This window comes from Corynebacterium ihumii (assembly GCF_028609825.1).
In the GTDB taxonomy this organism is placed as follows: Bacteria; Actinomycetota; Actinomycetes; order Mycobacteriales; family Mycobacteriaceae; genus Corynebacterium; species Corynebacterium afermentans.
The window spans coordinates 1977080-2206699 of sequence record NZ_CP063190.1; the positions used below are offsets into that span (position 1 = coordinate 1977080).

202 protein-coding genes, 1 tRNA gene, 3 rRNA genes, 2 pseudogenes and 1 riboswitch (1 of these 209 running past the window's edge) are annotated in these 229620 nt (G+C 64.9%); of the genes and pseudogenes, 81 read left to right on the forward strand and 127 right to left on the reverse strand.

Going from position 1 to position 229620, the window contains the following annotated elements:
• Window positions 1-63: 63 nt before the first annotated feature.
• The 3 genes from CIHUM_RS09665 to CIHUM_RS09675 are packed head-to-tail and all read right to left on the reverse strand — an operon-like array spanning window position 64 to window position 2201.
• Entirely contained in the window at window positions 64-795 is a 732-nt protein-coding gene (locus CIHUM_RS09665) for an ABC transporter permease (protein WP_035000134.1), read from the reverse strand.
• The gene (locus CIHUM_RS09670; protein WP_035000135.1) at window positions 788-1729 is read right to left on the reverse strand and encodes an ABC transporter ATP-binding protein; all 942 of its coding nucleotides are present in this window, start codon (window positions 1727-1729) and stop codon (window positions 788-790) included. Before CIHUM_RS09670 ends, CIHUM_RS09665 begins: the two co-directional genes overlap by 8 nt.
• Entirely contained in the window at window positions 1722-2201 is a 480-nt protein-coding gene (locus CIHUM_RS09675) for an NUDIX domain-containing protein (RefSeq protein ID WP_035000136.1), read from the reverse strand. Before CIHUM_RS09675 ends, CIHUM_RS09670 begins: the two co-directional genes overlap by 8 nt.
• Before the next feature lie 37 nt (window positions 2202-2238).
• Here CIHUM_RS09675 and CIHUM_RS09680 point away from each other — a divergent pair, with 37 nt between their 5' ends.
• From CIHUM_RS09680 to CIHUM_RS09690, 3 genes are read left to right on the forward strand one after another with little or no spacing between them, the layout of a single operon-like run.
• Window positions 2239-3624 (forward strand): hypothetical protein, encoded by a 1386-nt coding sequence (locus CIHUM_RS09680; protein ID WP_035000137.1) that lies wholly within the window; start codon window positions 2239-2241, stop codon window positions 3622-3624.
• Window positions 3621-4631, forward strand: coding sequence for a glutamate ABC transporter substrate-binding protein (locus tag CIHUM_RS09685; RefSeq protein WP_035000138.1), 1011 nt, complete (start codon window positions 3621-3623; stop codon window positions 4629-4631). The genes CIHUM_RS09680 and CIHUM_RS09685 overlap by 4 nt, the downstream gene beginning before the upstream one ends.
• Window positions 4628-7015, forward strand: a complete 2388-nt coding sequence (locus CIHUM_RS09690) for a serine/threonine protein kinase (protein ID WP_035000140.1) — start codon at window positions 4628-4630, stop codon at window positions 7013-7015. Before CIHUM_RS09685 ends, CIHUM_RS09690 begins: the two co-directional genes overlap by 4 nt.
• A gap of 24 nt (window positions 7016-7039) precedes the next feature.
• Here the strand turns inward: CIHUM_RS09690 and CIHUM_RS09695 are convergent, their stop codons facing one another.
• From CIHUM_RS09695 to CIHUM_RS09715, 5 genes are all read right to left on the reverse strand, one after another.
• On the reverse strand, window positions 7040-9481 hold the full coding sequence (locus CIHUM_RS09695) for a hypothetical protein (protein WP_035000141.1): 2442 nt from the start codon (window positions 9479-9481) through the stop codon (window positions 7040-7042).
• Between the two features lie 4 nt (window positions 9482-9485).
• A complete protein-coding gene (locus CIHUM_RS09700; RefSeq protein WP_420536131.1) occupies window positions 9486-13550 on the reverse strand; it encodes a Rib/alpha-like domain-containing protein in 4065 nt (1354 codons plus the stop codon).
• 671 nt (window positions 13551-14221) lie between these two features.
• Window positions 14222-15427: an acetate kinase gene (locus CIHUM_RS09705; protein ID WP_035000144.1), complete on the reverse strand. Its 1206-nt coding sequence runs from the start codon at window positions 15425-15427 to the stop codon at window positions 14222-14224.
• Window positions 15428-16777, reverse strand: coding sequence for a phosphate acetyltransferase (gene pta, locus CIHUM_RS09710; RefSeq protein WP_035000145.1), 1350 nt, complete (start codon window positions 16775-16777; stop codon window positions 15428-15430). It abuts the gene before it with no gap.
• 78 nt (window positions 16778-16855) lie between these two features.
• Entirely contained in the window at window positions 16856-18067 is a 1212-nt protein-coding gene (locus CIHUM_RS09715) for an ATP-grasp domain-containing protein (RefSeq protein WP_243427183.1), read from the reverse strand.
• A gap of 537 nt (window positions 18068-18604) precedes the next feature.
• Here CIHUM_RS09715 and CIHUM_RS09720 point away from each other — a divergent pair.
• Window positions 18605-18826: pseudogene (locus CIHUM_RS09720) on the forward strand (transposase); the annotation flags it as partial.
• A gap of 81 nt (window positions 18827-18907) precedes the next feature.
• Window positions 18908-20009 (forward strand): annotated as a pseudogene (locus tag CIHUM_RS09725) (IS30 family transposase).
• 183 nt (window positions 20010-20192) lie between these two features.
• Here the strand turns inward: CIHUM_RS09725 and CIHUM_RS09730 are convergent.
• Window positions 20193-21482, reverse strand: a complete 1290-nt coding sequence (locus CIHUM_RS09730; protein WP_035000146.1) for an adenylosuccinate synthase — start codon at window positions 21480-21482, stop codon at window positions 20193-20195.
• A gap of 52 nt (window positions 21483-21534) precedes the next feature.
• Between CIHUM_RS09730 and CIHUM_RS09735 the strand changes: the two genes are divergently transcribed.
• Window positions 21535-22329 (forward strand): hypothetical protein, encoded by a 795-nt coding sequence (locus tag CIHUM_RS09735; protein ID WP_035000147.1) that lies wholly within the window; start codon window positions 21535-21537, stop codon window positions 22327-22329.
• 327 nt (window positions 22330-22656) lie between these two features.
• Window positions 22657-23523: a PRC and DUF2382 domain-containing protein gene (locus tag CIHUM_RS09740; RefSeq protein ID WP_035000148.1), complete on the forward strand. Its 867-nt coding sequence runs from the start codon at window positions 22657-22659 to the stop codon at window positions 23521-23523.
• A gap of 317 nt (window positions 23524-23840) precedes the next feature.
• On the opposite strand, the gene CIHUM_RS09745 is transcribed toward CIHUM_RS09740, so the two are convergent.
• From CIHUM_RS09745 to CIHUM_RS09780, 8 genes are all read right to left on the reverse strand, one after another.
• The gene (locus tag CIHUM_RS09745) at window positions 23841-25013 is read right to left on the reverse strand and encodes an FUSC family protein (protein ID WP_035000149.1); all 1173 of its coding nucleotides are present in this window, start codon (window positions 25011-25013) and stop codon (window positions 23841-23843) included.
• Window positions 25014-25105: 92 nt separating this feature from the next.
• Complete coding sequence (fbaA, locus tag CIHUM_RS09750; protein WP_035000150.1) at window positions 25106-26140, reverse strand: class II fructose-bisphosphate aldolase; 1035 nt, start codon at window positions 26138-26140, stop codon at window positions 25106-25108.
• 48 nt (window positions 26141-26188) lie between these two features.
• Window positions 26189-27385 (reverse strand): glycoside hydrolase family 76 protein, encoded by a 1197-nt coding sequence (locus tag CIHUM_RS09755; protein WP_035000151.1) that lies wholly within the window; start codon window positions 27383-27385, stop codon window positions 26189-26191.
• A gap of 231 nt (window positions 27386-27616) precedes the next feature.
• Window positions 27617-28297, reverse strand: a complete 681-nt coding sequence (locus CIHUM_RS09760) for a TrmH family RNA methyltransferase (RefSeq protein WP_262360377.1) — start codon at window positions 28295-28297, stop codon at window positions 27617-27619.
• Window positions 28290-28817: an orotate phosphoribosyltransferase gene (pyrE, locus tag CIHUM_RS09765; RefSeq protein ID WP_035000152.1), complete on the reverse strand. Its 528-nt coding sequence runs from the start codon at window positions 28815-28817 to the stop codon at window positions 28290-28292. Before pyrE ends, CIHUM_RS09760 begins: the two co-directional genes overlap by 8 nt.
• Window positions 28818-28822: 5 nt before the next feature.
• A complete protein-coding gene (locus CIHUM_RS09770) occupies window positions 28823-29722 on the reverse strand; it encodes a type III secretion system chaperone family protein (RefSeq protein WP_273680212.1) in 900 nt (299 codons plus the stop codon).
• Between the two features lie 29 nt (window positions 29723-29751).
• A complete protein-coding gene (locus tag CIHUM_RS09775) occupies window positions 29752-30594 on the reverse strand; it encodes a sulfurtransferase (protein ID WP_035000153.1) in 843 nt (280 codons plus the stop codon).
• A gap of 21 nt (window positions 30595-30615) precedes the next feature.
• Window positions 30616-31038: a DUF4265 domain-containing protein gene (locus CIHUM_RS09780; RefSeq protein WP_035000158.1), complete on the reverse strand. Its 423-nt coding sequence runs from the start codon at window positions 31036-31038 to the stop codon at window positions 30616-30618.
• Between the two features lie 70 nt (window positions 31039-31108).
• On the opposite strand from CIHUM_RS09780, the gene panB reads away from it, so the two are divergent.
• The gene (gene panB / locus CIHUM_RS09785; RefSeq protein ID WP_035000160.1) at window positions 31109-31927 is read left to right on the forward strand and encodes a 3-methyl-2-oxobutanoate hydroxymethyltransferase; all 819 of its coding nucleotides are present in this window, start codon (window positions 31109-31111) and stop codon (window positions 31925-31927) included.
• A 167-nt stretch (window positions 31928-32094) separates the two neighbouring features.
• On the opposite strand, the gene panC is transcribed toward panB, so the two are convergent.
• A complete protein-coding gene (gene panC, locus CIHUM_RS09790) occupies window positions 32095-32889 on the reverse strand; it encodes a pantoate--beta-alanine ligase (RefSeq protein WP_035000161.1) in 795 nt (264 codons plus the stop codon).
• Between the two features lie 165 nt (window positions 32890-33054).
• On the opposite strand from panC, the gene CIHUM_RS09795 reads away from it, so the two are divergent.
• Window positions 33055-34218, forward strand: a complete 1164-nt coding sequence (locus CIHUM_RS09795) for a hypothetical protein (protein ID WP_148363862.1) — start codon at window positions 33055-33057, stop codon at window positions 34216-34218.
• 15 nt (window positions 34219-34233) lie between these two features.
• On the opposite strand, the gene clpB is transcribed toward CIHUM_RS09795, so the two are convergent.
• Complete coding sequence (gene clpB / locus CIHUM_RS09800) at window positions 34234-36780, reverse strand: ATP-dependent chaperone ClpB (protein ID WP_035000162.1); 2547 nt, start codon at window positions 36778-36780, stop codon at window positions 34234-34236.
• A 59-nt stretch (window positions 36781-36839) separates the two neighbouring features.
• Between clpB and CIHUM_RS09805 the strand changes: the two genes are divergently transcribed.
• Window positions 36840-37466, forward strand: coding sequence for a helix-turn-helix transcriptional regulator (locus tag CIHUM_RS09805; protein WP_148363863.1), 627 nt, complete (start codon window positions 36840-36842; stop codon window positions 37464-37466).
• A gap of 10 nt (window positions 37467-37476) precedes the next feature.
• Here CIHUM_RS09805 and CIHUM_RS09810 read toward each other — a convergent pair whose 3' ends face one another.
• Window positions 37477-38805 (reverse strand): sodium/glutamate symporter, encoded by a 1329-nt coding sequence (locus CIHUM_RS09810; RefSeq protein WP_035000165.1) that lies wholly within the window; start codon window positions 38803-38805, stop codon window positions 37477-37479.
• 80 nt (window positions 38806-38885) lie between these two features.
• On the opposite strand from CIHUM_RS09810, the gene CIHUM_RS09815 reads away from it, so the two are divergent.
• Window positions 38886-39908 carry a ferredoxin reductase domain-containing protein gene (locus tag CIHUM_RS09815; protein ID WP_051106523.1) on the forward strand — a complete coding sequence of 341 codons (1023 nt, stop codon included), beginning with the start codon at window positions 38886-38888 and terminating at the stop codon, window positions 39906-39908.
• Here CIHUM_RS09815 and CIHUM_RS09820 read toward each other — a convergent pair.
• Window positions 39898-40728 carry a carbon-nitrogen hydrolase family protein gene (locus tag CIHUM_RS09820; RefSeq protein ID WP_035000167.1) on the reverse strand — a complete coding sequence of 277 codons (831 nt, stop codon included), beginning with the start codon at window positions 40726-40728 and terminating at the stop codon, window positions 39898-39900. The two genes, CIHUM_RS09815 and CIHUM_RS09820, sit on opposite strands and share 11 nt — an antisense overlap.
• Before the next feature lie 91 nt (window positions 40729-40819).
• On the opposite strand from CIHUM_RS09820, the gene CIHUM_RS09825 reads away from it, so the two are divergent.
• The 3 genes from CIHUM_RS09825 to CIHUM_RS09835 are packed head-to-tail and all read left to right on the forward strand — an operon-like array spanning window position 40820 to window position 44038.
• Entirely contained in the window at window positions 40820-41071 is a 252-nt protein-coding gene (locus CIHUM_RS09825) for a hypothetical protein (protein ID WP_035000169.1), read from the forward strand.
• Window positions 41068-42213 (forward strand): alpha/beta hydrolase, encoded by a 1146-nt coding sequence (locus CIHUM_RS09830; protein WP_035000170.1) that lies wholly within the window; start codon window positions 41068-41070, stop codon window positions 42211-42213. The genes CIHUM_RS09825 and CIHUM_RS09830 overlap by 4 nt, the downstream gene beginning before the upstream one ends.
• 58 nt (window positions 42214-42271) lie before the next feature.
• Window positions 42272-44038, forward strand: a complete 1767-nt coding sequence (locus CIHUM_RS09835) for a pyruvate dehydrogenase (RefSeq protein ID WP_035000173.1) — start codon at window positions 42272-42274, stop codon at window positions 44036-44038.
• Between the two features lie 159 nt (window positions 44039-44197).
• Here the strand turns inward: CIHUM_RS09835 and CIHUM_RS09840 are convergent, their stop codons facing one another.
• From CIHUM_RS09840 to exaC, 5 genes are all read right to left on the reverse strand, one after another.
• Window positions 44198-44608, reverse strand: coding sequence for a heat shock protein transcriptional repressor HspR (locus CIHUM_RS09840; protein WP_035000174.1), 411 nt, complete (start codon window positions 44606-44608; stop codon window positions 44198-44200).
• Window positions 44609-44629: 21 nt separating this feature from the next.
• On the reverse strand, window positions 44630-45814 hold the full coding sequence (gene dnaJ, locus CIHUM_RS09845) for a molecular chaperone DnaJ (RefSeq protein WP_035000176.1): 1185 nt from the start codon (window positions 45812-45814) through the stop codon (window positions 44630-44632).
• A 145-nt stretch (window positions 45815-45959) separates the two neighbouring features.
• Window positions 45960-46655, reverse strand: a complete 696-nt coding sequence (gene grpE / locus CIHUM_RS09850; RefSeq protein WP_035000178.1) for a nucleotide exchange factor GrpE — start codon at window positions 46653-46655, stop codon at window positions 45960-45962.
• A gap of 14 nt (window positions 46656-46669) precedes the next feature.
• On the reverse strand, window positions 46670-48511 hold the full coding sequence (dnaK, locus tag CIHUM_RS09855) for a molecular chaperone DnaK (RefSeq protein ID WP_035000179.1): 1842 nt from the start codon (window positions 48509-48511) through the stop codon (window positions 46670-46672).
• A 244-nt stretch (window positions 48512-48755) separates the two neighbouring features.
• Window positions 48756-50276 carry an acetaldehyde dehydrogenase ExaC gene (exaC, locus tag CIHUM_RS09860; protein ID WP_035000181.1) on the reverse strand — a complete coding sequence of 507 codons (1521 nt, stop codon included), beginning with the start codon at window positions 50274-50276 and terminating at the stop codon, window positions 48756-48758.
• 142 nt (window positions 50277-50418) lie between these two features.
• Between exaC and CIHUM_RS09865 the strand changes: the two genes are divergently transcribed.
• A complete protein-coding gene (locus tag CIHUM_RS09865) occupies window positions 50419-51822 on the forward strand; it encodes an AI-2E family transporter (protein ID WP_051106524.1) in 1404 nt (467 codons plus the stop codon).
• Between the two features lie 44 nt (window positions 51823-51866).
• The gene (locus CIHUM_RS09870) at window positions 51867-52391 is read left to right on the forward strand and encodes a type 1 glutamine amidotransferase domain-containing protein (protein ID WP_035000183.1); all 525 of its coding nucleotides are present in this window, start codon (window positions 51867-51869) and stop codon (window positions 52389-52391) included.
• 296 nt (window positions 52392-52687) lie between these two features.
• Here CIHUM_RS09870 and CIHUM_RS09875 read toward each other — a convergent pair whose 3' ends face one another.
• The 8 genes from CIHUM_RS09875 to CIHUM_RS09910 are packed head-to-tail and all read right to left on the reverse strand — an operon-like array spanning window position 52688 to window position 59763.
• The gene (locus CIHUM_RS09875) at window positions 52688-53254 is read right to left on the reverse strand and encodes a nucleosidase (protein ID WP_035000184.1); all 567 of its coding nucleotides are present in this window, start codon (window positions 53252-53254) and stop codon (window positions 52688-52690) included.
• A gap of 6 nt (window positions 53255-53260) precedes the next feature.
• The gene (locus CIHUM_RS09880) at window positions 53261-54184 is read right to left on the reverse strand and encodes a sulfite exporter TauE/SafE family protein (protein ID WP_035000318.1); all 924 of its coding nucleotides are present in this window, start codon (window positions 54182-54184) and stop codon (window positions 53261-53263) included.
• Window positions 54185-54194: 10 nt separating this feature from the next.
• Complete coding sequence (locus CIHUM_RS09885; protein ID WP_035000186.1) at window positions 54195-54833, reverse strand: sirohydrochlorin chelatase; 639 nt, start codon at window positions 54831-54833, stop codon at window positions 54195-54197.
• Window positions 54834-54844: 11 nt separating this feature from the next.
• Window positions 54845-56134, reverse strand: coding sequence for a sulfate adenylyltransferase subunit 1 (locus CIHUM_RS09890; RefSeq protein WP_035000187.1), 1290 nt, complete (start codon window positions 56132-56134; stop codon window positions 54845-54847).
• The gene (cysD, locus tag CIHUM_RS09895) at window positions 56134-57048 is read right to left on the reverse strand and encodes a sulfate adenylyltransferase subunit CysD (RefSeq protein ID WP_035000188.1); all 915 of its coding nucleotides are present in this window, start codon (window positions 57046-57048) and stop codon (window positions 56134-56136) included. Before cysD ends, CIHUM_RS09890 begins: the two co-directional genes overlap by 1 nt.
• Window positions 57049-57065: 17 nt before the next feature.
• Window positions 57066-57845: a phosphoadenylyl-sulfate reductase gene (locus CIHUM_RS09900; protein ID WP_035000189.1), complete on the reverse strand. Its 780-nt coding sequence runs from the start codon at window positions 57843-57845 to the stop codon at window positions 57066-57068.
• The gene (locus CIHUM_RS09905; RefSeq protein ID WP_035000191.1) at window positions 57842-58102 is read right to left on the reverse strand and encodes a hypothetical protein; all 261 of its coding nucleotides are present in this window, start codon (window positions 58100-58102) and stop codon (window positions 57842-57844) included. Before CIHUM_RS09905 ends, CIHUM_RS09900 begins: the two co-directional genes overlap by 4 nt.
• The gene (locus tag CIHUM_RS09910) at window positions 58099-59763 is read right to left on the reverse strand and encodes a nitrite/sulfite reductase (protein ID WP_035000192.1); all 1665 of its coding nucleotides are present in this window, start codon (window positions 59761-59763) and stop codon (window positions 58099-58101) included. The genes CIHUM_RS09905 and CIHUM_RS09910 overlap by 4 nt, the downstream gene beginning before the upstream one ends.
• A gap of 238 nt (window positions 59764-60001) precedes the next feature.
• Between CIHUM_RS09910 and CIHUM_RS09915 the strand changes: the two genes are divergently transcribed.
• The 9 genes from CIHUM_RS09915 (at window position 60002) to CIHUM_RS09955 (ending at window position 70108) form a co-directional block, all read left to right on the forward strand.
• A complete protein-coding gene (locus CIHUM_RS09915; RefSeq protein ID WP_035000193.1) occupies window positions 60002-61372 on the forward strand; it encodes an FAD-dependent oxidoreductase in 1371 nt (456 codons plus the stop codon).
• A gap of 198 nt (window positions 61373-61570) precedes the next feature.
• Window positions 61571-63277 (forward strand): ABC transporter ATP-binding protein, encoded by a 1707-nt coding sequence (locus tag CIHUM_RS09920; RefSeq protein ID WP_035000195.1) that lies wholly within the window; start codon window positions 61571-61573, stop codon window positions 63275-63277.
• Window positions 63274-65226 carry an ABC transporter ATP-binding protein gene (locus tag CIHUM_RS09925; protein ID WP_035000196.1) on the forward strand — a complete coding sequence of 651 codons (1953 nt, stop codon included), beginning with the start codon at window positions 63274-63276 and terminating at the stop codon, window positions 65224-65226. Before CIHUM_RS09920 ends, CIHUM_RS09925 begins: the two co-directional genes overlap by 4 nt.
• Window positions 65227-65338: 112 nt before the next feature.
• Window positions 65339-66622, forward strand: a complete 1284-nt coding sequence (locus tag CIHUM_RS09930; protein WP_051106526.1) for a Na/Pi symporter — start codon at window positions 65339-65341, stop codon at window positions 66620-66622.
• Window positions 66623-66634: 12 nt separating this feature from the next.
• Window positions 66635-67006: a hypothetical protein gene (locus tag CIHUM_RS09935; RefSeq protein WP_035000197.1), complete on the forward strand. Its 372-nt coding sequence runs from the start codon at window positions 66635-66637 to the stop codon at window positions 67004-67006.
• Window positions 66999-67937 (forward strand): substrate-binding domain-containing protein, encoded by a 939-nt coding sequence (locus tag CIHUM_RS09940; protein ID WP_051106527.1) that lies wholly within the window; start codon window positions 66999-67001, stop codon window positions 67935-67937. The genes CIHUM_RS09935 and CIHUM_RS09940 overlap by 8 nt, the downstream gene beginning before the upstream one ends.
• A 14-nt stretch (window positions 67938-67951) precedes the next feature.
• On the forward strand, window positions 67952-68173 hold the full coding sequence (locus CIHUM_RS09945; RefSeq protein WP_035000198.1) for a hypothetical protein: 222 nt from the start codon (window positions 67952-67954) through the stop codon (window positions 68171-68173).
• Window positions 68174-68236: 63 nt separating this feature from the next.
• Window positions 68237-68845, forward strand: a complete 609-nt coding sequence (locus CIHUM_RS09950) for a DUF1707 SHOCT-like domain-containing protein (protein ID WP_035000199.1) — start codon at window positions 68237-68239, stop codon at window positions 68843-68845.
• Between the two features lie 21 nt (window positions 68846-68866).
• Window positions 68867-70108 (forward strand): pyridoxal phosphate-dependent aminotransferase, encoded by a 1242-nt coding sequence (locus tag CIHUM_RS09955; RefSeq protein ID WP_035000200.1) that lies wholly within the window; start codon window positions 68867-68869, stop codon window positions 70106-70108.
• 181 nt (window positions 70109-70289) lie between these two features.
• Here CIHUM_RS09955 and CIHUM_RS09960 read toward each other — a convergent pair whose 3' ends face one another.
• Complete coding sequence (locus CIHUM_RS09960; RefSeq protein ID WP_243427184.1) at window positions 70290-71828, reverse strand: FMN-binding glutamate synthase family protein; 1539 nt, start codon at window positions 71826-71828, stop codon at window positions 70290-70292.
• An 80-nt stretch (window positions 71829-71908) separates the two neighbouring features.
• The gene (locus CIHUM_RS09965) at window positions 71909-73237 is read right to left on the reverse strand and encodes a UDP-glucose dehydrogenase family protein (RefSeq protein WP_035000203.1); all 1329 of its coding nucleotides are present in this window, start codon (window positions 73235-73237) and stop codon (window positions 71909-71911) included.
• 190 nt (window positions 73238-73427) lie between these two features.
• On the opposite strand from CIHUM_RS09965, the gene CIHUM_RS09970 reads away from it, so the two are divergent.
• On the forward strand, window positions 73428-74639 hold the full coding sequence (locus CIHUM_RS09970; protein WP_035000204.1) for a Fic family protein: 1212 nt from the start codon (window positions 73428-73430) through the stop codon (window positions 74637-74639).
• 38 nt (window positions 74640-74677) lie between these two features.
• Here CIHUM_RS09970 and dcd read toward each other — a convergent pair whose 3' ends face one another.
• Window positions 74678-75241: a dCTP deaminase gene (gene dcd, locus CIHUM_RS09975; protein WP_035000205.1), complete on the reverse strand. Its 564-nt coding sequence runs from the start codon at window positions 75239-75241 to the stop codon at window positions 74678-74680.
• Window positions 75242-75302: 61 nt separating this feature from the next.
• Here dcd and CIHUM_RS09980 point away from each other — a divergent pair.
• A tRNA-Gly gene (locus tag CIHUM_RS09980) sits at window positions 75303-75373 on the forward strand.
• Window positions 75374-75377: 4 nt separating this feature from the next.
• Here CIHUM_RS09980 and CIHUM_RS09985 read toward each other — a convergent pair.
• Window positions 75378-75965, reverse strand: coding sequence for a hypothetical protein (locus CIHUM_RS09985; RefSeq protein ID WP_035000207.1), 588 nt, complete (start codon window positions 75963-75965; stop codon window positions 75378-75380).
• Window positions 75966-75981: 16 nt separating this feature from the next.
• Window positions 75982-76118, reverse strand: a riboswitch (SAM riboswitch).
• Between the two features lie 77 nt (window positions 76119-76195).
• On the opposite strand from CIHUM_RS09985, the gene CIHUM_RS09990 reads away from it, so the two are divergent.
• Complete coding sequence (locus tag CIHUM_RS09990) at window positions 76196-77017, forward strand: alpha/beta fold hydrolase (RefSeq protein WP_243427185.1); 822 nt, start codon at window positions 76196-76198, stop codon at window positions 77015-77017.
• A 149-nt stretch (window positions 77018-77166) separates the two neighbouring features.
• Window positions 77167-78690: an HNH endonuclease signature motif containing protein gene (locus CIHUM_RS09995; protein WP_051106528.1), complete on the forward strand. Its 1524-nt coding sequence runs from the start codon at window positions 77167-77169 to the stop codon at window positions 78688-78690.
• Between the two features lie 46 nt (window positions 78691-78736).
• Here CIHUM_RS09995 and CIHUM_RS10000 read toward each other — a convergent pair whose 3' ends face one another.
• Complete coding sequence (locus CIHUM_RS10000; RefSeq protein WP_051106545.1) at window positions 78737-80392, reverse strand: VanW family protein; 1656 nt, start codon at window positions 80390-80392, stop codon at window positions 78737-78739.
• 127 nt (window positions 80393-80519) lie between these two features.
• A complete protein-coding gene (locus CIHUM_RS10005) occupies window positions 80520-81728 on the reverse strand; it encodes a glycoside hydrolase family 3 N-terminal domain-containing protein (protein ID WP_074432074.1) in 1209 nt (402 codons plus the stop codon).
• A gap of 79 nt (window positions 81729-81807) precedes the next feature.
• Between CIHUM_RS10005 and CIHUM_RS10010 the strand changes: the two genes are divergently transcribed.
• Both CIHUM_RS10010 and CIHUM_RS10015 read left to right on the forward strand, forming a co-directional pair.
• Window positions 81808-82017: a DUF2613 domain-containing protein gene (locus CIHUM_RS10010; RefSeq protein ID WP_035000326.1), complete on the forward strand. Its 210-nt coding sequence runs from the start codon at window positions 81808-81810 to the stop codon at window positions 82015-82017.
• Window positions 82018-82032: 15 nt separating this feature from the next.
• Window positions 82033-84930 (forward strand): alpha-(1->3)-arabinofuranosyltransferase domain-containing protein, encoded by a 2898-nt coding sequence (locus CIHUM_RS10015; protein ID WP_051106529.1) that lies wholly within the window; start codon window positions 82033-82035, stop codon window positions 84928-84930.
• Here the strand turns inward: CIHUM_RS10015 and CIHUM_RS10020 are convergent.
• Window positions 84837-85889: an acyltransferase family protein gene (locus CIHUM_RS10020; protein WP_273680213.1), complete on the reverse strand. Its 1053-nt coding sequence runs from the start codon at window positions 85887-85889 to the stop codon at window positions 84837-84839. The two genes, CIHUM_RS10015 and CIHUM_RS10020, sit on opposite strands and share 94 nt — an antisense overlap.
• Window positions 85890-85926: 37 nt before the next feature.
• On the opposite strand from CIHUM_RS10020, the gene CIHUM_RS10025 reads away from it, so the two are divergent.
• The 4 genes from CIHUM_RS10025 (at window position 85927) to CIHUM_RS10040 (ending at window position 89180) form a co-directional block, all read left to right on the forward strand.
• A complete protein-coding gene (locus tag CIHUM_RS10025; RefSeq protein WP_035000210.1) occupies window positions 85927-86580 on the forward strand; it encodes a porin PorA family protein in 654 nt (217 codons plus the stop codon).
• The gene (locus CIHUM_RS10030) at window positions 86564-87988 is read left to right on the forward strand and encodes an MmpA family trehalose lipid delivery protein (RefSeq protein ID WP_035000212.1); all 1425 of its coding nucleotides are present in this window, start codon (window positions 86564-86566) and stop codon (window positions 87986-87988) included. Before CIHUM_RS10025 ends, CIHUM_RS10030 begins: the two co-directional genes overlap by 17 nt.
• A gap of 162 nt (window positions 87989-88150) precedes the next feature.
• Complete coding sequence (locus tag CIHUM_RS10035) at window positions 88151-88387, forward strand: three-helix bundle dimerization domain-containing protein (protein WP_035000213.1); 237 nt, start codon at window positions 88151-88153, stop codon at window positions 88385-88387.
• A 340-nt stretch (window positions 88388-88727) separates the two neighbouring features.
• Complete coding sequence (locus CIHUM_RS10040) at window positions 88728-89180, forward strand: DIP1984 family protein (protein ID WP_035000214.1); 453 nt, start codon at window positions 88728-88730, stop codon at window positions 89178-89180.
• Here CIHUM_RS10040 and CIHUM_RS10045 read toward each other — a convergent pair.
• The 3 genes from CIHUM_RS10045 to CIHUM_RS10055 are packed head-to-tail and all read right to left on the reverse strand — an operon-like array spanning window position 89155 to window position 90891.
• Window positions 89155-90219, reverse strand: coding sequence for a glycosyltransferase family 4 protein (locus tag CIHUM_RS10045; protein WP_035000215.1), 1065 nt, complete (start codon window positions 90217-90219; stop codon window positions 89155-89157). The two genes, CIHUM_RS10040 and CIHUM_RS10045, sit on opposite strands and share 26 nt — an antisense overlap.
• Window positions 90216-90626: a PIN domain-containing protein gene (locus CIHUM_RS10050; protein WP_051106530.1), complete on the reverse strand. Its 411-nt coding sequence runs from the start codon at window positions 90624-90626 to the stop codon at window positions 90216-90218. Before CIHUM_RS10050 ends, CIHUM_RS10045 begins: the two co-directional genes overlap by 4 nt.
• Window positions 90601-90891 (reverse strand): type II toxin-antitoxin system Phd/YefM family antitoxin, encoded by a 291-nt coding sequence (locus tag CIHUM_RS10055; RefSeq protein WP_051106531.1) that lies wholly within the window; start codon window positions 90889-90891, stop codon window positions 90601-90603. The genes CIHUM_RS10050 and CIHUM_RS10055 overlap by 26 nt, the downstream gene beginning before the upstream one ends.
• Before the next feature lie 35 nt (window positions 90892-90926).
• Between CIHUM_RS10055 and CIHUM_RS10060 the strand changes: the two genes are divergently transcribed.
• Complete coding sequence (locus CIHUM_RS10060; RefSeq protein WP_074432075.1) at window positions 90927-91670, forward strand: class I SAM-dependent methyltransferase; 744 nt, start codon at window positions 90927-90929, stop codon at window positions 91668-91670.
• Here the strand turns inward: CIHUM_RS10060 and CIHUM_RS10065 are convergent.
• On the reverse strand, window positions 91667-92407 hold the full coding sequence (locus CIHUM_RS10065; protein ID WP_158293383.1) for an Abi family protein: 741 nt from the start codon (window positions 92405-92407) through the stop codon (window positions 91667-91669). The genes CIHUM_RS10060 and CIHUM_RS10065 overlap by 4 nt on opposite strands.
• Window positions 92408-92580: 173 nt before the next feature.
• Window positions 92581-94407: a phosphoenolpyruvate carboxykinase (GTP) gene (locus CIHUM_RS10070; protein ID WP_035000218.1), complete on the reverse strand. Its 1827-nt coding sequence runs from the start codon at window positions 94405-94407 to the stop codon at window positions 92581-92583.
• Between the two features lie 273 nt (window positions 94408-94680).
• On the opposite strand from CIHUM_RS10070, the gene trmB reads away from it, so the two are divergent.
• The 5 genes from trmB to CIHUM_RS10095 all read left to right on the forward strand — a co-directional run bounded on the left by trmB (window position 94681) and on the right by CIHUM_RS10095 (window position 99845).
• Complete coding sequence (gene trmB, locus CIHUM_RS10075) at window positions 94681-95451, forward strand: tRNA (guanosine(46)-N7)-methyltransferase TrmB (protein WP_035000219.1); 771 nt, start codon at window positions 94681-94683, stop codon at window positions 95449-95451.
• 2 nt (window positions 95452-95453) lie between these two features.
• Window positions 95454-96128 carry an NYN domain-containing protein gene (locus tag CIHUM_RS10080; protein WP_035000220.1) on the forward strand — a complete coding sequence of 225 codons (675 nt, stop codon included), beginning with the start codon at window positions 95454-95456 and terminating at the stop codon, window positions 96126-96128.
• A gap of 10 nt (window positions 96129-96138) precedes the next feature.
• Entirely contained in the window at window positions 96139-98442 is a 2304-nt protein-coding gene (locus tag CIHUM_RS10085; RefSeq protein WP_035000221.1) for an MMPL family transporter, read from the forward strand.
• On the forward strand, window positions 98432-99418 hold the full coding sequence (locus CIHUM_RS10090) for a lysylphosphatidylglycerol synthase transmembrane domain-containing protein (protein ID WP_035000222.1): 987 nt from the start codon (window positions 98432-98434) through the stop codon (window positions 99416-99418). Before CIHUM_RS10085 ends, CIHUM_RS10090 begins: the two co-directional genes overlap by 11 nt.
• A gap of 79 nt (window positions 99419-99497) precedes the next feature.
• The gene (locus tag CIHUM_RS10095) at window positions 99498-99845 is read left to right on the forward strand and encodes a DUF3054 domain-containing protein (RefSeq protein WP_243427186.1); all 348 of its coding nucleotides are present in this window, start codon (window positions 99498-99500) and stop codon (window positions 99843-99845) included.
• Window positions 99846-99975: 130 nt separating this feature from the next.
• On the opposite strand, the gene CIHUM_RS10100 is transcribed toward CIHUM_RS10095, so the two are convergent.
• The 11 genes from CIHUM_RS10100 to CIHUM_RS10150 form a co-directional block, all read right to left on the reverse strand.
• Window positions 99976-101517 carry an acyl-CoA carboxylase subunit beta gene (locus tag CIHUM_RS10100; protein WP_035000223.1) on the reverse strand — a complete coding sequence of 514 codons (1542 nt, stop codon included), beginning with the start codon at window positions 101515-101517 and terminating at the stop codon, window positions 99976-99978.
• The gene (gene pks13 / locus CIHUM_RS10105) at window positions 101514-106220 is read right to left on the reverse strand and encodes a polyketide synthase Pks13 (RefSeq protein WP_035000224.1); all 4707 of its coding nucleotides are present in this window, start codon (window positions 106218-106220) and stop codon (window positions 101514-101516) included. The genes CIHUM_RS10100 and pks13 overlap by 4 nt, the downstream gene beginning before the upstream one ends.
• Window positions 106221-106255: 35 nt before the next feature.
• Window positions 106256-108073 (reverse strand): FadD32-like long-chain-fatty-acid--AMP ligase, encoded by a 1818-nt coding sequence (locus tag CIHUM_RS10110; protein ID WP_035000225.1) that lies wholly within the window; start codon window positions 108071-108073, stop codon window positions 106256-106258.
• A gap of 36 nt (window positions 108074-108109) precedes the next feature.
• On the reverse strand, window positions 108110-109066 hold the full coding sequence (locus CIHUM_RS10115; protein WP_035000226.1) for a cutinase family protein: 957 nt from the start codon (window positions 109064-109066) through the stop codon (window positions 108110-108112).
• 24 nt (window positions 109067-109090) lie between these two features.
• Complete coding sequence (locus tag CIHUM_RS10120; protein WP_035000228.1) at window positions 109091-109591, reverse strand: DUF732 domain-containing protein; 501 nt, start codon at window positions 109589-109591, stop codon at window positions 109091-109093.
• Complete coding sequence (locus CIHUM_RS10125; protein ID WP_035000230.1) at window positions 109591-111546, reverse strand: alpha/beta hydrolase-fold protein; 1956 nt, start codon at window positions 111544-111546, stop codon at window positions 109591-109593. Before CIHUM_RS10125 ends, CIHUM_RS10120 begins: the two co-directional genes overlap by 1 nt.
• Window positions 111547-111827: 281 nt before the next feature.
• Complete coding sequence (locus CIHUM_RS10130; RefSeq protein WP_035000231.1) at window positions 111828-112841, reverse strand: alpha/beta hydrolase; 1014 nt, start codon at window positions 112839-112841, stop codon at window positions 111828-111830.
• Between the two features lie 66 nt (window positions 112842-112907).
• On the reverse strand, window positions 112908-114719 hold the full coding sequence (locus CIHUM_RS10135; protein WP_035000232.1) for an arabinofuranosyltransferase AftB family protein: 1812 nt from the start codon (window positions 114717-114719) through the stop codon (window positions 112908-112910).
• A 25-nt stretch (window positions 114720-114744) separates the two neighbouring features.
• Window positions 114745-115740: a decaprenyl-phosphate phosphoribosyltransferase gene (locus CIHUM_RS10140; protein WP_035000233.1), complete on the reverse strand. Its 996-nt coding sequence runs from the start codon at window positions 115738-115740 to the stop codon at window positions 114745-114747.
• Window positions 115740-116240, reverse strand: a complete 501-nt coding sequence (locus CIHUM_RS10145) for a phosphatase PAP2 family protein (protein ID WP_035000234.1) — start codon at window positions 116238-116240, stop codon at window positions 115740-115742. The genes CIHUM_RS10140 and CIHUM_RS10145 overlap by 1 nt, the downstream gene beginning before the upstream one ends.
• Complete coding sequence (locus CIHUM_RS10150; RefSeq protein ID WP_035000235.1) at window positions 116230-118179, reverse strand: glycosyltransferase; 1950 nt, start codon at window positions 118177-118179, stop codon at window positions 116230-116232. Before CIHUM_RS10150 ends, CIHUM_RS10145 begins: the two co-directional genes overlap by 11 nt.
• Before the next feature lie 203 nt (window positions 118180-118382).
• Here CIHUM_RS10150 and CIHUM_RS10155 point away from each other — a divergent pair, with 203 nt between their 5' ends.
• The 3 genes from CIHUM_RS10155 (at window position 118383) to CIHUM_RS10165 (ending at window position 121356) form a co-directional block, all read left to right on the forward strand.
• Window positions 118383-119921, forward strand: coding sequence for a SulP family inorganic anion transporter (locus tag CIHUM_RS10155; protein WP_051106532.1), 1539 nt, complete (start codon window positions 118383-118385; stop codon window positions 119919-119921).
• Between the two features lie 27 nt (window positions 119922-119948).
• On the forward strand, window positions 119949-120287 hold the full coding sequence (locus CIHUM_RS10160; protein WP_035000237.1) for a hypothetical protein: 339 nt from the start codon (window positions 119949-119951) through the stop codon (window positions 120285-120287).
• Window positions 120288-120399: 112 nt separating this feature from the next.
• Window positions 120400-121356: an ABC transporter substrate-binding protein gene (locus tag CIHUM_RS10165; protein ID WP_035000239.1), complete on the forward strand. Its 957-nt coding sequence runs from the start codon at window positions 120400-120402 to the stop codon at window positions 121354-121356.
• 6 nt (window positions 121357-121362) lie between these two features.
• On the opposite strand, the gene CIHUM_RS10170 is transcribed toward CIHUM_RS10165, so the two are convergent.
• The 8 genes from CIHUM_RS10170 to glf all read right to left on the reverse strand — a co-directional run bounded on the left by CIHUM_RS10170 (window position 121363) and on the right by glf (window position 130782).
• Window positions 121363-122130, reverse strand: a complete 768-nt coding sequence (locus CIHUM_RS10170) for an ABC transporter ATP-binding protein (protein ID WP_035000240.1) — start codon at window positions 122128-122130, stop codon at window positions 121363-121365.
• The gene (locus CIHUM_RS10175) at window positions 122130-123128 is read right to left on the reverse strand and encodes a FecCD family ABC transporter permease (protein ID WP_035000242.1); all 999 of its coding nucleotides are present in this window, start codon (window positions 123126-123128) and stop codon (window positions 122130-122132) included. The genes CIHUM_RS10170 and CIHUM_RS10175 overlap by 1 nt, the downstream gene beginning before the upstream one ends.
• The gene (locus tag CIHUM_RS10180; protein ID WP_035000243.1) at window positions 123125-124144 is read right to left on the reverse strand and encodes a FecCD family ABC transporter permease; all 1020 of its coding nucleotides are present in this window, start codon (window positions 124142-124144) and stop codon (window positions 123125-123127) included. Before CIHUM_RS10180 ends, CIHUM_RS10175 begins: the two co-directional genes overlap by 4 nt.
• Window positions 124145-124150: 6 nt before the next feature.
• On the reverse strand, window positions 124151-125053 hold the full coding sequence (locus CIHUM_RS10185) for a siderophore-interacting protein (RefSeq protein WP_035000245.1): 903 nt from the start codon (window positions 125051-125053) through the stop codon (window positions 124151-124153).
• A gap of 372 nt (window positions 125054-125425) precedes the next feature.
• Complete coding sequence (locus tag CIHUM_RS10190; protein WP_392389870.1) at window positions 125426-126955, reverse strand: cation:proton antiporter; 1530 nt, start codon at window positions 126953-126955, stop codon at window positions 125426-125428.
• Window positions 126956-127342: 387 nt separating this feature from the next.
• The gene (locus tag CIHUM_RS10195) at window positions 127343-129055 is read right to left on the reverse strand and encodes an RNA-binding domain-containing protein (protein ID WP_035000246.1); all 1713 of its coding nucleotides are present in this window, start codon (window positions 129053-129055) and stop codon (window positions 127343-127345) included.
• Window positions 129056-129331: 276 nt separating this feature from the next.
• Window positions 129332-129583 (reverse strand): hypothetical protein, encoded by a 252-nt coding sequence (locus tag CIHUM_RS10200; protein ID WP_035000247.1) that lies wholly within the window; start codon window positions 129581-129583, stop codon window positions 129332-129334.
• Window positions 129584-129591: 8 nt separating this feature from the next.
• The gene (gene glf / locus CIHUM_RS10205) at window positions 129592-130782 is read right to left on the reverse strand and encodes a UDP-galactopyranose mutase (RefSeq protein ID WP_035000248.1); all 1191 of its coding nucleotides are present in this window, start codon (window positions 130780-130782) and stop codon (window positions 129592-129594) included.
• Window positions 130783-130941: 159 nt separating this feature from the next.
• On the opposite strand from glf, the gene CIHUM_RS10210 reads away from it, so the two are divergent.
• Window positions 130942-132900, forward strand: a complete 1959-nt coding sequence (locus tag CIHUM_RS10210) for an N-acetylmuramoyl-L-alanine amidase (protein ID WP_035000250.1) — start codon at window positions 130942-130944, stop codon at window positions 132898-132900.
• 25 nt (window positions 132901-132925) lie between these two features.
• On the opposite strand, the gene glpK is transcribed toward CIHUM_RS10210, so the two are convergent.
• Entirely contained in the window at window positions 132926-134386 is a 1461-nt protein-coding gene (gene glpK / locus CIHUM_RS10215) for a glycerol kinase GlpK (protein ID WP_273680214.1), read from the reverse strand.
• Window positions 134387-134790: 404 nt separating this feature from the next.
• On the opposite strand from glpK, the gene CIHUM_RS10220 reads away from it, so the two are divergent.
• Window positions 134791-135672: a hypothetical protein gene (locus CIHUM_RS10220; RefSeq protein ID WP_035000251.1), complete on the forward strand. Its 882-nt coding sequence runs from the start codon at window positions 134791-134793 to the stop codon at window positions 135670-135672.
• On the opposite strand, the gene CIHUM_RS10225 is transcribed toward CIHUM_RS10220, so the two are convergent.
• The 3 genes from CIHUM_RS10225 to serS are packed head-to-tail and all read right to left on the reverse strand — an operon-like array spanning window position 135669 to window position 138581.
• Complete coding sequence (locus tag CIHUM_RS10225; RefSeq protein WP_035000252.1) at window positions 135669-136493, reverse strand: HAD family hydrolase; 825 nt, start codon at window positions 136491-136493, stop codon at window positions 135669-135671. The genes CIHUM_RS10220 and CIHUM_RS10225 overlap by 4 nt on opposite strands.
• A gap of 4 nt (window positions 136494-136497) precedes the next feature.
• Window positions 136498-137328: a lysophospholipid acyltransferase family protein gene (locus CIHUM_RS10230; RefSeq protein ID WP_035000253.1), complete on the reverse strand. Its 831-nt coding sequence runs from the start codon at window positions 137326-137328 to the stop codon at window positions 136498-136500.
• Window positions 137328-138581, reverse strand: a complete 1254-nt coding sequence (gene serS / locus CIHUM_RS10235) for a serine--tRNA ligase (protein WP_035000254.1) — start codon at window positions 138579-138581, stop codon at window positions 137328-137330. The genes CIHUM_RS10230 and serS overlap by 1 nt, the downstream gene beginning before the upstream one ends.
• A gap of 80 nt (window positions 138582-138661) precedes the next feature.
• On the opposite strand from serS, the gene CIHUM_RS10240 reads away from it, so the two are divergent.
• From CIHUM_RS10240 to CIHUM_RS10250, 3 genes are read left to right on the forward strand one after another with little or no spacing between them, the layout of a single operon-like run.
• The gene (locus CIHUM_RS10240; RefSeq protein WP_035000255.1) at window positions 138662-139390 is read left to right on the forward strand and encodes a GntR family transcriptional regulator; all 729 of its coding nucleotides are present in this window, start codon (window positions 138662-138664) and stop codon (window positions 139388-139390) included.
• A gap of 9 nt (window positions 139391-139399) precedes the next feature.
• Window positions 139400-140431 carry a septum formation family protein gene (locus tag CIHUM_RS10245; RefSeq protein ID WP_035000256.1) on the forward strand — a complete coding sequence of 344 codons (1032 nt, stop codon included), beginning with the start codon at window positions 139400-139402 and terminating at the stop codon, window positions 140429-140431.
• Between the two features lie 3 nt (window positions 140432-140434).
• Window positions 140435-140782, forward strand: coding sequence for a metallopeptidase family protein (locus CIHUM_RS10250; protein WP_035000258.1), 348 nt, complete (start codon window positions 140435-140437; stop codon window positions 140780-140782).
• Between the two features lie 15 nt (window positions 140783-140797).
• Here the strand turns inward: CIHUM_RS10250 and pheA are convergent, their stop codons facing one another.
• Both pheA and CIHUM_RS10260 read right to left on the reverse strand, forming a co-directional pair.
• Window positions 140798-141625, reverse strand: a complete 828-nt coding sequence (gene pheA, locus CIHUM_RS10255) for a prephenate dehydratase (RefSeq protein ID WP_035000259.1) — start codon at window positions 141623-141625, stop codon at window positions 140798-140800.
• A gap of 42 nt (window positions 141626-141667) precedes the next feature.
• Window positions 141668-142582 (reverse strand): DUF2891 family protein, encoded by a 915-nt coding sequence (locus CIHUM_RS10260; protein WP_051106533.1) that lies wholly within the window; start codon window positions 142580-142582, stop codon window positions 141668-141670.
• 17 nt (window positions 142583-142599) lie between these two features.
• On the opposite strand from CIHUM_RS10260, the gene CIHUM_RS10265 reads away from it, so the two are divergent.
• Both CIHUM_RS10265 and CIHUM_RS10270 read left to right on the forward strand, forming a co-directional pair.
• Window positions 142600-143298, forward strand: a complete 699-nt coding sequence (locus CIHUM_RS10265; RefSeq protein ID WP_035000260.1) for a CPBP family intramembrane glutamic endopeptidase — start codon at window positions 142600-142602, stop codon at window positions 143296-143298.
• A 31-nt stretch (window positions 143299-143329) separates the two neighbouring features.
• Window positions 143330-144592, forward strand: coding sequence for an LCP family protein (locus CIHUM_RS10270; RefSeq protein ID WP_074432077.1), 1263 nt, complete (start codon window positions 143330-143332; stop codon window positions 144590-144592).
• Between the two features lie 242 nt (window positions 144593-144834).
• Here CIHUM_RS10270 and CIHUM_RS10275 read toward each other — a convergent pair whose 3' ends face one another.
• From CIHUM_RS10275 to CIHUM_RS10305, 7 genes are all read right to left on the reverse strand, one after another.
• A complete protein-coding gene (locus CIHUM_RS10275; RefSeq protein WP_035000261.1) occupies window positions 144835-145965 on the reverse strand; it encodes an ABC transporter ATP-binding protein in 1131 nt (376 codons plus the stop codon).
• 33 nt (window positions 145966-145998) lie between these two features.
• Window positions 145999-147321, reverse strand: a complete 1323-nt coding sequence (locus CIHUM_RS10280) for an ABC transporter substrate-binding protein (RefSeq protein WP_035000262.1) — start codon at window positions 147319-147321, stop codon at window positions 145999-146001.
• 39 nt (window positions 147322-147360) lie between these two features.
• Window positions 147361-148356 carry a carbohydrate ABC transporter permease gene (locus tag CIHUM_RS10285; RefSeq protein WP_051106535.1) on the reverse strand — a complete coding sequence of 332 codons (996 nt, stop codon included), beginning with the start codon at window positions 148354-148356 and terminating at the stop codon, window positions 147361-147363.
• Window positions 148357-149310, reverse strand: a complete 954-nt coding sequence (locus tag CIHUM_RS10290) for a carbohydrate ABC transporter permease (protein WP_035000264.1) — start codon at window positions 149308-149310, stop codon at window positions 148357-148359.
• A 212-nt stretch (window positions 149311-149522) separates the two neighbouring features.
• Window positions 149523-150446, reverse strand: a complete 924-nt coding sequence (locus CIHUM_RS10295) for a DUF5926 family protein (protein WP_035000266.1) — start codon at window positions 150444-150446, stop codon at window positions 149523-149525.
• Window positions 150447-150483: 37 nt separating this feature from the next.
• Window positions 150484-151173 (reverse strand): glycerophosphodiester phosphodiesterase family protein, encoded by a 690-nt coding sequence (locus CIHUM_RS10300; RefSeq protein WP_035000268.1) that lies wholly within the window; start codon window positions 151171-151173, stop codon window positions 150484-150486.
• A gap of 8 nt (window positions 151174-151181) precedes the next feature.
• On the reverse strand, window positions 151182-151940 hold the full coding sequence (locus tag CIHUM_RS10305; protein ID WP_051106536.1) for a glycerophosphodiester phosphodiesterase: 759 nt from the start codon (window positions 151938-151940) through the stop codon (window positions 151182-151184).
• Between the two features lie 65 nt (window positions 151941-152005).
• Between CIHUM_RS10305 and CIHUM_RS10310 the strand changes: the two genes are divergently transcribed.
• Complete coding sequence (locus CIHUM_RS10310; RefSeq protein WP_243427187.1) at window positions 152006-153922, forward strand: alpha/beta-hydrolase family protein; 1917 nt, start codon at window positions 152006-152008, stop codon at window positions 153920-153922.
• Here CIHUM_RS10310 and msrA read toward each other — a convergent pair whose 3' ends face one another.
• On the reverse strand, window positions 153923-154576 hold the full coding sequence (gene msrA, locus CIHUM_RS10315; protein ID WP_035000269.1) for a peptide-methionine (S)-S-oxide reductase MsrA: 654 nt from the start codon (window positions 154574-154576) through the stop codon (window positions 153923-153925).
• A gap of 90 nt (window positions 154577-154666) precedes the next feature.
• On the opposite strand from msrA, the gene CIHUM_RS10320 reads away from it, so the two are divergent.
• Window positions 154667-155269, forward strand: a complete 603-nt coding sequence (locus CIHUM_RS10320) for a superoxide dismutase (RefSeq protein ID WP_035000270.1) — start codon at window positions 154667-154669, stop codon at window positions 155267-155269.
• Window positions 155270-155449: 180 nt separating this feature from the next.
• On the forward strand, window positions 155450-156625 hold the full coding sequence (locus tag CIHUM_RS10325; RefSeq protein WP_051106537.1) for an MFS transporter: 1176 nt from the start codon (window positions 155450-155452) through the stop codon (window positions 156623-156625).
• 132 nt (window positions 156626-156757) lie between these two features.
• Here the strand turns inward: CIHUM_RS10325 and CIHUM_RS10330 are convergent, their stop codons facing one another.
• Window positions 156758-158233, reverse strand: coding sequence for a TM0106 family RecB-like putative nuclease (locus tag CIHUM_RS10330; RefSeq protein WP_035000273.1), 1476 nt, complete (start codon window positions 158231-158233; stop codon window positions 156758-156760).
• An 88-nt stretch (window positions 158234-158321) separates the two neighbouring features.
• Between CIHUM_RS10330 and CIHUM_RS10335 the strand changes: the two genes are divergently transcribed.
• Complete coding sequence (locus tag CIHUM_RS10335) at window positions 158322-158957, forward strand: DUF6474 family protein (protein ID WP_035000275.1); 636 nt, start codon at window positions 158322-158324, stop codon at window positions 158955-158957.
• A gap of 4 nt (window positions 158958-158961) precedes the next feature.
• On the opposite strand, the gene CIHUM_RS10340 is transcribed toward CIHUM_RS10335, so the two are convergent.
• On the reverse strand, window positions 158962-159600 hold the full coding sequence (locus CIHUM_RS10340; protein ID WP_035000276.1) for a LuxR C-terminal-related transcriptional regulator: 639 nt from the start codon (window positions 159598-159600) through the stop codon (window positions 158962-158964).
• A complete protein-coding gene (locus tag CIHUM_RS10345; RefSeq protein WP_051106538.1) occupies window positions 159578-160855 on the reverse strand; it encodes a sensor histidine kinase in 1278 nt (425 codons plus the stop codon). Before CIHUM_RS10345 ends, CIHUM_RS10340 begins: the two co-directional genes overlap by 23 nt.
• Between CIHUM_RS10345 and CIHUM_RS10350 the strand changes: the two genes are divergently transcribed.
• On the forward strand, window positions 160854-161399 hold the full coding sequence (locus CIHUM_RS10350) for a DUF2020 domain-containing protein (protein WP_035000277.1): 546 nt from the start codon (window positions 160854-160856) through the stop codon (window positions 161397-161399). The genes CIHUM_RS10345 and CIHUM_RS10350 overlap by 2 nt on opposite strands.
• Complete coding sequence (locus CIHUM_RS10355) at window positions 161396-162349, forward strand: TIGR00730 family Rossman fold protein (protein WP_243427188.1); 954 nt, start codon at window positions 161396-161398, stop codon at window positions 162347-162349. The genes CIHUM_RS10350 and CIHUM_RS10355 overlap by 4 nt, the downstream gene beginning before the upstream one ends.
• Before the next feature lie 4 nt (window positions 162350-162353).
• Here the strand turns inward: CIHUM_RS10355 and CIHUM_RS10360 are convergent, their stop codons facing one another.
• The 6 genes from CIHUM_RS10360 to CIHUM_RS10385 form a co-directional block, all read right to left on the reverse strand.
• Entirely contained in the window at window positions 162354-162506 is a 153-nt protein-coding gene (locus CIHUM_RS10360; RefSeq protein WP_035000279.1) for a hypothetical protein, read from the reverse strand.
• Between the two features lie 2 nt (window positions 162507-162508).
• Window positions 162509-163306: a class E sortase gene (locus tag CIHUM_RS10365; protein WP_035000280.1), complete on the reverse strand. Its 798-nt coding sequence runs from the start codon at window positions 163304-163306 to the stop codon at window positions 162509-162511.
• Between the two features lie 24 nt (window positions 163307-163330).
• On the reverse strand, window positions 163331-163957 hold the full coding sequence (locus CIHUM_RS10370) for a TetR/AcrR family transcriptional regulator (RefSeq protein ID WP_035000282.1): 627 nt from the start codon (window positions 163955-163957) through the stop codon (window positions 163331-163333).
• 112 nt (window positions 163958-164069) lie between these two features.
• Entirely contained in the window at window positions 164070-164339 is a 270-nt protein-coding gene (locus CIHUM_RS10375) for a GlsB/YeaQ/YmgE family stress response membrane protein (protein WP_035000283.1), read from the reverse strand.
• A 102-nt stretch (window positions 164340-164441) separates the two neighbouring features.
• Window positions 164442-165338 carry a universal stress protein gene (locus CIHUM_RS10380; RefSeq protein WP_035000284.1) on the reverse strand — a complete coding sequence of 299 codons (897 nt, stop codon included), beginning with the start codon at window positions 165336-165338 and terminating at the stop codon, window positions 164442-164444.
• 58 nt (window positions 165339-165396) lie between these two features.
• Window positions 165397-165543 carry a hypothetical protein gene (locus CIHUM_RS10385; RefSeq protein WP_172796707.1) on the reverse strand — a complete coding sequence of 49 codons (147 nt, stop codon included), beginning with the start codon at window positions 165541-165543 and terminating at the stop codon, window positions 165397-165399.
• Window positions 165544-165565: 22 nt separating this feature from the next.
• Here CIHUM_RS10385 and CIHUM_RS10390 point away from each other — a divergent pair, with 22 nt between their 5' ends.
• Window positions 165566-166546: a pseudouridine synthase gene (locus CIHUM_RS10390; RefSeq protein ID WP_035000285.1), complete on the forward strand. Its 981-nt coding sequence runs from the start codon at window positions 165566-165568 to the stop codon at window positions 166544-166546.
• Between the two features lie 884 nt (window positions 166547-167430).
• Here the strand turns inward: CIHUM_RS10390 and rrf are convergent.
• The 6 genes from rrf to CIHUM_RS10420 form a co-directional block, all read right to left on the reverse strand.
• Window positions 167431-167548 (reverse strand): 5S ribosomal RNA (rrf, locus tag CIHUM_RS10395).
• Between the two features lie 169 nt (window positions 167549-167717).
• Window positions 167718-170803 (reverse strand): 23S ribosomal RNA (locus tag CIHUM_RS10400).
• A gap of 391 nt (window positions 170804-171194) precedes the next feature.
• Window positions 171195-172709 (reverse strand): 16S ribosomal RNA (locus CIHUM_RS10405).
• Together the 16S, 23S and 5S rRNA genes form the textbook arrangement of a ribosomal RNA operon.
• A 556-nt stretch (window positions 172710-173265) precedes the next feature.
• The gene (locus CIHUM_RS10410) at window positions 173266-174264 is read right to left on the reverse strand and encodes a hypothetical protein (protein WP_034996502.1); all 999 of its coding nucleotides are present in this window, start codon (window positions 174262-174264) and stop codon (window positions 173266-173268) included.
• On the reverse strand, window positions 174264-175022 hold the full coding sequence (locus CIHUM_RS10415) for an ATP-binding cassette domain-containing protein (RefSeq protein WP_051106173.1): 759 nt from the start codon (window positions 175020-175022) through the stop codon (window positions 174264-174266). Before CIHUM_RS10415 ends, CIHUM_RS10410 begins: the two co-directional genes overlap by 1 nt.
• Window positions 175019-175393, reverse strand: coding sequence for a GntR family transcriptional regulator (locus CIHUM_RS10420; protein WP_034996504.1), 375 nt, complete (start codon window positions 175391-175393; stop codon window positions 175019-175021). The genes CIHUM_RS10415 and CIHUM_RS10420 overlap by 4 nt, the downstream gene beginning before the upstream one ends.
• Window positions 175394-175576: 183 nt before the next feature.
• On the opposite strand from CIHUM_RS10420, the gene CIHUM_RS10425 reads away from it, so the two are divergent.
• Window positions 175577-176974, forward strand: coding sequence for an NYN domain-containing protein (locus tag CIHUM_RS10425; protein WP_034996505.1), 1398 nt, complete (start codon window positions 175577-175579; stop codon window positions 176972-176974).
• Window positions 176975-177233: 259 nt separating this feature from the next.
• Here the strand turns inward: CIHUM_RS10425 and CIHUM_RS10430 are convergent, their stop codons facing one another.
• Entirely contained in the window at window positions 177234-178190 is a 957-nt protein-coding gene (locus CIHUM_RS10430) for a PspA/IM30 family protein (RefSeq protein ID WP_081634340.1), read from the reverse strand.
• Window positions 178191-178278: 88 nt separating this feature from the next.
• Window positions 178279-178650 carry a thioredoxin gene (trxA, locus tag CIHUM_RS10435; RefSeq protein WP_034996507.1) on the reverse strand — a complete coding sequence of 124 codons (372 nt, stop codon included), beginning with the start codon at window positions 178648-178650 and terminating at the stop codon, window positions 178279-178281.
• Between the two features lie 61 nt (window positions 178651-178711).
• Between trxA and CIHUM_RS10440 the strand changes: the two genes are divergently transcribed.
• The 4 genes from CIHUM_RS10440 to CIHUM_RS10455 are packed head-to-tail and all read left to right on the forward strand — an operon-like array spanning window position 178712 to window position 182830.
• Entirely contained in the window at window positions 178712-178972 is a 261-nt protein-coding gene (locus CIHUM_RS10440) for a heavy-metal-associated domain-containing protein (RefSeq protein ID WP_148363802.1), read from the forward strand.
• A 12-nt stretch (window positions 178973-178984) separates the two neighbouring features.
• Entirely contained in the window at window positions 178985-179185 is a 201-nt protein-coding gene (locus CIHUM_RS10445; RefSeq protein ID WP_034996513.1) for a heavy-metal-associated domain-containing protein, read from the forward strand.
• 21 nt (window positions 179186-179206) lie between these two features.
• Window positions 179207-181477: a heavy metal translocating P-type ATPase gene (locus CIHUM_RS10450; RefSeq protein WP_034996516.1), complete on the forward strand. Its 2271-nt coding sequence runs from the start codon at window positions 179207-179209 to the stop codon at window positions 181475-181477.
• Between the two features lie 39 nt (window positions 181478-181516).
• Window positions 181517-182830, forward strand: coding sequence for an MFS transporter (locus CIHUM_RS10455; RefSeq protein WP_034996519.1), 1314 nt, complete (start codon window positions 181517-181519; stop codon window positions 182828-182830).
• Between the two features lie 18 nt (window positions 182831-182848).
• Here the strand turns inward: CIHUM_RS10455 and CIHUM_RS10460 are convergent, their stop codons facing one another.
• Window positions 182849-183037: a hypothetical protein gene (locus CIHUM_RS10460; protein ID WP_034996521.1), complete on the reverse strand. Its 189-nt coding sequence runs from the start codon at window positions 183035-183037 to the stop codon at window positions 182849-182851.
• Between the two features lie 152 nt (window positions 183038-183189).
• On the opposite strand from CIHUM_RS10460, the gene CIHUM_RS10465 reads away from it, so the two are divergent.
• Window positions 183190-183795 (forward strand): hypothetical protein, encoded by a 606-nt coding sequence (locus CIHUM_RS10465; RefSeq protein ID WP_051106175.1) that lies wholly within the window; start codon window positions 183190-183192, stop codon window positions 183793-183795.
• Here the strand turns inward: CIHUM_RS10465 and dnaB are convergent.
• Complete coding sequence (gene dnaB, locus CIHUM_RS10470; protein WP_034996522.1) at window positions 183792-185309, reverse strand: replicative DNA helicase; 1518 nt, start codon at window positions 185307-185309, stop codon at window positions 183792-183794. The genes CIHUM_RS10465 and dnaB overlap by 4 nt on opposite strands.
• Before the next feature lie 383 nt (window positions 185310-185692).
• Between dnaB and CIHUM_RS10475 the strand changes: the two genes are divergently transcribed.
• Window positions 185693-186112: a hypothetical protein gene (locus CIHUM_RS10475; protein WP_148363805.1), complete on the forward strand. Its 420-nt coding sequence runs from the start codon at window positions 185693-185695 to the stop codon at window positions 186110-186112.
• On the opposite strand, the gene CIHUM_RS10480 is transcribed toward CIHUM_RS10475, so the two are convergent.
• The 11 genes from CIHUM_RS10480 to CIHUM_RS10530 form a co-directional block, all read right to left on the reverse strand.
• Complete coding sequence (locus tag CIHUM_RS10480) at window positions 186083-188143, reverse strand: RecQ family ATP-dependent DNA helicase (RefSeq protein WP_034996528.1); 2061 nt, start codon at window positions 188141-188143, stop codon at window positions 186083-186085. The two genes, CIHUM_RS10475 and CIHUM_RS10480, sit on opposite strands and share 30 nt — an antisense overlap.
• Before the next feature lie 354 nt (window positions 188144-188497).
• A complete protein-coding gene (locus CIHUM_RS10485; protein WP_034996532.1) occupies window positions 188498-189175 on the reverse strand; it encodes an AAA family ATPase in 678 nt (225 codons plus the stop codon).
• Window positions 189172-189858 (reverse strand): AAA family ATPase, encoded by a 687-nt coding sequence (locus CIHUM_RS10490; protein ID WP_034996534.1) that lies wholly within the window; start codon window positions 189856-189858, stop codon window positions 189172-189174. The genes CIHUM_RS10485 and CIHUM_RS10490 overlap by 4 nt, the downstream gene beginning before the upstream one ends.
• Before the next feature lie 2 nt (window positions 189859-189860).
• Window positions 189861-190622: a chymotrypsin family serine protease gene (locus CIHUM_RS10495; protein WP_034996536.1), complete on the reverse strand. Its 762-nt coding sequence runs from the start codon at window positions 190620-190622 to the stop codon at window positions 189861-189863.
• A gap of 132 nt (window positions 190623-190754) precedes the next feature.
• Window positions 190755-191207, reverse strand: coding sequence for a 50S ribosomal protein L9 (gene rplI / locus CIHUM_RS10500; protein ID WP_034996538.1), 453 nt, complete (start codon window positions 191205-191207; stop codon window positions 190755-190757).
• A 48-nt stretch (window positions 191208-191255) separates the two neighbouring features.
• Complete coding sequence (locus CIHUM_RS10505) at window positions 191256-191897, reverse strand: single-stranded DNA-binding protein (protein WP_034996539.1); 642 nt, start codon at window positions 191895-191897, stop codon at window positions 191256-191258.
• 51 nt (window positions 191898-191948) lie between these two features.
• Window positions 191949-192245 carry a 30S ribosomal protein S6 gene (gene rpsF, locus CIHUM_RS10510; RefSeq protein WP_034996542.1) on the reverse strand — a complete coding sequence of 99 codons (297 nt, stop codon included), beginning with the start codon at window positions 192243-192245 and terminating at the stop codon, window positions 191949-191951.
• Between the two features lie 442 nt (window positions 192246-192687).
• Window positions 192688-192876, reverse strand: coding sequence for a hypothetical protein (locus CIHUM_RS10515; protein ID WP_034996544.1), 189 nt, complete (start codon window positions 192874-192876; stop codon window positions 192688-192690).
• A 10-nt stretch (window positions 192877-192886) separates the two neighbouring features.
• Window positions 192887-194437 carry a glycosyltransferase family 87 protein gene (locus tag CIHUM_RS10520; protein ID WP_034996545.1) on the reverse strand — a complete coding sequence of 517 codons (1551 nt, stop codon included), beginning with the start codon at window positions 194435-194437 and terminating at the stop codon, window positions 192887-192889.
• Entirely contained in the window at window positions 194438-196693 is a 2256-nt protein-coding gene (locus CIHUM_RS10525; RefSeq protein ID WP_420536127.1) for a transglycosylase domain-containing protein, read from the reverse strand. It abuts the gene before it with no gap.
• 102 nt (window positions 196694-196795) lie between these two features.
• Window positions 196796-197158: a DUF5318 family protein gene (locus tag CIHUM_RS10530; protein ID WP_034997678.1), complete on the reverse strand. Its 363-nt coding sequence runs from the start codon at window positions 197156-197158 to the stop codon at window positions 196796-196798.
• Between the two features lie 70 nt (window positions 197159-197228).
• Here CIHUM_RS10530 and CIHUM_RS10535 point away from each other — a divergent pair, with 70 nt between their 5' ends.
• The 3 genes from CIHUM_RS10535 (at window position 197229) to CIHUM_RS10545 (ending at window position 199203) form a co-directional block, all read left to right on the forward strand.
• On the forward strand, window positions 197229-197690 hold the full coding sequence (locus tag CIHUM_RS10535) for a MarR family winged helix-turn-helix transcriptional regulator (protein WP_273680215.1): 462 nt from the start codon (window positions 197229-197231) through the stop codon (window positions 197688-197690).
• Between the two features lie 165 nt (window positions 197691-197855).
• Entirely contained in the window at window positions 197856-198734 is an 879-nt protein-coding gene (locus CIHUM_RS10540; RefSeq protein ID WP_158293351.1) for a universal stress protein, read from the forward strand.
• Between the two features lie 10 nt (window positions 198735-198744).
• Window positions 198745-199203 (forward strand): hypothetical protein, encoded by a 459-nt coding sequence (locus CIHUM_RS10545; RefSeq protein ID WP_034997684.1) that lies wholly within the window; start codon window positions 198745-198747, stop codon window positions 199201-199203.
• On the opposite strand, the gene trhO is transcribed toward CIHUM_RS10545, so the two are convergent.
• The 3 genes from trhO to CIHUM_RS10560 are packed head-to-tail and all read right to left on the reverse strand — an operon-like array spanning window position 199175 to window position 201980.
• Window positions 199175-200083 (reverse strand): oxygen-dependent tRNA uridine(34) hydroxylase TrhO, encoded by a 909-nt coding sequence (gene trhO, locus CIHUM_RS10550; RefSeq protein WP_034996548.1) that lies wholly within the window; start codon window positions 200081-200083, stop codon window positions 199175-199177. The genes CIHUM_RS10545 and trhO overlap by 29 nt on opposite strands.
• Before the next feature lie 13 nt (window positions 200084-200096).
• Window positions 200097-200432: a helix-turn-helix domain-containing protein gene (locus CIHUM_RS10555; RefSeq protein WP_051106179.1), complete on the reverse strand. Its 336-nt coding sequence runs from the start codon at window positions 200430-200432 to the stop codon at window positions 200097-200099.
• A 54-nt stretch (window positions 200433-200486) separates the two neighbouring features.
• Entirely contained in the window at window positions 200487-201980 is a 1494-nt protein-coding gene (locus tag CIHUM_RS10560) for a DUF1846 domain-containing protein (protein WP_034996550.1), read from the reverse strand.
• A 25-nt stretch (window positions 201981-202005) separates the two neighbouring features.
• Between CIHUM_RS10560 and CIHUM_RS10565 the strand changes: the two genes are divergently transcribed.
• The 6 genes from CIHUM_RS10565 (at window position 202006) to CIHUM_RS10590 (ending at window position 210287) form a co-directional block, all read left to right on the forward strand.
• Window positions 202006-202812: an Fpg/Nei family DNA glycosylase gene (locus tag CIHUM_RS10565; RefSeq protein WP_034996552.1), complete on the forward strand. Its 807-nt coding sequence runs from the start codon at window positions 202006-202008 to the stop codon at window positions 202810-202812.
• A 21-nt stretch (window positions 202813-202833) separates the two neighbouring features.
• Complete coding sequence (locus CIHUM_RS10570; protein ID WP_273680216.1) at window positions 202834-204411, forward strand: bifunctional ADP-dependent NAD(P)H-hydrate dehydratase/NAD(P)H-hydrate epimerase; 1578 nt, start codon at window positions 202834-202836, stop codon at window positions 204409-204411.
• Window positions 204404-205360, forward strand: a complete 957-nt coding sequence (locus CIHUM_RS10575; RefSeq protein ID WP_034996554.1) for an NAD(P)-binding domain-containing protein — start codon at window positions 204404-204406, stop codon at window positions 205358-205360. Before CIHUM_RS10570 ends, CIHUM_RS10575 begins: the two co-directional genes overlap by 8 nt.
• Before the next feature lie 320 nt (window positions 205361-205680).
• Window positions 205681-207399: an IS3 family transposase gene (locus CIHUM_RS10580; protein ID WP_148363864.1), complete on the forward strand. Its 1719-nt coding sequence runs from the start codon at window positions 205681-205683 to the stop codon at window positions 207397-207399.
• Window positions 207400-208133: 734 nt separating this feature from the next.
• Window positions 208134-209114, forward strand: a complete 981-nt coding sequence (locus tag CIHUM_RS10585; RefSeq protein WP_273680217.1) for a hypothetical protein — start codon at window positions 208134-208136, stop codon at window positions 209112-209114.
• A gap of 60 nt (window positions 209115-209174) precedes the next feature.
• Window positions 209175-210287 (forward strand): MFS transporter, encoded by a 1113-nt coding sequence (locus CIHUM_RS10590; RefSeq protein ID WP_051106180.1) that lies wholly within the window; start codon window positions 209175-209177, stop codon window positions 210285-210287.
• On the opposite strand, the gene CIHUM_RS10595 is transcribed toward CIHUM_RS10590, so the two are convergent.
• Genes CIHUM_RS10595 through CIHUM_RS10605 form a run of 3 tightly spaced genes read right to left on the reverse strand, consistent with a single transcriptional unit; the run spans window position 210197 to window position 212332 of the window.
• Window positions 210197-210703, reverse strand: a complete 507-nt coding sequence (locus tag CIHUM_RS10595; RefSeq protein ID WP_148363806.1) for a hypothetical protein — start codon at window positions 210701-210703, stop codon at window positions 210197-210199. The genes CIHUM_RS10590 and CIHUM_RS10595 overlap by 91 nt on opposite strands.
• Window positions 210704-210713: 10 nt before the next feature.
• On the reverse strand, window positions 210714-211355 hold the full coding sequence (locus CIHUM_RS10600) for an ABC transporter ATP-binding protein (RefSeq protein WP_034996561.1): 642 nt from the start codon (window positions 211353-211355) through the stop codon (window positions 210714-210716).
• On the reverse strand, window positions 211355-212332 hold the full coding sequence (locus CIHUM_RS10605; protein WP_034996563.1) for an ABC transporter permease: 978 nt from the start codon (window positions 212330-212332) through the stop codon (window positions 211355-211357). The genes CIHUM_RS10600 and CIHUM_RS10605 overlap by 1 nt, the downstream gene beginning before the upstream one ends.
• Window positions 212333-212423: 91 nt before the next feature.
• On the opposite strand from CIHUM_RS10605, the gene CIHUM_RS10610 reads away from it, so the two are divergent.
• From CIHUM_RS10610 to CIHUM_RS10630, 5 genes are all read left to right on the forward strand, one after another.
• The gene (locus CIHUM_RS10610) at window positions 212424-213563 is read left to right on the forward strand and encodes a sensor histidine kinase (protein WP_034996565.1); all 1140 of its coding nucleotides are present in this window, start codon (window positions 212424-212426) and stop codon (window positions 213561-213563) included.
• The gene (locus CIHUM_RS10615; RefSeq protein WP_034996567.1) at window positions 213560-214162 is read left to right on the forward strand and encodes a response regulator; all 603 of its coding nucleotides are present in this window, start codon (window positions 213560-213562) and stop codon (window positions 214160-214162) included. Before CIHUM_RS10610 ends, CIHUM_RS10615 begins: the two co-directional genes overlap by 4 nt.
• Before the next feature lie 10 nt (window positions 214163-214172).
• Window positions 214173-214715, forward strand: coding sequence for a pirin-like C-terminal cupin domain-containing protein (locus CIHUM_RS10620; RefSeq protein WP_034996568.1), 543 nt, complete (start codon window positions 214173-214175; stop codon window positions 214713-214715).
• A gap of 81 nt (window positions 214716-214796) precedes the next feature.
• On the forward strand, window positions 214797-216221 hold the full coding sequence (gene dcuC, locus CIHUM_RS10625; protein ID WP_034996569.1) for a C4-dicarboxylate transporter DcuC: 1425 nt from the start codon (window positions 214797-214799) through the stop codon (window positions 216219-216221).
• A 17-nt stretch (window positions 216222-216238) separates the two neighbouring features.
• Window positions 216239-217579, forward strand: coding sequence for an IS1096 element passenger TnpR family protein (locus CIHUM_RS10630; RefSeq protein ID WP_051106182.1), 1341 nt, complete (start codon window positions 216239-216241; stop codon window positions 217577-217579).
• 64 nt (window positions 217580-217643) lie between these two features.
• On the opposite strand, the gene CIHUM_RS10635 is transcribed toward CIHUM_RS10630, so the two are convergent.
• Genes CIHUM_RS10635 through CIHUM_RS10645 form a run of 3 tightly spaced genes read right to left on the reverse strand, consistent with a single transcriptional unit; the run spans window position 217644 to window position 218838 of the window.
• Complete coding sequence (locus CIHUM_RS10635) at window positions 217644-217973, reverse strand: DUF202 domain-containing protein (RefSeq protein ID WP_034996570.1); 330 nt, start codon at window positions 217971-217973, stop codon at window positions 217644-217646.
• Window positions 217970-218335: a YidH family protein gene (locus tag CIHUM_RS10640; RefSeq protein WP_034996572.1), complete on the reverse strand. Its 366-nt coding sequence runs from the start codon at window positions 218333-218335 to the stop codon at window positions 217970-217972. Before CIHUM_RS10640 ends, CIHUM_RS10635 begins: the two co-directional genes overlap by 4 nt.
• Window positions 218332-218838: a VanZ family protein gene (locus CIHUM_RS10645; RefSeq protein ID WP_051106183.1), complete on the reverse strand. Its 507-nt coding sequence runs from the start codon at window positions 218836-218838 to the stop codon at window positions 218332-218334. Before CIHUM_RS10645 ends, CIHUM_RS10640 begins: the two co-directional genes overlap by 4 nt.
• 35 nt (window positions 218839-218873) lie before the next feature.
• Here CIHUM_RS10645 and CIHUM_RS10650 point away from each other — a divergent pair, with 35 nt between their 5' ends.
• On the forward strand, window positions 218874-219812 hold the full coding sequence (locus tag CIHUM_RS10650; protein WP_101494224.1) for an acrylyl-CoA reductase family protein: 939 nt from the start codon (window positions 218874-218876) through the stop codon (window positions 219810-219812).
• Here CIHUM_RS10650 and CIHUM_RS10655 read toward each other — a convergent pair.
• The 8 genes from CIHUM_RS10655 to leuS all read right to left on the reverse strand — a co-directional run bounded on the left by CIHUM_RS10655 (window position 219802) and on the right by leuS (window position 227734).
• A complete protein-coding gene (locus tag CIHUM_RS10655; RefSeq protein ID WP_034996576.1) occupies window positions 219802-220800 on the reverse strand; it encodes a hypothetical protein in 999 nt (332 codons plus the stop codon). The genes CIHUM_RS10650 and CIHUM_RS10655 overlap by 11 nt on opposite strands.
• Before the next feature lie 215 nt (window positions 220801-221015).
• Window positions 221016-221177, reverse strand: coding sequence for a hypothetical protein (locus CIHUM_RS10660; RefSeq protein ID WP_158293352.1), 162 nt, complete (start codon window positions 221175-221177; stop codon window positions 221016-221018).
• Window positions 221178-221219: 42 nt separating this feature from the next.
• On the reverse strand, window positions 221220-222098 hold the full coding sequence (locus tag CIHUM_RS10665; RefSeq protein ID WP_034996578.1) for a permease: 879 nt from the start codon (window positions 222096-222098) through the stop codon (window positions 221220-221222).
• A gap of 16 nt (window positions 222099-222114) precedes the next feature.
• Window positions 222115-222492 (reverse strand): ArsR/SmtB family transcription factor, encoded by a 378-nt coding sequence (locus tag CIHUM_RS10670; RefSeq protein WP_034996579.1) that lies wholly within the window; start codon window positions 222490-222492, stop codon window positions 222115-222117.
• A 235-nt stretch (window positions 222493-222727) separates the two neighbouring features.
• Window positions 222728-222898 (reverse strand): hypothetical protein, encoded by a 171-nt coding sequence (locus CIHUM_RS10675; protein ID WP_158293353.1) that lies wholly within the window; start codon window positions 222896-222898, stop codon window positions 222728-222730.
• 143 nt (window positions 222899-223041) lie between these two features.
• A complete protein-coding gene (locus CIHUM_RS10680; RefSeq protein WP_187370399.1) occupies window positions 223042-223962 on the reverse strand; it encodes a DDE-type integrase/transposase/recombinase in 921 nt (306 codons plus the stop codon).
• A gap of 71 nt (window positions 223963-224033) precedes the next feature.
• The gene (locus tag CIHUM_RS10685; protein ID WP_148363865.1) at window positions 224034-224720 is read right to left on the reverse strand and encodes a hypothetical protein; all 687 of its coding nucleotides are present in this window, start codon (window positions 224718-224720) and stop codon (window positions 224034-224036) included.
• 185 nt (window positions 224721-224905) lie between these two features.
• The gene (leuS, locus tag CIHUM_RS10690) at window positions 224906-227734 is read right to left on the reverse strand and encodes a leucine--tRNA ligase (RefSeq protein ID WP_034996582.1); all 2829 of its coding nucleotides are present in this window, start codon (window positions 227732-227734) and stop codon (window positions 224906-224908) included.
• 257 nt (window positions 227735-227991) lie between these two features.
• On the opposite strand from leuS, the gene CIHUM_RS10695 reads away from it, so the two are divergent.
• Window positions 227992-228408, forward strand: a complete 417-nt coding sequence (locus CIHUM_RS10695; protein WP_034996584.1) for a DUF488 domain-containing protein — start codon at window positions 227992-227994, stop codon at window positions 228406-228408.
• 3 nt (window positions 228409-228411) lie between these two features.
• Here CIHUM_RS10695 and CIHUM_RS10700 read toward each other — a convergent pair whose 3' ends face one another.
• Window positions 228412-229620: the 3' portion of an amino acid permease gene (locus CIHUM_RS10700; RefSeq protein WP_074431949.1), read on the reverse strand. 111 nt of this gene lie beyond the right edge of the window; 1209 of the gene's 1320 nt are visible here — the last part of the coding sequence; the start codon falls outside the window, past its right edge; its stop codon occupies window positions 228412-228414.

A 229620-nucleotide genomic window follows, 5' to 3' on the forward strand; every position in this document is an offset into this window, starting at 1 on the left:
AGGCCGATGGTGAATCCGCCCCGAATCAGCGGACATTCACCATCGGCCTTTCACCATGCGCAGCTACGCGTCGCGGGTCTCCAGCAGCACCACGCCGACGATCCACGCCACCACTGCCCACACGGCGAAGATCAGCAGCGACACAGGCAGTGTCCAGTTCTGAGTGGGGCTGTTGGTCATGAACGCCATGAGGTTGCCAAACGGCAGGAACTTGGCCACGTCGGCGCCGTAGCGTGGGATGAAGCTGACGATGGATTCCACCAGCAGCATCATGCCCATGCCGGTGACCACGGCGCCGGAGGTGTTGCGTGCGATCCAGCCGACCCCCTGCTGGAACAGGGTGATCAGGGCCATGCCGAGGGGGATGGCCCACAGGGCGCGTCGGGAGGCGGTGTTGCTCACCCAGTTCGCGGGCACGGGCGCGGTGAGATCACCGATTGCGAAGGCGACGACAAGCCCGAAGAAGGTCAGCAAAGCGGCCAGCGCGGCACCGAGCACAAGCTTTGCGACGGCCACCTGCCACCGTTTCGGAGCAACCCTGAAGTTTGTCGGCGGGATGCCGAAGCGGTACTCGGTGGTCACGGTCATGGATGCCTGCACGATCACGATGATCGCGGTGGTCAGCGCCATGGTGGCGGCGACGGTCAAGGGCGCGTACGGCATGCCGCCGAGTTTGGATGCGGTGCCGAACAGGGCTCCGTAGAAGGCGCCGAAGACGATGATCAGCGCGGAGGTCCACCAGAAGGAGGCGGTGGAGCGCAGTTTGGTCCACTCGGCGGGAAACAGGTTAAGCATTGGTACCTCCGGAGACGTACTGGGCGTGGCCCTCGGTGGATTGCATGTATGCCTCTTCGAGGGAGGCGCGGCGCTCGGCGAGCTCGGATAGCGGCACCCCGGCGGCGAAGGCGACGCGGCCGACGTCGTCGGAGCTGCGGTCCGGGATTTCGAACACGGCGCGGCCGTCGGCGTCCACTGCCCGCGTGAAGGGCATGGCCACGTCGGCGTGCTGCAGCGCGGCGGCCAAGGCGGCCGCGGCGTCTTCGGTGGGGGTGCGCACGATGGTGGTCACGCCGGAATTTGAGCAGATGAACTCGGCCATGGACGTGTTGGCAACCAGGCGGCCGCGGCCGATGATGATTAGGTCTTCGGCGGTCTGCGCCATCTCGGCGAGCAGGTGGGAGGACACGAGCACGGTGCGCCCCTCGGCCGCCAGGGACTGCAACAGCCCGCGCACCCAGCGGATGCCGGCAGGATCGAGGCCGTTGACGGGCTCGTCCAGGATCAGGTACTCCGGGTCGCCGAGCAGCGCCGCCGCGATGCCGAGGCGCTGGCCCATGCCGAGGGAGAACCCGCCGACGTGTTTGCCGGCGACGTCGCTTAGGCCCACCAGCTCGAGCACTTCGTCTACGCGGGTGCGCGGCAGCCCGGCGGCTTGCGCTTGCCAGAGCAGGCTGGCGCGGGCGGAGCGGTTGGGGTGGACACCTTTGGCGTCGAGAAGCGCGCCCACTTTGCGCGCGGGGTTGGGAAGCTGGCGGTAGGGCACGCCGTCGATGAGCGCGGTGCCGGATGTGGGGCGGTCCAGGCCCAAGATCATGCGCATGGTGGTGGATTTACCTGCGCCGTTGGGGCCGAGGAAGCCGGTGACGACGCCGGGTTTGACGGTGAACGTGAGGTCGTCAACCGCTTGGACGGCGCCGTACCGTTTGGTCAGGCATTGCACTTCAATCATGCGGTTCAGTATGCACCATGGCTTTGGCGAGCACATTGCTGAGCGACGCCGCGAAGCCCGGGTGCAGCTCAAACCCCGAAACCTCGTGCAGCCCAATCCAACGCAGTTCCTCCGATTCCTCGTTGGCGGTCACGGCCAGCGGCGCCTCGCACAGCGCGATGACGGTGGTGTAGCTCCACTCCGGCAGGTCCGTGGTGACTACTTCCTCGACTACGTTGATGCGCCCTGGGTCGATGGCGCACTCCTCCACGGACTCGCGCACCGCCGCCTGTGCTGGGGTTTCGTGGCTGTCGCGGGCGCCGCCGGGGATGCCCCAGGTTCCGCCCTGGGCGGTCCAGCTGGCGCGGTGCTGCAGCAGCACTTTCGCGTCCGCTCCCTGACCGGCGATGAGAAAGAGGCCGGCGGCGCCGAAGCGCCCCCAGAGTTTTGTGCCGTCGGGTGTGGTGACCCAGCCGTTTCCGTCGCCAAGCATGGCCCCCACTGTAGGTGGGAACAGTTATCATTGCGGAATGGTGACGCAAAGCAGGCCGAGCGACGACGCGTGGCTCGACGAGCTTGAAGCGCGCCCGGCGCACCCGCGGCTGCACGGCGTCCTCCACGGCCCGCTCGCTGGCCCCTTAAGAATGGGACGGCGCGGCCGCGCGTTCGCGCAGACCACCCCGGGCAAGATCATCGTGGTGATGGTGCTGCTGACCGCCTTGCTGCTAGCGGCGGGGCTATCCATGAGCCAGTCCATGTCCAGCCGCAACCAGGCGCTGGACACGGTGCGAGAGGCCACAGAGCCGATGAGCGCGGCCGCCCACCTGCTTTCTACCTCCCTGCTGCGCGCCGACACCATGGCGGCGGGCGGGTTTGTCCAACCCGGGCCACTGTCGCACGAGGACGTGCAGGCCTACTCCGCTGCGCTGGACACTGCGGTCAGCTCCGCCAGTGAGATTTACAAGGGCGCGGTGGAGGCCGACACCGCCACTAGCGAGCGCATCGAGGAGCTGGTCAGTGAAATCCAGCGGGACCTTCCCGTCTACGCAGGCTTAAACGAGCGCGCCCGGGTGAACCAGCGAATGGGTAACCCGGTGGGCGTGGCCTACATGTCCGAGGCGTCCAGCATCATGCGCACCCGCATGCTGGTGGCCGCCTCCGAGATCAACGCGCTGACCCGCGAGGACGTGGCGAAGGAGATGCGGCGCTTGTCCGAGCCGCAGTGGGTGCCGTTGTCCGGCCTGGTCGCGGCACTCGGGTTCCTCGTGCTCACGCAGTGGTGGCTGTGGCGGGTGTTCCGCCGCCGTCTGAACAAGGGTTTTCTCGCCGGCACCCTCGCGGTGGTGGTGGCGCTGAGCTGGGCCACGGTGTCGAATTACCAGTCCTGGCGCAACGGTTCGGTGGAGTATGAGCGGGCGGCGAAGCCCTGGGAGGAGCTCACCGTCGCCCGCTTCGACGCGCTGCAGACGCGCACGGACGAGACGTTCGCGCTGCTGCGCCGCCAGTCGGTGGTGCACTCGTCGCGGGCGTTTGACGGAACGTATGCGTCGGTGAGCGCGGCGCTCGCAACGGCCGAGGCGTACGGCGGGGAGCAGCAGCTTATCGACGGCGCACGCGACGCCCTGCGCACGTGGGCCTACGAGCACAACGAGCTTGTCGGCGCTTTGAACTCCGGTAGCTACGAACAGGCGGCCGAGCTGTTGGTTTCCGGCGGCGGGGCGGGCGAGGCGCCGTTCAGGGAGCTGGACGCGACGCTGTCCAAACTCATCGCCTCCTCCCGGGAAGGCACGCAGGCCTACATCGACGCCTCGTTGGACGCGACGCGGCAGGTCTCCGCGGTGGTGGCGTTTTTGTCCATGCTGGCTGTGGTCTGCACGTGGCTGGGCATTCGCAGAAGGCTGGGTGAGTACCTGTGAGAACGACGTGGGCCGCGTGCGCGGCGGCTGTAACGGTGCTGGCGCTGGCGGGCTGCTCCGATGAGCCATCGCCGGTGCGCGCCACCATCGCCCCGGAGCAGGAAACCTCCACCACCCGCGAGCTGCTGCCGCTGCCGCCCGGCGCGACACTCGAGGGCGCGCAGGGGGTGCCGGAAGAGCCCTACGTGTCATCGAAATTGGAATGGGAGGGCTCGCTCAATCCGCGCGGGGCCGAGGAAGCCACCTCGAACTTAGACCGCATCAAGCGCCGCGGCCGGCTGGTGGTGGGCATCGACCAGTCCCTGTACCTGCTGGCGTTCCGCGACACCGCCAGCGGTGAGCTGCGCGGGCTGGAGGTGGACCTCGCCCGCGCGATCGCCGAGGACATCTTCGACGAGGAAAGCATCGGGATCAACCGCCTGGACTTGCGCTTTGTGGACTCGGCTGCGCGCGCCGACGCGCTGAACAACGGCGAGGTGGACATTGTCATCCGCACCATGTCCATTACCCCGGAGCGCGCGAAGTCTATCGACTTTTCCACCCCGTATCTGACCTCTCGTGTGCGGGTTCTGGTGCCGCGAGACCGGGGAGTGGACGACATCAACCAGCTGGGCGGCAAAACGGTGTGCATCGTCGACGGCACGAACCTGGCCCAGATCGCGCGCACGTTCACGCCGCATTCGGAGATTTTGCGCACCCGCTCCTGGTCCGACTGCCTGATGGCTACGCAGCAGTTCCAGGCGGACGCGATTGTGGCGGACGATTCCATCCTGGCAGGCTTGTCCGCGCAGGACCCGTACGTGAAGATCCTGCCGGGCACTCTGGCCTCGCAGTACTACGGCGTGGGGATCCCAAAGGGCCAGGCGGACCTGGTGAGGCAGGTCAACTCGACGCTGGAGCGGATGCGTAACGACGGCACGTGGTCGCAGCTCTACTCCACCTGGCTCGGGGGCTCCATCGCGGAGTCCTCCCCGCCGCCGCTGATGTACCGCAAGGAGGGGCAGTGAGCACTGAACGCAATGAACAGGACCCGCTAGAGCAACACACCGAGGCGGTGGCCTTCGACCCCTTCGCGGACGAGGACGATGGCGCCGAGCCGGGCACCGAGGCAGTAGCGTTTGACCCCTTCGCCGACGACGAGACTGACTACTCCGCCATGGGCGAAATGGCCGGCCTGCTCAAAGACTTGGACGAGCTGCGCAGGGGCAGCAACCGCGAGGACACCTCCAAGCGCTCGCTCAGGCTCGCCCTCGACACGTTCCGCGAGCGCCGCGGCACCCGCCGCGCCACCCGCGTCGTCGCCGACGGCATGGTTGAGCTGCCCTGGGTGGAGCCCACCGAACCGAAAGAGGCGCTGATCGACCCGGAGCCGGCCGTGGTGAAAAAGGGCATCGCCCCGCCGGCCCTACAGCCGGGCGACGTGGTGGCCAGCCAGTACGAAATCATGGGCGTGATCGCCCACGGCGGCATGGGCTGGATCTACCTGGCACAGGACCACCACGTGGCCGGGCGCGTGGTGGTGCTCAAAGGCCTGCACTCCACAGATAACCCGGACGAGGCGGCGGCCGCCGCGGCCGAGCGCGAGTTCCTGGCAGAGATGACCCACCCCGGCATTGTGCAGATCTTCAACTTCATCGACGACCCGCGCGTGCCCGGCGGGTTCACCGTCATGGAGTACGTGGGCGGGCCGAGTCTGCGGGCATGGCGGAATGCGTCGACAAGCAAAGTGCTCCAACCCGACATCGCGATTGCGTACATGCTCGAAGTGCTGCCGGCGCTGGACTACCTGCACTCGCGCGGCGTGGTGTACAACGACCTGAAGCCGGACAACATCATCGTCACCGAAGACCAGGTCAAGCTCATCGACATGGGCGCGGTCTCCGGCATCGGCGCCTACGGGTTCATCTACGGCACGAAGGGGTTCCAGGCGCCGGAGGTGACAACCGAAGGGCCTTCCGTATCCTCCGATGTGTACACCGTGGGCCGCACGCTGGCCTCGCTGGTGGTGGACCTGCCGCAGACCGACGGCGTGTACGACCCGGGCCTGCCCTCCCCCATCGACGAACCGCTGTTTCGCCAATACACCTCCCTGTACCGCCTGCTCGCCCGTTGCTGCAACGAGGACCCGGCGCAGCGCTTCACCAGCCTGACCGAGCTGGAGGCGCAGATGCTCGGCGTGCTGCGGGAAATCGTCGCCGTGCGCGACGGGCGCACCTACCCCGCGCAGCACTCCCTGTTCTCCCCGCAACGTACGACGTTCGGCACAAAACACCTGGTCTTCCGCACCGACCAGCTGATCGACGGGATCGCCCGCAGCGTGGACATCACCCCGCAGGAAGTCGTTGCCGCGCTGCCGTCGCCGCTGGTCAACCGCGACGACGTCGGCGCCGCCATGCTGCAGGGCTCCTCCTACGCCGAGCCACGCGAAACGCTGGAGACTCTGCGCCAAGCCATGACCACCCCGCAGTACGAGCACTCCGTGGAAATCTCCTTCGGAGTCGTGCGCACCATGCTCGATCTTGGCCTGACCACCCAGGCGCGCACCTGGCTGCGCTCACTTTCGGAGCGCTTCGGCGACAACTGGCGCTACTTTTGGTACGCGGGCGTTGTGGAGACACTGTTGGGCGACTTCAACTCCGCTAAGACTTCATTCTCCGAGGTGCTCAGTCAACTGCCCGGCGAGGCCGCACCGAAACTCGCCCTCGCCGCAGTCAGCGAGCTCATCCTGCAGGAAGGCGGGTATCAATCGAGCGAGCTGCTTCATAGCGGGCTCGCGCCCGCCGCTGCCGGCCTTAGCCAGCACCTCTGCGACGTGCCGGACGACGTGTTCGAGCACATGGCCGCCGACGGTGCCACAGACGGCACCTGGTCGCTGACCGTGACCTCCCCCGAGGGGCTGCGCTTCCACGCCACCCGCCTCTACGCGCTGGTGTGGATGACCAACCCCACCACCGTCTCCTCCGCATTCGGCCTAGCCCGGATGCTCATGTGCGAGGGCGAAGTGGGGTTGGCCATTAAGGCTCTGGACAAGGTCCCCAACGCGTCGCGCCACTACCGCATGGCGCGGCTGACCGCGATTTTGTGCCTGGTTGCGGAGGGCACCTCTGAAGACCAGATCCGGCTCGCCGCCCGCCGGCTGGAGCAGATCCCCTCCACCGAACCGCGGTTTTTGCAGATCAAAGTCGCCGTCATCGAGGCCGGCCTGACGTACCTGCGTTCCCACGAGGCGGCGACCAACGTGGCGCTATTCGAGTACCCGTTCACCATCCGCGGGCTGCGCCGCGGCCTCGCCCAAACGCTGCGGGACCAAGCCCGGGTAGCGCCGTACCCAAAGCACCGGTACGCGCTGGTGGACCTAGCCAATAAAGTCCGCCCGGCCACCTGGTTCTAGGAGGAGAGTTGTCATGGGGCGGGTTTAGATGAAACCGCCCATGACAGCTGCCGCGCCGCCGAGTCCGACAACCGCCAGGATGGCGATGATCACGCCCACGATCGAGCCGACGCTGCTGCCGGCCTCCTGGCCGCCCTTGCTGATCTCGCCGGCTTGCGTGTTCGGGGTCGGCTCGTTCTGGCTCGGGGACGTCCCCGGCTTCGGCGCAGGTGCCAAGGATGGTTTGGACTGGGGCGCGCCGTTGAGCTCGGTCACGGCCGTGCCGCGGGTGCCGGGCCGCACCTGGTTCGCGGTGGTGGGCACCGGTGCCGGCTTGGCCAGGGGTGGCTTCGCCGGGTCCTTCTTGCCCACGGTGTCGCGCGCGGCCTGGAGGTGCTCCGAATTGTTCTTCTCCAGTTCCTTAACCAGTTCGTCCATCTGCTCGGTGGTGTAGTTGAGCACAGAGAACTCGTTGGTTTCCTCGGCGACCAGGTGGCCGTCGGCGTTGTACACGCGGAACTTCACCGGCATGGAGGAATCCTTATAGCCGGCGGTGTTGGCGATCGGCACCTCGACTGGCACCTTGGCGTGCTCGGTCAGCGCGCCTTCCACTGGGTACGTCTCGCGGAACTTGCCGCCCGGGTAGTCCACCTGCAGGGTGAATTCGTGCAGGTCGATGCCCAGGTTGGACAGCTCCAGGTGCACCTTGGAGTCGGAGCGGTTGGCGATGATGACGTTTTTGATGCCCTCGCGCTCACCTAAGACGCGGATGCCGGCCTTGCCGTTGTTCTCCTCCGCCGCCATGACCACGAGCTCGTCTACACGCGGGTGGCTGTGGCCGGACTCGTGTGGATCCTCGTTCACGCCGGTGGAGCCGGTGGCCTTGGCAATCTCGCCGTTGACAGTGTCCAAGTTGTCCCAGTCCGGGGCGATGTTGTAGGCGCCGGTGTGGCACTGCGCGGTGCCGTCGTAGCAGGCTTGCGGGATGCCGGTGCTGTCGTTGGCGGTGGAGGTCTTGTCCGAGTAGTCGAAGTGGCTGAACTGGTACAGGTAGTTCATCACGGACTTGTACTTGGGCACGTAGGAGCTTTTCGGTTTCTTCACCTTAGACGCGCCGGAGTGGGTCAGGCCCAGGTTGTGGCCGAACTCGTGGAGGATGGTGTTGCGCATCTGCTCCTGGGACGTCATCAGGTAGTTCTTGGACACGTAGAACGCGCCGTCGGAGATGAGGCCGTTGCCGGAGGACAGGTTGCCCATCTCCTGCTGGTCGCCGATGATGCCCACACGGAAGACGGACTGGCGCGCGCCGAGCAGGTTCTTGCGGTCCTTGACCAGGCGCACACCGGGGACCTCCGCGCGGCCGTCGGCGTCCTTGAAGTAGATCGGGGCGTACGGCAGCGTGTCGCCGCCCTGGGGCTTTTCCAGACCCGGGATGTTGCTGTAGTAGTCGCCGGCGTCGATGTGGAGGTTGTAGCCGCGGCTGTCAAACAGGTCCACCAAGTCGTTGAGGATCTGGCGCGACGGGCGGTAGACGTTCACGTTCGCGTCGGCGCATTCCAGGAACTGGCCGAAGTCGTCTTCAGTGGCAGCGTACTGGCGCTTTTCAGAGCAGCCCTTGGTCTCCCATTCGGACTTCATCCAGTTCAGCTGGAGGAAAAAGTCCGGCTTCTTCGGATCCGCGCCCCAGCGGTGCAGCGGGAACTGGTTGCCGTCGGCGTCGGTGTAGCCGTTGATTTCCCACTCGTCGGGCAGCCCGTCGCCGTCGGAATCCTTCAGGGCTTCGTTGACGTCGCCGTCGATGGTCATGCGGGCGCTAAGCGATTCGGCTTGGCGCTCCCACACGCCCGCGAGGTGGCGGTCACCGTCGTTCGCGCCTGCTTCTGCGGATTGCTGGCTCTTTCCGGTGCCGGTGGAATCGGCGCCCTCGAACTTGGTGCGCAGCTGGTAGCGGCCGCCAACGTCGATGGTGTACTCGTTCGGCCGGGATTCAACGGGTTCGGAGCTGATCGGGTAGTCGTAGGACATCAGCCCGTCCGTGAGCACCAGCTTCAGATCCTTTTTGCCAGTTCTGCTGCGCAGCGCAACCCGCACGTCGACTTTCTTCGAGGTGACGGTGAAGGTGCGCACAAGCTCCACGCCGAGATTCGGGTCGGTGTGGGTCAGCGTGACAACGTCGCCTTCGTCGTTGGAGGCAGGCTGAACCTTGGTGGCCTCGCCCGCGAATTTGACCTTTTGGCCGTCCGCGTAGGCGTCCAGGTAGAACGCCGTGGGCATCAGGCCGGCGGAGAGGCTGTTGTACATCAGCCAGGACACGCGGCCCTTGTTCACGTCGACGTTTCGGAAGCCCTCGCTTGAACCGGTGGTCACGCCGACCTGGTAGCTCTTTGACAGGTCCACAGCCGCATCGGCCGTAACCGGCAGCGTGACACCGGCGGTGAGGCCGACTGCCACTGCAGCCGCGATTGCTTTCTTACCTGTGTGCATCATGCGCCTACATCCACCGCTCTAAAAAGTGTTGAAAATTATCTCGGTTATCGTACAAAACCTTGCCAGCTGCACCCAACAATCCAAGCACCGCGAGCACCCACACCCAGGGTGAGGCCTTCGAGGAGCCATTTTCGCTTTGCGACGACCCTCCGGCCGCCACGCCATCAACCTCCACAGCCACCTTGAACTGAGTCGTGGAACCGTCGGCGAGCAACACGTTCACCGGAATCTCTTTGACCTGGCCGGCGGCAGAAGCGGGAACGTGGATGTCCAGCACACTGCGGGTGCGGTCCAGGGAGACCTCCCAGCCGTCGGCGTCGAACTCGCCCAGACTGAACGGATACTTCGCAGCTGCACGGGGCACCGGCAGGGTGATTTGCGTGGTGGTGTCGGGGCGGCCGACAGCGGTAACGTCGTTAAGCACGATGCTCTCGGCGAGTGTGCCCTTGCCGGTCTTGGTGCGGACCTCAACCCTGGCAGACGTGATGGTGTGGGAGGAATCCTCGAACGTGACCTGCACCGGGATGTCGCGCGGGCCTGGCACGGTGCCGTCGTAGCTGGCGACGGTCAGATCGCCCGAGTCCGGGTCGATCTTCGTGCGCAGCCCCGGGATCGGCTTGATCAGGGAGAACGACGCACCGGTGACATTCGGATGCAGAATGGCGTTTTGGCCAGCGTTGATGGTCACGCGCGGATACTCCACCTGCGTCAGCGCCGCAGTGCCGCGCACGGTCGTCGCCGGCACCTCGACGACGCGCTGCGAACCGTCCACGAACGTCACCACCACCGGGATCAGCGCGGCCTGCGGGTCTTCCTCGTCGCCGTTGCGGGCAGCAGTGATCGCGCCCGTCTTCGGGTCCACGGACGCCTGCCAGCCATCTGCGCCGAAGGACGCGGCCAGCGCGAACGTGGCACCAGCCGGGGCCTGGCTCGGCGCCACCGTGACCGGGGTTCCGGTCTCCGTGACCTGCACTGGACGCCAGGACACGACCTGGCTGGCGGCCTCGGATTGTGTGGCCACCGGCACCGTGATCTCCTGCACGGATCCGTCCGGAAGCGTCAGCTTCAACGGGATGTCAAAGTTCGCGCCAACCGGAGCATCCTCCGGCACCTTCACGGTAATCGCGCCTGTTTCCGGATCGACCTCCACAGGCAGCGCCGTCAGGCCGGCCTGTTCGAACGTCGCGCCCGGAGACATCGAGCCCGTGGGGAACATGCGGATGTTGCCGTCCGCGTCGAAGAACGGTTTTCCGTAGCCCACGGCCGCGGAGGAGTCCGCCAGCGACGGGCCTGTCAATGCCGCAATGTGGGCGAAGACGGTGGGCTTGTCTTCTTTGTCCGAAACCGTGCCGTCGGAGTACAGCACCGTCACCGGGACCGTGATCGGCACCGGATTCTCCTCTGGAGCAGCAGCGTAGATCGCGCCAGTATCCGGGTCGATGCTGACATCCCAGCCTTTGTAGGACTTGGCCGCGCCGAGCTCGTTGCCCTTGTCGTCGTACACCGGGGCCAGCGCGTACTGGCCGATGTTCTCGCCGTCCTTATTGACGGGGAACGTGCCGTCGAGAAGCGGCACCACAACAGTCTTGCCCGGTTGCGCGCCGAGCCCCTCCTGGTAGGCGGGGTTGTACGTCTCGTTCTGCGCGCCGGCATCGACGTGGAAAACCGCCGTAGCTTCGCCGGTCGTGCCGTCCGGGTAGGTGAAATCAACTTCGATTTCGATGGTGTCACCCACCGGGTAGCGCAACGGCGCCTTCACTGTGACAACGCCGGTGTTCTCGTCGACGGTTCCCTCGGCGCTCTCGGTAGAGAACTTCGTGCCAGCAGGCAGCGGCTGACCTTCGTACTCGATGCCGTCGCGGTCCACGACGGCGATCGGCGCGCGACTGGAGTTCGTCTTGCCCGCCTGGACGTAAGTGTCCTTGTACTCCATCTTGCTAATGCGGTCCGCGTCGCTCACCGGCGCCGTCACCTTAACTGTGATGGTGTCGCGCTCCCCATCCTCGGAGACCACATCCACCGTGTACTCGCCCGGCTCTACGTCGCGGCCCGGCTCCGCCACGACCTGGCCGTCCGATGCCACGGACAGCCACTCCGGTGCGCTCCCTTCCGCGCTCACGCCGACGGTCTTAGACGGCTTGCGCTGAGGCACCGCAACCTCGGTAGTGCCTGCCTGCACGGTCAGCTTATCCCAGGCGAAGTCATCGACCGACGGGGCCGGTTTCGCGGTGGTGGGCTTGGTCGGGATGGGCTCCGTGTCGGTGGGCTCCGGTGCGGAGGTTGTCTGGCCCGACGTCACCGGAGTCGACACCCCGGTAGACACGTCAGCCGTCGAAGGCTCCGCCGTCGGCTGCTCAGTCGTCGTCGACTCACCCGAAACAGACGGCTCCACCGGCGTCTCAAACGTCCCCGGTGCAGTCGGATCCGTCACCGGAGTCGACACCCCGGTAGACACGTCAGCCGTCGAAGGCTCCGCCGTCGGCTGCTCAGTCGTCGTCGACTCACCCGAAACAGACGGCTCCACCGGCGTCTCAAACGTCCCCGGTGCAGTCGGATCCGTCACCGGAGTCGACACCCCGGTAGACACGTCAGCCGTCGAAGGCTCCGCCGTCGGCTGCTCAGTCGTCGTCGACTCACCCGAAACAGACGGCTCCACCGGCGTCTCAAACGTCCCCGGTGCAGTCGGATCCGTCACCGGAGTCGACACCCCGGTAGACACGTCAGCCGTCGAAGGCTCCGCCGTCGGCTGCTCAGTCGTCGTCGACTCACCCGAAACAGACGGCTCCACCGGCGTCTCAAACGTCCCCGGTGCAGTCGGATCCGTCACCGGAGTCGACACCCCGGTAGACACGTCAGCCGTCGAAGGCTCCGCCGTCGGCTGCTCAGTCGTCGTCGACTCACCCGAAACAGACGGCTCCACCGGCGTCTCAGACGTCCCCGGTGCAGTCGGATCCGTCACCGGAGTCGACACCCCGGTAGACACGTCAGCCGTCGAAGGCTCCGTAGTCGGCTGCTCAGTCGTCGTCGACTCACCCGAAACAGACGGCTCAGCCGGGGTGGACTCCTCGGGATCGGTTGTCATGGGAGGCGCGGTGGTGGAAGCTTCGCTCGTCGATAGGCTGCCTGGCTCCGCAACCTTGATGGAGATCTTGTCGCGCTTCACTTTGGCGTCATTGGTGACGATCTCAACATCGGCCTCGTAATCACCGGGCGTGGTCGGGGTGCCGGTGATCTTGCTGTTCTCGGAATCGTAGGTGACACCGTCCGGAAGGTTGGTCACCTCGACAGAGGAAGCGTTATCGGTAGGAATGATGATGTTCACGGGCTGGCCGGCCTCAGCCGGCGCCGGATCCTCAACAATGTTTTCTACAACCGGAGCCGGCAAGTTTGCAGAGTCCTTCACCGTGATGGTGAAGGTCTGTTCAAGCGGCCCGTTCGCACCCTCGACGACCTTGCCCCCCTGAACCAGCTGGGTTTTCACCACGGAGGTGCCTGTTTCAGTCGGGGTGCCTTTAAGGAAAATATGCTTAATGCCGCCGAAGTTTCGTTTTGTAGCGGTGATACCTGGTGGCAACGTTTTTTCGTCGATTTCCAGGCCCGAGAGCAACGAAGCGCGGTAGACGCGGATGTCGACAGCGTTGATTTCCTTCCCGGTCCAGAACACCTTGTCACTCTGCTCGACGTAGACCGGACCACTAGCAAGAGCGATCGATGCCCCAATGTTCTTAGTAGACCCGTCTTCGAAGGTTGCCAACACTGGGATCGTGTCAGATTCTGGAAGTTCAGCGTCGGGGTCGGGACTGAGCGAAATCTCACCCGTCGCAGGGTCCGCGATCCGTGCATTCCAGCCCGGATTAACACCATCTGCAAGCTCGTAGCTTTCAGGCTTCAGCACTACTAACGCCGGAGCGATCACCGTCTTTTCGCCGTACTTGACCGTTGTTGTTCCCTGATACCTCGCGGTTGAGATATCGGCGGTAGCCGCCGACGCCTGCGAGGCAGTCTGCGGGGCTGCAACCGGCTGGACGCCCGTCACCACAAGCGACAGGCCTAGAGCGCACGCGGCCACTGATGTCCCGCGCCGACGCGAAGGTACGCGGTCGTCCTTTCCAGTCAATGCAAGACCCCTTTCCTAAATTTTTTATTTATCGCTAACTAACTCAACAGCCAACAATACGGTTTTCTGCACTCGTAAACCTATATACCCAAACCCATAAAGACAACACAATTATGTTTTTTGGAGCTGTAGGACAGGCCAATAGAGGTCAGCGCAGTCTTCTGCCCTGCCATAGCCAAGATTCGGCTTGTTTTGTGCAATCCATCACAAAAGACGGAATCGTCATATGTTTGGGCGGGAACGGTCGATTCAGGCACTAGCAGATCACGCCGCTACCGAACCCGCTTTTCAATATCACCTGGAACAATAAACACTTGGACACTTGATCTGCTAGTTGCAGCTTGCACATTGCCTATCGACGCCTCCGGCACCCCCGCCAACAGCTCCCACCAGCACCAAGATCGCTGATCGTCTAGCACCCGCCGCACGCTGCTAGACGATCCGCGAACCGGCTCCGCATTTCCCCAGGTGATGATGGCATTGAGTTTCAGTATCAGGCTGATCGTCTAGCACTCTCCCCACGCTGCTAGACGATCAGGCAACAAGCGCAGCAGAAAGCCCCGCCGCCAGAACTTGCGAACTGGTGACGGGGCTCGAAGGGGCACGAAACACCCAGCGCCGCACTACCCTACACGGGCGGCGACGGCGGCGGCCTTCTGCGCGATGGCCAGCTCCTCGTTGGTGGGCACGACAAGGACTTTCACCTTGGAGTCGTCGGTGGAGATGATGCGCGGGCCGTCGTTGGGCAGCACGTTCTTCTCCGGGTCGACTTCGATACCGTACATCTTCAGGTTGTCCAGGGCGTCCATGCGCACGTGCTGATCATTCTCACCGACGCCGGCGGTGAACGTGATGGCATCCACTCGGCCTAGCGCAATCATGTAGGACCCGATGAAGCGGCGCAGCTGGTTCAGGTAGACCATGTAGGCCAGCCAGGCGTTTTCGTCTTCTTCCTCGATCATGGCGCGCAGCTCACGGAAGTCGTTGACGCCGGACAGACCCTTCACACCGGACTGGCGGTTGAGCAGGTTGTCAATCTCGTCGATGGACATGCCGCCCTGGCGCACTAGGTGGAAGATGATGCCGGGGTCGATGTCGCCGGAGCGGGTCCCCATGGCTAGGCCGGCCAGCGGGGTCAGGCCCATGGAGGTGTCAATCGGGTGGCCGTTAGCCACGGCCGACGCGGAGGCGCCGTTGCCCAGGTGCAGCACGATCTGGCGAGTGTGATTCGGGTCGCGGCCGATCAGCTCCGGCACCTGGGAGGAGACAAACTCATGGGAGGTGCCGTGGAAGCCGTAGCGGCGGATCAGGTTCTGCTCCGCCACGTCGGCGTTGACTGCGTAGAGGGCAGCGGCCGGCGGCAGGTCGCGGAAGAAACCGGTGTCGAACACCGCGACGTGCGGGATATCCGGCAGCAGGGCGCGGGCAACCTCGATGCCGTCGATGTTGGCCGGGTTGTGCAGCGGTGCCAGCGGTATCAGGTCGCGGATCATATCCACCACCGGGTCCAGGATCAGCTCCGGCTCGGAGAAGACCATGCCGCCGTGGACGACGCGGTGACCTGCGGCGACGATGTCGAGTTGGGTCGGGCCGATACCTTTGGCGTCGAGAAGCTTGAATGTTTCCTGCAGGCCGTCAGCATGCGTGGGAACCGCCATTTGCACGACGAACTTCTGGCCGTCGTGCTTGATGGTGATGCGGCCCTGGGGCTCGCCGATCTGCTCGACCAGGCCGGAGACGAACGGGTCGTCGGAGGCGTTGGCGGTCGGATCCACGATCTGGAACTTGATGGAAGAAGAACCAGAGTTAATAACGAGTACGTAGGCCATTTACTTCGCTCCCGCCTGGATCGCCGTGATGGCAACGGTGTTGACAATATCCGGCACGGTCGCGCCGCGGGACAGGTCGTTGACCGGCTTGTTCAGGCCCTGCAGCACCGGGCCAACAGCGAGGGCGCCGCCGGTGCGCTGGGCGATCTTGTAGCCCGCGTTGCCCGCCTCGAGGTCGGGGAAGATGAACACGTTGGCCTGGCCTGCAACCGGGGAATCCGGGGCCTTCTTGGCGCCGACACCCGGGTCGCATGCGGCGTCGAACTGCAGCGGGCCGTCGATGGCGACGTCCGGCGCGAGCCCCTTCGCCTTCGCGGTTGCCTCCACGGCGCGCTCCACGTCCGGGCCGGATCCGGAGGTGCCGGTGGAGTAGGACAGGATGGCCACCTTCGGGTCGATGCCGAACTGCGCGGCCGTCTTGGCGGACACGGCGGCGATCTCGCCGATCTGCTCCGCGGTCGGGTTCGGGTTCACGGCACAGTCGCCAAACGCCCAGAGGCGGTCCTGCATGACCATGAGGAAGATCGAGGACACCACGGACGCGCCCGGGGCGGTCTTGATGATCTGGAAGGACGGCTTAATCGTGTGCGCGGTGGTGTGCGCGGCACCGGAGACCATGCCGTCCGCAAGCCCCTTGTGCACCATCATGGTGCCGAAGTAAGAGACGTCCTTCATGGTCTCGCGCGCCTCTTCGACGGTCACGCCCTTCTTCTTGCGCAGCTCCGCGAACTCGGCGGCGAACTCCTCGGCGAGCTCGGATTCGAGGTGGTTGACCAAGTTAGCCTTGGACAGGTCCAGGCCCAGCTCCTGCGCGCGACGGTTCATGTCGTCCACGTCGCCGAGGATGGTCAGCTCAGCCACGCCCTGCTTGAGCAGCTGGTCCGCGGCCTGCAGGATGCGGTCGTCCTCACCCTCAGGCAGCACCACGTGCTTGCGGTTGGCCTTGGCCTGCTCAATCAGCTGGCGCTCGAACACCACGGGGCTCATCACCTGCCGGGCGTCCGCGCTGCCAATCTCAACGTCCGAAAGATCGCCGTCGCTTGTCGACGCCACGGTCGCCCCCAACTCCCCAATCCTCGCTACAGCGAGCTTGGCAGTCGCCTCATCGCCTGCGGCGAGCAGCACCGGGGCGCCAATCGCAGCGGCGAGTTGAGCATCGAAGTTGTAGTCGCCGGTACCCGCATACAGCGCCGGCTCTTCGGTGACCTGTTCGGAGTTGAAGATTTCTGCCACGCTGTCACCCGAAAGTCGCACCAGGGGCAGCTCCAAGCGGCTGGCAAGCTGCTGCAGATCCAGTCCGTCGAAGGTGCGGTTAGCGAGGGTTACCAGCAATGATTGGCGTTGAGACATGGCTTCACCTTTCGTCGTGGGCAAACATGCAACAGTTTACCGGTGCGAGCCCCGCCAAGACGAACCGAATGGTGTGATCTAATTCTCGCCGGGTTTGCCGTCGATTTTATGGATGTCCCGGACGGCCTCATCCGTGCGTTGGCGGGCCTCGGCTGCGGAATCGGCGGTGGCGAGGACCAGCGTGCCGTCGCCAAGCATTCGCACCGTAACCTCCTCCACCGCCATCGCCGCAGCGAGCGCGGCCTGCGACGGGTGCCCCTCCAAAAAGCGCACCGCACCAGGGCTGATCAGCGTCGAATCTATGGGCAGCCGCTGCGTGGCGCGCGCCTGCAGGTCGAACTGGTTGATGCGCTGGGTGACAAAGGTGACCAGGCCGTCGCGGCTCGGGCGCGGGGTGACCTGGGAGAAGTACACATCGTCGCCCGAGACGAACATCTCCACCGAGAAAATGCCGCAGCTGGCCAGCGCACCGACGATGCGCGCGGCGATGGAACGCGCGTTGTCCATCGCCGCTTCAGGCAGTGGCGCAGGCTGCCAACTCTCGACGAGCCGACCTTCCCTGTGGCGGGTGCCAATCGGCTCGCAGAACCACGTGGCCAACTCGTCCGTGCTCGGGTCAATCGAACGCGCCGCGAGGATGGTGACTTCGAAGTCGAAGTCGATGTAGCGCTCCACCACCGCGCCCTGGCCCAGACCCCGATCGGCGGCGCGCCACGCGTCCGCGAGATCCGCGTCGCTGTGCACGAAGCTGAACCCCTCGCCGTCCTTAGAGGTCGGCGCCTTAACCACGCACGGGTAGCCGATGCGCTCCACCGCGTCGTGCATCTCCTGCGGGGTCGCGGCGAACTCGTAGTCCAGGGTGGGAAGCCCCAGCTCCTCGTTGGCCTGCTTGCGCACCGCCATCCGGTCCGCGGTGTGGCGGCACGCGTCCACCGACGGCGCCACCACCGCACCGACACGCTCCGAGATCTCCTGGACCGTCTCGATCGTGTCCTCCGCATCGCCCGAGGTGACCATGATCCCCGGGTAAAACACCTCCGCAATGCTCGCGGCGCCGATGCGGGTGTCAAAGCCCATGCGTTTGTAGGCCTGCTCTAGGTCGAGCGCCATCGCGGACTCGCCCAGGATCAACGCGCGGCGCGGCATCTCCGCCGGTTCCTCGCTGGCAGCGGGCGCGGCGGGGACGGTGGGGATAGCGCCCGTGTCGTCGGCGGAGTGGTCAGCGTTGGGTCCGGTGTTGGGCCCGGCTGGGCGCTCGGAGGGGTGCTCTGCAGAGTGCGGAACAGTCATGGGAGCTGATTATCCCACAGTTCCGGGTGCGGGCTGGTACGTAAACGCGTGACGTGCGGGGATGGTTGGGCGCCCTGCTGGTTTTCGCTGGCACGGCCCACTTTCGTTTGCGCGGGCCGCTTGCTACTGTTGGCTCTACGGAGTCGGAGACTGAAAGCGGGTCTGCTGGTTTTCACCAGCACGGCCCGCTTTCGTTTTGTGTCTACTCGCACAGACCCTGGGATCCTCACCCTGGGATCGGGCGGAGTTGTCAGTGGGTGAATGCGCCACCTCGACTTGGAGGTTGTTGTGGCTGGTCGTTGGACTCCGAAAGATGTGAAGGCTGCTTCTGTTGCGCGGCTTGTTGCAGGCGATGATGTCGGCGAGATTGCTCGTGAGGCCGGTGTGGCAGAGGCCACGGTTTATGAATGGGTCAAGCAAGCTGGCGCACTCCCACCGAAGAAGGCGTTGGCGCTTCAGCGCGACCAACTCATCGACGAGGCGGTGGCGCTGGTGGCTTCAGGTATGTCGGTACCGGATGCGGCTGCGACGTTAGGCATGTCACCAGGGGCGTTGTACCAGCGGTTGGCGAAAGTCGGTGTGCTCACCGAACTGCAGCAAAAGCCCCGCATCACCCCGCAGCAGAAAGCTGACGCGGTCGCACGGGTGCTGGCTGGTGAGCCGGTTGACAAGGTTGCGGCGGCGTTCGACCGGTCTGACAATTCGGTGTATCGCTGGGTGCAACAAGCACGCCAGGAGAAAGCGGGCGGAAACCGTGATGCGTCACAGCCCGCCAACACGCCGGAGGCTTGCACGGTAAAACCACCTGCACAAAGCAAAGTTGATTCCGTGCCAGCACCAATGAAAACGCAAGCAGGCCACGCGCCTGCCGACTATGCCGAGGACCGTGTGAAAGTCGGCCGCGGAGTCCGACTGTCGTATGAAGACCGCCTGACGATCCAACATGGGTGCAACCAGGGAATGTCAGCCAGGCAGATCGCAACACTTCTGGGGCGCCACCACAGCGTGATCAGCCGGGAAATCGCCCGCAACGGGTGGGAAGTTGTCGGCGAAGACGGTGAGGCCACGGTGTACTACAACGCCCGGCAGGCCGGCCTGGGCGCCAAGGCGCGTGCGCACCGGCCGAAGGTGCGCAAGCTCGACGACAACCCGGCACTTCGCGCTGTGGTGGTGACGTGTCTTGCCCGCCGATGGTCGCCCGGGCGCATCAGTGTGTGGCTTCAGCATGCTTTCGCCGATGATGAAAGCATGCGTATTTCCCACGAAGCGATCTACAGCGCCTTGTACATCCAGGGCAAAGGCAGCTTGCGCGCCGAGCTTGAAGCGGTGATGAAGACCCAAGATGTGCTCATCCGCGGCGGCAAGCGGCGAAAAGCCCGGCCCCGTAATGCCGGTGTGCTCACCGGTAAGCCGTGGATCAAAGGCGCTGAAATCACCAAGCGCAGCCCAGAGGCTGACGACCGGGCAATCCCCGGGCACTGGGAAGGCGATCTTGTCATCGGCACCGGCGGCAAAAGCGCGCTGATTACCCTGGTGGAGCGCACCAGCCGCTACACCCTGCTTGGTCATCTGCCCACCGAACACACATCGATGACGGTGATTGAAACGATCCAGCAGATGGTCAAAGACCTCAACGCTGAACAGCTCAAGACCATCACCTGGGATCAAGGCGTGGAAATGGCTGAAACCGCACGTGTGCGCATCAAAGACGGCTGCGAGGTGTACTTTTGCGATCCGCACGCGCCGTGGCAGCGGCCGACCAACAAGAACACCAACGGTGAGATCCGGCGCCGGTTCTACAAGAAAGGCACCGACTTCGCCGAAGTAACCCCCGAGCACGTCGCCTGGGTACAAGACGAACACACCACGACAAGTCCTCGGCGGAGCAACCCCACGTGAGATACTCCAGCAAATATTCAAACGTGGCGCATTAACCGCTTGATCCCGCCCCCCCCCTTTCCGTCACAGACAGTTGTCCAACTTGTGGCTCGAAACGCCCGCTATCTGCATGTTTGATAGCACTAACACGGTCGTGAAAAGGCGGTGGCCTGTCGGGCAGACCCGAACAGGCCACTATTCTGAGAAATTGTTGAGACTTTTGAATCCACCCGCTAAAGGGGGTGAGCTACCGCTGCATCACACCGTGACGCACGATGGTCTGGTCACGGCCCGGGCCGACGCCGATGTAGGAGATCGGCGCACCGGAAAGCTCCTCGAGTCGCAGCACGTAGTCCTGGGCCTTCTGCGGCAGGTCTTCAAACTCCCGGCACTCGGTAATGTCCTCGTCCCAGGCAGGCATGGTTTCGTAGATCGGCTCGGCGTGGTGGAAATCGGTCTGCGTCAGCGGCATCTCGTCGAAGCGCTTGCCGTCCACGTCGTAGGCCACACAGATGGGGATCTCCCCGATGCCGGTGAGCACGTCCAGTTTGGTCAAGAACAGGTCGGTGAAGCCGTTGACGCGGGAGGCGTAGCGCGCGATCACGCTGTCGTACCAGCCGGTGCGGCGCACGCGCCCGGTGTTCACACCCACCTCGCCGCCGGTGACCTGGAGGAACTCGCCCCACTTATCAAACAGCTCCGTCGGGAACGGGCCGGCACCCACGCGGGTGGTGTACGCCTTAATAATGCCCAGCACCCCGGTGATGCGAGTCGGGCCGATGCCGGAGCCCACACAGGCGCCGCCGGCGGTTGGGTTGGAGGACGTGACAAACGGGTAGGTGCCGTGGTCCACATCCAGCATCGTGGCCTGGCCGCCTTCCATGAGTACGTGCTCGCCACGGTCCAGGGCGTCGTTAAGCACACGCTCCGCATCAATGACCATGGGCGCGAGACGCTCGCCGTAGCGGCCAAAGTAGTCCATCGTCTCCTCCACGGAGATCGCGCGGCGGTTGTACATCTTCACCAGCATCTGGTTCTTCACGTCCAGCGCGGACTCGATCTTCTGGCGCAGGATGGACTCGTCGAAGACGTCCTGCACGCGCAGGCCCACGCGCGCGACCTTGTCGGCATAGGTGGGGCCAATACCGCGGCCGGTGGTGCCGATGGCGCGCTTGCCCAAGAAGCGCTCCTGCACGCGGTCCAGCTGCTGGTGGTACGGCGCCACCATGTGCGCGTTGGCCGAGACCTTCAGGCGCGAGGCGTTGGCGCCGCGGGCCTCGAGCCCGTCGATCTCCTCGAACAGCGCCTCCAGGTTCACCACCACGCCGTTGCCAAGGATCGGGGTGGCGTTCTCGCTGAGCACGCCGGCGGGTAACAGCTTCAGCTCGTACTTCTCCCCACCCACCACAACGGTGTGGCCCGCGTTGTTGCCGCCGTTGGGTTTAACCACGTAATCGACCTTGCCGCCGAGGATGTCGGTCGCTTTGCCTTTGCCCTCGTCGCCCCACTGGGCGCCCACAATGATGATGGCGGACATCGCACACTCCTTATATATGGCGCAATAACGGCCATATTGTAGCGTGAGCGCCATGCGGCTCATCCACTGCGCGTGCGGCGACGCGCCCGTCATCCCCGGCGCCCAGCGCTTCGACCTTCCCCAGCACCCCAGCCAGCGGGAACTGAAGTTTTTGACGCAGATCGCCCGCGAGGTGTTGCCGGAGGATCCCACCCCATCCTTGGATGAGATTCAGGCCAGCCCGAACGTGTCCCACCTCGGCGAGCCGGCGTTCGCGCCCCAGCGCCCCGCAGAAGCAGTGCGCGTGATTGTTTCCGGCGACGACCGCGCGCTCGGCCTCGTGCTCACCCGCCTCATGCGCGTGGACGTGATGTGGGTGGAGGTCGGTTACGTGCCCGTCGATAGGCACTCGCCCGCAGCGCTCGTGTGGGGCGCAGGCGATATAGCACTCGCGGTTGAGGGCACGGTGCGGCCGATGCCCTGCGTGCGCACGGACTTCGGCGAGGCGGTTGCGGGGTCCGCGGAGCTCTACACCGGCGACGGGTCGGCGCCCTACGTAGGCGAAATTGTCGTGGATTCGGAGGTGCTCGTCGGCGGCGACGAGTACGGCGCACGGCTCGTGCCCACCGTGGACGCGCCCGGGCTGGTCGCGGTCCCCTTCACCAGCCCGCTGGTGCCCACGCGTCGCTTCCTCCGACGGCTTCCCGTGCGCCGCACCGACTCCTCCCGGGTGCTCGCGGGCCGCGCGCTGCAATCCGGGGGCGAGGAAATTGCCGTACTTATCGACGGCACTCTGCGCCCCCGACCCGTCTCCCGGGTCACCTTTTACCGCCATTTACGCGACATCCAGAGCGTGCGAGAGCCCTAGATTCCTAAAAGTGATTTATCTCACAGTGGGATTTATGTGGCGCTTGGTTAGCGTTTCGTTATCTCGTCGGTATTTGAAAGTGTTGTAGGTTTTTTCGTTTTCGGTGCCGTCGATAGGCAAATGCCCACGTCACAGACGCATTTAAGGGGCTACCTGAAACTGGGAGGTTTGTCGCTCGAACTTTTGTTCAGTGACCCAAATTTGGACGACCGTCCAGACGTAGGGGCGGGGCCTTCCCTACATTCGGATTTGTTCCCGCAAGGACCGCTTCAGACGGGAAACGCGGGGCACGACAAATCTACTAGCCGAATTCTTTAAGGAGAAATCATGGCTGACTTCAACCGCATCGAGGACCTGGCAAACGCCACCGCTTACGACGTCGACGGCGACAAGGTTGGCGGCGTCAAGGACGTTTACGTCAACGACACCACCGGCCAGCCGGACTTCGTTTCCGTCAACCACGGCCTCTTCGGCGGCGGCGACTCCATCGTCCCGCTGCGCGGCCACACCCTGCGTGATGGCGAGCTGCACCTCGCATTCCAGAAGGACCGCATCGAGGACGCTCCGGATCTGGACGAGAACGGCCACCTCACCACCGAGGACCAGGACGCGTTCTACCGCCACTACGGCCTGGAGAACACCCAGGACGTGACCACCTACGAGACCGGTAACCGCTTCGCAGAGACCGGCGCCGCCGGTGCCGCAGGTGCTGCTGGCGCAGGTGCTGGTTACGCAGCTGGCGAGCGCAACGTCGACACCGAGCGCCGCGACGTTGTCGACGCTGACCGCCGCGATGTCGCTGACAACGGCGAGATCGTCCGCTCCGAGGAGCAGCTGAACGTCTCCAAGGACCGCGTCGAAACCGGCGAGGTTCGCCTGCGCAAGTACGTTGTCAACGAGACCGAGACCGTTGAGGTCCCGGTTGAGCGCGAAGAGGTCCGCGTTGTCCGCGAGCCGATCACCGACGCTGACCGCGCCAACTACGACGGCAACATCAGCGAGCAGGAAGCATCCGTCACCCTCTCCGAGGACCGCGTGAACGTTTCCAAGGAGTCCGTCCCGGTAGAGAAGGTCTCCCTGGAGAAGGACACCGTCCGCGACACCGAGACCGTCTCCGAGGAGGTCCGCAAGGAGCGCTTCGAGACCGACGGCGTTGTCGAGGGCGACGTCGAGGGCGACATCAACAAGCGCTAAACACTGAGCGCTGAGCGCTTGAGCGCTAGACGCCTCAAACCCCGGCTGGGTTTTCCTCCCAGCCGGGGTTTTCGCTGTGCGTGGGGGCGGGGGTGGGCGGAGGCAGCCACCACCCCCAAACCGCCCCTTTCACCGCGGATCCAGCTAGTAGGACCCAGCTATCTCGCTCTGAGAGGCGATTAGCTGGATCCTTGTAGCTGGATCCGCGGAAAACCGAACGTGGGGTGGGGAGATCAGGCGGCGCGGAAGACGGGGCGCAACGGTGCCGCGCATCGCGAGCACCGCCGACGAGAGCGAGCGCACCGCCCCCAGGCGCGCTAGTCGAAGTCGAAGGCTTCCGGCTCTACCTTCGGTGTCTTCGAGGTTGGCGCAAGCGCCGCGAGCGCTGACTCGTTGGACATGCCGCACACCATCAGCAGATCCACGATCAAGGACCGCGTCTGCGCCAAGACGGCGTACGCGGACAGCACGCCGTCTTCCGGGATGACGTCCATGCCAGCCTCCTGAGCAGCCTGACGCAGCTCATTGACGCACTTCGGGATCACGGTGGCCTGGGTGACGCGAGAGTTGACGTCGTAGACCTCGGAAAGTTCCAGGCACACCTGGGAAAGGGTGTCCAGGAGTTGGATTTGGGCGGTGGTGGCGGAATCGTTGTCGTCGGCAAGCACGCCCGCCCTACGCGCCAACACACGAGTCGTGCGCACCGCATTATCGACGGGCGGGATCACGCGCGCGAGCGAATTGATGTAGCGGCGCGTACCCCACAGAAATGGCGAGACTCGCGACGTCTCCTGGCCAGCCTTGATGGCAGCGGCGAGAGCGTCGATGCCGGTCTGAGTGCCGCGGATCAGGTCGAGAGCTTCGTCGATGCTCGCAGGATCGTTGTCGCGCAATCCGTCCGAGACGTCGTCGAGCACCGACGACATGATGCCCAACACCTTGGACACCTCCGCACGCGCCGACTGCATCGGGGCCTGAGGGATCAGCGCGATAGTGGCCAACGCAACCAGGCAGCCGATGATCGCGTCCACGGTGCGGTCAATACCCGTGACTTCAGCGTCCGGCGGCATGATCGTGGCGATCAGGATCGCACCGATCGCGGCCTGGTTGTTCACCAGGATCGAACTAGACAAGAATGACGCAATAAGCAACGACCCAGCGACGATGACCGCGATCTGCCAGCCGCCGTCGCCGAGCCGGTAGAAGATGAGGTCGCCCACTAAAACGCCGAGGATGCAGCCGAGCGCCATATCCAGAGACTTGGAAACGCGATCTCCGCCCGTCATACCAATAATGATGACCACGCTGATCGGCGCGAAAAACGGGCGCGGGTGGCCGGCAACGTCGCGCGCCAAGAAATAGGCCAAGCCCGCCGCGAGACCGATCTGCATAATCGGGAGCAGACGCTTGCGCACACGCTTCAAGCGCGCCTGCACCGACTTATCTACCTGCTGAAGACGCTCCCGCGTACCCATCCTCTGCTTCGCCATGGTTAGACAGTCTAGGCGGGAGGGCAACCGGTTCCGGGTAAACGAAAAACCCCCGGGGAGGGCCGGAGGTTTCGTCGATAAGCAAAGAGTGCTTACTTGGACACGGACTTCCCCACGGAGTGGAGGTCCTGGCACGCCTCGATGACGCGCTCGGACATGGCCTGCTCGGCCTTCTTCAGGTACGAGCGCGGGTCGTAGGTCTTCTTGTTGCCCACCTCGCCGTCGATCTTGAGCACACCGTCGTAGTTGGAGAACATGTGCGCCGCGACCGGGCGGGTGAACGCGTACTGGGTGTCGGTGTCCACGTTCATCTTGATCACGCCGTAGCGCAGGGACTCCTCGATCTTCTCCTTCTCCGAACCGGAGCCGCCGTGGAAGACGAAGTCGAAGGGCTGGGCGCCCTCGTCCAGGCCCAGCTTGCGGGCGGCGACCTTCTGGCCCATGTCCAGGACCTCCGGACGCAGCTTCACGTTGCCCGGCTTGTACACGCCGTGGACGTTGCCGAAGGTAGCCGCCAGCAGGTAGCGGCCGTTCTCGCCGGTGCCGAGGGCGTCAACGGTCTTCTCAAAATCTGCCTCGGTGGTGTACAGGTTCGCGCCGGCCTTCGCCTCAACGCCGTCCTCTTCACCACCGACGACGCCGATCTCCACCTCGAGGATGATGTTCGCGGCCTTCGCCTTCGCCAGCAGCTCCTGGGCGATCTCCAGGTTCTCGTCGATCGGCACCGCGGAGCCGTCCCACATGTGGGACTGGAACAGCGGCAGCTCGCCGCGGTCCACGCGCTCCTGGGAAATGGCGATAAGCGGACGGACGTAGTCGTCCAGCACTTCCTTCTGGCAGTGGTCAGTGTGCAGCGCGATGTTGACGTCGTAGTGCTGCGCCACCTCGTGCGCGAACGCCGCCAGCGCCTTTGCGCCCGCAACCTTGTTCTTCACGCCCAGGCCGGAACCGAACTCAGCGCCGCCGAGGGAGAACTGGATGATGCCGTCAGACTCCGCCTCAGCGAAACCCTTGATTGCCGCGTTGATGGTCTCCGACGAGGTGCAGTTGATCGCCGGGAACGCGAAGCCGCCCTTCTTGGCGGTGTCCAGCATCTGGTTGTAGACCTCGGGGGTTGCGATAGGCATGGAAATCCTCCTGCTAGGGGTTGCAGTTACGTCCCCAGTATGCCCGTTTTACGCCTGCGCTGCAGCCACCCTCGCCGCCGCCTCCAGCAGCATCCAGCCGGAAAGTTGGACGGACAGGTCGCGTTCGTCGATACGCACAAGCCCCACCGCCTCGCTTATCGACGACGGCCCGAGCCCGTAGTTGTGCGGCAACTTCGCATCCTGCGTCCACTCCGCAGCGAACACCGGCAAACCGTCCACCTCAAGGCGGTGCGACCACAGCGAATCCGCCGACTGCATAACCAGTCGCGCCGCGATCTTGCGGGTGGCGATGTTCTCCTTCGAATCCTCCGGCAGCCGCATCGCCACCTCCGCCAGGTAGCGTGCGAGGATGCCCTTGAATAGGCCGCCGTCGCCCTCCCCGGACTCCTCCGGCGGGCTCAGCAACACACCCTGCGGGGTAGCCAGGTTCAGCGCCACCGACTGCACGATCGCGCGGATGTGGGTGATGTAGAACATCGACGCGTCCGCGCGCTCCGAGTAGACGAAGGAATCGATCTGCTCGTTGTATGCCAGGCCAACGTCCTCACGCAGCGCGAGTGCGATTTCCAGGCTCGCACCAAGTGCGGTGCCCTGGTTGTACGTGTAAATCTTATCCACGACCTCCGGTCCGCTCATGCGCATCCGAATGCCATCGTCGAGCAGGCCGTCCTCGCGCACCAGATTGTCGAAGATCCAGTCCACAATCTCACGCGCCTTATCCAGCCTGCCCGTGCGGGCGAACAGCAAAGCCGCAGTGGCATTCGACGGCACGTTGTAGAACGTCTCGCCGCTTCGCCAAGGCAGCACGCCCGTGACCGGGTCGATGCCCGCGAGCAGATCAAACTCCAGATCGTCCAAGTGGCGGTTGCGCTTGATGCCGCCGATGCGGGTCGCGCGGTTCCACGCCAGTGCCAACCACGCCTTGTCGTCGTAGTGGACGTTGGTGAGCAGCTTGCCCCGGTTGCGGCGCTGCACCCCGCGCAACGTGTCCGCGATCCGGCGGCGGCGGGTCTTGGTTTCCCGGCGGGTAGCGGCGTCGACCTGACAATCCAGGTACTGCGCCTGCCACCAGTAGTGCCAGTGCCAAAACAGACGGTCCTTGGGGCCCGGCGGCCACGTCACCACCGCCAGATTCGTTTTGGGCAAGCCCCAGAGCTTTTGCGCGTGGCGTTCATTTACGGCAGATTCAGCCAGGTCAGCGCGGTGCGCCCACGTTTCCGGCACTAGGGACTCCTCAAGTTCAAACGGTTCGTACCTATATTGCCAGAGGGACCGGTTTCGTTTCACCGGTTCTGGCGGGTTTTAGGGGTTCTGGCCGCCCAGCTAAACGAAACGCGCAAAAGTTGACATCCGAGACGGCTGCCCAACTTTAAACACACAGGTCATACGCTTATAAGCTTTTGGGCATGTAAGTTCTTACGAAACTCGGGCAGGAAGGGGCCGCCAGCGAGATCCTTACCAGGCTTGGGAGAGGTCCGCGTGCTGGCGGACCCAGGCGTGCATGGCGATGCCGGCGGCCACCCCCGCGTTGATAGACCGGGTGGAGCCGAACTGGGCGATCGAGCAGGTCATCACCGACGCCTGTTGGGCGGCTTCGGTCACGCCTGGCCCTTCCTGACCAAACAGCAGCACGCACTCGCGGGGAATCTCGGCGGTCTCCAGCGGCACGGAGCCGGGAGTGTTGTCGATGGCGACTACCGGAATCCCCTCAGCGGCGGCCCATTCCATGAGGTCGGCGACGGTTTCGTGGTGGCGGATGTGCTGGTAGCGGTCCGTGACCATGGCGCCGCGCCGGTTCCACCGCTTGCGCCCGACAATGTGCACCTCGCGTGCCAAAAAGGCGTTGGCGGTGCGCACCACGGTGCCGATGTTCATGTCGTTTTCGAAGTTCTCGATGGCCACGTGGAAGGGATGCCGGCGCTGGTCAAGGTCCTCCACGACCGCGTCCAGCGACCAGTAGCGGTACGCGTCGACGACGTTGCGGCGGTCGCCGTCGCGGAGAAACTCCGGGTCGTAGCGGGGGTCTTCGGGCCACTGGCCTTCCCAGGGGCCGACGCCGTGGCGGCCTTCGTTCCATTCGGTGGGGCCGCGGAGCTCCTCGTTGGACGAGTTGGACACGTCAGGCAAGTTAGGCAAGGCCCAGGTCTTCGAGTCCGAGGAGGAAACGGTACTCCAGGCCGGCGTCGCGGAGCACCTGGTCGGCGCCGGTCGCGCGGTCGACGACGGTGGCCACCGCGACCACCTCGGCGCCCTCCTCGCGGCATGCCTCGACGGCGGTCAGCGGCGAGTTTCCGGTGGTGGTGGTGTCCTCGACCACCAGCACGCGCTTGCCCTTGATGGACGGGCCCTCGATGCGGCGCTGCATGCCGTGCTTCTTCGCCTCCTTGCGCACCACAAACGAGTCGATCGGGCGGCCGGGGGCGTGCATGACGGCGGTGGCCACCGGGTCGGCGCCCAGGGTGAGGCCGCCGACGGCGTCGAAGTCCAGGTCGTCGGTGAGTTCGCGCAGCAGCTGGCCGATCAGCGGGCTGGCCTCGTGATGCAGCGTCGCGCGGCGCAGATCCACGTAGTAGTCCGCCTCCTTGCCCGAAGACAGGGTCACCTTGCCGTGCACCACTGCCAGCTCTTTGACCAGCTCAGCGAGTTTTTCCTTCATCGTTTCTACTCCTTGTCGTCGAAAATTGAGCTCGGGCCCTGCATGCGGCGCACCCGGGTCAGATCCACCACGCGGCGCTCGTCGCCGGCGATAGCTTCCACGTCGTCGCCGCCGATGGTGTGGTCGGCCACCTCGCCGCGCTCGCCACCGGTGGTGCGCGTTGGCAGCTCCACGGGGTCCTCCGGGCGCTGCATCACCGGCTCGTTCTCCGCCTGTGGCGCCGCCGCGGGGGCCTGTCCTGGGATTTCGCGGGTGGGGAATGGGAGGTTCAGCGGGGTGTCGTCGATAGGCGGCAGCGTCCGGGCCGCATCCGCGAGCAGCGCCAGGGGCGCGAGGGTGGCGTCCCAATCTTGCGGGGTGGCGTCGCGGCCCAGCTGGGCAATCGCCCACGCGCCCTCGAACCAGACTGCCTGCACGGCGGCGGGAAGTTGTTCGAGCGCAGTGAGCACTCGCCTATCGACGAACCTCCGGCCCGCCCCAGCCTGCGTGGCAAAACACGTGAACCCATGGTGCGTGTCCAGCTCCACCAGGTCATCGGAGCCCTCCGCCGCGAAATCCGTGCGGCGAAAATCCACCACCGCGCTGGTCTCGGCGCCGGTGCCCATGGCGACGACGGTGGCCTCACCCAGGTCCGCCACGTGCGCGTCGTGCCCGTAGGCGGCGCCGGTGGCAACGTTTCGGGCGGGCGCTCCCCCGGCGGCGGCGCCGCGCGACCACTCGCTGGCCAGCATGTCGTCGCTGGACGCAAACGCGTAGCCGTTTTCACGCGCCCAGGCGCGGCGGGCGCGCTTGCTGGGCTTGGCGGGTTTGGCGGGGTGTGTGCTGCGCTCACGGGAGTCCGACGCGAACAGCGCCACGGCGGCGAGCAGCGCCACGAGTGCGAGAACGAACAGCAGGATGACCATCGCGGCCTATGCTACCGCGCGGCCCGACACTAAATGTCCGTCGCCACCGGGTTGTCGCGGTTCGCGCTCCACTGGGACCAGCCGCCCACGTAATGGGTGAGCAGTGGCAGGCCGGCGTGCTCCATCGCGGCCAGCAGCAGGGCGGAGTGGTTGCCGGAGCCGGAGTAGGTGATCACGCTGACCGGGTCCGTGTTCTGGGTAACCCCCAGCTGGGAGAAGCGGTCGCGGATCGTGTCGGTGTCCTTCACCTTGTGGGTCTCCGGGTCGAACAGGTCGTTGACCGGCAAGTTCCGTGCACCCGGGATGTGCCCGGCGCGCAGGTCCAGGATCTCGCGGAGGCCCTGGAAACGGCGGGCACCTCTGGCGTCGATAAGCAATCCCTCAAATGCCCTAACGTCCTCCATGGTCGCGGACGGCAAGTTGCCCTCGGTGAGCTCGACGCCGCGCGGGACGACGATGCCGCCCGGGCCCGCAACCGTGGGGAAGCCTTCGCCGTCCCAGGTGGCGAAGCCGCCGTCGAGAATGTGGACGTCCGTCACGCCCGCCCAGCGCAGGATCCACCACGCGCGGGCGGCGAACAGGCCGTTGCCGCCGTCGTAGATGTACACCGGGCGGCCGTCCTCGATGCCCCAGCCCGCGGCTGCTTTCCTGACAACGTCAATGCTGGGCAGCGGGTTGCGGCCCACCGCGCGGCCGGGCAAGCCGGCAAGCTGCACCGACGGGTCGCAGTACAGCGCCGTCGGGATGTGTTCCGATTGGAATTTGGACCACGCTTTGCCGTCTTTCGGCTCCCACAGCGCGGCGATAATGGTCTGTTTTTGGCCAGTCTGGATGCGTTCGTTGAGTTCAGCGGCGGAGACAAACACGCTCATGGCCGCAAGTGTAACGGTGTTTTACGCCATGTACCCGGGAGCGAGCTGGATTGTGCCCTGCTCCTCGAGGCCGCTGAGCCACTCGGTGATCCCCTCACGCGGACAGTCCGCGCCGATGCTGGCCGCAAGCATGCCGCCCGGGCCGAGCTCCACCCGGCAACCGAACGCCAGCAAGGTTCCGGCGATCTCATCAGGGTCCAGGCCCTCCGGATCCTCCGGCAGCACACGCACCGTCGATGCGCCGCCACGCACCACCACCCGATCCACATGGAACGCCCCGCCCACCGTCACGCACTCAACGATGTCGCCCATCGCGAGCGTCGTATCCACGAACGGAACGCTCGCCACCACAAAATGATTCTGCCCAATCTGGTGCGCCTGCAGCTGCTCGCTCTCGACGCCCGGGATTGCAACGCGGGTGAGGATGGTGGTGGTTGCCTGCATGCAGGGCAGTCTAAACCCTTCCGGTGCTGATTTGGGATTTTGCCGATTGCCGCTGGCCTAGACTGCATGCGTGACTGGATACCTAGCCCCCACCAAGAAAGTGCGCGTCGCGGACTTCGCGCGCAAGAAAGCCGACGGCGAGAAGTGGGCGATGCTCACCGCGTACGACTACGCCACCGCGAGGGTGTTTTCCCAAGCCGGCATCGAGTGCCTCCTGGTCGGCGACTCCGCAGCCAACGTGGTCTACGGCTACGACACCACAAACCAGGTCTCCGTGGACGAGATGGCGTTCCTCGGCGCGGCCGTCGTGCGCGGCGCGGGCCATGCGCTGGTGATCATGGACCTGCCGTTCGGGAGCTACGAGGCTAGCGACGAGCAATGCGTCCGCACCGCCACCGACCTCGTGCGCCGCACCGGCGCCCACATGGTGAAGCTGGAGGGAGGCGTGCGGATCGCCCCGCGCATCCGTGCGCTGAAGAACGCCGGTCTGGCGGTGTGCGCCCACGTCGGCTTCACCCCGCAGTCCGTGGACAACCTGAGCGGGTTCAAGGTCCAGGGCCGCGACGCCGGGGCCGATCAGCTGCGTGACGACGTCAACGCGGTCGTCCAAGCCGGTGCCGACATGGTGGTCTTCGAAATGGTGCCCGCGGACTTAGCGGCGGAACTGACCACCTCGTGCCCCGTCCCGACCGTCGGCATCGGCGCAGGTGCGGGCACTGATGCCCAGGTGCTGGTCTGGCACGACATGGCGGACATCCCCGCCGGCGACCACCGCGCGAAATTCGTCCGGAAGTTCGGCTCGGTGGGCGCGGATCTGGCCGCCGCGGCCGCTGACTACAAGCGCGCCGTGCACACCGGCGAGTTCCCGGGGCCGGAGCACACGTTCTAGGCGGATAGGGGCGGTCAGCGCTAATTTGCACAGACCCTGGGAGGCTTACCCTGGGTTCGCGCAAAAAATGCCGCTCCCAGGCTGAGGATCCCAGGGTTTGCGGATCGAGGCGGGCGGAAGTGGCGTGGCGTGATGCAGCGGTGATGCAGCGGGAACGCGCCGCCGCGCTAGAGCTCGACCGGGGCGTTGTCGAGCAGCCGGGTCGCGCCGACCTTCGCCGCCACGAGCAGGCGCGCCGGCCCCGTGTACCCGTCGGGCAGCTCAGACATGTCCTCAGCGGTGGCCACGAGGTAGTCGAGGTGGAGTCCTTCGTTGGCGTCGAGAAGCAATTGTGCTTCCGAGAGGCTGCCGGTTGCCAGCGCGCGCGGGATGGCCAGTGCGGTGACGCGCTCCTCGGCGGAGAGGTAACGGTTGCGCGAGGACAGCGCAAGGCCGTCGGTGTCGCGCACGATCGGGCAGCCGTGGATACGCACGGGAAGGTGCAGGTCATCCACCATCTGACGGATCAGCGCGAGCTGCTGGTAGTCCTTCTCGCCGAAGAACGCGTCCGAGGCACCGGTCAGCGCGAACAGCTTCGCCACCACCGTAAGCACGCCCGCAAAGTGCGTCGGCCGGGTCGCGCCCTCCAACACCCCGCCGAGCGGACCGGGTTGGATCGTCGTGCGCGGGCCGTGCGGGTACATCGTCTCGGCGGAAGGCGCGAAGACAGCGTCTACGCCTTCTTTCTCAAGCTTGGCGACGTCCTCGGCCAACGTCCGCGGATACTTCTCCAAATCCTCGCCCGGCGCGAACTGCAGCGGGTTGACAAAGATGCTCACCACCACGGGGTTGCCCAGCTCTTGGGCGTCGCGGACGAGGGCGAGGTGGCCGTTATGCAGCGCACCCATGGTGGGAACGAGGGAGATGGGGCCGGCCGGAAGCGCCGTAGCCAGCGCTTCCGGGGTGTGCACGAGTTGGGTCATGCGCCCATTATCTACCTCTGCATATCCACTCAAACGAATAGAGGACCCTGCAAGCATTCAATCTGCTTCAACAGAGTCCTCACCGCCGAAGACAAGGTCGTTCGACGGTCTGGCTGTTAGAGTATTAGCTCATTGGGGACATTGCAATTGGTTTGGGAGGGACTTTTGCAGCGAAAGATTGAATGGGTGTCGCATGCGCGACTCGCCCCTTACCTGGCTCAAACGTCCGGTGACGAAGACCTCGCCTGGGAACTTTATGAGTTGAACGCTGCCGTATCTGCTGCGTTGTCTGAAGTGATTCACCACGTGGAAGTGCTCTTGAGGAATTCCATGATGCGCGAGCTGGAGCGGATTCATCCGCTCGCGTTTCCTTGGACTCTTCCCAATAGCGACTCAATTGGCGCAGTAGCTGAACGGATGACCAACAATAAACGCAAAATCGCTCCCACCGAAGATGACGTGACCTCCCAATTGAATCTTGGATTCTGGACAAGCCTGGTCAGCTCTAAAGACTTCCGGGTAGCGAAACTTTGGGATGAGCATCTTCACCGTGTGTTTCCTGGCCAACCGGATCGCCTTCTAGTTGCACAAGCCCTGGAGGATTTGAAGGAGCTCAGAAACCGCTGTTCGCACCAGGATTCTTTACTGCGTTTCCACCCTGAGGTTGAAATGCGAAAGATCGAGAGGCTCACTGGCTGGATAGACGAGGACGCCGTGAAATGGGTACACCGGCTCTCCAGAGTGACGGAAGTGATGCGGAATCGTCCGCACGTCGAATCGGAGTCAGACACTGCCATCCTTCCTTCGACGCGAAATAGATCGGCTTCACCTGGCAAGCGATTCAAATACCCATTGTTTGACTGCTACCACCAAAAAGCGGCAGTCATCTTGGAACAGTCGAGCCACATCGGCCAAGAAATCAGTCATCTGGGGTTTTACCTACCGCGCTACGATGCCGACCTCAACGGCAACCAATCCACCTTCTGTTCCATGCAATCTCGCCCACACATCCCCCAACTCTTTCCCCAGATCGAAGACATCATCGTTCCTGCCGAGTGGTCGCGGGAAGAAGCGAATCGGCTGGCAAACGGGGACCAGCGGGACAAGAAAGTTGCGGCGGCGATGCGCTACGGCATCGGCAACGGATACGACACGGGCGGCCGCTACGTCATCTACCTCCTCAGCCCGAAAGATGACCTCCGGACGCACAAAACCCCGGCCGAGATTCTTCACCTCGGCTCGGGGCAGTGGCCGTCAGGCTGGCCTTTTATCAAATACGCCCGACTTGATCTGGTTAGCCGCGCCAGGCAGACAACCGACTTGATCTAGAACCGTAGGTCTGGACTACCTCGCGGCAACGTCCAGACCCTCGCCTCCGTCGGCGACGTCCACGTGGACGGTGTCGCCGTCGACGATCTCGCCCGCCAGCAGCTTCTTGGCCAGGCGGTCGCCGATGGCCTGCTGGATCAGGCGGCGCAGCGGGCGGGCACCGTAGGCCGGGTCGTAGCCGCGCTCGGCCAGCCAGGACTTCGCGGAATCCGACACGTTCAGCACGAGACGGCGGGCGGCAAGGCGCTCGGCCAGGCTCTCCAGCTGAATGTCCACGATGCCGACGAGCTGATCCTGGCTCAGCGGGTCGAAGACCACCACGTCGTCGAGGCGGTTGATGAACTCCGGCTTGAAGTGGTGCTTCACCGCCTCCATGATCTGCTCACGGTTGCCGCCGGCGCCCAGGTTGGAGGTGAGGATGACCACGGTGTTGCGGAAATCCACCGTCCTGCCCTGGCCGTCGGTGAGGCGCCCTTCGTCCAGGACCTGCAGAAGCACGTCGAAGACATCCGGGTGCGCCTTCTCGACCTCGTCGAAAAGCACGAGCGAGTACGGACGACGGCGCACGGCCTCGGTGAGCTGGCCGCCGGCGTCGAAGCCGACGTATCCCGGAGGGGCGCCGACCAGGCGGGCGACGGAGTGCTTCTCGCCGTACTCGGACATGTCGATGCGGATCATGGCCGCTTCGTCGTCGAAGAGGAACTCCGAGAGCGACTTGGCCAGCTCCGTCTTACCCACGCCGGTGGGTCCGAGGAAGAGGAAGGAGCCGATCGGGCGGTTCGGGTCAGCCACACCGGCACGGGAGCGGCGCACCGCGTCGGAGACCGCGACGACGGCTTCATTCTGGCCCACGACGCGCTCGCCGAGCACGGACTCCATGTTCAGCAGCTTTTCCGTCTCGCCCTGCATCATCTTGCCGGCCGGGATGCCGGTCCAGGAAGACACGACGTCCGCGATGATGTCCGGTGTGACCTCCTCTTCCAGCATGGTCTTGTTGCTGGCCTCGGATTCCGCGCGCGCAACCTCGGCCTCGAGTTCCGGGATGCGGCCGTAGCGCAGCTCGGAAACCTTGGCGTAGTCGCCCTCGCGCTCCGCGATCTCGGACTCGTTGCGCAGGCGCTCGAGCTCCTCCTTCGCGGACTGGACCTTGTTCACCTCCGCCTTCTCGTTCTCCCAGCGCGCCTTCATCTCGCCGAGACGTTCACGCTGGTCCGCGAGCTCCTCGCGCAGGTGCTCCAGGCGCTGCGCGGAGGCGGCGTCGGACTCCTTCTGCAGGGCAATCTCCTCGATCTCCAGGCGGCGCACGATGCGCTCGAGCTCGTCGATTTCCTGCGGGGAGGAATCGATCTGCATGCGCAGGCGGGAGCCGGCCTCGTCGACCAGGTCGATGGCCTTGTCCGGCAGGAAGCGGTTGGTGATGTAGCGGTTGGACAGCTCCGACGCCGACACCAGCGCGGAGTCCTGGATGCGCACGCCGTGGTGCACCTCGTAGCGTTCCTTCAACCCGCGCAGGATGCCGATGGTGTCCTCCACCGTCGGCTCGCCCACGTACACCTGCTGGAAGCGGCGCTCTAAGGCGGCGTCCTTCTCGATGTACTGGCGGTACTCGTCCAGCGTGGTCGCGCCGACCAGGCGCAGCTCACCGCGGGCGAGCAGCGGCTTGATCATGTTGCCGGCATCCATCGCGGAATCGCCGGAAGCACCGGCGCCGACGATGGTGTGCAGCTCGTCGATGAACGTGATGATCTGCCCGTTGGACTCCTTAATCTCGTCCAGTACGGCCTTCAGGCGTTCCTCGAACTCGCCGCGGTACTTCGCGCCCGCGACCATGGAGCCCAGATCCAGCGAGATCAGCGTCTTGCCCTTTAGCGACTCCGGCACGTCGCCGGCCACAATGCGGCGGGCCAGGCCCTCCACGATGGCGGTCTTGCCCACGCCCGGCTCGCCGATGAGCACCGGGTTGTTCTTCGTGCGACGGGAAAGCACCTGCACCACGCGGCGGATTTCCGAATCGCGCCCAATCACCGGGTCGATCTTGCCTTCGCGCGCACGTGCGGTCAGGTCGGTGGAGTATTTCTGCAGCGCCTGGAACTGGTCCTCCGGGTTGTCGGAGGTGACTTTCTTGCCGCCGCGCACGGAGGGGAACGCCTCCTTCAGAGCGTCGAACGTTGCACCGCGCTTGTGCAGCATTTCGGCGGCATCGTCCTTGCCTTTGGCAATGCCGGCGAGGAGGACGTCGGCGGAGACGTATTCGTCACCGAGCTCGCCCGCAAGGTCCTGCGCCGTGCTCAGCGCGGTCTGCAGGTCGCGGTTAATGCCCGGATTGGCCATGCCCTGGCCCTCCGCGCTCGGGTAGGAGCTAATCAGCTCGCCCGCCTCGCGCGCTACGGTCTCCGGGTCCACGCCCGTGGCCTTGAGCACCGGGGCTGCAATGCCGTCTTCCTGCTTCAAAAGCGCCTCGAGCACGTGTGCCGGGCGCATCTCCGGGTTGCCGGCGGCGGAAGCGCGCATCTGCGCCTGCTGCAGGGCCTCCTGCGTTTTCTGTGTGTACTTGTTCGCCATGATTCCATGGTCCTTTCTTGCCTAATGTTTGTTTCGCACTAGGTGTAACGCACAAGAAGTTGAGTCTGTTCCTGTCAACGGCAAAAAAGTTGCGCGGGGTTAGCTCACCTTGGGTAGAGTTTTCCGTTGTACAAGCTCAACAAGGGGATGGGTACCAAAAAGTGAATGTGGCAAATATTTGCCTCATTCCAAAATCACCACACCTGCCCCTAAAAACTTCAGGGGGAACCATGCACACGCCACCAGCTCTTCGGGGGTTAAAGCTCATCGAACTCATGCAATGGGGCCAGCGCTTCGCCGGCTGGGAGCTCTCGGAGCTCACCGGCATCAAACCGCGCACCCTCCGCAACTACTTCACCCAGCTCAAAGCCGCCGGATACTGCATCGAAAGCACACCAGGCGCCGACGGTGAATATTGGTTAGACCCCGGGCACTACGTGTACCCGCTGCGCTTCACCAACGAGGAAGCGCGAACCATCGTCATCGCGCTCGACGTTCTCAGAACCGTTGCCCCGCCCGATAGCCCACTGATGCAAGACGCGAAAGTCCTCCACTACCTCATCGGCCGGCTCCTCCCGGGCGCCGCGTTGGACGAAGTGCATCAGATGGGAAAGGAGGTGACGCGGGGGCTCATCAAGATGCGGGCAGTGTATTCGGTTTGGGAGGAAACCGAAGGACGTCGATAAGCTTCAAGCTTTACGACGATCTCTTGGCCGGTATCCACTTCATCACGTAAGCCAGCACGACCACCCCGACCGCAATGGCGAACGCGATCCAGCCGAAGATGGCGGTAAAGCCGGCTATCACCGCGATCGGCGCGATGATGGTGGTGCCGATTTCGAACGGGCCGAAACCGACATAGGCCACGCCGTACTCATTGAGCGTGCCGGATTGTAGCTTCGGGTCCACTATCTTCAGCAGCGCGATGCCGGTGGCCACGGCGGCGGTGGCCCAGCCCCAGCCGAACAGGCCGCGCTCGAGCCACTTCTCGCCGAAGAAAGTCGGGCCGGCCCAGAGCATCCACACCACGCAGAACAGGGTGCCCAGCAGGAAGAGCAGCAGAAGCGCCTGCCAGTAGCCCGCCAGTGCTGCGGGGACGATGGAGGCGATGCCGAAGGCGATCATGTAGTCCGTGGCGGCCCCGGAAACGGTGCTGATGGTGGAGCTGTCCAGGTAGTTCGGGCGCCCGACGAGCTTGAGCACCAGGCGGCCGATGAGCCCGATGACGAATGCCATGGCGAACAGCGGGATGGACACGTTCGACCACTGGTCCTTGATCAAGCTGTTGACCATGTACGCGATGAGCACGGTGAACGCGATGAAGCCGGCGTGCAGCGCCAGCGGCTCGATGGACGAGGGGTTAGTGGTGGCCTTGCCGATGGAGGGGCGCTCGTCTTCGTTGTGAATGTAGCCGGTGCGCAGGTCGTCAGGCAGCGTGCCGGCGAGCTGGGACGACTTGCCCTTGCGGATGCCCCAGTTGGCCATGATCACACCGCCGACAATGGCAACCAGGGTGCCCACGGTGGCCGAGGTGAAGCCGATGGAGGAGGCCCCTTCCACGCCGATTTCCTCGAGTGCGGAGCCCACGGCCGCCGCGGTGCCGAAGCCGCCGATGAAGCCGACCGGCAGCATCATGCCGAACCACGGCTCGGTGCCGAACACAGGCGCAAAGACATACAGGCCGAGCAGGATGAACAGGCCCCACTGGCCCATGAACATGGCGGTGGAATAGCCCCACATGTTGCGGGCACCGGAGGCGACGGAGCCGCCGAGCTCCATCGAGTACGCCATGGAGGCGAACACCACTGCGATCAACAGCGTGGTGTACGTGCCCACTTGGTCAGACCAATGGATCACGCCCAACACCTCGTCGCCCAGCAGCAGGCCGAGCAGACCTGCGGTGATCGGGGCGGGCAGCAGCAGCGCCTGCAGCACCTTCAGCCGGTTGCGCAGAATATTGCCGACGATGAGCAGGACCGAGATCCAGCCGATGTCCGTGAGCAGCGTATACGGGGTGAATTCCACCGCAGCACCTCTTTTCTATCCACTTATCACATTTAAACCGGGTGCAACTTTAGCCCACAGCCGCTAGGTAGCCTGTTTTCATGCCTTCCGTCCCCTTTTCGCAGACGTTGCGCACCCACGGCCCGCAGGTCAGCCGCGCGTGGCGCGCCCGCTTCTCCCAGGCGTACCCGCAGGCGGAAATGATGCTGCCACCTGGAGACGAGATGCCGCCGCTGCTTTTACGCGCCGCCCTCGCCGTGCTCGAACGCCCCGCCGAGGAAGTCCGCGACGAGCTCAAAGCGCTGGCGCTGGATCTGCGCCGCACAGGGTTTCCGGCTGAGGAGTACCCCAACGCTGTGCAAATGCTTATCGACGAAGGCGCGGACGCCGAAGCCGACCGCACCGCCCTATCCGACGCGGCCGAGCTCATGCGCGATGCCGCCTCCCAGGCCGACTACGCCGGCGTGCCCGCCGCCACCGCTGCCCAGGTCACCAGCGTGGAGCACCGCGGCGAGGTGCAGGTCGTGCGCCTGGAAGCCGGCACGCCGGTGCAGTACTCCCCCGGCCAGGTCATGCCCGTGATGTCGCCGAAGCGTCCCGGCGAGTGGACCGGCTTAGTCCCAGCGCTGCCGTCCAATCCGTTCGGGCTGCTGGAGTTCCACGTACCCGGCGGCATTCCGTTGGAGCCGGGCGACTGGTTGACGTTGGGAGCGGCGCGCGGTGGGCTGCGCGAGGTTGTGGACAAGCAACTGCTCCTGGTTGCCGCCGAGGGCGGTTTCGCTGCGGCGAAGGCGCTGGTGTTCCACTGCCTAGAGCAGCCCGATCCGCCGGAGGTGCACCTGGTCGTCGGCGCGCGAGAGCCCGGCGAGTGGTACGACACTGCTGCGCTGGATGCGCTGGCCAAGGCCCAAAACTGGCTGGATATTACGTGGGTTGCAGAGTCGCGTGTGGGGGCATCGCTGGAGCAGGTGGCCTCTGGCGTCGGCATGTGGTGGGGCCGCGAGGTGATCGTGTGTGCGCAGCAGGAGCGGGCGGTGAGCCTGGCCGCTGCACTGGAGGTCGCCGGGGCGCAAGACGTGCAGACCGTCGCCCCCGATGCGGTGCCGGAGTGGTTCAGCGAATAGCGCTGTGCTCCCGAATCTCCGCCAGCGGCAGCTCCTTGCGCGCCTCGGTGGCGTCCGCCGGGTCGATTTCCACCACTAGCGTTTCTGGCCCGTAGCCGGCCTCCGCAAGCCGCTGGCCCGTCGGCCCCACCACCACAGAGTGGCCCGCGCCAGTGGGCCCTGAAGGCTCCCCGGCCTTGGTCTCGAAGTCCGGGCGAGCCTGGCCAGCGGCCGCGACGAACACCCCGGCATCCAGCGCACGCGCGACGGTGAGGATGCGCCACTGCTCCACCTTGCCCGGCCCATCCGCCCAGCTCGTGGGCACCACAACCACTTTCGCGCCCCGTTGAGCGAGCGCCTGGAACTGCTCTGGGAAGCGGATGTCGAAGCAGGTTGCCACTCCCACGGTCACGCCGTCGTGCTCAAACGTGACCAGCTTGTCGCCGGGGCGCACCGTGTCCGATTCCTTGTAGTTGAAGGCGTCGTACGTGTGGATCTTGTCGTATCCCTTATGCGCCCCGCCGCCGGTGATAAGCGCGGTGTTGTAGACGCGGTTGTACTGCTTGTCGTCCACGGTGTTCGTGTCTGCGGGGCGGAACATGCCGGCGACGATGGTGACGCGGAGCTCGTCGCTAAGCTTTTTCAGCCCTGTGGCGAACGGACCGTCCAGTTCCTCTGCCTGCGTATCCAGCCGCCCCTGCCCGAACGCCTGGCTGGTGGCCTCGGGCAAAACGATCAGCGTGGCGCCTTGGGCGGCGGCGTCGCGGATACGCGGTTCGATGGCGGACAAATTTTCCATCTTGTCGCCGCCGGCGGCAATTTGCAATAGCGCGATCTTCATGTGGATAACTCTAGGTGCGTCTCGGGGGAGTTATCCACAGATTCGGTTCAGGGGATTGCGTCGACTGTTGCGTTCGCGGATGGTTCGTTGCATGACATTTCTTCAACTGACCACAGACACCGCACCCGCCGCCCGCAGCTGCATCCGCAGCTTCACCGTCCTCCCTACCACCCACTTAAGCCCCTCGCGCTCCGCGTCCGCGCTCACATCGTTGCAGGACAATGAGCTTTTGCTTATCGACGAATGCACGTCCCGCCTTGATACCCACCTCCGTGAAGTCGCCGCGTTTGCGTCCGAAGTGGAGCAGGCTGATGCCCGATTTGGCAAGGGGCTCACGCCGTGACGTACAAACCAGCACTGTCCACATCCGAATTGTTCGCCGCGGCAGCCGCCACCAAATTGGCAGCAGCCGGTGCGCGGGAGCGCGCGGAACACGCGCCGTTTTCAGCCGCCGTCATTGCGGATTCAGGGTTCCGCGGACCCGCGTTCGAAGCGTCTGCTGCAAGGCTAGCCAGCTACAACGCGGCGCTTGCCGCCAGTGCTGTGCGGCTGGAGCAGGCGTCGGTGGCCTTGCTCGCCGCCGCCGGTTTGCAGCAGCAGTTGGACGAGGCCGCCGAGTTCATCGGCGTCACCGCCCATTCACGCGTCGTGCTGTGGCTCAACGGCATGTCCATGATGCTGGATCTGAGGCTGTCACGGACCCTGTTGGGGGCAGCCGGCAAGGAGCAGGACTACGACCCGCTGTTCGATCACCCGGACGAGTCCTTCGAATCGTTGCACGCCCGGCACGCACAGACGGTGCCAGCGTCCACGATGGCAGCGGTGGAAGACGCTGGCGGCGTGATCCTCGAGGCCGGTCCGACTGCGACCACGGTCCTAGTCGGCGACGCGGTGGACCCCTCACGCGTGATCACCATGGTCGCGGGTGCAACCACCGGCACACCCTCGAAGCTGCCGGGCGAGCTGGAGAAAGCCCAGATGTTGTCAGAAAAGACCGGGGCCGCCGTGGTGGTGTGGCAGGGCTACGCCCCTCCCCCGCTGCTCACGGACGCAGCCTCGCCCCACCGCGCCCACGCCGGCGCGGACGACCTTGCAATGTTCCAGGCCGCGTTGGAGGAGCGCTTCCCCGACGCACAGAAGACCGTGGTCTCCCACAGCTACGGCACGCTCTTAGCCACGAAGGCGGCGCACCAGCACGGGTTGCTTGCAGACGACCTGTGGATCCTGGGCAGCGCAGGCGTCTCGGGCGAGCACGTCTCGAAGCTGACCCTGGCTGGGCCCGAAGCGACGGTGCACGTGGTGGATTCCCCCGAAGACCCGATCCTGTTGTTGCGCTCCGGTCCGACGGCGGCGATCGGCTCGTCGCCGTCGTACATCGGGTGGGGCGGCGAGCGTGTGCTGGGAGTCAGGGGCGGGCACACCGACTACTTTACAGACCCCACATTTCTGTCTGCTTTACAACAGCGCTCGGACCCAGCTGCGTAAAAGTCGTTACCATGGCGCACGTTGAATGAAACGACTAAACAGGAGATGTAGGTAGGCAATGCCCAATTTCGCAGAGCAAGTAGTCAAGCGCCTAGAGGACCTAGGCGTCAAGCGTATTTACGGCCTGGTGGGCGACTCGCTCAACCCGCTGTCCGACGCCGTGCGCCAGAGCGACATCGAATGGGTGCACGTACGCAATGAGGAGGCCGCCGCGTTCGCCGCCGGCGCCGATTCCCTGGCTGCTGACGAGCTCGCCGTGTGTGGCGCATCCTGCGGCCCGGGCAACACCCACTTCGTGCAGGGCCTGTTCGAGGCGCACCGCAACGGCGCGAAGCTGCTCGCCATTGCGTCGCACATCCCCACCATGGAGATCGGCTCCTCATTCTTCCAGGAGACCCACCCGGAGCTTCTGTTCCAGGAGTGCTCCTCCTACTGCGAGGTAGTCCACGAGGCGGACCAGGGCATGCGCGTGCTGCACAACGCCTTGCAGAACACCTTGGCAGGCAACGGCGTGTCCGTGATGGTCGTGCCTGGCGACATCTTCGCCGCCGACACCGCCGAGGGCCCGCACACCGCGGACTCCGTCTACGCCACCGGCAAAAACAAGCGCGTCTACCCGGACCCGCACGAGGCCGCCCGCCTGGTGGAGGCGATTAACAAGGCCGACAAGGTCACCCTGTTCTGCGGCTACGGCGCACGCGACGCCCGCGACGAGGTCTTCGCCCTGGCGGAGAAGATCAAGTCCCCGATCGGCCACTCCTTCCGCGGCAAGATGTACTTCGAGTACGACAACCCGTACGACGTAGGCATGTCCGGCCTGCTCGGCTACGGCGCTTGCGTGGACGCGATGGAAGAGTCCGACCTGTTCATCATGGTCGGCACCGACTTCCCGTACACCGACTGGCTGCCGGACGAGAACGTCGCGCAGATCGACATCGACGGCACCCACATCGGCCGCCGCACGACTGTGGACTACCCGGTCGTCGGCGACGTGAAAAGCGTCATCGAAAACATCCTCCCGCACATCGAGGAGAAGACCGACCGCGGGTTCTTAGACAAGATGCTCAAGCGCCACTACCAGCTGCTGGACCACGTGGTGAAGAGCTACACCTCCGAGGCCTTCGAGTCCAAGAAGCCGATCCACCCGGAGCTCGCCGCATCCGTGCTGGACGAGCTCGCGGACGACGACGCGTACTTCACCGTCGACACCGGCATGTGCAACGTGTGGTCCTCGCGCTACCTCACCCCGAACGGCAAGCGCGACGAGGCCGCATCGTTCCTTCACGGCACCATGGCCAACGCCCTGCCGATGGCAATCGGCGTGCAAGCGGCATACCCCGACCGCCAGGTCATCTCCTGGTCCGGCGACGGCGGGTTGGGCATGCTCATGGGTGAGCTGCTCACCATCAAGCTGCACCAGCTGCCGGTGAAGGTGATCTGCTTCAACAACTCCTCGCTGGGCATGGTGAAGCTGGAGATGTTGGTGGCCGGCATGCCGTACTTCGGCACCGACCACGAGCAGGCCAACTACGCCGAGATTGCCAAGGGTGTGGGCATCAAGTCCTTCCGCATCGAGGACCCGGACGACCTCGAGCCCGTGCTCAAGGAGGCCCTGGCCTACGACGGCCCGGTGCTCGTGGACATCGTCACCGACCCGGAGGCGCTGTCGCTGCCGCCGGGAATCACCTGGGACATGATGAAGGGCTTCACCAAGTCCGGCGCCCGCACCGCTTTCCTCGAGGGCGGCGTTGGCCGCCTGTTCAACCTGGCCAAGTCCAACCTCCGCCACATCGGCGGCGCCGCGGCCATCGAGTTCGGCGGCTAATCTCGAGCTTCGCTGCTTTAAGGCGCTTGGTGCCCCGGGCTGTTCCGTGTGAACAGCCCGGGGCACTTTTGGTCGCGCAACACCGCAAAGGTCGAGTCCGGGAGGTCGAGTTCGCCCCTAGACATGGGCCTACTCGACCTCCCGGACTCGACCTTTGCACTACCGCGCGCTGCGCCGGCGGCGCCGAGAAGCAGCTGGCTCCCACGTGACCACCGCGGTGGAGCGGGGCACGTGCACCAGCTCACCGCCGCGGCGAGTACCGGTCTGCAACTTCTGGCGCAGCTCCTCGTTGTGGCCGCGTTGGGTTTCCAGTTCGTCCTGGAGGTCCTCGATCTGCTGGGAGAGCTCGATGATCGTCTTAATGCCGGCGAGGTTGACGCCCTCCTCCTGAGAGAGGTACTGGATGCGGCGCAGCATGGAGATGTCGCGCCGCGAGTAGCGGCGGCCGCCACCCTTGGTGCGCATCGGCGTGACCAGGCCAAGCCGGTCGTAGGTGCGCAGCGTCTGCGCGTGCATGCCGGTCAGCTCAGCGGCGACGGAGATGACAAAGTACTCCTGTTTTTCATCCATCGTCTACACCTCTTCCCTGGGCTAGAGCCCAGCCCACCCGGCGCGCGGGTCGAAGCCGGAGTCTTTTTCAGCCTGGGCGTAGGCGCGCAGCGCGGAGGTGGCGGACGGATCCAGGTCCTTGGGCACCTTCACCTCCACGGTGACCATCAGGTCGCCGGCGGCACCGGAGCGCTTCGGGATGCCGCGGCCCTTCACGCGCAGGGTGCGCCCGTTCGGGGTGCCAGCCGGAACCTTCACCTTCACCGGGTTGTCCAGGGTGGGCACCGCGATGGTTGCGCCGAGGGCGACCTCGGAGAACGCGACCGGGACGGTGACCTCGAGGTCGTCGCCGGAGCGGGTGAACACCTCGTCGTTGCGCACGTGCACGGTGACGAACAGGTCGCCAGCGGGCGTGCCGTTCGGGCCCGCCTCGCCTTGGCCTGCCAGGCGCACCTTCTGCCCGTCGACTACGCCGGCGGGGATACGCACGGTGATCGAGCGGGTGCGCCGCACGGTGCCGGTGCCGCCGCAGGTGTCGCACGGGTCCTCGATGATTTCGCCGGTGCCGCCGCAGTTCGTGCAGGGACGTGCCATGCCGAAGGCGCCGGAATTCTCGCGGATGTAGCCGGAGCCGGAGCACATCTGACAGGTGTGCGTCTTGCCGTCCTTGGAACCGGAGCCGTGGCAAGTGGTGCACGGAGCTTCGCCGGTGAGCTCGACCGGGATGGTCGTGCCCTTGGCGGCCTCACGGAAGTCGAGGGTTATTTCCGTTTCGACGTCGGCCCCCCGCGACGGCCGAGCGTTCCTGCCAGCACCGCCGCGGCCGCCAAAGAAGCCACCGAAGATATCACCAAGGCCGCTGTCTCCAGCTTGTCCACCAGCGGCTGATCCGAAGATGTCGGAGAGGTCGAATTCCGTTTCCGTGCCGCGAAACCCGCCCGGAAAGCCGGATCCTCCTCCCCGCCCGAACCGGCCGAAGCCGCCCGAGCTGATCATGGATTTCAGCTGGTCGTATTCCTTGCGCTTCTGCTCGTCGCCGACAACGTCGTACGCCTCGGCCACCCGCTTAAACTTCTCCTCCGCCTTTTTGTTGCCGGGGTTGGAGTCGGGGTGGTTTTCGCGTGCGAGCTTGCGGTATGCCTTCTTGATGTCTGCAGCGCTTGCCGACGAGCTCACGCCCAAGTCGCCGTAATAGTCCTTATCGGCCCATTCTTGTTGCATAGCCATCTCGCGCCCTCCTTTCCTCTACAAAGAGTGTTGAGTCTGTCTCGCTAAAGTTTGTTCACTAATTTATCTAAGTACAAAGGCCGGGGACGAGGCCGCGTGGGTCCGCGCTGCCTCATTCCCCGGCCCTTCCATCCGAGCGATTTACCTACTCGGTTGTGTCGGCTTCTGGCTCGCCGGCCGGCTCAGCAGGCTCGGCGGGATCAGCGATGATCACCATGGCGTTGCGCACCAGGCGGTCGCCGATCATGTAGCCCTTGCGCAGCACCGTGCCCACGGCCTTGGTGTCGCCCTGGGAGAGGTCCTGCACCGCCTCATGGATCTCCGGGTTGAACGCGTCGCCCTCAGCACCGAACTCTTTGATGCCCTGGCCGGCAACGATCGAGCGGAACTTGTCGGCAAATGCCTTCAGCGGCCCCTCGGCCAAGTCGCCGTGCTGCTCGGCCAGATCCAGGTCGTCCAAAAGCGGCAGCAGCGGTGTGGCGAACTTCGCCTTGGCAGTGTTGGCCAGCTCACCACGCTCGCGCTCGGTGCGGCGGCGGTAGTTCGCGTACTCGGCGCTGACCCGCTGGAGCGACTCAGTACGCTCCGCCAGCTGCAGCTCGATGTCGCTGACTGCGCCGTCGCCGTCTGCGTCCGGGTCGATCTCGTTCTCCGCGATCTTCGCGGCGTCCTCGAGCTCGGCGTCCGCGGCTAAGAGAGGGTCCTCGTCCGTCGCAAGCGCCTCGGACTCAGCAGCCTCGTCGGCGAGGGTTTCCGCCTGGTCGGGGGACACGTACTCGGGGTCCGTGGCCTCCGGAGCGCCCGGGTTGTCGGGCATCTGCTCGTCGTGCGGATTCGTCATCAGACGTCGCCTCCTTACTTGTTATCGGAATCGGTTGCGTCGTCGTCCTCGACAACCTCAGCGTCGACCACGTTGTCGTCGCCGTCGGCAGCGTCGGCCTGGGTTGCACCCTCGTTCGCCTGAGCCTCGTAGAGCGCGGTGCCCATTGCCTGGGACTCGGTGTTGAGCTTCTCCACTGCGGACTTGATGGCATCCAGGTCCTCGCCCTTAAGCGCCTCATCGACAGCGTCGGCGGCCTCGGTCACGCGGCCCTTGATGTCCTCCGGCAGCTTCTCGCCGTTTTCATCCATGAACTTGCGGGTCTGGTACGCCATGGTCTCCGCGTTATTGCGGGTCTCCTGCTCCTCGCGGCGCTTCTTGTCCTCGTCGGCGTGAGCCTCGGCGTCCTTGATCATGCGATCGATCTCGTCGTCGGACAGACCGGAGCCGTCCTGGATCTTGATCGTGTTCTCCTTGCCGGTGGCCTTGTCCTTCGCGGACACGGACACGATGCCGTTGGCGTCGATGTCGAAGGTGACCTCGATCTGCGGCACACCACGCGGAGCCGGTGCGATGCCTGCCAGCTCGAAGGAGCCGAGCAGCTTGTTCGCGGACGCGATCTCGCGCTCGCCCTGGAAGACCTGGATCTGCACGGACGGCTGGTTGTCCTCAGCCGTGGTGAAGGTCTCCGAACGCTTCGTCGGGATGGTGGTGTTGCGCTCGATGAGCTTGGTCATCACGCCGCCCTTGGTCTCGATGCCGAGGGAAAGCGGAGTGACGTCGAGAAGCAGCACGTCCTTAACGTCGCCGCGCAGCACGCCAGCCTGCAGCGCAGCACCCAGTGCCACGACCTCGTCCGGGTTGACGGACTTGTTCGGCTCCTTGCCGGTCAGTTCCTTCACCAGCTCGGACACGGCCGGCATACGGGTGGAGCCGCCGACCAGAACCACGTGGTCGATGTCGCCGACGGACATGCCGGCGTCCTTGACCACCTGGTTGAACGGGCTCTTGGTGCGGTCCAGCAGATCGGAGGTGATCTTCTGGAACTCGGTGCGGGTCAGCGTCTCGTCCAGGAACAGCGGGTTCTTCTCGGAGTCCACCGTGATGTACGGCAGGTTGATGGAGGCCTGCTGTGCGGAAGACAGCTCGATCTTGGCCTTCTCCGCGGCCTCGCGCAGACGCTGCATCGCCATCTTGTCCTTGGACAGGTCAACGCCGTTCTGGGACTTGAACTTGTCCACGAGCCACTCAACTACGCGGTTGTCCCAATCGTCGCCGCCGAGCTCGTTGTCGCCGGCGGTAGCCAGCACCTCGACGACACCGTCGCCGATCTCCAGCAGGGACACGTCGAAGGTGCCGCCGCCAAGGTCGAAGACCAGGATGGTCTCTTCCTTCTCGTTCTTGTCCAGGCCGTACGCCAGGGCGGCCGCGGTCGGCTCGTTAACAATGCGCAGCACATCGAGGCCCGCGATCTGGCCGGCCTCCTTGGTGGCCTGACGCTGAGCGTCCTCGAAGTAGGCCGGGACGGTAATAACAGCCTCGGTGACTTCCTCACCGAGGTACGCCTCAGCGTCGCGCTTCAGCTTCTGCAGGGTACGGGCGGAGATCTCCTGCGGGGTGTACTTCTTGTCGTCGATCTCCACGGTCCAGTCCTCGCCCATGTGGCGCTTGACGGAACGGATGGTGCGGTCGACGTTGGTTACCGCCTGGTTCTTCGCGGACTGGCCAACCAGGACCTCGCCGTTCTTCGCGAAAGCGACGACGGACGGGGTGGTGCGGGAGCCCTCCGCGTTAGCGATCACAACCGGCTCGCCGCCCTCAAGGACGGAGACGACCGAGTTCGTGGTGCCAAGGTCAATACCAACTGCACGTGCCATAAGAGTTATTCCTCCTGTTGAGAAGTGGTTTATCAGTAAGTTGATGTGCTCCGACTCAACTTGACGGCCACCACTATAACACTGGCGGCGACGTTCTTGAGTCTGTCGCACTCATAGGTAACAACGGCACGTACACCAAAGTTGTTCCCACCCAGCGCAACTTTCTTTGTTTCCGCAGGCAAACGCATAGAAAAACCTCCGGATACGTGGGTAACCGGAGGTTGAATCGTCGACAAGCAACTGCTTAGAACAAGCCAGTCTCCTGCTCGGAGTAGGACACCAGGAGGTTCTTAGTCTGCTGGTAGTGGTCCAGCATCATCAGGTGCGTCTCGCGGCCGATACCGGACTGCTTGTAGCCGCCAAACGCCGCGTGGGCCGGGTAGGTGTGGTACTGGTTCACCCACACGCGACCAGCCTGAATGGCGCGGCCGGCCTTGTACGCAGTGGTGCCCGAGCGCGCCCACACGCCCGCACCCAGACCGTAAATGGTGTCGTTGGCAATCGAGATGGCCTCATCGAAATCCTTGAACGTGGTCACGGACATCACCGGACCGAAGATCTCCTCCTGGAAAATGCGCATGTCGTTGGTGCCCTTAAACACGGTCGGCTCGATGTAGAGGCCGTTTTCCAGGCCGTCGATCGTGTTCACGCCGCCACCGGTAAGCACTTCCGCACCCTCCTGGGGCCCAAGCTCCAGGTAGGACTGGATCTTGTTCATCTGCTCGGTGGAGGCTTGCGCGCCCATCATGGTGTCAGTGTCCAGCGGGTTGCCGGTCTTGATCTGCTTGACGCGCTGCACGCCAAGCTCCAAAAACTCGTCCGCGATGGACTCGTGCACCAGCGCACGCGACGGGCAGGTGCACACCTCACCCTGGTTCAGCGCGAACATGGCGAAGCCCTCGACCGCCTTCTTCTTGAAGTCGTCGTCCCTTTCAAAGATGTCCTCGAAGAACAACGCCGGGGACTTGCCACCGAGCTCCAGAGTGACCGGAATGATCTTGTCCGCCGCGGCCTTGTTGATGATCTTGCCCACCTCGGTGGAGCCGGTGAAGGCGATCTTGGCAATACGGTCGGAGCCGGACAGCGCGGCGCCCGCTTCCTCGCCCATGCCATTGACGATGTTCAGCACACCCGCCGGGATGAGGTCACCGACAAGATCCATCAGGTACAGAATCGACGCCGGAGTCTGCTCCGCCGGCTTGAGGACGATCGCGTTGCCCGCCGCCAGCGCCGGGGCCAGCTTCCACGCGGCCATGAGCAGCGGGAAGTTCCACGGGATGATCTGACCGACCACGCCGAGCGGCTCGTTGAAGTGGTAAGCGACAGTGTCCTCGTCGATCTGGCTCAGACGGCCTTCCTGCGCGCGCAGTGCGCCCGCGTAGTAGCGGAAGTGATCGATGGCAAGCGGGATGTCGGCGGCGAGCGTCTCGCGCACGGCCTTGCCGTTTTCCCAAGTCTCCGCCACCGCGAGCTCCTCGAGGTGCTCTTCCATGCGGTCTGCGATCTTCAGCAGCACCATCGCGCGCTCTGCCGGGGAGGTCTTGCCCCAGGCGGGCGCGGCCTTGTGCGCGGCGTCGAGCGCCAAGTTGATGTCGGCCTCTTTACCGCGGGCGACCTGGCAGAACACCTCGCCAGTGACGGGGGTGATGTTGTCGAAGTACTCGCCGTCCACTGGGGCGACCCAGTCGCCGCCGATGTAGTTGTCGTAGCGCTCGCGGTACTTGACGTTTGAGCCTTCGGTTCCGGGGTTCGGGTAGACAGTCATTTCCAGGCCTTTCTTACATTAGGGTCAGGTTGTGGCCCACGCTACACTTATATCTGCGTGTGGTCTAGGGCATTGTTCTTGACGACGGCCCTCCGGCTCCCACGACATATGCATTAACCAGCATCTCTGGCACAATGAGCGCGTGACTAAACACGAAAACAACGACTACGTCGGCGCGCTCGACACCGCAGTCGACGACGTCCGGATGCTGCCCACCCCGGCAGACGCGGCCCAGGAGCTTTCCAAAGAGCCCGTAGACCGCGGCGACATCATCGCCTCTGACGGCCGCACCGCCGCCGCCTGGGCGCTGCGCTTCATCATCATTGTCGCCGCCACCGCGATCCTGCTCTACCTGCTCAAATGGGTGTGGATGGGCCTTTTGCCCATCCTGCTTGCACTGATCCTTGCCACGGTGCTGTGGCCGCCGGTGCGCTGGATGCGGGGCCACAAGATCCCCGCCGCCCTCGCAGTGTTCATCACACTGATCGGCACCTTCGGCATCCTCGGCGGCATCATCGCCGCGATGGCGCCGACCGTGAAGTCGCAGGGCACCGAGCTCGGCCACCAGGCCGAGCAGGGCATCAACCAGATTATCGCCTGGCTCAAGGAGCAGAACTTCACCTTCCTCGAGCCGGAACGCATCCAGCAGGCCGTGGACCAGGCCACCGCGTTTGTGAAGGGTCAGGCGTCGAACATCGCCTCCGGGGTGTTCTCCGGCATCGGCGCGATTACGTCGGTAGGCACCACGCTCGCGTTGACGCTCGTGCTGCTGTTCTTCTTCCTCAAAGACGGCGACCGCTTCCTGCCGTGGGTACGCAAGTACACGGGCGTGCGCGCCGGCTGGCACCTCACCGAGGTGTGCATGCGCTCCTGGAACACCCTGTCCGGCTTCATCCGCACCCAGGCCATCGTGTCCATGGTGGACGCCATCTTCATCGGTTTGGGCCTGCTCTTCCTCGGCGTGCCGCTGTGGCCGGTGCTGGCTGTGGTGACCTTCTTCGCCGGCTTCATCCCGATCGTGGGTGCGATCTCCGCCGGCGCCTTGGCCGTGATCATCGCGTTGGTGTCCAACGGGTTCATGAACGCTGTGTTCGTGCTCCTGCTCATCATCGCCGTGCAGCAGCTGGAGGGCAACGTCCTCTCCCCGATCCTGCAGTCCCAGGCCATGGGCCTGCACGCCGCCGTGGTCCTGCTCGCCGTCGCTGTGGGCGGCACCCTGTTCGGCATCGTCGGCGCGTTCCTGGCTGTGCCGGTCGCCGCCGTCGCCGCGGTATGGCTGCGTTACTGGGCCGAGATGGTCTCGCTGCGCTCCGGTGAAATCACCGCCGATGAGATAGCCACGGCCACCCAGCAAACCCAAACCATGGATTCGAAGTCGTCGTTCCTCGCCGTGCGCGACCACATGATGCGCATTGCAAGGCGCGAAAAGTCCAACACCAAAGTCCCTGTCAAGGGAGGTCTCGGCTCCACCCGCGTCCCCTTGGGAGAGGTCGAGGGCGACACTGAGGTTCCGGGCCGCACCCACGCCATCAAGGACGAAGAATAGGTACGGTGGGCGCCGTACTTACTCATCGACGAAAGGACGAAACCATGGCTGACCTCAACGGCAAGAGCGTCGCAATTATCGCCACCAACGGCTTCGAGGATTCGGAGCTGACCTCCCCGAAGGAAGCCGTGGAGTCCGCCGGCGCGACCACCAAGGTCCTCTCCACCGAAACCGGTGAGATCGAAGGCAAGAAGGGCGCGAAGGTGGCTGTCGACGCCAAAACGGCCGACGCCTCCGCCGACGAGTTCGACGCCCTTATCCTGCCCGGCGGCACCGTTAACGCTGACACCATCCGCACCGACGCCGACGCCGTAGCGCTGGTTAAGGCGTTCAAGGACGCTGGCAAGCCGATCAGCGTGATCTGCCACGGCGGCTGGATCCTCGCCGACGCCGACGTGCTCAAGGGCGTGACGCTCACCTCCGTGGCCAACGTCAAGACCGACCTGGCCAACGCCGGCGCCAACTGGGTCGACGAGGAGGTTGTGGTCGACTCCGGCTTCATCTCCTCGCGCACCCCGGACGACCTGCCGGCGTTCAACGCCACGCTCGTGGAGGAGTTCGCGAAGTAGGACTCTGTTCCCTCCGCCAGACCCCCAGTACGAAACCCCTATTAAGCGCCATTTTCGCGCTTAATAGGGGTTTCGTGCTCTGGGTTTGTGGTGCCTCCGCATCGCTGCGGGCTCATCTGCTAGTTGCCCAAAAACGCTCCTAGCAGATGAGCTCCTTACTGGCACCTGGTTCCAACATCACCTGGAACAACAGAAAGTTGGACACTTGATCTGCTAGTTGGGCGTGCGGGGCAACTAGCAGATCCGCAAAATGGGGCGCAGGGAGCGGTCGCCGGGAGCGCAGCGACCCCAGGCGATTACCGCAGGTGCTCGCGCAGCGCCTGCTCCAGCTCGACGCGGGCGCGCTCGAGGGCGGCCTCCCACACCGCGGAGGCGGACTCGTCGGCGGAATCGGACACCTGCTTGAGCAGGGTCAGCGGCACGCCGAAGGTGGAACACACCGCGGCCAGGGCGTAGCCCTCCATGTCCACGAGCTGGCACTCGCGGGCGAGCTCGTCGCGCAGATCGGAGCGGTTCACAAACGCATCCCCGGTGGCGAGCTTGGCTTTGGGCAGCTCGGTCAGCGGGTCGAACGAGAACCAGCGCGGGTAGACAAAGTCGGTGATCTCGGAGGTGCCGCCGACTTTGAAGTCGTGCTTGACGGCGTCGGAAACCTCGTAGACGCCCGGCTGCAAGTCCACCAGGGCGCCGGCGGTGCCGACGTTGATCACGCGCGAGGGCAGCGGCCCGGAAGACAGGCGGCGGGTCAGCGCGATCGCGGCGGGCAGGGTGCCGATGCCGGTGATCAGCACCTCGTGGTCGCCGCCGGACATGATGTCCGCGGCCTCTTCTTTCATCGCTGCGGCGATAAGCAAGTCAGACATGGTTGCTTATCGTAGGCGGGCTGGCTCCGCGTCGACCACTGTCGCTCCCTCGCGCTCCCCCGCGGCCCGCGAGTTCTGGCGCGCCTTGAGCACGCCGCGCACGGACAGCGCCGCACCGAGCACCAAAACCAGCACGCGCACGACCCACAGGCCGGAGTCCACGCCGAGGAACTTCAGCACCACCGGCAGGTTCAGAAACACGATCAAGGTGCCCACGACTCCGCCGAGCGCGATGGGGTTCATGCGGGTGACCACCCACGCTCCGATAGGCGCGGCGACGACTCCGCCCGCCAGCAGCGCGAGCACCCCAGCGAGGTTGGCCATCAAATCGTGCCACATCCCCACCGCAAACCCGAGGGTGGCGGCCGTGGTGACCAGGAACTCGGCGGTGGTGACGGTGCCGACGATGCGTCGCGGCTCAGCGCGCCCGGCGGACAGCAGCGTCGAGGTGGTCACGGGCCCCCAGCCACCGCCGCCGGTGGCGTCCACAAACCCGCCGAACATGCCTAGCCCGGCTAAAAACCCGCGGGAATGAGGTTTTTCCACCAGCTTGCGCTGAGTCAGCCCGCGTGCGAAGCGCAGCATCAGGTTCAGCCCGATCAGGGCCAGGATCAGCGACATCACCGGCCGAGCGGCTTCGGTGGAGAGGCGCACCAGCACTGTCGCGCCGAGGAAGGCACCGATTGCGCCGGGGATGCCGATGGCGAACGCGGTGCGCCAGTCCACGTTGCCGAAGCGGGTGTGCGCGACGCCGGAGGCCAGCGTGGTGCCCAGCTCCGCGGTGTGCACGACGGCGGACGCGGCCGCGGGGGTCAGCCCGGCCAGTGCGATGAGCATGGTGGACGAGGTGGCGCCGAAGCCCATGCCGAGGCCGCCGTCGACAAGTTGGGCGGCCAGGCCGGCCACGGCGATGAGCAGCAGCGTCTCAATCTTGTACATCTCAGGCGTCCTTTTCGGCAGTGCGGTAGCGGTTGGCAACGACGTCCGCGAGGTCTGTGGTCAGCGGCCCAGAAGCTGACAGGTGCGGTGGGATCCGGTCCAGGAGTGTTCCGTGGGTGACAAACAGCGGCAGCACGTGTGTGTGCCTATCGACGAACCTCCGGTCGCCCCTCGTCGCCTGCACCACCGACACATCGACCCCGGCCAAACGCGCCAGGTTGTCCGCCAGGCGGGCGTAGTTCGCGGCCTGTTCGGCATCCGATGTGCCGACGGGAAATAGGGTGGCGTGGGACGCCGAAGGTGCGTCGATACGCAAGCGCTTGTGCAGGGTCTCGGCGATGTCGGGGCCGGTACCGAGCGGCTCAGCGAGGGTGAGGTCGCAGTGCTCGCGCGCCTCGGTGAGGTGGGCCGGCACGTCCACCTTCGCGTGGAACGCGCGGGTGAACAGCAGCGGCACGACGATGGCGCGCGGCGAAGACAACGCGGCGGCCGCCTCGGCGAGGGTGGGGCGATCGAACTCGAGGTGCGCGTCCGCCCACTCCACACCGAGCTTTTCGGCGGCCGCTTCGGTTAGCGCGCGGATGCCCTCCTTGGCCTGCGGGTGGCGCGAGCCGTGGGAGAGGGTGATCAGCGCGGTCATGGTGGGTGCTCCTAGCGCAGGCGCTTTCCGACGAGACCCGCGGCCAGCGTGTTGCCGGAAGACTGGTCCACGAGCAGGAAGTTGCCCACCGCGCCGCGGGCCGCGTAGGGCTCGACCGGCAACTCGTCGGCGGTCTGGATGGTCACGTGCGCGATCTCGTTGAGCGCGACGGCCTCGGGCGAGGTGTTGTCGCCGGCAGCACCGTCGATGTCGAGGACGCGGTCCACGCTGGCCACGCGGGCGCGCACGAACGCGGTGCCGATGCGCAGCTTCACAGCCTGCCCGGCGCGCAACTCCTTCTCGGTCAGCCCCACAACGGTGGCGGCGAACTCCCTTGTGTCTTCTGGCCGGGTTCCAGAGGCCAGGAGGTCGCCGCGGGTCAGGTCAATTTCGTCGGCAAGGCGCAGGGCCACCGAGTCGCCAGCGTGGGCGGTCTCCACCGGGCCGTCGGTGGAGTCGATGCCGGCCACGGTGGTTTTCCGGCCGTACGGGGCGAGGACCTCATCGCCGACGGAGATGGAACCGGCGTTGACGCGGCCGGCGTAGGCGCGGTAGTCGCTGGCGTGCTCGCGCAGCACGTACTGGATGTTGAAGCGGAAGTCCAGGTCGTCGGCGCGGCCGTGGTGAACCGGGATGGTCTCCAGCAGCTCCAGCACGGTCGGGCCGGTGTACCAGGGCGTTTCCGCGGACAGTTCAGCGACGTTGTCGCCCTTGAGCGCGGAAATCGGCACCACGTGCGGGTCCTCGATGCCGAGCTCGGCGGCCTTGGCGTCGAAGGTGGTCTTGATCTCGTTGAAGGTCTCCTCCGAGTAGCCGACCAGGTCGATCTTGTTCACCGCCAGGATCACGGTGCGCACGCCCAGCAGCTTGGCCACGGTGAGGTGGCGGACGGTCTGCTCCACCACGCCGTTGCGGGCGTCCACCAGCAGCACGACCACCTGGGAGGTGGACATGCCGGTCACGGTGTTGCGCGTGTACTGCACGTGCCCCGGGGTGTCGGCGAGGATGAAGGTGCGCTTATCGGTGGCGAAGTAGCGGTAGGCCACGTCGATGGTGATGCCCTGTTCGCGTTCGGCGCGGAGCCCGTCGACAAGCAAGGAAAGGTCGAGGCCCTCAAAGCCCCTGTCGGCCGAGGTGCGCTCGACGGAGGCAAGCTGGTCGGCGAGCACGGACTTCGTGTCGTGCAAAAGGCGGCCGACGAAGGTGGACTTGCCGTCGTCGACGGAGCCGGCGGTGCACAGGCGCAGGGTTTCGCGGTCCGCCAACGCGGCTGCGGCGGAAGTGGTGGTCGGGGCAGTCATCAGAAGTAGCCTTCCTTCTTGCGGTCTTCCATGGCGGATTCGCTCAGGCGGTCGTCGGCGCGCGTCGCGCCGCGCTCGGTCAGGGTGGAGTTGGCGATCTCGACGAGCACCTCGTCGATCGTGGACGCGTCCGAATCGACCGCGCCCGTGCAGGACATGTCGCCCACGGTGCGGTAGCGCACGCGGCGAGTCTCAAGCTGCTCGCCGTCGCGCGGGCCGCCCCACTCGCCCGGGGTCAGCCACATGCCGTCGCGGCCGAACACCTCGCGGTCGTGCGCGAAGTAAATCGACGGCAGGGCAATCCCGCGCGCGCCGATGTACTCCCACACGTCCGCCTCGGTCCAGTTGGAGATGGGGAACACGCGCACGTTCTCGCCCGGCAGCGTCGCACCGTTGTACAGATCCCACAGCTCGGGGCGCTGGCGGCGCGGGTCCCAGCCGCCGAAGGAGTCGCGCACGGAGAACACACGCTCCTTGGCGCGGGCGCGTTCCTCATCGCGGCGCGCGCCGCCGAGCACGGCGTTGTAGCCGACCTCCGCAATGGTCTCCACCAGCGGCACGGTCTGCAGCGGGTTGCGGGTGCCGTCGGGGCGTTCCTGCAGGTCGCCGCGATCAATCCAGTCCTGCACCTCGGCCACACGCAGTCGCAGCCCGTGCTTTTTTACCAGCTCGTCGCGGAACTGGATCACCTCCGGGAAGTTGTGCCCGGTGTCCACGTGCAACAGCTCAATCGGCATCGCCGCCGGCGCGAAGGCCCGGCGCGCCAGCTCGAGGACCACGCAGGAGTCCTTGCCGCCGGAAAACAGCAGGCCGATCTTGTCAAACTGCCCGGCCACCTCTCGGATGATGTGGATGGACTCGTTTTCCAAGTCCTTCAGGTGCGGCGACAGCTCAGGTGTCGTTGCTTGCGTCATCTTGTCTAAAGCTCCTTTTATTCGTGCAGGCCGCACTCGGTTTTGGATGCGAACGCCCAGCGCCCGGCGCGCGGGTCCTCCCCCTCGGCCACGGGCATGGTGCAGGTGGCGCAGCCGATGGAGGGGTAGCCCTGACGGGTCAGCGGGTGGATGATCAGGTCGTTATCCTCCTCGAATGCCTCCGTGTCCTCCAGCGACCAGGTCACCAGCGGGGAGATCTTCAGCCGCCCGGTGTTATCCAGGCTCAGCGCGGGTGCCTCGGCTCGGGTGGGGCCGTCGGCGCGGCGCAGGCCGGTGATCCAGCCGGCGTACGGGCTCATGTGCACCGCCAGCGGCTCAACCTTGCGCATGCGGCAGCACGCGCCGGGGTTGCGCAGGTACAAATTCGGACCGTACACCTTGTCCTGCTCCGGGCGGGTGAGCTGGGCGGTTGCGCGCACCAGCGTGTGCGAGGGGTAGCGGGCCTCAACTGCGTCGGCCACCTCGAGGGTCTCCGGGAAGTGGTACTCGGTGTCTAAAAAGAGGAAGTCCGCGTCGGGCAGGTGGCGCTCGGCCAACTCCGCCAGCACTGTGTTCTCCATGGAGAGGGTCACCGCGAGCTTGCCGGGCGCGTGCTCGTGGGCCCAGCCGAGGATGTCGGCGGCGGAGGCGTCGTAAAGCTTGGGTGCCCACTGATCTACAAGCTGGGCATTTTGCTTGGCGACGTCCTCCGGCAACGCCGCCGTCTCCCTCGGCCCTGCCGGGCTGATCTCGGGGTCGCGGAAGTTTCCTCCCGGCTGGTTGAGCAGGTTGGTCATCGCTTCTCTTCCTTCACTACTGCGGTATGCCCGTGCCGCGCCAGGGAGGCCTGCAGCGCCTCCTCCGTCGACGGCGCGGGCGCGTGCGGGGTGTCCGGATCGTCCTGGCCGTGGTACTTCACCTCGAAAACACGCAGGCACTCCCCGCATTTCCAGGCAAAGTCCGTCTCCTCGTTCGGCCAAAGGTCCTCCCCGCCACAATAGGGGCAAAACGAGGGGAAATTGCGGTTCGGATTCGGGGCTCGGCGAAAGCTCATCGCAAATCATCCTCGTCCGCGCGGGCGACCCATTGACGAAATGTTTCGCCGTCCTCGCGCTTGTCCACGTAATGCTGCACCACGCGCATGACGTAATCCGTCAGCTCGGTGGACAGCACCTTGTGGCCGCGCAGCTTGCGGCCGAAGTTCGCGCCCTCGCCGATAGTGCCGCCGAGGTGCACCTGGAACCCCTCGACCTTCTCGCCGTCCTCGTTCGCCACCATCTGGCCCTTGAGCCCGATGTCGGAGACCTGGTGGCGCGCGCACGCATTCGGGCAGCCGTTGAGCGAAATGGTGATGGGCGAATCCAGGTCGCCGAAGCGCTCCTCCAGCTCATCCGCCAGCTCGATCGCGCGGGACTTCGTGGTCACGTGCGCGAGCTTGCAGTACTCCAGGCCGGTGCAGCTGAGCAGGCCGCGGCGGAACTCGGAGGGCTTCGAGTACAGCCCCATCTGTTCCAAATCGCTTTGCAGCTTCTCGACGTCCTCCGGTTCCACCCCGAGCAACAGCACCTCCTTAAACGGAGTAAAGCGCAGGTCGGTCACGCCGTATTGCTCCGCCAGGTCCGCGAGCGCGATGAGCTGCTCGCCGGACATGTGGCCCAGCGTGGGCTTCACGCCGATGTAGACGTTGCCGTCTTTTTGTTCGTGCACGCCGATGTGGTCGCGGTCGACCAGGTTGTTGGGGGCCTTTGGGCCGTCGGCAAGCGCATAGCCCAAGTAATCCTCCTCGAGGATGCGGCGGAACTTCTCCACGCCCCACTCCTTGACCAGGAACTTCAGGCGCGCGCGGTTGCGCAGGCGGCGGTAGCCGTAGTCGCGGAAGATGCGCACCACGTTCGCCCACACGTCGGGGACCTGCTCGAGGGTGACAAATGCGCCGAGGGACTGCGCGAGCATCGGGTTGGTGGACAGCCCGCCGCCGACGTAGCACTCGAAGCCGGGGCCGAGCTCGGGGTGCTCGACGCCGATGAAGGCAAGGTCGTTGATCTCGTGGACCACGTCCTGGCGGGCGTTGCCGGAAATCGCGGTCTTGAACTTGCGTGGCAGGTTCTGGAATTCGTCGTCGGTGACGATCTGCTGGATTTTGCGGATCGCGGGGGTGGCGTCGATGATCTCGTCCTTGGCAATGCCGGCGACCGGGGAGCCTAAGATCACGCGCGGCACGTCGCCGCACGCGTCCCAGGTGTTCAGGCCGTGCTCCTCGAGCGTGTCCCAGATCGCGGGGACGTTCTCGATGCGCACCCAGTGGAACTGGATGTTCTGACGGTCGGTGAGATCCACGGTGGAGCGCGCGTAGTCGCGGGAAAGCTCGCCGACGGCGCGGGCCTGCGCGGTGGAGCAGATGCCGCCGTCGAAGCGAATGCGCATCATGAAGTACTTGTCTTCCAGGACGCTGTTGTCCTCGCCGGTGAACTCGCCACCCAGGTTCTGCTTGCGTTGGGTGTACAGGCCGAGCCACTTAAAGCGCGGGTAGAGGTCCTCGCGGTCGATCGAATCGAAGCCGCCCTTGGAGTAGACGTCGATTACGCGCTGTTTGACGTCTAGGACTGGGGATTCCTGCTTGATCTCCTCGTCGTGGTTCAGCGGCGCGGAGCCGTCTATTAGCCACTGCCCCTCCGACTTCTTCGGGCGTGTCCTGGGCTTAGTGGGTGCGCTCATCTGCTCTCCCTAAATAGACAACTCTGTACGCATCCGGGCGGCCCGGAGCTATTGCTGGCCAATAGTGCCGTACTACTCGGTCTAAAACAACTGGACCGGAGAAAGTGCCGGTTAAGGCAGTGAATGTAAACGTTTTACGGGGGTCGAGAATGAAATTATTTGCGGGTTTAAGACCACTCGGTCTATACGCTATAGTGTCCAACATCAACACACCCTTTTGCGAAAGGACAACGAACATATGAGCCTGCGCGTCGCCGTAGTTGGAGCCGGCCCAGCCGGCATTTACGCCTCCGACCTGCTAATCCGCAACGAAGAGCACGACGTCCACGTCGACCTCTTCGAGCAGATGCCCGCCCCCTTCGGCCTGATCCGTTACGGCGTGGCACCCGACCACCCGCGAATTAAGGGCATTGTGAAGTCCCTGCACAACGTGCTGGACAAGGACAAGCTGCGCCTGATCGCCAACGTCACCGTCGGCCGCGACATCACTATCGACGACCTGCGCGACTACTACGACGCCGTCGTTATCTCCACCGGTGCCGTGCGCGACCGCGAGCTGCTCATCCCGGGCGGCGACAAGTCCATCGGCGCCGGCGAGTTCGTCGGCTTCTACGACGGCAACCCGCGCTTCGAGCGCAACTGGAACCTCGAGGCCAAGGAAGTCGCCGTCGTCGGCGTGGGCAACGTGGCACTCGATATCTCCCGCATCCTGGCCAAGACCGGCGAGGAGCTCACCGTCACCGAAATTCCGGACAACGTCTACGAATCCCTGAAGAACAACAAGGCGGAAACGGTGCACATGTTCGGCCGCCGCGGCCCCGCCCAGGCGAAGTTCACGCCGAAGGAGCTGCGCGAGCTCGACGAGTCCGACACCATCCAGGTGCTCGTGGACCCCGAGGACATCGACTACGACGAGCTGTCCGAGCAGGTCCGCCGCTCCGACAAGTCCGTCGACCTGAACTGCCAGGTGCTGGAGCAGTACGCCATGCGCGAGCCGGACGACGCGCCGCACAAGATCCACATCCACTTCTTCGAAGAGCCGGTGGAGGTGCTCACCGACGACTCCGGTGCCGTGACCGGCATCCGCACCGAGCGCCAGGAGCTCGACGGCAACGGCGGCATCCGCGGCACCGAGAAGTTCACCGACTGGCCGGTCCAGCAGGTCTACCACGCCGTGGGCTACCGCTCCGAGCCGGTCGAGGGCGTGCCCTTCGACCTGGAGCGCCACGTCATCCCCAACGACGGTGGCCACGTTTTGGTCACCGCCGAAGAGGGCGCCGCACCGGAGGACAAGCTCTACGTCACCGGCTGGATCAAGCGCGGACCCGTGGGCCTGATCGGCAACACCAAGTCCGACGCCAAGGAAACCACCGACATGCTCGTGGCCGACGCGGATGCCGGCAAGCTCGCCGCTCCGTCCCACACCGGCGCCGACGACATCTTTGACCTGCTGCGCGAGCGCGGCGTGGACTACGCCACCTGGGAAGGCTGGTACAAGCTCGATGAAGCCGAGCGCGCCCTCGGCGCCGCCGACGCCAACTTCCCGCGCGAGCGCAAGAAGATCGTGGAGTGGGAGGACATGCTCGGCCACTCCCGCGCCGGCCAGTAAGCGTTTCGGCGGGCACACCCGCCGCTGCCCCAGCCGCAAACGCCGATATCGGCATTTAGCCTGAGCGCCGAGCCGCGACCTGGGCTTTTACAGCAGCTGGCGCCGTAAACGCCGATATCGGCGTTTAGGCAGCAGCAGTATCGCAGCAGCGCGGCCCCACCGGTCTAGGATTACCCCGGAGAAAAGAGAGGGGCACTCATGGATCTCATCCGCCTCACCGCGCGTTTTGGCAAGCGGTACAGCGGCAAGATCGCGCTGGTTATCGTGCTGCAGCTGGTCACGACCCTGGCCACGCTGTACTTGCCGGACTTGAACGCGGACATCATCAACAACGGCGTCGCCCAGGCGGACGTGCCGTATATTTGGCGCACCGGCCGCACGATGCTGGCGGTCGCGCTGGTGCAGATCGCAGCGGCGATCGCGGCAGTGTGGTTCGCCTCCCAGGTGGCCATGGACACCGGCCGGGACATCAGGGCCGCCGTGTACAACCGGGTGTCCGATTTCGATAGCGAGGAGATGGCGCATTTCGGCGCCGCCACACTGGTCACGCGCGGCACGAATGACGTCCAGCAGGTGCAAATGACGTTCCTGTTGTTCATGAACTTCATGGTCGCAGCACCCATCATGGCCATCGGCGGCATCATCATGGCGCTGCGCCAGGACGCTGGTATGTCGTGGCTGGTGGTCACGGCGGTGCTCGTCCTGGCCGTCGTGGTAGGCGTTACCGCGGCGATCCTGATGCCGTTGTTCAAGCGCATGCAGACAAAGCTTGACGCGATCAACGGCCTGTTGCGCGAGCAGATCGCGGGTATCCGCGTGGTGCGCGCGTTCGGCCGCGAGGACTACGAGGCCGAGCGGTTCACGGACGCGAACCAGCAGATCACCAAACTCAGCCTGAACATCGGCCGCGTGTTCGTCACAATGTTCCCGGTGATCATGCTCATCCTTAACCTCGCCACCGCGGCCGTGCTGTGGTTCGGCGGCCACCGCGTGGACGAGGGCCTGGTGGAGGTCGGTTCACTCACCGCGTTCATGCAGTACCTGATGCAGATCCTCATGGCGGTAATGATGGGCGTGTTCATGCTCATGATGCTGCCGCGCGCGATCGTGTGCGCGGATCGCATCGAGGAGGTGCTCGGGCATGAGGTGAAGGCGTCGGTGGCCGAAGGGGCGTCGATAGGCAAAGGCAACGTGCGCTTCGAGGACGTCTCCTACACCTACCCGGGCGCGGAGAAGCCGGTGCTTGAGGGCATTTCGTTCGAGGCCCGCCCGGGGACCACGACCGCGATCATCGGCGCCACCGGCAGCGGCAAGACCACGCTCGCCGGGTTGCTGCCCAGGCTGTACTCCGCCACTTCGGGCGAGGTGCTTATCGACGGCCATCCGGTCACCCGCATCCCGCGCCAGGAACTGGTCAAGGCCGTCGCGATGGTGCCGCAGAAGCCGTGGCTGTTCTCCGGCACGGTGGCGTCGAACCTGCGCATGGGCAACCCGGACGCGACCGATGATGAGCTGTGGGCGGCGTTGCGGACCGCGCAGGCCGGGTTCGTGGACGATTTGGACATGCCGATTTCCCAGGGCGGCACGAATGTCTCGGGCGGGCAGCGCCAGCGCCTGTGCATCGCGCGGATGTTTGTGGCGGATCCGAAGGTGTACGTCTTCGACGATTCGTTCAGCGCGCTGGACGCGACCACCGAGGCGAACCTGAACGCGGCGATGCGTGAGGTCGTGCAGGAACGCACTGTGATCGTGGTGGCGCAGAAAATGTCCTCGATCAGGCACGCGGACCAGATTCTGGTGCTGGAGGCCGGGCGGATCGTCGCCCGCGGCACCCATGATGAGCTGCTGGAATCCAGTAAGACGTACCGGGAGATCGCGGCAAGCCAGGCGGAGGTGGACGCATGAGCAACCAGCACGGATCCGAGCTGACCGACGACCAGCTCGCCGAGTACGAAGAGAAAATGGCCGGCGACGACTACTCCAATAAGGCGCCGCGCGAGGCCAAGCAGTTCTGGCCGTCTGCGAAGCGCCTGTTGGGGTTGCTTGCCCCGTACAAGCTGGCGCTGACGGCGGTGTTTGTCATGAACGCCGTGTCCGTGGTGCTGGCCGTGTACGCCCCGCGCGTGATGGGCCGGGCCATGGACGTGATCTTCTCCGGCGTGATGTCCAAGCACATGCCGCCGGGCACCACCAAAGAGCAGGCGATCGAGGGCCTTCGCGCCGCGGGTGAAGACCGCTTCGCTGACATGGCCTCGGCGATGGAGCTGACTCCCGGTAGCGGCATCGACTTCGACCGGCTTGGCCAGCTCATCGTTCTGGTGGTGGCGCTGTACTTCGCTGCGTCGCTGCTGATGTGGGCGCAGGGCGCGATTTTGAACAGGCTGACCATGCGCGCGGTGTTCAACCTGCGCGAGCGGGTGGAGGCGAAGATCAACCACCTGCCGCTGCGCTACTTTGACACCCGCCAGCGCGGCGACGTGATGAGCCGCACCACCAACGACGTGGACAACGTCCAGCAAGCCCTGCAGCAGTCCCTGTCCTCGCTGTTCAACGCGATCCTGACGGTGGTGGGCATCCTGGTGATGATGTTCGCCATCTCCTGGCAGCTGGCCCTGGTGGCGCTGCTGGCCATCCCGCTGACCGGCCTGGTCATGGGCCTGGTGGGCACGCGCTCGCAGCAACAGTTCACCACCCAGTGGAAGGCCACGGGCGACGTCAACGGGCACGTGGAGGAATCCTTTTCCGGCCACGACGTCGCCGTCATATTCGGGCGCACCGAGGAGCTGCGCCGCACCTTCGACGAGCGCAACAACGAGCTCGCGGGCGCGGCACAAAAGGCGCAGTTTTTGGCCAACTCAATGCACCCGACCATGCAATTCATCTCGTACCTGTCATATGTGGCCATCGCGGTGCTCGGCGGGGTGAAGGTCGCTTCGGGCAAGCTCACGCTCGGCGACGCCACCGCGTTTATCCAGTACTCGCGCCAGTTCAACCAGCCGCTCGGCGAGATCGCCGGCATGATGCAGATGCTCCAATCCGGTGTCGCTTCCGCGGAGCGAGTCTTCGAGCTTCTCGACGCTGAAGTAGAACCCGCAGACAGCACCACGGCCCGCATGGACGGCCGCGCCGAGGGCCTGGTGGAGTTCCGCGACGTGTCCTTCTCCTACACCGACGAGCCCCTTATCCGCGATTTGCACCTGCGGGTGGAGCCGGGCCAGACCGCCGCGATCGTCGGCCCCACCGGCGCCGGCAAGACCACGCTGGTGAACCTGATCATGCGCTTCTACGACGTCGATTCCGGCGCGATCACCCTCGACGGCACGGACATCCGGGACTACTCCCGCGAGGACCTGCGCGGCCAGATCGGCATGGTGCTGCAAGACGCGGTGCTGTTCAAGGGCACGATCATGGACAACATCCGCTACGGGCGCTTGGACGCCACCGACGAGGAGGTCATCGAGGCGGCGAAGGCCACCTACGTGGATCGCTTCGTGCGGTCGCTGCCGGACGGCTACGGCACGGAAGTCGATCAGGACGGCGGATCCGTCTCCGCTGGCGAGCGCCAGCTGATCACGATTGCGCGCGCGTTCCTGTCGCAGCCGGCGCTTCTGATCCTGGACGAGGCGACCTCGTCGGTGGACACCCGCACCGAGGTCATGGTGCAGCAGGCCATGCACGCGCTGCGGTCCAACCGCACCTCGTTTGTCATCGCGCACCGCCTATCCACCATCCGGGATGCGGACGTGATCGTGGTGATGGAAGACGGACGCATTGTGGAACAAGGTTCGCACGCGGAGCTCGTCGAAAAGCAAGGTGCGTACTGGCGCCTGCACCAATCCCAGTTCAGCGAGTAACCCACAGCAAATTCACACGTTTCCCAAATGTTCACCTTGCGGACACCGTTCCATTAACGCGGCGGCCATACGCTGGCGGGCGAACCTATGTCAGCTGACTGATTGGGAAACCATGAAACGTGAAGAAACCGGCGGATCTTCCGTCGTCACGGCCGACAACACCGGCCGCACCGAAGAAGACGAGAACAAGAATCTCGAGGACCTCGACGTCGACGACGACAGCGAGCGCAAGGACCCGCTCGGCTTCCTCCCACTCGACGGCAAGGCCAAGGAGATCGCCAACTGGATCGCCGTGATCATCGGCATCTGGATCCTGCTCAACGGCGTGGGCATGATCGGCGACGGCTTCAAGGGCATCGCCGGCGACCGCGCGGAGGAGCTGTTCTCCTTCGCCGAGAACCCGTTCGTGGGCTTGGCCATCGGCATCGTGGCCACCGCGATCATTCAGTCCTCCTCCACCACCACCTCGATCGTGGTGGGCATGATCGCCGGCGGCCTGCCGCTGAACATCGCGATTCCGATGCTTTTCGGCGCGAACATGGGTACCTCCGTGACCTCCACCCTGGTGGCGCTGGGTCTGGCCGGTAATAAGAAGCAGTTCCAGCAGGGCTTCTCCATGGCCACCGTGCACGACTTCTTCAACCTGATCGCCATCCTGATCTTCTTCACGCTGGAAATGCTCACCGGTTTCCTAGGCAAGACCGCGACGGCGATTGCGCCGTCGCTGTCCGGCTCCGGTGAAGGTGTGCTGGCGGGCATCTTCGAGTCCATCGGCGACTTCATCGACATGATCACCGAGCCGCTGGTGGGCCTCGCCGGCAGCCTGGTCGAGCCGCTGGGCGACGTTTGGGGCGGCGTGGTCCTGGCCGTGCTGGGCATCGTGCTGATCCTGTTTTCCATCCAGTTCATCGGCAACATCCTCAACGCGCTGCTGGTGGGCAAGGCGCAGGACATCCTGTACGCAGCACTGGGCAAGAACGCTTTTGTGGGCGTGCTCTCCGGTGCCGCCATCACCACCCTGGTGCAGTCCTCCTCCACCACCACCGCACTGACCGTGCCGCTGGCCGCCTCCGGCAAGTTCAAGGTGCGCACCCTGTTCCCGTTCGTGGTCGGCGCCAACATCGGCACCACCGTCACCGGCCTGATCGCCGCGTTCTCTGCCTCCGGTGCCGAAGCCGAAGCCGCGATGGCGGGTGCGTTGGTGCACACCCTCTTCAACACCTTCGCCGCAATCCTGATCCTGGGTGTGCCGTTCCTGCGCAAGCTCCCGCCGGCCGGCTCCGACTGGCTCGCAGCCATGGCAACGAAGAACAAGCTCTACGTCTTCGCGTGGATCGGCGGCGTGTTCTTCCTCATCCCGATTCTGGCCGTGTTCATCTCCAACGCACTTTCCTAAGGAGCCCCCGAAATGACTACTCCCGAGAACCCGACCAACGCTGAAAACACTCCGGGCGAGACCCCAGACCTGTCCCCGCTGGCGCAGGACCTGATTAACCGCGAAGCCCCCGATGCCGAGCTGCACGCGCTGCTGCACGAGCTGGAGGAGACCGCAGACGAGCTTCGCGGCGAGCTGCAGGCCCGCCTGGGCAACCGCGACAAGCTGGAAGGCGAACAGGCCCGCGCCCACCGCAAGATCAACCCGAACGTCACCCCGGAGCAGGAGGAAGAGCTGAAGAACTTCCCCGAGTACTGGGCGAACTCCAAGGGCTCCTGGAGCAACCTGTTCAAGCTGCTGCGCGAACTGCGCAACGAGGTGCGGGAAGGCAAGGGTAATGCGTAAACGACTCACCGCGGCTGCTGCTTTGGCCGCCGTCGCTGCGCTGGCCGTCGGCTGCGGCAACGACACCACCCCGGGCGAGGACGCCATCAAGGTCACCGGCTCCTCCACCGTCGAACCGATCACCGGCTACATGGCCAACCGCTACGACTTCGACGTGGACATCGACGCGGTCGGCTCCACCGACGGCTTCGAGGTGTTTTGCGCCGGCGACGCCGACATCAACGACGCCTCCGTGGCCATCCCCGGCTCGAGCGCGGACGTGGACTACCAGAAGCAGTGCGCCGATGCCGGCGTGAACTTCATCGAGCTGCCCATCGCTTTGGACGCCATCACGCTGGTCAAGCACCGCGACAACGACTGGGCCCAGGACCTGTCCATCCAGCAGCTGCACGACATCTGGGCGAAGGACTCTTCCGTGACCAAGTGGTCGGACATCGACCCGTCCTGGCCGGACGAGGAAATCACCCTCTACGGCCGCCCGGACGGCTCCGGCACCCTCGGCGTGTTCGAGCAGCTCGTGCTGGGCGGCGACGAGATCCGCGACGACTACCAGTCCACCGACGACATCCAGGAACTGTCCAAGTGGGTCTCCGAGGACGTCAACGGCCTGAGCTTCATGGGTATCGGCAACTACCTGGCCACCGAGGACCCGACGCGCAACCGCATCGACAACGTGCTTGTCGACGGCGTGGCACCGACGGCGGAGGAGACCAAAAACGGCAACTACCCGCTGGCGCGCCCGCTGTTCATCTACGTCAACGAGGACTCCGCAAAGCGCGAGGACGTCAACGAGTTCGTCACCACCTACCTGGACAAGGTTGAGGCCGTGCTGCCGCGCGTGTACTTCTACCAGCTGCAGGAAGACGAGTACGACAAGGCGAAGAAGCGCTACGAGGACCGCGAAACCGGCGCTGACGAGCGCTGGCAGTAAGTAGGATCAGGCGCATGACTACCGAAAACGAAGGCCTGTACACCAACATCGAGACCGGGAAGACCGCTGCCGGCCAGGACGCCGCGGGCGGCGCGAACCAGAACATGGACACCCTGCCGCTCGGCGAGGGCGTGCGCACCGTCGAGGAAGCCGAGAACCACGAGGACAACGCTCGCTGGAACGACGGCAACCTGCCGCGCGAAGAGGTCCGCGACGGCTCCCGCGAGGACAGCTAGCCGCACGCGCAACCACCGCCCCGGACGTGCACGACAGCCGTCCGGGGCGTTACTATATGCGGCGTGAGCACCCCATACGGCAACTTCAGAATCGGCGACCAGGAGCGCATGGACGCCATGGACACCCTCGGCCGCGCACTTGGCGAGGGCCGACTCAACATGGGCGAGTTCGATGACCGCTGCCGACAGGTCGCCGAAGCACAGGTCCACTCCGACCTGGAACCGATTCTCGGGGATTTGCCGCCGCAGCAGCAGGCCGGGGGTGCCGTCGATAGGCAAGAAGTGCACCCGGGCGACGTGTTTTACAGCGGCCGCGAGATCATGCAGGCGCGGCGCTCCGGCAAGCGCATGCGCGCGGGCGTGTTTTGGCTGGGCACGGTAGGCGCGTTCGGGCTCACCGCGCTGCACCCGGTGTTCCTGCTACTCATCCCTACCCTGTTCATCCTGCTGTACGTAATGAAGGTCGGCCCGGACTCCTGGTACACCCCCACCCTGCGGCAGCTGGAGCAGCAGCGCCGCCAGGAAATCAAACGCCGCCAGCTGGAAATCGAATCTGCCAAGGCGCACCAGCAGGCCATGATGCGGGTGCAGCGTAGGGACCAGTTCAACCAGCTGACCTCGGACGCGCTCGATGTTGCACAAAACACGATAAACCGCTTCCGCAAACAGTAAAGAAGCCTACAGTGGAGTGGCATGAGTGAGCCACTGCAAAAGCACCGTCATTTCGACCAAGCGGACAAGTTGAAGAACGTCTTCTACGACATCCGCGGACCGGTGACCGCCACTGCGGAGAAGATGGAGCGCGACGGCCACACCATCCTGAAGCTCAACACCGGCAACCCCGCCGTTTTCGGTTTCGAGGCGCCGGACGTGATCATGCGCGACATGATTGCCAACCTACCCGCCTCACAGGGCTACACCACCTCCAAGGGCATCACGTCCGCACGCCGCGCGGTGGTTACGCGCTACGAGATGATCGACGGCTTCCCGCCCTTCGACATCGACGACGTTTACCTGGGCAACGGCGTGTCCGAGCTGATCAGCATGACCACCCAGGCGCTGCTCAACGACGGCGACGAAATCCTCATCCCCGCCCCCGACTACCCACTGTGGACCGCCGCGTCCACGCTCGCCGGCGGCAAAGTCGTGCACTACATGTGCGACGAAGAGGACGATTGGAACCCCTCGCTCGAGGACATCAGGGAGAAAGTCACCGACCGCACCAAGGCGATCGTGGTGATCAACCCGAACAACCCCACCGGCGCCGTGTACTCGCGCGAGGTGCTCGAAGGCATCGCCGACATCGCCCGCGAGCACGAGCTCATGGTGCTTTCCGACGAAATCTACGATCGCGTACTTTACGACGGAGCTTCGCACATCTCCATGGCAGAAATCGCCCCGGATCTCGTGTGCATCACCTTCAACGGCCTGTCCAAGGCGTACCGGGTGTGCGGCTACCGCGCCGGCTGGATGGTTATCACGGGCCCAAAGCGCCGAGCTGCCGGCTTCATCGAAGGCCTCGACCTGCTTTCGGGGACCAGGTTGTGCGCGAACGTGCCCGGACAGCACGCCATCCAGGTGGCTCTTGGCGGCCGGCAGTCCATCTACGAACTCACCGCCGAGGGCGGGCGCCTGCACAAGCAACGCAACGTCGCAGTGCGGAAGCTCCGCGAAATCCCCGGTGTGTCCGTGGTGGAGCCGAAGGGTGCGCTGTACTGCTTCCCCAAGATCGACGCGGAGATGTACAACATCCACGACGACGAGAGGTTCATGCTGGACCTGCTCAAATCCGAAAAGATCCTCATGGTCCAGGGCACCGGCTTCAACTACCCCACCCCGGACCACTTCCGCGTGGTCACGCTGCCGTGGGCGTCGCAGTTGGAAAACGCCATCGAACGCCTGGGCAACTTCCTGGTGGACTACCACCAGCACTAGAGGCTCGGCGCGCGGGGGCTCGGCGCGCGGGGTTCCAGCGGCGACCGTGGCGAGGCATCCTGCGCCTATGACTTCTGCGCCCGTGCCCGGGGAGACGTTCCGACACAGATCTGCTAGTTCGTTCGGAATACCTCCCGAGCGAACTAGCAGATCGGTGCGGGCCTGGGAGGTGGGCTGGGAGCTACGCCACCGGGCGGAAGGTGTCCGGAGAGGCGGCCTTCCAGTCGGGGGCCCAGACCGAGGGAGCGTCTTCGAGCAGTTGCCCCGGGCGCAGCCACTCGTAGATGGAGGCGTAGGAGCGCGACTCAGTCGGCGAGACGCTGCGGCGCAGCATGTGCGGGGTGAGCTCGGACGGGTCGGCGACACCCATGGACGCCATGAGGCGCACGGCAGTGTTGACGGTGGTCTTCTGGAAGTTGTAGACCGCCTTGGACTTGTCCTCCACCACGATGGCGCGGTTGCGGCGCGGGTCCTGGGTGGCCACGCCAGTGGGGCACTCGCCGGTGTGGCAGCGCTGGGCCTGGATGCAGCCGGTGGCCATCATCATGGCGCGGGCGGAGTTGGTGTAGTCCGCGCCCTGGATCATCCGCATGACGATGTCGGAGCCGCCGGAGACTTTGCCGGAGGCGCCGATCTTGATCTGGTCGCGAAGCCCGGTGCCCACCAATGCGTTGTGCATCAGCATCAGGCCGTGGGTCAGCGGCATGCCCATGTGGTCTTCGAAGTCGATGGGCGCAGCACCGGTGCCGCCTTCGGAGCCGTCCACCACGATGAAGTCAGGCGCGGTGCCGACAGTGCGGATGGCCTTGCAGATGGCCAGCACTTCCCTGCGGCTGCTGACGCACATCTTGAATCCCGCCGGCTTGCCACCGGAAAGCTCGCGCATCTGCGCAATGAACTCGATGAGCTCGACCGGAGTGCTGAACACGCGGTGCGCCGCCGGGCTGATGCAGTCCACGCCCATGGGCACGCCGCGGATCTCCGAGACTTCCTTGGTGATCTTGTCCGCCGGCAGCACGCCGCCGATGCCGGGCTTGGCACCCTGGCTGAGCTTCAGCTCCACCATCTTGACCTGGTCGTCCTGCGCTTTGTCGCGGAACTTGGCCGGGTCGAAGCCGCCGTCCTCGGTGCGGGCGCCGAAGTAGCCGGTACCCATCTGCCAGACCAGGTCGCCGCCATTTTCCTGGTGGTACGGGGAGATGCCGCCCTCGCCGGTGTTGTGGGCGAACCCACCCATGGCCGCACCCTTGTTCAGAGAGCGCACGGCGTTTTTGGACAGCGAGCCGAAGCTCATCGAGGACACGTTCAGCATGGAGATGGAGTACGGCTTGGTGCAGTCCTTGCCACCCACGAGCGCGCGGGGCGGCTCGGCCGGCTCCTCCACCGGGGCGATGGAGTGCACGAGGTGCTCGTGGTTGGAGTCGTAGACGTCCTGGACGGTGCCGAACGACGTCTCACTCTGCTTGCCCTTCGCACGCTCGTAGATGGCGTTGCGCTGGTCGCGGTTGAAGGGGCGGCCGTCCCAGTCGCGTTCGATGAAGTACTGGCGCAGCTCCGGACCGATGTCCGTGAGCAGGTAGCGCATGTGCCCCAAAACGGGGTAGTTGCGCAGAATCGGGTATTTGGTCTGTGTGAGGTCATGAATGGCGACACCACCCAGCGCTGCTGCGGCCGCGCCCAGGGCGCCCTTGGCAAACTTTCCTGACTTCTCCTTGGACATGCGGACTATCATGCCCCACTCAGCCAGAAATACTAAGACGGGCACACCCTGCAGGTATGCCCGAATTAGGTACTACGAAACTACAGGGTCCGACCCAGGGCGCGGAGCTGCCAGCCAGCGTTTTGCCAGTCGGTGACGTTGAGGACGTTTCGGCCGTCGATAAGCAATTGCTTGTCGACGAGCTCCGCCGCCCACCGCGGATCCATCTCCTTGAACTCTTGCCATTCGGTGGCGAGGATGACCAGCTCCGCGCCGCGCAGGGCGTCTTCGAGGCTGACGGCGTAGTCGAGGGTGGGGAAAACCTTGCGGGCGTTGTCCATGCCCTGCGGGTCGTAGACGCGCACGCTCGCTCCGGCGAGCGAGAGCTGACCGGCCACGGCGAGCGCGGGCGAGTCGCGCACGTCGTCCGAGTTCGGCTTAAACGCCGCACCGAGCACGGTGATGTTGCGGCCGATCACACTGCCGAGCTCCTCGCGGGCTAAGTCGATCACGCGCTGGCGGCGGCGCATGTTGATCGCATCCACCTCGCGCAGGAAGGTCAGTGCCTGATCGGCGCCGACCTCGCCGGCGCGTGCCATGAACGCGCGGATGTCCTTGGGCAGGCAGCCGCCGCCGAAACCGAGGCCGGCGCCGAGGAACTTCCGGCCGATGCGGTCGTCGTAGCCGATGGCGTCCGCAAGCTGGGTCACGTCCGCACCGACGTTCTCGCAGACCTCGGACACGGCGTTGATAAACGAGATTTTCGTGGCGAGGAAGGCGTTGGCGGAGACTTTCACCAGCTCCGCGGTCTGCAAATCCGTCACGATAAACGGGGTGTCGTTTTCCAGCGGGGTGGCGTACACCTCGCGGGCGATCTCCTCCGCGCGGGAGTTCTCGGCGCGGTGCCCCAGTACGATGCGGTCCGGCTCGATGGTGTCTTTCACGGCGTAGCCCTCGCGGAGGAACTCCGGGTTCCAGGCGATCTCGACGCTGGCCTTGTTGCCGTTGGCGGCGGCGAGTTTGTCGGCGCGCCCCTGCAGGGCGGCAGCGGTGCCGACCGGCACGGTGGACTTGCCCAGGATCAGGTGCTCGCCCTCGAGCTGGGGCACCAGGGCGTCGATGACGGCCTCGACGTAGCGGGTGTCCGCCGCGTACGAGCCGCGCTGCTGCGGGGTGCCCACACCGATGAAGTGGACGTTGGCGAAGGCGGCGGCTTCGGCGTAGCTCGTCGTAAAGCTCAGGCGCCCTGCCTCGATGTTGCGCTCGAGTACCTCGGGAAGGCCCGGCTCGTAGAACGGCACTTTGGAGTTCTTCAGCGCCTCGATCTTGGTTTCGTCAACGTCTACGCCCAGCACCTCGTGGCCGAGTTCAGCCATGCACGCCGCATGCGTCGCGCCGAGGTAACCAGTGCCAATCACAGTCATCCGCATAAGTGGCCATTATGCCGTGGAGCGGCGAGGTCGGCAGAGTGAGTAATGTGTGCATATTTTTAGCAGCGGAAATTCATATGCTCCTCGCGGTCTCTATTTTTCAAAATCGTATTTTTTGCAAAATAGATAGATGGAGATTTCGCTAAAATCCCAGAATTGAAGATTCTGACCTGTAAAGGACGCTCTGGAAATGGACAACTACAAAAACCTGAAGACAGTGTTTCACAAATCCCCAGACGGCCAACGGGCTGCAGAGGCGGAGTACATCTCCCGATTTTCATCCCCAGCTGCGCTTCATTGGGACTTCACAGTAGGCAAACATCAACTTTTCGCGGTACTAACTGCGGAGATTCAGTCGCTTTTGGAGCAGGTCTGGAGGACGGAGCTCCGAATTTCCCACAAGTGGTCCACGCTTCCAGGCGTAGCAGGTAGCCACTACCTGACTGGCCTGCTCATTGAGGAAATCAAAGCGACCAATCAGATTGAGGGCGTGCATTCGACCCGTAAAGAAATTGCGGAAGCTCTAACCCGCCCCTCAACCGGACCGCATAAGCGTTTTCGCGAAATGGTTGCCTTCTACGAGTCGCTGCTTAACCCTAATGATCGACCAGAGTTCCCGCGGACTCCCGCATCCCTCCGCGCTGAATACGACAAGTTACTTGCGAAAGAAATCGATGAAGCGGATCGTCCCGACGGGCAATTGTTCCGAGCAGGAACAGTAGAGATTCACGATGGCATGAAGGGAGTTCACAAAGCTCCCCTCGGCGAAGACAACATTGAAGAGCGCATGCGGACGTTCCTAGACACCCAACAAGATGAAACCCATGTCCTCATCAACGCGCTCGTCGGCCACTTCATCTTTGAGTACACTCACCCGTTTTACGACGGTAACGGCCGTATGGGACGCTTTCTTCTCGCATTCAAGGCCCTCGAGGTCCTTTCTCCACCGACCTCGATGTCCCTCTCTCACCAGTTCTCGCTCCAGAGGAAGAAGTACTACGCGGCTTTCGTAGAGACGGAAAACGCGATGAACTACGGGGAGGGAACTTTCTTCCTCAAAGCCATTCTCGAGATGCTGATCGATGCTCAGAATGACCTGGAGACATCACTGGATCAAAAGCATTCCCAGTTACGTAGTTTGCAGGAGGTTTTATCCTCGGTAAATCGAGACGAATACGAACGCGACTTACTTTTCTTAGCCGCGCAGGCATTTCTTTTTAGCCCGGAGCTCCCCTTCCCCCTCAAAGAAGCAGTTTCAGCAATGGGGCGCTCTTGGAACACCGTCCGACCCGTTGCAGAACGCCTGGAGGCGGAGGGCCTAATCCAATCCGCATCCAAGCGTCCGCTCACGCTCGAACTCACTTCTCAGGGCCGTGAATACTTGCGTTTGTCAGAGTACTGAGCGGGGTAGGCCTTTGGCTCGTCGATAAGCAAAAGCCCCTACTGGAAGTTCAGGTACGCCTTCGACGGGGTGGGGCCGCGCTGGCCCTGGTACTTCGAGCCGAGCTTGCCAGAGCCGTACGGGGTGTCCGCGGGCGAGGTCATGTTGAACAGCGCGAGCTGGCCGACCTTCATGCCCGGCCACAAGACGATGGGCAGGTTGGCCACGTTGGACAACTCGAGCGTGATGTGGCCGGAAAAGCCCGGGTCGATGAAGCCCGCGGTGGAGTGCGTGAGCAAGCCCAGGCGGCCCAGGGAGGACTTGCCCTCCAAGCGGCCGGCCAGGTCCGCGGGCAAGGTGAAGCACTCGAGGGTGGAGGCGAGCACGAACTCGCCGGGGTGCAGGACAAACGCGTCGCCGTCCGGAACCTCGACGAGCGTGGTCAGATCCGGCATCTCCTGCTTCGGGTCGATGTGCGTGTACTTCGAGTTGTTGAAAACGCGGAAGAACTTGTCAATGCGCACATCGATCGAACTCGGCTGGATGAGCTCGGCATCGAATGGGTCGATACCGAGGTGGCCGGAGTCAATGGCATCGCGGATGTCGTGATCTGAAAGCAACACGAATCAGAGTGTACTTCCCTGTTTTGGGCCGCGATTCCGTGGTGCTAAAGTTGTCAGAGCTGCCGGCGTAGTTTAGTGGTAGAACATCAGCTTCCCAAGCTGAGAGTGCGAGTTCGATTCTCGTCGCCGGCTCTCTTTATGCCTCCGCTGTGCACGGTGTCAACGGCCTTTTGCTCAGCATCACTGCGCGGTACCTCCCATCTTCTGTTCTAAAGCGCAGGATGGCCCACTCCGGGTTGTACTCCTCCGCCCGCGCGAGCTCCTCCGGATTGTGGTTGTAGCCCGTGACGGTCTCCTCCCCCACCGCGCTGCGGAAGCGGAAGGTCAGCTTGGTAGCGTCCTGCTCCACTGCCTCGACGGGGAACCACAGGTACTTCTGGTTCATCGCCCGCAGCACCGGGATGTAGTGGTTGTCGTGCCCCTCGGCCTGCCTGTCGCACTCTTCGAACGTGCACTCGCGGCGTTCGGCGGGCTGCTTGGGCAGCGGGACGGCGGCATCCCCTACGCGGACGGCGCCCGCTGTCGGCGAGTAGTCGAACTTCGGGCCGGTGTTGCCCACGAACCGGGCAACCTCCATGGGGCTGTCGAACTTTGCGACGACACTCTCGCCCGTCTCATCGAGCGTGAACGCAAACGTGGTTCCGCTCATGTGGGCGAGGGTGGCCGGGGTCCAGTCGGTGGGCATGGAGGACGGGGTGGACATTTCTGGCATGTCGGAAGACATGGTTGATCTCCTTTGAGAATCGCACTTCCGGCGCGGCGGTTGCGCGTGCCGGCGGATCTTCTCCCGGGGGCACCGTGCGCGATATGCGCGGTTGCCAGCCGACGAGCCGGGAGGCTTTGCCCCGTTGCGGCGGGGCCGTCGGACTTCGTGATCCGCACCGGACAATAACAGACCGCTTGGTCTACTGCAAGTGGGGCCAGAGGACGTCGATAAGCAATATGCTGAAAAGGATGAAACTCAGCAGCGCGATGATGACACTGGCGGCCGGGTACGGAGCGGTGCGCGGGCTGCAAAACCGGCCGGCAATGCCGTTTAACGACCGGAATTTCCAGCCCGAGCACCCCACGCCGGTGATGTACGTACATGGCATTAACTCGCGCACCGCAGCGTTTGAGTCGAACGCTCAGAGGCTGCGCGAGCAGGGGTTTTGGGTATGGGGGTACGACTACGGCGACATGATTGCGCCGGGGTTCTTCGGCGCCGGCGACCTCAATTCCATCGTCGGCGACGTGGAGGACCACGTGGACCGCGTACTGCGGAAAACCGGGGCGGAGCAGGTGGATATTGTGGCGCACTCGCAGGGCGCGCTGATGACCAAGCTGTTCATCTCGCGCGGGGGTGCGGCGAAGGTGCGGCGCGTGGTGGCGATGGGCGGCAACTTCCACGGCACAGACTTCCGCGGGCTAGCCGGGCGGATGGGCGAGATCGCCTCGAAGCACCCGCGCCTCACCGCGCTGTTCGCCCCGGGAGCGGCGCAGCAGCTCGCTGGTTCCGCCTGGTTGCGCGAGTTCGCGAGCGGCCCGGACACCGTGCCGGGAATCGTGTACACCTCCATTTACTCGCCGGCGGACACCGTGGTCACGCCCGCGTCCGCGTCGATGCTTCAGGCCGCGCCGGGGGCGGATGTGGCGAACATCGACTCCGGGCAGTGGTACGACGGCTACGCGCCCTACCACGCGCTCATGCCGCGCGATCCGCTCTACGCGGAGCTCACCGCGTGGGGGCTGCTACGCGACGTGGGCGACCATGTGCCGCCTGCAAGTTTCGACTGAGCGCGATGCTTATCGACGGGCTAAAGTTGCTGGCTAGCTAGGTTAGTTCGAACGGTTGTTCGTGTTTTGTGTGGTCATGTCGGAGGCGTGTCGTAGCGTGTGCATTGTTCATTCGTTGACGGTGCGTTTCCGAAGGGAGGGATGCGGCCATGACCACCGTGATTGACCACCACGTGGATCAGCTCGTCGATAGCCTGAAGGCGCTCGAGGCGCTCATGATGCAGCCCGAATCCCTCCACCTACTGTCCACGCACCAGGCGATGGAGCGGCTGCACGCGGCGCTGCCGCTGCTATCCAACGCGAACATCGCGTTTGCGCACCTCTGCGAGCGCGACGGGGCGGGCAAGCTAGTCGGCGCGAACCACCCTGTGGAGTATCTGACCAAGCAGCTCGGGCTCCCCCGAGCCGACGCCTTTAGCCTGCTCAACCAAGCGAAGACGATGTTCGGCGAGGTAGAGGTGCCGACGCCGCCTTCAGATCCGCTCATGGACGAGGAAGACCGCAAGAAGCAGGCCGAGGAAGAGGAGCGCCGCAAGGAAGAAGCGCGCAAGGCCAAAGAGCGCGCCCGGAAGGCGGCCGCGAAGGCCAACGCGGAGAAAAAGCGCATCATCGAACGGGCGCTGATGCAGCTCAACGAACACTCGGACCCGGGCCACGACGAAATCTACGCGCAGGCGCTCGAGGCCGCGGAAACGATGTCCGCGGAGGAGCTGCGGAAGTACGTGAACAAACTGGTCAAGCGCGCCAACCGCAAAGGCCGGGACTACGAAGGCAAGAAGGACCCGCTCGCCGCGTTTAAAAAGCGCACCATGACCTTCGGCGAGGAGGACTCCGACGGCGGTTCCTGGGGGCAGATCTACTTCGACAAAGCCAGCCGCGCCGCGTTCGAGGCCGCGCTAGCCGCAGGCGAGTCACCCGGGGCGAACCTGCCTCCCGGCGCCGAGGACAAGCGCACCCGCGGGCAACGGCGGTTCGACCAACTCATGGACATCGTTAACGACCACGCGAACTCATCGGCCGTGGCGCGCAAGGGCATCGGCACCGTGGTGATGACGCTGACGTTAGACGACCTCATGGGCGCGGACGCCTACACCGAGTTCGCCACCAACACCTCCGTGTCCTTGACCGCTCTGGACATGGTCCGGCTCGGGCTAGCGGGCGACTCGTTTGCCCTCCAGCTGGACTCCTGCACCGGGGTACCACTGTCCCTCGGGCGGGCGCGGTTGGCCAGCGTGGAGCAGAAACTGGTGCTGTTGGCCATGCAGCAGGTGTGCGCCTGGACCGGATGCACCAAGCCGGGCGTGGAACTGGAAGCCCACCACATCCAGTCGTACCTGCACGGCGGGCTCACGGACCTGGAAAACCTTGTCCTCCTGTGCCGCGAGCACCACATGTGCAACAACGACAACAGGGATGGCGCCGGCGGCAAGGGATATTTCGACAAAGACCCCTCCACCTGGGACATCACCCACCACCCCGCCGACGGTGGGCCACCGACACCAACCGCCACGCATCAGTACCAACAATCGCCTGGTCAGAGAACTATTCGGCGGGTGCGGAAGAAATACCCCGCGTTCGACGACCCGCCGAACCAGACCACCACCGATCCTCCGTTATTTGATCTCGGCGATGGGTCCAGGGCCGGCCCCGACCGGGGCGGAAACACAGCGTGAAAGTTGGACGCGCGGCGTGGAATGCCGCGCGGGGTACCTCAGCGTGCTAACCGCAACGCACGATCGGCTGCGGGTCGTACACCGTGGTCTGGGTCTCCCGGTTGAGCTCATTTCCGGCGAGGTCGTAGATGATGCGAGTGTCGGACGTAGTGAACCCCGGCGCGCCCGATGACGGCACGCAGCTCGACCCGGAAACGTTCACCGGCTGCGGCTGCGTCTGCGCCCACCGGCCACCGTTGACAGACTCGACGGTCACGGTCTTGACACCCATCAGGCTCACCGTGACCTCCCCACCGCCGACACTGGTGGCAATGCGCACCGGGTACGGACTGTCGTTGCGGAACTGCAGGTCGATCGCACCCTCGTACACGGTCGCCTCGCGGCCCGCCGGGTAACGGGAGATGTAGTAGGAGTGCGGCATGTGCGCCACATCCGTCATGCCGGCGAAGTAGGAGGCGTTATACAAGGTGGTGGCGAACTGAGAGATGCCGCCGCCGACCGCGGTATCCGCGCGCCCGTTGAGGATGATGCCGGACTCCACGTACCCCTGCGCGGGACCGCGCGGGCCGGTGTAGCCGTTCAGGGAAAACGTCTCGCCCGGGTTCACAATCGCGCCGTTGACGGTCTGGGCCACCAGCTCAATGTTGGTGCCGGACGCGCCCGAGTAGCCGCTGGTGGTGAACGAGCCGACCACGTCGTTGAAGGTGGCGTTTTGCGCCTGTTCGGTGGTGAATTGCGCGGGCACGTCCTTGTACACCGCGTCCCACGCACGGGGTTCGCTGCCGGTCAGCCGCTTTTCAAATCCGGCGAGGGTGGCATCCCAGTCCACCACGGATCCGTCCACGGACGGCTCGACGCCGCCGCCGGCCAGCACGCGGGCATTTTTGCCCTCCACCTCGGTCTCCGCAAGCTGGTCGCCCAAGATGGTGCGCGTGGCATCGAGGTTCACGTCAGGTGTGATGCGGCCTTCCACCGCGGGGAACTGCACGATCTCCCCGATGCGGTCCTGCGGCACCGCGGCGGCGACGCCGTCCTTGCCGGTGACGGTGATCGGGCCGTCCAGGGCGGCGCGCACGGGGCCGCCGAGCGCGGCCTTCATGGCGTCGTCGTTGACCGCGGGCTGCGTCTGCGACGGCTCCAACTCGACACCGTCTGGGTTGAGCCAGCCGGTGGTGACCTCGTCGCGCAGGGCGGCGCGGTCCACGTCCTGGCCCAGCTTCGGATCGGTCGTTTCGGCCTTGCCGCCCTGCACACGGATGGTGCCGTCGATGGGGTCCACGTGCAGCTCTTCAACCATGCGGTCGAGCTGGCCGCCCAGGGCTTTGTCGTCGACGGTCGGCACGACGTCCACTTCTCGGGTGGTGAACAACCCGCGGAGTCGGTCCACGGGGTTGGCGGTCTCGATGCCGGCGGCGTCCACCGTGGCGTCGAAGTCGATGCCCAGGCCCGACTTCGCAGGGATAAACTCGGTGGACTTCTCCCCCGCCTTCACGGGCACGGCCTTGTCGGCGACACCGCCGAGTTCTGCTTGGAGCTTCTCGCGCGCCTCATCCGGCGCCATCGCACCGATGTCCACGCCGCCGACCTGGGTACCGCGGGGGACGTTGCCCCGGTGGGTGGCCAGGTCCGCCAGGTAGATCGCAAGCGCCACGGCGAGGATGCCCAAAAGCACACCTAGCGTTATTTTCGTGCCGCGGCCCATCACGCCCGGCCCGCCCTTGGCGGTGCCGGCGCGGCCCTTTCTGTGCGAGGTTGCCTTCACCGTAGTCACGCGCCCCACAATAATGCAGATCTTTGATCCCTCATAGCCGCGGGAGCGTGAGAAACGCTTACAACCCCACGTCGATGAGCTGCTGCTGCACCCTGGTCGCTGCCTCGTCCACACGGGCTTCGGGGATGTAGCCCTGGTGGACGCACCACACGATGTGGTCGATGATGCCCGGCAGGTCCGCGCCCGAGGACCACAACGCCTGGTCCGCACCGGAACCGATTGCCCTGGCCACAGCGTCGCGGGTGGGGGCATAGTCCAGGATGCCGCGCATGCCGGATAGGTCGTCGGTGACTACAACGCCTTCGAAGGGCACGCCGCCGGGATAGTCGCCGGTGCGCAGCAGCCGGTAGGTGTCCGGGTTCATGGAGCTGGGCACGCCGTCCGGGCCAAGGCTGGGGACGATCATGTGCCCCATCATCACGCTGGCGCGCGGGAACTGTTCCAGCAGCGGGCCGTAGGGGCGCAGGTCCAGCTCGCGCATCTGGTCCAGCGGCGGGGTGACGGCCAGGTGGTGGTGCGTGTCCCCGGAGGCGCGCCCGTGGCCGGGGAAGTGTTTGAACGTCGGCGTGACCCCGGCGTCGATAAGCCCCTGCGAGAATAGCCCTGCCACGCGCACGACTTCGTCGGGGTTGCCGTGGAAGGAGCGGTCGCCCACGATGTCCAGGCCGTTGAGGTCCAGGTCCAGCAGCGGCGCGTAGTCCACGTTGATGCCGTGGGCGCGTAAGGAGCGGCCGATGTCGTAGCCGGTGCCGCGAATTACCTCGGGCGGCTGCCCGGCGAGCGCGCGCGGCGGCATGAACTCGCCGAGTACGGGGGTGTGGCGCTGCACGCGGCCGCCTTCGAAGTCGATGGCCACGCTAAACGGCCGGTGGTACTGAGCGCGCAGCGCGTTGATGTCGCGGCCCACCTCGGTCAGCAGTGCCGGGTCCGCCCAGCTGGGGATAATCAAACCGCCGACGCCTTGGTCCAGCGCGAACCGAGCCTGGTCGTAGTTGGCCACGCCGACCACCATGAGCGAGGCGACCTTTTGCCGCAGCTCGTCCGGCACACGCTGCTGCGCAGGCGTTAAGGGCGCGGGCGCCGCCGGGGGTTCAGGTGGCGCCGGCATCTCGGGGGCTTGTTGCTTCTCGACGTCCTCACGGTCCGCCCCCGCAGTCTCCAGGGCAACCTCAGCAGCGTTGTCCTCTGACTGTTCGGCGCATCCGGCGAAGGCGAACGTTGACAAGAACGCAAGTGCGAGCATCGCCGCACCTGTCCGAGCCCGCATGCGCCTGTCCCCTTGTCAGCTGTTTCAACACTGTTTCAAACCACAGCCACTGTACCCGCTGCTGGTAGGCTTCTCCGACATGTCCCATCGAGTATTTGCCCTGCCGGCGTCGCTTGCCCGGCGCGCCACCGCGCCCGTGTTGGCCAGCACGGTCGTCGGCGTCGTACTCGGTGTTGTGGGGGTGCTCGGCATCGCGTCCGTGTCCGGCCAGTCCACGGTGCCGCAGGGCACGGCGGTGCCGGCGGATGAGGCGGTGCTGGGCGGGCCGGAGTACGGCTCGAGGAAGTAGGCGCTCGTGCGGGGGATGCGCGCGCACCTCGCGGGCTGGCTGGTCCTGCTCGTTGTTGTGCTTGCACAGCCGCCGGGGCAGGTCGCGGCGGACACCAAGTTCGACCTGGTTGCCGCCCCCGGTCGGTTTTTGCGCCGCGCGACCCACGCGTACACGGACGAGTTTCCGCTGGGCCAGGTGCAAAACCAGGCGTACGGGTATTTGTTCCCGCAAGGGCCGTTCTTCCTGGTGGGGGATCTACTGGGCGTGCCGGATTGGTTGATCCAGCGCGCGTGGTGGTGGCTGTTGCTGTGCCTGGCGTTCTCGGGCGCGCTGACGCTGGCGCGGCGCGTAGGCATCCGTGGCACGTTCCCGCAGGTCCTCGCGGCGGGGCTCTATGCGCTGAGCCCGCGCATCCTGACCACGCTCACCGCGATCTCCTCGGAAGCGTGGCCGGTGGCGCTGGTGCCGTGGACGCTGATCCCGCTGACGCGTCGCACCCCGCGGGTGGCGCCGGCGGTGGTGGCGGTGGCGTGCATGGGCGCGGTCAACGCTACCGCCACAATCGCCGCCTGCTTGCCGGCGTTTGTGCTGCTGATCGCCCGGCGCTCCTACGCGGCGGCGGGCAAGTTCGTGCTCGGCGCGGCGGCGGTGTCGGCGTGGTGGATTGGGCCACTGCTGGTGCTGGGGCGATACTCCCCGCCGTTTACAGGCTTCATCGAGTCTGCCCGCGTGACCACCGCGTGGCTCAACCCGGTGGAGATTCTGCGTGGCACCACCAGCTGGACTCCGTTCGTGGACACGGAGCGCGCCGCCGGCCACCTGCTGGTGGCGGAGCCGACGTTCGTCATCGCCACCTGTCTCGTCGCCGCCGCTGGGCTCGCGGGCCTGGCGCGCCGGGACATGCCGTGGCGCGGACCGTTGCTCGCGGTGTTCGCGGTGGGCTTCTGGGTGCTCGGTTCCGCGCACATGGGCACTTCGCTTTACGACGGTGCTCTCGCCCCCTTCCGCAACTTGCATAAATTCGACCCCCTGGTTCACCTGCCGCTCGCGCTCGGTGCCGGGCATGCGGCCGCGAAGGTGAACCGCCCCAAGGCCGTCGGCATCACGCTCGCCGCCGTCGTGGCGGTGGCACCGGCGTGGTCGCTGCGCCTGCTTCCGGAAGGCACCTGGACCGAGGTGTCCCAGGACTGGGTAGCCGCGGGTCAGTGGTTGGACGAGCACGCCGCCGGCACCCGCACGCTTGTGGTCCCTCCGGCGTCGTTCGCGCGGCAAACGTGGGGGTGGACGCGCGACGAGCCGATCCAGGCGCTGACCCAGGCGAAGTTCGCGTTCAGGGACGCGGTGCCGCTGGTGGACCCGGAGGCGATTCGGGGGTTGGAGGGGCAGGCGGAGCTCGTCGATAGGCAAGCGCTGCGGTCCATCGGCGTGGGCGCGGTGGTGGTGCGCCGGGACCTTGAGCACCAACCTCCAACGCCGAGCCTGGGCGAGCCGGACGCGAGCTTCGGCGAGGTGGACGTTTTCCTGCTGGACCCGCATGCGGACGTGATGGAGACGGAGCGCGAGCCGGTCGCGGTGGACGGCGGCGGCGAGGTGTTGCCGCTTCTGTGGCGCGAGCTCGGCTACTTCCCGGCACGCCTGGCCAGCGGAAATGCTGATGTTGTCACCGACACCCCGGCGCTTGCGGTGCGCAATTACGGCACCATCGACGGCCAGTCCGGCCACCTCGCCGCCGAGTGGGAGGACGCCACGGTGCGCAACCGGGTGAAGGACTACCCGTCTGCGGGCACGCGCACTGCGGTGACAATGGACGGCTTCGCCCGCGCGTCTTCGTCGGCCGCCGATGCCGGTGCGTTCGGCGGCCCCGACGCATCGAAGTCGCTGACCTCCGCCTTCGACGGTGTGAGCGAAACAGCCTGGTGGCCTGCGCCCGGCGACGCGCGCGCCTGGATCGAATTCCAATCGCAGCAGGAGCACGTCACCATCGCCGCCACCGCGGACACGACGGTGCAGCTGTGCGACGGGCACGGTCATTGCCGCAGCGTCACCCTAGTGAAAGACCAGCCGCGCAGGCTCACCCGCGGCGACGCCACAATCCTGCAGCTGACGGAGCCGGTGGGCATCCGCGAGCTCGACGTGGGGGTCACGCGCATGGTTGAGGTGGAGGGCACCGCGGACCGCTATTTCTTCCAGCGCCACTTCCCCGCGCACACCGTGATCCAGCGCCGCTTCACCACCGCCGAGGACGCCACGTGGCAGCTCAGCGCGCCTGCCACCATCGACGGCGAGCGCCGCGTGGGCAGCGTGTTCTTGAAGGCCGGCACCCACGAGCTGTTCACACGCGCGGACACGGTCATGCTCTCCCGCGCGCCCCTGCCGAACCGCGCCGGCGACAGGTTGATCCTGACCACCCGCGCGTTCAACGACGGGCTTCGCGCCACCCTCGGTGGCACCGAGTTAGAGCCGGTGCGTATCGACGCCGGCGCCCAAGCCTTCCGCGTCCCCGAGGGGGCAAACGGCGAGTTCCGGATGCGCTTCGCCGGGGACAACGCCTACCGCTACTCGCTGATCTTCGGCGGGGTATTCAGCCTGCTCGTGCTGGCGCTGTGTTTGTGGGTGCCGTGGCGGCGCGAAGACGACACCCCGTACATGCCGAAGCCCAACGGGAACTGGGCGCCGACTGTCGCCGTGATCGCCTCGTTCCCGTTCCAGGGCCTGGCGGCGGTGGCGCTGGCGTGGGTGGTGCGCCGCTTCACCGTGTTGCCGATGCACCGCGTCGCGGCCGCCGCCATGGCCCTCTGCGGGCTCGTGCTGACGCGGGCGGCGTGGCCGGCGGCGAACTACGCCGGTTCCTCCACCTTCTTGGTCGTGGCCGGCCTGTTCGCCGTGGCGTGTCTGACCAGCCGCGCGCCCGGCACCTCCACCAGCTCGTAGGAGATGTACGCCACCGCGGTACTCGCCAGCACGGTGGCCACGTACACCAGCACAAAGTGCCCCGAAAACATCGGCACCCCGAGTACGGGGAAGACGAAGTACAGCACCGCCATGTGCCACAGGAACACCGAGTAGGACCAGTGGCCCAGGGTGCACATCACCCTCGACGACAGCACCGTGCCGCGCTCACGCCGCCCCAGCGCGAATGGCGCAACGACCAGCGCCGCGAACAACGCGCCCAGCAGCACACGCACGTTGAACTCGGCCGGCGACGGGTGCTCCAACCCCCGCGGGCCCACCACCCCACCGACCCACGCCACTGGCAGCGCCAGCGGCGCCACCGGCCAGCGCGGGCCGGCGTAACGCACGCCGGCGCGCTCCAGCTCCGCCAGCACGAGCCCCACCGCGAACCAGGGGGCGTACGACGGCGGCCAGATCTGCATGTTCACCACCGCCGGGTCTGCGATACCCGCCACTGCCCACGGCCACGCCAGCCCCAGCAGCACCGACCCCGCCAGCGCAACGCGGCGGCCTCGCGGCCCGAGGCGTAGGTACAACGGCAGCACCAGGTAGAAGGCGGCTTCGACGCAGAGCGACCACATCTGCGTGAGCCCGTCGATAAGCGAATGCGGCACGTAAATCTGCGCAAGCAGCACATTCGCTGCGACCTGGCCGAACGTCACCCCCGCGAGCGGCGGCAGCGCGAGCAGCACCACAACCACGCACACGAGGTACGCGGGCGCAAGGCGTGCGATGCGGCGCGAGTAGTAGCCCTCCCGCCGTCCGCCGCGCGCCAGCAAAAACGCCGAGAGCGCGAAGAAGACAGCCACGAAGTAGTCGAAGCGCTCCAGCACCGCGGAGCCGGTGGCGGTCTGGAACGCGACGTGCGTGGCCACGATGCCGTAGGCGGCCACGGCGCGCAGCCCGTCGAGCTCGGGCAAAATGGCGGGTCTGTTCACGATGGCGCAAGTCTAGCCACCCGGTAGGGTGACACGGGTGAACCTGCGACGCCGACTTGCCGCCTGCCTAGGCATCATTGTCGTGTGCGCCGCGTTGAACCTCGCGTCCCCCATCGTGATTGCGCAGCAGCGCACACTTGATCCGGGCGAGTACACTATGCTTTTCGACGGCACTTCGCCCCGCACCCGCACCATCGCGCTGTCCAAAGCTCCGAAGAGCCTGGACGCGGTGGTGACGCTGGACGGCGACGAGGTGGACGCGTTTCCCATCGACCCCTCCACCGCCTTTCCCGCGAAGGAGCGCGCCGGGCTGGGGCCGCTGCTGCCCTACCGCCCGGAGCGGCGCACGTACCCGCTGTTCGATTCCACGTCCGGGGAGGATGTCGGGATGGACTACCTGGGCCCCGGTTCGGTGCAGGGGTTGGACACGTACAAGTACTCGGCCGCGCTTTCGGACGGGTGCGTGCGCACCGTTGATGCGGAGCGGCGCACCGGCCGCATCCTCGACGAGGTATGGGACTGCGGCGCCGACCAGTGGGTGCTTGCCGACGAGACCAAGGCGGCGCAGGTTTCGGCGGCGGGGCGCGAGGTGGCGTGGCTGCGCGGGCTGCAGGTGATGTCGGTTATCACGCGGATCATCGCCGCTGCGGCGTTCGTGGCGGGCCTGGTGCTGTATGCGCGCCGCCGTTAACCGCTTCTGGGCGCCGGTCTACGGCGCGCTGCTGGTGGTGGCGCTGACCTGGCCGTTTTTGGTGCCCGGCAAGGCGTTCGCGCTTCGCGACATGATGGTGTTCGACTCCATGGCGCTCACCCGGGCGTCGCTCGGCTGGGGCGATCTGGCCGCGCGCAACGTGCCGCAGGACGCGCTTTTGGGGATCCTGCCGTGGCCGGTGGCGTTCCTGCGCGTGTTCATGGTCGCCGCCGCCGGGTGCGCGGCGTGGGCGGGTTTTAGGCTCGGCCGCAGCACGTTCGGGCAGGCGGCGGCGATGACGGTGGCGGTGTGGAACCCGTTCGTGGTGGAGCGGCTGCTGCAGGGGCAGTGGTCGTTGGCCGCGGCGGCATGGCTGCTGCCGCTGGTGGCGTTGGGCCTGGTGCCAGCGTCCGGCCTGGCGCACTGGTTGGCATCACTGACCCCCACCGGTGCGCTGGCGGCGGCGTGTTTCGCCCGCGGGTGGCGCGGGGTGGCGGTCAGCGTGTGCACCTGCCTGCCGTGGGTGGTGGCCGGCGTGTTCGCCGGCACGGAAGGCACGTCCTCGGCGGCGTCCGTCGGGGCGTTCACGCCCCGCGCCGAGGCCCATGCGGGCACCCTCGGCTCCCTGCTGGGCCTCGGCGGGATCTGGAACGGCCAGGCGGTGCCTACCTCCCGCGAGCTCGGGTTCGCGCTGTTCGGCGTGGCACTGTTTGCCCTACTTGCGCTGTCGTGGCGGGCGGTGCCCCGCCACTTCGTGCTGCTGGCGGCGCTGGGGTTCGCGGTGGCGCTTGCGTCCTGGGCGGGGCTAACCGCACCACTTGTCCAGTATTTCCCGGGCGGTGGGTTGCTCCGCGACGGCCAGAAGTGGCTCATCCTCGCCATCCCTGCCTTCGTCGCTGCCGCCGGTGCGCTCGAGCCTCGGCGCGCACTCGCTGCCGCCGCGTTCGCCCTGCTGCAGGTCCCGGACGCGCCGCTCGCTCTCGCTGCGCTCACCCCCACCACCGTCGAGGTCCCGGCCGTTGACCACCGCGGCCGCGACGTCTTCTTCGAATCGCGCCCCGCGCTTTTGCCTCTCGACGGCCACCCAGTCGTCGACCCCGCCCCCAAGGCAATGAACGTGGTCGAATCCGGGGCGCTCACAGTCGACGGGGTGGCGGTAGACCCGCCGTCGCTGCGCTGGTCGGCGGCGCAGGCGGCCCTCGATGACCACGACCGCCTGCGCGAGCTGGGCGTCGGCGTGGTGATGCGCGCCGACGGTTCCGTAACCGAGACGGGCGCACCTGCACGCCCGCTGCCGCCTGTGGGTGTGGCGTTGTTTGCCCTGTGGTGCATGGTGCCATGGCTGCTGTGTGACACGGATCACACCTACTCAGCCCGGCGCTCCTACCTGCGCGTTTCAGGAAATTAGTTGGCTTTTACCAATTAATGTGCACTTCCAATCATTGATGTCCTTGCACTGCTCGCCTCGCATCTCCTAAAGTGAACGCCAAGTTAACAACAGGTTGCGTACACGCGTAACCCCTGAGCCTAGAGAAGGAGCAGATACCGCTTCTGCAAGGAGGAACACACCATGGCTAACAAGATTGACTTCAGCATCATCCGCGAGCGTGCTCTGCGCAACATCCGCGAGGACCTGCTCGCCGAGTTCGCCGGCCAGTTCGACGCGCTCGAGATCAACGACGCATTCGATGCTGTCCTGCGCACCCACCGCAACTCGGCTGTGATCGAGGACTTCATCCCCGTCCTCGTCGAGGCCGAGATGCGCGACCGTCTCCGCGACGGCGAGCTGTTCCCCTCCGCGGCATAACACCGCATAACGCTCACACGCCCAGCCCCTTCCCAGCGGCTGGGCGTTTTGCTATCTTCAAACGACACTGTCGGTAGCGGCATGCTCGCCGGCATCCAGCGAACGTCAACCCCCGCGCCCGGGGCAAAGGGCGCACTCATGGCGCCTTGTGGCCGTATCAGGGCTGAAGCGGTTCGATTCCGCTCACACGCACAACGCATGCGGCCTGCACGACGCACACGGGCACGACCCCCACCACAGGGTTGCACCGAGCACTGTTTACTACCACGACGTTGGGGGTGCCGCGGACGCAGCCGCGAGGGTTGGGAACGGGGACAGCAACGTACAAGGAGGCACACACATGCTGCTCGCAGAGGCACTGGCGCGCCGCGCCGAGGCGCAGGACCGCCTGAACAAGCTGCAGGACCGCCTGGTGCAGGGCGCGATGATCCAGGAGGGCGACACGCCCATCGAGGATCCGGCTGCCATGCTCGAGGAGGCTGCTGGCCTGCTCCAGGAGATTGAGACGCTGGTGCGCCGCATCAACCACACCAACGCCCAGACCGCCTTCGAGGGCGCAACGCTCACCGACGCCATCGCGCGACGCGACGCGCTGCTGCGCTCCCGCCGCCTCTACGCCGCCATCGCCGACGCGGGCACCATGACAGGCTCGCGCTATTCCCGTTCAGAGGTCCGCTTCGTCCCCGCCGTGGACGTGAAAGCCCTGCGCGAGATGGCCGACAGCGCCGCGAAGGCGTACCGCGAGCTGGACACGAAGATCCAGCAGCTCAATTGGACAACACAGCTGCAATAATCCGCTCGAACTTTCGGCCGGTCTCCGCCCAGGAGAACCGCGCCGCCCACGCTCGCGCCGCAGGAGCCATTGCCTCTCGACGCCCCAAGGTCTCCCCCACAACCTCCCCAAACTCCTCACCAGGCTGCACCAGCCTGCCGGTCTCTCGGTCGCGGATAGAGTCCGCCACCCCGCCGGCGGACGCGTAGGCGACGGTGGGCACCCCGTGCTGCGCCGCCTCAATCACCGCAATCCCCCAGCCTTCTTTGCGCGAGGGCAAAAGGTGCAGCTCAGCCCGCTCCAGCAGGGCATGCTTGTACGGCTCGGAGACGTGCCGGTGGAAGACCACCTTGTCCCCGTACGGGGCGGCGTACTCGCGCAACTGGTCCTCCCACCAGCCGGAGCCGACCACGTCCAGCACGGCGCCGTCCATCCCCGCCACCGCGTCGATCGCCTCCTCGATGCGCTTGTGCGGCACTAGGCGGGAGAGGGTGACCAGGTGCAACCTTTGGTCGTCGTAAAGCACAGGCGTATGCGCCGGAACAGGGTCGACCCCATTTTCCACGATCGCGATGTCCGCCTCGCGCACCCCGAGCGCCACCAGGTCGCGCTTCGAGGCCTGCGACACCGTCACGTACTGCGCACCCCGGTACACCCTCGGCGCCACCTTCGCTTCAAGGAACCAACCAAGCCGCCGGATCAGCGGGCCCGCCACCGGCCACTGCTCCTTGTGGCAGTGGTGCGTCAGCAGCACCACGGGTTTGCGCGTGAACAGCCGCGCGAAAAAAGGGATCCCGTTTTGCGTGTCCACCACCACATCCGGCCGGTTTCGCCAGATCGACAGCGGAGCCGCAAGGTACACGCCGAACTTGCCGCCGGCACGCTCGTAGCGCACCCCGTTCCGCCTGGATCTGCGCGGCGCGTCCGTGTGTTTTGCGGTGCGGTAAATCACCTCGTGGCCCTGCGCCGCGAGGTACTCGCCGACGCGCTCGAGGTAGCGCTCCGACCCGCCGCCCTGCGGGTGGGTGGTGTCGCGCCAGCACAGAAGCAGTATCTTCATGGTGCGATGACCTCGAGCCCAACTTCGCGCGCCGCATCCGATAGCCGCATGTCGTAGGTGAGCACCGCATCCGACTCCAAGTCCAGCGCCGCCTGCAGGTGGATCGCATCCAGCGTTCGCAGGTACGGCATGGGCAGCATGCTCGCGCTGCGCAGCGTCGCCCGGTTGAGTTCCGCAAGCGAAATTCCGCGCAAGATGAGCGTGACCTCCCCCTGGGGCCTGCCCAAACGCACCGCCAGCCGCCGCAGCTCAATCTCGAGCAGGTCCGACGAAACTACCTCGCACTCGCCTGCCTCGAGCCAGAGTCGCATCGCCCGCGTGTGTGGCTCCGCTTTCAGCAGGCAGGCGATAGCCGATGTATCCGCATACACCCGCCGCATCCTAGAAGCGGTCCTCGCGCATGTCATCGAGCATCTCAGTCAACGGTTCGCCTTCCGCCGGCTCCACCGGAAGGTCCAGCCATCCGCCAACACGGGTGGCGGGCCGAGTGATGGTCAACCGCGGTTTCGGCTCGTCGAGGGGCACCAGCCGCCCCACCGGTTCGCCGTTGTTGGTGACCACGAAGCTGTGCCCCGCCCGCACCGCGCGCAGGATCCGCGCAGAGTCGTTGCGCAACTCGCGCTGCGATATTCTGCGTTCAACCAGCGATTCGTCGTATTCCGGCGTGGCCATGCACCGCACTGTAGCACGGTTGCTACGGTATGCATATGCACCGTACCCGCCGGATGGCCACCTTTTCCCGCTCGCTCCGGCTGTTGCGCGCGTTTTCTTACGAGCAGTTCCGCCCGCGCATCTTCTACTCCCTGCTCGCCCGCGACACGCGTTCGCTTCTCGACGCCCTCTCGCACGACCTCCTGGGCACCCCCGTCACCGGCCAGTCGGTACTGGACGTCGGCGGCGGGCCCGGCTACTTCGCCGACGCGTTCTCCGACTGCTTCTACGTGGGCCTCGAGCCGGACATCTCCGAAATGTCGGCCGCGGGGATATCGGGCTTCGGCTCCGTGCGCGGCGACGGCACCGCCCTTCCCTTCACTGACGATTCCTTCGACGTGGTGTACTCCTCCAACGTCGCCGAACACATCCCGAACTGGCAGGCCATGGGCGACGAGATGCTGCGCGTGGCCAAACCCGGCGGGCTGGTGGTGCTCAGCTACACGGTGTGGCTCGGCCCGTTCGGTGGACACGAGACGGGGCTGTGGCAGCACTACGTGGGCGGGGAGTACGCGCGGCGTCGATACGCAAAAGTGCACGGCCGCGACCCGAAGAACATCTTCGGCGAGAGTCTGTTCGCCGTCTCCGCGCGCGAAGGGCTTGCCTGGGCGGAGGCAACCGGCCAGCTCGCTGCGGCATTCCCCCGCTACCACCCGCGGTGGGCGTGGTGGGTCACCCGCGTGCCGGTGCTGCGCGAGTTCGCGGTGTCAAACCTCGTGCTTGTCCTGCGCAAGGGTTAGAAACGCGGTCGCAGCAGCAAATTACGTTGCACCCGATCCATTTTCTTCATCACCCCGAGCGTCTGGGGAGACATCGCATGAACCAACGCGTACATGTCAGCCAATCGTTCTTGATGGTCAACGTTGAGTATTTGTTCCTGATGGCTCACACGGTTTCTCAACCTACGTAGCTGCTCGAGAGCAGTCGCAACAGCGTACCCGCTCTCCACCTGAACTGGAACAGAAGGATGAATGCTTGATCGGTGCGCGTCTACGAATTTTTCGGCCAATCCCGGAAACCCACCGGAGAGTGCATGTATCCACAGGTTCTCCTTCGCCGAGAATCCACTCGCGAAATTCGAGCGGTTGCGCGGGGCCTGCAAGGGGAATAATGAGCTGATATTGCCGAATGAAAGCTGCGAAATTCGATCATCTAAGGTTATCGGAGCACTAAACCGCGGATGATTTCGCGGTCTGCGGCGAGCACTGCTTTCCGCAGCGTTTAACGCGTCTGAAGCCATTCGACTGACCGCTTTCTTTAGCGGTTGAGCCGGATCCTCCAACCAATCCTCAGTGTTCCCTTGAGCTTGATTCCACTTTCTGAGTTCGCAATCAATACGATTGCGCAGTACGGGCTCGAAAATCGAGAGAGCCTCATACCAGGCCGATGCCACTGCGCTTTGCCACAGGTACAAGGACTGAACGGAGCGGTCAGAAACAGAGTTCGCGCTACGGCCTGTCTCCCCCACAATGGCCATGCGGTATGAGTGCACCCGTGCACTGCTAAGCCCCCGAAGCATCCCACCACTCATGCGGGTAACGCTAACAAAAAACCCGCCTTTCGGCGGGTTTTCTGCAAAATTAACAACAGATCCTGTCTGAAGTTTTCCAGCAGCGACGTTACAGCATTACTGCCGTGCTACACAAGCGCCTACTTCGCCGCAGCCTGCACTCGCTCGTCGAGTTTGGCCAGCTGGTCGAAGATCTCCTGCGGCACGCGGGAGCCGAGGCCCTCGAGGTAGCGACGGGAGTCTGCGACATCTTCCTTCCACAGCTCCGGGTCGGCGGTGAGTGCCTCGCGCACGTCCTCGATCGGGGTGTCCAGGCCGGTCAGATCCAGGTCCTCGGCGCGGGCGGTGTAGCCGACCACGGTCTCGTCGGCGTCGACGTTGCCCTCGATGCGGTCGATGACCCACTTGAGCACGCGGGAGTTGTCGCCGAAGCCCGGCCACAGGAAGCGGTCGTCGTCGCCGCGGCGGAACCAGTTGACCAGGAAGATCTCCGGCATGCGGTCGCCGCCCTTTTCACCCATGTCCAGCCAGTGCTGGAAGTAATCGCCCACGTTGTAGCCCATGAACGGCAGCATGGCCATCGGATCGTGGCGCAGGGAGCCGACCTTGGCTTCCGCAGAGGCGGCGGTCTGGCCGGAGGAGAGCATCGCGCCGATCATGGTGCCGTGCTCCCAGTTGTGGGCCTGCGTGACCAGCGGCACGGTGTCCGGGCGGCGGCCGCCGAAGAGGATGGCGTCGATCTTGACGCCCTGCCAGTCGTTGAACTCCGGTGCGGCGGCCGGGCACTGCTCGATGGCCACGCAGTAACGGGAGTTCGGGTGGGCGGCCTTGGAGGAGGACTCAGGCGTCCAGTCCTCGCCGCGCCAGTCGATGAGGTGGGCGGGCGCCTCGCCGTCCATGCCTTCCCACCAGACGTCGCCGTCGTCGGTGAGCGCGACGTTGGTGAACAGGATGTTGCCCGGCTCCATGCTCTTCATGGCGATCGGGTTGGAGGCGTAGTTGGTGCCTGGCGCGACGCCGAAGAAGCCGTTTTCCGGGTTGACGGCGTACAGCCCGTCCTCGCGCAGCTTCATCCAGGCGATGTCGTCGCCGACGACCTCGGCCGTCCAACCGTCCAGCGTCGGGGTGATCATGGCCAGGTTGGTCTTGCCGCAGGCGGACGGGAAGGCGGCCGCGATGTGGTATGCCTTGCCCTCCGGGGAGGTGAGCTTGAGGATGAGCATGTGCTCGGCCATCCAGCCCTCTTCTTTCGCCATCACGGTGGCGATGCGCAGGGCGTAGCACTTCTTGGCCAGGATGGCGTTGCCGCCGTAGCCAGAGCCGTAGGACCAGATCTCCTTGGTCTCCGGGAACTGGGAGATGTACTTGGTGTCGTTGCACGGCCACGCCACGTCTTCCTGGCCCGGCTCGAGCGGGGCGCCGACGGAGTGGAGGCAGTGCACGAAATTCTCGCCCTCGATCTTTTCCAGGGCCTGGGTGCCCATGCGGGTCATGATGCGCATGGAGAGCACGACGTAGGCGGAGTCCGTCAGCTGGACGCCGAGCTTCGGGTCCGGATCGGAGATGGGGCCCATGCAGAACGGCACGACGTACATGGTGCGGCCGCGCATGGAGCCTTCGAAGTGCTCCAGCATCTCCTCTTTGAGGGCTGCCGGCTTCATCCAGTTGTTGGTCGGGCCTGCATCTTCTTCGTTCTCGGTGGAGATGAAGGTGCGGGACTCCACGCGTGCCACGTCGGACGGGTTGGAGCGGGCGAGGAAGGAGTTGGGGCGCTTTTCCTCGTTGAGCTTGATCAGGGTGCCTGCGTCGACGAGTTCGGCGGTGAGGCGGTTCCACTCTTCCTGGGAGCCGTCCGCGAAGACGACCTTGTCAGGTTGGAAAAGTTCGACCGCCTCGTTGATCCAAGCGATGAGCTTGTCGTTGTCGGTGGGGTTGGTCCCCTCCAGGCGCTTGATTTCGGCGGTCATTTACGTACTCCTTGTGTAACTGGTTATGGCCAGTGCGCGTGCGAAATTCATCGTTGTTGCGCCCCAAGAGTATCGAAACGGGCGTTCATCTGGCCAAAAGTTCCGATCAATTCACTCGTACTGGATATAACCAGCTGGCACGAGCACGACCTTTGTCGCAAGCGGGGGTGGAGCTCTACCCCCGCCACCCGTTCTCGGGCATTTGCTTTACGACGCCTCCGGGGGTGACCCGTGGAGCTTGCGTTTGCCCAGTTCATGTGGACAATAAATTTGATGAATAATACTGAAAATTTGCGCCCGGGAACGGGCGAATTGCCGGCGGGCCGCCCGCTGCAAACCGAGTTCGACACCGGTCTGGACTACCCGCGCCTGGGGTCTGTGACCTTCCGCCGCGGCACCCTCACTGAAAACCAGGAAGCCCTGTTCGATGAGCATTGGCCGCGCTTAGGTCGCGTGCTGGCGGAAGGCTCGGACGAGCGCATCGACGTCGACGAGTGGTTCAATCGCACAGGCCACCCCACGATTGTGGAGATCGGCTCCGGCACCGGCACCTCCACCGCTGCGATGGCTCCGCTGGAAGCGGACACGAACGTCATCGCCGTGGAGTTGTACAAGCCGGGCCTGGCCAAGCTGCTCGGTTCGGTGGTGCGCGGCGGCATCGACAACATCCGCATGGTGCGCGGCGACGGCGTGGAGGTCCTGGCCCGGATGTTCGGCGAGGAGTCCCTCGACGGCGTGCGCATCTTCTTCCCGGACCCGTGGCCGAAGGCGCGCCACCACAAGCGCCGCATCATCCAGTCCGGCACCCTGAATCTGATCGCCACCCGTTTGAAGCCGGGCGGTGTGCTGCATGTAGCCACGGACCACGCGGATTACGCGGAGTGGATCGACGAGCTGGTGAACGTGGAACCGATGCTGGAGTACAGGGGGTGGCCGTGGGAGGATGCGCCGCTGCTCACGGACCGACAGGTGATCACTAAGTTCGAAGGCAAAGGCATGGACAAGGATCACGTGATCCGCGAGTACCTGTGGGAGAAGAAGTAGCCATGGATCTGCAAGCGCTGTCGCACCCGTACACCCCAGGCGCGTCCGCCGGCCCGGAGAGCCTGCTGCTGGTGTGGGACGCGCCGAACCTGGACATGGGCCTCGGCGCGATCTTAGGCGGGCGCCCGACTGCGGCGCACCGCCCCCGCTTCGACGCGATCGGGCGCTGGCTTATCAGCGAAGCCGAGGCCCGCGCTGACGACCTCGGCCGCGACATTGAGCCGGAGGCGACGGTGTTCACCAACGTCTCTGCCGGCGGAGCGGATTCCATCCGTCCGTGGGTGGAGGCGCTGCGCAACGTCGGCTTCGCCGTGTTTGCCAAGCCGAAGAGCGACGAGGATTCGGACGTGGACCGGGACATGCTGGCCCACATTGAGCGCCGCCGCGAGGAGGGCGTGCTCCAGGGTGTCGTGGTCGCCTCGGCGGATGGGCAGAACTTCCAGGAGCCGCTGCTCGAGCTCGTCGACGCCGGCATCCCCGTCACCGTCCTCGGCTTCCACGAGCACGCTTCTTGGGCGGTGAACTCCCCGGACGTGGACTTCGTGGACTTGGAGGACATCCCGGGCGTGTTCCAGAACCCGCTGCCGCGCGTGAACCTGGACCGGCTGCCGAACGGCGGCGCGTGGCTGCAGCCGTTCCGCCCGCTGCGCTCCCTGCTGCACAACACCCGCGACTAGGAGGCCGGAGATGTTTTACAAGTGGGGCCGTTTTGCGTTCCGCCACCGCCGGATCATCCCGCTGGTGGTCATCGTGCTCATCCTGGCCATGCAGGTGCTGTTCGGCTCGAAGCTGGGCGAACGCCTCTCCCAGGAAGGGTGGGAGGATCCGGGAGCGGATTCGACCACGGCCGCGGTGATCGAGCAGGAGACGTTCGGTCGCGACAACTCGGGCGATGTGATCGTTTTAGTTAGCGCCAACAACGCCGACGACCCGCAGCTGACGGAGGCGGCCAACGCCCAGCTGACCTCGCTGCGCGAGCAGTTCCCCAACGAAATCGCCCACATCACTAGCTACTTTGAGCGCCCCAACCCGCAGCTGGTCAACGCCGAGCACACCAAGGCGTTCGCGGCGATCGGGCTCAAGGGCGACGGCGAGCAGACGCTGAAGGATTTCCGCACCATCAAGCCCGCGCTCGAGGCGATGGAGCTGCCGGGCGCGACCGTGCAGGTCGCCGGCGCGACCGCGGTGGCCGACGCGCTGGACGAGGGCATGGCCGCCGACATCGCCCGCGCCGAGAAGGTCGGCCTGGTGTTCGTGGCCGTCATCCTGCTGTTCGTTTTCGGCGGCGTGGTCGCGGCCGCGATGCCGCTGATCGTGGGCATTTTGTCCATCATCGGCTCGCTGTCGCTGCTCGCGGTGCTGGCGCAGTACCAGCAGGTCAACATCTTCTCCCAGTCCATCATCACGCTGCTGGGGCTGGGCCTGGCCATCGACTACGGCCTGTTCATGGTCTCGCGCTTCCGTGAGGAGCTGGACCGCGGCGCCGAGGTCGAGGAGGCGGTGGCGGTGACCACCAACACCGCCGGCAAGACCGTGTTCTTCTCCGCGCTCATGGTGGGCGTGGCCTTGTCCGGGCTGCTGATGTTCCCGCAGGCTTTCCTCAAATCCGTGGCCTACGGCGCGATGAGCGCGGTGCTGCTCGCCGCGGTGATCTCCGTGGCGGTGCTGCCGGCGCTGTTCGGCATGCTCGGCCCCAAAATTGACTTGTGGTCGGTGCGTAAAGCTTCTCGACGTTCACGTCGCCTCGAGGACACCGTCTGGTACAAGATCCCGGCGTGGGCGATGCGCCACGCCAAGGCTGTCGTGGTCGGCTGCGCGGCGCTGTTGCTCCTGCTCACCGTGCCGATCGTGGGCATCACCTTCGGCGGCATCAACGAGACGTACCTGCCGCCGAGCCAGGCCACCCGCCAGGCCCAGGACGAGTTCAACGAGGAGTTCCCCGCCTTCCGCACCGACCCGGTCAAGCTCGTGGTCACCGGCGCGGACAACCAGCAGCTGGTAGACATCGTGATGCAGACCCGCCAGGTCGAGGGCCTGGCCGCGCCGCTGAAGCCAGCGCACGCCACGCAGGACGGCACCACGGTGCTTTCCGCCCCGCTGGAGGATAGGGCCGGGGGCGCGGACGTCGTGAAGCAATTGCGAAACATTAACGCCCCCGAAGGTGTCGAGACCTACGTCTCCGGCACCCCGGCGATGGAAACCGAATCCATCGAGGCGCTGCTGAAGCGCCTGCCGTGGATGGCGCTGTACATGGTCATCGCCACGTTCCTGCTGATGGCGCTGGTATTCGGCTCCGTGATCCTGCCGGCGAAGGCCGTGATCATGAACGTGCTTGGCATCGGTGCCACGCTCGGCTTCCTCACCGCCGTGTTCGTCGACGGCCTCGGCGCCGGCGCACTGAACTTCACCCCGGGCCCGCTGATGAGCCCGATTCTGGTGCTGATCATCTCCATCCTCTACGGCCTGTCCACGGACTACGAGGTCTTCCTGGTCTCCCGCATGGTGGAGGCCCGCCAGAACGGGCTGAGCACCGACGAGGCGATCAAGCGCGGCACCGCGCACACCGGTGGCATCATCACCGCCGCGGCTGCCATCATGATCGTGGTCGCCGCCGCCTTCGCGCTCAGCGAGATCGTGATGATGAAGTACATCGCCTACGGCATGATCTTCTCGCTGGCCCTCGACGCCACCCTGATCCGCCTGCTGTTCGTGCCCGCGGTGATGCACATGCTGCGCGAGGACAGTTGGTGGGCGCCGCGCTGGGTGAAGCGTTTGGCCGGTGCGTTCGGAGAGGGCTCAAGCCTATCGACGCCACCGCGCACCGAAACCCCCATCACCGAAATGGTGCCCGACACCCAACCCGGCCGCGCGGGAGTGTCGGTGTCCGAAGACGCCTCCCTGGTGCCGTTCACCCAACTCATGCGCGACCTGGAGGAACGCCGCGCACGCCAGGCGTTAGAGCAGCTGAAGAAGAAGGAACTTGAGCGCTAACACGTGGCGGCAGTGGCTACGCTGGCTCGCACCCGTGGCCATCTTGGTGGTCGTGCTGGTGGTGCTGCGCGACCAGATGCCCTTTTTCGGGGAGGCGTGGAGGGCCGTCAGGGGTGCGTCGATAGGCCCACTGCTGCTGTCGGTGGCCACCGCGGTGCTGTCGCTGGCAGCGATGTCCGGGGTGATGCAGATCCTGCTCAACGTGGAAGGCCGCATCACGGGGGTGGCCCGCACGAACGCGATCGTGTTCGCCTCCAACGCCTGGTCCACCACGGTGCCGGGCGGGCCGGCGCTGTCGGCGTGGCTGACGTTTCGGGTGCACCGGTCCTGGGGCGCGTCTGTGGGGTTGTGCGGCTGGTTTTTCGTGGTCTCCGGCGCACTGTCGACGGTGTGGATGGTGCTCATCGGCGTCGTCGCGGTAGCGCTACTGGGCGCGGAGCTGTCGATGTGGTCGCTGGTGGGCACCCTGGCAGCGGCATTGGCGACCATCGGCGCGGTGTTTTGGGCCACCCTTAACCCGGCGGTGCTGAAGCGCTGGGTGCAGTTCCTGCCCGAGAAGGTGCGCGGGCGGGTCGTGGACGTGATCGACCAGGTCTCCGCGATCCGCATCTCCGCGCCGGCGTTTTTCGCGGCGTCCGGGCTCTCGCTTACGAACCGGCTGCTAGATCTGGCCACGATGGTCTTCGCCGTGTGGGCCGTGGCCGGCCAAGGCGCGCCGCTTGCCGGCGTGTGTCTGGCGTTCATCATGACCAAGCTGGCCGGCTCCGCCCAGGTCACGCCGGGCGGACTCGGCACGGTGGAGCCCGTGGCGGTGGGCATGCTGGTCGCCGCAGGGCTGCCGCTGGCCCACGCCACGGCGGCGACGGTGGTGTACCGGGCCGTGTCATTTGTGCTCATCACCGCGATCGGGTGGGTGGTCTACGCCGCGGTGTACGCGGGCCAAACCCCTCTGCGCACCGCATCCGCCGCACAGTGACAACCGCAGCCTGCGGGTACCCGGTGTTTCCGCCCGGCGGACTCATGGACAGGATGTTCGGGCGCTACCATCTTCGGTTATGACGCAACGCATTTCCCGACCCTCCGCGATCGCGGCAGACTACGTCGCCATCGCCGTGTTCGCCCTGCTCGCACGCGCCGCCCACCAGACGGATGAGATGCCGTTCAACTTCACCGGCTGGCTGTCCACCCTGTGGCCGTTTGCCCTGGGTGTGACGCTGGGCTGGCTGATCACGCGCAAGAACAACGGCGGGATCATCTGGATCGCCACCGTGGTCACCGGCCTGGTCATCTGGGGCATCCGCAACCAGGCCATCCCTCACTGGTCCTTCATCGTCGTGGCCACGCTCATGTCCGCGCTGCTGATGCTCGGCTGGCGCGGCGTGGCCAAACTCGTGCGCAAGTAGGGCTTTTAGAACCCGATGCCGAAGTTCCAGGCCGGGTTTCCGGTCTGGATGCCATTGATAAACCAGACCAGCATGCTGATCAGGTCGCCGACGATGTCAAGAGTGGAAGAAAGCATGGGGTGAAACCTTACTAGAGGGGACTAATGGTGTGCTTCTTAGGCAGGTCGAATTCCTGCTTGGAGGCTAGCTGGCGCAGGGCTCGTCGTAAAGCGAGGCGGGTCTGCGACGGTTCGATCATCTGGTCGATGTAACCGCGCTCCGCGGCGACGTACGGCGAGGTCATTTCCTGGTCGTAGAAGTCCATGAACATCTTCTTCATGGCCTCGCGCTGCGCCGGGTCCTCGATGGCGGCGAGCTGCTTGCCCTGCAGCATCACCACCGCCGCCGCCGAACCCATCACCGCGATCTGGGCGGTGGGCCACGCCAGGTTGATGTCGCCGTTGAGGTTCTTCGACCCCATCACCGCGTACGCGCCGCCGTATGCCTTGCGCACCACCAGCGTCACCTTCGGCACGGTGGCCTCCACGCCCGCGAACGCGAACTTCGCGCCGCGGTGAATCAGTCCCTCGCGCTCCTGCTCCACGCCCGGCAGGTAGCCGGGGGTGTCCACGACGTAGACGATGGGGATGTTGTAGGCGTCGCAGGTGCGGATGAAGCGTGCGCCCTTGTCGGCGGCGTCCGCGTCGATGCAGCCCGCGGCGTACATGGGGTTGTTGGCGACGAAGCCGACGGCGCGGCCGTCGATACGCCCGAATGCGCAGATGAGGTTCTCCGCGTACCCGGACTGGACCTCGACGAGGTCCTCGTCGTCGCCGAGCTGTACCAGCAGGTCCATCATGTCGTAGCCGGCGTTGGTGTCGTCGGGCATGAAGGTGTCCAGCGCTGAGTCGTCGAGCTCCTCGTCCGGCTGCGCGGCGACGACGGGCGCGGCGTCGAACGTGGACGTCGGCAGGTGCGCCAGCAGGTCCTTGACGTAGTCGAAGGCGTCCTCCTCCGTCGCCACAACCGCCTGGATGTTGCCGGCGGCCTCCTGCACGCGCGCGCCACCGAGCTCGGCGGAGGTGATGTCCTCGCCGGTGACCTCGCGGATCACGTTCGGGCCGGTGACGTACATCTCGGACTCGCCGTCCACCGCCACCACGAAGTCCGTGGTCACCGGCGCGTACACGGCGCCGCCAGCGGACTTGCCCAGCATGATGGAGATCTGCGGCACGCGGCCCGACAGCGGCAGCTGGCGCTTCGCGATCTCGGAGTACATGGCCAGCGACGTCACCGCGTCCTGGATGCGCGCGCCGCCGGAGTCCTGGATGCCGATCACCGGGCAGGAGATCTTGATGGCGAACTCCATGACCTCGGTGACCTTGCGCCCGAACGTCACGCCGACGGACCCGCCGTAGACGGTCTTGTCGTGGGCGTACACCGCAACGGGGCGGCCGTCGATGCGCCCGTAGCCGGTGACCACGCCGTCGGAGTAGACGGCGTCCGGGTCGCCGGGGGTGCGGGCGAGCGCGCCGATTTCGACGAAGGAGCCTTCGTCCAACAGCGCGTCGATGCGCTGGCGCGGGGTGGTGCGCCCGGCGTCGTCGCGGCGCTTCCGGGAGCGCTCAGAGCCCGGGTCCTGTGCCTTGTCCAGGCGCTCGCGCAGGTCGGCGAGTTTGTCTGCGGTACTCATCGCTTCCCCTCAATCCATGCGTTCATATGCTTGCCGACGATCCCCACCGCCGGCTCGTCCACCACCGCGAGGTGGTCGCCGGGTAGGTGGACGATAGTCAGGTCGTCCACGATAGCGCCCCAGCCGCCGTCCTCGTCGATGTGCGCGTAGTTCGGCTCGAGCTGGATCGCACCGTCGTGCATGCGCTCGGAGCGGAACAGCAGCACCGGCACCTTGACATCCGCCCAGCGGCTAAAGTCCAGGTGGTTGAGGATCTGGTTGTCCACGAAGCTCGCCCGCTGGTGCTCGAGCACGCCGGCGGCCAGGCCGTGCTCGGAGGCGTCGGTGGTGGCCAAAAACTCGGTGAGCATTTGCAAAAGCGCGTCTTCGCCGGCGGTTTCCAGCAGCTCGTACGGCACGTCGAACTCGAGACCGTACGTCTCCTTGGCAAAGGCGGCGTAGCGGCCCCAGCGCGCCTTCGTCTCCTCGAGCGTGTCCGGGATCGGCTCGGACGGCTGGGTGGTGTCCAGAAGCGCGATGTAGTCGATCTTGTCGTTGCCCAGCTGGTGCGCGACCTCGTAGGCCAGCGCGCCGCCGAACGACCAGCCGGCGAGGACAACCCTGCGCCCTTCGGCAATGCGCTCAATGTCCTTGACGTACTCGGCGGCGCGCTCCTCCAGGGAGCCCTCGAGGCGTTCGACGCCGTAGACGGGCACGTCGTCGCCGAGCCTGCGCGCGAGCGGCGCGTACACCGACGACGAGCCGCCGGCCGGGTGGAAGACGAACACCGGGTTGGCGGTGCCGTCGCGGAAGACGCGGATGTTGCCGTCCACCGGCGTCTCCAGCCCCTCGCGCACGAGGTTCGCCAGCGGCTCGAGCGTCTCGGCACCCAGCACGTCGTCCGCGGTGACCTCGATGCCGGAGCGTTCGGTGAGGTGGGCGGCGATCTCGCTCGCCTGCTCCTTGCTAATCTGCGGCAACGCCGACGTCACACCAGCCGCCGCGGCACCAGCGTGCTTCGCCCACGCTCCGAAGACCATGCGCTCGGAAGCGTCGCGTGGGGCAACGCCCACGCCCTGGGTCTTCTCGGTGGCCGCGGCCGGGTCGCGTGACTCGTCGTTGTACGCCAGCGGCTGCGGCTCCTCGGATTTGCCGGCGACGGCGTCTTCGACGATGCGGATCACGTCGGCGACGGAGGCGTCGCGAAGCGTTTGCACCTGCAGCGGCGGGATCTGGAAGTCGTTCTCCACACGGTTTTTGATGCGCATGCCCATCAGGGAGTCCAGGCCGAGGTCGATCAGCGGCAGCTCGTCGGGCAGGTCTGCGGCGTCGTAGCCCATGGACTCGGAGACGATGTCGCGCAGGCGGTCCTCGACCGATTCGCCGGAGTTGGGGTCCCAGCGCACCGCGTCATCGGTGTCATCGGTGTCGGCGGTGTCGGCATCGGCCGATGGTTCGTCGTCACGCGGATGCTCCATGACACCCTGCACCGGTGCGCGGTCGATGGTGGAAGCGAAGCCCTCTGCCACCAGCGCGGAACCGTCGTACACCTTGACGGACACCCCGCCGAGCGAGGAGGCGACGATGGTGGTCACCTCGCCGTCCGCGGGCAGGTAACCGTGCTCCTCGGTAGCCACCACGCGCGCGTTCGGCGAGACCTCGGCGGCGGCGGACTCGATGAGTTGGTACGGGCTGAAGATCTGGTCGGCGGCGGTGGAAAACGCCACTTCGCCGCCCGGCAGGCGCACGCGCGAGCCCAAAAGCGACGCGCGCGAGGACGACGGGCGCGCCGGCGTCCAGTGGTCCACCTGCCTGAACATGGTCTTCGGCGCCTGCACCACTTCACCCGCGCCGTAGAACGCGCCGAAGTCCACGCCCATGCTGTTCACGTACAGTTTCGCGGCGAGGTCCAGCAGCGATTCCAGCTCGTCCACCTTGCGCTTGGTGGTGTACAGCAGCTGCGCGTCCGGCTTGCCGGCGGCGAACGCGGTGTTCATCATGCCCATCAGCGCCACCGGGTTCGGGGTGATTTCCACGAGCGTGGTGTGGCCGGCGTTAAACGCGGCTTCGGTCGCGTCCTGGAAATACACCGGGTGGCGGGTCATGCGCAGGAAGTACTCATCGTCGTGGACGATTTGGCCGGGCTGGTACACCTCGCCGCGGTCCACGGAGGAAAACAGCGGCACGCGCAACGGGCGTGCGTTCAGGTCTGCGATTTCGCCGGCGAGGTCGCCCATGATCGGGTCGAGGGCGCTGGTGTGGCCGGCGCCGCGCACGTTGAGCTTGCGCGCGAACTTCTCCTCGGCTTCGAGCGCGGCCACTACGTAGTCGACGGCCTTGCCCGGCCCGCCGACGGTGGTCATGCCGGGCCCCGCGTACACGGCGGGCTCCACACCGGCCGCCTGCTCATGCTTATCGACGAACTCCGTCAGATCCTCGCGGGAGAGCTCCACCACCGCCATGGCGCCTTCCTGCTCAGTGCCGGCGATCATGGCCTCGCCCTCGCCCATCAAGCGGGCACGCGCGGTGGCGACGAGGATGCACTCCTCGGCACTTAAGCCGCCGGCGCCGTAGGCCGCGGCGATCTCGCCCATGGACATGCCCATCGTCGCGGCCGGGGTGATGCCGGCGGCGGCGAGCAAGTCGGTCTGGGCGATCTGGATGGCGGTGATGGTGACCTGGCCGTTTTCGGTGTCGTAGGTCAGCTCGTCGTTTTCGATGATCTCGAGCATGGACCAGCCGGCCTGGAATTTGACCATCTCGTCCAGCTCGCGCATGCGGCGTGCGAACAGCGGGGAGCGCGTGATGAGCTCCTTGGCCATCTTGCGGTGCTGGGATCCGAAGCCGGAGTAGACGAAGACCGGGCCCATCGGGGTGGGCGCGTCTGCGGCGGCGATGCCGGGGCCGATCTTGCCGTCGGCGACCTGGCGAAGGCGGCGCACGGCGTCTTCAACGCCAGTCGCCTGCACGACGGCGGCTGAGCGGCCGTGGTTGCGCTTGGCCAGCGAGCGCGCGACGGGGATCAGGTCGGCATCATCACGGCCCTCGAGGAAGTCCGCGAGCACGCCGGCGGCCTCCTTGCGTCGCGAGGGTAGAAGGCCCGACACCGGCAGCGCCGCCACGGAAACGCCCTCGAACGCAGCCTCGGTTTCCGTGGCTTCGAGGTCGTAGTCGGCCGGGTCGTAATCGGCGACGACCACGTGCGCGTTGGTGCCGCCGAAGCCGAAGCCGGAAACGCCGGCGACGCGGCGGCCGGAGTAGCGCGGCCACTCGCGCGGGTCCTGGACAACTTCGATGCGCTCGGCGTCGAAGTCCACGTAATGGTTCGGGCCGGCGAAGTTGATGGACTCCGGGATCGTGTCGTGCTTGAGCGCCTCGAGCACCTTGATCAGCGCCACCACGCCGGCGGCGGATTCGGAGTGGCCGATGTTGGACTTTGCCGAGCCCAGCAGCAGCGGCGCGGCCGTCTCGCGCCCGCGGCCGAGCACCTCGCCCAGCGCGGCGACCTCGATCGGGTCGCCCAAGATGGTGCCGGTGCCGTGGGCTTCGACCAGGTCCACCTCGTGCGGGTCCACGCCGGCGTCGGCGTAGGCGCGACGCAGCACATCCACCTGTGCCTCCGGGTTCGGGGCGGTGAGCCCGTTAGAGTGGCCGTCGGAGTTCGTCGCCGAGCCCTTGATCACGGCCAGCACGTTGTCGCCGTCGCGCATTGCGTCCTCGACGCGCTTGAGCACCACAAAGCCCGCGGCGTCGGCGCGGACGATGCCGTCGGCGTCGTCGGAGAAGGCGTGGATGCGCCCGGTGGGCGAGATCACGCCGAGCTCGGAAAACGCCAGCGACGCGAACGGGTTGGCCAGGATGTTCACGCCGCCGGCCAGGGCGACGTCGGCCTCGCCGTCGCGAAGCGCACGCATCGCGTGGTGCACCGACACCAGCGAGGACGAGCACGCGGTGTCGACGTTCATCGACGGACCGCGGAAATCGAACGCGTAGGAAATGCGGTTCGGGATCACGGCCGAGGACGCGCCCGTCAGCGCGTACGGGTGCGCCTCGTTCGGGTCGGCGGCGATGAGCATGCCGTAGTCATTGTTGGATGAGCCCACGAATACGCCCACCGGCTCGCCGCGCAGCTCGCTGGGCGCCAGGCCGGCGTCCTCGAGCGCCTCCCACGCCACCTCGAGCATGATGCGCTGCTGCGGGTCCATGTTCTGCGCCTCGAGCGGGGAGATGCCGAAGAACTCGTGGTCGAACGACGCGATGCCGTCCATGTACCCGCCGTCGGTGTTTTCCTCGGCCATCTTGGTGCGCACTACAGGGTCGCCCAGGTATTCGTCCCAGCGGAGCGGGGGGAGGGGGCCGGTGGCTAAGCGGCCGTCGATAAGCAGCTGCCAGAACTCGTCGTTGTTTTTCGCGCCCGGGAAGCGCCCCGCGGAGCCCACGATCGCGATGTCGTGGGAGCTCGTTGCTTCTCGACGTTCAACCTCCGGCGCGTCCTGCCTTTGTGCAAGGAGCGCCTTCGCCAGCGCCGTGATGGTCGGGTACTGGTAGGCGACGGTGGGGTCGACCCGCCGGCCGAGCTTCTTTTCCAGCTCGCCGGAGAGGATCACCGCATCGCGGGACGCGAGGCCGTAGGTTTCGAGCGGCGTGGTCGGGTCCACCGAGTCGACGCCGGTGGCGCCCTCGACCCAACTGGTGAGCCACTGGATCAGTTGATGCTCGTTCATAACAGTTCAGAGTATCGCCCATTTTGGGCTTTTCGTTACTCTGCTGCAGCGTGTTCGCGTTCGGTGAACTGCTTCGCGTTGACGCGGCGGGCGATCTTGCCTGCGGTGGAGCGGGCCACCCCGCCCGGCGCGCGGAACTCTACAACCTCGGGCGAGATGCCGTGGTTGGTGGTGATGGCGGAGCGGATGGCGTCCTCGGCGGCGGCGTCGCCGTCCTCGGTGGCGCCGTCTGCGCGCTCAGCGAGGATGATCAGGCGCTCCACGTCGTCGCCCGGCACGGCGAACGCGGCGACGGAGTCCTTGCGCACGTGGTCGGTGGCCTCCATCGCGGTGGCCTCGATGTCCTGCGGGTAGTGGTTGCGGCCCGCCACGACGACGAGGTCTTTCACACGGCCGGTGATGTAGAGGTGGCCATCCAGCACGGTGCCGAGGTCGCCGGTGGCGCACCAGTTGTCCTTGGGCAGGCCGTCCTGGAGGGTGGTGCCGATGGTGTTGCGGAAGGTCGCCTCGGTTTCCTCCGGGCGGTCGAGGTAGCCGGCGGCGACGTTGTTGCCGTTGACCCAGATCTCGCCGATCTCGCCTTCCGGCAGTTCGTTTTTGGTTTCGGTGTCCACGATGGCGAAGTGCATCCACTTCACCGGCTGGCCGTTGGACGCCATGGGCACGCCGTCTTCGGCGGGCACCGCCTTGCCCTGCGCCAGCGCTTCGCGGTCGAACTCCACGAACTTCGGACGGTCTTCGGTGCGGTCGGTCGACACCAGCAGGGTGGTCTCCGCCAGGCCGTAGGAGGGGCGCAGCACAGTACGGTCCAGGCCAGAGTCGCCGAACGCGCCGATGAAGGCTTCCACGCCCGGCTTTGTCACGGATTCGGAGCCGATGATGATGCAGTCCACGGCGGAGAAGTCGTACTGGTCGGGCGACTCCGGCGCCGCGTAGCGCGCCGCGAGGTCGAGCGCGAAGTTGGGGATGCAGGTGTAGATGTGGACGTCGGCCGGATCGTCGTCACGCCTGGAAAGCTTGTCTACCCAGCGCTTCGGGTTCTGCAGAAAGTCGCGCGGGCTCATAATATCCAGCGCCTGGCCGAGCACGACGCCGAGGATGGCGACGATGACACCCATGTCGTGGTGCTGCGGCAGCCACGTGGGGATGCGCATCGGGGCTTCGAACCGCAGCGCCTCGTTGATCTGGAGCACGTCGGTGACCAGCGCTTCGTTGGTGATCATCACGCCGGCAGGGTTGCGGGTGGAGCCGGAGGTGTACTGCAAAAAGCAGATGGCGCCGGCGGTGTCCTCGCCCTCGACCGGGGCGATGGGCTGCCAAGACTCCGCGAGCGTGTCCGGCAGGGAGTCCGCGGCGAGGATGCGGGGGCGCTCGGCACCCGGCCGGTCGGCGAAGTAGGCGCGCACGGCCGGGGCGCCGGCGGAGTTGGTCACCACGAGCCGCACGTTGGCGTCGTTAAGCACGGCGCGCAGGTGGGCTTCATGGCCGGGCTCGTTCGGGTCGTACAGCGGCACCGGCACCAGTCCGGCGTACAGCGCGCCCATGAACGCGAAGAGGTATTCGGCGGAGTTCGGAGCCATGATCGCCACGCGCTCCCCCGGCTCGCCCACCTGCGCGAGACGCGCGGCGACGGCTTTGATGCGGGTGTTGACCTGGGTGCGGGTGAACTCGCGGGCCTCACCCTCCGGGTTGGAGGTGTAGTCCCAGTCGCGGATGTTCAACGCGTCACCGCCGCCGGTGGCGAGGTGGGCCTGGTAGATGGTCTCGCTCAGGCGTGGGAGGGTGAAGTGCTCTGGGAGCGCGATTTGGCCTTTGTCGTCGAAAAACTGCGCGATGAGCTGCTGAAGATCCATACCCGTAACTCCTTTGCGGGGCAAAACTATTTTGGGCTACAAACTTTCTACCACGTTCTGCACCCAACCTACAGTCCATTCCGGCACGGTGGTCCCGGGAATGACGGCCGGATTGGTCGCGTACATGGCGTGATTGCCGTTCGCCGCGATGAGCGCGTGAGCCCGGTCGATGGCGTTGCCCACGCCCTTCGGCGCGTCGCAGACGGTGTCGTCTGGCGCGCAGATCTCAAACGCGCGGTCCTCCACCAGGCCGAAGCCGCCGGGGCGCGGGCCGGTCATGGTCGCGCCCGGGGTGACCCGGTCCACCAGCGTCTGCAGCGGCTGCATGACAATCTCCGCGCCCACGCCTGCGACCTCGGCGCCGGGGTTGACGCCCACGCCGTTTTCGCGCCGGCCGTCCGCAATCATCACCGCGCCCAGCAGCCGCTCCGGGTCGATCGGACCTTCACTATTGCCGATCTTCGACGCCACGTCGCCCACGATCACCGCGCCCTGGGAGAACCCGGCGATGATGAACTTCGTCGACGGGCATGTTTCCGCCACAAACCGCAGCTCGCCGGAAAGCTTCGCGGTACCTTCGGCGCGCGAGTCGTCGTACGTCATCTCGGCGCGGCCGTGCGCCGTCTGGATGTTCCTGAACTGCGCGGTGTACGGCACCGTGAACACGCGCACGTGGTTGATGTCGTACATCTGCTGCAGCGGCTGGGTGATCGAGAGCATGAAGCTCGCCGGGTTCGCTGCCGGGGCAAACGGGTCATCGTCCGCCGCGGACTCCCAGGTACCGGGCACGGAGACGAACTCGACCGCGGGGCACCAGTCCGGCTCCGCCGCTTGCGTCTCTGACGGGGAGGCAGGAGCCTCGGACGTTGCCAGCGGGCCGTCCGCCGACGGCAGCCCGGTCTCGCCGGAGCGCCACTGGTAGATCCCGAGTCCGATTAAAGACAGCACCACAATCACTGCGGCGACGACAAATACGTTGCGCGATGTGCGCATGAGCCCAGGCTCCCTTCTGTACTGCTAGGAGCAGAGGTTGGCGCGGGCGGTGTCGCTGATCAGCGCCGCCACGCCCGCCGCGTCCATGTCGGTGCGGCGTTGCTCCACAAGCTGACCTGCCACCGCGTCGCGGGTGATCAGGTTGTCAGCGCACACCGTAGCGCCGGTAGCTGTGAGCTGGTCTTCAATCCCGTCGACGTTGATTCCGCTTTCCCTGAGGGTGGCCAGGTATGCCTCTTCCTGCGGGGAGAAGGCGCTGGCTTGCTGCGGCACGTCGGTCACCTCGCGGGCCGGCTGATCGTCGACGCGTTTGCTTTGCGACGACACCACAGCCGACGACGACGGAGCCTCCGACGTTTCCGTCGTTTCTGCAGTTTCCGTAGTTTCCGTCTCGGATTCAGTTTCAGCCTCGGAGGCCACCGTCGGAGTGTCGGTCACGTCGTCCGAGTCCACGGTGGCGCCCCCGCAGGCGGCCACGGCGACGGCGGCAGCGGCCGTCGCAAAGCAGAAAGCAACCTTGCGCACTAGTTCTTCCTTACATCAACACGGCCGTTGACCTGCTGGATCGTGCCGTTCTGGAAGTCGATCGTCAGGCCGCCCGCCGGAATCTTTTCCATGTCCTTGACCGGCCAGCCCAGCTCACCCTGCTCGTAGCCGCGCTTGCCCCACTCGTCGAAGATGTCGCCGGTGAGGATGGTGTGCGCGCCGGTGGCCGCGGACCAGTAGATATTGCCGTGCTCGAACGGCTGGAAGAAGCCGCCCTTGACCGCAATCTCGTTGCCGGTCGGGTACCCCAGCTCAGAGGTGGCGGTGCCGATCTCGCCGTACTTCTCCGCGATCGCGCCGTGAACGATGAAGTGCGTGCCGTCCGGGTTGCGGGTGAGGAAGCCGCCCTGGAACTTCTGCACGTAGCCCTGACCCACCTGGTTTGCCTCGGCCACCGGGTACTTCAGGTCGCCGCCCTCGTAGCCGTTCTTGCCCCACGCAGCGAACATGTCGCCCGGGATGGCGTAAGCGCCGGTCTCCGGGGTCCAGTACACCGAACCGTGCTGGAAGTGCACAAAGCGGCCCACACCGTCCGGTGCCGGGGTCTCGCCCGTGACCGGGAAGCCCAGCCAGCCCGCCGGGCCGCCGAGCGCGTTGTACTTGGCCAAGATCGCGCCGAACAGCGCGTGCGCGCCAGTGTCTGGGGACCAGTAGGCGGTGCCGCCGCGGAAGTCCTGGGCCTTGCCCTTGGTGTCCTTCCCCGCGTCGTACTCGTCGTTGACGCAGGAGCCGATCGTGCCGGACTTGGTGGCCTCGGCGATCGCGCCGACCGGGGTGCACTTGGAGCCGCGGTCCGCCTCCGGCACCTCCAGCGCGTTGGCGATGTACGGCCATGCCTGCGCCATCTCGAACTGCCAGTACTCCCAAGAGTGCACACCCGACGGGCGGAAGCGCACAATCGGCTTTACCGCGGTGCGCGAGGCGTAGTCCACGAACGTCTGGGTGGACAGGCGGGACAGCACCTCCAGGCCGATGCCGGCCGGGTTGGCCTGGCCCTTTGCTACGGACTCCGGGTTGCCGAAGTCGTCGCGGCCGGAGCCTGCGGAGACGTAGACCGTCATGTCCTTCAGGTTCTCAATGCCCAGCTTCGGGTCGTGGTCGATCCAGTCCTGCGAGCCCAGCGGACCCCACATCGCTTCCGCGTTGTAGCCGCCGGCGTCCATCTGCGCCGCCTTGATCGCGGTGGGCATGCCGGTGGTGGTGGTGTCCAGGTAGCCGGAGAAGGAGCCGACGAACTTGAACAGGTGCGGGTTGCGCTCAGCCAGGTTGACCGCGGCGGTGCCGCCCATGGACAAGCCCACCACGGCGCGGGAGCCATTGGAGCGGAACTCGTTGTCCAGCACCGGGACGAGCTCCTTGGTCAGGAACGTCTCCCACTTGTAGTGCTTGCCGTTGTTCTCGCGCTGCCAGTCGGAGTAGAAGGAGGACTCGCCGCCGACCGGCAGGATCACATTGACGTTCTTGTCGGCGTAGAACTGCTCGATGTTCGTCTCGATGGTCCAGCCGTTTTCGTCGTCACGCGCGCGCAGGCCGTCGAGCGCCCACACCTCGGGGAACTTCGCGGTCGGGTTGGAGTGCCAGTCGCGCGCCAGCAGGATCTGCACCTGGATCGGGTGGTCCGGCATGGACGGGGAGTTGATAAACACGGCGACGCGGCGGTTGGTGATCCACTCGATGCGGTCCACCTTCACGCCCTCGGGCAGCCCCGGGATCTGCGGGGTGGTCTCCACCTCGATCGGGGTGCGCTTCGGCGGGTCGTGCGGGCGCAGGCCGTCGGAGATGCCGCGGTTCGAAGACATCTGCGAGGACAAGTCACCCGGCAGGCTCGACTGCGCGTTGGCGGGGCTGACAGCGACGGGTGCCAGCGTGAGGGCAAGGGCGGCGGGCAGCACCGCGGCGGCGAGCCGCGTTGGGGTGGTTCGGTTGTCTCGCATGAGTCTCCTACCTCGTCTGGCTACTGGTGTCACAAGAGTATCGACCAAAAGCTTAAGTTTCACTTGAAGGTTTAGTCGTGTGCGACACGCGATGCGTTACGACGAGCCCCTCCCCCGCCCCGGGCCCAATCCGGCCCCAATCCACGCAAATGGTGAATCTTCGATGGTGAATCCGTGCTCCACAGCAGGTTTTCACCATCGGCGGTTCACCATTTGCCCCGAAAAGGCCAAAACCGGCGCACCGCAGGCGCTGCGGTAGCCGGTTAGTGATTGGTAGGCGCCTACCAGGCGTTCATCACGTTGAGGATGCGCGGCTTGGTGGCCGCGAGCTGGCCACCGAACTGGTCCCAGTTGTGCAGGCCGGTCGGGGTGAACACAGCGGTGTGCTTCACGCCGGTCACGGTGGCCTTCGCGGACCATGCGCGGGTGGTGGCGTTCGCAATGTTTTCCAGCGCGATGCCGGATGCGCGGTGCTGCGGCAGGTACTTCTCGTCGGCCGGGCCCGGCACGCCGGAGCCTGCGGAGACGTAGACGTCGCGGCCGCGGAGGTTGCCCATGTTCAAAAACGGGTCGTTTTCAAAGCGGCGCGGGTTCAGCGAGGAGCCCCACATGGCGTTGAGGTTGTACATGCCGCCGTCGAGAAGCGCGGCGCGAAGCGCGGTCTGCGCACCCGGGACGGTGGTGGTCAGGTAGCCCGAGAAGGACAGCACCTGACGGAACTGGTTCGGGTGCAGCGCGGCGAGGTTGATCGCGGCGGTGCCGCCCATGGACAGGCCGAGGATGGAGTTGTTCGTGGGCGAGACGCCGAAGTGCGTCTGCAGGTAGGACGGCAGCTCCTTGGACAGGAAGGTGTCCCACTTGTAGGTCACCGGGTGGTTGAAGTCGTAGGTCGCCGGGGCGTTCCAATCGGTGTAGAAGGAGGACTGGCCGCCAACCGGCATCACCAGGGTGATGTTGTTGTCTTTGAACATCTGGGCGGCGTTGACGTCGTTGACCCAGGCGTTGGTGATCTCGGTGGCGCGCAGGCCGTCGAGCATGTACAGGCCAGCGTTGCCGGCGCGCTGCGCGGGCTGGATCTGGACGGGGATGTGGCGGTTCATCGCGGGGGACCAGACGGTGCAGCGCTGCACCCAGAACCCGACGCGGTCCCACTCGCAGTGACCGGTGGAGTCGGGTCGCAGCCAGTCACGGTGCGCCGCTGACGCCTGCGGGGCGCCGATCACGGCTGCCAGGCCGGTGACCAGGGCCATCAGCAGCGCGGTGAGCTTACGGCGCACAGAATTTTTGGAGTTCATAGATCCCCTCAAAACGTGTTTTCAGGCAAAAGACACGTTTACGTTACCAATTAGAAACGTGCTCCGCTATTTCCTAGCGTGCGCCTCCACCGGCCAGGCGATCTGTGCGCCGTCCATCCCGGGGTTGGCCCCGCGGCGGATTGCCCGGCGGGTATCGGCGTCGATATAGAGGCCGGGGTCGCTGGAAAGCTGCAGCGTGCGGCCGTCGCGAAGCGAATACCGCACGTTTTCCCAGAACCGCTCCCAGCTCATGGGTTCGCGCGACGTGGCCAGAAGTTCGGAGATTTCGGGGCTGCGCAGCGCGGCACGCGCCTGCTTCGCGCGCATGGAGCTGATAAACGGCGGCAGCCCGTCCAGGTAGGTGTCGGTGTCGGCGGCCTGCCAGGCGGGGTCGAGGAATTTGTCGTGGCCGACGCGGCCTTTCGGGTCGCGCGGCATGCGCGCGGCGATTGGGGTTGCCAGGCCTACGGTGTCCAGGATGCGCACGTCGAGAGGCGCGTTCATGCTGGTCATTCCCAGGTTGATTAGATACGCCGTCAGCGGCAGGTTGCTCAGATCCGACTCCTCGTCCTCGCGGTCGCGGTAGTACCAGCTGTACAGCTCCGGCTCCGCCGAGACGTAGGCGAGGTTGAGCTGCGCGGCGTCGGCGTCGATGGCGTCTTCCAGGGCGTCTTCCCAGTTCTGCATGAGCTTGGAGCCGAGGAAATCTTCGGCGTAGCGCGGCGGGTCAGTCAGCTCGCGGCCGACGGCGAGCGTCCAGAACTCCCGCTCGTCCACGATGCCGAGTTCTTTCTCGCCGGTCTGGTACGCCTCCCAGTCGATGGGGTGGGCGCGCACGATGGTTACGCCGGCCCACACGGCCACGGCGGTCGCCAGGGCAATGCTGACGCGCGTAATCGGCACGGCCATCGCGGGCAGCAGCAGCGCAAACAGGGGCAGAAGCCACATGCGCCCGTGCATGAAGTCGCCGCCGACGCGCAGGACGTAGAGGATGTGGGCGAGCGCGCAGCCGGTGACAAGCAAAACAATTGCTAATCGACGTCCTCCGGTTCCCCGCATCATCCACCCCACCAACGCCGCGGTGGCAAGCACGGGCAGCCAGAGCCAGTAGTAGCCCACGAAGTCTGCGAAGTACTCGAACCCGCGCGCCCACTCGGCGCCGGACGCCGATTTGGCCACTGCGGTGTGCGGGGTGATCAGGCCGTAGTACCCCATGCGGAAAAGCTGGTAGGCGGCAGGTACAGGCAGCGCCGCGGCAAGGATGCCGGGGGTTTTGCGCGGGGAACACCAGATGAGCAGGATGCCGGTCACACCTCCGTAGAGGGCCAGCTCCGGGCGCACGAGCCAGGACATTCCGCACCAGAAGGCGAGGAAGTAGCCGGCTCCCGGCGCGCGGCGGCGCACCGGCTCCGCCCACGCCACCAGGGCAGCCCACCACCCGGCGATCCACAGCAGCGACAGGCCCCACTCCAGCCCTGAAGTGGCGAAGTCGCGCGCCGGCGGCAGCGCCAGGTAGATGATGATGCCGAGCGGGAGAACCGGCCCGACCTTGCCCCAGTAGCGGCCCGCGGCGTAGGTGGCCAGCGCGGCGGCAGCGATGGTGAACAGGAGCGCGAGCCACATGGCTACGTCTTCGAGCCGGGCGCCGGTCACCCACCCGGCGGCGGTGATCAGGTACTGCCACAGGGTGGAGGTGTTGGCCTCCACTCGCTCGCCGGCATTGAACACGGGTCCGTTGCCCGCCAGCAGGTTGCGCACGGTGCGCAGGACGATCAGCCCGTCGTCGGACATCCAGCGGCGGGTCCATCCGCCCCAGAACGCGAAGATGCCCGCGACTACGGCTGCGGCGAGCACGGAGAGGCGGGCGGTCTTTGTCATTGCGACAATGTTAGTGGGTCAAGACCTACCAGCCTAAGTTCGGCACAACGTAGACGGCCATGGCGATGCAGAACAGCCACGCTGCGGCGAGCAGCTGCAGAACGCGGTCTTCCAGAGCGATCTCGTCGGGCGCGCCACCCTGCCCGCCGTCGACTACGGAGGCGTAGCGCAGGATCGCAATGACAAACGGCACCATGGACACCTGGTACCAAATGGCGGCGGTACCCTCGACAGAGTTGGACAGTTGGAAACCCCACAGCGCGTACGACATGACCACGGCGGTGGCGGAAAGCGTCCACACGAACCGCAGGTAGGTCTCGGTGTAGCCCTGCAGCGAGCGGCGGATCTCCGCGCCGGTTTCCTTGACCAGCAGCAGCTCAGCGTAGCGCTTGCCGGATGCCATGAAGAGGGAGCCGAACGCCGCCACCAACAGGAACCACTGCGACAGGGCGATGCCTGCGGCCACGCCGCCGGCCATGGTGCGAAGCATAAAACCGGAGGACACCAGCGCGATGTCGATCACCGGGACGTGCTTCCAGCCGAAGCAGTAGCCCAGCTGCAGCGCGATGTAGATGCCGATGACCCAGGCCAGCGACGTGCCGTCGGTAGCCAGAAGCGACAGGCCGAGCGAGAGCGCGATGAGCACCGCCGCCATGACGTACGCCAGGTTGATCGGCAGCATGCCGGAGGCGATCGGGCGGAAGCGCTTGGTGGGGTGGCGGCGGTCGGATTCGACGTCGCGCGCGTCGTTGATCAGGTAGATCGAGGACGCGCCGAAGCAGAACACCACGAACGCCAGGAGGATGTCCACAGCGGTGCGGGAGTTGAAGGCATCCGCGCCGGCGGCCAGGGGCGCGGCCAGCACGAGAACGTTTTTCACCCACTGCTTGGGCCGCAGGCCCTTGACCATCGCGTCCGGGAGGTTCTTCGGCGGCGCCTTCTTCATCACCTGGTCAACGCCGGAGGTGTGCGGCTCCGACTTGATCAGGGGCTCGTCCACGGGTTCACGGGTGTTTGCCACTAGATCCTCTTCTCAGCCTCGATTGCCGCCTTCGCCGTCACCGCGCCCAGGGCAGCACCGGCGAGGGTGTCGGTTGGGTAATGCACGCCGAGCACGTTACGCGACAGCATCATCACCGGCACGAGCAGCCACGGCCACTTGCGTCCGGTGATGTCCGCCAGGTGCGCGGCTGCGGCGCCGGTGTTGGCGGCGTGCGACGAGGGAAACGACAGCTGCGAGGGCGTTTTCACGCCGATCTTCACGCGCGCATCGTTCGGACGCGGGCGGCGCACGATCCGCTTGAGCACCACGGTCGTGGCATGCGCGGCGAAGGTACCGGCACCGAGCGCGAGCCACTTGGAGCGCTTTCGCTTATCGACGGCTCCGCCAAGCCCCGCCACCGCCAGCCAACCGAGGTCGTGCTCGCCGAAGTAGCTCAAGCACCGGGCGGCCTTCGCGGTTTCCGGGGTGTACAACTTGTCCTGGATGGCGACGAGCAGGTCGGTTTCTTTACTGGGCATCGAAGACCTTCCCCCAGTTCTCGTGGCTGGTCAGCTCTTCGCGCGCGTCGCGGTAGGTGCGCTTGAGTTCCGGCCAGCGCTGCTTGATCTGGGCGCGGAGTTCCTTCTGCTCGCGCATCAGGTCGTCGGCAAGTGCCTTGTCCCGCTTGCGGAAGGCCACGCCGGTGCCGCCGGCGGTGGACACGGTCGCCGAGTCCACGCGGGCAAGCGTGTACCAGCGCGCCTCGTCGGCGGTGAGGTTGAGCTGCGGCGCGTCCCAGTGCGCGCGGTCCTCGTCCTTGCGCAGGTGCAGCAGCGCCTTGACGGCCCACGGGATCTTCTTGATCTTGGCCAGGCGCCCGCCGACCTTGTTGGTGGGCACGCCCGGCGCGCCGGTCGGCGCGGGCAGCTCGGTCGCGGACGGCAGCACCTGCGCGTCCGAGTACTCCTTACGGATCCCCTGAATCCGAGGTAACGAGGATTCAAGGATGTCGAAGAGCTGGTCCGGGCCCGCGAGGAAGTCGCGCATCGCCTCGTTTTGGATGGCGATGGTGGAGTACTCCATGCAGAAGTAGTGTTTCGCGGTGGATTTTTGCATGTTCTTCAGCATCGCCTCCGGGTTGTCCGGCCCGTAGATGCTGGCCACGATGAGGCGGTTGCGCATGTGGAAGTACGCCTGCCAGTCAATCGCGTCGTCCTTGTCCGCCCACGCCATGTGCCAGATGGCCACGCCGGGCCAGGTCACCGTCGGGAAGCCTGCTTCCTTGGCGCGCAGAGCGTACTCGTTGTCGTCCCACTTGATAAACAGCGGCAGCGGCAGCCCCAACTTCTCCGCCACCACGCGCGGGAACAGGTTCATCCACCAGCCGTTGTAATCCACGTCGATGCGGCGGTGCAGCGGGCGCGAGGTGGTCTTTTTCGGGTCCAGGTCCTCTTCGTCCGTGCCCACGTACCCCAGCGGGTACTTGGCAAAGTCGTGGTCGTAGACGGCGTGATTGGCGGCGGAGAACATGAAGATCTCCGGGTCCACGGTCTCGCCGGTGGTGCGCAGCTGCGAGCGGTCCTGCAGGTTGAGCATCTGCCCGCCCACCAGGATCGGCTTTGCTGCGTAGCGGGCGGCCTGCACGGCGCGGACGATGGAATCCGGTTCGATGGCAATGTCGTCGTCCATGTACAGGATGAACGGCGCATCGGTGCGGTTCAGCGCCTCGTACATGATGCGGGAGTAGCCGCCGGAGCCGCCCAGGTTGCCCTGCTGGAAAATCTCCAGTTTGCCGCCCAGGTTCTTCTCGGCTTCGGCGAAGTCCGGCTCGTCCGCCGGGTGCTGGTTGCCTTGATCGGGCATGAGCACGTTGCTGATGCACGCCTCCACGTACGGATCCTCCGCCAGGGCGTGCAGGGCGTTGACGGCGTCGCGGGGGCGGTTGAACGTGGGGATGCCCACGGCCACCTGTTTGGGCTGGGGCGGGACCACGGTGCCGTCGTCAAGCACTTGTTCCTTCGGCTCCTGCGGCGAGCACCACGCGGCGTCGGCGATGCGCGTGTCGTCTTCGGCGGTGACGTCGAACCACAGCCAGCCGCCGTCCTCGAAGTTGCTCAGCTTCAGCGGGATTTCGATGCTGCCGGTGGCCTCGACGTTAGTGACGCTGACGCGCGTGCCGTCGTGCTTCGAACGGTAAACCGAGATGGTCGCGCGGCCCTCGATCTCCATGGCCAGGACCACCGTGTCCAGTTGCGACCAGCGGCGCCAGTAGCTTGCCGGAAACGCGTTGAAGTAGGTCTCGAAGCTGACCTCGTTGCCCGCGGGGACCTCGAAGCTCGTGCGGTCGGACCAGCGCAGACGCTGCTTGTTGTGCTCCTGCTCGATCAGGTACAGCATGCGCACGTCGTGCGGCTCGCCCTTTTTGGGCATGAGGACGCGCTGCAGCGTGTCCACGGCGAGGGTCTTGCTCGTCTCCACAGCTCTCACTTTCTGTTGTGGGCAGTCGGAAACCAAGCGTAATCGCTTCAATGGTGATTCCTTGGTGTGGCTCGCGGGATTTCACGGGTCTGCGCCGCTAGCCGCATTGGCGCTTGATGCGCAGGACCGATACGGTAGCTACGTTTTCACGCCCTCACCTGCCGGAGGGCGCAGGTTCCCGCGCATGTAGAACGGTAAATTTTATGGCTTTCGCTCACACTGAGACCCGTGGCACACCGCCCGCTCCGACGGGGGTTGTGGAGTCCTTCCGCTACGCATTTTCGTCGCCTACCCGCCTGCGCAAGGAGGTGCTGGCGGGACTTACCGTCGCGTTGGCTCTCATCCCTGAGGCCATCGCGTTTTCCATCCTCGCTGGCGTGGATCCGGCGCTCGGGCTGTTCGCCTCGGTGGTCATGGCCATCACCATCGCTTTTACCGGCGGGCGCCCCGCGATGATCTCGGCCGCCACGGGTGCCGTCGCCCTGGTCATCGCCCCGGTGGCCCGCGAGTACGGGGTGGACTACTTCATCGCGACCGTCTTGCTGGCGGGCGTGCTGCAGGTCGTGCTCGCGGCGCTCGGGGTGGCCAAGCTGCAGCGCTTCATCCCGCGGTCGGTGATGACCGGCTTCGTCAACGCACTGGGTATTTTGATCTTCACCGCGCAGCTGGAGCATCTTATCGACGTACCAAAGGTCGTCTACGTCCTCGTCGCAGCTGGCATCGCGATCATGATCGGGTGGCCGAAGCTTACGGGCGCCATCCCCGCCCCGTTGATCACCATCATCGTCATCAGCGCTGTCGCGGGGCTTGCTGGATTCCGCATCCCCACTGTGTCGGATATGGGGCAGCTGCCGGATTCCCTGCCGCGACTGTTCGTCCCGGACGTGCCGCTGACACTGGAGACGCTTCAGATTATTGCGCCGTATTCCCTGGCTATGGCAATCGTGGGCCTGCTGGAGTCGTTGATGACGGCCAAGCTTGTAGACGACATCACCGACACCCACTCCGACAAAACCCGCGAATCCTGGGGCCAAGGCGTGGCGAACATCGCCTCCGGCCTCTTCGGCGGCATGGGCGGCTGCGCCATGATCGGCCAGACCATGATCAACGTCAAAGAATCCGGGGCGCGCACCCGCCTGTCGACGCTGCTGGCCGGCGTATTCCTGCTCATCCTGATTCTCGTGCTGGGCGATGTTGTGGGCACCATCCCGATGGCGGCGCTGGTGGCGATCATGATCATGGTGTCGGTGGGCACCATCGACTGGCACTCGGTGCACCCGCGCACGTTGAAATTCATGCCGTTGTCAGAGACCGTGGTGATGCTGGTGACCGTCGTAGCAACGCTTGCCACCAGCAACCTCGCCGTCGGCGTCGTGCTCGGCGTGATCACCGCGATGATCACCTTCGCCCGCCGCGTCGCACACCTCGCCTCCGTCGAGCAGGTTTCCGCCGAGGACACCACCAACGACGGGCAGGTGGACACCCGCACCTACCGCATCCACGGCCAGCTGTTCTGGGCCTCCAGCAACGACCTAGTCTACGCGTTCGACTACACCGACCCTGCAGAGAACATCGTGCTCGATTTGAGCGCGGCCGAGGTGTGGGACGCCTCCACCGTGGCCACGTTGGACTCCGTCACCCGCAAGTTCGAGGAACGAGGCAAGACCGTCACCATCGTCGGCCTCGACGGGCCGAGCAAGGACCGCTTGGAGCACCTTTCCGGAAAACTCAACAGCCAATAACGGCGCTTCTCCCGTAGGCTGCGAATCATGCAGTTCAAGGGATACAACGACGACGGTCTCCCCCACGACCCCGTAGGTGGACCACGCAACGGCTCCGGTTCGCCGGCGCGCAACTACGCCATCGGCGCAGCCTGCATCGTGGTGGCCGTGCTCTCGTTCGCGTTCCTCACCGGCTCCACCGCCGTGTTCATCGGCATCGCAGGCGCGGTGACCGGTGCGGTGTTCATGCTCATGGGCATCCAGAGCAGCATTTACCAGCAGCAGGCCCCCCTCGAGCAGGGAAACTTCGGCACCCAGGACCCGGGCGCGGACTACGACTGGGACGGCAACTTCCGCCGCGAGTTCGGCGACGGTCAGCACCGCTAAAGCCCGGGCCACCTAGGTGTTGCCCGGTGGCGGCTGTGTACCCTAAGCTATTCACGTTAGCTTAGGCACACCTAACCCAGGGTGCTTTCGTTCCCGACCGAAAGGGCGAACCTTGAAACGCACTTCCCCACTGTCGCTTCAGCGGCTGACTGCTACCTTCGCTGCGGCTGCGCTGCTGCTCACCGGCTGTTCCAGCGAGTCCGCAGACTCCGGCCAGCACGGCCAGCACACCGACGCGGCGGGGTCGAACGACCGCATTGTCACGCTGGGGCTTGGCGACGTGGACACCGTCCTCGCGTTGGGGGAGCAACCGGTCGGCTACGCCACCTGGGAGGCAGAGGGCTCGGGCGATCCGTCCGGCCTCGGACCGTGGGCGAAAGACAAGCTCACCGCCGAGCCGAACCCGATCCGCAACACCACCACCGAGTTCAGCACCGACACCGCTGAGCAGGTCGCAGCGCTCGATCCGACCAAGATCATCGCAGTCAACAGCGGTTTCGACAGCGACAAGCAGGCCCTGCTGCAGCAGATTGCGCCGGCGACCTTCCATTCCGACCAACACGAAGACTGGCAGGTGCCGTGGGACGAGCAGATTAAGGAGATCGCGGCGGCGTTGGGTCAGGAAGCTGAGGGCGACAAGCTCATCGCAGAATCCGAGCAGGCTTTCGCGGACTTCCGGCAGGCGCATCCGGAGCTGCAGGGCAAGACCGCAGTCATCGGGATGCCTTACGACGGCAAGCTCGGCGTGTACACGGCAGGCGACGGCCGCGGCTCCTTTATTGAAAAGCTCGGGTTTACCATCCCGGACAAGTTCAACGGTGACGGATCCAGCTTCTTCATCGATTGGTCCCCCGAGAACTACTCCGACCTCAATGACGTGGACTACGTGTTCATCCTGGACTACTACGACGCGATCGACGCGCTGAAAAACGATGCCTCGTTTGCGAACCTCGACGTCAACACGCGCGGGGGCGTGCACTGGCTCGACACCGACACCGCCAACGCGATGAGCATGCCCAACCCGCTGACCATCCCGTACGCGATCACACAGATTGACCAGGAGCTCTAGAGCGCGCTAGCGGGGCACGATCAGCGGCCCTCCTGCCACCGGGTCCTCGGCGACCACGGCGGGCAGCGAGAATACGTCGGCAAGCAACTGCTCCGACACAACCTCGGCGGGCGTGCCCGCCGCTTGGACCTCGCCGCCTTTCATCACGACCAACTGGTCGGAAAAACGCGCCGCGAGGTTCAAATCGTGCAGCACCATGACCACGGTGCGCCCCATGTCATCGGCGAGACGGCGAATAAGCGCAAGTAACTCGACGGAGTGGGAAAGGTCCAGATACGTGGTCGGCTCGTCCAAAAGCACGAGCGGGGTGTCTTGGGCGAGCACCATCGCGATCCACGCGCGCTGCCGCTGACCACCCGAGAGCCGCTCGAGCGGACGCTCCGCAAACTCGGCCACCTGAGTCAGCTCCATCACCTCGTCCACCATCGCGCTGTCTTTCTCCGAGGTCTGGCGCAGCCACGTCTGGTGCGGGTGGCGCCCGCGCCCGACCAGGTCACGCACCGTCAGCCCGTCCGGCGCTACGGGGGTTTGCGGCAGCACCGCGAGCGTGCGGGCGATCTCGCGGCGTTTCATCTCCGCGGTGTTTCGGCCGTCCAGGACCACCTCCCCGCGCTCACGCGGGATGAGGCCAGCAACCGCGCGCAACAACGTTGATTTACCGCAGCCGTTCGGCCCGACGATGGTGGTGACGCCGCCGCGCGGGACGTCGAGGCCGAGCCCGTCGATGATCGTTGCCGCACCGTAGCTGACGGTGAGATCACGCACGTGAAGCATTACAAGGTCACCTTTCTGGTCGCGCGCATCAGCGCGTAGAGCAAGGCCGCCCCGCCGAACGCTGACGTGGCCACGCCTACCGGTAAGTCTCCCGGCACAACGGTGCGCACCGCGAGGTCCGCACCGGCGACGATCAGCGCGCCGGCAATCATGGCGGTGCCAAGTGGGGGCGTGGGGGCATTTGCTAATCGACGGCCCACGTGCGGCGCCACAAACGCCACAAAAGCAATCGGACCTGAAGCCGCCACCGCCGTCGATGTCAACGCCACGGCAAGCACCATGAGCACAAGCTGGGTACGCCGCGGATCGACGCCCAGCCCCGCAGCCGTGTCGTCCCCGAGAGAGAGGGCTTCGAGCTGGAATGACGCCCAGCGCAGCAGCGGCACAACCAGCGCAAGCGCCACCAACACAGCGGCGGCGTCACCCCACCCCGAGGATCCGACAGAGCCTGTCACCCACGCCTGGGCTTTGCCCACATCGCGGTAGTCGGCACGGACGAGGAGGAAGGAGTTGTACGCCACCGCCAGGGCGTTGAGGATGATGCCGGCGAAGATGAGCTGGAACGATCCCAGCCCGCCGGCGCGGCTGAGCCACCACATCGCCAAGGAGACCGCTATCCCGCCGACAAACGCGCTCAGCGGCACTCCGAGCGCGCTGAGCAGCACCCCGGTACCGCCACCCGCGAGCAGTGCTGTAAGTGCGAACGCCGACGCACCTGAAACAACGCCCAGGATGTCTGGGCTGGCCAGCGGGTTACGAGTGATCGTCTGAAAGATCGCGCCCGCGAATCCGAGCGCGGCCCCCACCGCCAGCGCCGTGGCAACACGCGGCAGGCGCCATTCAACGACCACGGTGCGGGCCATGCCGGTGGACTGTCCGGTCAGGGCGGCGAGGACGTCGCGAAGCCCAAGCCCGAATTCACCCACCATGATGCCACCGAGCGCGACGGCGAGCCCACACGCCGCGAGCACGACATTGACTGCGAACGTGCGGGTCACAGCTTCGCCCCCTTCCGCAGCAGGTACAGGGCGAACGGGGCGCCGACGAATGCGAGGGTGATGCCAACTTGCAGCTCACCGGGGCGGGCGATGACTCGGCCGGCGACATCCGCGAGGAGCAGCAGCGTCGCACCGGCAAGCGCGGAGCATGGCAGCACCAGCCGGTAATCCGGCCCGGTCAGGGAGCGGACGATATGCGGCACGACCAAGCCGACAAACCCGATCGGGCCCGCCCCCGCCACAGCTGCACCGGCAAGCAGGGCGACCAGCAGGATTCCCACCGCGCGTGCAGCCGCGACGTTGACGCCGAGGGAGTGCGCGACGTCATCGCCCAGGTTCACCATGTTCACCCGGTTCGCCGTGGCGAACGCGGCGACTAGGCCGACCAGTATGACCGGGGCGACGGCGGCGACGATGTGCATGTCCCGGCCCGCGACGGAGCCCGCCGTCCAAAACCGCATGTCATTGAGGCTTTGCGTGCTGGTGAGCACGATGCCGCTGGTCAGCGCGGAACACACCGCCCCGAGCGCGGACCCGCCGAGTACTACCGTGATCGGGGTGGATCCGCGGCTTCGCGCGCTCAGTGCGAAGACGAGCGCTACCGCCATTGTCGCGCCGAGGAAACCGACCCCCACCGCGACCAGCACCGGCAGCGAGCCGAACACGGCGGTTGCTGCAGCCACCGCAAGCGCCGCCCCCGGGGCGATGCCCAGCAGGTTTGTGTCAGCCAGCGGGTTGCGTGTGTGCCCCTGGAGCAGAGCTCCCGCTGTGCCTAGCGCCGAGCCGGCGAGCAGTCCGAGCAGCGTGCGTGGAACCCGCAGTTGGGCAACCACTTGCGCTTCCTCGCTGACCTGCCCAGATTCGGTGTGGAACGCGAGGGCAAGCCCGTCACGCACAGCGCTGACGCTTTCTGTCACGCCCATCTGCCGCGCGCCGACGGCGAGCGAGAGCAACACCGCGGCGACAGCCGAAATCCCGAGCGCAATGGCGAATCCCGCGTGTCTAGTCGCACTCATGGTCTGTCACCGCCAATACCCCATGAACGAGATGTGCTCGCGCGGCAACCCCGCCTCTCTAACCAATAGGCGGCGCATCGCTTTCACCGAAGTGTTCTTGCCGGCGATCCAGTAGTAGGTGTGTCCGGACGCGCCCGCCCCACTGTTGATGGGTTCCCCGCTTCCCGAATACGTCGGGGTTTCCCAGACATTGTCTCGCTGGAGGCCACCGTCGTTATCGGGCTCATCGGTGGTGGGAGCTGCTGGGCCCCGCAGCGGCTCAATGTCCTGTTTAAGCTGCGCGTAGAGCTTGTCCCCATGCCCGACTTCGGGCTCGGTGCGGAAGTGCCAACGGACATCAACGTGGGCAGGCGCATCGATTTGAAGGCTGTTGCCAGCCGGCACCTCAATGTCAGCGGAACCGGCGAGGTCTTCGGGCCAGTCCTCCAGTACTCGGGAGATCGCGGGAAGGGCAGTTTCATCGCCGTACAGTCGAGCAGCCGCGGCAGCGCCGGGAGCGAATTCGATACCGACGCCAGTCGCGTCATCGCGGGTCGGCCCGATGATCCACAGCGCCTGCCCGGGCAGCGCGCTTTCCGCCCACGCGGAGGCCGGCCCAGCGTTGTGGCCGTGCAGCACGAAATCCACATCGAGTTCGTCCGGGTCACCGTCGTTGCGCCGGAGGGCGCGAATGGAGTAGGTGCGGAGATGCCCGCGCGTGTGTTCCGGCATGGCGCGCCAGAGGTCCCACCACCCCTCGGCCGGCAAATCAACAAGCCCTGCCGCCGACGGGATGATGAGCTTGATCCGCAAATCCATGATGGGCACAGCGGGGCCCATTGCGTCGACACCGGTGAACGTCACACGTTGAAAATTCGGTGCGATGCGCTCGCTGCGAACGACTGTTGCAAGGAAGGGCCGGAAACTCACCGCATGGACTATATAGGATTGCCTAACTTAACAAAAGTGGGGGGGCTTGCCGATTAGCAAAAACGCTAATTGCTGGCCAAGGTAAACGCCGGTAAGCGAAAAACCGCACCCTTATACTTCATCATGACATCAAACCGAGTGTCCGGGTGACACCATTGGGGAACAAAATTTGGCGGATCCCTTCGCCATAAACCACCGCCACTGACCTGCCCATTTTGCATTTCGAAACGGTTTCACTTGGCGTTTTGAAAGTGATCTGCTTGGCATTTTGAAAACGGGGCGGGGCTGGGGCTCGTCGATAGGCAAAAGCCCCTTACTTCGGCTCCCACAAGCTGCTCGGGCCGGTGAGGGCCTTACGGTCGCGCGCGAGGATCAGGCGATCCAGGTCGACGAGCACCGCGTCGACATCGGACGGGTTGTAGCGGCGCTCGCGCCGAGCGCGCTGCAGCTCGCGGCTAGCGGCGCGAAGTGCGACCTCCTGCATCTGCATCGCCCCAGCATGGGCGCGCTTGAAGGCTTCCTTGCGCTCCTCGGACCCTTCCGGATCCTGCAAACGTTTCTCCGCAAACAAATTAGCCACTCCTGCACCATCGCGTAGGCCTCGGGCTGGTACTCCTCGCCGTGCTCGCGCACCGCCCTGCGCGCTGCATCGTAGGCGCGCTGGTTCAGCTCCTCGAGCGCCTGATCGGCGCCGGGTCCGTTTTGCAGATCAAGCTTATCGACGAGCCACGGCAGCAACAGCCCCGGCACCACCATCGTGCAGGTGAGCACGGTCAACGCGATGACTGAGAGTTCGTGGTGGTAGCTCGTCGCCGATGCCGGGATTGCCAGCACGAGCGCCAGCGTGACTAGCCCGCGCATGCCCGCCCACGCCATGAGCAGAACCTCCTGCAGGCGCAGCGGGGAGATATTCGTGCGGTGCTTTTTCTCGTTGAGTTTGTACAGCACCCACATCCACACGAAGCGCACCGCAAACGCGACGACGGACAGGACAACGCCCACCTGCACCGCCTGCCAAATGTGCGTGCCCGCGGTGTCCAACGCGTCGCGCACGCTCATGCCGATCAGGCCGAACGCCACGCCGGTAAACAGCAGCTCCACGGTTTCCCAGAAGGAGTGGCCGGTCAGCCGGTCCTCGGCGGTCATGGTGGAACGCGAAGACATCTCCACCGCGGCGATAACAATCGCGATGACTCCAGAAGCGTGGATGGCCTCGCAGCCTGCGTAGATGGCGAACGGGAGCACCCAGGTAAACGCGGTGCGGATCACGGAATCCGGCACGGAGTTGGCGAAGATAGCCGCCAGCCTGCCCACGACAAGGCCGATCAACACCGCGGCGACGGCGGCGTAGAGGAACTGCAAGACACCCTTGCCGAAGTCGACCTCGCCGTGCGCGACGGCGGCCGCCATAGCGACGTTGAACGTCACGATGGAGGCGGCGTCGTTGAAAAGCCCCTCAGTCTGCAACGTTCCGGTGATGCGCTTCGGGATGCCGGCCGGGCCCGCCACCGCGTCCACCGCCACCGGGTCCGGCGGGGCGATCGCGGCGGCGAGCACCATCGCGGTGGCCAGGCTGAGCCCCGGCAGCATCCACATCGCCGTGGCCGTCAGCGCCGCGATGGTGAGGAACACCAGGATGATCGACATGGTCAGCACCACGTTGAGCTGCGAGCCGATCTGCCCCCAGCTCGTGCGCCGGGCCAGCGACCACAACAGCGGCGGCAGGAAGATCGGCAGAATCAGGTGCGGATCAATGGACACCGTGTTGATGCCCGGGATGAAAATCACCGGCGCGACCACCACGGTCAGAAGCGCCGGCCACGGCAGGCCGGTGCGCTCACCTACCGCGGCGACAAGGACGGTGGCCAGCAGCAGGCCGATTAGTGCTATGAAAGTTCCCACGGCGGGTCAGTGTACGGGGCACCGCGGGCGGCAGCAGGTGTCGCCGAAGCTGATCCTCCATCTCAACGTTCGTCGACTCGGTCCCGCGCACTCTCTACCTCCGCAAACCATATAGGCTTGCCTAACCTAAGAGAAGCACTGAGGTGCGTAATCCCCGGCGCCCGTATAGCTGGCCAAACGGCTAGTCGCCTTTAAAACAGGTGTCGGCACGGGCATCATCAACCACTCCGACATCAACCGGTACCTCGTGTCGACCTTCGTCGCCCCGGCCCTGAGCGCCTAACCAACCCTTTTCGGAGTTGTTTGAAACAACTCCGAAACAACTCGCCGTAAAACTGACCAGAAATCAACCCATCTGAGCAGGTCAGGATAGTTGTTTGGAGTTGTTTAGAGGGAAACCCACCGAACACTCGGACCTCGAGTCGGGCTACCGTCGGCAATCTTCGCTTTACCCAAATCTCGAAGGTGGCGAAGGATTCGGCTCACTGATTCACGCTCTACGCCGAGTTCATTCGCAACCTCACGAGCGTTCAGGGACTTCCCCTCGCGCAACTGAGCAATGATCCAGTCCTCGGTAGTCACGGATGCAATCGCAGTAGATTCGTTCCCCTCAAAGGCCGTCCGAGCTCGAGCGGACAGTATCCACTCAGGAGCATCCCGCAAAGGTTCTAGGAAGCCCTGACTTGCGTACCACCCCAAGGTTTCTTGGGCCTGCGCTTCCGGGACTTGCATGAGTCGAGCTGCCGTGGACGTCATCAAAATCTGGTTGTTCGCTAGATGACGCGCAACCAAAAGCCCATCCACACTCTTGAAGATCGCTTCACCAAACTCAGTACGCAACAGGTACAGCGTCTTAATAAACGCCGAATCGACATTTCCGGCGGGCAACGTGACCTCAACAAACGGCCCATCGGCATTCAGACTGGGGGCTTGCCTACCACTAGCAAGCATGGAGACCCACATGCGATCGAAGCCTCGCGAAGATTCTTCAGCAAGTCCTAACTGTCGCAGTGCACCCATCAGAATCGGGTTGCGCGGAATCGATTGGGTGGTCAGAATCCGCTCCTCGGGCACGCCTACGGGGAGGCCACCAGGAGACCATACGGTCAGACTGGTCGGAGACTGATCAACGACGATTGCAGTGGTCGCTCCCCAGTCGCGGTGCGCGAATGCGTTAGAAACAATTTCATCTACAGCAGCCGCAGGAAACGCCGGAATGGGAAACTCTTGCCCGTTCGGGAGCTGCACTCGCGCAATCTCCTGCGACGTGTGAGCCTTAATCAACGCACGTAGCTGTTCTGACGCAGTAATCAACGGTGCGGAGATCTCGGTTACTTTCGGATCGCCACTGGGCACGTCGCGAAGCAAATGTCTCACGACCGTCCGGTTGTGCAGTGGCTGCATGAAGAGAATTTCTGCCGCAAATGTCAGCGCGCCATCGGCCGTAAGCAATCCCAACTCACTGCAGAGTTGAAGACTCGTCTGGGGTACAGGCGAGTCATCACCCAAGGCATGCTTCCGGTTGGCAAGGAGTGCTTTAGCCTGCTCGATTGCCTTAGGGTCGAGATCTTCAGGGCTTCGTCGAGACACAGTAGCGCTCAGGTCAGGGTTCGAACGGGACAGGTGAATACTGCGACGCTCATCCTCCCCCAAAGGAACACAGTTTTTCCCGACGCGTTTACTGGCCTGGCCTTTGGATCGCTGATACAACGCCATCCCCCGCGGGATGCGCAACGCAATCAAACGCTTGCCACAGCGCTCGATTTCAGAAGCTTCGACCTGAATATGAGGCTGCGTCTTGCTGTAAATCTTTTCCACCAACCAATCGCATGAGCGATCAGTACCAGTGAACGCAGCAGGGCCTGCCTTCTTGTCATTGACGCCAAGGACAATGTAGGCGACTCCGCCGTCGGCGTTGGAGAAACAAATAACTTCGTCGATGAGAAACTCCACAAGACCCGCATCGGGGTTCTTGTTCATCGGGTGGACGGCGGGATCCTCCTTGAAATCCAGTACCTGGGATTCCCAGATATCAGCGCTATCTCCGACCTCAATTGCCGACAGTGCTTCCTCCACACCCTCAAAACCCGAATCGAGCATGGGTTCAGAATAACAGAAGTTGTTTCAAAGTTGTTTGAAACAACTCCGAAACAACTTACCGCAAAAATCGCCCAAAATCAGTCCATCGACGCAGGTCAGAATAGTTGCTTGGAGTTGTTTCGAGTTGTCTATAACTCGACCGGAGCTACCATTCTCGTTATAATCCGTTCATCAGCTGGCTAGGAGGCGTGGTTATTTTCCACAACCTGGTCGGCGTTTTAATTGGTCGGCCGGGCAGCGGTGCCGGGCGACCCCGGCACCGCGCCGCCGTGGCCGCTACACCGCGTCGAAGAACTCCACCGTGGTGCCGTCGAGCACCTTCGAGGGCACGCCGATCTTGCCGGCGTCCCGAGCGGCGGCGTAACCGGACAGCCGGTCACGGTAGTGCAGGAAACGCTTCAGACCGCCGAGCTCGGTGACGTCGACAAGCTCCGCGTCGCCGAAGCTGTTCGGGCTGTCGTTGTACTCGGCGATGACGCCCGTGCAGTCCGGACAGTCGGGGTGAACGAAAATCTCTTGAATTGCCATGCCGCCCCCTAGTGCCCGCGCGGCTGGCTCAGCGGCTCGCCGGACTCGAAGAACGGGCGCAGCTGGTTGTCAAACAGGGTCAGCGCCGCCGCGATGGCCATGTGCATGTCCAGGTACTGGTAGGTGCCCAACCGGCCGCCGAACAGGACGTTGTTCTGCTCGGATTCTTCTGCCGCGAGGCGTCGATAGGCTTCAAGCTTTTCGCGGTCCTCCGGGGTGTTGATCGGGTAGTAGACCTCGTCGTCGTCGGAGGCGAAGCGGGAGTACTCCTTCACAATCACCGTCTTGTCGGACGGGTACTCGGAGCGCTCCGGATGGAAGTGGCGGAACTCGTGGATGCGGGTATACGGCACGTCCGCGTCGTTGTAGTTCATCACCGGAGTGCCCTGGAAGTCGCCGACCTCGAGCACTTCCTGCTCGAAGTCGAGGGTGCGCCAGCCCAGGCGGCCCTCGGCGTAGTCGAAGTACTGATCCAGCGGGCCGGTGTAAACCACGGGCGCGTCCGGGTTCTCGGCGCGGATCTCGGAAGCGACGGCGAACCAGTCGGTGTTCGTGCGGACGTCGATAAGCTCATGCTCCGCCATCTTCTCCAGCCAGGCGGCGTAGCCGTCGACGGGCAGGCCCTCGTAAGTGTCGTTGAAGTAGCGGTTGTTGAAGGTGTAGCGCACTGGCAGGCGCGAGATGATCTCTGGCGGCAGGTCGGTGGGGTCGGTCTGCCACTGCTTGGCGGTGTAATGCTTCACAAACGCGTTGTAGAGCGGCTTGCCAATGAGTGCGATGCCGCGCTCCTCCAGGTTTGTCGCGGCCGCGGGGTCGAGGCCTTCGCGCTGCTCCTCGATGAGCTTTTTCGCCTCTTCCGGCGAGTAGTAGCGGCCAAAGAACTGGTTGATCAGGCCGAGTCCCATGGGGAACTGGTAGGCGGTGCCGTCGTGCATCGCGAAGACGCGGTGCTGGTAATCCGTGAAGTCGGTGAAGCGGTTGACGTATTCCCACACCCGCTCGTTGGAGGTGTGGAACAGGTGGGCGCCGTACTTGTGCACCTCAATCCCCGTTTCCGGCTCGTTTTCGCTGTACGCGTTGCCGCCGATGTGGCTGCGCTTTTCCACCACCAGCACGCGTTTGCCCAGCTCGCTCGCCGCCTGCTCGGCCACGGTGAGGCCGAAGAAACCCGATCCAACAACAATGAGGTCGTATGCCATGAGGCCTATTTTCGCACAGTTGCCTATCGACGGAGCTCCGCCGCGACACGCCCCAGAAGTCTCAAGTCTTTCTTGAGACTTGAACTTGCACTACACTTCGTTTCTGTCACATTTGCCACTGCTTTCGCAGTGAACCCCAAGAACCCCAGGAGTATTACTGTGCAGCAACGTCGCAGCATTCAGGGCGGCGCGGCCCGACCCGCCCGGGCCGCGATCATGCCCGTGATCGTGTCCGTCCTCCTCGTCACAGCACTCGTTGCCGCCAACGCATTCAGCGGCAACCGCATCCTGCAGGTGCAGTCCCTCGGCGCAGGCGCCCCGGAGGTCTACACCAGCACCTCATCGTTCGCGGCCGGCGACAACATCACCGTCGACGACGCCGCCATCCGCACCCAGGGTGGCGAAGAAGATCACGTGCGCCGCGTGGTCAAGGAATTCTCCAACGACCGCGAGTTCTCCATCGTGGGCCTGACCTGGACCGGCGAACGCGACGTCGCCGCGTACGTGCGCTCCCAGAAGGCCGACGGCACCTGGTCCGAGTGGTTCGAGATGGATCCGGCAGACCCGCAGGCGGGCTCCGACAAGTTCGGCACCGAGCCGATCTACGTGGGCCGCACTAAGCGCATCCAGGTCTCCACCGGCAACGTGGACCTGCTTGAAGGCGGCCGCGCCGTCTCCGACGCCCCCACCACCGCCAACGACATCGAAGCCGTGTTCCTGGACGGCGGCACCGGCACCGCGCAAGGCGGCATCCAGCCGGTCGCCGATTCCTACACCCGCGGCATGCCCGAGGTAGTCACCCGCGCGCAGTGGGGCGCCGGCCGCAGCAGCACCCCGTACTACTCCGAGCCCACCACCGCCGCCACCGTGCACCACACGGCCGGTTCCAACAACTACTCCGAGGCCGAGGCACCGGGCATCGTGCGCGGCATCTGGAACTACCACACCAACAACCTGGGCTGGGGCGACATCGGCTACCACGCGCTCGTCGATAAGTACGGCAACATCTACGAAGGCCGCGCCGGCGGCATGGACCGCGGCCCGCAGGGCGCCCACGTCGGCTCCTTCAACCAAAACACCTGGGGCGTGTCCATGCTTGGCGACTACCAGACCGCCGAGCCCACCTCGGCCGCCCTTCGCGCCATGGGCGAGATCATCGGCTGGAAGGCCGCCGTCGCGGGCTTCGACCCCACCGGCTCCAGCTACCACGTCGCCGAGGGCAACTTCCGCGGCTCCAAGTACGCAGCCGGACAGGGCGCGATGTTCAGCAACATCAACGCCCACCGCGACTTCCACTACAACACCTGCCCGGGCGATAACCTGTACTCCAAGCTGCCCGTGATCCGCGCAGCTGCGGCCACGAAGTACCGCTCCTTGGGCGGAAGCCGCTCCGGCCTCGGCTCCATCCTGGACCGCTTGAGCGGCAACGACAGCACGTCCACCACGGCGACCACGACCGCGACGGCGACCACGACCGCGATGGATGCTGCCCCGGCAAACCCGAACTCCCGCGCCACCGAAACCGCGCCGACGCCAACGCCGACGCGCCAGGGCAGCCCGAGCAACGGCACCCCCGACGGCACCCTGGCCGCGCTGTCCTCCGGCGACCCGAACGCCATCGCCACCGTGGCCGGCACCGCCATCGGCCTGGTGCTGCTGTTCCTGGCGGCCCAGGACAAGCTGCCCACCGTCTCCACCGCCGGCGACACCCAGGTCTTCGAAGGTTTGACGCTGGCACAGGCAGCCGGTTTAGCCAAGCAGATCAGCCCGGCCGTGGCACCTACCCTCAACGCCTTCGGCTCCAGCGACGCCGCCCAGGTCTGGACCGCACTCGAGCCCACCTTGGGCAAGCTCGTCGCCGGCGTCGGCGGCCCCACCGGCCCGGCCGTGGCGCTGTACTCCAACGGCATCGGCGCCCGCAACAACGAAGGCGAAATCATCGCCCTGGTAGGCAAGATCGCCGAGGCCTGGCTGCAGCAGGGCCTCGACGCCGGCCCGCTGGGCATGCCGGTGACGCAGCAGTTCAACCCCACCGCCGACACCGTCCGCGTGGACTTCGAAGGCGGCTTCATCACCTACAACCCGTCCGCCAACACGGTGGACATCAACACCAACTAGGCCCTCGCAAGCTCGGGCCTAGCGGTTATGCCAAATTGAGGCAGCGCGACACCGCGTCCTCCCAGGCGGCGACAAGCCGGTCCCTTTCGGGGCCGGCCATTTCGTTTTCCCAGGTAGTTGAGGGGCCGAGCGTCAGCGGTTCGTCGATAAGCGAAATGCCCATGCCCGCCGCCGACGCCGCGCCCATCACCGTGGTCTCCGTGTTCGCGGGGCGCTCCACTGTCAGGCCCAGGATGTCGGCCTGCATCTGCATGAGCAGGTCGTTCGTGGTCATCCCGCCGTCGACCTTCAGCGCCTTCGGCTCCCCGCCCATCGCGCACACCACCTCGCGCGCCTGCAAACAGGTCGCCTCGAGCGCCGCCCGGGCGATATGCCGCCTATCGACGAACCGGGTCAACCCCACGATCACCCCACGCGCATCGGGGCGCCACCGCGGCGCGAACAGCCCCGAAAACGCCGGCACGATCACCACTCCCCCACTGTCTTCGACCTGGCTGGCCAACGTCTCGGACTCCGCAGCGGTGGCGAGGATGCCCAGCTGGTCGCGCAGCCACTGAATCAGCGAGCCTCCTACCGCCACCGAGCCTTCCTGCGCATACACCGGTAGCTGGCCCTGGATCTGGTACGCCACGGTGGTGAGCAGCCCGCGGTCGCTGAACCTCGGCGTTCCACCCGTGTTGAGCAGCATGAACAGGCCCGTGCCGTAGGTCATCTTCGCGTCGTTTTCGCGAATCCCGCCCTGACCGAACAGCGCGGCCTGCTGGTCGCCCAACACGCCAGTGATGGGCACGCCAGCCAGCGGGCCGCGGGGGCGGATCTTGCCGAAATTGCCCACCGACGGGCGGATGTCGGGGAGGATTTGCGGCGGGATGCGGAGCTCGTCGCAAAGCTGCATGTCCCACTGGAGCGTCTCCAAATCCATGAGCAGGGTGCGCGAGGCGTTAGTCACATCCGTCAGGTGCAGCGCGCGATCCAGGTCCTTCGCGCCGCCGGTGAGGTTCCAGATCAGCCAAGTGTCGATCGTCCCCGCGAGCAGCTCGCCCTTTTCCGCGCGCTCGCGGGCGCCGGGCACGTTATCCAGGATCCACGCCCACTTCGGCGCCGCCGGGTACGAGTTGTGCAACAGCCCCGTCTTACGCAGGAACTTCTCCGCGTCACCGTCGTGGTTCGTGCGGGTGTCCTGCCACACGATGGCGTTATAGATCGGCTTACCAGTCTCCTTTTCCCAGATCACGGCCGTTTCGCGCTGGTTGGTCAGGCCAAGCGCGTCGATGTCCTGCTCGCTGATGTCCTCGCCCGCGAGCGCCTCGCTCAACGCCCGGCGCGTGTTGCGCCAGATCTCCATCGGGTCGTGCTCCACCCAGCCTTTTTGCGGCATGTGCTGGGCGTGCTCGAACTGCGACTGAGCGACGACCTTGCCGTCGGTGCCTGTGATGCACACGCGTGTCGACGTCGTGCCCTGGTCAATCGCCGCAATCAAAGCCATGCGCGTGATTCTACGGGCGGGGGCGGGGGTGTCTATCCGGTGGCCGGGTGCTTGCGGGATCGTGGACAGGGGCGAGGGTGCAGATCTGCTAGTTGTCGCTGATCTGCTAGTTGTCCCCGCATCAGCCTGGCCCCGAACTAGCAGATCATGCTCTTACCGACAACGGCATTCAATAACACCTGGGCAAACACAAACTTGGACAGTTGATCTGCTAGTTGCGTCTCCCGGCCAACTAGCAGATCAGCGCAACTCGCAGATTCACACCACCACCAGCGGGGACCCCCACACAGACATGTCCAAAAAGTCACCAGACTCCGTGTCCAAAAAGTGTGTAGACACCACTGTCCACTGAAATCGACAAGATCCACCTTCACCCGCCCGACCACGAAAGGCATAGTGGGCGCATGGGGGATCTACAGCAGAAACGAGACGCAGAAATCCAGCTGATCAAGGACATCGCTTCGCGGTGCAAGACAGCAGTTATCACAGGCCCGGCCGCTGCCCGGTGGCTTGAACTTTCCACAAAGACTTGGGTAACAAAGGTGGATCTCGCCTTGCCCGGCAACTCACGGACCTGGGGTGACAAGGATCCGCGCAAGGTGTATCACGGTGGCCTCCTCCGCGCGGCCGAGTTCGTGGAGCACAACGGCATCCGCACCGCGACAGCGATACGAGCCATGTTTGACTCGTTCCGCTACTACGGCCCGATCGAGGCGCTGGTGCAGATCGAGTCCGCGCGCTTCAAGCACGAGCACCTCACCACGGACTACCTGCTGGAAAAGACCGAAACGCTCACCCGCGCCCGCGGCATCAAGGCGTTCCGTGAACTGATCTGCTACTCCGCCGACACGTCCGCGAGCGCGTTGGAGACAATCGTGCGCTATGCGATTTTGCGCGCGATCGCGCAGGGCCGCCTCACGGGGGCGGAGACCATCGAGTTCCAGGTGGGGTTCCGCATCACTGAGGCAGATGGGTGGCCCACCGTCGCCTGGGCGGACGTGCTCATCAACGGGTCTATCGTGCTCGAGGCGGACGGGCTGGAGAAGAACAGCGGGGTGTTCGGGGATGCAGCAGAAGCTTTACGACGGGAACGCCACCGCGAAACCCAACTCCAGAATCAAGGCGCCGTGGTGCGCAGGGTCGGGTGGGACGGGGCGGGCACCGGGGAGTTCATCGCGCAGATCCAGAACGCCATTGACCAGCGCCCGGGTGTGCACCAGCTGGCGAACCGGCTGGACACTCCCTACCGGGTCTGGCTGGCCGAGCTAGCAAAAAAGGCGAGCTAGAACCAGCGCTCGAGCACTTGCGCGACGCCGTATTCGTCGTTGGTGGCGGTGACGTGGTCGGCGGCGTCGTGAAGCATGGGCGCGGCGTTGGCCATGGCCACCCCGCGGCCGGCCCAGCGCAGAAGCTCGAGGTCGTTGGGCATGTCGCCGAATGCGATCGCGTCGGCGGCGGTGACGCCGTAGCGCTCGGCCAGGTAGCGCGCGCCGGCGGCCTTGTCCACGCCGGGGCAGGACACTTCGATCAGGCCCTCGTCCATGGAGTAGGTCACGTGAGCGAGCTCCGGGTCCACCTCGGGGGCGATGAGCTCGAACATCTGCGCCGAGGTCATGGATGAGCAACGCACCAGCAGTTTCGCGGCGGGTTGGCTGATCAGCGTTTGGGTGTCAGTGACGCCGAATTGGCTGTCCCAGGCGTCCCGGTTGTACTCGGGGGTGATGATGAAGCACTCTTCTTCCGGGTCGAGCCCGGACGAGCCGACGCGTTCCACACCGTAACCGTGCGGCACACCGTCGAGGACGCGCTCCGCCACCTCGACGACCTCGGCCATCGCGGCCGGTGCGAGTTCGTAGGCGTGCAGCACCCGGTCCGAAGCGGGGTCGTAAACCACGGCGCCGTTGGCGCACACGCACACCGGCGCGATCGGCAGCTGCTCCAGCACGGGAATGAGCCAGCGGTGCGGACGGCCCGTAGCCAGTCCGAAGTGCGCGCCGGATTCGACGGCGCGCACGATCACTGTGCGCAACCGGTCGGTGACTCGTCCGGCGGAGGTGATGAAGGTGCCGTCGATGTCGGAGATGATCAGGCGCGGGGCGGCGTTCATGTTGTCACTTCCTACGCTGCTTCTTCGCTTCGCGCTCAGCGCGTTCCTTCGCGTAGAGTCCCTCAGCCTCCTCCGGCGTGGGCGCGGTGCCGCCGAGCGCCACCGGCATCCATGCCTCGCCCGCGCCGTCGGTGTAGAGGGAGGCGTATTCGGACCGTGAGGCGTCAAGTAGGGACTGCATCTGGCGCTTCAGCTCGGCGGTGTCCGCCTCGGCGTCGCCGGTGAGGGCGACGGGCTCGCCGTAGCGCACGATGACTGGCACGTCGCGGAAGTGTTTGGGCAGGTCCTTGGTCCAAATGCGCTGCGAGCCCCAGATCGCACAAGGCACGAGCGGCACCCCAGCCTGGTGGGCGATGCGCGCGGCGCCAGTTTTGAAGTTGGCCAGCTCAAACGACCGCGAGATGGTGGCCTCGGGGAAGATGCCAACGAGGTTGCCCTCGCGCAGCATCTGCACCGCCGACGCGATGGAGGCGCCGCCGCGAGCCCGGTCCACCGGCACATGCTTCATCAGCTTGAGCAGCCAGCCCAACACGGGCACGTCGAAGACGGACTTTTTGGCCATGAACCGCACGAGCCGCTCGCCGTGCAGGTAGGGCCCGGTGCCCATCAGGATAAAGTCGGCGTAACCGGTGTGGTTACCAGCGAGTAACGCGCCGCTTTTTGCCGGGATGTTTTCGGCGCCGATGACCGTGACCTCGATGTTTGCCGCGCGCATGAGGCGACGCGCGAAGCCGACGAGGCCCTGGTAAAACCTCTCTGCTGCTTCGTTGCGGTTAGCGACGACGCCTTCGTAGAGTCGCGGGACCGTGAAACCGCGGTATCGGCGCGTATCCATTAGGGCGTGAGCACTTCCTTGCCCAGCCACGGACGCAGCGCCTCGGGAACACGCACGGAACCGTCCGCCTGCTGGTTGTTCTCCAGGATGGCTACCAGCCAGCGGGTGGTAGCCAGGGTGCCGTTGAGGGTGGCGGCGGTCTGGGTCTTGCCGTCCGCGTCGCGGTAGCGGGTGTGCAGGCGGCGCGCCTGGAAGGTGGTGCAGTTGGAGGTGGAGGTTAGCTCGCGGTACGTGCCTTGCGACGGCACCCACGCCTCCGTGTCGAACTTGCGGGCGGCGGATGAGCCGAGGTCGCCGGCCGCGACGTCGACGATGCGGTAGGGCACCTCCACGGCGGCGAGCATGTCGCGCTCTAGGCCGAGCAGCTTCTGGTGTATTTCCTCAGCGTCTTCTGGCTTGCAGTAGGCGAACATTTCCAGTTTGTCGAACTGGTGGACGCGAAGGATGCCCTTGGTGTCCTTGCCGTAGGAGCCGGCCTCGCGGCGGAAGCAGGAGGACCAACCGGCGTAGAGCAGCGGCCCGTCCGACAGGTCGATGATCTCGTCCTGGTGCAGACCGGCTAGGGCCACCTCGGAGGTGCCCACCAGGTACATGTCGTCGCGCTCGAGGTAGTAGATCTCCTCGTCGTGCGCGTCCAAAAAACCGGTGCCCTGCATGACGTCCGGGCGTACCAGCACCGGCGGGACCATGAGCGTGAACCCGGCCTCGCGCGCCTTCTGTGCGGCGAGCATGAGCATGCCCAGCTGCAGCCAGGCGCCGTCGCCGGCCAGGTAGTAGAAGCGCGCGCCGCCGACCTTGGTGCCGCGCTTCATGTCGATGATGCCGAGCGGTTCCGCCAGGTCCAGGTGGTCTTTGACCTCGAAGTCGAATTCGGGTACCTCGCCGACGTGCTCGAGGACGACGAAGTCCTCCTCGCCGCCGGCCGGGGCGCCCTCGATGATGTTGGCGATAGAGTATTGCAGCTTCTCCAGCTTCTCCTGCGCCTCAGCCTCCGCCGCCTGGGCCTCCTTCACGCGGGCCTTGAGCTCGTTGGAGCCCTCCAGCAGCGCCGGGCGGTCTTCCGGGGCGGCCTGACCGATCTTCTTGCCAAACGCCTTCTGCTCGGAGCGCAGCTCGTCCGCCTTCTGGATGGCGGCGCGGCGGGCTTCGTCGGCGGCCAGCAACTCGTCCACAAGCGAAGGGTCTTCGCCGCGGGCTCGCTGGGACTCGCGGACGGCCTCGGGGTTTTCGCGCACACGCTTCAGATCAATCACGCTTGTTCACCTTACATTGTCTGCCGACGCAGCAACGGCACAACAGCGTCCGGTCATAACCAGTGGGCTATGGTGGGCGTATGACCCTCCCGATCGCAGACGGCCCTGTGCCCAAGCACGAGCAGCTCCGCTCGCTTTTGGAGTCCCGCATTGCCGAGGAGTTCTCCCCGGGCGACCCGCTGCCGGGCGAGCGCGCGCTGGAGGAGGAGTACGGCGTCTCCCGCATCACGGTGCGCCGCGCGATCGGAGATCTGGTGGCGGCGGGCCGGCTGCGCCGCGTGCGCGGCAAGGGCACGTTCGTCGCCCCGGCACCATTGGTGTCGCGTCTGCACCTGGCAAGTTTCTCGGATGAGATGCGGGCGCAGCGCGTGGAGGCGTCGTCACGCATCTTGCTGTGCGAGCGCACCACCCCGCCGGAGGAGGTCGCGCAGTTTTTCGGCACCGCCCCCACCGCCACGCACATCCGTTTGCGCAGGCTGAGGCTTGGCGACGGCGAACCGTACGCCGTGGACGACGCCTGGTACAACGCCACGCTCGTGCCGGACCTTTTGGAAAACGACGTCTACCACTCCGTCTACACCCTGCTGGAAAAGCACTACGGCCTCGGGGTCACGGAGGCGGAGCAGACCGTCACCGCGGTCACCGCCGGGCCGGACAACGCCCCGCTGCTGGACGTCAACCCGGACACAGCCCTGCTGCACATCGTGCGTTTCGCCCGGTCAGGCACGCACAACGTGGAGTTTTGCTCCTCGGTGTACCGCACGGACCGCTACCGGCTGACTACTCGGGTAGCGCGAGAAGTGGAATAATGGGCCGCCATGGCTTCGAAACAGAGCGCGCTGCGTTCCTTCCTCATCGCCGCACTGGCGGGCGCCGTCGGCGCGGGCACGTACACGCTCGCCGCCGACACCTCGGAGACTGACACCGGCACCCAGGCCTCCTCCACCACCGCCAGTTCCACCGTCTCGCCCGATCAGGTGACGACGTTCACCACCGCCGACGCCGGGGCCTGCCTGACCTGGCAGGTGGCCGAAGACGGCACGATCTCCGGCTTCGAGCAGGCGGACTGCGAGGGCGAGCACCGCTTCGAGGTGTCCCTACGCCAGAATCTGGCCACCTACCCCACCTCCGAGTTCGGCCCGGAGGCGCCGATGCCGAACCCGACGCGCCAGGCCCAGCTGCGCGAGGAGCTGTGCGGCGCCGGCACCTTCCGGTACCTAGGCGGCAAGTACGACCCGAACGGCCGCTACTCCATCGCCCCGATCCTGCCGCCGGCGGACGCGTGGGCCCGCGGCGACCGCACGATGCTGTGCGGGCTGCAGGAGACCAACCGCGCCGGCGAGCCGATCCTGACCTCGGGGCGGGTGGCTGACCAGGACCAGGCGCGCGTGTTCGAGGCGGGCCAGTGCGTGGCCATCGACGCGTCCAACACGCTCACCGCGGTCAAGTGCGCGGACCCGCACCAGCTGGAGATCACCAGCCAGGTCTCGCTGGAGCAGGTCTTCCCGGACCACACGCCGGCCGTGGAAGAGCAGGACAAGCACCTCCAGGACGTGTGCACCCAGGCGGCGCAGGATTACATGGGCAGCGAGGAAAACCTCTACCAGATCGCGTTGCGCCCGTTCTGGACCACGCAGACCCCCGCCGCCTGGGAGGGCGGCTCCCGCAGCGTGAACTGCGCGCTGATGTTCTCGCGCCCGGAGGGCGGCTTCGCCAACCTCACCGGGTCCGCGACGCAGGGCCGTGAGCACTTGCTTATCGACGATGCTCCGCCCCCCGAGCGCCCCCAGCGCCGCCCCTTGCGGGAACAGCAGGCTCCGGCCGCCCCGGCACAGGCTCCGGTGCAGTAGCCCATGCGCCCGGTCAGCGACGAGGCGTTCGAGGAGATGATCAACGACGCGTTGGACACCATCCCGAACAACTTCGCCCAGTACATGACAAACATGGTGATCCTGGCGCGGGACTACAACCCGGACGACCCGACCTTGCTGGGCCTGTTCGAGGGCGTGCCGCTGACGGAGCAGCACTCGAACCACTCCGGGTTGTTTCCGGACGCGGTGTTCGTGTACAAAAACGCCCTCGAGGCGATCTGCTCCGATGAGGAGCAGCTGCGCCACGAGGTGAAGGTGACCGTGCTGCACGAGGTGGGCCACTACTTCGGGCTGGCGGAGCACGAGCTCCACGCCCTCGGCTGGGGCTAGAACCCGCTCACCGGACTAGCGCCCCGTGCGCGCCCAGGTGCCAAGCTGCCGCATCGCGGTGGTGTGCGCGGCGCCAGCCTCCAGCGCGGCCGCCACCGCCGCGTCATTTGCGTGGCCTGCGAGGTCCACGAAGAAGTCGTAGGTGTTGGGCTCCTCGCGCGTGGGCCGCGACTCGATGCGCGTCATGTCCACCCCGCGCGCGGCGAACTCCTGCAGCACGCGCACCAGGGAGCCGGGCTCGTTCTTGATGCGGAAGACAATTGCGGTGCGGTCGTTGCCGGTGGGTTCCGGCAGGGCAGGTTGCTTTGCGACGAGCACGAACCTCGTCCGCGCCGTCTCCGCGTCAGCGACACCCCGGGCGTGGATTTCCAGCCCGTGCAGCGCCGCCGCCCGCTCCGGGGCGACGGCCACGTCGGCCGCGCCGTCGGCGACCATCTTCGCCGCGGCAGCGTTGGACGGTGCAGGGATGAACTCCGCGCGTGGCGCGTGTGTTGCCACCCAGCGCTTGACCTGTTGGTGGGCGACGGGGTGGGTGGCGAGCCGGAGGGCGCTATCAAGTGCTTGGCCCTGCCTGGTCATGACGGCGAACGCGATGGCGAGCTCGGTCTCTCCCACGATGCGCGCGCTCGGGGTTGCGGCGAGCGCATCCATGGTGGTGGTCACCGCGCCGTCGATGGAGTTCTCAATCGCGCACACAGCGTACTCTGCCTCGCCCGCGTCCAGGGCGGCAAGAGCCGCGGCCGGCGAATCAACGGGCAGGTACTGCGCGCCCTCGATGCCGAAGCGCAGCGCTGCTTCTTCTGTGAAAGTGCCGGCAGGGCCCAGGTAGGCGACGCGGGTCATTGGACTCTCACCGGATCGCATAGCCACGTTTGTACACGAATGTCAGCTGGTTGGTCTGTTTGCCGCCGCGTCCTCCGCGAGGACCGCGTAGGTGATCAGCCAGTGCGTTGCCATGAAGTTGTCGCCGGTCAGGTGGGGCGCGGCTGCGTCGATAAGCACCTGTGTTCCTTCCGGCTTACCAATTTCGCGCAGCAACCAGGCGCGGGTGAGCATGAGCCCGATGAGGTGGGCCTGCTGGCCGTCCTCCGGGTCCGTGACCTGGATCGGCGCGGTGTAGAACTCGAACGCCTCGGGTGCGAGGAAACCGTCCAGCCAAGTGGGGAACTCTTCGGCTGGTAGCACCCGGCGCATCAGCGCGGACTCGGCCAGGCCGTTGGAAACGAAATCGTGGCCCGAAACCTCCCACGCGTGCGGGTAGGCGCGGTCGTCGCCGAACCAGGCTTCGGCGGTGCGCTCCACCAGCTCGTGCAGCGCAGGTGCAGCATCGTGGATGAGCAGCAGCGCCAGCGCCGAGTTTGAGTGCACCCCGTGGCGCACCGGCCACTGCTGCGTGCCCAGCCACATGGCGATGTTGCGCTCCAGCTGGGCCTCAAGCGGCGCGAGCGAGCCCTCCCACCGGGTACCGCGGCACACTTTGACCAGCTGCATCGCCCACGCCCAGCCGTACGGGCGCTCGTAAAGCGGGTGGGTGCGCAGATACTCGGCCTCGGCGGCGACGTTGTCTTTGGTCAGGCGCTCATCGAGGAGGTCGGCGAGCCTGTGGTCGTCGACACGCAAATGCATCTTCACCGCGGTGCAGAGCATATGCACGCACGAGTGCCAGTCGTACGACCCCCAAAACGCCGGGTGCAGCGTCCGCGGGTCGGGGTGACCGGGGCCGGCCTGCTCATGGTGCATGGCGGCGGGGTACTCCTGGCCGACAACCTGCTCGATAGTGCGCGCCCACGAGTCCTGCATGGCGTTAAAGTTAGCGCATGACTCGGCGCCTGAAGCTCGAAATCGTGCTCGTCCTCTCGGTCACCTTCGGCACCGCGGGGCTGCGTGCGGCGCTTCGGCTTGTGGACTCGCTGCTGAAAGCCCCGCTGAACCAACAGAGCACCACCATCCACGACGCAGCCTCGTCGATTCCCTGGCTGGACCTGGCACTGCAGGCGACTTCCGCACTGACGCTTCTCGCGTGGGGCGGGCTGGCATGGTTCCTTTTGGAGGAGCGCTGGCGCTGGCCCCGCTGGGCGGATATGTGGCGCGGGGCCGGGTTCGCGGCGTTGATCGGGCTACCTGGCCTGGCGTTTTACGTCGCCGCGGTGCACCTCGGCCTGTCCAAGGTGGTGGTGCCGACCACCGCCGCGGTGCAGATTCCCACTTCACTGTTGTGGTCGTTCGCCAATGGATTCGGCGAGGAGATCGTGGTGGTGATGTACCTGGTCACACGCCTGAAGCAGCTGGGGTGGAAACCTGGGCAGTTCATCGCGGCCTCGGCGGTGCTGCGCGGTTCCTACCACCTGTACCAGGGGGTCTCGGCGGGTGTCGGCAACATTGTCATGGGCGTAATCTTTGCCTGGTACTTCCACAAAACTTCCCGGGTGTGGCCGCTGATCCTGGCGCACTTTCTCATCGATGCCGTGGCGTTTATCGCCTATCCGCTGCTGGACCTGTCGCGGCTCGGAATCTAAACACTTCCGTCACACTGGTTACACTAAGCGCATGTCTACTACGCCCCATTCCAACGACCCCCGCGATAAGGCGGGCGAGTTCGTGCTGGGCACAGACGGCAAGCCCCTCGTGGACCGCTTCGGCCGCCCTATTCGCCGTCGCACAACTGCTTCTCGACGCGATCCCGCCGCCCGCCACCCCGAAGAATTCACGCGCGTAGAACCCCGCGCGCGCAGAGTTCCGCCGCCGGTTTCTGCGCGGGTTGAACCGGGCCACACCGTCTACGAACCCCCCGCCGCCTACGAGCCGCGCCGCGCACCGCAGCACCCGCGCCGCCGGCCCGCGCAGCAGCGCCCCGCCCCGGAGGAAGTCCCGCTGCAGGTGTCGAAGCGGAGGCGGAGGGGGCCGAAGGAGCGTCGCAAAGTAAAGCTCCCCGGCTGTGGCGCAGTACTTGCCCTGGTCATCGCCTTGCTCATCGGCTCGGTGCTGATCGCGGACGCGCGCCTCAACCGCACCGCCGCCATGCCCGACCAGCAAATATCCGGCACCTCGGGGACCAATTGGCTGCTCGTGGGCTCCGACTCGCGCACGGGCTTAAGCGATAAGGACGTCGAGCGCCTCGGCACCGGCGGCGACCTGGGCACCGTGCGCACCGACACGATCATGCTCATGCACCTGCCGCTGCACGGAAAACCAACACTGGTGTCCATCCCGCGCGACTCGTACGTGCCCGTACCCGGGTACGGCTACGACAAGATCAACGCCGCGTTCTCCATCGGCGGCCCGCAGCTGCTGGTGGAAACCGTGGAGCAAAACACCGGGCTGCACGTGGACCGCTACGCGGAGATCGGCATGGGCGGCCTCGCCGGCGTGGTCGACGCGGCGGGCGGCGTGGAGATTTGCGTCGCCGAGCCCATCGACGACCCGTTGTCCAACATCAACCTCCAACCCGGCTGCCAGGAGATGGACGGCCCCACCGCGCTGGGCTACGTGCGCACTCGCGCCACCGCCCAGGGCGACCTGGACCGCGTGGCGCGCCAGCGCGAGTTCATGACCACCCTGGTCACGCGCGTGCTGTCCCCGTCCGTGTACCTCAACCCGTTCCGCATGGCGCGGCTGCTGTGGGTCACCCCGGCGCTGCTGACGGTCAACTCCGACGACCACGCGTGGAACCTCGCCCGCATCGTTATCGCCCTGCGCGGCGGCCTAGAGACGGAGACCGTGCCCATCGGCGGCTTCACCGACACCGAAGTGGGCAACGTGGTGCTTTGGGACGACACCGCGGCCGAAGCGCTGTTCGCCTCCCTGCGGTAAGCGGGCGTGGCGCGGGGGCGCCCTACCTCCCGCACATGGTGAATCTCCCATGGTGAATCCGAGCCTTTTAGGTAGAGATTCACCATTTGCAATTCACCATCCGCGCGATAAAGGCGAGAGACAGCAAAACCGGCTACCCAGTCCCGGCTACCAGCTGAAAAGGGAGCGCGGACAAAAAGTTGGAGTGTTGGGTCTTACTAGCTGGATTTGGCCGTTAGCCCGCGCCCGAAACCGGCCGAGCGTTAAAGGTAGTCGTAGTTGATCTCGGTCTCCGGGTCGAAGAACACCACGCCGCCTTCCATTGGGCGCAGGTAGATGGTGTCCCCGTGGTTGACTTCGATGCCGCGTGGAACCTTGACGGTGATGCGGTCGCCGCGCACCGCGATGACGTTGTCGGCCGTTTCCCGGCGGTTCCCGTAGACGTAAAGATCGGAGCCGAGGTGCTCCACAATGTCGACCTCAACCGGCAGCCCGTAATGCTCACCCGGCTGATTCACGCCGACGATCTCCCAGTTCTCCGGGCGCACACCGACGATCACGCGATCGGACTCCACTTTGGCGGCAAGCTCACGCGTAATGAAATAGTCCAGCGCGTGGCCCTTGCCGCCGACGACGTGACCGTCGATGAACGGCACGTTGTCAATCAACGTCATCGCCGGCGAACCGATAAACGATGCGACGAACGTGTTGCCCGGGTTGTTGTACAGGTTCGCCGGGGTATCAACCTGCTGAATGATGCCTTTCTTCAGCACGCAAACCCGATCACCCATGGTCATTGCCTCGGTCTGATCGTGAGTGACGTAGACCGTGGTGGTGCGCAACTTGCGCTGCAGCTGCAGAATCTGCGCGCGGGTGGACACACGCAGCTTGGCGTCCAGGTTGGACAGCGGTTCGTCCATGAGGAACACCTTCGGCTCACGCACGATTGCCCGACCCATGGCCACGCGCTGCCGCTGGCCACCGGACATCGCCGCAGGCTTTTTGTCCAGGAGATCCTCGAGCTCCAGCATCTTCGCCGCGAAGTCCACCCGTTCCTTGATGGTCGCTTTATCCGCCTTGGCGTTTTCCAACGCGAACGCCATATTCTGGCGCGCCGTCATATTTGGATAGAGAGCGTAAGACTGGAACACCATGGCGACGTCGCGGTCACGCGGACGCGTTTCCGTCACGTCCTCGCCGTCGATGAAGATCTGCCCTTCATCTACCGGCTCCAACCCTGCGAGCATACGCAGCGTCGTCGACTTGCCGCAGCCGGACGGACCGACCAGAACGAGGAACTCGCCGTCGGCGATGTCCAGACTGATGCGGCTGACCGCAGGCGGGCGCGACGGATCGTAGATACGGGACGCTTGGCGGAACTCAACGGTTGCCATGGGCGGCTCCTTCTTTCGCTCGAGCCTGGAAGGCTACTTGTCCAGCTTCGGGGTGATGTCGCGGTCGATAACCTGCTGGGTTTCCTTGTCCAGGTCCGCGAAGACCTTCTCTACGTCCTGCCCGCCAACGGTGATCTTGTCCAGTGCACCACCGATGCGCTTGCCTCCGCCCGGCACAAACACGCGCGCGAAGTCCTGCGGCTTGGTGTTTTCGTTGAGCTGCTTAATGGCAGTCTCCGCGTTCGGGTTCTCATCCAGGAACTTGCGCTCCTCCGGGTTGTCCAGTGCGTCCTTACGCACCGGCATGTAGCCGGTCTTCTGAGAGAACATGATGGTGTTCTCGGTGTTGGTGATGAAGTCGATGAATTTCACGGCGTTCTTCTTGCGCGCGTCCGAGATGCCGTTCGGAACAGCCAGGCCAGCACCGCCGGTAGCCGCGGACGGGCCGGGCCCCGGCAGGTAGGTGGTGATAAACGGCACCGTTGCGGACTCCTTCAGACCACCCAGCGAGCCGGTGGATTCAAGCAGTCCAGAGACGTTGCCGTTGCCGAATGCCACGGTCGGGTCGGTACCGATCTCGATGTGGCCCTTGTTCACCTGATCCTGCAGAAACTTCGCAGCCTCGATGGTCTTTGGATCCGAGAACTTCGGCTCCCACTCGTTGGAGTAGCCGCCACCGAAGGCCCAGACCATGCCCTGGAAGTACCAGTCCAGGTAGCTGGAACCGTCCGGGATGGTCAGCGCCGGCTTACCCGTCTTCTCTGTGAGCTTGGCTGCCCACTCGTCGAACTCCTGCCAGGTCTCAGGACCGCGGTCCGTGGGCAGACCAGCGGCAGCCAGGTCGTCGGTGTTCCAGTACATCAGGTTGGTCGAGCGGGAGTACGGGACACCGTAGTGCTTGCCCTCATAGAGGTAATCGTCACGCAGGGTGTCCACGTAGGACTCGTAATTGATGTCCTCGGACTCCCAAAGATCGTTCAGCGGGGTGGTGGCATCGTTCAGGGCGAAGTTGAACCAGGTCACGTCGGAGGCGACAATGACGTCCGGCAGGTCGGAACCAGCAAGCGCAGCGTTGAACTTTTGCGCCAGCTCTTCGTAGCTCGCACCGCCGTCGACAAGCTCGACGCTCAGATCCGGGTTTTCCTTCTCAAACGCCTCGATGAGTTCCAGCTCGAGGTCGCGGGAGTTACCCGGGTGGTTGGACCAGAAGACGATCTTGTTCTCGTCGCCGCCGTTACCGCCGCCGGTGTTACCGCCGTCGCTGGTGGAGCCACCTGCGCAAGCAGTCAGGGAAACAGCGGTGAGGGCAGCCAGGGCAGCAGCACCGAGACGTTTGGTCAGTGAGTTGTTAGACATGGGAATCTCCATTCTTGGATTGGTATAGGGAGTTTGTAGTTAGCCCTTGACGGCACCCGCAGTCAGGCCCTTGATCATCTGTTTTTGCAAAAAGAGGAACACGATAATCATGGGCAAAGTGGTCAACACGGTGCCGGCCATGACGGGCGCCCAGTTGGTCAGACCCTCTGCATCCTGCAGTCGGGTCAGGCCCACTGGCAGTGTCGCCGCAGCCGGGGTGTCCGTGATGAGGAACGGCCAGAGGTACTGGTTCCATTCGTTAACCACAGTTATCAGCAGGAACGCCGACAAGGTCGGCCAGGACATGGGCAAGACAACCTTGAACAGCTTCGCGAAAAAGCCGGCTCCGTCCATCTCCGCTGCTTCCAAGATTTCGACCGGAAGCGATTGGAAGTGGTTGCGCATGAGGAAGCAGCCGAAAGCCACACCTGCCAGAGGCACGATCACACCGGTCCAGGTATCGCGCCACCCCAGGGATGCGGCGAGCGAGTAGTTGGAAATGATGGTGATCTGGTTGGGCACCATCAATGCCGCGATTACCAGAAGAAACAGCAAGTTCCTCCCCGGGAAGCGGAGGAACGCGAAGGCGTACGCAGACAACACACCGAGCACCACCTCGATCACGGTGAGGATGAGCGTGATGCCGATGGAGTTACGCAGGTACTGCGGGAAACCGGACGTTTCCCACACACGCGCGTAGTTCTCCGGGACAATCGGTTCCGGCCAGAACGAAATCGGATCCGAGTACACGTCCTGATAGGTCTTGAACGAAGTGATCACGATGAAGTACAGCGGAACCAGAATCATCAGCACCGTGAGCACGAGCGCGATGTAGCCGAGGACTTTCATGCCCTTCGAGCTGGTCTCCGCAGGTGCTTCTTTACGATTGCGCTGAGCATCGGTGATCACCGGCTCGCCCGACGCTTGGCTTCCCGGCACAGGCGGCAGCGAATCCTCGTCCCGCACGACCGCTGCCGGGATCTGCGGCACTGGTTTTGTGGCCTTGCCTGAATCAGCTGAGAATTTCGTCGACATTTACTTGTCCAACCTTTCCTGCAGCTTGATCTGGAGCACAGTGATAACCAGGACAATCAGGAACATGATCGTGGCCACGGCAGCGCCGTAGCCCGCGCGTCCGTTGACGAAGGTCTCGGTATACACCTGGAAAACCATCGTCGTGGTGCCGTAAGTGAACGGGCCGCCCCTGGTCATCGCATTGATGATGTCGAAGACCTGGAAGGAGCTGAGCAGCACGGTGATCAGGAGAAAGAACGTGGTGCCGCGCAGCTGCGGCAGCACGACGCGGAAGAAGTGGCGGGACGATGACGTGCCGTCGATCTCGGCTGCCTCGTCCAGGTCGCGGCGACGCCCCTGCAGGGCGGCAAGGTAGATGACGAAGACGTAACCGACGTTTTTCCAGATGTAAGTCATCGTGATCATGAACAAGGCCCAGCCGGAGTTTTGGTAGAAATTCGGCACCGGGATGTTCATCAGGTTGAGGAAGTACTGGATGAGCCCGTACCGCGGATCGAAGACGAACTGGAACGCCACACCGATCGCAGCACCGGCGATGACGTAGGGGGCAAAGACCATCGATCGTACTGCAGCGCGGCCAAAGAGTTTCTGGTCCAGCAGGACCGCAAGCACAAGTCCGATCACCATCGACCCAGCTACGGCGAAGAAGGTGAAGATGAGGGTGTTCCAGACGATGGTTTTGGTTTCCGGGGCTTGGAACCAATCGATGTAGTTCTGTAGCCCTACCCACGTCATCGTTGGCGAGGAAATGTTCCAGTTGTAGAACGAAATTCGAATGTTATCTACCAACGGACGGTAGGTGAACAGGATGAGCAGCAGTAGGTTCGGGCCAATCAGCAAAGTGGCCAGCCCTACCTGGCGCCAGTCAATTTTCCGTCGTCCCTTCCCGCGGGATGCCGCGTACTCTTCGGAGACTTCAGGCTCCTCGGAGACAGCCGGAATCGTCGCATTCATGCAGAGCACCGTAGGCTCTGCCGATTAACGAACAGTAAACTTAAAGTAGTCTTAAAGAAAACGTTGATCGAACGGATCGTGCTCGTAAAAAATTCTATGTCGCGGGGCAACGTCATATGTTCGCACCATTTTCATGCCAGCATTTCTGAGTGGCGTGTGAAAACGACGGAACCGGCCACCCCGCGTTCAGGGTGACCGGTTGGATCTCCTCGCTAGATGGTCACCTGGCGGGACTTGATGTTGTCCAACTGCTTGCGCTCGTCAGCAGACAGTGCGGCGTCGTTGGCGTACTCCGCCTCGATCTTCGTGTTCAGCGCGGTCAGTGCCTCCTCATAGGAGCCTGCCTCCACGGACGGGTCGAGGTCGAACACCGGCACGACCAGGCCGTGGGTGCGGAAGGCGCCGGCGAACTTGGTGCCTTCGCCCAGGTTCAGCTCGCCGCGTGCGGCGATGCGGGCCAGAGCGGAGAGCATCTGCGCCTCGTTGTCCTCGGTGCGCACCCAGCGGATGTGGGCCTTGCCGCCGCCAGGGTTGACCCACCAGATCGCGCCCGGCAGGTCCGCGCCCACCTTCTCGGACGGCAGGACGGCGTCGTTGGCCTGCTGCAGCGCCTGCTGGATCTGCGGCGGCACTGCGGCACCTTCGGGGAACCACCAGGAGAAGTCCTGGTAGGTGGTGATCTCGGGCGTCGCGTCTGCGTCGATAAGCGAGGTGAGCTCCGGCTGCGAACCATCGGCGACGGTGGACTGCAGCGTCTCGCCCGGCTTCGCGTCGACGACCCAGTTCAGGGCGTACGCGAGGTCGCGGCCCGGGTTCTGGGAGTGGGAGGTGACCTGCAGGGCCACGAAACGCTCGCCTCCCTGCGACTCCTCGCGCACCAGCGCGGCGCCGGCGCCCGGCAGCACGCTGGCGATGTTCACCGGGGTGCCCTTGATGTCATAGGTGGTCACAGCGGACGGCACGAACTCCTGCAGGGCGACCAGGTCGGCCTCTGCGGCTAGGCCGCCGAACGGGCGGGGGTCCTTCTGCAGCTTCTCGCGCTCGGCAGCGCGGGCGGCCAGCTTGGCCTCGCGACGGGTCATGCCCTCGGGCAGGTCCTCGCGGTTCTTCTTCTTTTTCGGCTTGCGTTGCACCATGGGCGCAAATCTACAGCACACCCATGTCCGCCAAGGCTTAAGACAGTGTCTCCAGCGCGATGTGCGGCAGGTCGGTGCCGATTAATGACGCACCGTTTTCTTTCAGCCACACCATGTCCCTAGGCAGGTTCACGGTCCACACGTAGGTACGGAACCGTCCGTCGAGAAGCTCAGGCTGCGCTTTGGCCTGCCGCACACTCGGGCCTGCATCGCAGTCCCCCACAGGCAAAAACGGCCCATTCACCAGCAGAAACGTGTCGATATCAGGGAGCAATCGCTGGAACCGCTCAATCGCGCCGGGATCGAAAGAAATAAGGTGCACCCGCTCGTCCGCGTCCATTCCGCGTGAGCGCAGCACCTCGGCGACTGCCTCCTCGAGCGCCGCGCCGAACGGCGATGGGTGCTTCGTCTCAATCAGAATGTGTTTGCCGGGATATCGGTCGAGCAGATCCAGCAGCTCGTCCAGCAGCATGATCTGCTGCGGATCATCGTCGGTGCCGACGTTGAGTTTGCGGAGCTCGTCGATAGTCATCTGCGCAACTTCGCCGGTGTCATCCGAAGTGCGGTCCACGGTGAGGTCGTGAATAACCACCACCTGGCCGTCCTTGGAAAGGTTTACGTCGCACTCGATACCTACGATGTCCAGCTTGAGCGCTTCTTCGAACGCACGGCGCGTGTTCTCTGGGTAAAGCCCGTTGAAGCCACGGTGGGCGATAATGCCGGCCATCGTCGCCCCTACCCCGCCACCGCCGCGGCCGGCACCTGCTCGAACGCAGCGAGCGCGACGTCCGGGAGGTCGGTGGCGATGACGTCGACGCCGTTGTCGGCGCACCAGCGCATCTGGCGCGGGGTGTTCACGGTCCAGGTGTAGGTGCGCAGTCCCCGGTATCCCAGCAACTCGCGGCGTATTTGCAGGTGCTGTAGCGCAGGCCCGACGCCGTAGGGGCGGGAGAACATGTGGTTCTTCTTGTTCCACCGCATCTCTTTAAGGCGGAACAGGTAGAAGGTCTCCAGCTCGGGCGCCATGCGGGTGAAGTAGCGCACGGCACGGTGGGAAAACGAGATCACGTGCACGTTCTCGGATTCGTGTAGCCCGGCGTAACGCAGGGTGCGGAGTGTCTGCTCGTCCACTTCGGGCCCGTAGATGGTGGGGTGTTTGGTTTCGATGTAGATGTGCTTGTCGGGGTAGTCCTGCATCAGTTCAAGCAGTTCTTCCAGGCACATGATTTGCTGCGGCTCGTCGGCGGTTCCGCAGTTGAGCCGGCGCAAATCAGCGAAGTCCATGCAGTCCACGCGACCGCGGCCGTCGGTGGTGCGGTTGACCGAAGAGTCGTGGAAGACCACCACGCGCCCGTCGCGGCTCAAGCGCACGTCGCATTCGATGCCGTGGATGGGCAGTTTCAACGCTTCTTCGAACGCCCGGCGCGTCAGCTCCGGGTGGTGGCCGGAGAATCCGCGGTGCGCAACAATCTTGGGAACCCTCAGTTCGCTCACGGCCCCTGAGGCTACCCGCGCGCAGCGGGCCCCGCGACCGGAATATTTTTGGAACAATCGCTTCCGTGCCTTCCAACTTCCTCGACCACGCCCGCAAGGCTTTGCATCAGCTGCCGGATGCGCTGCAACGCGCGCGTTCGCGCTATTCCGTCAGGCGCGACGGTGTGCTGGCGTTGCCGATGGGCGTGTTGGAGGTGTTGGCTGATATTTCCCCGGGCGTGCGCATGGGCGGTCTGCGCCGTTTGCCGCCGAGTTTCCGGGCGGGGCTTGCGGGGGCTGAGGTGGCGACGTGGGGTGCGGTGTCGCCGTCGCTGCTGCCGCACAGTTGGTGGGCGACAGCGGCGAACGTGGGTGTGTTGCAGGGCATGGGCCATGGCTTTGCGACGGTAGCTTCGCAAGCCCTCCGCCCCGTCCGCTCCGACGAACCGCAGAGTTTGCTTCCGGCCCCGGTGCGCCTGGCCATGACCGGGGTGACCGCCGGCGTGTTTGCCACGTCGTTGCGCAGACGCGCGCACCAGGAACAGCTGTTGGAAAGCGACGAGAAGTTCAAGGTCAGTCCGCAGATCCTTGGCATCACGCTGGGCACGCTGGGCTACGGCGTGGTGCTGCTGATCGGCGACGCGATCCAGGCGTTCATCGACGCGATCAACGAGCTGTTGGGCAAGAAGCTGCCGCCGGTGGCGTCCTGGCCGCTGGCGATCGCGGGCGGCGGCGCCCTGCTGATTTTGGTGGGCGACCAGATGGTGGTGCGCCGCTTCGCGGTGCGCGTGAGCCGTCAGGCCCAAGAGCTGGATCGCGAGTTCATGCGTGGCGCGGACCAGCCACAGCGCGCCGAGCGTTCCGGTTCGCCTGACTCGCTGGTGGATTGGGACACGATGGGTCGCCAGGGCCGCGCGGTGGCGGCCGGCGGGCCGCGCAAGGCCGACATTGAGCGCCTGCTCGAGGGCGAGGCGATGGAGCCGATCCGCATCTTCGTGGGCCTGGACTTGGGCGCGGAGGACACCCCGGATTTCGAGGCTATGGCCGCCGTCGCAATCAAGGAGATGCACCGCACCGGCGCCTTCGAACGCAGCCACATCGCGGTGATGTCGGCGGCGGGCACGGGGTGGATCAACGACTTTCACACCTCGGGCTTCGAGTTTGTCACCCGCGGCGACTCGGCCGTGGTGGCCATGCAGTACTCCTACCTACCCTCGGCGTATTCGTACTTGGCGGACCGCAAAAACCCGGTGCACTCCTCGCGCGTGCTCATCGAGGCGATCTGCCGCGAGCTGGAGAACATCGACCCCACCGATCGCCCGAAGCTGTACGTCGGTGGCGAGTCGCTGGGCGCGTACGGGGTCTCGGACGCGTTCGAAACCGTCGAGGAGTTCCTCGAGCACACCTCAGGCGGCGTGTTTACTGGCACGCCCGGGTTCGCCCGCAACCACAGCTACCTGACCAGGCACCGCGAGAAGGGCTCTCCGCAGCGCCTCCCGCTTATCGACGGCGGCCGCCACGTCCGCTTCACCGCCCATCCCGCACACCTGCGCCACGACTTCCGTGGCAACGCCTACCGCAACAGCTGGGAAGAACCCCGCTTTGTGTTTGCCCAGCACGCCTCCGACCCAGTGGTGTGGTGGGAGCCGTCCCTGGCGTGGAAGGCCCCGGACTGGCTGCGCGAGCCCGGCTCGCGCGGCGTGCCGGCCCCGCGGGCGCAGCACCTCGATGCGCTGGACACGATGCGGTGGATGCCGCTGGTGACGTACTGGCAGGTGGGCATTGACCAGCTGCCGTCAAAGAACTACCCCTCACCGCACGGGCACAACTACCACGATGAGACGGTCGCCTATTGGAACGCGGTCATCCACGGCGCGGGCGATCACACGCGCCACCGAGCGCTTTCCCGCCCCGAGCTGGTGCGTGTGTCACGCTGGATCCACAACGACGCCACGAAGACCCGAATGCCGACGGACGGTTTCCCTTCTAAGTACGGCTACTAGCTAAATCCCGCAGGCCACGCCGGTGGAGTGGTGCGGGCAGTAGCCGTTTGGCACCTTGTGCAGGTACTGCTGGTGCTCTTCCTCGGCCAGGTAGTAGCGCACGCCGTCGGCCTCCGCGGATTTCACCTCGGTGGTGATGTCGCCGTAACCGGCGCTTTGCAGGTCCTGCTCATACTGGCGGATCCACCCGCGGATCTGCTCCGCCTCTTCTTCGGTGTCGGTGTAGAAGGCGGAGCGGTACTGCGTGCCCACGTCGTTGCCCTGGCGGTAGCCCTGCGTCGGGTCGTGCGCCTCCAGCGCAGCCTTCACAATTTCTTTCAGCGTGATCACCTCCGGGTCGTAGACCACCTCCACCGCTTCTACGTGGTTGGTCTGCCCGGAGCACACCTCGCGGTAGGTCGGGTTCGGGGTGATCCCGCCGGCGTAGCCCACCGACGTGGAGTTCACACCGTCCATCTGCCAGTACATCTTCTCCGCGCCCCAGAAGCAGCCGATGCCCACCAGCAGGCGTTTTTGGCCTTCGCGCCACGGGCCAGAGGTGGGTGTGCCCAAAACCGCGTGCTCGCGCGGGTTGGCGAGGACGGGCTCGGGGCGGCCGGGGAGGGCGGAGTTGGCGTCGACAAGCTTTGGCTCAGGTGCGAAAAGAAATCCCATGCCCCCTACAACGGATTACCTCACAACACTGTTCCCAAATTTTCTCTACCATGGGGCCCGCAACTGATTCGCAGACGAAAGGAATCAATCATGGCTGTTTACGAGCTTCCCGATCTCCCCTACGCATACGACGCGCTGGAGCCGCACATCTCCTCTGAGATTATGACGCTGCACCACGACAAGCACCACGCGACCTACGTCGCTGGCGCCAACGCCGCGCTCGAGGCCCTCGAGGCTGAGCGCAACGGTGAGGCTAACCCGGACCGCCTGCGCGCCCTGTCCAAGAACCTGGCGTTCAACCTGGGTGGCCACACCAACCACTCCATCTTCTGGAAGAACATGGCACCGAACGCTGGCGGCAACCCGACCGGCGAGATCGCTGAGGCGATCGACCGCGACTTCGGCTCCTTCGAGGCCTTCAAGAAGCAGTTCGCTGGCGTGGCCACCGGCCTGCAGGGCTCCGGCTGGGCAGTGCTCGGCTACGACCACATCGCCGGCCGCCTGATCATCCAGCAGCTGACCGACCAGCAGGGCAACATCTCCGTGGACTTCACCCCGGTGCTCATGCTGGATATGTGGGAGCACGCGTTCTACCTGCAGTACAAGAACGTCAAGGCTGACTACGTCGAGGCTTGGTGGAACGTTGTCAACTGGGACGACGTCAACGAGCGTTACGCAAAGGCATCCGCTTAACGACGGCTCCGCCTCCCCCTCACACCAGCGCCCGCCACTTCCATTTCCGGAAGGGCGGGCGCTGGTTTTCCCTGTGATACGTCGAGTCCCTGCGAACTCACAACCCATACTAGGTTAGGCTTACCTTAATGCGCAACCGTTCCGGCAAAAAATCGTTGCGCTTTTCCTAGCATGGGGAGCATGCAGAAGGGCAGCCCGGAATATCGTCGCGCAACGTGGGCCATGCTCGCATTCGGGCTAGCCATCTTCAACGCGTTGTACGCAACACAAGCGCTGCTGCCCACGCTCACCACGGAGTTGGCGGTGAGCCCGTCCACCGCCGCGCTGACCGTCTCCGCCGCCACCGGCGCGCTCGCACTGTGCGTGGTGCCTGCCTCCATCCTGTCGGAGAAGTATGGCCGCGGGCGCGTGCTGGTGGTCTCGGCGCTGGGCGCCACCGCTCTGGGCCTGGCGCTCCCGCTCGCGCAGACGGCGGGGCAGCTCATCGCGTTGCGCGCGGTGCAGGGCGCGCTCATCGCCGGCACCCCGGCTGTTGCCATGACCTGGTTGTCCGAAGAACTCGATTCGCGCGACCTGCCCGGCGCGATGGGCCTGTACATCGCCGGTAACTCCATCGGGGGCTTAAGCGGGCGCCTCACCCCTGCCGGGCTTCTAGAGGTCACCTCCTGGCGCTGGGCCATGTTCGGCAGCGCGCTCGTGGCGTTCACCTTGGCGGCCTTGGCGGCGTGGGCGTTGCCGCAGCAGCGCAACTTCGTGCCGAAGGCGTCGATACGCCCCAGCGTCGAAGTGGGCGCGATGCTGGGCCACCTGCGCAACCCGCGGCTGGTGGGGCTCTATGCAACTGCTTTTATCGCCATGGGCGTATTCGTGTCCATGTACAACTTCTTCGGCTTCCGCGCCGTGCTCGACTACGGGCTGCCCGCGGCCCTATCGGGCCTGGTCTACGTGGTGTACCTGTCCGGCACCTGGTCCAGCGCGCGGGCCGGGGCACTTTCACGACGCTACGGGCGCGGAGTGGTGGTGCTCGCCGCCGCGACGATGATGTTGTTGGGCGCATTGGCCGTCGCAGCGCCGAGCCTCTGGATCGCTTTGGCGGGCCTGCTGGTGTTCACCGCCAGCTTCTTCGCGCTGCACTCCACGGCCTCCGGATGGGTCGGCCTCATCGCCGAGCGCGACCGCGCCGAAGCGTCCAGCATGTACGTGTTTTGCTACTACATGGGCTCTTCTATCCTGGGCGCGGCGACCGGCTGGGCGTACGAGGGTTTGCCGTGGGCAGGGTTCGTCGCGGTGCTGGTGGCGCTGCTCGGCGGGCTGGCACTGGTGTCAACGGCGCTGTGGAAGGCGGAGCGGTACTGATCTGCTAGTTGCGCAAAAGTACCACTAGCAGATCCGCTCCTTACTGGCACTCAGTTTCAACATCACCTGGGCAATCAGAAAGTTGGACACGTGATCTGCTAGTTGCCCCAAATGATGAACTAGCAGATTCGATTACACGCTGCCGAACTCCGGCACGCCCGGCGCGCCAGCATCCAGGAACTCGCGCACGGCACGGGTGGCGCGGCAGTCGTCCTCGTTGTAGCGCAGCAGCATGTCGCGGGCGGCCTGGTCACCGAAGCGGGCGGCGCGTCGCAGCGCCACGGAGCGCTCGCCGTCCACGTCGTCGTCCTCCCATTCGAAGCCGACCACCGGACCAAGCACCTTCAGGCCCAGCCCGTCGGTGCCCACGAGCGAGCGGCGCACGTGGGCGAACACGTCCACCCACTCGTCGGAGGCGATGAACGCGGCAACTTCCCCGGCATCTACGGAGGCGAAGCGCTTGGCCGACGAGCGCAGCCAGTGGTTCTCCCCGCCCGCGGCGTAGCAGTAGGCGCGGAAGGTCTTGCCCTCCGCAAGCGCTTCAGAACGGCGCGCCATCAGCCAGGACCAGAACGCGGCGAAGTTTTCCTCCTCGGCGTCGCCGCCGACCTCGTCCCAGGTGGCAAAGGCGCGGTAGTCGGTGCCGTCGAAGGTGCCCCACAGGTAGGCGCCCTGGTCCAGGTATGCCTCCATGTCCACGTCCACCTCCACGTCGGCGCGGGGTGCGGGCGTGAAATCGGATCGCCGCAGGATGGGAATGCCTGCGCGCCAGGCGCGGGCGAGGGCGGCGGGTTCGGGCGGAGCTTCGTCGATAAGCTGCTGCACCGTATGGATGCCGCGCTCGCGCCAGTAGTCGCCGCGGCCGCCCGGAAGCAGCAGCGAGATGTCGTCGAGTTCAACAAGGCGCGGCTCGCACAGCGGCCAGAACCGGCAGGTGGCGCACTGTTTCAACCGCTTGGGCTCGTCTGGCAGCGGCGCCAGCAGCGCGCCGATAAGCGACTCGATGTAGCGCTCCGGCTCGCACAGGTACGCGCGCGTGCGGTCCTGCCCGATCACAGCCCCGCGGCCGTCCGCGCGCTCGCCGAGCAGCAGGTGTGCAAGCGTGACGCGGTAGCCGTCCACGGTGTGGTGGCGCGCCTTCGCGTGCACCGTCAACGGCTGGGCCAGGCCCAGGCGCCCGGTGGGGATCATGGAAAGCTCTGCACTCGGATGCGAACGGGCGACGCGGTGGTTGGAAATCACCACGGGCAAATACCCGGCGTCGGTGCGCACGAGCACGTCCACGTCCGCCTCCGCGTCTATGCCCTCCACCGCGCCAACCAGGGTGGCGTTGGTGATCAGGTGCGCGCGGCGTCGAAAAGCATCCTGTGTTGCGGCGACACGATCCGAACCGGGATCGATGTCCACCCGCACAAAAGTCTTGCCAGCGCCGTCGCCCATGGCGCGTTTGACGGGCAGCAGGTCGAACACGGTGGCGCGGGCGGCGTCGATTTGCGGCTGGCGCAGCAGCGCCTCCGGCAATTCGGGTACGTCCGGGTGCGCGCGGCGCTGCCGCTGGCGGAAGCGGCAGCCCACGAGGTCTGAGGCGCGCACAGGTTCGTTACTCACAATGCCTCAAACGATACCTGGGCAGGGGTAGTGCCCCGGAAGGTACAGTGAATGGTCGTTAGAGCGAACGATTAGAGGAGATAAAACCATGGGTGTTTTCGAGGCCATCCGCAAGTCCCGCGCGAAGACGAAGGCCGAGGTCAAGGCCGCGCAGTCGCACGCGCGCCAGCTGGCCAAGCAGGAGGCGAAGGCCGACGAGCGCGTGGCCAAGCTCCTGGACAAGGCGGAAAAGCGCCTGCTCAAGGAAGAGAAGAAGGGCCTGAAGCGCAAGCAGAAGCACGAGAAGGACCTGGCCAAGGCGCACCTGAAGCGCATCCAGGAGTCCGGCGTGACCCAGAAGAAGGCGAAGCAGTGGGTCTCCGCCGCGCGCGTGCTGGTGCCGGTGCTGCTGCCTCTGGCGTACAAGGCGCTGACCTCGTTCCAGCAGAGCCAGGTGAACAACCGCGCCGCCGGCCTGGGGCTGACGTCGCAGGACCTCGCGCGCCACTCCGGCCGCGGCGCCGAGCTCAAGGCGCGTATCGACGCCGTCCGGCAGAACGTCGAGCACACCGACAACCTAGGCGAGGGCTTCAAGGGCGACGCGCGCGTGCGTCTGGACGAGCTGGAGCAGGCCGTGCGCAACGCCGAGCACGCCAACCCGGAGCAGCGCCGCTTGGCTCACAACTCCATCGACGAGGACCTGAACAAGCTGGCGGCAGAGGTACACGCCAAGCTGTCCAAATAAGCCGCTACAGCACGCCCTGCTCGCGCGCGGACGCCACGGCGGAGGTGCGCGAGCGCACGCCCAGCTTGTCGTAAATGTGCACAAGGTGGGATTTCACGGTCGCCTCGGAGAGCATGAGCTGGCGGCCGATTTCGCGGTTGGAGGAGCCAGCGGCCACGAGCTGCAGCACCTCCAGCTCGCGCGGGGTGAGCGACGAGCGCGGGGTGCGCTCGCGGGATTCGAGCCGGTCGCGCACGACGGGTGACATGGTGGCGTCGCCGCGTGCGGTGGAGCGCACCGCTGCGACGAGTTCTTCCGGCGGGGCGTCTTTAAGCAGGTAGCCCACGGCGCCGGCCTCGATGGCGCCGAGGATGTCGGCGTCCGTGTCGTAGTTGGTCACCACCAGCACCTTGGGTGGGTGGGGCATGTTGGCCCGAATCGCGGCGGTGGCTTGGGCGCCGGTGGTCACGCGCTGGCCTTCCGCGCCGGCGCCGAAGCGCAGGTCCATGAGGATGACATCGATGCCGCCGGCCTGCGCGGTGGCGATGGCGCCTTCGGCGGTGGCTACCTCGGCCACCACTTTGATGTCCTCGGCGGCCTCCAGTACGGAGCGCAGGCCGAGGCGGACAATCTCGTGGTCGTCAGCCAGCAGTACCCGGATCAACGTCGGTCTCCTCGCTAGAATCAAGGTCAGTCTTTTGGTTGATCCTAACCGGCACAGCCACGGTCAGCGCCGTCGGCCCGCCGGGTGCGGACTCGATCTCCAACTTTCCGCCCAGCTCCACGGCGCGCGAGCGCATCGCGTCCAGCCCCAGGTGGCCCAGCCCGCTGGGTTTGAGCCCCTGCGCGTTAACGTCGAAGCCGCGGCCGTTGTCCACCACGTCCAGGCGCACCTCGTCCGGCGCGTAGGTCAGGGTGATGCGGGCAATACTCGCCTCGGCGTGGTTGATCACGTTGGACACCGCACCCTGAGCAATGCGCAGCAGCCCGGCCTCCACCCGCATTGGCAGCGGCACGGCCTCGCCGTCGACTTCCACCCCGATGTCCAGCCCACCTGCTTCGCCGAAGTCGCCGGCCACCCGCGCCAGCGCGTCGCGCAGCGAGGACTCGGTCAGCGGCGCCGGCGCAAGCGCGGCGATCATCGCGCGGGTCTCCGCCAGGTTATTCGACGCCGCCCGGCGCGCCGTCTCCATCTTCCGCAGCGGCGCCTGCACCTTATCCTCCGGCAGCCCGCTTGCCCGCACGTCCTGTTCCGCCGAGTGCAGCAGCATCTGGATCGACGACAGGTTCTGCGCCACCGTGTCGTGCAGCTCGTGCGCGAGGCGTTCGCGCTCCTGGGCCACGCCGGCGGCGCGTTCGGTGTCGGCGAGGCGGTCGCGTGTGGCCAGCAGTTCGTCGATAAGCTGCTGCCTCTCGCGGCTGACGCGGGTGATGGTGTCGAAGGCGTACGCGATCGCCACCACAACCACCGCGGACAGCGCCGGGCCCATGATCCCGCCGAGGGTGAGACCGGTCGGGACCTGCATGCCAATCGCAATGCCCAGGCACACCACCACCCACGCGTAGCCGATCCAGTTGTCAAAGGCGCGCAACGCCACGAAGAACAGCACGAACACCCAGTACACGGCTACTGGCGAGACGGTCATGTCCGCCACCCACACCGCCGTCGCCCCCAGCATCCACGCCACACGCCCCCACATGCCCCAGCGGTACATCTCCACCATGCCGTAGAACAGCAAAAATGCGAACGCCGCGGTCATCACAATGTGCAGCAGCGCGCTATTGAGCGGCATACGCGCGAGCGCACCGAAGGAGACGAGCATGAGGCACACCGCCAGCACCGTGATGCCCGAGTCGAGCGCCCGGTAGTCCGCGGTCTTTCCGGGATGCTGCTCCAACAGCACTAATCTGGAGCTCATGCGTCTGAGAGTACCCACCGCCCTGTTCGTGCTCGCCCTCGCCGGGTGTTCGCAGGAGCCTTCGCCTATCGACGACCCTTCGGCCGCCCCCGCGCCCGAACCCACCCTGCCCGTGCAGGCCCTGCCCGACACCCCGCGCGATAGCTGGACCGAGTGCCCCTACCTGGACACCGAATGGGTCGCGCAGACCAACGGCCAGCGCGTCACCGGCGTGGGCACCGACACCCGCTTCGACCCGCCAGCCTGCCAGTTCTGGTCCTACCCCGAGGAGCCGCAGCTGACCGTGCTGGTGCGCCACATGGATTCTGTGGAAGACGCCCGAGCCGTGGTGGACTTCGTCGCCCCGGTGGACCTGACCCAGCCGGCGACGCTGCCCGGCGGGTGGGACGGCGGCCGCCACGGCGGCGGGGACGTGCCCGGCCGCATCGGCGCAGCGTACGCCGTGGCCAAGGGGCCCACCGCGGTGGCGGTGTTCACCAACCAGCACGAGTCCGTCAAGGCCGAAACGGTGGCGAAAGAAGTAATCGCTAACCTGGCCCTGTGAATAGTCCCGTGATGATCTCCGTAGCCGCCATCGTGTTCACCGACGACACCGGAAAAGTGCTGTGCGTGCGCAAGCACAATAGCCCACGCTTTCAGCTGCCGGGCGGCAAGCCGGAGTCCGGCGAGACGCTGGTAGACACCGCGCTGCGCGAGACCCGGGAGGAGGTCGGCCTAGACGTCGACCCGGAAGATCTCAGCTACCTGGGCCAGTTCAGCGCACCTGCCTCCAACGAGCCGGGCTGCACCGTGACCTCCACGGTGTTTTTGCACCCCGGCGCCGGCCTGTCCCCCGCGCCCGCCGCGGAGATCGCCGAGGCCCGCTGGATCGACCCCACGGCCCCCGATGCCGAGCTCGCACCGCTGCTGCGTGGCGAGATTTTCCCGGCGCTGAAGTCCCGCGAGATCGAAGCCATCGCCGTCTACGCCGGGGCGCGCGAGGGCACCAACCCGAACAACGCCGCGTTGGCCAGGGCGTTCGGCGAGGCGCTCGCGGACGCCGACATCACTTTGGTCTACGGCGGGTCAAAGGTGGGGCTGATGGGTGAGGTGGCCGAGGGGGCGTCGACAAGCATTGGCATCCTCACCGAGCACCTAGCCAACTACGAGCTGCAGTACGAAGGCCTCGAGCGCCTCGAGGTGGTGACCACCATGTCCGAGCGCAAGGCCCGCATGAGCGAGCTTGCCGACGCCATCGTGGCCCTGCCCGGCGGCGCCGGCACCCTCGACGAGCTGTTCGAGGAATGGACCAGCCAACAGCTCGGCCTGCACCAAAAACCCATCGGGCTGCTGGGCAGCGAATTCTGGGCGCCGCTGGTGGCGATGATCGACCACATGGTGGACCAGGGCTTCATGCGCCCGACGGACCGCGCGCATATGGTCGTCGCCGACGACCCGCAGGAGCTCCTGGCCAAACTGCGCGCATGGGCGCCGCCGGTGCCACGCTGGCTCTAGTCGGCTACACCGCGACGTCGTTGTACGGCATCATCGACGACACCCACGGGTAGACAACCTCCATGAGCAGGAAAAACACGCCCACTAAAATGATCAGGGTGAGCAGCCACTTCACCGGAGCGGGGCCGGGAAGCTTGCGCCACAGTGCCGCATACATCGCTATCGCACCTCTTTCATTACATCCGGGACCGCACCCGACGGGTCCTTCGGCTGCACCTCCGTGCGCACCGCGTGGATAATCATGCGCTCCGCGTTGGAGAACTGCGGGTGGCACGTGGTCAGCGTGATCAGGCCCTCCGTGCCCGGCTCCACCTTCGTCGAGCTGTTGCCCGGGATGGGGTTAACCACCTCGATGTCGCCCGGAAGCGTAATCTCGCGACCCTTGACCTGCGCGTAGTCGCCAGCCGCGATGCGCTCGTTCAGCTCGCCGGGCAGGCAATCGATTCCCTCTCTGCGGCGCTCCCCCGGGTCCTGCGACATCGGCAGCACGCGGTAGGTCACCCACTCGGTCTGCGTCTCCACCACGATGGCGTCGCAAGCCTTCAGCGCACCCAAGTCGTTAAACGGTGCGCCCTTGCCCACGCGGTGCCCGGCCACGGCGAAGTTGCCGTCCTCGCCCGGCCGCTGCGTGCCCGGGTAGTGGCCTGGGCCGGTAAGCAACTGGTGCTCCTGCACGCCTTCGACGATGGCGAACTGGTAGTCCTGGCCGAACGCCGGGATGTACATGCGCGCGAACGCGTTGCCCAGCTCAGTAGTTTTGGCCTGGCGGGGGTTGACCCACTGCTCTTCCAGGCGAGTCTGCGCCTCATCCTGCATCCGGCCGGAGGCGATGTTGGTCCAATAAGACTCGTAGAAGGCGAACAACAGCAGTAGCACGCCGAACGTGAGCAGCAACTCGCCAATCACCTGCGAGGCGGTGATGCGGCGCGGCTGCGTGTGCATGTGGGCCGTGGTCATGCAGCTCAGCGTAGCGTCGGCGCGCTAGATGGAGTAATCCGGTGGCGGCGCGCCCAAGGTGTTTTCCGCCAGCGCGCGTGCGGTGCGCAGCGGCTCGATGCTGTGCAGGATCCTCGCACCGGACAGCCCGCCATCGAGGAAGATCAGCAGCTCATCCGCCAGCGCGGAGGACTCGTAGCCGTTCTTCTCCGTCAACAGCGCGGTGATCGTTTCGTGCATCCAGGAGCGGTGCGCCATGCACGCCGCGATAATGCGCTCTTCCGACTCCACCTCGGGGCGCGGGTATTCGCCCGCGGCGTTGAGGAAAGGAGAGCCGCGGAAGTCCTTGTCCGGCTCTTCGTCGATAGCCATGTCGAAGAATGCGAGGATCTTCGCGTCCGCGTCCGGCGCCTTCGCTGCGCGCTCACCCCAGCGGGCGCGGAACTGCTCGTCCAGCTGCTCCAGGTAGGCGATAACGAGGTTGTCCTTCGAGCCCAGCAGCGAGTACAGCGAGGCCTTGGCCACGTCCGCTTCGCGCAGGATCCGGTCGATGCCGATGACGCGGATGCCCTCTTCGGTGAACAGTTTTGTTGCAGCGTCCAGCAGCCGCTGGCGCGGGCTCGGCCGGTCCCGGCGTCGCTGCGCTGGCTTCTTCTTGCTGGTGGTGGCCAAGGAAAACTCCTTCGTGCGTCGGTCGCATATCAATATAGACAAACCGGTACGTATAGTCCACCGGGCACGAAAAAATCCCCCGGGTTCCACCCGAGGGATTTCACACTTTCGCCTATCGACGCTTGCTGGTCACCAGATTGATGATCCACAGCAAGATCACCGCGCCGAGCAGGCAGGTGAGGAAGCTGAAGAACAGCCCGCCGCCAGCAACGTCGACACCGAACACGGAGAGCAGCCAGCCGCCAAGCAGACCGCCGATAATGCCGACCACGATGTTCAGGCCGATGCCCATCTGCGCGTCACGGTTCTGGATCTTCGAACCGATCCAGCCAGCAAGACCGCCGATAACAATCCAACCGATAAGACCCATTGCAGGTGCCATAGTGTTTCAAACCCTTCTAATTGTTAATCAGTACGGGAGCCATTATGCGCCCCTTATGGATTGGGCGAGCAACGCATTGCATGCAGTTGCGTAACAATTCGCTTACAAATCTTGTGTACGCACGACCATCATGGGGCACGGAGCCTCCTGCAGCAGCGCGCGCGAAGTCGAGCCCAGCAGCATGCCCTTGAATCCGCCGCGGCCGTGCGAGCCGGTGACCAGCAGCTGTGCACCCTGCGCAGCTGCTGCGAGCGCACGCACCGGGCGGTCGCGGGTGATGGCCTTCTTTACCACCACGTCCGGGTACTGCTCCGAAAGCTCATTCAGGTACGAGCTCAACAGCTCGTCCTTCTCCGCTCGCACAGCCTTCCAGTGGTCCTCGGAGACCGCGTAGCCTGCTCCCGGCCCCTGGATCTGGGTGTCCACCCAGGTGTGCACCGCGTGCAGCTCCGCACCGCGGGCGGCTGCCTCCTCAAAGGCCACCTCCGTGGCGCGACGCGACACTTCAGAACCGTCCACGCCGACGACGACAGGGCCGTACTTGTTCGCTTCCGTCACAGCGTTGTCTTCACGCACAACCACCACCGGGCAGGACGCGTGAGAAACCACAGCGCCGGACACCGAGCCGAGCACCATGCCGGAGATCCCGCTCAAACCGCGGGACCCCATCACCACCATGGTGGATTCTTTGGACATCTCCAGCAGCATGTCAATCGCCGAGCCTTCCGCTACCGCGTGGCCGATGTGCAGGTCCGGCGCCACCTCGAGCGCGACCTCGCGCGCACGGTTCACGGTCTGCAAGGTTTCACGCTGCAGCTCGTCGAAGACCTCCTGCGGTGGCACCATGCCTTCCGCGTACAGGAACTGCGGCATCGAGTACGCCGCCGCGAGGCGCAGCGGAATGTTGCGCTTCATCGCCGTATTTGCAGCCCAACGGACTGCATTGTCGGAGGCGGGGCTGCCGTCTACGGCAACGACAACGATATCTTCCTGGGTCATATACAAACCTTCCCTCAGATCGGCTGGTTATAACCCCAGTCTACTGCTGTCCGGCGTGTTAGCGCGGCAGTTCCTGCGGCGTCGCCGCCGGGGCGTTCGCGGGGAACAGCACCTGGTAAATCACACTCAGAACGTCCATGATGGCCTTACCGATACCCTCGGAGAAAAATGCCGTCAGCGGTTCAACCAAAGACCCTAAATCCATGGCGGCTAATGTACTACACAGCATGGCACGGAAAAAGACAAAGAATACAGGGCCGCTCCCGCCTCGCGACGGCCTCGGCGCCACCCGCGCACGCGTGCCAGAAGGGCCGGGTATCTCGGCCGCCGAATTCATCTGGCATCTCGTGTCCACCCAGCGCCACCGCCATCCCGAAGACAACGTGGATGCGGTCTTGGCAAGGTTCGCCGAAGGTGCCGTCGTCAAGCGCGATGGCTCCCCGCTCACCCCAGAGACCTGGCTGGAACCCGGCACCGACGTCTTCTTCTACCGCCGGCCCGCGCCCGAGAAGCCAGTGCCCTTCGAAATCACCACGGTATTTGAGGACGACGGCCTCCTTGTCGTAAACAAACCGCCATTTTTGGCTACCATGCCGCGCGCGTCCCACATCACCGAGACCGCCACCGTGAGACTGCGACGCGCGACCGGCAACGAAGAGCTCACGCCCGCACACCGCCTTGACCGGGCAACATCCGGACTACTCTTGCTGACGAAACGCCACGAGATCCGCGGCGCTTACCAGGAACTCTTCGCGCGCCGCGAGGTACGCAAGGAATACGAAGCAATTGCCTTGCTTCACGACGTCCCTCCGGCCACCCCCTGGCACCACCACCTGACCAAACAATCCGGCAAGCCCGCCGCCCGGTTGGTGCCAGACACCGAGCCGAACGCCTCGACCGTAGTGTCGAACGTTTCGCGGTTAGAACCCGCCGTAGAAGTGGCGTTGCAAAAGCGCTACGGCGTTTCAGGCGCGCTGGGGCGGTATGTGCTGCAGCCCGAAACCGGCCGCACCCACCAACTCCGCGTCCAAATGATGGCGGAAGCAGCACCAATCCTCGGCGACAGGATCTACCCCAATTTGATGCCGGCAGACACCGAGGACTTCTCCCTGCCAATGTTGCTGCGGTGCACCGCACTAGAATTCACCGACCCGCTGAGCGGCCGCAAGCGGCAGTTCCGCCTGAGCGCGACCTGGCCAACCCTGTAGCCGCCGATACTCTAGGCCGCTACCTGTATAACGATTTATGGGTGTTCCCCATTGTTGGTGCACCAGGTGTTGTCCGCAATGCGGAGCCTGGTCCTGAACCGCAGTTTCGTGGGCCGGCCCCATAGTTGGTACACCAAGAGTTGTCCGCAGTGCGGATGTTCGCGGCGGCGGCTTTCGCAAACGTTGACGATCGGGCCGTTTTCGGCGACTGTTTGCCCAGGTGGGAAATCGCGCGCTTTGTGTCAACTTTTACGAGACCGCCAGCTACGTGGTTCGTGGGCGGGCACCGGTTGTTGGTGCAGGCGCAGTTGTCCGCAATGCGGAGTGTGGCCCCCGATCTATAGTTCGTGGGTACGCACCAATGATGGGTGCCGCCGTGGTTGTCCGCAATGCGGAGTGTGGCCCGGGTGCGGAATTGGTGGGTGTGCACCAATGATGGGTGCATCTGGGGTTGTCCGCAAGGCGGAGTCTGAACCGGTCTCGGGTTGTTGTGGGTGCGTTGTTGGTCGAGTAGTGGAGGTCGAGTTCGTCGGTGTATGCGGGCGTACTCGACGTCCGGTACTCGACTTTCGTCCCACTGTCGGCGTCATCGTGGCTGCGTGTGCTGTCCCCGCGACCTCTGTGGCCCCTCGTTGACCGGTCGCGTCCCGCCGGGTGATTTCGCCCCGGGGATTTTATGGGTGTGCGCCAATGATGGGTGCCGTCATGGTTGTCCGCAAAGCGGAGTGAGGCCCGGGCACGGAATTGGTTGGTGTGCACCAATAATGGGTGCGGGTGCGGTTGTCCGCAATGCGGAGTCTAGCCAGGTGGGTTCGGGCCAGGCATAGCAAAGCACCCGCCGCACCATCAGTGTTGGTGCGGCGGGTGCTTGTGTGAAGTTGTTGGGTCGGCGGTAACCTACTCTCCCACTCCCTCCCGGGAGCAGTACCATCGGCGCGGACGGGCTTAGCTTCCGGGTTCGGAATGGGACCGGGCGTTTCCCCGCCGCCATCAACCACCGACACACCTATTGGGGCATGTTCGGCTGATCAACAATTCAGCGTTATGCAATTATGTTGGCCATCCCGGTGTGTAGCCGGGTTGGTGTGTTGTGTCAGTGACTGCACAGTGGACGCAAGCAACATGCTTTTGTGTTTCTTCGCGGTGTTTACACCATCAAACGTATTGTTTGGTGTTGGTGTTTATTGGTGTATTAGTACCGGTCGCCTCCACACATTGCTGTGCTTCCAGGTCCGGCCTATCAACCCAGTAGTCTCCTGGGAACCTCAAATGAAACCTCATCTTAAAACAGGCTTCCCGCTTAGATGCTTTCAGCGGTTATCCCTCCCGTACGTAGCCAACCAGCCGTGCTCCTGGCGGAACAACTGGCACACTAGAGGTACGTCCGTCCCGGTCCTCTCGTACTAGGGACAGCCTTCTTCAAGTTTCAACGCGCGCGGCGGATAGAGACCGAACTGTCTCACGACGTTCTGAACCCAGCTCGCGTGCCGCTTTAATGGGCGAACAGCCCAACCCTTGGGACCTACTCCAGCCCCAGGATGCGACGAGCCGACATCGAGGTGCCAAACCATCCCGTCGATATGGACTCTTGGGGAAGATCAGCCTGTTATCCCCGGGGTACCTTTTATCCGTTGAGCGACACCACATCCACAAGTAGGTGCCGGATCACTAGTCCCGACTTTCGTCCCTGCTCGACTTGTAAGTCTCGCAGTCAAGCTCCCTTGTGCACTTACACTCTACACACCTGATTGCCAACCAGGCTGAGGGAACCTTTGGGCGCCTCCGTTACATTTTGGGAGGCAACCGCCCCAGTTAAACTACCCACCAGGCACTGTCCCCAACCCAGATCATGGGCCAAGGTTAGATATCCACTACGGTCAGAGTGGTATTTCAACAACGACTCCACACACACTGGCGTGCATGCTTCCAAGTCTCCCACCTATCCTACACAAACCGCACCGAATGCCAATACCAAGCTATAGTGAAGGTCCCGGGGTCTTTTCGTCCTGCCGCGCGAAACGAGCATCTTTACTCGTACTGCAATTTCACCGGGCCTGTGGTTGAGACAGCAGGGGAGTCGTTACGCCATTCGTGCAGGTCGGAACTTACCCGACAAGGAATTTCGCTACCTTAGGATGGTTATAGTTACCACCGCCGTTTACTGGGGCTTAAATTCTCCGCTTCGGACACAATGTCCTAACGGGTCCTCTTAACCTTCCAGCACCGGGCAGGCGTCAGTCCGTATACATCAACTTAACCGTCTTCGCACGGACCTGTGTTTTTGATAAACAGTCGCTCCCCTCTCTTCTCTGCGACCCCAACCAGCTCAACACGAATGTGTGTCACCGGTTGTGGTCCCCCTTCTCCCGAAGTTACGGGGGCATTTTGCCGAGTTCCTTAACCACAGTTCACCCGCTCGCCTTAGTATTTTCTACCTGACCACCTGTGTCGGTTATGGGTACGGGCCGTACATGCACATCGCTAGAGGCTTTTCTCGGCAGTACAGGATCACCAACATCACCCACATATGGGCTACGCATCACGCCTCACACTTGATGACAACCGGATTTGACCAATGTTGTCGTGCCACACGCTTGCACCGCAATCCAATAAGCGGCTTAGCTACCTCACTGCGTCACCCCATCACTGACCTACCACGGATCAGGCCCCACGCATCACCACCAACCAACCATCCCCGAAGGGATGGCAACGATCGGCAGATCAGGGTGGTTAGTCTCACCGCTTCGATACTGGGCGCGCACATACGGGTACGGGAATATCAACCCGTTGACCATCGACTACGCCTGTCGGCCTCGCCTTAGGACCCGACTCACCCTGGGAAGACGAACTTGACCCAGGAACCCTTAGTCATCCGGCGGGCAAGATTCTCACTTGCCATTCGTTACTCATGCCTGCATTCTCACTCGCATGCAGTCCACCGCTCCTTCCGATACGGCTTCACCCCACACACGACGCTCCCCTACCCAAACAACAAAATTGTTTGCCGCGGCTTCGGCGGTGTGCTTGAGCCCCACTGAATTGTCGGCGCGGAACCACTCGACCAGTGAGCTATTACGCACTCTTTCAAGGATGGCTGCTTCTAAGCCAACCTCCTGGCTGTCTTCGCGATCCCACATCCTTTTCCACTTAGCACACCCTTAGGGGCCTTAACCGGCGATCTGGGCTGTTTCCCTCTCGACTATGAAGCTTATCCCCCACAGTCTCACTGCAATGCACCACTATAACCGGTATTCGGAGTTTGGCTGACGTCGCTAAGATGATAGTCCCGCTCAACCAACCAGTAGCTCTACCTCCGGCAAGCTCACATCACGCTGCACCTAAATGCATTTCGGGGAGAACCAGCTATCACGGAGTTTGATTGGCCTTTCACCCCTACCCACAGCTCATCCCCTCAGTTTTCAACCTAAGTGGGTTCGCGCCTCCACAACCTCTTACAGCTGCTTCACACTGGCCATGGGTAGATCACCCCGCTTCGGGTCCAGGACATGCCACTTGCCACCCTATTCGGATTCGCTTTCGCTACGACTACCCCACACACACGGGTTAACCTCGCGACATGCCGCTGACTCGCAGGCTCATTCTTCAAAAGGCACGCCATCACACACAAGGCTGCTCTGACGGATTGTAAGCGCATGGTTTCAGGAACTCTTTCACTCCCCTCCCGGGGTACTTTTCACCATTCCCTCACGGTACTTCATTCACTATCGGTCACACTGAGTATTTAGGCTTACCGGGTGGTCCCGGCAGATTCACAGCAGATTCCACGAGCCCGCTGCTACTCGGGAACACAAACAACACAACCACACACACCTTCACGTACAGGACTCATCACCTACTCCGGTGCACCATCCCAGATGCTTCCGCTGATGCATGCAAATTGCGCTTGCAGTCGGCAGCCTGCAACACTTGCGCCCCACAACACCGCACACGCAACCCCTGCCAGGTATCACACGCACACGGTTTAGCCTCATCCGCTATCGCTCGCCACTACACACGGAATCACAATTGTTTTCTTCTCCTACGGGTACTGAGATGTTTCACTTCCCCGCGTCAACCCCCACACAGACTATGAATTCACCTGCGGGTAACACCACACAACCGGTGCTGGGTTTCCCCATTCGGACATCCTCGGATCAACGCTTTGTTGGCAACTCCCCGAGGCATAACGCAGCCTCACACGTCCTTCATCGGCTCAGCATGCCAAGGCATCCACCATACGCCCGTAACAAAACACACGGACACACAAACAAACAGGTATAAACACCAAAACACAAAAAAGAAAGATACTCGCGTCCACTATACAGTTCTCACACAACACAACCCCACACACAACCAACCACAACCAGCGGCCAGCCGACATGAGGGCCCAACAGGAACAACCAATGCTGCCCCAGACACCCAACAGTGCACCAACGAAAAACCCTTTTGTCACGCGATATGGTGAATCCACCAACCCAACACCACGCAGCACACACCCCAACCAGGCACCACCATCACCACCTTCGATGACACGGCGACCAGCGGGTATGCCTCCACCCGGCAAAAACAACAACAGTGGCAGTCACACACTCGGCGACTCAACCACACACACCCACAACTGTGGGCACACAAAATAAAAGCTCCTTAGAAAGGAGGTGATCCAGCCGCACCTTCCGGTACGGCTACCTTGTTACGACTTCGTCCCAATCGCCGATCCCACCTTCGACAGCTCCCTTTAACAGGCCACTGGCTTCGGGTGTTACCAACTTTCATGACGTGACGGGCGGTGTGTACAAGGCCCGGGAACGTATTCACCGCAGCGTTGCTGATCTGCGATTACTAGCGACTCCGACTTCATGGGGTCGAGTTGCAGACCCCAATCCGAACTACGACCGGCTTTCAGCGATTAGCACACCCTCACAGGCTCGCAAACGCGTTGTACCGACCATTGTAGCATGTGTGAAGCCCTGGACATAAGGGGCATGATGATTTGACGTCATCCCCACCTTCCTCCGAGTTAACCCCGGCAGTCTCTCACGAGTCCCCAACCGAATTGCTGGCAACATAAGACAAGGGTTGCGCTCGTTGCGGGACTTAACCCAACATCTCACGACACGAGCTGACGACAACCATGCACCACCTGTACACCAACCACAAAGGGAAACCGTATCTCTACGGCGATCTGGTGTATGTCAAGCCCAGGTAAGGTTCTTCGCGTTGCATCGAATTAATCCACATGCTCCGCCGCTTGTGCGGGCCCCCGTCAATTCCTTTGAGTTTTAGCCTTGCGGCCGTACTCCCCAGGCGGGGCGCTTAATGCGTTAGCTACGGCACGAACCCCGTGGAAGGGACTCACACCTAGCGCCCACCGTTTACGGCATGGACTACCAGGGTATCTAATCCTGTTCGCTACCCATGCTTTCGCTCCTCAGCGTCAGTTACTGCCCAGAGACCTGCCTTCGCCATCGGTGTTCCTCCTGATATCTGCGCATTCCACCGCTACACCAGGAATTCCAGTCTCCCCTACAGCACTCAAGTTATGCCCGTATCGCCTGCAGTCCCGCAGTTAAGCTGCGGGCTTACACAAACGACGCGACAAACCACCTACGAGCTCTTTACGCCCAGTAATTCCGGACAACGCTCGCACCCTACGTATTACCGCGGCTGCTGGCACGTAGTTAGCCGGTGCTTCTTCTCCAGGTACCGTCACTTGCGCTTCGTCCCTAGCGAAAGGAGTTTACAACCCGAAGGCCGTCATCCCCCACGCGGCGTCGCTGCATCAGGCTTGCGCCCATTGTGCAATATTCCCCACTGCTGCCTCCCGTAGGAGTCTGGGCCGTATCTCAGTCCCAATGTGGCCGTACACCCTCTCAGGCCGGCTACCCGTCGACGCCTTGGTAGGCCATTACCCCACCAACAAGCTGATAGGCCGCGAGCTCATCCCACACCGAAAAACTTTCCACCACACCATCCAAAATGTGGTCCTATCCGGTATTAGACCCAGTTTCCCAGGCTTATCCCGAAGTGCAGGGCAGATCACCCACGTGTTACTCACCCGTTCGCCACTCGAGTACCAGTGCAAGCACTGGCCTTTCCGTTCGACTTGCATGTGTTAAGCACGCCGCCAGCGTTCATCCTGAGCCAGGATCAAACTCTCCACAAAAAACGTTTCAGAAAGAAACAGGCCGTGAAAAGCCCAATACCCAACCAAAAACAAACCAACCAACACCCAAACAGGCGCCGGACTGGCAAAAATCCAAAAATTACAAGGTTCAACAACCGACCCCAACCCGACGGGGCAAAACAGGGCCGATCAAAAAAATACGTGAAACATGTTCAACCACACCCCACGCACACTATGAACCAAAAAAGATGACGCGATCCATCATTGGAATTCAACCACGCCACCACCGGCACACACCCAAAAAGGCGTCCACCACACAGTGCACAAAAAGAGGCAGGCAAACACACCCACGCAACAAAAGTACATTGGCACACTATCGAGTTCTCAAACAACACCAGCACACCCAACACCAACCCACACACAGTGAGCCAGCATCAAAGTGACTTTGGAATCCGCCAACGATTGTTTTCCTGCCCGCCACACAAACCAGAGAACCTCATTTCGCTCTCCAGCGGGGCGTTGTCGGTCTCGCTGACTCGATATAAGTTACACACACCCCACACACAACACAAACCCGCAGCGCACAGGCGGTTTTTTACGTGTTCTTAAGTGCCTGCTTTGGGTTCATATAGCCACCCAAATACGCGCAGTGCATGCCAACGCCGATGAGCAGCAACAACCCCGATACACCCAGGCAATACACGACATACCCGTCCATAACGGACGCCTCTTCCGCCGCGCGCGAAATAGGGATGGCCAAGAACATCGCCGGCAACAGCCCCATATCGCTGCGCCGGATTTTTATCGCCGATCCCAGCACGGCGCAGGCAAAGGCACCCGCCGCGCCGACCACCACCGCGTCCCAGCTCAAACCCGAGACAACACCAACAACGACCGTATAGAGCAGCACCGACACAACTGACGCTGCGAGCGATACTCCAAGCCACCGCCGTCGTGGCACCCCGTAGCTCGCGCCCACGTCCGGGCCAGCGATTCCCGAGCCGTGCATGCAATACATGCCGTACCAAACCAACAGCGGCAACGCCCCGATCCACAACCGCAAAGGCTCACTACCAATGAAGCTCGCCAGGTAGAGCATCACGCAATGCGCCGCCGCGATACCCAAAGCCCACAGCAGCTGCGGTTTCCACACCAGCTCGACAAGGAAACCGCCAGACCCCAGCCGGCCGCGCACGCGTTCGCGCCCTTCGGGCACCTCGCCGTTAACGAAGCGCTGCCCCATGAGCAGGCCCATCGCCAGCGCACCTAGAGCGCCCAGCACGCCAACCCAATCGGGCCGCAGCAGCAACGCAACAACCGCGCCAATCACCACCGCCGGCACCACTGCCATCGCGGTCAGCCGTAGCCGCCGATCCCGCGGCATACCGTAGGCCGCGTAGGCCGTCTCTTCCGTCGAGAGCGCACCGATCACAAAGAGGGTCATAAATGCAGGCGTCATCACCGCAGTAAGCGGGTGATTCGTAATCGTCGCGCCGAGCGCGAACATCGCCGCCAGTGGCACCATCCACAGCAGCCTGTACAGCGAGGACGCGACGAACTGGTGGCGGAAGAATCCGGGCAAGGTCGTGTTCATCAGTACACCTCCAGGTAGTGCTCGATGAGGTCGTCGAAGCGGGCGGGGCGGGCATGGCGCGGAGCGTCGTCGATAGGTAAAAGCTCCCCTCCCACAACCGCGAAGGCATCGGCGACTTCGGGAGCACATTGCTTGACGACGGCCCCCTCACGCCCCAGAATCACCGCCGTATCCAGCACCTTCGCGGCGTCCTCGATGTGGTGGGTGGCCATGACGATGGTGCGGCCGGTGTCCGCCTGGTCCAGCAGGTGGCGGTAGAACACCTCGGTGTTGTGGGTGTCCAGGCCGACGTAGGGCTCGTCCAGGAGCAGGAGATCGGTGCCGGACGCAAGCCCGATAACGATGGCGATCATGGCGCGCTGCCCGCGGGAGAGCTTCCCGTAGCGGGTTTCCAATGCCTGATCCATGGCGAAGTCGGCGGTCAGCGCGTCGGCAAGCTGCTGGTCCCAGGTGCGGTAGCGCAACCGCGCGCCCTTGATTACATCCGCGCCGGACCACGTGCCCGGGTAGGCGGTATCAACGCCGGTCAGGCAGGTGTTGTCCATGACGAAGGCGTTGTCGAAGGGGCGCACGCCGAACACCTCGACGGTGCCGGAGGTGGGTTTGAGTTGCCCGGACAGGATGCGCAGCAGCGTGGATTTTCCCACGCCGTTGCGGCCGAGCAGGCCGTGGATGCCGGGGCCGAGATCCAGGTCGACGCCGGTGAGCACGTCCTTGGAGCCGAAGCTGCGGGTGAGGTCGCGGGTGTGGATGGTCATTGGTACATGCCTCTGCTTTCTGCGACGCGGTCGATTAGGTCGTGGAGGTCGGAGCGGGTGTAGCCCAGGTGCAGGGCTTCGTCGATGAGCGGGGCGATGTAGTCACCGGCGAAGTCCTCCCGGCGCTTGGCCAGGATTCGGTCGCGGGCCCCGTCGGTGACGAACATGCCGAGGCCGCGGCGCTTTTCCAGCACGTGATCGTCGACAAGCAATGCAAGCCCCTTGCGCGCCGTCGCGGGATTGATTTCGTGGAACTGGGCGAGCTGATTCGTCGACGGTGCTTGCTCGCCGGGTTGCAGGGTGCCGTCGACGATGAGGTCGGCGACGAAACTGGCGATCTGCACGAAGAGCGGCTCTGCGTCAGTGTTCATGCCCTGCCCTCCGGTTGATTGGTTAGTTACTCGAGTAACTAACTGACTATCACGGCGATCTGTCGAGCGCAACAGCTTCGCAGCAAACCGTGATGATTACGACGTGGAATGACTGAGGCTTTTCAGGCAAGATGGTGCGTGTAACTCAACTTAGTAACGAAAAAGAATCGGAATTTAGGAGCCATGCTTGAACGCACACTTGTGTTCGTCGACACGTCATACCTGCTCGCGAGCTTTTACAACTCGTGGGAAATCGGCGCCCGGGCACAGTTAGAAATTGACCTGCCGGAGGTTGTGGCAACCCTCGGCAAAATGATCACCAACCAACTCAACCAACCAATCCACCGCCAGTTCTGGTACGACGGCATCCCCGACTCCGGCCCGCACCGCTACCAGCGGGCGCTTCGCACCTGCGACGGCGTGCAACTGCGTACCGGTCAGCTGATCGAATGGGGCGAGCGCCGCACCCAAAAAGGCGTGGACACCCGCCTTGTCGCCGACCTTGTCATCAACGGCATGAGCGAGAACTTCACCGACTTCGTGCTGGTATCCGGCGACGCGGACATGATCCCCGGCGTCGAGGAAGTGACCAGCCGTGGCGCGCGCATGCACCTCTACGGCTTCGGCTGGGACTCCATGTCTTCCGCCCTGCGCCACGCCTGCGACAGCACCACCATCCTGGACCCGCGCGAAGACTTCGCCGACGCCATGCGCCTCCAGGTGCTCGAGGGCCCGCTGCCGCCGAGCATCAGAGAGCGCCCGCTTAACGACGCTGCTCCGCTCGAAGAAGCCGTCGGCCCCACCGAGGTTCCAGGGCTGGGCCCAGACCCGCTCGGGCCGGACGCGGTTTCTGAGGCTACGGGCACTTCGGGGGACGGCTCGGACGCAGCCGACGACGACAGCCGAGACGGCGACCAGCCGGCGCAGGCCGCGCCGAAACCGGCGCCCAAGCCCGGTGGCGTGCCGAAGCCGTCCGACATCGTGGGCACTCCAACGCCGCAGCAACGCACCCACCGCCCGGAAGAGCCCGAAATGGATGAGCCGTCCGAGGCGCAGGTGGAAGCCAACAACGAGTCGAATAAACCCGGCAACCAGAATGTCTCCAGCGAGTCGGCCGGATCGGCCCCGTCGGCTCCGTCTTCTTCGGACACCGCCAGCGGCGCGAAGCCGTCGCCTGCATCGCTCGCCGGCACCAAATCGGACACGCCGGGGAGCGCGCCGAAGCCGGGCCCCAAGCCTGCGCCGAAGCCTTCGATGATGGCTCCGCGACGCAAGCTGCGCTCCCGCTACGTGCCGCTGCCCGAGGAAGTGTGGACCTCCGCCGGCTTCCAAACCCCCCACGACGTAGGGCAGCAGTACGCCAACTGGTGGTTTGAAAACGCCGCCTCCAGCGAACAGCGGGACAACGCCCACCTCCTCTCCGGCGGCGGGCTCCCCCCGGAGATCGACAGGCCGCTGCTGCAGTTCGCCTGCGAGACCCTGCACGAGTACACCCTGTCCGAGACCCAGCGCGTCAACCTTCGCGACGGGTTCCACTCCGGCATCCGCGGCGTACTCATCAACATCCGCCGGGAGAGCTAAAGCGGTTCCCGCATTTCGCGGCGCCCCGGGGTTTCGGCCTTCGGGGCGCCTTTTCCGACCCAATTGCGAGATAGTTCACTCGCTTGTGAACTATCCCGTCGTGAGTTTTAGACGACCTGGGGATAGTGAATTATTCAACCGTCCAAGTGGGAAATAATTCACTGATCAGGTCTCAGCGAGTGAACCAATCCGCTAGGGTGCCGACACTTCGCGGCGGAATCTGTCAGGCGGCCGTTTGTGATCTGCTAGTTGGAGGCGATTAGTCCTCGTCGCGCATGTACTTCTCGGCGTCGGCGAGAATGTCGTCGGTCTTCGGGGCGTCGGCGGCGACGCGGCGGGAGCTGCCGGACGGCTTCTGCTCGACGGCTGGCTCGGCGGCCTCCGCCTGCGCCGCTTCGCCCTGCACCGCTTCGCCCTGCGAGCCCTCACCCGAGCCCGCCTCGAGCTGGCGGTCAGCGTCGCCAGCACCGGCACCAGCACCGGAGCCGGCCTCAAGCTCGCCGGACAGGGACGCGCGGATCTGGTCCAGGCGGCTGGCGGCGGCGGCGTCGGTGGAGCCGGACTCGATCTCGACCATGCGATCAGTCATGGAGTCCTTCATCAGCTCCTGCTGGCCCAACGCGTTGGCGTAGCGGCGCTCGATCTTGTCGCGCACACCGTCGAGGGTGGGAACGTTGTCGCCGTTGAACTGGTTCATCGAGTCCATGGTCTTGGCCGTCTGCTCCTGCATGCGGGCCTGGTTGAGCTGAGACTCGAGCTGGCCCACCTGGGAGAGCTGCTCCTTCAGGTTCGCCTCGGACTGCTGTTGCTTCGCCTGGGCTTCCTTGGCGGCGTGGTCGGCAGAGGCGTAGGCCTGCTTGGTCTGCTCGAGCTCCTGCTCCACGGACACCAGTTGGGTGGCGATGACCTCGGCGGCATTGTTGAACTGCTGAGACTTCTCAGCGTCGCCGGCTGCCTCCGCCTTCTGGGCGGCCTGCAGAGCGGTGCGCGCCTTGTTCTGCAGGTCCTCCTGGGACTTGATCAGGCGCTCCATCTTCATCTGCAGCTGGTTGCGGTTGCCGATGATGTTGGCTGCGTGCTCGGAGATTGCTTTGTGCTGCTCTTTTGCTGCTGCAACCGCCTGCTGGATCTGCACCTTCGGGTCTGCGTTCTGGTCGATCTTGGTGTCGAACGACTGCATGAGGTACTTCCAGCCCTTGCTAAACGGGTTCGCCATTGGAGTGTCCTTCCGGTGGTGGGATTCGTCGTTAAGCAAGTGTACGCATGAAAAAAGCGCCCGTCTTGCGGGCGCTGAATAAAAAGGCCTACTGCTCGGTGGCGTTCTGCTCGGCGATCTGGCGACGGACATCGTCCATGTCGAGGTCCTTGACCTGCTGGACAAGGTCGTCGAACGCGGCCGGCGGCAAGGCCCCTGCGTTCTGGAAGATCAGGATGCCATCGCGGAACGCCATCAGCGTCGGGATCGCCTGGATTTCCAGGGCGGAAGCGAGCTGCTGGTTGGCCTCAGTGTCGAGCTTGGCGAAGGTGACGTCGGTGTGCTTCTCAGAGGCCTTCTCATACGTCGGCGCGAATTGCTTGCACGGTCCGCACCAGTCCGCCCATGCGTCCACAAACACGATTCCGTCCTGGGTAACGGTCTCCTGGAAAGTGTCCTCGGTTACATCGATCGTGCTCAAAGTACACTCCTTAAAGCTTTTGGTTATTGTTGTAGAGATTGCAACGGGTACAACCCTAACAATGTCCGAGCTATTCCAAGCCGGGCTGGAACGAGTGGAAACCAGGAGGCGTGCAGCAGCCATGACGAAGACGTACCGGATCTCGGGTCCGAAGGACGACGTCGCGGTCGATTCGCTCAAAGATGAACTGTCGCTGGTGGACGGCACCCACGAGGTGGATGTGGACCTCGAGGCCGGGCACCTCACGGTTGTCGGCTTCACCTTCGCCGACGAAGATATTGTGCAGGCGGCGAAAAACGCCGGCTACGTAATCGAGATATAAGGAGGACACACCATGGCCGGACGCGAGTTCAACGTTGATGGCATGACCTGCGGGCACTGCGAAATGAGCGTGCAGGAGGAGATCTCCGAGGTCGCAGGCGTCACCGCGGTGAAGGCGGACCACACCACCGGAAAGGTCACGGTCGAGGGCGACGGCTACTCCACCGACGACATCGCGGCCGCAGTGAAAGAGGCCGGTTACACACTGGCCTAACTCGGGCCTAGGGTGGGGGTTATGACTGAAACCCCCATAGCATTGCAGCACGTCGAGCTGGGCGTTACGGGGATGACCTGCTCGTCGTGCTCTTCGCGCGTGCAGCGCAAATTGAACAAGCTCGACGGTGTGGACGCCTCGGTGAACTACTCCACCGAAACCGCCACGGTCGATTTCGATCCGGCGAAGGCGTCGTCGCAGTTGCTTATCGACGAAGTGCGCTCCGCCGGGTACGACGCGTTTGAAATGACTGATGGCGCGGTGGGGGGTGAGGCGGCGGGGGCCGCAGGGGCGTCGACAAGCGAGAAGCTCGAAGACGCGCGCCTGGAGGAAGCCGAAAAGCTGAAACGCACCACGATTTGGGCGGCGCTGGTGTCGCTGCCGGTGATGGTGGTGAGCATGGTGCCGTCGCTGCAGTTCACCAACTGGCAGTGGGCGGCGTTTGCGGCGGCGACGCTGGTGTTTTTCGCCGCGGGCAGCGTATTTCACCGCGCCACCTGGGTGAACCTGAAGCACGGCGCGGCGACGATGGACACACTGATCACGCTGGGCACCTCCGCGGCGTACCTGTGGTCCGTGTGGGCGCTGTTTTTCGGCAACGCGGGCGAGCCGGGGATGGTCATGGAGATGTCCATCTTCCCCTCGCACGCGGGCATGGACGAGATTTACCTCGAATCCGTGTGTGTGGTGATTACGTTCCTGCTGCTAGGCAGGTGGTTTGAAACCCGGGCGAAGGGGCAGTCCTCCGAGGCGCTGCGCGAGCTGTTGGACATGGGGGCCAAAGACGCCGCGGTGATCCGGGGCGGTAAGGAAGTTCGCGTGCCGATTGCCCAGGTGGCGGTGGGTGACAGGCTCATCGTGCGACCGGGCGAGAAGGTGGCCACGGACGGGCGCGTGGTCTCCGGGCACTCGGCGGTGGACGAATCGATGCTCACCGGCGAGTCCGTGCCGGTGGAAGTCTCCGAGGGCTCCGCGGTCACCGGCGCGACGCTGAACACCTCAGGCCGGCTGGTGGTTGAGGCCACCCGCGTCGGCGCCGAGACCACGCTCGCGCAGATGGGCAAACTCGTGCGCGACGCGCAGGCCGGCAAGGCGCCGGTGGAGCGGCTGGTGGACAAGATCTCGCAGGTCTTCGTTCCGGCGGTGGTGTTGGTTGCGGTGGTGACGCTGGCAGGGCACCTGCTGGTGGGCCACGGTGTTGCCCACGCGTTCACGGCTGCGGTGGCGGTGTTGATCATCGCCTGCCCGTGCGCGCTGGGCCTTGCCACCCCGACCGCGATTCTGGTGGGCACCGGCCGCGGCGCCCAGCTGGGGCTTCTGATCAAGGGCCCTGAGGTGCTCGAATCCACCCGCCAGGTGGACACGGTGGTCATGGATAAGACCGGCACGATCACCTCAGGTGAAATGGGAGTTGCGGACGTCGTCGCAGCTGATGGCTTCGAGGAGGGCGAAGTCTTGCGCCTCGCCGCGGGCGTGGAGGCCGGCTCCGAGCACCCGATCGCCCGCGCAATCGTGGAAGCCGCCAGCGACGTGCCGGCTTCGGAGAACTTCCAAAATGAGGTGGGCAAGGGAGCGTCCGCGCGTATCGACGGCCGCCCGGTCCGCGTCGGCCGCCCATCCGTGCCGCTCGACGGACTGGCCAGCGCCTTCGAGGACGCCGAGCGCGCTGGAGCGACCCCGGTGGCCGTTGAGGTGGACGGTGCCCTGGCAGGACTTGTTGCTGTGCGCGACACCGTGAAGGAGGATTCCGCAGACGCTGTGGCGCAGCTGCGTGACCTGGGGCTGACGCCTCACTTGCTCACAGGCGACAACGCCGGCGCGGCCGCAGCTGTCGCGGCGGAGGTGGGCATCGACCCGGCGAATGTCACCGCCGGGGTCCTTCCGGAGGACAAGGTGGAGGTAGTCAAGCGCCTGCAGGCCGAAGGGAAGCACGTGGCCATGGTCGGCGACGGCGTCAACGATGCCGCCGCGCTGGCCCAGGCGGACCTGGGCTTGGCCATGGGCGCGGGCACGGATGTGGCCATCGAGGCCGCGGACATTGCGCTTATGCGCAACTCGCTGACCTCTGCGGCGGACGCGATCAGGTTGTCGCGAAAGACCCTGAAGACGATCAAGGGCAACCTGTTTTGGGCGTTCGCCTACAACGTCATCCTCATCCCGGTGGCGGCGCTGGGCTTCCTCAACCCGATGCTCGCGGGTATCGCTATGGCGTTGAGCTCCGTGTTCGTGGTGTCGAACTCGCTGCGGCTGCGGGCGTTTAACTCGGTCTCATCTCACGCACGTGAATATTGACGGGTGAAGGGTGGTGCGGCGCGCTCTACACTCCCCCGCATGAACTCTCCCGATCAGCTCACCCGCACTGAGCGCCTCGACCGCCTGCCGGTCACCCCAAAACACAAACGCCTTTTGGTCGGCTCCGGCATCGGCTGGGCGTTGGACGCGATGGACATCGGCCTGGTGTCGTTCATCCTCGCCGCGCTAGCCGCGCAGTGGAATTTGAGCAACACCACCACCGGCTGGATCGCCTCAATAGGGTTCGTCGGCATGGCGGTCGGCGCGAGCTTGGGCGGGCTGCTCGCCGACAAGATCGGCCGACGCCAAGTCTTCGCCGCGACGCTTCTGCTCTACGGCCTGGCCACGGGCGCGTCGGCGCTGGCGTGGTCGGTGGCGTCCCTGATGGTGTTCCGCTTCCTGGTGGGCCTCGGGCTCGGCGCGGAGCTGCCGGTGGCGTCCACGCTGGTCAGCGAGTTTTCACCACGCAGGGTGCGCGGCCGCATGGTCGTGCTGCTGGAGGCGTTCTGGGCGGTGGGCTGGATCATGGCCGCCGTCATCGGCACCTTCGTAGTAGCGCAAAGCGACAATGGCTGGCGCTGGGGCTTCGCGCTCGGCGCAGCACCGGCGTTGTACGCGATCTACGTGCGCATGGGGCTGCCGGAGTCCGTGCGCTTCCTCGAATCAGTGGGCCGGCACGACGAGGCCGAGCGGATCGTCCGCGACTTCGAGTCCGAGGCTGACCCCGCGGACTACGACACCGCCGCGCCACCGCAAGAACAGCACGTCAACGGTGGCATCTGGGGCCCGGACCTGCGCGGGCGCACCGCCGCGTTTTGGGTGATCTGGTTCTGCGTGTCCCTGTCCTACTACGGCGCGTTCATCTGGATCCCGTCTCTGCTCGTGGAGCAGGGGTTCTCGCTGGTGCGATCGTTCACCTTCACGCTGATCATCACCCTGGCGCAGCTGCCCGGCTACGCCGCGGCCGCCTGGCTCATCGAGCGGTGGGGACGCCGCGTCACGCTCGCAAGCTTCCTCGCCGGCTCGGCACTGTCCGCGTTCGCGTACGGCATGGCCAGCGCCGAATGGCAGATCATCACCGCGGGCTGCCTGCTCAGCTTCTTCAACCTCGGGGCGTGGGGCGCCCTGTACGCGATCGGCCCAGAGCTTTACCCCACCGCTATCCGCGCGACCGGCACGGGCGCGGGCGCGGCGTTCGGGCGCATCGGTTCTATTCTCGCACCACTGATTGTCCCGCCGGTGCTCGCCTTAGGCGGCTCGACGGCGGTATTCGGGGTGTTCGCCGCCGCCTTCGCGCTGGCCTGCGTGGCGGCGTTTACGCTGCCGGAGCAGCGTGGGGTGGCGATTGGCTAGGGAAAGCGGAGCCCGCCGCTAAGCAAAAAAGCGCGAGATGCGGGACAGCAGCGACTTGTCCTCCGTCGCCTTGTCGATCTCCTCGATGTTTCGCGGCAGGTTGAGCAGGAGGGTGTTCTCCCCCGTCTTGGCGACGGTAATGCTGGGGTCGAGCTTGGCCACCGTGCTCGCGCACGCGGCAGGGCCGTTGATGGAACGCACGGTCATGGCTTTCTCCTTTGCTACTTCGGCGTTGTGCTGTTGAATCATAAACGCGTTTTCGCAGCGTGTCACCGTTGGAGAGCCATGCCTAACTGTTCATAGGGCAGGTTTACTCGCGATAGGATCACTATGTCAGATCCCCGACGAAGGACGTTCCCATGCGCCGTGCCGCCGCTGTTGTTGCCCTCATTTCCCCGCTCGTTCTTGCAGGTTGTTCGACCTCCGAGGGGGAGGTGGTGTACGTGACCGAGACGTCGTGGGTGGAGGCTTCGGAGCAGCCGCGTGACGACGTTCCTTCGGCCGCCCCCGCACCCGCCGAGGACACAACGGAGGCCCCAGCTGAAGACGCTGCCGAAGAAGCCGTCGAAGAAACGACAGCCGAGCCAGCCGCCGGCGCGCTCCCCCTCGACCCCGCGCACCAGGGCCAAGTCGGCGGAAAGTGCGGCACCACGCCCGAGGGGGCGGAAATCTCCGTCAACGACACCACCTCGTGCGACTTCGCCGCAGCCGTGTACCCGCATGCCGTCAGCGCGGAGTACGCCTGGAGCAACAAGCCGGGCTTTACGTCGGTGCCGTACACAGACCTCTACGGAGTGGTCAGTCCCATCACCGGCGAGGCCTACGACCTGACCTGCAACATCGGATCTGCCGGGTTTTCCTTGGGCTGCTACGGGCCGAACAACGACCCGTACATGAGTTACAGCTTCGATCCCAGCCGCATGTGGCACCCGCTGGTCAACATCGTCGGGGACTACCCGAGCTAGCCGTGCGCCATGTTGACGAAGCGCGAGTAGTGCAGCTGGTGCGCCACCGGAATGGTGTCGATCGGGCCGCCGCGGTGCTTCGCCACGATGATGTCCGCCTCGCCCGCGCGCTCGTCGTCGCGGTCCTGCGAGTCCGGGCGGTAGAGCAGGAACACCATGTCGGCGTCCTGCTCCAGCGAGCCGGACTCACGCAGGTCAGCCAGCTGCGGGCGCTTGTCGGTGCGCGCCTCCGGGCCACGGTTGAGCTGGGAGATGGCGATCACGGGCACCTCGAGCTCCTTGGCTAGGAGCTTGAGGTGGCGGGAGAACTCCGAGACCTCCTGCTGGCGTGACTCGACCTTCTTGCCGGAGCTCATCAGCTGCAGGTAGTCCACCACCACGAGGTCCAGCCCGTGCTGCTGCTTCAGGCGACGCGCCTTGGAGCGGATCTCCATCATGGTGAGGTTCGGCGAGTCGTCGATAAACAGCGGCGCGTCCTGGATCTCGGTGAGACGGTGGGTGAGCTTCTCCCAATCGCGCTCCTCCATCTGCCCCGAGCGCATCGCGGAGAGTTTGATCTCCGTCTCCGCGGACAGCATGCGCATGATGATCTCGGAGGCGCTCATCTCCAGAGAGAAGATCACGGACGTCTTGTTCTGGTGGATGGAGCACGAGCGCATGAAGTCCAGCGCGAGCGTGGACTTACCCACACCCGGTCGCGCCGCGATGATGATCATTTGGCCGGCGTGCAGGCCGTTGGTGAGCTTGTCCAGGTCGATGAACCCGGTGGGCACGCCCGCCTCGAGCGCACCGCCCGAGGCGATCATGGTCAGCTCGTCGATTGTCGGCTTGAGCAGGTCCGACAGCGGGCGGTAATCCTCGCCCGACTGGTTGCGGGTGATGTTGAAGACCTTCTGCTGGGCATGGTCGACGATGGCGTCGACCTCCATGCCCTCTTCGCCCTCGTAGCCGAGCTGCACCACCTGCGTGCCGGCGTTGACCAGCTGGCGCAGGATCGACTTCTCCTCCACAATCTCCGCGTAGTAGCGCGCGTTCGCGGCCGTCGGCACCTCAGAGATCAGCGTGTGCAGGTACGGCGCGCCGCCGACGCGCTCGAGCTCGTTGATGCGGTCTAAGCGGCCGGCGACGATCAGCACGTCGATGTTGCTGCCCTGCGCGAATAGGTCCAGCACCGCCTGGTAGATCAGCTGATGCGCCGGGAAGTAGAAGTCGTCCGGGCGCAGGCTTTCCGCCACATCCAAGATGACGTCCGGGTTGAGCAGCATCGCGCCGATGACGGAGCGCTCCGCCAGCTCGTCGTGCGGCGGGGTGCGGTACTCCTGCAGCTCGTTGTTGCCGCGGTTGAAGTTGGAGTAGCGGTTGCTTCTCGACGAGCTGCCGCCCCTCCCGCCGCGCCCCCTCGAGCTGCCATTGTTGCCTTGGAACGCCTCAAAGTCGAAGTCGCTGAAGTCCCCGAAATCCGTGGCTGGCTCTGGCGGCGGCACGTAGTCGTCGAAGCTGTCGTCTGCACCCATGGTCTCCCCTTTCGCTGTGTGTATGAGACTACCCCGTAACGCAAACCGCAAACCGAGTTATCCACAGGGGCTGTGAACAATTGGGAAATGTGCGGGTGAGTTTTCCACAGGGTCGGGGTTTGCGGTGTGGAATTTGTGTGAATTCAGCTTCTTGAACCCCTGGTAAAGAGCACATTTTACCAGGTAGACATGTATTTTTTCACACCAGTAGATAGTGACGATATAGGTTGATAACTCCGTTGACCACGGCATTTGACAACCACGAAATGTCCACTCGAGTGGACAACCTATCCCCTACCCAGGCTGTATAACTGACCACTTATCCACACTGCTTTACGTCTTCCGTCAGCACGCCTCCAGAGCACTTTCCTATGCTCTTCACCATGTCTCCTCGAAGCATTCTCTGGGCGTATCTCGCTTCCGTGGTAGCCGTGCCGGGCGCGTTTGTCGCGGGGATCGGACTCGCCGGTGACAGGCTCACCCACGCCACAACATGCCTCATCGGGATCGGCGTTGTCGTTCTGACAAGCGTGGGCTCTGTCGGCTGGGCGGCCGCATACACCCGCGCAACCCGCGCGCAGCGCGGTACCACCGTGGCCGTCTGGATCGCCACTGCCTGCCTACTTGTGGGCCTGGGCTCCACCGGCCACGTCTATTGGGAGGAGTACCAGGCGGGCATGTCGCTGCCGGTCATCAACCTGTTTCTGTACCTCATCCCTCTCGGCTTACTCATCCTGCTCGGCTCGGCCGTTGCGCAGACAGCAGCGAGGACGTCACGCGCGCGAGGCGAACGTCAGCGGTAGCACCTCCACACCGAATCGCTCGGCGATATCGGCTGCGGCAACGGTGACCGACCAGCCGGAATCCACCTCGCCGGCAAGCAGCAACACCGGGCCCTCGCCCACGTCGAGCCCCGAGTAGTCGAAGTACCGGTCCAGCGCATTGACGCGGAAGGCGGAGTTACGCGCCTGAACCTCTGTCTCCCCGGCGCGCACTGCCCCGCCGTAGGACATCTGTCCGACGCGGGCGAGCGCCTCCGCGGTGGAGGCGACCATCTCCGCCCTCGCCGGATCCGCCGACCCGAGCGCGATCACCGTCGCAGGGCGTGTGTCCCAGTCCCAGTCCGCCAGCACCGCCACGAAGCGGGTGAGCCACTGGTCGTCGCGCCAGTTCGTGGCGGGACGGTAGGCGTTGTCGCGCAGAAGCTGAGCCAGGGCGGGGCCGCGGGCGACGTCGTTGAGCCGGCCGAGCGCCTTGCCCGCCTGAACGCCCTTGATTTTGCCGCGTCGGGCGGAGCCCGTCGGCCACATCTTGCGCTGGCTGAGTGGCACACCGGGGGCTTTCAGGCGGGCGTCTATGCGCTCGGCGAGCGCCGGATCCACGTCCGTGGGTAGGTGGTTGCCTGTGCAGTTGTCGCAGCGCCCGCAGCGCTCCCCCTGCCCGATCGTTGGATCGTCCAGCTCGCTGCGCAAAAACACCATGCGGCAGGCGTCCGTGGTCTCGTAGGCCAGCATGAGGTTCTGTTCGCGCCCGCGGGCGTCCGCCAGGCCGTCGTAGCGCTTGTGGTCGTAAGCCCAGGGCTCGCCAGTGGCAACCCAGCCGCCTTTGACGCGGCGCACCGCGCCGTCGACGTCGAGCACCTTCAGCGCCTGATCGATGCGCGAGCGCGACAAATCCACGGCGTTTTCCAGCTTCGGGGTGGACACCGGTTCGTCACCGAGCGCCCCCAGCAGCTGCTGAACCACCGGCTCCTCCGGCATGGACACGGACGCGAAGTACTCCCACACGCGCTGGTCTTCCGGGCCGGGCAACAGCACCACCTCGGCGTGGTTGGTGGCGCGCCCCGCGCGGCCGATTTGCTGGTAGTAGCTCACCGGCGAGCTCGGCGCGCCTAGGTGCACCACGAAACCGAGGTCCGGCTTGTCAAAGCCCATGCCGAGCGCCGAGGTCGCCACCAGGGCTTTCAGCTCGTTGTTAATCAGCGCCTGCTCGAGGCGCTCGCGTTCCTCCGCCTCGGTACGGCCGGTGTAGGCGGCCACGTTCCAACCGGCGGTCTCCAGCGCCTCCGCCAGGTCGTGCGCGGCGGCCACGGTGAGGCAGTAGATGATGCCGGAGCCTTCCACCTGCGCCAGGTACTGCGCGATCCAGGCGGCGCGCTGGGTGGGGTCACTCAAACGCACCACGTTCAGTGACAGGGATTCGCGGTCCAGCCCGCCGCGGAGCACGCCGGTGCCCTCCCCGAGCTGAGCGACGACGTCGGCCACCACGCGGTCGTTCGCCGTCGCGGTGGTGGCGAGGACGGGGGTGTTCGCCGGCAGGTCGCTGATGAGCAACGCAATGCGCCGGTAATCCGGCCTGAAATCGTGCCCCCAGTCGGAGATGCAGTGGGCCTCGTCCACAACGAGCATGCCGACGGACCGCGCGAGCTGCGGCAGCACCTCCTCGCGGAAACCCGGGGCGTTGAGGCGTTCCGGGCTGATCAGGAGCAGGTCCAGGTCGTCGACGCCCGCCTGGATCTCCTCCCACTGCGTCATGTTTGCGGAGTTGATCGTGGCCGCCCGGATGTCGGCGCGTGCGGCCGCTTCGACCTGGTTGCGCATTAGCGCGAGCAGGGGCGAGACGATGATGGATGGGCCTTCGCCCGCCTCGCGCAACAGCTTCGCGGCGATGAAGTACACCGCCGATTTCCCCCAGCCCGTGCGTTGCACGACCAACATGCGTTTGCGCTGGTTGACAAGGGAATCGATGGCCGTCCACTGGTCGTCGCGCAACGCGGCGTGGGGCCCCGCGATGCCCTTGAGAAGTTCGTCCGCTTGTTCGCGTGTCGCAGTCATGCCGCACACCATATACCACGACCCCGACACGGGTGTTCGAACAATGGTACCGAAACAGTACTATTGCAACCATGGCGCTGAATTTGAGACGGACACAAGCAACAGACCTTGCTTCGCTTGGTTCACCAGGAATGGGAGAAGGAAGAAGCTCGTAGGCACGCCCATGCTGAGCTGGATCGCATTTTCCAGAGCCGATCGAGACTCATGGACCGGTTGAAGGACGCATGACGGATCCTCGCTCACTCTTCCAGGTCGAAATCATCGCTGAATGGATCGAACTCCGGGGATTCCATATCAAAGATATGGGCACCCTGAAGTATCCGATATCGCTGCTCGCTTACAGGAGCTAGCCAGCTACCCCAGCTCGTCTTCCGCCCAGTCCGCCATGTATTCGGCGATGCCCTCCGGATCTGCCAGGAAGTCGCGCATCGCCCGAAACGCGAGGGTGTCTTCCACCGCGAGGCCGCGATCCATGCCATGCTCACCGACTTCCACGATCTCCGCGCCCGGTACACCCAGCACGATCGGCGAGTGCGTCACCGCAATCACCTGCGCACCCGCCTCCCCTAGCGCATGCAACTGCGCCACCAGCGCCATCTGCGCCACTGGGGACAGCCCCGATTCGGGCTCGTCCAGCAGGTACAGCGCATCCGGGATAAGCCGCGAGGTCAGCTCCATCACGGACTCCCCGTGCGACCGGCCGCCGAACTCCGTCACGCGCGTGTGCGTCTCGCCGCGCAAGAAGTACCCGGCCTTCGCGCGCGGCCCGGTCCGCAGCTTAAGCGCGCCAAACATCGGGTCGCGGGGGCCAGACTTACCGACGCCCCACGTACCGCCTTCCACCGCAAACCCCCACGCCCGCGCAATCCCCTCAAGCAGGGTGGACTTTCCCACTCCGTTTCCGCCGGTGAGCAGCGTGATCGGGCGGGTAAACGGGAGGCCGAACTCCGCGACGAAACCTACTGCCGGCGCGTCGAGCGCCCATGCCGGGGCCGCCGCCGGGTCAACCGAGACGTGTTCGAGAAACATCATGGCTCCACCAAAAACCTTGCTGTGCCGGCTGGGTCGCGGACGAACTCCTGGGTAGCGGTGACGGGCTCGCAGTCGCGGAAAAGCCCAGGCTCTAGCGTGGGGACGGACACGATGCGGGCGTCGGGGACGGCAAGCAGCACCGGCGAGTGCGTGGCTATGAGCACCTGCGCGCCCCGGCGGGTCAACACCGCCAGCAGGCCGAGCAGCTCGAGCTGCGAAAACACCGACAATCCGTCTTCGGGCTCGTCCAGAATGACCAGCGAGCCCGGGCTGAAGCGTTCGCGGGCCATGCGCATGATGCCCTGTCCGTGACTGCGTCGGGTGAGGTCGTGCAACCGGTCCCTGGGGCCGAGAGACTCGTGGTATTCGGCGAGGTCGAGGTAGGTTTCGCCGCGAAGGAAAAACACATCGCGCGGGTTTTCGCGGCGGGTCAGCGTAAGCGAGGCGTGCAACTGGGAGTGGTCCGCGGCCTCAAAGCGGGCGTGGCGCGACCCGCCCGCGGCGTTGGCACCGGCGGCCACCGCAATGGCCTCTACAAGCGTGGACTTACCGGAACCGTTGTCTCCGGTGAGGATCGTGGTCTGCGCGAGTTCAAGCGGCCTATCGGCCAACCGACGCACCACCGGCAGATCACGGGCATAGCCGCCCACCGGCGCGTCGATGCGGATCGCGGTAAGAAACACCGCTACCTCAGGTTCGCCGGCAGCGGCAGAAGACCGTCCACCGCGAGCAGCACTCCGAACGCCGTGCCGGAGACCACGCCGATGATGTTGGCGCTGCCGTCCGGGTTCACGGTGTAGACCGGCCCGCCGGAATCGCCGTGCAGCGCCAGGATCAGTACCGCCAGCTCACCGGTGTCCGGGTTCACCTTCAGCACAGGACCGCAAGTGCGCGAGGTGCGCGCGCCGTCCTTGCACACAATCTGGCCCGGCTTCACCGCAGTCACCGGGTGGTAGCCCGCCACACGGCGGGTGGGGTTGATTCGCTGAACAGCATCCGACAGCGGGTTTACCGCGCCGATGACCGGGATATCCACCGCCCCGCCACGGGCAGCCGCAGCGTTTGTGACTCCGCCGTCCAGCGGGAACCAGGCGACGTCGCGAAGCGGGCTTCCCAGCGTGTTGTCGCCGCGCATCTCATAACCCGAATCGCGCAGGTCGCCTGAGATCTTCGTGCGGTTATCCGCCGCGTAAACCGCCACCGGCACCGCGCCACCGATAGGCGCTAAACAGTGGCCCGCCGTCACGCCATAAGCCCGCCCGTCGCGGTGCGCCACCGTGTTGAGGGAACAGCCGTAGCGGGAACCGTCGCTATAGGCGACGCGGATGCTATCGCCGGCATAGACAGCCACCGCCTGCGCCGGGGCGGCAAGACCAACCGCGGTAGCCGCCGCAAGCAGGAGGGACACGGCCAAAGTGCGCGCACGGCGCGCCACGGAAAACGTCATGGGCGGTATTGTATCGGCACGCAAAAAGGCGCGGGCCCCACTCCTCACAAGTGGGACCCGCGCCTCAAATGCTGTTGTCGTTGGACTGCGTTATCCGTTCTCAGGCGGAGCAGTCGTCGATAAGCGAATGCTTTATGCGCTTACGACCTCGAAGTTCACCTTGCCCTCCACGGAATCGTGGAGATTGACCTTGACCTGGTAACCACCGGTCTTGGTAACAAGGCCCTTCGGCACGTTGATGCGGCGCTTATCCAAGTTCGGGCCGCCAGCAGCCTTCACGGCCTCAGCAATGTCAGCCGGCTTCACAGAGCCGAACAGCTTGCCGTTGTTAGCGGTGCGCACAGCAACCTTGACGCCCTTGAGCTGGTCGAGCTGGTCACGCAGCTCCTTCGCGTGATCCAAGTCGCGGACCTCGCGCTCAGCCTGGGCACGCTTAATGTCTTCAATCTGCTTCTCTGCGCCGCGGGTAGCCGGGATAGCCAGGCCGCGCGGGAGCAGGAAGTTGCGTCCGTAACCGTCCTTGACCTCGACGACCTCTCCAGGCTCGCCAAGCTTCTCGACGGCAGCGGTGAGGATCAGCTTCATAATCCTAACCTTCCTTATGGTGAAAAATGCTTGATGTGTGGTTGTCGTTTAGAACGGTGGCTCATCGCCCGCGCCGCCGGAAAAACCGCCGGCCTCAGGGGCGGAACCCCACGGATCATGCTGAGGCTGGGACTGGTTCGGGTTGCCCTGGCCCTGGCTCTGGCCGCCGAAGCCGCCGTTTGCCGGGTTGTAGCCACCCTGGCCCTGATTCTGGCCCTGGTTCTGGCCCTGGCCACCCTGGTTGAAACCGCCCTGGTTTCCACCGAAACCGCCGCGCTGGCCTCCCTGGTTGCCGCCGCCGTAGCCGCCCGCACCGCCCTCACGCGGGTTGCGGGTGACAGACGCGCTGGCGTACTTCAGGGACGGGCCGACCTCGTCGACCTCGACCTCGAACACGGTGCGGTTTTCGCCCTCTTTGGTCTGGTAGGAGCGCTGACGCAGCTTGCCGGTGACAACAACGCGCATGCCCTTCGTCAGGGACTCCGCAACGTTTTCCGCCATCTGGCGCCAGCAGTTGCAGGTCAAAAACAGGGCTTCGCCGTCTTCCCACTGGTTCGTCTCCCGGTTGAAAGTGCGGGGCGTTGACGCGATGCGGAAATTCGCAACTGCGGCGCCGCTCGGGATGAAGCGCAGCTCCGGGTCCGCAACCAAGTTGCCGACAATGGTAATGGGGGTATCGCCTTGAGCCATGTCCTAAACCTTCCTACCTGCTGATCGTGTGGTTTCTGAGCCTACCGGTTCTTACTTATCGGTACGCAGAACCTTGGTACGAACAACGTTTTCGTTCAGGTTCAGCACGCGGTCGAGCTCCTTGACCGTGTCAGCCTCGCACTCGAGGGTGACAACGGCGTAGATGCCCTCTTCCTTCTTGTTGATCGGGTAAGCAAGACGCTTCTTGCCCCACACATCAACGTTTTCCACCTTGCCGTTGTCCTTGCGGACGGTCTCCAGGAACTTATCCAGGGACGGGGCAACGGTGCGCTCATCCTGCTGCGGATCGAGGATGATCATTACTTCGTAGTGACGCACGGACCTCATCACCTCCTATGGTCTTGGTTGTTTCGGCCATCACCCTTGTGGTCATGGCAGGAGGGTCGTTGCGTCAAGCAACCCGAACAGACTACCCCACGGTTTGACCAGCTCAAAACCTTGGGTTTCCCGCGAGCGTGCGCGGACTCCGCATTGCGGACAATCTCGTCACCACCAACTATTGGTGCGCACCCAGCAATCTGGGGCGCGTCGGAGTGGCTGCTCGCAAAAGTTGACGACTCGATTTCGCGACCTGGGGAAACGCGACGCCAAAACGGCCTGATCGTAAGCTTTTACGAATCCAGCCCGCCAGGACTCCGCATTGCGGACAATCCCGGGTCCACCAACTATTGGTGCGGACCCACTTTGTGTACGAATCAGCGGGGCAAAACCTGACCTGCACGTTTGCAACGCGGGAATCGGCCGAAATGTCGATCCGTACAAAATCCGCCTATTGCGGGTTGGGCACGGCCGAGAAGAGGGCGAGGGAGACCGGGATTACGGTCATGAAGAGGAACGCCACTAAGCCGAAGCTTATCGACGTTCGCTTCCGCCCCTTCACCGCACAGTAGAACGAGGCACTGAACAGGAAAAACGCCACCACGATGGAGGCGATGCCCAGGATTGTGGTGGCGTTCAAGGTGACAGACCTACTTCACTGCCGTGGAGCCGCCTGCAGAGCTGGAGGCCAGCTCACCGGGCTCGGGCTGCTCGGTGGGGGCCGGAGGGGCGTCGATAGGCAAAGGCTCCTTCCACTGCTGCGGCAGCGACATCAGCGGATCGTGACCGTTGTGGGCGTCGCGGACCTTGTCGCGGCGGCGGCCCAGGATCTGCTGCACCACCAGCACCATGATGGCGATGATGAAGGCGTCGCGGGAGATGATCACCACGTTGAGGAACCACCCCGGCACGCCCATGTTGTCCGCGCCCATCATGTGCCACATCAGCACCGGCCACACGGCCATGTCCACGACCATCCAGCTCAGAAGGAGGCGCCAGTGCGGCAGCGCGAGCACGGCGGGGATGACGAACCACAGGGAGTACTGCGGGCTCCACACCTTGTTGAAGATGAGGAACAGGCCGACGATCAGGCACACCAGCTCCGCGATGCGCGGGGTCTGCGGCGCCTTCAGGCCCAGGATGAGCACGCCGAGGCAGCCCAGCAGGAACAGGATCAGCGTTACGGCATTGAGGATCACCGGGGCACCCTCGCCTGAGTCGAAGCCTGCCCAGCCGGTCATGCGGGAGATCACCGCGTAGATGGTGGTCCACTCCCAGCCGCGGTCCGTGTTGAGGCGGTTGAACTCGCCCCAGGCGTCCGGGTTGCGCAGGTAGACCGGCACGTTCACTACAAGCCAGGACACCACCATTGCGGCGAGCATCTTGCCAAACGGGGCGAGGTCGCGCTTGCGCAGCGCCACCGTCAGGTAGGCGCCTAGCAGGAAGATCGGCCACAGCTTGAACGCGGTGCCCAGGCCAATGAGCACGCCGGCGAGCCAGAACTTCCGGTTGCGCGCAGCCAGCATCGCGGCCACTGCGAAGAAGATCGACGGGATGTCCCAGTTGGTGAACGCGTGGACGATCAGCAGCGGCGAACCTGCGACGAGCAGGGTGTCCCAGATGCGGTTGCCCGCGAGCTCCGCGACCATGCGGATAGTGATCACCCAGATGATGGACATCAAAAGCGCGGTGACGTAGAAGTACCAGCCGGAGTCCGGCACGAAGTTGTCCACCAGGAAGTAGGTGCTGCGCGACAGCCAGGCCGACAGCTGCTGGAACAGGCCGGCGAGTACCGGGTATTCCATGTAGCGGGTCAGGCCTTCTTCCACCCACGAGTAGTCGTAGACGAAGCCGCCCTTGTCCAGTCCGCGGGCACCGTAGAGCGGAATGATGTCGTTGTAGCAGGCCGCGGTGTACTGGCGGTTGCCGTCCCAGTTGAGCTGGATGATGCCGTTGTCGTCGGCTTTGCCGCCGGCGCAGTGCGCCTTCTGCAGCAGGCCGAAAGACAGGAACACGTAGGCGACGGCGAGGATGGAGCGCAACGGCGTCCAGAAGCGGGCGCGGCCAATCTGGGCGAAGCGGCCCATCGGCCCGCCGAGGAATTCCGCCCAGCCGCGCGCGAGCGGCTCAGTTTGGCCCGGCTGGACGCGGTCCGCCGGGTCCGGCCATGTGATCTGCTGGGTCTGTGTGGACTCGGACATTTACTGCAGCGCTCCCTGGAATTGGTCGAGGACGTCGTTGATTGCGTCGCTGATATTCGGCGCGGGGGCCGGGGCAGGCGCGGGCGCGGGTGCCGGAGCGGGCGCGGGGGCCGGTGCAGGCTGCTCGCCAGGTGCTTCCGGCGCGGCCGGGCTCGCCGGGGCCTCCGGCTCCGCGGAGTTCGGCGCGGACGGAGCCTGAGAAGTGTTCCCGGTGTAGCTCGGCGTCGGGTTGGAGTAGTAGCCACCCAGGCCGGTACCGCCGGAGTAAGGGTTCACGCCCCAGTAGACGGGGTTGGCGTTGGGGAAGCTCATGAACTCCTGGCCCTCCAACTCGGTGTCCAGGAACTGCTTCCAGATTTGGGACGGGGTGTTGGAGCCGTACATGATGCCGCCCCACTCGTTAAAGATTGGCGAGGTGTTGTCGGCGGTGCCCACCCACACGGCCACGGCGAGCTGCGGGGTGGAGCCGACCATCCAGGCGTCCTTGTTGTTGCCGGTGTCGCCCATTTGGGCGGTGCCGGTCTTGGACGCGGACTGGCGGCCGCCTGCGAGGACGGCGTTGGAGTAGCCAGCCACACCCTGCATGGCCTGCAGTGTGTTGTCGGCGACCTGCTCGGCCACTCGGCGCTCGGTGTAGTCCTTGTCCACCTGGTAGAGGACCTCGCCGGTGGCGTCCTCAATCTTTTCCACGAAGTGGGTCGGGTGCATCAGGCCGCGGTTGGTCAGGGTTGCCATGGCGGTGGCCATGTCCAGCACGCGCGACTGGTACTGGCCCAGCACGATGCCCTCGTACGGCTGGCCGCCGTTTTCGCGCAAGGTCAGCGGGATGCCGGGGATGGACTTGGCCACGCCCAGGGCGTGCGCCATGTCGGCGGTGTCCTGCGTGGTGTTGTCCAGTTCGTCTTGAATGCGCATGTAGGCGGTGTTGGAGGACACGCGGGTGGCCTCAGTCATGGACAGCATTCCGCCTCCGCCGCCGTCCCAGTTGGTCACGACGTGGTTGCCCGGCAGGGTCACCGGGGAAGAATCGAACATGGACGTCAGCGGGATGCCCTGCTGCAGGGCGGCCGCGAGCGCGAAGATCTTGAACGTCGAACCCGTTTGCAGGCCCGCGTTGGCGTAATCCCAGCCGGACGCGTCGTCGCCGCCGTAGTACGCGCGCACTGCGCCTGTCGACGGATCCACGGCCACCGCACCAGTGCGCGCATCCTCTTGCAGGTTGGCCAGGCGGTCGCGAGCGATGCGCTCCATGTTGGCCTGGGAAGCGGCGTCGATAGTCGTGGTGATCTGCAGACCGCGGTTGGTCAGGTCGCTCTCGGTGATGCCGAGGGCCTCGAGCTCCTTGATCACCTGGTTCTTGATCAGGCCGTTCGGGCCGGTGGCCTCGGTGTAGGCGGAGTAGGAGGCCGGGTCGCGCGTCTCCGGGTACACCATCCCGGCGCGCTGCTCCGGGGCGATCTTGCCCATCTCCACGAGGCCGTCCATGACGTAGTTCCAGCGCTGCTCCGCAGCCTGGCGGTTCGTCCACGGGTCCAGCTCGCTGGGAAGCTGGATGGAAGCGGCCAGCACGCCGCCCTCCTCGACGGTGAGCTCGGACGCCGGCTTGTCAAAGAAGGCGTGCGCGGCGGCCTCGACGCCGTAGGCGTTGCGGCCGAAGTACACGGTGTTCAGGTAGGCGCGGAGGATGTCCTCCTTGGACCACTGGTTGGTCATCTTCACGGAGTAGACCAGCTCGTTGGCTTTGCGCTCGTAGGAGTGCTCGTTGCCCACCAGCGCGTTTTTCACGTACTGCTGGGTGATGGTGGAGCCGCCACCTGCCGTGGTGTCGCCGGTGATCTGGCCCAGCGCCGCGCGGGCGAAACCTGTGGGAGAGAATCCGGAGTTGGTCCAGAAGTCGCGGTCCTCCGCTGCCAAAACGGCATCCTGGACCTCCACCGGCACGGACTCGAGGGCGACCTGCTCGCGGTTGCCTTCCGGCGGCACGAGACGGGCGAGCTCGTTTTCGCCGTCGTTGAAGTAGATCGAGGAGATCTGCGCCGTCTCAATCTCGCCGGGGCCCGGGATCTCGGCCTTGGAGTACTTCCACATGAACCAGCCGACCGGGATCAACGCAAGGAGAAGAAGGAACAGCAAGAAAGCCAGTACCCACTGCCACGCGCGGGACTTCTCCTTTTTCTTCACTGCCGTAGTGCCGCCGGACGCCTTCGCTTTGTCAGCGCTCTTGTCGGCGCTTTTGCCAACGCTCTTTTCAGTCACACGTTTTTCCTGCACAATTGCACCCGCCGCGCCCGCGGGGTGGGCAAACGAGCGAGCTTCCTACCAAATACCTACCGGACACCCTACCTGCCCAGTTCGGATTCACACTACTGGTACTGCTGTGACTTCCTGCAACAGATGGTTCCATTTGCACGACGGACAGACCTCCACCACGTGGACGGTCAGCGGCCCTACCTCCGCCACGAGCCGGTCGATCTCCTCTTCGTTCCGCGCGGTGCCTGTGCGCCTGCCCAGTTTTTCGGAGTAGACCCAGCGCACGTTGCGCATCACTTCCCCACACACGGGGCAGGGCCTGGCGGAATCCTCGCCATGGTGCTGCGCTGCGGCGCGGAGCAAGAAATCGGCGTCGCATACGTCGTCGATAGGCAAATGTCCCCATTTGAACTCGCGCAGCCGCTGGCGGCGCTGCCACTCGTGGGACACCTCGTGCTCGTACGTGAACATCCTGGCAATCATAACCCCTGTCCTAGCTGCTAGATTTTGGTAAAGACTTGGAAGAAAGAGGTGCATAGAGGTGGCGCACGACGAACCCTCCGCGGAGGCCATGCGGATCGCGGCGGACATCCGCCCCGCACTGACCAGCCTGTATGTGGCGTACTTCCGCAACGCGGAAAACTCCGATCTCACCGGCCCGCAGCTGTCCGTGCTGCACCGGCTTGGTTTTCGCGGCCCCACCCGCATAAGCAAGCTGGCCGCGGAGGAGGGCGTGCGCCTACCCACCGCCTCCAACACCGTCAACCAGCTGGAAAAGCGCGACCTGGTGCGCCGCGTGCGCTCGGTGGACGACCGCCGCGGGGTCTCTGTTGAGCTCACCGATTTCGGCCGCGAGGAGCTGGAGCGGGTCGGCGCCGAGCGCACCCGTTCGCTCGCGCAGATGCTCAACGCGCTCGATGCGGAGGCGCTGGAGAAGCTGGACGCACTGCCTGAGGTCCTCAACGACCTCGCCCGCGCCTACGCAACGGCGTCCGCGGACTAGCCGCTTTTTCGTGGCAGGGACACATGTTTATGATGTGTTCATTACCCGAAAACTCGCATACGCGGACACGTGTCAAGGAGGCAGGCTCTGAGCAGCTCCCCCGGCGCTGACAGCGCCAACTTCCCTAACGTCGCGTTGCCCGTGCGCGTCCTCGTGGGTTGGGACGTGGCAAATACTGAAGCGGTTGAGTTCGCCGCCTGGCTGGGCCGCTCGCTGCCCGTGACTGTGCAGGTTGTGTCCAGCGCCCAGGCGAAGTGGTCGAAGTCCCTGCCCAAAGCCTCCAAGGGCCGCAAGGGGCGCATGAAGGAAGCGCAAGCCACCTTCGACTCACGTGTGGAAAAGGCACTGAAGGAGCACATTCCACGTTCGCAGTGGTCGGCGAAAGTCTCCCACCTGGTGGACAGCAAGGACATCGTGCGCTCCCTGCACGGGGCCGCTGAGAACTTCGGTGCGGACTTGATTTTGATGGGCTCGCGCGCGAAAACGCCGAAGGGCCGGTTCCGCCCCTCCAGCGTGGCGGACGAGATGATGCGCTCCTGCCCCGTCCCGCTGGGCTTGGCCCCGCGCGGGGTGAAGCTGTCCAAGAAGGGGCTCACCCGCGTGACCTACGCGATTGTGCTTGGCGACGATCCGGTGGCCCCGGACTTCTCCGGCCTGGACTACGCCACCGCGACAGCCTGCAAACTGGGGTTACCGCTGCGCATCATCGCGTTTTCCCCCACTGCGTACGAGAAGCACACCTCCACCTGGAACGAGCAGACGTTGGGCATGCTGGACCACGCCCGCGACCGCGCGTGGGAGCTGGCGGCGACGTTCGCGCCGGAGGTGTGCGACACCTTCGACGTGACCAGTTCCATCTCCGCGGCGAAGAGCTGGAAACGTTCGATCGACTCGGTGAAGTGGAAAAAGGGCGACATCATGTTCTTGGGCACTCAGCCGGCGCCGCAGTTCACCAGCGTGTTTGTGGGCACGCTTGAGGGCGAGTTCATCCGGTACGCCTCGGTGCCTGTGGTGGTGTGTCCGCACGCCGCGAAGGGGCAGTAGGTTGGGCGACATGGAGCACCCGGAGAACGACCTTCACTCCCCCGCCGACCGTTTTTCGCGCATGCGGCCGGAACCGCGTTCCTTCGACGAGCTCGCGGACCAGCCGGATCCGCTGGAGGTGGACCGCAAAAACCGCCGCTCCACCCGCCAGGCGATCGGGTTTGCGCTGGGTACGGTGGCTACTACCCTACTGTTGGCACTCATTCTTGCGGTGATCTCGAGGGTTCAGGGCGGCCCGCTTTGCGACGGTGGCTCCGCCTGGCTCTGCACCGAATCCTGGCGCACGTGGTGGGCTGTCGCCACCTCGATCCCGCCCGTGGTGGGCTTGCTCGGCTGCGCGGTGATCACGGTGCGCAAGCTGAACCGCTACGAGCGCTGGGTTCCCTGGATCGGCGTGTTCTGGATCCCGTTGGTGCCGTTCACGATGGCGTGGCTGATTGTCACGCTGGGGATGCTGGCGACGCAGTAGCGCGCTGGGTGCACTCCGCGCAGTAGGGGTTTTCCTCCCGGCAGTCCTCGCAGCTCAGGTACTGGCGGCGGCACTCCGGCTCGTTGGCGCAGTTGTAGAACTGGTTCGTGGCTTCCCCGCAGTGCACGCAGTGGCCGAGCTGGACGTAGTCCGGGTCGCCCGGCGTGCCGAACTCGGTGTGCATGCGGTCGTCGAAGACGTAGAGCGAGCCTTCCCACAGCCCGGAGTTGCCGAATTTTTCGCCGTAGCGGACGATGCCGCCGTCGATCTGGTAGACCTCTTTGAACCCCCGGTTGATCATGAGGCTGGAGAGCACCTCACAGCGGATCCCGCCGGTGCAGTAGGAGATGACGGGTTTGTCCTTCATCCAGTCGTATTTGCCGGAGTCCAGCTCTTTGATGAAGTCGTGGGTGGTTTCCACATCCGGCACCACCGCGTCTTTGAACCGGCCGATTTCGGCTTCGCGGGCGTTGCGGCCGTCGAAGAACACAGCGTCGGGGTTGTCGGCCACCAACTGGTTGACTTGCTCCGGGCTGAGGTGCACTCCCCCGCCGACCACGCCGTTTTCGTCCACCTTGAGCTCTCCCGGCGCGCCGAAGGAAACGATTTCCTTGCGGGCTTTGACGCTGAGCTTGGGAAAGTCTTCCGCCCCGCCCTCGGACCACTTGAACTCGATACCTTTGAAGTACTCGCGGGTCTTCTTGGCGTAGGTCTTGCAGGCGCGGATGTCGCCGCCGACGGTGCCGTTGATGCCGTCTTTGGACACGATGATGCGGCCGGTCAGCCCCAGGCCTTCGCACAGGTCCCGCTGCCACAGGCGCACCGCGTCCGGGTCGGCGATGGGCTGGAACTTGTAGTAGAGCAGGATCTTGCTGGTCATGCCTGGCAGTCTATTAGCCCCGCTTTTGCTTGAACGCGTGGGCGTCGCGCGTGTACACGCGGCGGTGGGTGCCCACCTTGTGGCCGGGCAGCTTGCCATCATCGATGAGCTTGACCACGAACGGGCGCGAGACGCCGAGCAGGTTGGCCACCTGCTGGGTGGTCATCTCCTCGTCCGGTTCCGGTGGGCGCACCAGGCGGCCCTCTGCGAGGTCCTCGAGCAGGTCGCGGACCCATACCGCGGTCTGTTTCGGCAGCGTGACGTGGTCTTTTTCCTGCGTGCGTGCGACAGCCAGGTTGTTGTTGAGCTCGGCTAGCGCGTCTTCAACCGGAGATTGCTGTTCCCGCATGGCCCCGACAATAAACCACAACCGAAACCGGCGCAATGGTTAGTGTGGAAAAACTTAGCGCTTGTGGTACAGCGCCTTCTTCCAGTACTTCGGCTCCGAGGTCGCCAACACGCCCAGGTTGCGAAAAATGCCCTCGTCCACGGACCCCAGGATGGTGGTGATGTGCGCGTCGCATCCGCGCAAGCTGCGCAAATGCTCCAGTGCCAACGCCGCGTCCGGGTTGCTGGACGCAGACACGGACAGGGCGATGAGCACCTCGTCCGTGTGCAGTCGCGGGTTCACCGAGCCCAGGTGGCGGGTCTTCAGCGTCTGGATCGGCTCGATGGAATCGGGGGAGAGCAGGTGCACGTCGTCGTCGATGCCGGCCAGTAGCTTAAGCGCGTTGAGCAGCACCGCAGCTGACGGGCCGAGCAGGTCGGAGGTCTTGCCGGTGACGATGCTGCCGTCCGGCAGCTCCAGCGCGGCACCAGGCTTGCCGGTGCGCTCCGCCACCTCCAACGCAGGCGAGACCACGACGCGGTCTTCCACGGAAAGGTCCGCCTTGCGCATGACGTTGAAGTTGCGGTCGGAGACGGTGGAGTCGGCGTCGGCGCGGCGCTCGTCCACAAGCGCAGCGTAGTAGCGGCGGATGATCTCCTGCTCGGCGGCGTGGCGGCACGCGGCATCGTCGGAGATGCAGTAGCCCGCCATGTTCACGCCCATGTCCGTCGGCGACTGGTAGGGATCCGAGCCGGTGACCTCCCGCAGCAGCGTCTTCAGCAGCGGGAAGACATCAATGTCGCGGTTATAGGAGGACACCTTTTCGCCGTATGCCTCGAGGTGGTACTGGTCGATGACGTTGATGTCGTCCAGGTCCGCCGTCGCCGCCTCGTACGCCAGGTTCACCGGGTGCGAAAGCGGCAGGTTCCAGATCGGGAACGTCTCAAACTTGGCGTAACCTGCGTTGATGCCGCGCTTGTGCTCGTGATACACCTGCGACAGGCAGGTGGCCAGCTTGCCGGAGCCCGGCCCCGGCGCCGTCATCACCACCAGGTCGCGGGAGGTTTCCACGTAATCGTTTCGGCCAAAGCCTTCCTCGCTGACCACCTTTTCGGTGTCGTTGGGGTAGCCCGCAATCATGTAGTGGCGCGAGACCTTCAGGCCCAGCCGCGCCAGGCGCTCCACAAACGCCTCGACGTTCTGGTTGTGGCCCTCCAGCTGCGTGACCACCACGTTTTCCACCAAAAAGCCGCGGTCGCGGAACACGTCCACAAGCCGCAGCACGTCGTCTTCGTAGGTGATGCCCAGATCAGCGCGCATTTTCTGGCGCACGACGTCGCCGGCGTTGAAGCAGATGACAATCTCCACTTCGTCCTTGATCCGGTCCAGCATGGCGATCTTGTTGTCGGGGGTGAACCCGGGCAGGACGCGGGAGGCGTGGTTGTCGTCGAAAAGCTTGCCGCCCATTTCCAGGTAGAGCTTGCCGCCCACCTCGGCGCGCCGTTTCTGAATGTGCTCGGATTGCATCTGGATGTATTTTTCGCGGTCGAACCCGATCTCATACGGCATGGGAGCAATAGTACAGTCAGCCCCCGTGCCTGAGGGTCATGTGATTCACCGGCTTGCGCGCCGGTTCAACGCGGACTTCCGCCCCGCGCCAATTGCCGCGAGCTCGCCGCAGGGGCGCTTCGAGCCTTCGCTTATCGACGGCACTGCGCTCACCCACGCGTCAGCCCACGGCAAACACCTGTTTCTGCAGTTCACGGACGCGACAGTGCACGTGCATCTAGGGCTGATTGGGAAGTTTTCCTTCGAGCCGGCGGACACGCTGCGCGGCCAGATCCGGCTGCGGCTGGTGCCGGACGGGGGAGCAGGCGATACCGCAGCGCACCTGCGCGGCCCGCAGAAATGCGCCTACATCACCCCGGCGGAGCAGCAAGCGATCCTTGACGCCGCGGGCGAGGACCCGCTTTCTCCTGCGGCGGACCCGGACTCGCTGTTCGAGCGGGTGCGGCGCTCCCGGCGCACTATCGGCTCGCTCATGATGGACCAGGCTTACTTCGCCGGCGTGGGCAACATCTACCGCGCCGAACCCCTGTTTCGCCAGGGCATTTCCCCGTTTGCTCCGGGCCGGGAGCTGGGGCGCGAGCGTTTCGACGCCATCTGGTCCGACCTGGTTTCGCTGATGGCCGCGGGCGTGGCCACCGGGCGCATAGACACAGTGCGGCCCGAGCACGCGCCGGAGGCGATGGAGCGCGCCCCGCGCGAGGACGACCACGGGGGAGAGGTTTACGTGTACCGCCGCGCCGGCGAGCCCTGCTACGTGTGCGGGCACCCGGTGGAAAAGCAGCAGTTCGAGGGCCGAAATCTGTTCTTCTGCCCGTCCTGCCAGGCGCTTTAGGTGGAGCGTACCCTGGTACGCATGTACGCCAGCACCTTCACCGCAGACCAAATCCGGGCCGCCGAGGCGCCGCTGTTGGCCGCGCAGGCCCACCCGGATCAGCTCATGCAATCCGCCGCACACGCCGTGTTCGAAGCGGCCGAGGCGATGCTGGCTGGCTCTGCCGGCTCAGCCGGGCGGGTGTTGGTGCTCGCCGGGCCGGGCGGAAACGGGGGTGACGCCCTGTACGCTGGCGCGGAGCTCGCACTCGCCGGGCACCGCGTGGACGCGCTGCTCACCGCAGGCCGCGCCCAACAGCGAGCACTCGCCGCCTTTTCCAACGCGGGCGGGCAGGTACTGGAAACGTTGCCGGACAGTTCAGCCGAATACGCCCTCGCCATCGATGGCATCACCGGCATCGGCGGCTCTGGGGGCCTGCGCGAGGAGCTGGCAGACGTGATGAGGTGGCTGCGCCGGGTTCGCGTGCTCTCCGTGGACGTGCCCTCCGGCGTAGATGCCGACACCGGGGAAGCGGGCGAGCTGCACATCACCGCCGACGCCACCGTCACCTTCGGCGGGTGGCGCCGCGCCCACGCCCTCGCCCCGGAGTGCGGGGTGCAGCTGCTCGCGGACATCGGCCTGCCCGGCCGCCCCTTGCACACGGAGCTGCTGGACACCATGCCCGAGTGGGCCCACGACGGCCCGACGCTGGTGCTGGCCAACCGCGCCGTCGCCGATCCGCAGGTGTGGCCGGACACCCTGTTGCCGCTGCCCGCCGCGCCTGTCCAAGACGTCGCGCCGGGGCCTGCCGACGATAAGTACAGCGGGGGAGTAGTCGGCATCCGGGCAGGCAGCGCCGGCTACCCGGGCGCGGCGGTCCTCACTGTCTCCGGTGCGGTGATGGCCACGCCCGCGATGGTCCGCTACGCTGGGCCGGAGGCGGATGGGGTGGTGCGGGTGAGGCCGGAGGCCGTCGTTACGCAAAGGCTCGAAGATGTCGGACGGGTCCAAGCATGGGTGTTTGGACCCGGCGCCGGGACGGGGGAGGATGCGGCGCGCGAGCTTGCGTGGGCGCTGGAACAACAGGTGCCATTGCTTATCGACGCCGACGGCCTCGCCCTCCTCACCCACCACGAGCAGCTGCGCCAGGCGGTCGCCTCCCGGGAGGAGCCGACGGTGCTGACCCCGCACGACGGGGAGTTTTCCCGCCTGCGCGAGGCTGCCGGAGTGCGCGAGGGCACGCGGTTCGAGGAGACGCTGGAGCTGGCCGCGACGCTGCGCGCCACCATCGTGCGCAAAGGCCGCATCACCCTAGTCGCGCCGGAGGACGACCCCTATCTCATCCACGCCGTGGATGCCGGGCACTCTTGGGCCGCCACCCCCGGGTCCGGCGACGTGCTGGCCGGGATTATGGGTGCCCACTTGGCGCTTTCCGCCGCGCGCGCCGCTGTTCCCGGCACCGCTGACGCCGCAGTGCCTGGTGCGGTGACCGGGGCAGTGACGCTGCACGCGGTGGCCGCCTGGCTGGCAGCGCAGACCCCGTTCGGCCCCGCCACCGCGCCCGCGGGCCGCATCGCCGAGCACGTCCGCGACGCCACCGCGGAGGTGTCCCATGCTTGACGCTGTCGTTGTCGGGGCCGGCCAATCCGGGCTGGCCGTGTCGTACTACCTGCGCAAATACGGCGCGGATTTCGTGGTGCTGGACGCCTCCGACACCTCCGGCGGGGCGTGGCCGCACTACTGGGACGCGCTCACACTGTTCTCCCGCGCGGAGTTTTCCAACCTGCCCGGCTGGCCCATGCCCCACTACGACGGGTACCCGCCGCGCGATCACGTCGTTGAGTATTTGTCCGCCTACGAAAAGCGCTACGACCTGCCCATCCGCCGAGGTGAACGCGTCAAACAAGTGCTTCACGACGGCTCCGCCTTCCACCTCAACGGCTACTCCGCACGCAACGTGGTGATGGCCACCGGCATCTGGTCCGCACCGTTTGTGCCCTTCATCCCCGGGTCGTTCGCGGGGGAGCAGGTGCACTCGGCTCAGTACCGGCGGCCGGAGGATTTCGCCGGTCAGCGCGTCGCTGTCGTCGGGGGCGGAAACTCCGGTGCGCAGATCGTCGCCGACCTTGGCCTAGCTGGAGTGGACGTGCAATGGTTCACTCGTCGGCCGCCCGCGTTCATGCCGGAGGATGTCGACGGCGAGCAGCTTTTCCGCCGCAACCGCGAGCGCTTCGTCGCCATCTCGCGCGGCGAGGACGACCCTGGAGGCGCCGACTTCGGCGGCGACATCGTCCTCGTCCCCGAAGTCCGCCGGGCCCGATCATTGGACCTGCTGGACGCCGAACCCATGGTCGGGTCGTTGGACGAGCTGTCGGATTTCGACGCGCTGATCTGGGCCACCGGCTTTCGCCCCGCACTGTCGCCCGTTCGCGGACTGGAGCACGGCCTGGACACGCCCGGCCTGTTCGTCCTGGGCTTCGACTCGTTGAACGGCCCGGGCGCAGGCACCATCGGCGGCGTGAGCCCCTTCGCCCGCGATATCGCCTCGCGCATCGCGGGCAAGGGCTAGCACATAACCGCGGATCCAGCTATCAGGACCTCGATAATCGCTGTTTTACGTCGAATAGCAGGGCCCTTGTAGCTGGAAACAGCCCACCGACCCAGATATCCCGGCGCGAATTTGGTGGGTGCAGACCAATAGTTGGTCCCCGCTTGATTGTCCGCGCTCCCCAATGCGGAGTTGCGGAGTCCGCAAGCTCGAGCAAAACACCGCACAGATGCTGTGCCCGCCCGCCCCATAGCCGCGGATCCAGCTATCAGGACCTCGATAATCGCTGTTTTGGGAGCGCGGACAAAAAGTTGGAGTGTTGGGGGCTGGAAGGTATTCCGATGCCCGCAGGGTTTCCATCTGATATCCGCGATGGTGCGGTTGAGAGGTTTTTGGCTGGGTCGTCTGCCCGTGAGGTCTGCGACTGGGCTGAAGACGCGTGTGGTCGCCGACCGTCGGTAGACACGGTCGGCAACTGGGTTGCAGCCAAGCGCCGCGGCCAGAGCTTTGACGGTGCCAGACGCGCCTACGACGCTGAGACCATCGCAAAAGTTGTCGCACGCAGGTTGACCTCACAGGCGACGGTGCGTGACATCGCTGTGGAGTTCGACGTCAACGACACCGCGGCGCTGACCTGGACGAAGCGGTATTGGCCCGACGATGACGAACGCGTTTTGGCAGCGTCGATGACATTCGACGAGGCCTATGCGGCGACAATGGAACGCGTGAGCAAGCAACGCAAAGTCCAACGCAACCATCAGCAGCAGCGAGTCGATAAGGCAGCCGATGCGAAACGACCACCACGGCCAGTCAACGAGTGGCTGCCGGGGCCTGGTCCGGTAGACGATATCGCTGATTTACCCAGTGACATGGACGAGCTGAAAAAGCTCATTGTTGAGATGCGTGACCGGGAAACGGTCAAAGACGCCATTATCCAAGTGCTCATGAGCGATGGTGAGCCGCGGGGAAAAGACGACGTCCGTGACGGTGAGCTGTCCACCGCGGCGAAAGCCGCTGTGGTGGTTGCCCTCACGGACGCCCACGGGTTTTCCATCGCGCAAGCATGCGCGGTAGTCGGGATTGCGCAGTCGACGTTTTACTACCACCGACACAAACACACGAAGGTGGTGCAACAGCGCGAACAGCGCCGCGCTGCACTTAAACCATTGATCTTGCAGGCAGCGGCCGAATCCGGACAAAGCTACGGATACCGACGCATCCACGCCTGGTTGAAGATCATGGGGCATACGGTGTCGGAAAAGATCGTGCGCACCCTCATGGCGGATCTGGGGTGCCGCCCGCCAGCGAAGGCGTCGGGCAAGTACTCCTCCTACACCGGTGAAACCGACCACAAGCCAGCAAACCTGCTACTGATCACCCCAACCGACGGCACCGACGATGACCGGGATTCGGATGTGGCCCGCCCGGTGATCGAACCGTCGCAGTACTTCACCGACCACGCCGACGCCAAAGGGCTTACCCACGATTTCCACGCGGATGCGCCGTGGGAGAAAATCGGCACTGATGTCACCGAAATCCACTGCCCAGACGGGAAGTTGTTCCTGTCGGCAGCGATCGATTTCTACGACGGGATGCCGATTGCAGTGACCATGTCGACGTCACCGAATCACGATCTTGTCGCCGAGATGATCGCGCGAATCGACAAGCTAAAACCCGACGGTGCGCAACCAATCATCCATTCCGACCGCGGTGGGCTCTACCGCAGCCCACGCTGGGTCAGCCTGATTACCAACCACGCCCACAACAGCCTGGATTGCCCGGACTGCCAGGCCGATGCGTGGTGTGACAACCGGTGGCGCTACATCCCGTCACTGTCACGCAAAGCCACCAGCGGCGACAATGCGCGCACCGAAGGGTTCTTCGGCACGATGAAACAGGAACTGCTCAAAGGCAGACCTGTGGTGTCAACGATGACGGTGGCGCAGATGCGCGACTATATTGACACCTACATCGACTTCTACATCCACAGACGATTGAAGTCGACACTCGGCGACGGGTACACCACCATCGCCGAACACCGACAAGCACTGAGTGCATAACAACGAGACAAAGTCCCCCAAACGCACTCCAAGATTTTGTCCGCAGCCCCTTTACGTCGAATAGCTGGGCCCTTGTAGCTGGAAACAGCCCACCGACCCAGACATCCCGGCTCGAATTTGGTGGGTGCAGACCAATAGTTGGTCCCCGCTTGATTGTCCGCAATGCGGAGTTGCGGAGTCCGCAAGCTCAGGGAAGATACCGCCTGGATGCTGTACCGACCGCCCCATAACCGCGGATCCAGCTATCAGGACCTCGCCACTTTATGCCGAATACCTGGAAACAGTCGACTGGACCTCGGCCCCCGCGCTAGCCGGGCCCCGGCAGTCACCCGCCTTGACCCGACCAACCACCGCAAACCGCCGAAACCACGCAAGAACCCCCAAAAAACAGCAGAAGCCGCAAAAGAGAACGCCCAACGACCCACTCGCATAAAAAACGTAAATACCTTTGAACTACAAACGTGTAATTTACCCCCGTGACAAGCAAAAACGCCCCTTAAAGGGCGTACCAACACCACAAATTCACCTTTTATTTTGCTTAGGAAGTTGAGTCAACGTTCCGGCGACCTGCGCTTTCCCCGAATTTAAACGGCTTAGTCCGTACAAGAAGGCCATGTCACCCATCCTTCGAATGCTGAATAATCATCCTTCTGCGCTACGCTAGCGGTGTGTTGAAAAATCGGAGGATAGCAGCGCTCACATGCGCAGTCGCTACTGCAGCGGCGGCGTTTGTCGTGCCTTCCGCCGGTGCCGCTACCGTGGGCGCGCCCAGCGAAGGCGTGTGCTCGCTGAAGGTAAAAGACTCAGAACGTAAGTTCATTGACTCGCTCGACCGCAGTGTCGGCATCGGCGCAGTAGATGAGCGGACCCGCTGGGCTTCCGCGTTCGAGCAGTTGTACCCGACTGCTTCGGATACCGTCGCGCCGTTTTTGGAGCTGTACACCGGCTCATACGTGACCTACTTCAACAGCAATCTCGAAGCCAACATCGAGAATTGGGCACAGCGTGTCGCCGAAGGCACCGGCGCAGACATCGATTCTTCCCGCGCGTACTTCACGCAAGTGTGGAATTCGGCTGCGATCAGTGACCACCAGGCGTTCGACATGATCAAGTACTGGGACATCGTCGATAACGCTGTGCAAAGCGGCGAGATCACGGTGCCAGCCCGGGACGGCTTCTCGGAGTTCTCGCTGATCCCAGATCGTGATGGGCTGATTGAGCAGCAGTCTCGTGACTACCCGGCGATGCCCAAGGACCAGGTTGAGGCGTGGGTTGATGCCTACGAGCAGCTGCCGGACGTGAAGCAGGCGCGTCATGTGGCTCGGTTGATGGTGGCGTTCGAAGAGGCTCGTAAGACCTGCGCCAAAGGTGGTGGCAACGCACTACTGCCTACCGACGGCCCGAACCCGGACATCCCGACTACCACACCGAAGACGAGCACCAATGCGGTGCCGAGTGGAGAGGCTGGCAAGAGCAGGGACACTGTGACCCACACGCTCGTCAACGGTAACGTCACCGCGACGGTGACCACCGACACCGACAAGATGACCGGCCTGACGGTGTCCCAGACCACCCACAGGACGGAGCAGACCGCGGACACCACGTCCGGCGGCTCCTCCGCGAGCACGGGTGCGATCGTCGGTGTGTTCGTGGCGATCCTAGTGGCCCTTGGCGCTGCAGGCGCAGCGTTTGCGCTGTCTGCCCAGCAGTCGTAACTTAACCGGGTGCCCAACGCCAACCAAACAGCCAGGCTTCCTGTTGTCCCGCTGGCGGCGATGAGTTTCGCCGCGTTCGTGTACGTCACGTTCGAGATGTTCGCCATCGGCCTGATTTCGCCGATGGCGAGGGACTTACACGTCTCCGAAGGGCAGATCGGCCTGCTCATGAGCGTCTACGCCGGGCTGGTTGCGGTGGTGACCATTCCGCTGATGCATGTCACGCGGAAGGTGGACAGGCGCTACCTGCTCATTGCGACACTGGTCTTTCTCCTCGGCGGCATTGTCGTGCAGGCCACGGCAACAAGCTACGCCACGCTGGTGGCGGGCCGTGTAACCGCGGCGTTGACCCACGGTCTGTTCTGGTCGCTGGTCAACCCGGTCGCTGCCCGCATCGCGCCACCGGGGCAGATGGGTAAGGCAGTTGCCGCGGTGTCGTTCGGTTCGACTCTGTCAATGGTGGTCGGCTCGCCGCTGACCACGGCGATGGGGTCCGCGATTGGCTGGCGCGCCTCCACCTGGGTGCTCGGCGCCGCGGTGGTCGGCGCGCTGGTCATGCTGGTGATTTCCCTGCCCAGCCTGCCCGCTAGGCCACCGGCGCAGAAGAACGGCGCCCAGGCAACGAAGTCGGCCATCCCGTCCCTGGTCATCTACCTGGTGCTGGCGGTGATGGCCATCTTTGTCACCTTCACCTACCTGGCCCTGCTCGTCGAGGCCACCGCCGGCCACCGGTTTGTGCCCTACGGTGTGGCTGTCTACGGCATCGCGGGGCTGGTCGGCGTGACCTTGTCGGGCCGCCTGGTGGATGCGCGCATGATCCGCCTCAACGGCATTGCCACGGCCACGCTGGTGGCCTCCGGCATCGCGGGACTGCTCGCGCTTCACAATGGCACGGGGATCGGCATGTTCACGGTGATCGTCGTCTTCGGCATCGCCGCGGGCGCGCTGCCCACGGTGGCCACCACGATCTTCCTGTTCGCGGGCCAGCGCAACCAGGATTTGGTCAGTTCGGTATACGTGGTGACCTTCCAGGTGGGCATCGCGTCCGGCTCGGCGCTGGGCGCCGCCACGGTGGACCTGGGCTACTTGGGCGGTACGTTGCTGTCCACGGCGGTGCTCGGCGCATTGGCGTTTACCGTCATGGCCACGCGCTCCCGGTCCCTTCTGCGGTAGCGCGCGGGTTCTACGAACCGCCCGGCCGCCTCCAATTCGAGGTAGCCGCGCAAAAACTCCGCGGTCTCGCCGGCTACATAGGTGCGCTGACCCCACTCTGGCACGCGGAAGATACCGTGCGGCACGCGCACGAGGTCGCGGCCGCGCACCATCGTCGCCCCCATTTCCTGCAACGAGGTCACGATGAACGCCTCGCCCACCGCGTACGCGACCACGTTGCGGTCCAAAGCGCGAAGCTTATCGACGACACTGCGCCCCGCCAGCCAGTAGCCATCGCCGGCCACGAGGGCGTCGTCAGGCAGTTGCGGAAGGGTGCGCACCTGCGGCCCGCACGACGAAAGCCCCGCCCTGCGCTCGATCTCCCCGGCAAGCAGGGTGGGGTCCAGCGGGGCGAGGCCGGGGGCGCAGTAGAACACTCGCGCCAGTTTAGGCGTAGGCCGGGGCGTTGACACCGAGTTCGAAGACTTCGTCGGTGCTCTCGATCAGGGAGCGGTCGTGGGTGACAAAGCCGCAGGCGACGTCACGCTCCGTGGTGAGCTGGCGCAGCAGCTGCACAATCTCCTGGGAGCGGTCGGCGTCGAGGGCGGCGGTGGGTTCGTCCGCAAGCAGAAGCGCTGGCTCGCCCATGAGCGCACGCGCAATGCCGACACGCTGACGCTGGCCGCCGGACATCTCGCCGATGCGGCGGTCGCCTAGGCCCTCCAGGCCGACGGTGGCCAGCAGTTCCTCCGCCCTCTCCTTTCGAGGACGCAGTCCTCGAATGTGGTCGGTGACCAGGAGTTGATCGCGCACGTTCAGCGCGGCGATGAGGTTGGCCTGCTGGAAAATCATGCCAATCTTGTCGCGGCGCACATCGTTGTCCACCACCTCGCCGTTGAGCTTCGCGGTGCCGGAGTCCGGCGTGATCAGGCCGGCTGCCACGGACAGCAGGGTGGACTTGCCGGAGCCGGACTCGCCGACGATGAAGGTCATCTCGCCGGGCTTGGCGGTGAATTCCAGGCGGTCCAGCACGGTGCGCATTTCCTGGCCGTCCTTGAATGCGACGGTGACATCGTTGAGTTCGAGCATTATGCGACACCTCCAAGAGCCGCTTGAGGGTTAACTTTCGAGATGGAACGGGTGGCGATCAGGGCGCCGACCATGCCCAGCGCCCAGATGGCAACCGGGGGAGCGATCGCGGTGAGTGCGGTCAGCGAGAACGGTGCGCCGCCCTGCATGAGCAGGCCGAGGCCGAAGGCCGCGACGCCGCCGATGAGCGCGCCGATGCCCAGGATCACCGCGGCCTGGCCGAGGGCGTCCTTGAGCAGGTAGGAGTTGGATGCGCCGATGGCCTTCAAAATGGCCAGGTCGCGGGTGCGCTGCATCGTCCACACGGTGAGGAAGGCAACGATCACCAGCGCGGCGATGGCGTAGAGGAAGCCCTGGATGAGCTTCAACGAGCCCTGCTCGGAGGAGTACGCCGGCAGGCCGTCGAAAGCCTCCTTCAGGCCCACTCCGCTGTCGACCTTATGGTCTGCCAACAACACCGAGCCGTCGGCGTCGGTGTGCATTGCGGCCTGCCAGAAACCGGTGGGCACCCACAGGACGGGGGAGTGGGAGAACGCGAGGTCCTCGCCGATTGCGCCGACGGTGATGTCGTTGCCGGCAACGGTCACGGTCTCGCCCTCGCCCACTTCGAGGGAGGGCGCGGCCACGGCTTCGTCGGAAAGCTGCTGCCCTCCGGGAAGCTCGGTGCCCTTCGGCAGCGACAGGATGGCCACGGCCGCGTCCTCGCCGTTGCCCTTGGTCATAAGCATCTGGCTGGCGCCGAGCGGGGTGAGCCCGTCGCGCGCCTCGACGCGGGAGGTGGTGAACGAGATGTCTTCCGGGTCCTGGAAGACAACGGACTGCGGATCCAGCGCCTCAAGCGCGGACGTGTTTTGCTTGCCCAGGCCGGCGGTCAGACCCGTGAGCACGACCACCAGCAGCGTAATCAGCGCCACGGTGCCTGCGATCAGCCCGAAGCGCCCCTTGGCTGACGTGATTTCTCTGATTCCTACGAACATGGCTTCAATCCTGCCGTTGACCTGCACTGCTCTACATCGCGCGGGCGGTCGAAATCCCGGTCAACCGATCGGTTGATCTACGCTCAGACGCATGTTGTCCACCACCCGTCTGCTCGACTTTCTGCGCGTGAGCCTGCACGTGCTCGTCGCCGTGCTGCTTGCGGTGGGGCTTGTGGGGCAGTTGCGTAGCGACGCACCCCTGGCAGCCCTAGCCCTGCCGTTGACCTTCGCCTGCGTGTACATGGCCGGCACCGTCTGGCACTTCCACGGCAAGGACTACCCGGCCTGGGCGCCGTATGCCTGGCTCGCGGTTGTCTCCGCGCTGTGGGTGGGGCTGGTGCAGATGTCCGAGAACTTCGTATGGCTGGAGTTCCCGCTGGTCATGCTGGCGTGCGTGCTGTTGACCACATGGTGGGAACTCGCGGCCACCGCGGCGCTTTTAGCCGTTGCCCTCACCGCCACCGCGCCGGGCGGCGGGGCCGGCGCGGTCATCGGCCCCACCATCGGCACCGTGCTGGCGGTGATCATCGTGCACGCCTACCAGGCGCTGCGCGCGGAGGCGGACCACTACCGGCAGATGGCCGAGGACCTCAAGGCCGCCCAGCGCGAGGCGGCAAAAGCCGAGCACGCCGCGGGCGTGGCGGAGGAGCGGGCCCGCCTGGCGCGCGAGGTACACGACACCATGGCGCAGGGTTTGAGCTCCATCTTGTTGCTGGGCCGCGCGATGGACAAGCAGCTGCCCCAGGGCGACCCGGCGCGCGAGACGCTGGACGTGATCCGCTCCACCGCCTCCGACAACCTGGCGGAGGCGCGCCGCTTCGTCGCCGAGAACTCCGCCAACACGCAGGCCCCGAAGCGCGAGACGCTGCCGGTGCGCCTGGAGCGCCTGGCCCGCCACGCGCAGGACCGCCAGCGTGCACTCGGCGAGCAGCTCGAGGTCCGCGTCCACGCAGTTGACCTGCCGGAACCCTGCGCGTCGGTGGCGGAGCGCGTCGTGCGCGAGGGCTTGAGCAACATCGTGCGCCACGCCGGGGCTTCGTCGGCGGTGGTGACCGTGGATAGGCTTGGTGCGACCGCAACCATCGACGTCTTCGACAACGGCCGCGGCATCACCGGGCCCGAGGGCTACGGCCTGAAGGGCCTGCGCGCCCGCGTGGAGGAGGTCGGCGGCGAGCTCACGGTGGAGGGCAACGTCCTCGCCGCAACCCTGCCTGTGGAGGAGAACGGATGACACTGAGCGTCATGCTTATCGACGACCATCCGGTCGTCCGCGCTGGCCTGCGCGCCGTGCTCAATTCCTTCGACGGCGTGGAAGTTGTCGCCGAGGCCGCCGACGGCGACACCGAGGTGCCCGAGGGGGTGGACGTGGTGGTCTCCGACATCCAGATGCCCGGCGCGGACGGCATCGCGCTGACCCGCCGCCTGGTCGCCGCCGGCGGGCCGCCGGTTTTGATCCTGACCACCTACGACACCCAAGCAGACGTGGTCGCCGCGGTGGAGGCCGGGGCGATGGGCTACCTGCTCAAGGACGCGCCGGAGGAAGAGCTGTATGAGGCGGTGCGGAGCGCGTCGCAAGGCAAACGAGTGCTCTCGCCGCAGGTGGCCAACGTACTGGCGGACAGGCTGGTCAATCCGGCCGAAGCGCTGTCCGGGCGCGAGATTGAGCTGCTGCGCGCGCTGCAGACCGGCGCCTCCAACAAGGAAATCGCCCAGCAGCTGTTCATCTCGCAGGCGACAGTGAAAACGCACCTGATCCACATCTACTCCAAACTCGGGGTGGACAACCGCACCGCGGCTGTGGAGGAAGCCCGGCAGCGCCGGATCATATAAGCTGGCCGCCATGTCATTCATCGAGCTGAACGCTGGCCCCTGGCGCGGGGTCGCATTCCTCCAGGGCCTCGGCGGACCCGACGACACTCCCGCGGGCTGCAAATCCTTTGCCTGGCGGCACGACGGCTCCGCACGCCTCGGCGGTGTGCTCGAGCGCGCACAGGTGCAAGTGCTGATCAGCGATGAAGCGGTCCCCGACAAAATCCAGCGCGCCCAACCGGACGCGTTTGGCCTGCGTAGCGTGACCACCGAATCCGCGGGTGAGGCCTTTGTCTTCGCCGGACGCATGTTCGGCCGCACCGGCACCGTGGAAACCAGCGAGCCCTGCGTGGCAGCCCAGCTGACCATCGCGCCTGAAACCGAACTGGCGGTCACCGTGTACGAGGAGTTCGAGTACGCCGTTATCGCCCCCGACGGCGACATCACCGTCAACAACACCCCGGTGCCGCCGCACTCCGCCGGCATGCTGGACGCCGGCCACCGCACCCTGGGGCTGAAGAACCGCTCCGAGAACATCGCCCACGTGCTCATCCTGGGCGGCCAGCCGGCGTAATTTACCCGGCTTTGCGGAGACATTTGCCACACCCTGCGCATTCACCCTGCGGGGTGCGGTTTCACGCTGCATAATCGCAGCGTGCTTTATATTTTCTTTGCAATTCTCGCCGTCATCGCCGTCGGCTATTTCATTGCCAGGAAGGTCCACGCGGCCTCCTCCATCTTCGCCGTCGGCGTGCTGCTGCTCATGATCGCCGCAGCTACCGGGCGTATCGACCACTCCACCGCGGACATCGAGTCCTCCGGCAACGCGTTTTACGACGAGCTGCTGATCATCGAGTCCCTGTTCAAGTCGCGCTTCGCCGGCACCGGCATGGCGATCATGGTGCTGTTCGGCTTCGTCGGCTACATGCGCCACATCGGCGCCGATGCCAAGACCGTGGTGGCGCTGTCCAGCCCGCTGCGCCGCTTCCACGGCTCCTACTGGCTCGTGCCCATCGGGTTTGCCGTCGCGACGCTTCTGTCCTTCGTCGTGCCTTCCGCCAGTGCGTTGTCGCTGCTGCTCGTGGCCACGCTGATGCCCGCGTTGATCGCCGCGGGGCTGACGCCGCTGACCGTCGGTGCGATCGTGGCCACCGCCTCCACCATCGCCCCGTCGCCGCTGGAGGCCGGCCTGATCCAGGCCGCGGACCTGACCGGCATGTCGGTGACCGAGTTCACCTTCGGCAACGTGGCCAAAGCCACCATCCCCGCGCTGATCGTCATCGCGTTTACCCACATGTGGTGGCAGCACCACTGCGATAAGAAAGACCTGGTCAAGTCCGGCGCTGGCGCGTCGGACACCGAGCTTGAGGCAGCCAGGGACGACGAGTCCGACCGCCGCATCCGCGAAGCCGTGGAACGCGCCGAGGGCCTGCCCGGCTTCTACGCCATCCTGCCGCTGCTGCCGCTGCTGCTGATCATCGTCTCCGCGGCGCTCAACCGCCTCGGCGTCATCTCGTTTGAGGCCGGCATCCTGCCAGTGACCGTGGTGTCGCTGATGATCACCATGATCATCGAGGCGATCCGGCTGCGCGACGTCAACTACGCCGCCGACTCCCTCCAAGAGTTCTTCAAGGGCCTCGGCGAGGGTGCAGCCGGCGTGGTTTCCTTGATCGTCGCCGCCGCCATCCTGGTGGAGGGCATCACCCAGATGGGCGTGATCGAGGGTCTGACCAACCTGGCGCAGGCATCCTCCGGTGCCGCCGTGCTGATGGTGCTGGTGTTTGTGCTGGCCACCGCCACCATGGCGCTGCTCACCGGCTCCGGCGTGGCGCCCTACTTCGCCTTCTCCGAGATGGTGCCGGGCATCGCGGCGGACTCCGCCGTGTCCGCCCCGCAGATGCTCACCTCCATCTGGGCCGCCTCCAACACCATGCGCCAGGCCTCCCCGGTCAACGCCGCGGTGCTCATCGTCGCGGGTGCGCTCCAGGTCAACCCGATTGACGTGGTCCGCCGCACCGCCGTGCCGCTGACCGCGGGCGCGGTGACCGCCGTGGTGTGCGCCTTCCTATTCGTGGTTTAGGCCGTAAGGTTGCCGGTATGACCGTTTCAGTGCTCATGTTCGTGGAGGGCACCTCGCCCGAAATTTCCCGCTGCGTCAACGTCGAAGAGACCATGACGCTGGGCGAACTCTCCCAGATCATCGACGCCTCCCTCGGTTTCACCGGCGCCGCCACCCACCTCTACGTCAGCCAAGAAGGCGCGCAGCGTTCCGTCTACACCGCCGCGCCCGGCCCCGGCGAGCACCAGGAAGACGAGCTCACCGTCGCCGAGATGCGGCCCATGACCTACGTCTACGACCCGGCGGCCAATTGGAACATCCATGTCGAGGTTCTGGGTCCCTCCAACATCGAGGGCCCTACGCCCATGCTTATCGACGCAGCCGGGCCCGACGTCGTCGAAGCCTGCTCGGGGCCAGAGCTGATGACCACCTTCCGCCACCAGGCCCGCCTTTTGGCCGCCGGCATCGAACCGGACCTGGAGACCATCACCCTGATGTTTTCCTACCTGCCCGTCATGCCGCCGGAGCGCATGCTCGACCGCATGACACAGGCCGACCCGGTCTCCGTGGCCACCCGCATCGGCAACGTCGCCGAGGAGATGTTCTTCGACGAAGTCGCCGCCGCCGATGAAGGCACCGATGGCCCCGGCCTGGCCCAGCACTTCGACGACTTCCTCCAGTCCCGCCCGGACCTGCTCCAGATCATCGACATGGACCCGCACCCGGAGCGCAACCCCACCATGATCAATGCCGTGACCGAGTTCTTCGGCGAAATGCTCGGCGGGCCGGACGGGGTGGAGGTTCCCGACGTGCCGAGCATGCCTGGTCCGCCGGCGGTACAGAGCGTGCCGGGCGTGCCTGGCTTCCCCGGCTTCGGGCCAGACTCCTTCGACGATCTACCCGATCTCACCGATGTTTTCGCCGAGCTCATGCGCATTTTCTCCCCCGGGGTGCCGTACGAGCACGGGGGGATGCCTGCCTCGTTCGCCGTGGAAGTGCGCGACCTGACGGAGCTGCCGTTTCCCAACACTGTCGCTGACCTGCTCCTCGACGCCCGCCTGCTGAAAAAGCGCGGCGGCGAGCTGACCCCCACCAAAGCAGGCCTGGCTTTTCTCAACCACGACAACCCTATTCCCAAGGCCGCCGACAACATCCGCCTCGGCTTTGAAAAACTGATGGGCGAGGAAATTTGGCGTTCCATCGTGGAGTGGGTCGTCGACGACGAACCGCTTAACCCAGAGGCGGAGAGTTGGCTGTTCTGGCTGGAGGCTTTCGGCATCCTTCGCGAAACCGCCCCTGCCCAGATTTTCTGCACCGAGCAGGGCCTGCAGCTGCTGGAGATGCACTACGACCACTACACCAGCGGTCGGCGCTCGTAAAAGTTAACGGCTCGTTTTCGCGACCTGCGGAAATAGAGCGCCACAATCGCCGGATTGTCAACCGTTACGAGAGCCCGCCCGCTGACACCACCAGGTACAGACCCAGCCCGCCGGTCCCGAGCGTCATCGCGCTCAACAGGAACACGGCTGCGGCGTTGGGTTCGCTGCGCTCGTCGGCAAGCGCGGATGCCTCGAAGCGGTACGCCCGCCGGTTCAGCGCCACGATCACCAGCGCACCTGCCGCCAACGCCACCGACGCCACCACGATCAGCGCGGGGTAAGCACCGGCCCACCGCAAAAGCGTCGCCGCGCAGACGAGCATGGCCAGCGCGGTGCGCGTCCAGCTCATGGCGGTGCGTTCGGCCTGCAGGCCGGGATCGGCGACGGCGATCATGCGAGCAGGCTCACCGCCACAACCACCGCCGCGACAAACACCACCACGCACAAAACGGGGATGATGGCGGGGGCGGGCAGGGGCTCGTCGTGACGCAAGGCCCGCTCGATGCGCACCCAGCGCACCGCGGCACCTGCGGAAATGGCCATGGCGATCATGATGACTGCGGCGGCTGCAACGCGGCGCACGCCGGGTTCGATGCCGGGCAGCTCGAACGCCTCCAGCGCGATCCCGCCGGCGAGAAACGCCAGCGCGGTGCGGGTCCAGGCGAGGAAGGTGCGTTCGTTGGCCAGCGTGAAGCGCGGGTCGGGCTCCCCGCCGTCGGGGAAGACCCGCCTGGTAAACCATCCGCGCTCGCTCATGCGCTCAACCCTAGCGCCGCCCACACGGTGAGCACTACCGCGCCGGCCGCGGCGATGCTCCACAGCACCGTTGCGCGATTGCTTTTCGACGTCCCTCCGGCCACCCCGGCCCCCAGCGCCGCCCCGGCGGTGTTGCAGAGCACGTCGTCAGTATCGCTGTAGCCCCACGCGAACAGGTACTGCGTGACCTCGATGCCGAGGCTGCACACAAGCCCCACCAGCACCGCGCGTGCTACGGAGCCGCGGTGGGCGATGAAGCCGACCGGGGCGAACAGAGCGATGTTGCCGAACAGGTTTAGCCACGGCCCCCACCACACGCGCGCGTACTCGAAGGTCTCCAGCGGGTTCAGGCGCACCTGGCTGAGCTGATGCGCCTCCGCTGACCACAGCCCCGGGATGGACACGAACGCCTTGCCGACCGTGAACGCGAGCACGACCAAGGCAGTCACGACCACCGCCGCGACGTGGGCAGCGGCGTTGTTGGTTCTGCTCGCTGATTTCACCCGGCCCACCGTACTGTGCGCCTATGCTGGCGACCATGAACCGCAGCTTGATTGTCACTGAAAATGGACCGGAGATCGTAGAAACGCAGGCGGCGTTCGCGGGTGAGGGCGACACCCTGATCAACGTGAGCCACTCCTCGGTGAACTACAAGGACGCGATGGCGCTTTCGGGCAACCGCGGCATCCTGCGCGAGCTGCCGACAGTGCCGGGTATCGACGCCGTGGGCACCCTCGAGGACGGCACGCTTGTCACCGTCAACGGCCGCGGCATCGGCGAGCGCCGCCACGGCGGCTACACCCCGCAGATGCGTATCGACGCTAAAGACATCACCCGCGTGCCGTCCCGCTTCTCCGCGGATGAGGCCGCCGCGATCGGCACCGCCGGTTACACGGCCGCCCTTTCGGTCGCAGGTCTGGAGCGGGCCGCACTTTCGCCTATCGACGGCCCCGTGCTCGTCACCGGCGCCACCGGCGGCGTCGGCTCCATTGCCGTGCAGCTTTTGGCCGCCCGCGGCTATGAGGTGTGGGCGTTGACCGGGCGCGTCGATAAGCATGGCGCCTGGCTGAAGGATCTCGGCGCCGCCGAGGTGCTCGACCGCGCCGAATTCTCCGAGCCGGGCAAGCCGCTGCAGAAGGCGCGGCTGGCGGGCGTGGTGGACACCGTCGGCTCGACCGTGCTGGCCAACGCGCTGACGCAGCTTCGCTGGGGCGGGGTCGCCACCGCCTGCGGCATGGCCGCCGGCAACGACCTGCCCGCCAGTGTCCTGCCGTTCATCCTGCGCGGGGTGCAGCTGGTGGGCATCAGCTCCGTCGACGCGCCGAACGACATCCGCGACGAGACCTGGGCGCTCCTCAACGCCTCCGTAGACACCAACGCCATCCGCACCGAAGAAGTCGGTTTGGATGGCGTCGTGGAAGTTGGGCGTTCGCTGCTCGATGGTGGGTGGAGCGGACGCGCCGTCGTTAAGCTGTAGCTTCTTTGGGCACCGGACCGCCGGAGATCTGGCGGTACGCGTGCGCCGCAGCCAGCATGGTGCCGGGCACGGTCACAACAAGGCCGACGAAAAACAGCGCCGCACCAACCAAGTTGACCAAACCGGACAGCACCACAAAGCCCAAAATCTTCAGGTAGTTCGACGCCCCAGCCCTGAACCCGCCGGAAATAGCGTTACCGAAAGAGCCGTTATTATCCGCCGCGTACCACGCCTGGAACGTGAAAAACGGCATGACCAAAAGGCCAATCACGCCCGTGACAGCCAGCGCGCCCAGAATCGGGCGCACCAGGTTCCACATCTCCTCCGGGGCGACATTATCCGGGTTATCCGGCAGCGTTGCCGGATCGATGGAGGTCAGCGCGCCGAACGCGAGCACCATGAGGAGAATCGTAGAAACAATCCCGGCCACAACGCCGAGCAGCGCCGCCACACCCAGCGTCTTGCCGTACGCCGGCGCCTTCGCGTCGTTGTAAGTCAGCTGCTTCACCAGCGTCTGTTGCAAGACCACGCCAACCATCCACGGGACAAACGCCAACATGCCGATCATGCTGATCATCGAACCCACGCCCGGCAAAAACTGGCCCAGCAACGTTAGCACCGTGTAAACCACACCCAGCGGGATCCACAGCTTCGCGTTGGCGAACACGGCCTTCACGCCCCAGGTCAGCGCCTCGATGATCTCGAGCTTGCCGTTGCCCTTCACGTGGAACCAGCCGTTCGACGCCGGATCATTGATCGGGTGCGGCGACGTGCCGTCGCCGGGGGCGTTGTCCGTGAGCTGCTGGCCGTGGAAACGCAGCGCCGAGGCGCCAGCCATCGACGCCGCCGTGTTCACCTCGAAGGCGTCGTAGGAGCTGGGGGAGTTGGGGGAGTTGTAGGCGGAGTAGCCAGCGCCGTTTTCCGGGTGGCTGCCTTCCGGATGCTCCGGGTACGGCTGGAAATCGCCGTCGTTGTAAGGGGTGGACATGCACTCATCCTTCGTGATCGTTGGTCGCGTTCACTTGGGAGTTTATCAGTCACACCCGTCACAGACCTGGGTGGCGGGCGGGGGTTCCGCAGCAGCTGGGCGGCCGGGCCCCTGACAGATTACGCCAGCCGTTTGTGCCGACCTGGCGAGTACCCATGGCGGGTGGAGACGGAGATGGGGCGGCACCCTTGGTGCAGCCCCATCGATTCGGTATGTCAGTTGGCGTCTGTGTCCTCGTTGTTAGGCACCGAAGAGGTAGTTGTCTCGGCAGGTGTTCCCTGCTCGGTCTGGGGCTGGTCGTCATCATCGGGCACGATCTGGGCTCCGCAGCAGTTGTTGTCCTGCTTGCGTGAGGTGAAGAGGTCCTTGAATTTCATGGTTGTTTGTTCTCCTTGTGAGGTTGGAATGTGGTGGTTGGGTCAAGCGATCAGTGGGATGAGATAGCCAGCGGCAATGGCCGTACCGATGATAGTGACCACGAACGTGACCACCAGTCGGGGCTTAAACATGGCGGTGAGCATCGAAACCTCGGGGATGGAGGCTCCGGCACCGCCAATCATCAGTGCGAACACGGCACCCAGCCCCATACCGGCCGAGCTGAGGGCCAGGCCAATGGGCAGCATTGTCTCGATCCTCACGTAGAGCGGGACACCAAGAACGGCAGCCAACGGCACGGCCCATGGCTTGTCGTCGCCAGCGACCGCGACGAGTTGATCCTCGGGGACCAAACCGTAAATGCAGGCGCCGACCGAGACGCCCAGCACCATCGGGACGAGCAACGGTCGTAGATCGGACCATGCCTCGCCGAGGGCGGGCCGGATCTCGTCTCGCAGTCCCGCCCAAGGGCGGGAGGTGCTGCTGTTGCCGACGACCTTGACTCGCTTGACCTGGTTAGCCATGCCGATTCGTTCCCAGACGACGGGGGCGAACAAAGCCCATGCGGCGGTAACCACTGTGTAGACCAGCGCGATACGCCAACCGAACAGCAGCACCACCCCGGCCACAATTATGGGATCCAGCAACGGCGACGAGATCAGGAAGGTCATCGACGTCCGGAACGCCACCCCCGACTTCAACATCCCAGCCAGCACCGGCAGCGTTGAACAGGAGCAGAACGGCGTGATTACCCCCAGCAGCAGCCCCTTGAACGGGCCGGGAAGGCGCCCATCGGCCATCCATCTCTCGATCCGGTCCGGCCCGAACCGCCGGTTCACCAGCGCGACGAGCATCGAGATCAGCAAGAACAGGACGAGCAACTCGCCCAGGATCAACGCGAAGGTCTGTACCGCTTGAATCATCGCGCAGCGCCCTCAGTCAATGCCCGATCGTCGCCAGCGGGGCAGTGCAGCACGCCTTCTGGCCTTCCGGAGTGAGAGTCGCCAAGTGAGCAAGCCACTGCACCGGAGTCGCCAACTGCTCACAACACAGCTCGTAGATGTTGGACCGCCCCTCGGCCCGCACACTGATCAGCTGCGCTTCCCGCAAGGCCGCCACATGATGACTCACCAGCGCCTGGCTCAACCCGGTGGTCTCCTGCAACTTCTTGTTCGAGCACGCCCCCGTCGCAAGCGTCAGCACGATCATCAGTCTGTTCTCGTCTGACAAAGGCTTCAACAACGGAGCGAGCATCCGCGCGTGATCCCGCGTCGACAGGTCTGTGCGCGGCAGAGCAACATCCAGTGAAAATGTCATACCCACACTATAGACAAGCGTCGGCTTGTATTACAACTAGACGCTTTTCTATAGGTGGACATGTCCGGTCATCACAGCCAAGTCCCCTAGCGGTAAACGGAACTCGTAGTGAGCGAAACTTCCAAAGACCGGCAGCAGGTTCAACTTCGAGTAGCAAGCGAACCAACTGCCAGAGCCGGTCACGCGGCATGGGGAGAACACGAACGCCACCACCTCAAGCGATGTCAACGTCTCATCATCGAGTACTTCCCCCCGCCGCCAGCACACGCGGCGGCTGCGACAAGATCTCCTCGACCTCCTCGCGGGACGTCTTCGGCTTGACCTTTCGGGCAACCATCGAGGCTTCTGCAGCCGGTGACGACGTCAACGCCGACGGCACCAACTGAGGCAACTGCGAATCGGTCATGAACAAAACCTCCTACGGTTCGTCGTTCACAACCAGCCTGGCACTAAGGGATTCAGCCGCGAAGTGTCGGAGGTGGTGCGGAATAGTTCATCGCCGGGGTCTGCGGACTTCCTGTGAACCACTCGTTGCCGTTGTGTTGTTGGCTAGGTGGTTTTGGCTAGGTTTCTTTGCTTAGCCAGGGTTGTGTATTGCCCGTCTGGTCCGGTGGTGAGTCTGTCAAAGACGAACCAGTCCAGGTAGTCGTCAAGATACTCCATAAACTCCTCGGTCGTGAGCTTTTCAGGTCGAATCCCATTGGCATAAAGTTCGCGCTTGACGGTGCCGAAGAAGCCCTCGACTCGGGCGTTGTCGCCGCTGTTGCCAAGCCGCGATAGGGACGGCACCATCAACCAGGCGTTATCGCAGGGTTTTTCCTGCGTGCATTGTTCGCATTGTTGCCTGTCGTGGCTGGTGTCGGTGAGTCGATCGACCCAGTCGGCGTGGCGGTAGTGCCAGCCGCGGTCGGTGTGCAAGCCGGGGCGTTGCCCCGGTTGTAGTTGCTCGAGCCCCGCTTCAAGCATGGTGTTGGTCAGCAACGCCGCTGGTCGTGTTGCGCAGGTGTATGCGATGGGCATGTTGTCGTGGAAGTCGATTAGCGGGCTAAAAAAGACCTTGCCGTCAGCGCATTGAAACTCGGTGATGTCGGTGCCGAGTTTTTGGTTTGGTGCGTCGGCGTAAAAGTCGTGCACCAGATCCTTCCTGCCCGCCTGCCTGCGACGATCCGCTTGCGAACGATATCTTTGCGAGACGTGGGTGCCATTTTTGACGACAGTATCGATATCTCCAACCAGACATCGATTCGCTGGACGATGGGCAGTTTCACCCTTATATGAGCTGTAGCGCTTTGTGTGTTTTGTCTTCGGCTGCAGGTGTTCCTGGCTCATGATCGTGCGAATCGATTTTTCACCGAGTGAAAGACCGTTCGCTTTGCATACTTCAGTCACGCGGCGGTAGCCGTAGGTCATGCGATTGTCCTCACAAACAGCCGAAACCAATGCCTTGGCCTGGGCTTTGCGGTCGACCAAAGGGTGATCCAACCGTCGGCATGCCGACTTGTACGTGCTGTAGTTCAATCCGTAGTAGGCGCAGCAATGTGTTACTTGGTATCCGACGTCCCGGAGTCGTCTGACAGCCGTAGCGACGACCACGCTGTCGAGCGTCTCCGGGTTTGCGCTTTTCCCTCAGATTCCATCACCGCCTCAAACAGCGCTTTATCCGCCAGACGCATAAACCGCTCTTGACGCAACAGGTCTTTGAGGGCCTCAACATCATCCGGCAACGCTGCCTCATCAAACGGAGTTGTTGGCTGCTCATGGTTGCGCAAATGCGCACTCTCATCGCGCGGGGTGCGTTGTGATTGACGCTGTGTCTCGGTCTGCTTGCGCTTGCGTTTTTGGGTTTCGTGGTGTTCTTTCACACGCGCCAGTGTCGCCTGTTCTATCTCCTGCGGCGTCATCCCACGCCGCGAACCCGCATCCGGAGCGAACTTGTGCGTCCACGCCGCCACGGAACTCGCAGCGACTCGAAAACGCCATCCAATCTCGCGGGTGGATGCCGACGTTGTCACATTCACCCGGACGACCTCAGCGATCAACTCGGCGCAACGCCAACCCTTATCGACGCCGTTGCCATGACGGGCGTTGCGTACCCATCCCGAAATTGAAGCTGCAGAAGGAACAGACCTACAGTCCTCCCGAATCAACTGCGCACGAATCTGCGAAGCAGCAAGCCCTTGCTCTGAAAGCTCAACGGCACGCTGCCTCACCTCCGGTGGATAACTCATCCTCGAACTCCGATCCCGACAACCGGTGGTTCACAGGAAGTCCGCACAGCCGCCGAGTGAATAAGTCCGCCGCAGTGTTTTGACGACCTGGGGAAAGTGAATTATCCAACCGTCCAAGGTGGACTAATTCACTGGGAGGGCCTGGGCGAGTGAACTATTCCGCGGGACGGCGAGACCCCAAGCCCCTACTTCACCACGAGGTTGACCATGCGGCCCGGGATGGCGATCACCTTGACCACGTTCTTGCCGGCGACCAGGTCGGCCACGCGATCGTCGGCAAGTGCGGCGGCTTCGAGGTCGTCCTTGGTGGCGTCGGTGGCGACCTCGATGCGCGCCTTGACCTTACCGTTGATCTGGACGGGGACCTCGACGGTGTCGTCAACCAGCCACTGCTCGTCGAACTCCGGGAACGGCTCAAAGGTGATGGTCTCGGAGTGGCCCAGCACCGACCAGAGTTCCTCCGCGATGTGCGGCGCGAGCGGGGAGACCATCTGCACCAGCGGTTCGACGGCGGCGCGCGGGGCGCCGGAAGGGTACGTCTTGGTCAGGTAGTTGACGTACTCGATGAGCTTGGCGGCCACGGTGTTGTCGCGCAGGTGCTCGTAGTCGTCGCGCACGCCGGCGATGGTGCGGTGCAGCGCCTTGAGGTCGTCTTCCGTCAGCGAAGCGTCCACCACGGAGACCTCGCCGGACGCCTCAGAGACCACCAAACGCCACAGGCGCTGCAGGAAGCGGTGCGCGCCGACGACGTCCTTCGTCGCCCACGGGCGGGAGGTGTCGAGCGGCCCCATGGACATCTCGTAGACGCGCAGGGTGTCGGCGCCGAAGTCACGCACCACATCATCCGGCGCGACGGCGTTCTTCAGCGACTTGCCCATCTTGCCGTACTCGCGGTTGACTTCGACGCCGTTGTAGAAGAACTTGCCGTCCTTTTCCTCCACCTCAGCGGCCGGAACGTACACGCCGCGCGAGTCGGTGTAGGCGTACGCCTGGATGTAGCCCTGGTTGTACAGGCGGCGGTAGGGCTCCTGGGAGGTGACAAAGCCGAGGTCAAACAGCACCTTGTGCCAGAACCGCGCGTACAGCAGGTGCAGCACGGCGTGCTCGACGCCGCCGACGTAGAGGTCCACGCCGCCCGGGTCGTTCGCGCCGTGCTCGTCGGGGCGCGGGCCGGTCCAGTAGCGCTCGTTCTCAATGTCCACAAACGCGTCGGCATTGGTCGGGTCGATGTAGCGCAGCTGGTACCAGGAGGAACCCGCCCACTGCGGCATGACGTTCGTGTCGCGCCAGTACTTCTGCGTCCCGTGGCCCAGGTCCAGCTCTACCTCGACCCAGTCGGTGGCCTTCGCCAGCGGCGGGGCCGGCTCGGAGTCAGCGTCCTCCGGGTCGAAGGCGACCGGGTTATAGTCCTCTACCTGCGGCAATTCAACCGGCAGCATGTCCTCGGGCAGCCCGTGCGCCTGGCCGTTTTCGTCGTAGACGATCGGGAACGGCTCGCCCCAGTAGCGCTGGCGGGCGAACAGCCAGTCGCGCAGCTTGTACTGGATTTTCTCGGAGCCCTTTTGCCTATCGACGAGCCAAAGGACCGCCTTCTCAATCGCCTCGCCCTTGCCCAGACCATTCAAATCCAGGCCGTCTTCATTGGCGGAGTTGATGTGCGCCGCGTCGCCGGTGAACGCCTCCTCGGAGACGTAGCCGTCGAGCACCGGGGTAATCGGCAGGCCGAAGACGGTGGCGAATTCGTAGTCGCGCTCGTCGTGGGCCGGCACCGCCATAATCGCGCCGGTGCCGTAACCGGTGAGCACGTAGTCGGCGATGAAGATCGGCACCTCTTCGCCGCTGACCGGGTTCACGGCGTAGGAGCCGAGGAACACGCCGGTCTTTTCCTTGTTCTCCTGGCGTTCCACGTCGGACTTCGCGGCGATGGATCGCAGGTAGTTATCCACTGCTTCGCGCGGGGTATCTGCCCCGCCGGTCCAGCGGCTGTCTACGTCGGCGGGGTAGGAGGCGGCGACCAGCTCGTCGACAAGCTCATGCTCCGGCGCAAGCACCACATACGACGCGCCGAACAGGGTGTCCGGGCGGGTGGTGAAGACGGTGATGTCGCCGGCGGGGGACTCAAAGACGACGTCCGCGCCGCGGGAACGGCCGATCCAGTTGCGCTGCATGCTCTTGACCTTCTCCGGCCAATCCAGCAGGTCAAGGTCATCGAGCAGGCGGTCCGAGTAATCGGTGATACGCATCATCCACTGGCGCAGACGCTTGCGAAAGACGGGGTAGTTGCCGCGCTCCGAGCGGCCTTCCGCGGTGACCTCCTCGTTGGCCAGCACGGTGCCGAGCCCCGGGCACCAGTTGACCATGGAGTCAGAGAGGTAGACGAGGCGGAACTCGTCGATAGCCTTGTGCTTCTCCTCCGTGGTCAGGTCGCGGAAGTTGCGGCCGTCCTTCGTGGTGCGCGCGCCGGACATGAGATCGCGCACCAGGTCCTCGATCGGGCGGGCCTTCTGGTGCTCGTCGTCGAACCACGCGTTGTAAATCTGCAGGAAGATCCACTGCGTCCACTTGTAAAACTCCGGATCCGTCGTGGCGACGGCACGGCGGCGGTCATGCCCCAGGCCCAGCTGGTCCAGCTGGCGGGTCATGTTCTTGATGTTCGCCTCAGTAGTCGTGCGCGGGTGCGTGCCCGTCTGAATCGCGTACTGCTCCGCCGGCAGGCCGAACGCGTCGTAGCCGAGGGTGTGCAGCACGTTCTTGCCCAGCATGCGGTTGTAGCGGGCGTAGACGTCCGTGGCGATGTAGCCAAGCGGGTGGCCCACGTGCAGGCCAGCGCCCGACGGGTACGGGAACATGTCCTGGACGTTGAGCTTGTCTTTCGGCAGCTCCTCGCCGGTGGCGAGGTCGCCGACCGGGTTGGGCGCGTTAAAGGTGCCGTGCTCGCGCCAGTGCGCTTGCCACTTCTGCTCGATGGTGTTGGCCAGTTCGGCCGTATAGCGGTGCGGGGTCGCCTCAGTCATGGTTAGACAGTGTAGTTAAGGGCCCTTGCCTATCGACGCACCTCCGGCCCTCCCCGCGCCCACCCCTTGGGCGTCGATAGGCTTCGGCGCCGAACTAGCAGATCTTTTGGGCACCGGTTTCGTAAGATCTGACATCCCGGACAGGCGTCCAGATTTAAAAATGCAGGCCCAGACTTATGCGCGGTTTCGCATGTTAACTGTTACGAGCCGGGCGAGGGCAACGCCGCAAGGCGGCCGCAACCGCTACAGTCGCAAACATGCGGCTCTACACCATCGGCTACAGCAAAAAGACCGCGGAGGAGTTCTTCGACATTCTCCGCGACAACGGCGTAACCCAGGTCGTGGATATCCGGCGGCACAACACGAACCAGCTCGCCGGATTTACCAAGCAGTCGGACCTGCCGTGGTTCCTCGACACCATCGCGGGCATCGGCTACTCCCACGAGCTCGCGCTGGCGCCCAGCGAGGACCTCATGCGCGCGTACCGCAAGGAGGGCCTGCCGTTCGACGAGTTTGCGAAGCAGTTGCGCGCCGAGTTCGCCGAGCGAGAGATGCCCAAGCTTATCGACGGCTCCGCTCTCCTCTGCTCAGAGCCCGACCCCGCCGAATGCCACCGCTCCGTGGCGGCGGAGTACCTCGCCGAGAAGGGCGACGTTGAGGTCGTGCACCTCTAAGTTCTAGCCCGCGACCATCTGCCAGATGGCCACGCCCATGATGATCACGCCGAGCACGAACACGAACCAGGTTTCGGGTTTGTTGGCGTAGCGCTTGTAGTCCTTGGCGTAGCGGAACAACAGCATCGGCACGATGTACACCAAGAATGTGATGAACACGCCGCCGACCACGGAGATCAAGTCCAGGATCGACGGGTTAACAATGCCGGCGATCACCGTGGTGACGAAGATGAACACGTAGATGCCCCAGCGCAGCTTCTTCGGGTCCAGTCGCTCTGCGGCACCCGGCGCGACGGCGCGTACCAGGTAGGTGGTGCCTTCCTCGGCGCCCATGACGTGGCCGAAGTAGGACGAGGCGATCGCGCACAGCGCGACGATCGGGGAGAGGACGGCCAAAAACGGCGTGTCGGTCTCGTTTGCCAGGTAGGACAGCACGGGGATGTTTTGCTCGCGGGCGGCGTCCATGCCGTCGGCGCCGAGTGCCAGGGTGCAGGACCACACGAAGAACATGGTGAACACCACCAGCAGCGCGGTGGTGATGAGCTCGGTCTTCGCTACGGCCTTCTTGGTGGACTCCAGGTCATTCGGGTACTTCTTCTGCACGTCCAGAGCGAACTGGGACATCGCCGGCATGTGGTTGAAGGAGAACACGAACACCGGCAGGATCAGCAGCATCGCTTTCCAGAACGACACGTCGGACTCGTAGGAGCGGAAGCTCGCCAGGTCCCACTGGGGGATGAGGTAGAACGACACCGCGGCCAGCGCGATGATCAGGGGGTAGACCAGCAGGTTGGCAAAGGCCAGTGTGGCCTTCTTGCCCAGGGCGTAGGCGCCGGTGAGCACGCCGACGCACAGGAGGGCCATGAGCCAGCGTGGCACTTCGGGGCCGTGGAGCTGGTTGACCACGAAGCTGTCCATCGTGTTGGTGATGCTCACGCCGTAGATGAGCACGATGGGGTAGATGGACAGCCAGTACATCAGGCCCGTCATCAGGCCGCGGTTGCGGCCGGCAAGGGCGGTGACCACCTGCAGCACGTCCAGACCCTTGACCGGGGAGGCGGCCACGATGCGGGCGTAGGTGCGGTGGGAGAAAAACACCATCGGGCCGATGAAGAGGGTGATCAGCAGCAGTGGGACGAAGCCGAAGCTGCCGGCGTCGATGGGAAGGAACAGGATGCCGGCGCCGACGGCGGTGCCGAACAGGGTGATAGC

Excerpts from the sequence above, each read along its gene's own strand:
- CIHUM_RS09665 (WP_035000134.1), bottom strand. The coding sequence starts at position 795 with ATGCTTAACCTGTTTCCCGCCGAGTGGACCAAACTGCGCTCCACCGCC.
- CIHUM_RS09670 (WP_035000135.1), bottom strand. The coding sequence starts at position 1,729 with ATGATTGAAGTGCAATGCCTGACCAAACGGTACGGCGCCGTCCAAGCG.
- CIHUM_RS09675 (WP_035000136.1), bottom strand. The coding sequence starts at position 2,201 with ATGCTTGGCGACGGAAACGGCTGGGTCACCACACCCGACGGCACAAAA.
- CIHUM_RS09680 (WP_035000137.1), top strand. The coding sequence starts at position 2,239 with ATGGTGACGCAAAGCAGGCCGAGCGACGACGCGTGGCTCGACGAGCTT.
- CIHUM_RS09695 (WP_035000141.1), bottom strand. The coding sequence starts at position 9,481 with ATGATGCACACAGGTAAGAAAGCAATCGCGGCTGCAGTGGCAGTCGGC.
- CIHUM_RS09705 (WP_035000144.1), bottom strand. The coding sequence starts at position 15,427 with ATGGCCTACGTACTCGTTATTAACTCTGGTTCTTCTTCCATCAAGTTC.
- pta (WP_035000145.1), bottom strand. The coding sequence starts at position 16,777 with ATGTCTCAACGCCAATCATTGCTGGTAACCCTCGCTAACCGCACCTTC.
- CIHUM_RS09715 (WP_243427183.1), bottom strand. The coding sequence starts at position 18,067 with ATGACTGTTCCGCACTCTGCAGAGCACCCCTCCGAGCGCCCAGCCGGG.
- CIHUM_RS09730 (WP_035000146.1), bottom strand. The coding sequence starts at position 21,482 with ATGTCCGCCATCATCATTGTGGGCGCCCAGTGGGGCGACGAGGGCAAA.
- CIHUM_RS09735 (WP_035000147.1), top strand. The coding sequence starts at position 21,535 with ATGCGGCTCATCCACTGCGCGTGCGGCGACGCGCCCGTCATCCCCGGC.
- CIHUM_RS09740 (WP_035000148.1), top strand. The coding sequence starts at position 22,657 with ATGGCTGACTTCAACCGCATCGAGGACCTGGCAAACGCCACCGCTTAC.
- CIHUM_RS09745 (WP_035000149.1), bottom strand. The coding sequence starts at position 25,013 with ATGGCGAAGCAGAGGATGGGTACGCGGGAGCGTCTTCAGCAGGTAGAT.
- fbaA (WP_035000150.1), bottom strand. The coding sequence starts at position 26,140 with ATGCCTATCGCAACCCCCGAGGTCTACAACCAGATGCTGGACACCGCC.
- pyrE (WP_035000152.1), bottom strand. The coding sequence starts at position 28,817 with ATGAAGGAAAAACTCGCTGAGCTGGTCAAAGAGCTGGCAGTGGTGCAC.
- CIHUM_RS09770 (WP_273680212.1), bottom strand. The coding sequence starts at position 29,722 with ATGGTCATCCTGCTGTTCGTTCTCGCACTCGTGGCGCTGCTCGCCGCC.
- CIHUM_RS09775 (WP_035000153.1), bottom strand. The coding sequence starts at position 30,594 with ATGAGCGTGTTTGTCTCCGCCGCTGAACTCAACGAACGCATCCAGACT.
- CIHUM_RS09780 (WP_035000158.1), bottom strand. The coding sequence starts at position 31,038 with ATGCAGGCAACCACCACCATCCTCACCCGCGTTGCAATCCCGGGCGTC.
- panC (WP_035000161.1), bottom strand. The coding sequence starts at position 32,889 with ATGACCCAACTCGTGCACACCCCGGAAGCGCTGGCTACGGCGCTTCCG.
- clpB (WP_035000162.1), bottom strand. The coding sequence starts at position 36,780 with ATGGCGAACAAGTACACACAGAAAACGCAGGAGGCCCTGCAGCAGGCG.
- CIHUM_RS09815 (WP_051106523.1), top strand. The coding sequence starts at position 38,886 with ATGCCTTCCGTCCCCTTTTCGCAGACGTTGCGCACCCACGGCCCGCAG.
- CIHUM_RS09820 (WP_035000167.1), bottom strand. The coding sequence starts at position 40,728 with ATGAAGATCGCGCTATTGCAAATTGCCGCCGGCGGCGACAAGATGGAA.
- CIHUM_RS09825 (WP_035000169.1), top strand. The coding sequence starts at position 40,820 with ATGACATTTCTTCAACTGACCACAGACACCGCACCCGCCGCCCGCAGC.
- CIHUM_RS09835 (WP_035000173.1), top strand. The coding sequence starts at position 42,272 with ATGCCCAATTTCGCAGAGCAAGTAGTCAAGCGCCTAGAGGACCTAGGC.
- CIHUM_RS09840 (WP_035000174.1), bottom strand. The coding sequence starts at position 44,608 with ATGGATGAAAAACAGGAGTACTTTGTCATCTCCGTCGCCGCTGAGCTG.
- dnaJ (WP_035000176.1), bottom strand. The coding sequence starts at position 45,814 with ATGGCTATGCAACAAGAATGGGCCGATAAGGACTATTACGGCGACTTG.
- grpE (WP_035000178.1), bottom strand. The coding sequence starts at position 46,655 with ATGACGAATCCGCACGACGAGCAGATGCCCGACAACCCGGGCGCTCCG.
- dnaK (WP_035000179.1), bottom strand. The coding sequence starts at position 48,511 with ATGGCACGTGCAGTTGGTATTGACCTTGGCACCACGAACTCGGTCGTC.
- exaC (WP_035000181.1), bottom strand. The coding sequence starts at position 50,276 with ATGACTGTCTACCCGAACCCCGGAACCGAAGGCTCAAACGTCAAGTAC.
- CIHUM_RS09870 (WP_035000183.1), top strand. The coding sequence starts at position 51,867 with ATGGCTGACCTCAACGGCAAGAGCGTCGCAATTATCGCCACCAACGGC.
- CIHUM_RS09875 (WP_035000184.1), bottom strand. The coding sequence starts at position 53,254 with ATGTCTGACTTGCTTATCGCCGCAGCGATGAAAGAAGAGGCCGCGGAC.
- CIHUM_RS09885 (WP_035000186.1), bottom strand. The coding sequence starts at position 54,833 with ATGACCGCGCTGATCACCCTCTCCCACGGCTCGCGCCACCCGCAGGCC.
- CIHUM_RS09890 (WP_035000187.1), bottom strand. The coding sequence starts at position 56,134 with ATGACTGCCCCGACCACCACTTCCGCCGCAGCCGCGTTGGCGGACCGC.
- cysD (WP_035000188.1), bottom strand. The coding sequence starts at position 57,048 with ATGACGCAAGCAACGACACCTGAGCTGTCGCCGCACCTGAAGGACTTG.
- CIHUM_RS09900 (WP_035000189.1), bottom strand. The coding sequence starts at position 57,845 with ATGACCAACCTGCTCAACCAGCCGGGAGGAAACTTCCGCGACCCCGAG.
- CIHUM_RS09905 (WP_035000191.1), bottom strand. The coding sequence starts at position 58,102 with ATGAGCTTTCGCCGAGCCCCGAATCCGAACCGCAATTTCCCCTCGTTT.
- CIHUM_RS09910 (WP_035000192.1), bottom strand. The coding sequence starts at position 59,763 with ATGAGCGCACCCACTAAGCCCAGGACACGCCCGAAGAAGTCGGAGGGG.
- CIHUM_RS09915 (WP_035000193.1), top strand. The coding sequence starts at position 60,002 with ATGAGCCTGCGCGTCGCCGTAGTTGGAGCCGGCCCAGCCGGCATTTAC.
- CIHUM_RS09920 (WP_035000195.1), top strand. The coding sequence starts at position 61,571 with ATGGATCTCATCCGCCTCACCGCGCGTTTTGGCAAGCGGTACAGCGGC.
- CIHUM_RS09925 (WP_035000196.1), top strand. The coding sequence starts at position 63,274 with ATGAGCAACCAGCACGGATCCGAGCTGACCGACGACCAGCTCGCCGAG.
- CIHUM_RS09930 (WP_051106526.1), top strand. The coding sequence starts at position 65,339 with ATGAAACGTGAAGAAACCGGCGGATCTTCCGTCGTCACGGCCGACAAC.
- CIHUM_RS09935 (WP_035000197.1), top strand. The coding sequence starts at position 66,635 with ATGACTACTCCCGAGAACCCGACCAACGCTGAAAACACTCCGGGCGAG.
- CIHUM_RS09940 (WP_051106527.1), top strand. The coding sequence starts at position 66,999 with ATGCGTAAACGACTCACCGCGGCTGCTGCTTTGGCCGCCGTCGCTGCG.
- CIHUM_RS09945 (WP_035000198.1), top strand. The coding sequence starts at position 67,952 with ATGACTACCGAAAACGAAGGCCTGTACACCAACATCGAGACCGGGAAG.
- CIHUM_RS09955 (WP_035000200.1), top strand. The coding sequence starts at position 68,867 with ATGAGTGAGCCACTGCAAAAGCACCGTCATTTCGACCAAGCGGACAAG.
- CIHUM_RS09960 (WP_243427184.1), bottom strand. The coding sequence starts at position 71,828 with ATGTCCAAGGAGAAGTCAGGAAAGTTTGCCAAGGGCGCCCTGGGCGCG.
- CIHUM_RS09965 (WP_035000203.1), bottom strand. The coding sequence starts at position 73,237 with ATGCGGATGACTGTGATTGGCACTGGTTACCTCGGCGCGACGCATGCG.
- CIHUM_RS09970 (WP_035000204.1), top strand. The coding sequence starts at position 73,428 with ATGGACAACTACAAAAACCTGAAGACAGTGTTTCACAAATCCCCAGAC.
- CIHUM_RS09985 (WP_035000207.1), bottom strand. The coding sequence starts at position 75,965 with ATGTCTTCCGACATGCCAGAAATGTCCACCCCGTCCTCCATGCCCACC.
- CIHUM_RS09990 (WP_243427185.1), top strand. The coding sequence starts at position 76,196 with ATGAAACTCAGCAGCGCGATGATGACACTGGCGGCCGGGTACGGAGCG.
- CIHUM_RS09995 (WP_051106528.1), top strand. The coding sequence starts at position 77,167 with ATGACCACCGTGATTGACCACCACGTGGATCAGCTCGTCGATAGCCTG.
- CIHUM_RS10000 (WP_051106545.1), bottom strand. The coding sequence starts at position 80,392 with ATGGGCCGCGGCACGAAAATAACGCTAGGTGTGCTTTTGGGCATCCTC.
- CIHUM_RS10005 (WP_074432074.1), bottom strand. The coding sequence starts at position 81,728 with ATGCGGGCTCGGACAGGTGCGGCGATGCTCGCACTTGCGTTCTTGTCA.
- CIHUM_RS10010 (WP_035000326.1), top strand. The coding sequence starts at position 81,808 with ATGTCCCATCGAGTATTTGCCCTGCCGGCGTCGCTTGCCCGGCGCGCC.
- CIHUM_RS10015 (WP_051106529.1), top strand. The coding sequence starts at position 82,033 with ATGCGCGCGCACCTCGCGGGCTGGCTGGTCCTGCTCGTTGTTGTGCTT.
- CIHUM_RS10030 (WP_035000212.1), top strand. The coding sequence starts at position 86,564 with ATGCGCGCCGCCGTTAACCGCTTCTGGGCGCCGGTCTACGGCGCGCTG.
- CIHUM_RS10035 (WP_035000213.1), top strand. The coding sequence starts at position 88,151 with ATGGCTAACAAGATTGACTTCAGCATCATCCGCGAGCGTGCTCTGCGC.
- CIHUM_RS10040 (WP_035000214.1), top strand. The coding sequence starts at position 88,728 with ATGCTGCTCGCAGAGGCACTGGCGCGCCGCGCCGAGGCGCAGGACCGC.
- CIHUM_RS10045 (WP_035000215.1), bottom strand. The coding sequence starts at position 90,219 with ATGAAGATACTGCTTCTGTGCTGGCGCGACACCACCCACCCGCAGGGC.
- CIHUM_RS10050 (WP_051106530.1), bottom strand. The coding sequence starts at position 90,626 with ATGACATGCGCGAGGACCGCTTCTAGGATGCGGCGGGTGTATGCGGAT.
- CIHUM_RS10055 (WP_051106531.1), bottom strand. The coding sequence starts at position 90,891 with ATGGCCACGCCGGAATACGACGAATCGCTGGTTGAACGCAGAATATCG.
- CIHUM_RS10060 (WP_074432075.1), top strand. The coding sequence starts at position 90,927 with ATGCACCGTACCCGCCGGATGGCCACCTTTTCCCGCTCGCTCCGGCTG.
- CIHUM_RS10065 (WP_158293383.1), bottom strand. The coding sequence starts at position 92,407 with ATGGCCATTGTGGGGGAGACAGGCCGTAGCGCGAACTCTGTTTCTGAC.
- CIHUM_RS10070 (WP_035000218.1), bottom strand. The coding sequence starts at position 94,407 with ATGACCGCCGAAATCAAGCGCCTGGAGGGGACCAACCCCACCGACAAC.
- trmB (WP_035000219.1), top strand. The coding sequence starts at position 94,681 with ATGAATAATACTGAAAATTTGCGCCCGGGAACGGGCGAATTGCCGGCG.
- CIHUM_RS10080 (WP_035000220.1), top strand. The coding sequence starts at position 95,454 with ATGGATCTGCAAGCGCTGTCGCACCCGTACACCCCAGGCGCGTCCGCC.
- CIHUM_RS10085 (WP_035000221.1), top strand. The coding sequence starts at position 96,139 with ATGTTTTACAAGTGGGGCCGTTTTGCGTTCCGCCACCGCCGGATCATC.
- CIHUM_RS10095 (WP_243427186.1), top strand. The coding sequence starts at position 99,498 with ATGACGCAACGCATTTCCCGACCCTCCGCGATCGCGGCAGACTACGTC.
- CIHUM_RS10100 (WP_035000223.1), bottom strand. The coding sequence starts at position 101,517 with ATGAGTACCGCAGACAAACTCGCCGACCTGCGCGAGCGCCTGGACAAG.
- pks13 (WP_035000224.1), bottom strand. The coding sequence starts at position 106,220 with ATGAACGAGCATCAACTGATCCAGTGGCTCACCAGTTGGGTCGAGGGC.
- CIHUM_RS10110 (WP_035000225.1), bottom strand. The coding sequence starts at position 108,073 with ATGGATCTTCAGCAGCTCATCGCGCAGTTTTTCGACGACAAAGGCCAA.
- CIHUM_RS10115 (WP_035000226.1), bottom strand. The coding sequence starts at position 109,066 with ATGCGCACATCGCGCAACGTATTTGTCGTCGCCGCAGTGATTGTGGTG.
- CIHUM_RS10125 (WP_035000230.1), bottom strand. The coding sequence starts at position 111,546 with ATGCGAGACAACCGAACCACCCCAACGCGGCTCGCCGCCGCGGTGCTG.
- CIHUM_RS10130 (WP_035000231.1), bottom strand. The coding sequence starts at position 112,841 with ATGAACTCCAAAAATTCTGTGCGCCGTAAGCTCACCGCGCTGCTGATG.
- CIHUM_RS10135 (WP_035000232.1), bottom strand. The coding sequence starts at position 114,719 with ATGACAAAGACCGCCCGCCTCTCCGTGCTCGCCGCAGCCGTAGTCGCG.
- CIHUM_RS10145 (WP_035000234.1), bottom strand. The coding sequence starts at position 116,240 with ATGCCCAGTAAAGAAACCGACCTGCTCGTCGCCATCCAGGACAAGTTG.
- CIHUM_RS10155 (WP_051106532.1), top strand. The coding sequence starts at position 118,383 with ATGGCTTTCGCTCACACTGAGACCCGTGGCACACCGCCCGCTCCGACG.
- CIHUM_RS10160 (WP_035000237.1), top strand. The coding sequence starts at position 119,949 with ATGCAGTTCAAGGGATACAACGACGACGGTCTCCCCCACGACCCCGTA.
- CIHUM_RS10170 (WP_035000240.1), bottom strand. The coding sequence starts at position 122,130 with ATGCTTCACGTGCGTGATCTCACCGTCAGCTACGGTGCGGCAACGATC.
- CIHUM_RS10180 (WP_035000243.1), bottom strand. The coding sequence starts at position 124,144 with ATGAGTGCGACTAGACACGCGGGATTCGCCATTGCGCTCGGGATTTCG.
- CIHUM_RS10195 (WP_035000246.1), bottom strand. The coding sequence starts at position 129,055 with ATGCTCGATTCGGGTTTTGAGGGTGTGGAGGAAGCACTGTCGGCAATT.
- CIHUM_RS10200 (WP_035000247.1), bottom strand. The coding sequence starts at position 129,583 with ATGGCAATTCAAGAGATTTTCGTTCACCCCGACTGTCCGGACTGCACG.
- glf (WP_035000248.1), bottom strand. The coding sequence starts at position 130,782 with ATGGCATACGACCTCATTGTTGTTGGATCGGGTTTCTTCGGCCTCACC.
- glpK (WP_273680214.1), bottom strand. The coding sequence starts at position 134,386 with ATGGCTTTGATTGCGGCGATTGACCAGGGCACGACGTCGACACGCGTG.
- CIHUM_RS10220 (WP_035000251.1), top strand. The coding sequence starts at position 134,791 with ATGGGGGATCTACAGCAGAAACGAGACGCAGAAATCCAGCTGATCAAG.
- CIHUM_RS10225 (WP_035000252.1), bottom strand. The coding sequence starts at position 136,493 with ATGAACGCCGCCCCGCGCCTGATCATCTCCGACATCGACGGCACCTTC.
- CIHUM_RS10230 (WP_035000253.1), bottom strand. The coding sequence starts at position 137,328 with ATGGATACGCGCCGATACCGCGGTTTCACGGTCCCGCGACTCTACGAA.
- CIHUM_RS10240 (WP_035000255.1), top strand. The coding sequence starts at position 138,662 with ATGACCCTCCCGATCGCAGACGGCCCTGTGCCCAAGCACGAGCAGCTC.
- CIHUM_RS10245 (WP_035000256.1), top strand. The coding sequence starts at position 139,400 with ATGGCTTCGAAACAGAGCGCGCTGCGTTCCTTCCTCATCGCCGCACTG.
- CIHUM_RS10250 (WP_035000258.1), top strand. The coding sequence starts at position 140,435 with ATGCGCCCGGTCAGCGACGAGGCGTTCGAGGAGATGATCAACGACGCG.
- pheA (WP_035000259.1), bottom strand. The coding sequence starts at position 141,625 with ATGACCCGCGTCGCCTACCTGGGCCCTGCCGGCACTTTCACAGAAGAA.
- CIHUM_RS10260 (WP_051106533.1), bottom strand. The coding sequence starts at position 142,582 with ATGCAGGACTCGTGGGCGCGCACTATCGAGCAGGTTGTCGGCCAGGAG.
- CIHUM_RS10265 (WP_035000260.1), top strand. The coding sequence starts at position 142,600 with ATGACTCGGCGCCTGAAGCTCGAAATCGTGCTCGTCCTCTCGGTCACC.
- CIHUM_RS10270 (WP_074432077.1), top strand. The coding sequence starts at position 143,330 with ATGTCTACTACGCCCCATTCCAACGACCCCCGCGATAAGGCGGGCGAG.
- CIHUM_RS10275 (WP_035000261.1), bottom strand. The coding sequence starts at position 145,965 with ATGGCAACCGTTGAGTTCCGCCAAGCGTCCCGTATCTACGATCCGTCG.
- CIHUM_RS10280 (WP_035000262.1), bottom strand. The coding sequence starts at position 147,321 with ATGTCTAACAACTCACTGACCAAACGTCTCGGTGCTGCTGCCCTGGCT.
- CIHUM_RS10285 (WP_051106535.1), bottom strand. The coding sequence starts at position 148,356 with ATGTCGACGAAATTCTCAGCTGATTCAGGCAAGGCCACAAAACCAGTG.
- CIHUM_RS10290 (WP_035000264.1), bottom strand. The coding sequence starts at position 149,310 with ATGAATGCGACGATTCCGGCTGTCTCCGAGGAGCCTGAAGTCTCCGAA.
- CIHUM_RS10295 (WP_035000266.1), bottom strand. The coding sequence starts at position 150,446 with ATGGTGCAACGCAAGCCGAAAAAGAAGAAGAACCGCGAGGACCTGCCC.
- CIHUM_RS10300 (WP_035000268.1), bottom strand. The coding sequence starts at position 151,173 with ATGGCCGGCATTATCGCCCACCGTGGCTTCAACGGGCTTTACCCAGAG.
- msrA (WP_035000269.1), bottom strand. The coding sequence starts at position 154,576 with ATGGGATTTCTTTTCGCACCTGAGCCAAAGCTTGTCGACGCCAACTCC.
- CIHUM_RS10320 (WP_035000270.1), top strand. The coding sequence starts at position 154,667 with ATGGCTGTTTACGAGCTTCCCGATCTCCCCTACGCATACGACGCGCTG.
- CIHUM_RS10325 (WP_051106537.1), top strand. The coding sequence starts at position 155,450 with ATGCAGAAGGGCAGCCCGGAATATCGTCGCGCAACGTGGGCCATGCTC.
- CIHUM_RS10335 (WP_035000275.1), top strand. The coding sequence starts at position 158,322 with ATGGGTGTTTTCGAGGCCATCCGCAAGTCCCGCGCGAAGACGAAGGCC.
- CIHUM_RS10350 (WP_035000277.1), top strand. The coding sequence starts at position 160,854 with ATGCGTCTGAGAGTACCCACCGCCCTGTTCGTGCTCGCCCTCGCCGGG.
- CIHUM_RS10345 (WP_051106538.1), bottom strand. The coding sequence starts at position 160,855 with ATGAGCTCCAGATTAGTGCTGTTGGAGCAGCATCCCGGAAAGACCGCG.
- CIHUM_RS10360 (WP_035000279.1), bottom strand. The coding sequence starts at position 162,506 with ATGTATGCGGCACTGTGGCGCAAGCTTCCCGGCCCCGCTCCGGTGAAG.
- CIHUM_RS10365 (WP_035000280.1), bottom strand. The coding sequence starts at position 163,306 with ATGACCACGGCCCACATGCACACGCAGCCGCGCCGCATCACCGCCTCG.
- CIHUM_RS10375 (WP_035000283.1), bottom strand. The coding sequence starts at position 164,339 with ATGGCACCTGCAATGGGTCTTATCGGTTGGATTGTTATCGGCGGTCTT.
- CIHUM_RS10380 (WP_035000284.1), bottom strand. The coding sequence starts at position 165,338 with ATGACCCAGGAAGATATCGTTGTCGTTGCCGTAGACGGCAGCCCCGCC.
- CIHUM_RS10385 (WP_172796707.1), bottom strand. The coding sequence starts at position 165,543 with ATGGATTTAGGGTCTTTGGTTGAACCGCTGACGGCATTTTTCTCCGAG.
- CIHUM_RS10390 (WP_035000285.1), top strand. The coding sequence starts at position 165,566 with ATGGCACGGAAAAAGACAAAGAATACAGGGCCGCTCCCGCCTCGCGAC.
- CIHUM_RS10410 (WP_034996502.1), bottom strand. The coding sequence starts at position 174,264 with ATGAACACGACCTTGCCCGGATTCTTCCGCCACCAGTTCGTCGCGTCC.
- CIHUM_RS10415 (WP_051106173.1), bottom strand. The coding sequence starts at position 175,022 with ATGACCATCCACACCCGCGACCTCACCCGCAGCTTCGGCTCCAAGGAC.
- CIHUM_RS10420 (WP_034996504.1), bottom strand. The coding sequence starts at position 175,393 with ATGAACACTGACGCAGAGCCGCTCTTCGTGCAGATCGCCAGTTTCGTC.
- CIHUM_RS10425 (WP_034996505.1), top strand. The coding sequence starts at position 175,577 with ATGCTTGAACGCACACTTGTGTTCGTCGACACGTCATACCTGCTCGCG.
- CIHUM_RS10430 (WP_081634340.1), bottom strand. The coding sequence starts at position 178,190 with ATGGCGAACCCGTTTAGCAAGGGCTGGAAGTACCTCATGCAGTCGTTC.
- CIHUM_RS10440 (WP_148363802.1), top strand. The coding sequence starts at position 178,712 with ATGTCCGAGCTATTCCAAGCCGGGCTGGAACGAGTGGAAACCAGGAGG.
- CIHUM_RS10445 (WP_034996513.1), top strand. The coding sequence starts at position 178,985 with ATGGCCGGACGCGAGTTCAACGTTGATGGCATGACCTGCGGGCACTGC.
- CIHUM_RS10450 (WP_034996516.1), top strand. The coding sequence starts at position 179,207 with ATGACTGAAACCCCCATAGCATTGCAGCACGTCGAGCTGGGCGTTACG.
- CIHUM_RS10455 (WP_034996519.1), top strand. The coding sequence starts at position 181,517 with ATGAACTCTCCCGATCAGCTCACCCGCACTGAGCGCCTCGACCGCCTG.
- CIHUM_RS10460 (WP_034996521.1), bottom strand. The coding sequence starts at position 183,037 with ATGACCGTGCGTTCCATCAACGGCCCTGCCGCGTGCGCGAGCACGGTG.
- CIHUM_RS10465 (WP_051106175.1), top strand. The coding sequence starts at position 183,190 with ATGCGCCGTGCCGCCGCTGTTGTTGCCCTCATTTCCCCGCTCGTTCTT.
- dnaB (WP_034996522.1), bottom strand. The coding sequence starts at position 185,309 with ATGGGTGCAGACGACAGCTTCGACGACTACGTGCCGCCGCCAGAGCCA.
- CIHUM_RS10475 (WP_148363805.1), top strand. The coding sequence starts at position 185,693 with ATGTCTCCTCGAAGCATTCTCTGGGCGTATCTCGCTTCCGTGGTAGCC.
- CIHUM_RS10480 (WP_034996528.1), bottom strand. The coding sequence starts at position 188,143 with ATGACTGCGACACGCGAACAAGCGGACGAACTTCTCAAGGGCATCGCG.
- CIHUM_RS10485 (WP_034996532.1), bottom strand. The coding sequence starts at position 189,175 with ATGATGTTTCTCGAACACGTCTCGGTTGACCCGGCGGCGGCCCCGGCA.
- CIHUM_RS10495 (WP_034996536.1), bottom strand. The coding sequence starts at position 190,622 with ATGACGTTTTCCGTGGCGCGCCGTGCGCGCACTTTGGCCGTGTCCCTC.
- rplI (WP_034996538.1), bottom strand. The coding sequence starts at position 191,207 with ATGAAGCTGATCCTCACCGCTGCCGTCGAGAAGCTTGGCGAGCCTGGA.
- CIHUM_RS10505 (WP_034996539.1), bottom strand. The coding sequence starts at position 191,897 with ATGGCTCAAGGCGATACCCCCATTACCATTGTCGGCAACTTGGTTGCG.
- rpsF (WP_034996542.1), bottom strand. The coding sequence starts at position 192,245 with ATGAGGTCCGTGCGTCACTACGAAGTAATGATCATCCTCGATCCGCAG.
- CIHUM_RS10520 (WP_034996545.1), bottom strand. The coding sequence starts at position 194,437 with ATGTCCGAGTCCACACAGACCCAGCAGATCACATGGCCGGACCCGGCG.
- CIHUM_RS10530 (WP_034997678.1), bottom strand. The coding sequence starts at position 197,158 with ATGTTCACGTACGAGCACGAGGTGTCCCACGAGTGGCAGCGCCGCCAG.
- CIHUM_RS10545 (WP_034997684.1), top strand. The coding sequence starts at position 198,745 with ATGGAGCACCCGGAGAACGACCTTCACTCCCCCGCCGACCGTTTTTCG.
- trhO (WP_034996548.1), bottom strand. The coding sequence starts at position 200,083 with ATGACCAGCAAGATCCTGCTCTACTACAAGTTCCAGCCCATCGCCGAC.
- CIHUM_RS10555 (WP_051106179.1), bottom strand. The coding sequence starts at position 200,432 with ATGCGGGAACAGCAATCTCCGGTTGAAGACGCGCTAGCCGAGCTCAAC.
- CIHUM_RS10560 (WP_034996550.1), bottom strand. The coding sequence starts at position 201,980 with ATGCCGTATGAGATCGGGTTCGACCGCGAAAAATACATCCAGATGCAA.
- CIHUM_RS10570 (WP_273680216.1), top strand. The coding sequence starts at position 202,834 with ATGTACGCCAGCACCTTCACCGCAGACCAAATCCGGGCCGCCGAGGCG.
- CIHUM_RS10575 (WP_034996554.1), top strand. The coding sequence starts at position 204,404 with ATGCTTGACGCTGTCGTTGTCGGGGCCGGCCAATCCGGGCTGGCCGTG.
- CIHUM_RS10580 (WP_148363864.1), top strand. The coding sequence starts at position 205,681 with ATGCCCGCAGGGTTTCCATCTGATATCCGCGATGGTGCGGTTGAGAGG.
- CIHUM_RS10590 (WP_051106180.1), top strand. The coding sequence starts at position 209,175 with ATGAGTTTCGCCGCGTTCGTGTACGTCACGTTCGAGATGTTCGCCATC.
- CIHUM_RS10600 (WP_034996561.1), bottom strand. The coding sequence starts at position 211,355 with ATGCTCGAACTCAACGATGTCACCGTCGCATTCAAGGACGGCCAGGAA.
- CIHUM_RS10605 (WP_034996563.1), bottom strand. The coding sequence starts at position 212,332 with ATGTTCGTAGGAATCAGAGAAATCACGTCAGCCAAGGGGCGCTTCGGG.
- CIHUM_RS10610 (WP_034996565.1), top strand. The coding sequence starts at position 212,424 with ATGTTGTCCACCACCCGTCTGCTCGACTTTCTGCGCGTGAGCCTGCAC.
- CIHUM_RS10615 (WP_034996567.1), top strand. The coding sequence starts at position 213,560 with ATGACACTGAGCGTCATGCTTATCGACGACCATCCGGTCGTCCGCGCT.
- CIHUM_RS10620 (WP_034996568.1), top strand. The coding sequence starts at position 214,173 with ATGTCATTCATCGAGCTGAACGCTGGCCCCTGGCGCGGGGTCGCATTC.
- CIHUM_RS10630 (WP_051106182.1), top strand. The coding sequence starts at position 216,239 with ATGACCGTTTCAGTGCTCATGTTCGTGGAGGGCACCTCGCCCGAAATT.
- CIHUM_RS10635 (WP_034996570.1), bottom strand. The coding sequence starts at position 217,973 with ATGATCGCCGTCGCCGATCCCGGCCTGCAGGCCGAACGCACCGCCATG.
- CIHUM_RS10640 (WP_034996572.1), bottom strand. The coding sequence starts at position 218,335 with ATGAGCGAGCGCGGATGGTTTACCAGGCGGGTCTTCCCCGACGGCGGG.
- CIHUM_RS10650 (WP_101494224.1), top strand. The coding sequence starts at position 218,874 with ATGAACCGCAGCTTGATTGTCACTGAAAATGGACCGGAGATCGTAGAA.
- CIHUM_RS10655 (WP_034996576.1), bottom strand. The coding sequence starts at position 220,800 with ATGTCCACCCCTTACAACGACGGCGATTTCCAGCCGTACCCGGAGCAT.
- CIHUM_RS10660 (WP_158293352.1), bottom strand. The coding sequence starts at position 221,177 with ATGAAATTCAAGGACCTCTTCACCTCACGCAAGCAGGACAACAACTGC.
- CIHUM_RS10665 (WP_034996578.1), bottom strand. The coding sequence starts at position 222,098 with ATGATTCAAGCGGTACAGACCTTCGCGTTGATCCTGGGCGAGTTGCTC.
- CIHUM_RS10670 (WP_034996579.1), bottom strand. The coding sequence starts at position 222,492 with ATGACATTTTCACTGGATGTTGCTCTGCCGCGCACAGACCTGTCGACG.
- CIHUM_RS10675 (WP_158293353.1), bottom strand. The coding sequence starts at position 222,898 with ATGACCGATTCGCAGTTGCCTCAGTTGGTGCCGTCGGCGTTGACGTCG.
- CIHUM_RS10685 (WP_148363865.1), bottom strand. The coding sequence starts at position 224,720 with ATGAGTTATCCACCGGAGGTGAGGCAGCGTGCCGTTGAGCTTTCAGAG.
- leuS (WP_034996582.1), bottom strand. The coding sequence starts at position 227,734 with ATGACTGAGGCGACCCCGCACCGCTATACGGCCGAACTGGCCAACACC.
- CIHUM_RS10695 (WP_034996584.1), top strand. The coding sequence starts at position 227,992 with ATGCGGCTCTACACCATCGGCTACAGCAAAAAGACCGCGGAGGAGTTC.